We start from the raw sequence: 229,955 nt of genomic DNA on the forward strand, positions 1-229,955 counted from the left end.
GACGGGATCAAGTGCGACGAGGGCGGCAACCTCTGGTGCGGTTGGGGCGGCAACGGCGACCCCAAGGCTGACCTGGAAAAACTCGACGGCGTGCGGGTGTTCAACCCTGAAGGCAAGGCGATTGGGCACATCTCATTACCGGAGCGCTGCCCCAACGTCTGCTTTGGCGGGCGGGAAGGCAACCGGCTGTTCATGGCCGGCAGCCACTCGCTGTATTCGTTGTTCGTGAACACCCGGGGCGCGACCTTCGCCTGATTTCCTCGGCACGACGATGAGGCGGGGCGTCCTGGACGCCCCCCACTTCACGCCAACTTCACGTTCATGGTGATCTGCGCCGTGAACACCTTCTTGCCGTCGACGTCATGGATGTCCACCGGCACGATCTTGTCGCCTTCCGTTGCCCAGTCCAGGGCGTCGCCATCCGCTACCGCCGTCACGTCGCTCTTGGCCTTGGCCAGGTACTGCACGGTCATGCCTTTAGGAATCCAGCGGGCGCCCGCCGGAATGGACACGTTGGTCATCATGCCGGCGGCCAGCTCGGCGGCATTGCACATGGCGATGGCATGGACGGTGCCCAAGTGGTTGGTGATTTCCTTGCAAAACGGCACCTGCACCGTTGCTGCGCCCGGGCGAAGCGCCGTGACCAGCGGGTTGATGGTGGAAAAGTAGGGCGCCATCTGGCAGGCCATTTTGCTGAATGCATCGGGACCTGCGCTGTTGAACATGCCGAGAACCTGGTTCATGTGAAGCCTCTCTGATAGGGAATTACGGAATGATCTTCCGTTACAGAATAATATTCTGTGACGGAACGGTATTCTGTTGTCGGCGAATCTGTCAAGCTGCGCGCACTTCGTCCCAGGCAGAACGTGTGCCTGATCTTCCAACGAACCGGTTTATGCCAAGCATGCAAACAGCAGATCTACTCGAACGAGCCTTCCCCGGCAGAAGGGCCGAACTCAAGCGAGACATCTTCAGAAAGGCCTTGGCGCTGTTCAATGAGCAGGGCATTGAGGCGACCACCATTGAAATGATCCGCAACGAATGCCAGACCAGCGTCGGTGCCATCTATCATCATTTCGGCAACAAGGAAGGCTTGGTGGCGGCGCTGTTTTTTACCGCGCTGGACGATCAGACGCGCCTGCGCGAGCACTGCCTGGCCGAGGCGACGACCGCCGAGCAGGGCTTGCAAGCGCTGATCTACAGTTATGTCGATTGGGTGGACGCTCAGCCTGAATGGGCGCGTTTCCAGTATCACGCCCGCTTTGCGGTGACCAAAGGGCCGTTCAAGGATGAACTCGCCAGCCGCAACACCACACGCAACCGCCAGCTCTGGCATTGGCTGAGCACCGCGCAGCAGGGCGAGGCGATCAAGCGTTATCCGGCCGAGCTGATGTTCTCGCTGATTATCGGCGCGTCGGAAAGTTATTGCCGGGCCTGGTTGTCCGGGCGCGTGCCCACCAGTCCCAAGGTCCACCGGGAATTGCTGGCACAAGCGGCGTGGCGGTCGATCGTCGGCCCCTGAGGGCTATAGCGTGCAGCTCCAGAGTTCCACCGCCGGTTGGTCGGTGTTTGGCGGTCCCAGCCAATGACTCATCGGCTGGCAATGGCCGGCGTGACACAGTTGGTAATCACCGGCTTGGGGCGTGCGCCCCAGCTTCAACGGTTGCAGCGGCGGCAGTTGGCGGAAGAAATGCCAACTGCCGTTTTCCAGCCGGGCGCCCTCCGGAATATCCATGCCGGCGCCGTTGCCCTTTACCCTGGCCTCGCCCAAGACCAGGCCCGCTTTGGTAACGCGATAATCTTCCTCCCAGCGGACCTTTTCGATGGTGTGATTCCACGCCAGCGTAAAGTCGCTCACTTGCACTTGTGCCCAGACCGCCCCGGACAGGCCCAGGCACAAGCCAATCACGCCAAGGCCCGCCCGACGCGGCGCGCCCGCCAGAGGTGCTGGCCAATCAACAAGGCGCCCAGGACAAAACCGATTTCATCGGTCAGCGGCAGCGCCACCACCAGCAAGGCACCGGCGGCGAAACACATCAGCCGTTCCCAAATAGGCATCTTCTGTTGCAGGTAACCGGTGGACGCCATGCCCCACAGGCCGACGGCGAGCAGCGTCTTGACCAACATGTAGGCGGTCATCCACAGATTGTCGCCTTGCAGCATCAGCGCTGGGTTGTAGACCGTCATGAACGGAATGACGAAGCCGGCGAGGGCGATACGCACCGCCCAGAAGCTGATCTTCAGGCCACTTTCCCTGGCGATGGGGGCGGCGGCGAAACAGGCCAGGGCCACCGGCGGCGTCAGGTCGGCGAGGATGCCGAAATAGAACACGAACATGTGCGACACGATCAGCGGCACGCCGAGCTCCAGCAGGGCGGGCGCGGCGATCGAGCTGGTGATGATGTAGTTGGGAATGGTCGGGATGCCCATGCCCAATACCAGACAGGTGAGCATGGTCAGGATCAGCGAGAGCAGCAGGTTGTCCTTGCCGACGGCCAGGATGTAACCGGCGAAGGTGGACGCCACGCCCGTCAGCGAAACCACCGCGATGATGCTGCCGACCAGGGCACAGGCGATCCCCACCGGAACTGCATGTCGGGCGCCGTCGACCAAGGCATGCAAGCAGATGACCAGGGTTTCCCGTGTGCCTTTCATGAACCAGCAGGTCACGACCAACACCCCGACCACCGCAAATACGACACCGATGCCCAGCCGGAAAAAACCGACGCAAAGAATGCCCAGCGCGACCCAGAATGCACAGCGCAGGGCAAAACTCGACACTTTGAGAATGATCGCCGAGCCGAGAATCACAATAGCCGTCAACGCCAGGCCCACCATCCCGGAAAACAGCGGCGTGCGTCCGGAAAAGAGCAGGTAGACCAGCACCGCGAGCGGGATCAGCAAATACCAGCTTTGCTTGACCGCGCCCCAGGCGCTGGGGCATTGGTCCTTGGGCAGGCCCTTGAGATCGGAGCGCTTGGCTTCCAGGTGCACCATCCAGAACACCGAGCCGAAATACAGGCACGCGGGTATCAGGGCCGCCTTGGCAATTTCCACGAACGGCACGTTGATAGTCTCGGCCATGATGAATGCCACCGCGCCCATCACCGGCGGCATGATCTGGCTGCCCATGCTGGCCGTCGCTTCTACACCGCCGGCGAATGCAGCCTTGTAGCCGAAGCGCTTCATCAACGGGATGGTGAATTGGCCGGTGGTCACGACGTTGGCGATGCCCGAGCCAGTGATGGTGCCCATCAACGCTGACGACACCACGGACACCTTCGCCGGGCCGCCCAGCTTGTGGCCGAACAGGCCCATGGCGAAATCGGTAAACAGCTTGATCATGCCGGCCTTTTCCAGGAAGGCGCCGAACAGGATGAACAGGAAAATATAAGTGGCCGATACGTAGGTCGGCGTGCCGTACAGCCCTTCGGTACCGAACGCCAGTTGGTTGATGATCTGGTCCAGGCCATAGCCGCGATGGGCCAGGTCGCCCGGCAGGTATTCGCCGAACAGGCCATAAGCGAGGAACAACCCGCAGACGATCGGCAGGGCGATGCCCATCACCCGCCGCGCCGCCTCGAACACCAATACGATCAAGATGACGCCGATCACCGTGTCGGCCGTCGTCAGGTCGCCGGAGCGCTGGATCAGGTCGGCCTCGAACACCCATTGATAGAGCGCCGTCGCCACGCCCGCCAGGCTCAACGCCCAGGCCAGCGGCTGCCAGGGCCGTTGCTTGCCATAGGCCGGGTAGCTGAGGAACACCACCCACAACAAAAAGCCCACATGTACCGCCCGCAATACGATGCTGGACACGGGGGAAAATGCCGCCGTGACAATTTGAAACACGGAAAACAGCAACGCCACGTAGAACAGCGTCCTGGGCCAATCCCGCGGGTCCGTGGCGATGCCGTGCTGGTCTTCACTCATAAGGTGCCTGCCTGTTGTCTGTAGCCGGTGCGAAACACGACACGGCAACGGCGGCCAGCGCCGTTGCCGCCCCAGGGGACTACAGCGCGCCCACTTCCTTGTAGTAGCGTTCGGCGCCAGGGTGCAGGGCTATCGGCAGGTTCTTCGCGGCGTTCTTCAGGGAAATGTCCTTCGCCGCCGAATGGGACGTGCCCAGGCGATTGAGGTTGTCAAAGAGCAGCTTGGTCATCTGATAGGCCACTTCGTCCGGCACATCCTCGTGGGTCACCAGGATATTGGTGATAGCGACGGTGGGCACGGCGTCGGTTTGGCCGTCGTAGGTGTTGGCCGGGATTTGTGCGCTCAGGTAGGCCAGATTACCGATTTTTTCCACGACATCGGTGGGAATCGACACATAGCTCAACGCCATGGTCGACGCCAAGTCCCGAATCGCGGCCATGCCCAGGCCGGAAGACTGCAGCGTGGCATCCAACTGGCGGTTCTTGATCAGGTCCACCGATTCGGCGAACGGTAGGTATTGCACCTTCATATCGCTGTAGGTCAGGCCCGCTGCCTTGAAAATTGCCCGGGCATTGAGCTCGGTGCCGGATTTCGCCGCGCCGACCGAGACGGTCTTGCCCTTGAGATCGGCCAGGGTCTTGATGCCCGATTCCTGGCTGGCGACGATTTGTATGTAGTTGGGGTAGGCGCCCGCGATGGCCCGCAGCTTGGTCAAGGGCGCCTTGAAGCCGGCGTCTTCCACGCCATTCTTGGCGTCCGCCACCGAGTCGCCCAAGGCAAACGCCAACTCCCCGCGTCCGGCTTGCAGCAGGTTCAGGTTCTCCACCGAAGCCTTGGTGGCCTGGACCGACGCCTTGGAGTCCTTGATGCCGCTGCTATAGATCTGGGAAAGCCCGACGCCAATCGGGTAATACACGCCGCTGGTGCCTCCGGTCAGGATATTGATGTACACCGGGGCGGCATGAGCGGTGGTAGTGATCATCAAGGCTGCGGTGGCGGCCAGGAGGGTGAAGCGCTTGTTGATTTGCATGGAGACTCTCCGTCTTGTTATGGCTTTTGCAGAGTCTTTCCACTGTAGTCGAAACGGGCCTGATGGCGAGTCGACAAGTCCGATGTGCCTGATCAGGCCATGCCGGAGCCTGGCGCTGCGCTGCTGCCGCGCACGGTCAGCTCGAACGGCAACAGCACGTGCCGCTGTGGGATGGGCGTTTGCTCGATCAGGGCGATGAGCATCTCTACGGCTTTGTGACCAAAGGTTTCAGCCGGCTGGGAAATGGTGGTCAGCGGCGGATCGCAATACGCGGCGAACGGGATGTCATCGAAGCCCACCAGGGAAATGTCCTCGGGCACCCGCAGGCCCATTTGCTTGATGCGCTTGAGCGCGCCGATGGCCATCTCATCGTTTTCGCAGAACAGCGCGCTGGGGCGCTCGGCCAATGCGAGCATGGTTCCGGCACCGTCGTATCCGGCCTTGAGGGTGAAGTCGCCGTGGCAGATCAGCTCAGGGTCGATGGCGATGCCGGCGTTGCGCAGGGCATCTTGGTAACCGGCCACGCGGTCGAGGGTCAACGGGCTGCTGCGGGGGCCTTTGATAATGCCGATGCGGCGGTGGCCGAGCCCGATCAAGTGATCGGTCATGGCCTGGGCGGCGCTGCGGTTGTCGAGGCTGATGGTCGGGTAGGGCGCGTCCTTGACCACTTCGCAGGCATTGACCAATGGCAACGCGTCGGTGCCGGGAGGGAGTGATATGAACGGGTCGCATGCCCGCAGTTGGATCACCCCGTCAGCCTGGTGGGCGTAGACCAGCGCGGCGAATTCCTGCTCGATGGCTTCCCGGCCCTGAGTGTCGCACAGCAGCAATCGATAGCCGGCCGCTTGCGCCGCCTGTTGGGCGCCGCTGATGACCCGGGCGAAAAAGGTATTGGCGATTGCCGGGACCAAGATCACCAGGTTGCCGGTGCGCCGGGAGCGAAATTGCACCGCCATCAGGTTCGGCCGATAACCGGCCTGCGCCACCGCCGCGTTGACCTTGTCCCGGGTCTCGGGCAGCACACGCTCGGGGGATTTCAGTGTCCTGGACACCGTGGCCACCGAAACACCGGCCAGCCGGGCCACCTCACGGATATTTGACAAGATCACCTCGATTCGGCGCCTGCAGAGGCAGGCATGGCCGCGAGCTTACCGCAGGTTCGACGCCTGACAAACGCTCTCGGTGTCGCTTGGGGTTTGACACGCGGCAAAACCAAGCCTAGATTTCTCGCCATGATGTAACCGGTTACATCTACAGTCCGGACAGAAGAGAGTCACGATGAATCCTGTAGCACCGAAAATAAGAATGGGCTTCGTCGGCGGCGGAGCGGGGGCGTTCATTGGCCAGGCCCATCGCCAGGCTGCGGGCCTGGACGGCGGTTTTGAACTGGTGTGCGGCGCGTTCAGCCGCGACCCCGACAATAACCGTGAGACCGGCGGAGCCCTCGGGCTGACCGCGTCCCGGTGTTATCACGACTGGCAGCACATGCTTGACGCCGAAGCCGTGCTGCCGCTGGATCAGCGCATGGAACTGCTGGTGATCGTCACGCCCAATCACCTGCACGCGCCCATTGCCCGCCAAGCGTTGAGAGCCGGTTTCCACGTGTTCAGCGAAAAACCCGCAGCGCTGAACCTCAAGCAATTGTTGGCGCTCAAGGAGGACTTGCAAGGCAGCCGCTGCCTCTACGGTCTTGCCCACACCTACTTGGGTTATCCCATGGTCTGGCAGGCGCGAGAGATGGTGCGCTCGGGCGTGATCGGCCAAGTGCGCAAAGTGTTTGTCGAGTATCCCCAGGGCTGGCTCAGCCAGGATCTCGCCGCCCGAGGCAACAAACAGGCGCAGTGGCGCGACGATCCCGGACAATCCGGGCTGGGCGGTTGCATCGGCGACATTGGCACCCATGCGTTTTCCCTGGCGGAGTTCGTCGCGGATCAGCGCGTCCAACAGCTTTGCGCCACGTTGGGCACGCATCTCCCGGGTCGGCAATTGGACGATGACGCCGCCATGTTGCTCAAGATGGAGGGCGGCGCCAGCGGCGTGTTGATCGCCAGCCAAGTCTGCGCCGGTGAAGAAAACCCGTTGAAGATCCGCGTGTATGGCGACAAAGGCGCCTTGGAATGGCGCCAGGAAGAGCCGGCGAGCCTGATCCATCGCGCCTTCGATCAGCCCTTGCGCATCCTGCGTAGCGGCATCGGCCAACCTTGGCTGTGCGAGGCGGCGAGCCGGCGCATGCGTTTGCCCGCCGGGCACCCCGAGGGCTACCTGGAAGCCATGGCCAACCTTTATGGCGATTTCGCCCGGGCCATTCGTGGTCGAGTCGAAGGCCCTGACGTGCCTGGTGTTTGCGGCATCGAAACCGGCTTGCGTGGCATGGCGTTTATCGAAGCCGCCATCCTCAACCACCATGGCGATGCCAAGTGGACCGCGGTGAAAACTGGAGGATCGCTGTTGTGAACAGGCCTGACGAAACACCCGGCGGCCTGCGCGGCCCGGCTATTTTCCTGGCGCAGTTCATGGCCGATGAAGCGCCGTTCGACACCTTGGCCAACATCGCCCAATGGGCCGCCTCCCAAGGCTACAAAGCCATTCAACTACCGACCCTGGGCAGCCGCTACATCGACTTGGCCCGAGCTGCCGAGAGCCAGGAGTATTGTGACGAACTCAAGGCCACCTGCGCCCAGGCCGGCGTGCAGATCAGTGAGCTCTCGACGCACTTGCAAGGGCAACTGGTGGCGGTGCACCCGGCGTTCGACGCGCTGTTCGACGACTTCGCCCCGGCCCACCTGCGCGGCCAACCCCAGGCGCGCACCGAGTGGGCCATCGAGCAGCTGAAACTGGCCGCCCGCGCCAGCCAGCGCCTGGGCCTCACGGCGCACGCGACGTTTTCCGGAGCATTATTGTGGCCCTATATGTACCCGTGGCCGCAGCGACCGGCGGGCCTGGTCGAACAAGGGTTTGCCGAACTGGCCCGGCGCTGGCTGCCGATCCTCGACTGCTTCGACGCGGCCGGCGTGGACCTGTGCTACGAAATCCACCCCGGTGAAGACTTGCATGACGGCGCCTCGTTCGAGCGTTTCCTCGAGGCCGTCAATCACCATCCGCGAGCAGCGATCCTCTACGACCCCAGCCACCTGTTGCTGCAACAGATGGATTATCTGGGCTTCATCGACCGCTACCACGAACGCATCCGCATGTTCCACGTCAAGGACGCCGAGTTCCGCCCCGACGCCCGCTCCGGGGTCTACGGTGGTTATCAGGGCTGGGTGGATCGTCCTGGCCGGTTCCGCTCACTGGGCGATGGCCAGATCGATTTCAAATCGATCTTCAGCAAGTTGACCCAGTACGACTTCAACGGCTGGGCGGTCCTGGAATGGGAGTGCTGCCTGAAGGATTCGCAACAGGGCGCGGCCCAAGGCGCGGCGTTCATCCAGCGGCACATGATCAGCAAGACCCGCAAGGCGTTCGATGATTTTGCCGGTGTCTCGGCGGATGAAGATTCCAATCGGCGGTTGTTGGGGTTGCCCCCAATGCCAATGACATAACCCCCGTGGCGAGGGAGCTTGCTCCCGCTGGGCTGCGAAGCGGACCCAAACAGGCTGGCGCGGTTTTCCAGAAACACCGCGCCAGCAGGTTTTACAACTGCTGCGCAGCCGAGCGGGAGCAAGCTCCCTCGCCACAAAAGCAGGCCACATAAGCAGAACAAGGCTTTGTTTCAACAAGAACAACAATAAAACGGTGACGGTCATGACCACGATGAATGCACGCCTGAGCGTGATGATGTTCCTGCAGTTCTTTATCTGGGGCGGCTGGTTCGTCACCCTGGGGACTTTCCTGTCCAACACCCTGGGCGCCAGCGGCGGGCAGATCGGCATGGCTTTCGCCACCCAATCCTGGGGCGCGATCATTGCGCCGTTCGTGATCGGCCTGATCGCCGACCGCTACTTCAATGCCGAGCGCATCCTGGCGGTGCTGCACCTGATCGGCGCGGTATTGCTGTATCAGCTCTATTCGGCGGCGGATTTCAGCGCGTTCTACCCCTTTGTGCTGGCGTACATGGTGGTCTACATGCCGACGCTGGCCCTGGTCAATTCGGTGGCGTTCCGGCAGATGCGCGACCCGGCGCTGGAGTTCTCGCGCATTCGGGTCTGGGGCACGCTCGGTTGGATCGTCGCCGGCGTAGTGATCAGTTTCGTATTCGCCTGGGATTCACGCGAAGCGATTGTCGCGGGCGGCCTGCGCAATACCTTCCTGATGGCCGCCATCGCTTCGCTGGTCCTCGGGCTCTACAGCTTCACGCTGCCCGGCACGGCGCCGCTCAAGGAACAAGCGAGCGCCGGCGGCGTCAAGCAATCGCTGGGGCTCGATGCATTGGGGCTGCTCAAGGACCGCAGCTACCTGGTGTTCTTCATCGCGTCGATCCTGATTTGCATTCCCTTGGCGTTCTACTACCAGAATGCCAACCCGTTCCTCGCCGAAACCGGCATGACCAACCCGACGGCGAAGATGGCCATCGGGCAGGTGTCCGAGGTGTTATTCATGTTGCTGCTGCCGCTGTTCATCCAGCGCTTCGGCATCAAGTTGGCGCTGTTGGTGGGCATGTTGGCCTGGGCGCTGCGCTACGTGCTGTTTGCCTATGGCAACAATGGCGACCTGGCCTTCATGCTGTTCACCGGCATCGCGCTGCACGGCATCTGCTACGACTTCTTTTTTGTCACGGGACAGATCTACACCGACGCCAAGGCGCCAAAACACCTGCGCAGCTCAGCCCAGGGGTTGATTACCCTGGCGACCTATGGCGTAGGAATGTTGATCGGTTTCTGGGTGGCGGGGCAGGTGACCGATCACTTTGTAATAGAGGGCGGCCACGATTGGAACAGCATCTGGCTGTTCCCGGCCGGTTTTGCGCTGGTGGTGCTCGTGTGTTTCCTGCTGACCTTTAGCGGTCGGCAGGCAGTGGTTGCGCCGTCCAAGGCTTGAGCGTGGGAAGAACGCCAGTCACTTGTGGCTGGCGCTCAGTTTGGTGTAGGTCACTTTCCCGCCTTCACTGGTACTGCCCTTGTTATCCAAGGTGTAGACGCCGGCCTTGAAGTAGAAATCGTAGCCTTGCCAGGACTTGTCCAGCTTCACCTGTTTGCCGCTCTTGCCGATCAGCATCGTGAGCTGGCCTTGCTTGTCCATTTGCAGGGTGTACGAGAAGGATTTGTGCAACGGCACCTTGGGCACGGTGAAGATCACAGGACTTTTCTTGTCCTTGGGCTTGACCCGGTATTCCACATCAATGTTGCCGATGCCTTTTTCGTAGCGGTAAACCAGTTTCAATAACGGCGTCGGGGCATTCTTGGCGTGAATCTGCGCCACCACCACACGGCCCTCCGAAGGCACCTGATTTACCGACAACTCCCCCTTGAGGGTGTTGGTGCCGCTGTTGTAGCGCCAATTGCGGTGTTTTCCGTCTTTGCTGGTTTCCCGCAGTTCGGACCGCGGGTAGTCGCTGTTACCGGTATGGGAACCGGTGACAGGCGCCCAGAAGATGATCCTCTGGCCGTTATTGTCGAAATACTTGTTTTTCAAGGTGGGCATGGCTTTGGTCGCCACGACCTGCGCCGGCGTTTGCACCGGCAGGGTAACGCTCCAGACAGTCACGTCAATCATGATGAAACCCTCCAACGGGACCGGCCGTATCTGGCGGTCGTCAAGACAATAAATTGCCTTCCGTGGCACAGTTTTCATGCTATCGACGGGAGTCTGCTTCGCTGGAGGCCCAACTGACGGATGGCTCTGCGGTGAGCCTTTCAGGCCCGTAACTTGGGGCGATGACGTTGTGTCTTTTTATTGCTGATCGGTTTAGAGTACGCGCCGCCCGAGAGACGGATCCCGGGCGTTTTCCCATGGAGCATCAAATGAATCAATTCAGCAAAGTTGTTGCCTGCGCATTGTTCGGCCTGGCCCTGGCGGGCTGCACCGGCACCCCGATGAAAACCAAGCAGTACGACAGCAGCCAATACACCGTGGTCGGCCACAGTGAAGCCAAGGCCACCGGCCTGCTGCTGTTTGGCGTGATCCCGATCCGCCAGAACAACCGCTTCGTGCGCGCCCAGGATGCGGCGATCAAGGCCAAGGGCGGCGACGCCATGATCAACACTCAGGTCCAGGAAAACTGGTTCTGGGCCTGGGTCCTGACCGGCTACACCACCTCGGTGTCGGGTGACGTGGTCAAGCTGAAGAACGTTCAGTAAGCCTGACCTGGTAAGTACGCTTACCCGTGGCGAGGGAGCAAGCTCCCTCGCCATAAAAAGCTTGTTCAAGCCGTTACTTTCCTCCCACCACCATATGACTGAACGGCTCGACATACGCCTGCAACGTCACCAGCCCGCCCACCAGAATCGCCAGCACCACCGAGTGGAAAAACACGTAGCGCAGGATTTCCCCTTCGTGGCCGTACCAGCGCGTTGCGGTAGAGGCGACCACGATCGACTGGGCGTCGACCATCTTGCCCATGACCCCGCCGGAACTGTTCGCAGCGGCCATCAACACCGGGCTGATGCCCAACTGCTCCGCCGTCACCCTTTGCAAACCGCCGAACAGCACGTTGGACGCCGTGTCCGAACCGGTCAGCGCCACGCCGAGCCAGCCCAGCAGGGTGCCAAACATCGGGTAGAAAATCCCCGTCGCGGCGAAGGCCAGGCCCATGGTGGCGTCCAGGCCCGAATAGCGCGTGAGGAACCCCAACGCCAGCATCGCCACGATGGTGATCAACGAATAACGCACCACCCACAGCGTTCGCAGGTAGTGGCGCGCCAGTTGCGGGATGGAATAGCCCATCAGCAAACCGCCGAGAATCGCCGCCAGGAAGATGCCACTGCCGGTGGCGGTGAACCAGTTGAATTTGTAGACCGCTTCCTCGGTTTTAGGCTGGGGCACCACGGGCGGGACCTTTTCGATCTGCTGGTGGATGGTGCCGAACGTCACTAGCGGCGAGAAGATCGGATTCGCCTCGCGCATCGGCTTGCCCTGGGGATCGAGCCGGGCCGATTGGGTCTGGGGATCGATGGCCGGGCGCGTATCGAACAGGTTCTTGAAGCCTTGGGTGCCCCAGGCAAATACGAACACCGTAAGAATGATCCATGGCATCCACGCGCGCAGCACGGCGGGACGGGCGTCGCTGCCGAATGCGCCGGTGGCGACCGGTTGCTGTTGCTCGCTCGCGTCGATCCTGGAGTCATCATGCCGACCGGTCAACGCCGCCGAGGTGTGGATCGTGGCCGGTTTCCAGACCTTGAGAAACCCGGTCAGGCACGCCATGGAAATCAACGCGGCGATCACATCCACCAACATCGGCCCGTGGTAGTTCGACACCAGGAATTGCGGGATGGCGAAGCTGACGCCGGCCACCAGGATTGCCGGCCAGACCTCCAGCATCTTGCGCCAGCCAGCAAACGCCCAGATCAGCCAGAACGGCACAATGACCGAGAAGAAGGGCAATTGCCGGCCGACCATCATCGACAGCTCCATCTCATCCAGCCCGGTCACCTTGGCCAGCGTGATAATTGGCGTGCCCAGGGCGCCGAACGCCACCGGCGCGGTGTTGGCGATCAACGCCAGGCCGGACGCGGCGAGGGGCGAAAAACCCAGCCCGATCAGGATCGCCCCGGTCACCGCCACCGGCGTGCCGAAGCCCGCCGCGCCCTCGAAGAACGCGCCGAAACAAAAGGCGATCAGCAGCAATTGCAGACGCCGGTCGTCGGTGATGCGCGCCAGGGAATCCTGCAAGACCTTGAACGAGCCGTTCTCGGTGGTCAGCCGGTGCAGGAAGATGATGTTGAGCACGATCCAACCGATGGGTAGCAGCCCGTTGGCCGCGCCATACAACGCCGCCGAACCGGCCATGTCCGCGGGCATGCCGAAAGCGAAGATCGCAATGAGTAACGCCGAAGCCAGGGCATACAACGCCGCCAGGTGCGCCTTGATATGAAAGAACGCCAGGGACGCCAGCATCACCACCACCGGGACCGCCGCCAGGAGTGTCGACAGCACCGCATTACCGAAGGGATCGTAGACTTGTTGCCAGACCATGTTCCACCTCTGCTTTTTATTGTTGGAAGTGCAGGCCCCGGGGGGATTGGCAGAGAAGTATAGGCGGGGATTCGATGAGGGATTGCCAGGCAACCCCCCGTGGCGAGGGAGCTTGCTCCCGCTGGGTGGCGAAGCCGCCCCAAAAGTTTCTGCCTTGGCAAAAAACTTGGGCCTGCTGCGCAGTCCAGGGGGAGCAAGCTCCCTCGCCACAGGGGGCTGTGCAACGGCGGCTAGCGGGCTTCGACGTTATCCAGCGCGCGATTGGCGAGCATTGCGCTCAGTTCGATCAGCTGCTGGATGCCCAGGGCAATGTGTCGTCGCGAGCCGTCCAGGTCGAAGGCCAGGTCGGTGACCATGGCATTGGCCGAGGCGAGGGTTTCGCTGAGGTTGGCGGTAACGGCGCAAGAAGACGTAGCCTGATGCAGAAGGATCCTACAACTGAATAAACACAGCCCCATTGGGCTGGAGTTCGGATCAACAAAACACCGATGTTGAACCGGGAGCCAGCCTTAACAAAGCTCCCTCGCCACGAGAGTGGTTCGCAAGACCAGAAGTATTGTGCGCTCAGCCCTTCGCCGCCATCGCTGTCACTTCCACCTTCATGCCTTCCACCGCCAGCGCCGCCACGCCCACCGCGGCGCGCACTGGCCAAGGCTTGGCGAAGAAGCGTTTGTACACCTCGTTGAACGCCGCGCGATTGGCCATGTCGGTGAGGTAGATGGTCAAGTGCAACACGCGGTCCATGGAGCTGCCGGCGCGTTCGAGGGCGGTCTTGAGCGCTTGCAACGTGCACTCGCTCTGCAGGGTGATGTCGCCCAGCTCCAGGCTGCCGTCGGCGCGGGTCGGGATCTGGGTAGAAACCAGCAGGCCGCCGAAACCGGCGACGTCGGAGGAGATCGAGTCTGCGTCCGGGTCTGGGGTGAACGTGATGTCGTGGTTCGCCATGAAAGTCTCTAGCTCGAAAAAGAAAAGGGGCCAGTCGCTGCAAAAGCGACTGGCCTGCCAGTTTAGCGTCGATCCCCGCGCCGCTAGCGATTTCCTTCACTTCATCGGGCAACCGTCAGCGCCGGCCCTGAACCATCCGCTTGGCGGTCAGCACGTGTTCCAGTTGCGGTTCAGTGACCGCTACATGCGCGGCCATGTGCCGCGCCTGTTCCCAATCCAGGTCGGGGCGCAACCATTCGAGTGCATTCTCGCCCGTGAAGGCCAGCAGCCGCTGTTGTTGATTGGCAGTGTCGCCGTAGGTCACCAAGGCCAGTCCGTCACAGCCGTTCGGCCTTTCGCTGGCCTGGGCCAGGGCCGCGAGAAAAATTGGCGACGATTGTCTTGAGGTCGTATAGCTCAGGCGCTTGGCCTGGTGTTGCGCGGCCGTGTCCGACGCTTCGTACCAGCCGTCCACCGCCACCAGCACGCGACCGTCGTGCTTGATCCGGTCAAACACTTTGGAGCGCATCACCAGGTGCAGGGGCAGGTGGGTCAGCGGCGGCATCGTGCCCATCGACCAGACCGGCGACCACCCCCAGCGAACCTTGATGCACTCCAACCGCCCGCCACGGTTGCGGATGGCGCTGACCTGCATGTTCGGCTTGATCACGGTTTGTCGGTCATGAAGCGTGGGTTCCGCCGCGGCGTGAAGACAGTCAGCCGACAGGCTTGGGGGGTGGCTGGCGCCGAACGTATCCCGCTGGGCAAAAAACGCCAGGGAATCCTTGGAAGAAACTGGTTGAACGAAACATTCACACATCACGAAAACTCCAGGCAGACATAGGCAACACCCCGCCGTGACAGCCGCTGGTCCGAGCCATGATCGGTTGGCTGCGGCGGTGTTATGTACCTCCGAGCCGGGGCGTCAAAGCTTGGTTCGAAAATCCTGATCCTGACCGGATGAGCGGAAAATCAAACGGCATTTCATCCATTTATCCGACCGCTCATCGTCTCGGTGCAGAGCCGCGCATTTTCCAAGGGTCGTTCGTTTTGCTACCCGATGCCGCGTATCGGCGGCGTATCGCGTGGCCTCTGATGAAGGAGATCGACCCATGACCCATATCGATAATCTGCTGGATAACAAAGGGACTCCCCTCGATAAGCAGACCTTTACCTGGCGCGACCTGGCCGGCAAACCCATCAGCAAGCTGGACGACGATGCGTTCACGCGGGTGCGGGTGATCCTGATGAACGGCGTTGAATCCGACGCGCTTCGGCTCAAGCATTTTGGCGCGCGTTTTCACAAGGAACTGCAATCGCCCTTGGCTCAGGTCAGGCGTGCCGAGCAGCATCAAATGACCGCCATCAACTGGTTGCTGTCGGCGGACCATTCGCCTCTTGAAACCACCGTGGCGTATGAGCAGGTTGCGATCGAGGTGACTGCCGCCGTTGCCCAGAACGAACCGGATCCTTACCAGGCGCAAACCTATCGCTTTGGCCTGCTGGAGGATTTTGACCACCTCTACCGCTACGCCGCGATGCTCGATCGGCTGGAAGGCAAGGATGCCAACAACATCCTGCAAGGCTACACGGACATCGTGCCCGGCCGGCCGACCAGCGAGCATCACCGCGCCCCCGGCGACGACTTGCGCGACAACTACAAGAAAGAAAACGCCGCGCTGATCACCAAGATTCACGCCGCATTGATTACCGGGGCGGAATACCAGACTCACGATTACTACATGAACATCGGTCCGTTGTTCGCCGATCCGGTGGCGCGCGCGTTGTACGCCGAAATTGCCTCGGTGGAGGAGCAGCATGTTACCCAATACGGCTCGCTGCAGGACCCCAGCGAAAGCTTCATGGAGAAGTGGCTGGTGCATGAGGCGATGGAGGTCTACACCTACGCCAGCTGCGCCGAGCAGGAGGAAAATCCCCGGATCAAGGCAATGTGGGAACGCTTCGTCGACTACGAACTGGGCCATTTGAACCTTGCCTGCGAGCTGTTCAAGAAGTACGAACGACGCGACCCTGCTGAAGTGCTCGGCGGCCAGTTGCCCCGCATGATCGAGTTCAAGAGCCAGCGTGATTTCGTGCGCGAGACCCTGTCGCGCGAAGTGGATTTGCGTGCCCACGGCATCGACTACGTGCCCAAGGAGCGCGAAGGTCATGCCTCGCTCGACTATCGTGCCCAACTCAACAGCGAAGGCGTGCCCGCCAACGTCGCCTCCGCCGGCTACACCTTCAAGCCCGGCACTGAACTCAACCCAGTGGGAGAAGAACAATGAGCGAACGTCAAGTGACCATCGGCATGAATCGTACCGGCGCGCAGATGTCCCCCGAAGACACGGCTCGCCAACTGGAAGCCACCCGACTGTTCCCGGCGGACGTGCCCGGCGATATGAGCGACTACACCGCCGAACGCGAGCGCGCCATTCGCGAGGCCGACCTGATCGGCTCGGTGCCGGCCCCCGGCTCGGTCAAAGGCATGGTCAAGACCGCGCTGGACAAAACCATCGGCAAGGCGCCGGAAGTGTTGCTGGATAAACTGGGCGAGCGCCTGGCCTTCGAGCGCACCGGCGTGCGCTTGTATGAAGCGATGGTCGCCAAGGCGACGTCCGCGCCGGGAGCCGATCCGGCGTTGGTGGAGACGTTGCGGCAGATCCAGGCCGAGGAGCTCGAACACATGAACATCGTGCGCGAAGCCATCGAAACCCTCGGCGGCGACCCAACAGCCATGACGCCCTGCGCGGACGTGGCGGGCGTCAAGGCCATGGGTGTCCTGCAGGTATTGACCGACCCACGCACGACAGTGTCGCAATCGATGAGCGCGATCCTGACCATCGAACTGGAAGACAACGCTGCCTGGGAATTGCTGATCGAGCTGGCGAAGAAGGGCGGTCATCCGCTGATTGCCAAGCGCTTCGGCCACGCCTTGGCACAAGAAGAAACGCACCTGGCGACGGTGCGCAACTTCATCAAGCAAGACCTGCTCTCGCAAGTGAGCTGATCCTGCTTTACGCCTGGTTCCACCCTGCCACTGCGGGGTGGGCCTTGCTCACTTTTAAAGGACAACCGCCCGTGAGTGAAACTGATCTTGAGATGGAATTGAAAGCCTGGCGATTGTTGCTTGAGGACGATGCGTATCGCCTGGACTTTCCTGAGGATTATTACAACACGTTGATTCGGCGTGCTGATGAATTGGTGCTTCACGAATTTATCAGCCTGGAGGATTGGCAGTTGCTCAAGGACGCCGCGGACCAGGCTTATCGGCTGACGGTTGAGATGCTTTCGCGCAACCAGCGCGATTGTTTGAATGTGGGGGGGATGCGGTTGCCTCGGGGGTGAATTTCTTTGCCGATTTTCGCTGCTGGTTTTGGTGTGTATATCCGGTTTTTTGGTAGCGGCTGATTATGGTTTCGCTCTTACAGCGACTCACTTTTGTGAAGCGCAAAAGTAAGCAAAACGCTTTTGCCCCACCACTCGGTGCCTCGCCTGGGCTCGGCATGCCCTCACTCCGGCATTGCTCCGTGGGCCCGCCGCGAAGGGCCATCCATGGCCCAGCGCGGCTATCCCGGCATCCATGCCGGGATGCCCACTGCGCAATGCCTGCGTTCGGCCATCGTGGTTAATGGGGCGCCCCAGATCAAAATCAACAACGAGGCGGCCTGACAGCCGACCTGGTTCTTGCGGTCGTAGCCCAATCAAAATTGTGGGAGGTTGCTAGCGAAGGCAGTTTCACAGTTGATGAAGATGTTGTCTGTGCCTGCCTCATCGCGAGCAAGCTACCACAGGAGGAACGCGGCCCTACCAAAAATTAGGTCGGCTATCAGGCCGCCTCGTGGTGGACGTTGATTTCGGCGCCCCGTTAACCACGACGGCCGAACGGAGGCATTGCGCAGTGGGCATCCCGGCATGGATGCCGGGATAGCCGCGCTGGACCATGGATGGCCCTTCGCGGCGGGCCCACGGAGCAATGCCGGAGTGAGGGCACACCGAGCCCAGGCGAGGTGCCAAGTGGTGGGGCAGGGGCGCTTTGGTTACTTTCGCGCCTTTCGAAAGTGACTCGCCGTAAGGGCGAAACCATAAGCAGCCATCACCAAAAAAACGGATATGCCCCCAATCCAAACCCACCCGTGCGTCCTAAACCAAATCAACTCACCCTTGCTCAATACTCCGCATAACCACCTCCCGCGGCTCGATCCGAGGGAAATTCAAGCACTGCCAGCGCCACGCATCTTCCAGCATCCGCTCAAGCCCATGACGCGCCGTCCAACCCAATTGCCCGGCCGCTTTCCCCGGATCCGCCCAGCAACGAGCAATATCACCAGGTCGCCGCGGTTCGAAAGCCAGCGGCACCGTCACCCCAGTGACCCGCTCGAAAGCACTGACCACCTCCAACACCGAATAACCGCGCCCGGTGCCCAGGTTCCAGATATGCACCCCAGTCTGCTCGCGCAAGAACTCCATGGCCCGCAAATGCCCGTCGGCCAAGTCCATCACATGGACATAGTCCCGGATCCCGGTGCCGTCCGGCGTCGGATAGTCGGAGCCAAAAATCCGCAGCACATCGCGCTCGCGATTGGCTACCTGCAACAGGTAGGGCAAGAGGTTGTTAGGGGTTTGCGTGGGCGTCTCTCCCAACTGACCGGAAAAGTGCGCGCCGATGGGATTGAAGTAGCGCAGCAGCCCCACGGACCAGCGCGCATCGGACGCCGCCATGCTTCTCATGACGTGCTCGGCCATCAGTTTCGACTGGCCGTACGGATTGGTCGGCTGCCCGGTCGGGCAGGTTTCGGCGATGGGCATCTGGGCGCAATCGCCGTAGACCGTCGCCGATGAACTGAACACCAGGTTGAACACGCCGGCTTCGGCCATGGCCTGGCACAGCGTGACGCTGCCGCTGACGTTCGTGTCGAAATACCTCAGCGGCTCGCGCACACTTTCACCCACGGCCTTGAGCCCGGCGCAGTGGACGACGGCCTCGATGGGGTACTCCCTGAATACCCTGTCCAGCGCGCGACGGCTTCTCACGTCGACCTGGACAAAAAACGGTTCACGGCCCGTCACGTCCGCAATGCGCTGCACTGTTGCCCGGGAGCTGTTGCACAGGTTGTCGAGGATCACCACCTCGTCACCCCGGTTCATCAACTCGACCGCCACGTGAGCACCTATATAACCCGCACCACCCGTCACCAAAATCATCACTCGATCCCCCTCGGTTATCCCTGTCCTGGTGTCTGTTGGGCAAGACACTCGGCGTTGTCCGGCGGTCTCTCTCGGCAGTGGTGCGCGTTTGAGACATCAGCCTGTTCTGTTGAGTGTGGTGGCGAGTGCCAGGAGTTCAGAGCAGTTGACTGATCGGTGTGTGCACTTTGTCGGCTGGCTTCAACAAGATTTGGAACGGCATCGAAATCGCGTTTCTCCAACGTCCACAAGGCAGCGCGTGAGGGATGTGTTCAGGCCTTGTCTGGCAGGCAGGTCAGTGCCAGGTCCCGCCAGGAATTGTGCTCGATCCAGCATCGGTCTCTAGGAAAGGAAAGTCATATGAATCAACAAGAACAGCTTCTTCCCCAACACGGCGCCGCTGCCGCCACGGGCTTGCGACCTACGCTTCTGTGCCTGTCGCACTTGCGCTGGGGCTTTGTCTACCAGCGTCCCCAACACGTGATGTCGCGATTGGCCAAGGACTACGACGTGCTGTTTTTCGAGGAACCGATATTCGAGGGCCGGCAGTCAGCGCACCTGGAAACCTACGCGGTGGCTGAGGGTGTGACGGTGCTGGTGCCCAGGCTTCCCGAAGGGCTGGGTGAAACCCAGGTGATAGACGCGCAGCGTGAGTTGCTCGATGCCTGGCTGGCCGAGCACTGGCCGAATGAATTGATGCTCTGGTACCTCACGCCGATGAGCCAGGCCTTCACCGATCACCTGGAGCCTAACGTAGTGATCTTCGATTGCATGGACGAGCTCTCGGCCTTCAAGTTCGCGCCGCCCGCGTTGGTGGAAATGGAACGCCGGTTAATGGCCAGGGCCGATGTGGTGTTCACCGGCGGCTACAGCTTGTGGGAGGCCAAGCGGCAACATCACGACAACGTCCACGCCATGCCCAGCAGCGTCGATGTGGCGCACTTCGGCGCAGCCCGGCAGCCGATTCCCGACCCGGCGGACCAGGCCGATATCGGCCATCCGCGGCTGGGTTTCTTCGGCGTCATCGATGAGCGTTTCGATATCGAGCTGGTGGGCGAGCTGGCGGCGCTGCGACCGGATTGGAACATCGTATTGATCGGGCCTGTCGTGAAGATCGATCCGCAGACGTTACCGCGCCTGTCGAATATCCATTACCTGGGCGCCAAGCAATATGACGAGCTACCGGCCTATCTGGCGGGTTGGGACGTGGCGCTGATGCCGTTCGCCCTGAATGAATCCACCCGGTTCATCAGCCCCACCAAGACGCCCGAATACCTGGCGGGTGGTTGCCCTGTGGTGTCTACGCCGATTCGCGATGTGGTCAACGGCTACGGCGAAAGCGGCGTTGTGGCCATTGCCGATACACCCCAGGCCTTCATCGAGGCCATCCAGGCCGCGCTGGACCTGCGGACCCAGCCAGGGATGATCGCGCAATACGCCGACAAGGCCTTGGACGGCATGTCTTGGGACAAGACCTGCGCCCAGATGAAGGAGCAGATCGAATGCCAACGATAACCCTCGGTACATTCCAAGACAGCGCGCCGTATGACTACCTGATCGTCGGTGCCGGTTTCGCTGGCAGCGTGTTGGCCGAGCGGCTGGCCGAAGGGTTGGGCAAGCGCGTCCTGCTGGTGGATCGTCGCGATCACATCGGTGGCAACGCCTATGATCATCTGGACGAGGCGGGCGTGTTGGTCCACCGCTACGGCCCCCACATCTTCCACACCAATGCCCAGCGCATCGTCGATTATCTGTCGCGCTTCACCGAATGGCGACCGTACGAGCATCGGGTCCTGGCCCAGGTCGATGAGCATCGCGTGCCGATTCCCATCAACCTGACGACGCTCAACACGCTGTTCGGGCTGTCCATGGATGAAGAGGAAGCCGAAGCGTTCCTGGCGCAACGGGCAGAAGCTGTGGACTCGATCCGCACCTCGGAAGACGTGGTTATCAACCAGATCGGGCGCGAACTCTACGAGAAGTTCTTTCGCGGCTACACCCGCAAGCAATGGGGCCTGGACCCTTCGCAACTGGACAAGTCGGTGACCTCGCGAGTGCCGACACGCACCAACACGGACGATCGGTATTTCAACGACCAGTTCCAGATGATGCCCTTGCACGGCTACACCCGGATGTTCGAGCGCATGCTCGACCATCCGAACATCGACGTGCTGTTGTCCACCGATTTCAGGATCGTTCGCGAACGCATCCCTCATCGTGAGCTGGTGTATTGCGGGCCTATCGACGAGTACTTCGATCATTGCTTTGGCCGACTGCCGTACCGCTCGTTGCGTTTCCAGCATGAAACCATCGATCAAGAGCAGTTCCAGCCGGTGGCGGTGGTCAATTACCCGGACGAGGCGGTGCCCTACACGCGCATCACCGAATACAAGCACCTCACCGGCCAGCAACACCCGCGCACCAGCGTGACCTACGAGTTTCCCTGTGCCGAGGGCGACCCGTATTACCCAGTGCCACGAGCGGAGAACGCCGAGCTGTACAAACGCTACAAGGCGTTGGCTGACGAAACGCCGGGAGTGACTTTTCTCGGTCGGCTGGGCACCTACAAGTACTACAACATGGACCAGGTGGTCGGCCAGGCGCTCGCGTTGTATCAGCGCATCGCCGAACAGGAAGGTGTCGAGGTGAAGGCCCACGAAGTCGAGCCAGGTTGATACCTGGCTTCACCCGCGCAGAGGGAGGCAGCAGCGTGCAGGAAAGAATCTTCAACAGTTTCGTGATGGCCGGCTATGAATGCTCGACCCAACGGCGTGCCGATGGGCGTCGGTTGGACATGCTCGCCGCGACCCGCCACGACCGATGGACAGAACAGGATTATCGCCAGCTCGCCGACCTCGGCATTCGTTGCGCCAGGGACGGCCTGCGTTGGCATTTGATCGAGCAGCAGCCGGGCCGATACGACTGGAGCAGCTTCTTGCCGATGCTGCGCGCGGCCCGACGTTGTGATGTGCAAGTGGTCTGGGACTTGTGTCATTACGGCTATCCCGACGACCTGGATATCTGGCGTCCTGCCTTCGTCGAGCGGTTTGCCCGGTTCGCCGGCGCTGTGGCGCGACTGATGCGCGACGAAGGAATCGAGATCCCGTTCTATTCGCCGATCAATGAAATCTCGTTCTGGAGTTGGGCCGGCGGGGATGTCGCCTATTTCAATCCAGGTGCGCAAGGTCGGGGCACGGAACTCAAGCACCAGCTGGTGCGGGCGAGTATCGCGGCCATCGAGGCGATTCGCGAGGTGACTCCCGGGGCGCGGTTTGTCCAGTGCGATCCGCTGATCAACGTGCTTTCCTCATCGCGCAGAGCCGAAGATGTCGAGGCCGCCGAGGCGTATCGCCAATCCCAGTTCGAGGCCTGGGATCTGCTCACCGGTCGAAGTTGGCCGGGGCTGGGCGGACGAGAAGAGTACCTGGATATCCTCGGCGTGAATTTCTACCCCCATAACCAGTGGTTCCTCCACGGTGATCGGATCGAGCAGGGAAGCGCGGATTATCGCCCGTTGGTGGGCATGCTCAGTGAAGTCCACCAACGTTATCGCAGGCCCTTGTTGCTCTCGGAAACCGGGGCCGAAGACACTGCCCGCGTGCCCTGGCTGCACGCCATCGGCGAGCAACTGGCGTTGGCCATCGGGCGCGGTATGCCGATAGAGGGCGTGTGCTGGTACCCGTTTCTCGACTACCCGGGCTGGGACGATGATCGCTACTGTCCCACCGGTGTGTTTGGCTATGCCGACAGCGAGGGCAGCCGCGCGTCTTTTCATCCGCTGCACAGGGCGATGAAAGAGCTGCAGGCGCGTTTTGCCTCAGCCAAGGCGACTGCGCAGCTGCAATGAACGGGGAGCGGCAATGAAATGAACAGTCAGCCCGCGCAAGGATTGCCGTTGCCCAATACCGCGATTGCCTTCTTGTGGCGGTACGTCACCCTGAGGCCGTGGCATTTCGCGACGTTGTTCCTATTGATCGTCGGCGCTGCGAGTTGCGCCGTGGCGGTGCAGTTCGGCATGAAGCTGCTAGTCGACGCCATGGCCCAGGGCAGGGGGGCCGCCGCTCACGTGTGGCTGCCGTTCACGGTGTTCATTGCGCTGATCGTGGTGGAAAACCTGTTCTGGCGGTCGGGTGGCTACCTGGGTTGCCGCACCGTGGTCGCCAGTTGCGCGGACCTGCGGATCGACCTGTTCAATCATCTGACGGGCCACCCGATGCGCTATTTTTCCGAGCATTTTGCCGGGGCACTGGCGAACCGGATTTCCTCGGCGGGGGCGGCGGCCGGGTCGATCTATGGTGGCCTCGCCTGGAAAATCATTCCGCCTTGCGTTGATTTCATCGGCGCCGTGGTGGTGCTGTTTACCGTGCGATTTTCGATGGGCATCGCCTTGATTGGCGCCGTGGTCGCCGTGGCCTCGCTGATCACCGTGATGGGCTTGCGTGGGCGCAGCCGGCATATCGATTTCGCTTCGCAGTCGGCGCGGGTCGGTGGTGAACTGGTCGATCAGGTGTCCAATGTCTGGACGATCAAGGCGTTCTCTGCCCGCCACCGCGAACGGCGCCGACTGGAGCAGGCGATTGGCGTCGAGGCCAAGGCCCAGCGCCGTAGCTGGATCTACCTGGAAAAAGCCCGGGTCCTGCATGACATCTGCTTGTCGATCATGGCCGGCGGCATGCTCGGTTGGTCGATTCTGTTGTGGCAGGACGGGCAGATCACGCCGGGCGATGTGGTGATGGTCAGCGCCTTGTCGTTTCGCATCTTGCACGGCTCACGGGACTTGGCGTTGGCGCTGGTGGACACCTCGCAGCAGATGGGCGTCATCGCCGAAACCCTGCGCATCATCGTCCAACCTCACGCCCTCAGCGACACCCCGGCGGAGCTGGCGCCTGGGCGCGGCAACATCCAGTTTATCGACGTCAGCTACAGCTACACCGACGGCCGTGGCGCAATCAAATACCTGTCCCTCGACATTCCGGCCGGCCAAAAAGTCGGGATCGTCGGTCCTTCGGGGGCGGGCAAGTCGACGCTGATCAATCTGGTCCAACGCTTGGACGATGTGCGTAGCGGGGTGATCCTGATCGATGGGCGGGACGTGCGCTCGGTCAGCCAGGACAGCCTGCGCGGCCAGATCGCCGTAGTGCCGCAGGAGCCGGCGTTGTTCAATCGGACCATTTACGAAAACATCGCCTACGGCCAGCCCGATGCCACCGAGGCGCAGGTGATCAACGCAGCCCGCCATGCCTATTGCGAAGAATTCATCCGCAGCCTGCCGCAAGGGTTCAACACCTTGGTGGGCGAACGTGGCGTGATGCTCTCGGGCGGCCAGCGCCAACGCCTCGGGTTGGCGCGGGCCTTCCTCAAGGACGCGCCGATCCTGATTCTTGACGAAGCCACCTCGGCGCTGGACTCCGAATCTGAAGCCAAGGTCCAGATGGCGCTGGATGACTTGATGCGCGGCCGCACTGTGCTGGCGGTGGCACACCGGTTGTCGACGATCGCGCGGTTCGACCGGATCCTGGTCCTGCAGGCCGGAAGAATTGTCGAAGACGGTTCGCCCGATGAGCTGCGCCAGCGCGAAGGACCGTTCCAGACGCTGTGGCAGGCCCAGGGAATGGAGTTGGGCAAGCCCTAGTCGCTTGTGAGCGATCCCGCAGGAACGTGCCTGCGCCCCGACCCCTCAGCTACCGCGGTTCTCATTGATGAAATCCACAAACGCCCTCAGCGGCGAGGGCAGGTAACGGCGTCCGGGGTAGTAGAGGAATGGTCCGGTAAAGCGCTGCCACCAGGGTTCGAGCACTGGCTCGAGTGCGCTACTGTCCAGGTGCGGTCGAAGCCAGTCCTCGAACAGGTGGACGATCCCCAGCCCATCCACCGCAGCCTGCACCGCGAGGTCCATGGCACCGCCGATGCGCACGATCAGCGGGCCGTTCGGTTCGACGCTGATGGTCTCGCCGTCGCGCTCATATTCCCAGAGCGGCAACGCACCGCTGGGAAACTTGCCCGCCAGGCAAGCGTGTTGCAGCAAGTCTCGTGGATGCTCGGGCCGGCCCCTGGCGTCGAGATACGCCGGTGAGGCAGCGGTCGCGAAGCGTTGGAGGCGGGGACCGATGGGGATCGCGATCATGTCCTGTTCAAGACGCTCGTCGTAGCGAATACCCGCGTCACACCCGGCGGCGAGCATGTCGACGAAGCTCTCTTCGGTGACCACTTCCAGGCGGATGTCGGGATAGCTTTTCAGAAATGGCGCGACGATTGAAGGCAACACCAGCCGGGCGGCGCTGACGGGGACATTCAACCTGAGGGTGCCCGAGGGACGGTCGCGAAAATCGTTGACGACGTCCAGCGCGGATTCGACCTCGCCCAAGGCCGGCACGATCCGTTCCATCAACCGTGCGCCGGCCTCGGTCGGCACCACGCTGCGGGTGGTGCGGTTGAGCAGGCGCACGCCGAGTCGGCTTTCAATTCGGCGTACCGCGTCGCTGAGGCTGGAGGCGGATTTGCCGCTGAGCCGGGCGCCTTCTCGAAATCCCCGCGCATTGACCACCGCCACAAAGGCCAGCAAGTCTTGAATATCCGTCGCCATTGTTCTCTCCGTCGTACAACCCGTTCGGATTGCACCTGATTATCAGTGGAGTGGTCAACGCCTATAGTCGGCTCACACAGACTAATTCAAGGGGTACGCGATGAGCAGGGCAGACAAGGCAGGGACTTTTTTACTGGGTAATCGTACGGTCAACCGCATGGGCTACGGCGCGATGCAACTGGCGGGGCCGCAGGTCTTCGGACCGCCCAAGGACCCGGCGGCGGCCATCGCCGTGCTGCGCGAAGCCTTGGCGGCCGGAGTCAATCACATCGATACCGCCGATTTTTACGGGCCCCATGTCACCAACCAACTGATCCGCGAGGCGCTGCACCCTTACGCCGACGACCTGGTCATCGTGACCAAGGTCGGTGCTGTTCGTGGCGCCGATGCGTCATGGAACGCAGCCCAGAGCCCCGCCGAGCTGACCCGTGCGGTGCACGACAACCTGCGCAACCTCGACGTCGAGGTGCTGGACGTGGTCAACCTGCGGGTCATGGGCGATGTGCATGCGCCCGCTGAAGGATCGATTGAAGAGTCCTTCACAGCATTGGCCGAGTTGCAGCGCCAAGGCTTGATCCGCCATCTGGGCCTGAGCAACATCACGGCAGCGCAAGTCAGGGAGGCCCAAGGCATCGCCAAGGTGGTCTGCGTGCAGAATCACTACAACCTGACCCATCGCGACGATGAACAACTTATCGCCGACCTGGGCCGCCAGGGCATTGCCTACGTGCCGTTCTTCCCACTGGGTGGCTTTACGCCGCTGCAATCGGAAACGTTGTCGAACGTTGCCGCGCGCCTGGAGGCGTCGCCGCTGTGCGTTGCGCTGGCATGGCTGCTGCAACGTGCGCCGAATATCCTGCTGATTCCCGGTACGTCGTCAGTGGCTCACCTGCGGGAAAATATCTCGGCCAGTGAGCTGCACATTCCGGCGCCTATGTTGGCTGAGCTTGACGCCATGGTTTAGCCGCAGCCCCTCCGGGCAGTCTCCATTCGCCTGAAAAATCGAACAGGGTCCAGCCGGGCGATGTCCCAGACATATCGTTGTCAGGCAAGGATTTCGTCATGGCAGACCCTTCTATTCCCGGCCACCGCTGGGCTGATTCAACCTTGGCTTTCTTGCGCGAGGGCTACCCGTTCATACGCAAGCGTTGCGTCGCCTATGGCAGTCCGGTTTTCCAGACCCGACTGCTGGGACGGCGCACGCTGTGCCTCAGTGGGCTGGAAGCGGTGGAGCTGTTCTACGATGCGCGGCGCTTCGTCCGGACCCCCACGTCGACGCCGGCGCCGCTGCGCAACATCCTGTTGGGCGCTGGCGGCGTCCAGGGTCTGGATGGCGCACCTCATGCGCGACGCAAGCAGCTGTTTCTCGACGTGCTGGACAAGGAAAGCGTAAACCGCCTGGTCGGCCTCTACGAGGCTCACTTGAGCGAAGCGGCGGCGAAGCTTGCGGCGAACCAGCCGATCGAATTCCTGCCGTGGATCGAGGCGCTGCTGTGTCGATCGGTCTGCGAGTGGGCCGGCGTGCCAATGATGAGTGATCGGCAAATGCACCGGTTGACCCGTCGGCTCGCCTCGCTGATCGATGGCAACGGCCGCGTCGACTGGCGGATGCCGGCCGCCTGGATGCGGCGCAAGGCCTGCGAGGCCCAGGCGGCGCGCTGGATAGAAAACTGTCGGCAAGACCCGGCGCCAGCATCGCAGCAGACCCCGCTGCAACAACTCGCATGGCATCGCGATGAGCAGGGCCAGTTGCTCCCACCGCGGATAGCGGCAGTGGAGCTGCTAAATATTTTGCGTCCAGTGGTGGCGGTGGGGCGCTTTCTGTTGTTCGGGCTGATCGAGTTGGAACGCCGGCCGCAATGGCGCGCCAGCATTGCTCGCGATGACGCTGCGGCTTGGGCTTTTGCCGAGGAAACGCGGCGCTTTTACGCGTTCTTTCCAATGGTGGCGGCGTTTGTGCGCGAGAGTTTCGAGTGGCGAGGCTACCGCTTCGAAAAAGGCACTCGGGTGCTGCTCGATCTGTTTGGCTCCAACCGTGATCCGGCGCACTGGAAAACCCCGGAAAGCTTTGCGCCCGAACGTTTCGGCCGGTGCCCCATGAGAACCTCTGTCATCAGCCAGGGCGGCGGGGATTACACCTATCACCGCTGCCCGGGCGAGCCGCTGACGCTGGCCCTGATGCAGAAAACTTTCGAACATCTGTGCCGCCACGTCCAATGGCGGCTGGTGGTGAAAGAAGTCGATTTTCAACGCCTGCCCATGTTGCCCAGGGAGCCGGTGCTGATGTCAGTGGTGACCGGCTAGCCACGCGCCTCATCCGTCTCGTTTCGATGGTGTTCCGGCCAGCTGTCGACGGGGCGGGCGCGGTCTTCGTTGAACATCTCGGTGAGCAACGCGTTGGCGCGTCGGTAGGCGTCGTGCCGGAACGTGAGGTCATCTTCCGGTTGGGCGACGATTTCCTCGAGCATCTGCAGATTCAAGCGGCGGAACTGATCGGCGCGTTCGCGCGCCTCGTAAGCGCCGACACCCATCTGCACCAGTGCCCGGCGACCCAACGCCAGCGCGCTTTCGAAGGTTTCCCGCTCGGCAACCTCGACACCCATCTGCCGCAGGTTGATCAGGTGGCCCATGTCCCGCGCGCGGACGACCAGTTTCAACGTGGGGAAGTGCTCCTGGGCCAACCGGGTCAGCGTCAGGTTGTCTTGCTGATCGTCGATCGCATTGATCAGCACCGCCGCCTGTGCCGCGCCGGCCGCGTGCAACAGGTCGAGGCGCGTGGCATCGCCGTAGAACACTTTCACGCCGAATTTGCGCAGCGTCTCGATGTTGTCAGGGTCGTGATCCAGGACCACCACCTCGACGCCGCAGGACATCAGCAAACGTCCGGCGATCTGTCCGAAACGGCCGAAGCCGGCAATGATCACCCGCGGGTTCTGCTGGTCGACGAGGTCGGATTCCTGGCGGTCTTTCTTGCTGGCCGACTCGATCCGCTCCAGCAGCAGAATCAGCAGCGGCGTCACGCACATCGACAGGGCCACCGCCAGCGTCAGGCTCTTGCCCCACTGATCGGTCAGGATGCCGGCCAGCGTCGCGGCGCCGAACACCACAAAGGCGAACTCGCTGCCCTGGCCGAGCAATACCGCCTGCCAGGAACGCTGGCCGTCGGGGACGTTGAGGAAGCGGCTGACGGTCTTGATCACCAACAGCTTGATCAGGATGAACCCGAGGGTCAGGGTGATGACTTTCAGCGGTGAATCGATCAGCGTGCCGAAATCGATCGACATGCCGACGCCGATGAAGAACAACCCCAGTAGCAGGCCCTTGAACGGTTCGATGTCGCTCTCCAAGGCGTGGCGGTATTCAGAACTGGCCAGCAGCACGCCGGCGAGGAAGGCGCCCATGGCCATCGACAGGCCGGCTTCTTCCAGCAGAAAGCCGAAGCCGAACACCAGGAACAGCGCCACGGCACTGAAGATTTCACGCAGGCCCGAGCGAGCGGCGAAGCGCAGCAGCGGTCGCGTCACGTAACGCCCGAGCAGCACGACGACGCTGATGGCGGCGACGATCTTGACGATCGACAACGCCAGGGCGGTGCCCGACGGTGTATTGCCGTGGGCCGACAGCAACGGGATCATGGCGACCAGCGGAATGGCCGCGATGTCCTGGAACAGCAGCACGGCAAAGCTGCTGCGGCCCACGGCGGTCGCGGTCAGGTTGCGTTCGCTCATCGCCTGCATGGCGATGGCCGTGGAGGAAAGGCTCAGGGTCAGGCCCACCAGCAGAGCGGCCGTCCAACCCAGCCCGAGGGCTGCGCAGAACGCCGCAATGGCGGCACCGCAAGCGAGCATCTGTAGCGCGCCGCCACCAAACACCATCCGACGCAACGCCCACAGGCGTTTGGGATCGAGCTCAAGGCCGATGATGAACAGCATCAGGACCACGCCGATTTCGGCGAACTCCAGGATGGCCTTTACGTCGGTAATCAGCTTCAGCCCCCACGGACCGATCACGCAGCCGGCCAGCAGGTAACCCAACACCGGGCCCAGGCCGAAACGTACGGCAATCGGTACGATCAACGTCGCCGAGGCCAGGTAGATCAGCATTTCAATCAGGCTATGGGTCTCCATATCAATCTTCCTTCCAGGCGGCCAGGCGTTCGCCGTAGTGTTCGATTTGTGCGCGTTGGGCGTCGGATTCGGCGGCATACGCGCCATGCACGACCACCGGCTCCAACCAGCGCATGTGGCAGTAAAGTGCGGTCGCCTGGAGGGGCTGGGCCAGCACGCAAAAGCCTGGATAGGCGCCCATCTGGAAATGATCGTGTTCGCCGCCGGTGGTCACCGCCCAGAGCAGGCTTTTGTCCGTGAGGGCCGTTGCGCCTTTGCCGTACGCCCAGCCGTGGGTAAACACCTTATCGATCCACAATTTCAGCAGGGGCGGCATGCTGTACCAGTACATCGGATGCTGGAGCACGACCAGGCCTGCCTGTTCGACGGCGCGCTGTTCGGCCTCGACGTCGATGTCGAAGTTGGGATAGAGGTCGTAGAGAGACCGTATCACCACGTGCGGATTGGCGGACGCGCGCTTGAGCATTTGCTGGTTGACCCGCGACTGGTCGGGGTAGGGATGGGCGTAAACGATCAGGATCATCAGGCAATTCCAGGCGACTGGGTCCAAGGCAAAGGCCGGACATCCTACCGGGGAAGGCGCGTGATGTTTAGGGCATTGTTCGCCCAGGAGTCAATTGAGCGGGAGCGTGACTTTGACCTCCAGGCCACCATCGCGCCGATTCCTGAGGGTCAGCGTGCCGCCATGCTCCAGCACCGTCGCCCGCGCCGCCGACAGGCCCAGGCCGACGCCGCCGGTGTTCTTGTTGCGCGAACCCTCGATGCGAAAGAATGGCGCGAAGACTTGCTCGTGAAATGGCGGCGCGATGCCCGGACCGCGGTCGAGGACGCGGATCTCGACGCAGTCCGTATAGGCCTTGAGCTGGACGCTGGGCTCGGTGCCGTATTTGATCGCGTTGTCGATCAGGTTGGTCAGCGCACGTTTTATCCCGATGGGCCGGCCTACATAGACAAACCGCTGGGCGCCCTCAAAGTAGACCTCGATACCTGCGTCCCTGAAGTCATCGACGACAGTGTGCAGCAGTTCTGCCAGGTCGAATGCCGTGGCGTGCTCGAGCCGCGCTTCGTCGCGGAAGAACTCCAATGCCGCGTTGACCATCGCCTGCATTTCATCGACGTCCCTGAATAATCTCGATTGCTGTTCGGCGTCCTCGATGAATTCCCCGCGCAGGCGCATGCGGGTCAACGGTGCCCGCAAATCATGGGAAATAGCCGCGAGCATTTGTGTGCGGTCCTGGACGAAATGCTTGAGCTGGGCCTGCATGGCATTGAACGCCAGGATCGCCTGGCGGATCTCGAAGGGGCCGACGACCGGGATGGGCGGCGCCCGGAAATCCACGCCGAAGCGCCTGGCGCCCTCGGCGAAGCGTTCCAGCGGTGTCGCCAGGTGCCGCGTGGCAATCAGGGCGACGATCAATGTCGAGAGCAGGATCAGCGCGATAATGATCAGGTTGCGCTGCCATTCCCCCAGGCCCCAGCTGCGTGAGGCCACGGAAAGGTCCACCCAGGTATGGTCGGCCAGCTCGATGATCAGGGCGTAGCGCCGAGCGGGATCATCGGTGGGCCAATCGCCCGGCTCGTAGGCTTCTACGCGGGCGTCGGGCCTGCCCAGTTGACGACGCAAAAACGCCGAGCCCTCGCTGAACTCTGGGTCGTCGACGATGGGCAACCGCGCCTCTTCACGGCGCTGCAACCACTGCACGCTGAGCCCTTGGTCGCTGGCGGCCTTGGCAATGTCGAGCCGTTGTCCGGAGTCGACCGAGTCGATGATGCGGGTGATGGCCGCCGCCTTTTCCATCAGGCCGGTTTCCATCAGGGGAGGGCGCGCCCAGGCGCCGGCCAGCAGGGAAAACAGCTCGTTGAGGGCCAGCAGCGTCAACATTGCGAGCATCGTGGTCAGGGCGATCCAGCGTGCGACCGTGTCCCGTGGCCGAGGCACTTTGGTGCGCTGGCTGATCATCGCTTCACCACGTGGGGACTGAACAGGTAGCCGCTGTTGCGGACGGTGCGGATCATCGATGGGCCCGTAACGTCGGACTCCAGTTTGCGCCGCAGTCGGCTGACCTGGACATCGATGCTGCGGTCAAACGCATCGAAGGTTTCGCCACGAGCCATATCTAGCAACTGCTGGCGGGTCAGTACGCGGCGCGGGTGTTCGGCGAAGACCAGCAGCAATTCGAACTCGCCGGTGGACAGCGGAATCATGACCTTGTCGGGGGAGCGCAACTCGCGGCGGGTGACGTCCAGCTGCCAGCCCTCGAATTCCAGCACCGGCCGGGAGATATCGCCCAGGCTGCCCCTGGCTTCGCCGGTACGCCGCAGGACGGCGCGGACCCGGGCCAGCAGCTCGCGGGCGTCGAAGGGTTTGGTCAGGTAATCGTCGGCGCCCATTTCCAGGCCGACGACGCGATCGCTCAACTCGCCCATGGCGGTGAGCATGATGATTCCGACCCGGTGTTCGGCCCGCAGTCGCTGGCAGAGCACCAGGCCGTTGTCGCCCGGCAGCATGACGTCGAGGATGATCAGGTCGGGCATCCGCCGCTCGACCGCCTGCCACAGCGCCGCGCCGTCGGCGGCCACTTCGACGCTGTAGCCATGTTGTTCGAGGAATTTGCGCAGGAGGGCGAGGACTTCGAGGTCGTCGTCCACCAGGAGTAGATGGCTCACAGTGGTCACGTCGGGCAAGGGATACAGGAGGCGATACTAGGGTCAATCCGCCGCTTGCGTCATATATTTCAATCTGGAAACAAAGCGACCGGCGCGCAACATTGCGGAAATCTTCAGGCAAGAAAACAGCGGCAGGCTTGCATCGATGTCAGCCAATGAAGCTGTGCACTGAACCCTGTGGCGAGGGAGCTTGCTCCCGCTTGAGTGCGAAGCGCTCATGGATTTTTGGGGGCCGCTTCGCGACCCAGCGGGAGCAAGCTCCCTCGCCACGGGTTTGGTGTTCGGCTTTCAACGGGTAGGCACTCCTTATTCCTCGCCGAGATAATTCTGTATGCCGATCGCCAGACCCGCGCCGCTGCTTGCTCGATCCACTGTCATCGTTGCGCTGGCGGCGTTTGCCAGCGGTTGCACCAGCACGCCCCCGGCAACGCCAGGCAGTTGCCAGCCTGCTCCCTACGCCGTGCACGACCCCGTCGAGCCGGTGAACCGCGGCATCTTCGCTTTCAACCGCACGCTCGACGATTACGCGCTGGCCCCCGTCGCCCGGGGTTATCGCAAACTGCCGGACATGGTCCAGACCGGCGTGCACAATTTCGTCGCCAACTTCGGCGAGCCCAAGGTGTTCATCAACGATCTGTTGCAAGGCAACGGGCAGCGCTCGGTCACCACCTTGGGGCGGTTTGTCATCAACACCACCGTGGGCATGGTCGGGCTGATCGACGTGTCGGGCAAGATGGGCATCGAGCGCCACGAGGCCGATTTCGGCCAGACCTTCGGCGTCTGGAACATCGCCCCCGGGCCGATTGTCGAGCTGCCGTTGTTTGGCACCGGCAATTTGCGCGATGCGACCGGCAAGGTGGTGAGCTTCGCCGTGGACCCGTTCGGCAGCAACAGCGATACCGTCGAGACGTTGGGCACGATCAAGACCGTGGGTGGTGTTGTCGATGGTCGCGCCGAGGCGTTGCCGCTCACCGACAAGCTGCAAACCCAACCCGATTATTACGTGGCGCTCCGCGACGCGATCGCGCAACGGCGCGCCGACTTCGTCGCCGACGGCAAACTGGGCTCCGTGCAAGACGAGCCGCAATGCCAGGAAGAAGGGGCCGCGGATGAATAGCGAAGCGCTGGTCCTGCGCCGTCGGGTGAAAACCCTCGGCCAAGGTGCTCTGCATTGCCACGAAGTTGAGCTGCGGCTTGCCGAGGATGGCAGTCATGTGTTGCTCAGCCGCTATGTCGAACGATATCGGCATGAGCAGGCGGGTTTGAACGCGGTCCAACACTATCGCGTGCCGGTGGCGAGCATGATTCGCTGGATGATCAACCATGGCGAGCAGGGGAGTGTCCCGTGAGGGCTTGCCGTAGTGGCGTTTTCCCATACCTCAGGCCTGGAAACATTTTTACATACTCCCGGTTTAATTTTGGTTGTACGATGTCGTACGAAATATGATGGACTGTCGCCGTTCGCACAAAAAAAATAACGGAGATCCATCCATGTCGAGCATTCCTTCCGTAGAAGGCAAGGCCAGTGCCCCCGCGCGAGGCCGCTTCACACGACTGTTGAAGCTACTTGGCCCCGGTATCATCGCGGTACTGTCCTGGCTGGGCGCCGGCGACCTCATCACCTCTTCCGTGGCCGGCGCAAACTACGGCTACGCCATGATGTGGGTGTTGGCGGTGTCGCTGCTGCTTCGATACCTGATCGTCAACATCATCGCGCGCTTCCAGCTCTGCAATAACCAGGGCATGACCATCCTGCAAGGCTACGCGCAACTCAATCCGTTCTTTGCCTGGTTCCTGCTGGTGTATGCGCTGCTCATGGGGCATCTGATGAATGCCTACATGATCAAGGGCGCCGGCGAGGCCTTGGCCATGCTGCTCAAGACGGACTACGCGCTGCTCTGTTCGGTGGCGGTGGTGCTGGCGGTGTGGATGCTCGTCGGTCGCAATATCTACACGATGATCGAGGGCGTGATGAAGGCGCTGCTGGCGATCATGACCCTGGCGTTCCTGGCGCTGGCGGTGATGTCCGGGCCGGATGTCGCCGGTATCGTCAAAGGCACCATCGGCTTCAGCATCCCGCCCGATGAAGGCGTGCACGGTGCGCTGCTGGTGGCGGTGTCGGTGATCGGTGCGGTGGCGGGTTCCATCGCCAACTTCGTCCACCCCTACGTCATGCGCCAGAAAGGTTGGGTCGGGCCGGAGCACAAGCGCATCCAGCGTAACGACCTGCTGTTTGCGGTGTTCGTCGGCATCGTCATCAACCTGGCGATCTGGATCGTCGGCGCGGAAATCCTGCGGCCCAACGGCATTGAGGTCAACACCCTGGGCGACTTGGGCAAGGCCCTGGAAATCTTCTTCGGCCCGATCGGTTGGTACGTCTTCTTCATCGGTGTCTTCGCCACGTTGTTCGCCAGTATTTCCGGCAAGACCACGGCGTTTCCGATGCTCATCACCGACGCCTTCCAGCACGTCAAGCCCGAGCGTCGCGAGCGTTATGGCAAGGAATTCCATCGCGACCCGATGCACAAGTGGTTCATGCTGTTCATCCTCGTGACACCGCTGATCTGGTCGCTGCCCGGCATGCCGGACTTCGTGACCCTGACCATCGGCGTCAATGCGCTGAACATCATTGGCTTGCCGGTGATTTCCCTGGGCCTGTTGATCATGTCCAACCAGAAGTCGTTGCTGAGCAAGGAATACCGCAACAACCTGTTCGAAAACATCGCCCTGGTCTTTGCCACTGGCCTGGCGCTGTGGGTTGCATTCCAACTGGGTGTCGATCTGTTCACCTGAGGCCTGGTCATTCACCTTCGCGGGGGGCTGCTAGACTTTACCGTCCAGTCCCTTTCGGAGAAGCGCAATGAACAATAAAAACAGGATCTGTCTCTGGTACGACGGCACTGCGCAGGAAGCGGCGGAGTTCTATGCAAGGACGTTTCCCGACAGCGCAGTGAACGCCATCCATCATGCGCCGGGCGATTACCCGGCCGGCCAGCAGGGCGATGTGATCACCGTGGATTTCACGGTGATCGGCATCCCTTGTATCGGGCTCAACGGCGGCGCGATGTTCAAGCACAACGAGGCTTTTTCGTTCCAGGTCGCCACCGATGACCAGGCCGAAACGGACCGCTTGTGGAACGCGATCATCGACAACGGCGGCCAGGCCAGCGCCTGCGGCTGGTGCAAGGACAAATGGGGTGTGTCGTGGCAGATCAGTCCCCGCGTGCTGGTCGATGCCGTCATCAGCACCGACAAGGCCGCCGCCAAGCGTGCCTTCGAAGCCATGATGACGATGACCAGGATCGACATCGCGGCGATCCAGGCAGCGGTGAAAGGTTGACGCTTCGCCATCGCGGACCTGCTCGCGATGGCATTGCTTTGTCGTGCGTAGGTCAACGCGTTACCTGTCGCCTTCAGGCAATTTGGCGATCACCTTGATCTCGAACTGAAAACCATACAGCCACGTCACGCCTACGGCCGTCAGCGTCGGGTGCGGCGCGTTGCCCCAGAATTCGGGCACGACGCTCCAGACCCGCTCGAAAATCGACTGCGGGTCGACCATGAAGACCGTGACATCGACCACATCGTCAAAGCTGCAATCTGCGGCGGCGAGTATCGCCTTGAGATTGTTGAAGGCGCGGCGGACCTGGTCTTCCAGCACGGGCTCGGGCGAGCCATCCTCGGTGCTGCCGACTTGCCCGGACACGAACAGGAAACCATTGGAACGAATCGCCGGCGAATAGCGGTTGCGTTCGTATAGCGCCTGGCGTCCGGGTGGGAAAACTACGTCACGCGGTGTCATGGGGACCTCCGGAAATCATGTGGAACGACGCGAATTCATCGTTGACGTCACTCTAGGGGCTTGTCCCCGGGCGATAAACGAGCAACCTTGGCGCTCACTGTTTGTGAATTCCGAACAATCTGACGGAGGTGGCGGGGAAGATGGATCGTTTCGATGCGATGCAGGCGTTTGTTCGAGTGGTGGAGGCGGGCAGTTTTACCAAGGCGGCGCAAACCCTGCACATGAGCAAGACCACCGTGACCCAACTGGTGCAGCAGCTCGAGGCACGCTTGCGGGTCAAGTTGCTCAACCGCACGACGCGCAAGGTCAATGTCACCGCTGACGGCGCGGTCTTCTACGAGCGGGCGATTCGCCTGCTGGCTGACATGGACGATGCCGAGACCAGCCTGTCCAGCGCTCAGGCGCTGCCTCGAGGGCGTCTGCGGGTGGATGTGCCGAGCCCGCTGGCCGCGATAATCCTGGTGCCGGCGCTGCCGGCTTTTCATGCCCGCTACCCGGACATCCAGATCGACATGGGCGTGAGCGATCGCATCGTCGACATCATTGATGAAAACGTCGATTGCGTGGTGCGTGGCGGCGAACTGACGGATCAGTCGCTGATCGCCCGGCGCGTCGGCGACCTGGCCCTCGGCGTCTTCGCCGCGCCGAGTTACCTGGCGCGCGTGGGCACGCCCGTCCATCCCCGGGAACTGGAGGATTCCGAGCACCGCATCGTCGGTTTCCTCTGGGCACGCACCGGCAAAGCGCTGCCTTACGCCATGCACAACCACGACGAGCGCCTGCACATCAAAGGGCGTTACGTCGTGGCGGTCGACGATGGCAACGCTTACCTCGCCGCAGGCCTGGCGGGGTTGGGAATACTCTGGCTGCCCAGCTACATGTCACGACTCCACGAGGCGCAGGGTACGCTGGTGCCGCTGTTCGCAGGCTGGCGCCTGGACCCGATGCCGCTCTACGTGGCTTACCCGCCGAACCGTCACATCAGCGCCAAGTTGCGAGTGTTCATCGACTGGGTGCTCGAGCTGATGGCGCAACATGCACCTATTCTTGATCGGCACACGTCATGAAAATTCTCGATAGCAGAGGAGATGCACAATGGACCGATTCACCGGCGGTTGCCTGTGCGGCAACATTCGCATTGAAGCTTCGGGGCGCCCATACCGGGTCGGCCTTTGCCACTGCCTCGATTGCCGCAAGCACCTTGGCGCAGTGTTTTACGCCGCCGCGGTGTTCCCCGAGGACGCGGTGACGATCACGGGCGCAACCCGGGACTATGCCGGGCGCCATTTCTGCCCCACCTGCGGCTCATCCCTGTTCGCCCGCAGTGGCGACGAGATTGAACTGAACCTGGGCACGCTGGATGCGCCCGACCAACTGATGCCCACCTACGAAAGCTGGACCGTGCGCCGCGAGTCCTGGCTGCCGGCGTTTGCGCTGGCCCGGCACTACGAACGTGATCGTGAGGGCACGGGGCGGTTCGAGGAGTAGGGCAGTCACTCGAACCCGACAATCGCCTTGATTTCCAGATATTCCTCAAACCCATGCACCCCATATTCGCGTCCGTTTCCCGAACGCTTGTAACCCCCGAATGGCGCCATGGGATTCCAGGCCGGGTAGTTCAACAGCACTTGCCCGGCGCGGATGCGCGCGGCCACGGCGCGGGCCTGATCGAGGTCCTGGCCTTGGACATGGGCGCCCAGGCCGTAGACGGTGTCGTTGGCGATGGCCACCGCTTCATCCACCGTGTCGTAGGGGATGATGCACAGCACCGGGCCGAAGATCTCTTCCTGGGCGATGCGCATGCCGGTGCTGACGTGGGAGAACACCGTTGGCCGGGTGTAGAAGCCTTTCTCGAAACCCGCTACGCGCCCCGGACCGCCGCAGAGCAGTTTTGCCCCTTCAGCCAAGCCCGCTTCGATCATGGCCTGCACGCGCTTGAACTGTGCCTCGTTGGCGATCGGACCCAGTACGGTTTCTTCCGACAAGGGGTCACCGACGATGATCGCGTTGGCGGTGGCGGCGGCCAGCGCCTCGACTTCCGCCAAGCGGTTGCGCGGCACAATCATTCGGGTTGGTGCGCTGCACGACTGGCCGACGTTGCGGAACGCCGACAACACCCCCGGCGGCACGGCTTTGGCGAAGTCCGCGTCGGGCAGCAATATATTCGGTGACTTGCCGCCCAGCTCCTGGGTGACGCGCTTCACCGTGGCGGCGGCAGCTTGCGCGACCAAGGCGCCCGCGCGGTTGGAGCCGGTGATGGAGATCATGTCGATGTCCGGGTGTGCCGCCATGGCCGTGCCGACCTCGGCACCGTTGCCATTGACCAGGTTGAATACGCCGGCGGGGAGGCCCGCGTCATGCACCAACTGGGCGAAAAACAGGGCGCTCAAGGGCGACAGTTCGCTGGGCTTGAGCACCACGGTGCAGCCGGCGGCTATCGCCGGCGCGGCCTTGGCGGTGATCTGGTAAAGCGGCCAGTTCCACGGCGTGATCAGGCCGCAGACACCAATGGGTTCATGCACGATGGCCGTGCCGTTTTCCACGTGCTGGAAGCGAAAAGAACACAGCACATCGCGCGCGACCCGAACGTGCTCGGCGGCCAATGGCACCTGCATGGACCGCGCGAAACCGATGGCCGCGCCCATCTCCAGGCATAGCACCTGGGCCAGCGCTTCCTTACGTTCGAGCATCAGCTCGTGAATCTTGCCGACGATCAATGCACGGTCCGCCACCGGCGTCGCGGCCCAACCGGGAAACGCCGCGCGAGCCGCCGCGACGGCGCGGTCGACGTCTTGGGAGGAGCCTTGGGCAACCTCGGCGATCATTTCTTCGGTGGCGGGATTGATCACCGATAGCGTCGTCGATCGGGCTGGCGACTGCCAGCGTCCATCGATATAAAACTGCCCGGTGGTTTGTGCAATATTCGAGGTTTGGGTGGTCATCCAACGGGCTCCTGAAGCAGTGACGACGTAGCCGAAAGCAGGCCGTGATTCTTCCCGATAAACTACCAAAGCGGTCCTGGCGGGATGTGCCGTTGTTGAGCCCGACAAAGAACAATCTGCTGTATCTGCCAGGCTAACTTCGCAAAAAATGTAGCGACATCGCTTCCGGGGGGGCTGAGGTCTATTTCATGCCCTTAACCGCCACCGGCCAGCGCTTCGATTTCAATCAGGTACCCGTGATGCAGAGCCGGCACGGGGACCACTGCACGTGCGGGTCGATGGTCGCCCAGGTAGCGCGTGTAGATCCGGTCGAACGCAGGCCAGTGCTCAATGCCTGCGATGTACACCGTCACCTTCAACAAGTCACTTGGACGCCGGCCCGCCGCGCCGAGAATCGCCATCAAGTTATCCAGGGCGACGGTCACTTGCACCTCGAAGGGCTCGCCAATGCGGTGGCAGCCATCGGCGCGTATCGGCAATTGTCCCGAGACATACAGCATGCCCTGGTACGCAACCGCTTGGGAGTAATGTCCGCCTGGCGCTGCGGCATCAACGGTCTGGATAACATCGATTTCACCAGCCATGCAGGCGACTCCAGGTGTGCACCTCGCCGGTGGCTTCACAGGCGTGGTAATGGGGGAACTGCGCGCCAGTGGCGCAGGCATGGTTGGGCAGGATGCGCAGGCGGTGGCCGATCGGAAAGCGCGTCGTGATATCGACGCCCGTGGCGTCAGCGAGGGTGATGATGCCGTGTTCCTGATTGGCGCCCGTGAGCAGTGCGCCCTCGATCCATTCGCCGGCTTCGGTGCACACTTGTCCATAGCCGAAATCCCGCTGCTGACGTTGGGTCCCGCGGTCGCGGCTCATGGCCATCCAGCCAGCATCAGTGATGATCCAGCCTTTGTCGGGCTGATGGCCGATGACGGTGGTCAGTACGCTCAGCGCCAGCTCATCCGGCTGGCAGACGCCAACGTTCTGCATCACCAGGTCGAAGAACACATAGACGCCAGCGCGCACTTCGGTCACGCCCTCCAGGCTCAGTGCCGACAGCGCCGTGGGCGTCGAACCGATGCTGACCTGCGGGCAGGCCAGCCCGGCTTCGCGCAGCCGTTGGGCGGCGCTGACGCAAGTGCTGCGTTCCTGTTCGGCCAAGGCTTGCAACGCCTGAGGGGTGTCGAGTTCGTAGCTGGAGCCGGCGTGGGTCATGACGCCGCAAAGCTGCATGCCGCCGTCGTTGAGCAACCGTGCGATGGGGATGAGCGAGTCGTCATCGACCCGCAGGCCGGATCGATGGCCGTCGCAGTCGATCTCGATCCAGACGTCGAAACGCGCGTCGTGCTGCTGGGCGAAATCAACGATGGCCTGCGCTCCCGCCAGGCTGTCGGTGAGAATGCCCAGGCGGCAACCCTTGCGCTTGAGAGCCAGGGCTTGAGGCAGTTTGCCGGGCGCCATGGCGACGGCATAAAAGATGTCCTGGATGCCCGCCGCGAAACAATGTTCCGCTTCCTTTAAGGTGGACACGGTGACGCCGCTGGCCCCGGCGTCGAGCTGCGCCTGGACCACCGGCAGGCATTTGCTGGTCTTGATGTGGGGGCGCAAGCGCACGCCCAGGGCGTCCATGCGTTGCTGCATGCGCTGGATGTTGTGGCCCATGCGCGTGACGTCGATGAGCGCGGCGGGGGTATCGAGTGTGGTGATTGAGGCTGGCATGGGCAGGACTCGGGTGGATGGGACTGGTGTGACTCTACTCAATCAGCGTGAAGTCGTGGTTCAATGCGCCATCATCAATCATTAAGTTGAACTGAATGATCAGCCTCGAAGACCTGCGCATGACCGTGACATTGGCGCGTTCCGATTCTTTGAGCGCTGCCGCCAGGGCGCTGGATGTCTCGCCCCCCGCGCTGTCGATGCGCCTGCGCAAGCTGGAGGCATTGCTCGGCCTGACCCTGGCCAACCGCGACGCGCGGCGCCTGAGCCTGACGGCCGACGGCGAGCGTTTCGCCCAACAGAGTGCGAGCTTGCTGGAACAGCTTGAAGCGCTACCCGAGTCGTTCAGGCGCCGCAATGATCAACTGGTCGGCACTCTCAGGTTGACGGCGCCGTTCGGCTTCGGTCGTCAACGCGTTGCGCCGCTGCTGGCGCGTTTTGCCCGGCTGCATCCGCAGTTATGCCTCCATCTCGATTTGCGGGAAACGCCTTGGCCCGATCGTCACGACAGCGATGCGGTGATCCACATCGGCAACCTCAGCGACAGTCTTTGGGTCGCCCGCCCCCTGACCTCGAATGAACGATGGCTCTGCGCGAGCCCGGCCTATCTGGAGCAACACGGTATGCCTACGTCACCCGAGCAACTCGCCGGGCACCGCTGCATTTGCATCCGTGAAAACGACGAGGATGTCACGCTGTGGCACCTGCGCAACGAGCAACGGCGCAAAACCCTGCGCATCAAGCCGGCCTTGATGAGCAACGATGGCAGCGTGGCCCGGCGCTGGGCGGAGGAGGGCCTGGGGCTGGTGTTACGTTCGCAGTGGGACGTCAGCAAATCCGTGACCGAAGGACGGCTGGTGCGCGTGCTCGCGGACTGGCGGTTCGACAGCGCACCGATCAATTTGCTCGTGCCCTCGCGCACGTTGCGCAGTGCGCGGGTGGAGGCGTTGGTGAGCTTCCTTGAGGCAGAGCTGAAGGTCTGAGGCACCGTTAACGAGGCAGCGCTCGTAATCTCAAAAGCACCGGCCCGCGGCGCACCGTACACAGCGTTTGCAATCGTTTATGCAGCCAGCGCAAATCGTGACGGGACGCCGGCGGCGCGCGCCTGGGTCTGGTCCGCCCGACCAGTTCGTTGAATGCCTGGACCAGTGAGGCCTGGTCGCCGATGCCCTTGAGCTTGCGGCGCAACTTCCCGTCTTTATAGAACAGCACAGTGGGCGTCCCGGTGACGTGTGGATGCCGGGGCGACTGGTCGGTGCTCAGTTTGTAGATCACGGCGCGGTTTACGAAGGCTTCGGCGACTTTGCAGAACAGCGGGTCGGCCATGCCGCAGGCGTAGCAGTGCGGATGGCCGAAATAGAAAATCACCGGGCGCCAGGTCTTGAGGGCGTTGCGGTAGTCCGTTTGGGTCGTGACGTGGGTAATGAGCGAACTCATGGCTGGCTTCCCTGCTATCGAGACGGTGCCTGAAACGATAAGCAACAGGCCCCGGCATCGCTACTGTCAGAGTTGACAGTTAGACGGCCCCGTTTCGGTGCGACGGGTGTACCCGGCACTCGCCGGCGCTTCGGGATGGGGCCTTGCTACCCGGCAGCCGTAGCCAAGGGTAGCAACGCACTTTCGCGTCGCAACGCCGCTGAGTCGTGGATTATTTCTATCTGGCTGATTTCCTTCGCTTTCCATTTATCCCTCCCCAGGGCCGAAAGGCTGTGGCACACTTTCTGCTGTCTATTCCGTTGTTACATACCACGTTCCGGTATAGCGGAATAAACTCACTTTGGAGTGCTTGCCATGCAACGCCGACCTTCCTTGTTCAAAGCGTGTGTTTTTTTCTTCGCAGCCACGACGGCTGCCATGGGTGTCGCCCAGGCGGCCGACAGCAAGCTCGACAGCGTACTGCAACGCGGGAAATTGATCGTGGGCACCGGCAGCACCAACGCGCCGTGGCACTTCCAGGGAGCGGATGGCAAGTTGCAGGGGTTCGATATCGACATTGCGCGGATGGTCGCTAAAGGGCTGTTCAATGACCCGGAGAAAGTCGAGTTCGTCGTGCAGTCGTCCGATGCGCGGATTCCCAACCTGCTGACCGACAAGGTCGACATGAGTTGCCAGTTCATCACCGTCACCGCCAGCCGGGCCCAGCAGGTGGCATTTACCTTGCCGTACTACCGCGAAGGGGTAGGCCTGCTGCTGCCGGCCAACAGCAAGTTCAAGGAAATCGAAGACCTCAAGGCCGCTGGCGACGACGTCACCGTGGCGGTGTTGCAGAACGTCTATGCCGAAGAACTGGTGCACCAGGCACTGCCCCAGGCCAAGGTCGATCAATACGACAGCGTCGACTTGATGTATCAGGCAGTGAACTCCGGCCGCGCCGATGCCGCTGCCACCGACCAATCCTCGGTCAAATACCTGATGGTGCAGAACCCTGGGCGCTACCGCAGCCCGGCCTATGCCTGGAGCCCGCAAACCTACGCCTGTGCAGTCAAGCGCGGCGACCAGGACTGGTTGAACTTCGTCAACACCACCCTGCACGAGGCCATGACCGGCGTGGAATTCCCCACCTATGCGGCGTCGTTCAAGCAGTGGTTCGGTGTCGAGTTGCCGTCGCCCGCCATTGGTTTTCCGGTTGAATACAAATGACCCTGTGAGCCCGGAGCGCCACATCAAGGCGCTCCGACTAAGGTATTGCCGACCATGAATTATCAGTTGAACTTTGCCGCCGTCTGGCGCGATTTCGACACCTTGCTGGCGGGGCTGGGCCTGGGCCTTTCCCTGGCGCTGGTGTCGATCGCCATCGGTTGTGTGATCGGCCTGCTGCTGGCGTTTGCATTGCTGAGCAAGCATCGCCTGCTGCGAGTGCTGGCCTCGGTGTACGTCACGGTGATCCGCAATACGCCGATCCTGGTGTTGATCCTGCTGATCTATTTCGCCTTGCCAAGCCTGGGCATTCGCCTGGACAAGCTGCCATCGTTTGTCATCACGCTTTCGTTATACGCCGGGGCCTACCTGACCGAAGTGTTCCGCGGCGGGCTGGTGAGCATCCACAAGGGACAGCGTGAGGCGGGGTTGGCGATCGGCCTGGGCGAGTGGCAGGTGAAGGCCTACGTCACCGTGCCGGTGATGTTGCGCAATGTGCTGCCGGCGCTGTCGAACAACTTCATTTCGCTGTTCAAGGACACGTCCCTGGCGGCGGCGATTGCCGTGCCGGAGCTGACCTATTACGCCCGCAAGATCAACGTGGAGAGCTACCGGGTGATTGAAACTTGGCTGGTGACCACGGCCCTGTATGTCGCGGCCTGTTACCTCATCGCCATGCTGCTGCGGTATTTCGAGCAGCGCCTGGCGATCCGCCGTTAGGAGTGTTCCATGTACGAATCCCCCAGTTGGTTGCATGAGTTGTGGGTCGCCCGGGACACCTTGCTCGCCGGTTTCCTGACCAGTGTGCAGTGTTCGCTGCTGGCGATTGTGTTGGGTACCTTGATCGGCGTCGTCGCCGGGCTGGCGCTGACCTACGGGCGGGCCTGGACGCGCGCGCCGTTTCGTTTCTACGTCGACCTGATTCGCGGCACGCCGGTGTTCGTGTTGGTGCTGGCCTGCTTCTACATGGCCCCGGCGCTGGGCTGGCAGATCGGCGCGTTCCAGGCCGGTGTCCTGGGCTTGACGCTATTTTGTGGTTCGCATGTCGCCGAGATCGTGCGCGGTGCCTTGCAGGCCTTGCCCCGTGGGCAGATGGAAGCGAGCCAGGCCATCGGTCTGACGTTCCACCAGGCGCTGGCTTACGTGCTGTTGCCCCAGGCGTTGCGACAGATCCTGCCGACCTGGGTCAATTCCTCCACGGAGATCGTCAAGGCCTCGACCCTGTTGTCGGTGATCGGCGTCGCCGAATTGCTGCTCAGCACCCAGCAGATCATCGCCCGGACCTTCATGACTCTGGAGTTCTACCTGTTCGCCGGGTTTCTCTTTTTCATCATCAATTACGCCATCGAATTGCTCGGGCGGCACATTGAAAAGCGGGTGGCCTTGCCATGACTGACGTATCCCTCTCAAACGCCCGACCGCTGCTGGACATTCGCGGCCTGCGCAAACAGTACGGCCCGCTGGAAGTGCTCAAGGGCGTGGACCTGAGCATGCAGCGCGGCAACGTGGTCACGCTCATCGGTTCCAGTGGTTCGGGCAAGACCACGCTGTTGCGCTGCGTGAACATGCTGGAAGAATTCCAGGGCGGCCAGATCGTGCTCGACGGCGAGTCCATCGGTTATGACGAGGTGGCCGGCAAGCGTATCCGCCATCCCGAAAAAATCATCGCCCGACATCGGGCGATGACCGGCATGGCCTTCCAGCAATTCAACCTGTTCCCCCATTTGACCGCGCTGCAGAACGTCACGCTGGGACTGCTCAAGGTGAAAAAACTGCCCAAGGATGAAGCGGTGGCCTTGGCTGAAAAATGGCTCCAGCGGGTCGGCCTGCTGGAACGGCGCGATCATTTTCCCGGTCAGTTGTCCGGCGGCCAGCAGCAGCGCGTGGCGATTGCCCGGGCCATCGCGATGAACCCGAGCCTGATGCTGTTCGACGAAGTGACTTCGGCCCTGGACCCGGAGCTGGTTGGCGAAGTACTGAACGTGATCAAGGGGCTGGCCGAAGACGGCATGACCATGTTGCTGGTGACCCACGAAATGCGCTTTGCCTTCGAGGTGTCCGACAAAATCGTCTTCATGAACCAGGGCCGCATCGAAGAGCAGGGACCGCCGAAGGAACTGTTCGAACGCCCCCAATCGCCACGCCTGGCGGAATTTCTCAAGAACACCCGTTTTTAAATTCAATTCAACAAGGAGATAACCATGAGCATTACGCGATACGGCACTGGCAGCACCGCAGGCGGTGGCCAGCCACGGCCATTCGCCCGCGCCGTGGAGGCCGATGGCTGGCTGCATGTGTCCGGCCAGGTGCCGGCGGTGAACGGCGAGATCGTTGCCGGGGGGATCGTCGAGCAGACGCACCAGACCATGAAGAACCTGGTGGCCATTCTCGAAGAGGCCGGCTACGGCCTGGAGGATGTGGTGCGCTGTGGGGTATGGCTGGATGACCCGCGGGACTTCTGGAGTTTCAACAAGGTCTTCGGCGAATACTTCAGCCCTGAACACGCCCCGGCCCGCGCCTGTGTACAGGCGAGCATGATGGTCGATTGCAAGGTCGAGATTGATTGCATCGCCTACAAGAAAAAGGCCTGAACACGATATTCTGGCGAATTCGCTTTTGTGGCGAGGGAGCTTGCTCCCGCTGGCCTGCGCAGCAGGCCCATCTTTTTGCGACTGCTGCGCAGCCGAGCGGGAGCAAGCTCCCTCGCCACAATAAAGATACATGCGATTATGGGTGAAATTTCAGGAACCGCAGACATGACCGAAGACACCATCAAACGCCGGGCTAGAGGATTGGATCGGGCGTTCGATATTCTCGATTTCCTCAAGGAAATCGGCCAGCCGCTGCGCCCGAACGACATCGCCAGCGGCATCGGCAGCCCCAAGTCCACGGTCTACGAACTGGTGGCGTCGCTGCTGGAGCGGCGCATCCTTGAGCCGGTGGGCAAGGACGGTCACGTCTACCTGGGCCGCCAGTTGTATTTTCTCGGGCAGGCGCACCTGCGGCATTTCGATTTGAGCCGCGAGGCCGATCAGGCCCTGCAGGAAATCGTCCGCCAGACCCGGGAAACGGCGCAGATGTGCCTGCTCAACGGGCGCAAATACACCGTCGCGCTGATGAAGGAAGGCGAGCGGCATTTTCGCATTTCGTCGGACGTCGGCGAGAACGCGCCGATCCCCTGGACCGCGTCCGGGCGCCTGCTGCTGGCGCATTTGAGCGACCAGCAGATCGTCGACCTGATCGATCCCGACGACTTCATCCTGCCGGACGGCGAGCGCCTGCCCCTTGAACAGTTCCTCAAGGAAATCCGCCAGGCCGGCATTGATGGATTTTTCTCCTTCGACAGCGTTGCCGACACCTTTACCCATTGCTTCGCCGCCCCGGTCAAAGACCCCAATGGCGTGGCGATTGCGACCCTGTGCATCGTCGCCCCAAGGGCCGACGCCAAGAACAATTACGCCGACTACCGCCGGGTGCTGATCGAAAGCGCCAACAACCTGGCCCGTCGCATCAACGAATAGACAGCCGAGGCTGTATGAGGAGTTCGAACATGTCTTCTGCCATTGATCATGCCGGCGTCGAAAAGGGCGCCGCTCTCCTGGGCGCCCATCTGCTGCACGATGTCAGTCTGCCGGCCCTGGTGCTGCATCGCGAGGCGCTGGAGCACAACATTCGCTGGATGCAAAAGTTCGTCAGCGACAGCGGCGCCGAGCTGGCGCCCCACGGCAAGACCAGCATGACCCCGGCGCTGTTTCGTCGCCAGATCGAAGCCGGCGCCTGGGGCCTGACCCTCGCCACGGCGGTGCAGACCCGTGCCGCCTACGCCCATGGCGTGCGCCGGGTGTTGATGGCCAATCAGTTGGTGGGCCGGCCGAACATGGCGCTGATCGCCGATCTGCTGGCCGACTCGGCATTCGAATTTCACTGCCTGGTCGATCATCCAGACAACGTCGCCGAGCTCGGGGCTTATTTCGCCTCTCGCGGTGCGCGCTTGAACGTGATGATCGAATACGGCGTGGTCGGTGGTCGTTGTGGTTGCCGGACCGAGGCCGAGGTGCTGGCCCTGGCAGAGGCCATCGGCGCGCAACCGGCGCTGGCATTGACCGGTATCGAAGGCTACGAAGGCGTGATCCACGGCGACCACGCCGTCAGCGGCATCCGTGCGTTCGCCGCGTCCCTGGTGGGACTGGCGATGCAGTTGCAGGACAGCGGCGCGTTTGCCATCGACAAACCCATCGTTACCGCCTCGGGTTCGGCCTGGTATGACCTGATCGCCGAGTCGTTCGAAGCGCGCAATGCCCACGGACGTTTCCTCAGCGTGCTGCGTCCCGGCAGTTACGTGGCCCATGATCATGGCATCTACAAAGAGGCGCAGTGCTGCGTACTGGAGCGGCGCAACGACCTGCACGAAGGCCTGCGCCCGGCCCTGGAAGTCTGGGCCCACGTGCAATCGTTGCCGGAGCCGGGCTTCGCGGTGATTGCCCTGGGCAAGCGCGACGTCGCTTACGACGCTGGGTTGCCGGTGCCGCTCAAGCGCTACACGCCCGGTTCGGATTCGGTGGCTGGGGACGACATCAGCGGCTGCAAGGTGACGGCGGTGATGGATCAGCATGCCTTCATGACGGTGACGCCGGGCGTCGAGTTGCGGGTTGGCGACATCATTGCGTTCGGTACCTCCCATCCGTGCCTGACGTTCGACAAATGGCGGGTGGCGTGCCTGGTGGATGAGGGATTGCGGGTGGTCGAGAGCATGGAAACCTGTTTCTAACGTTCAGACCGATTCGTGCCCAGACCTCCTCGAAACACCAGGATTTATCCATGACAGCTTCAACACCTCGCATTGCGCTGATCGGCGAATGCATGATCGAACTGCAAGAACGCGCAGACGGCAGCCTGCAACAGAGCTTCGGCGGTGACACGCTGAACGCCGCGGTGTACCTGGCCCGGGCCTTGGGCGACAAAGGTTCGGTGGATTACGTCACCGCCCTGGGCGATGACAGTTTCAGCGACGCCATGTGCCAGGGCTGGGCGGTTGAAGGTATTGGCCTGGGCATGGTCCAGCGCTTGCCGGGGCGCCTGCCGGGCTTGTATTGCATCCAGACCGATGCGGCCGGTGAGCGGCGCTTCCTGTACTGGCGCAACGAGGCGGCGGTGCGCGAGTGCTTCACCACGCCGGCCGCCGCGCCGATCCTGGCGGCATTGCCTGGCTATGACGTGCTTTATTTCAGCGGCATCACCCTGGCGGTCATCGGCGAGCAGGGGCGGCGCAAACTCATCGAGACCCTGCTCGAGGCGCGCCGGCGCGGCGCGCAAGTGGTGTTCGACAATAATTACCGGGCCAGGCTTTGGCCCTCGGTCGAAGCCGCCCGCGCGGCTTATCGCAGCGTGTTGCCCTACGTCGAGCTGGCGCTGTTGACGGTGGATGACGAACAGGCGCTGTACGGCTACGTCGACAGCGAGGCGGTGTTTGCCGCGTATGCGCAACTGGGCACGCCGGAAGTGGTGCTCAAGCGCGGCGCCGAAGCCTGTCTGATCCGTTGTGACGGTCGGTCTTACGAAGTGCCTGCCCAGCGGGTCGAGCGGGTGGTGGACACGACGGCGGCGGGTGACTCGTTCAGCGCCGCCTACCTGGCCAGTCGCTTGCTGGGTGGCAGCCCGGCGGAGGCGGCCGAGGCCGGGCACCTGTTGGCGAGCCGGGTGATCCAGGTACCGGGGGCGTTGATTCCCAATTAGTCAGCGGACTTTCTCTGTGCCGAGGGAGCTTGCTCCCGTTCGGCTGCGCAGCAGCCGCTAAGAAGGGGCCTGCTTCGCCCGAAGCGTCGGACCGGGCCAGCGGGAGCAAGCTCCCTCGCCACGGGTGTCCACCAGTCCTGATCAAACGGGTTGGTTCGCAGCTCAGGATCGCTTCAATCCCGGTAAAAAACCTGCACCAGGTGATAGCCGAACTTGCTCTTGATCGGCCCGTGCACCACTCGCAGCGGCTTCTTGAAAATCACCGCGTCGATGGCACCGACCATCTGCCCCGGCCGTACTTCACCCAGGTCACCGCCGCGCTTGCCGGAGGGGCAGGTGGAGTATTTCTTCGCCAGGACGTCGAACGCCTCGCCCTTGGCGATGCGTTGCTTGAGCTGTTCGGCTTCTTCGGCGGTTTTCACCAGGATATGGCGGGCTTGGGCTTTCATTGCAGCGGTGACCTGAGCGGTGCAAAAGGGCGGCGATTATGCCTCAAGTCACTTGCCATGGTTGATCATCGCCCGAATTTTGGTGGCCAGCAGATCCAGGGTGAACGGCTTGGCGACCATATCCATGCCTTGGTCCAGGAACCCTTGGCGCTCGGTGGCTTTCTGCGCGTAACCGGTCATGAACAATACTTTCAAGTCGGGCCTGTGCTGGCGGGCAACTTCCGCCAACTGCCGGCCATTCATGCCCGGCAAGCCGACATCGGTCACCAGCAAATCGATGCGCTGCCTGGACTCCAGCAACGCAATGGCCTGTTTCGCCTCTTCGGCTTCGAGCGCGGTATAGCCCAAGGCGTGCAGCAGATCGAGCACCAACATGCGCACCGCCGGTTCGTCTTCCACCAGCAGCACGGTTTCGCCGGCGTTGGCTGCCGGTGTGTCGGTGGTCGCCGGTTCGGTAGCTTGCTCGAGCGGCGCAACGTGCAGCCGCGGGAGGTACAGCTGCACGCGCGTGCCTTGGCCTGGCACGCTGTCCAGGCTCAGGTGCCCACCGGATTGCTGGGCAAATCCGTAGATCATCGACAATCCCAGGCCGGTGCCCTGGCCGATGGGCTTGGTGGTAAAGAACGGATCGAAGGCCTTGGCCAGCACCGCAGGCGTCATGCCGCTACCGTTGTCGCGCACGGCGATCATCACGTAATCGCCAGCTTTCACCGGTTCCAGTGTGTTGATGTCTTGGCCGTCGAGGTAGACGTTGGCGGTTTCGATGGTCAATTCGCCGCCGTCAGGCATCGCGTCCCGGGCGTTGATCACCAGGTTGAGCAGGGCATTTTCCAGTTGGCTGGCATCGGTGCTGACCGGCCACAGCTCACCGGCCATTTGCAGCCGCAGGACAATGTGATCGCCCGTGGTCCGGCTCAGCAAGTCTTCGAGTGAATGCACCAGGGCGTTGGCATCCAATGGCTTGCGGTCCAGCGACTGGCGCCGGGAGAAGGCCAGCAGGCGATGGGTCAGGGCGGCGGCGCGGTTGGCCGAGGAAATGGCCGCTTCGGTAAAGCGGCCTATCTCGGCAGCACGGCCGGAGGCGATGTAGCGCTGCATCAGGTCCAGGCTGCCGAGAATACCCGTGAGCATGTTGTTGAAGTCATGGGCGATGCCGCCTGTCAGTTGGCCCACCGCTTCCATTTTCTGCGCATGGCGCAGCGCTTCCTCGGCACGCTCGCGTTCGAACATTTCGCTTTGCAGGCGATGGTTGGCTTCGGCCAATTGCTGGGTGCGGGCAATGACCCGTTCTTCCAGCGTTTCGTTGAGGTTGCGCAGGGCTTCCTCGGTTTTCTTGCGGTCGGTCTCGTCGATCACAAAGATGTAGAAACCGTTCACCGCTCCGTCACCGCCACGGCGGGGCAGGTAGTTGATCAAGGCATGGCGCGGCCGGCCGTCACGGTGGGCCGATTCAACGGTGAAGCTGCACGGCTTGCCTGCCAGGGCGCCGGCGATCTGTTCGGCGCGGGCCGCGTAGGCTTCTTCGCCGATGACTTCGCGAATGGTCTTGCCGTACAGCTCCTGCGGGGTCAGCCCATACCAGTTCAGGTAGGCGCTGTTGTTGAGCCGGAAGCGTTCTTCGCGATCGACGTAGCTGATCAGCACCGGCATGGCGTTGATGATCAACTGCAGTTCGGTCTGGCTCTGGCGCAGGGCGTGTTCGGTGCGTTTGCGTTCGGTCAAGTCCAGCGCCGCGCCGAGAAAGCGCTTGGGCCGGCCATGCCGATCCTTGTAGCAACGCCCGCGCACGAACACCCAGCGCAGCTCTCCGTCAGGCTGCAGCAGGCGGTATTCCTCGGCGTATTCGGTGCCATGGGTGATGCAATGCTTGATGCTGCGCGCGACCATCGCCCGGTCTTCGGGATGCACGCCTTCGAGGTAGGCATTGATGGGTAATTGGCGCGACAGATTCGGATCGACGCCATGGAGCAGGGCGAAATGCGCGTCGGCGATGAAGCGGTCTTCGCGGATGTCCCAATCCCAGGTGCCCAGCGCATCGGTGGCCGCCAAGGCCAGTTGCAAGCGTTCTTCGCTTTCCTGCTGGGCCTTGAGGCTGGCCTCGGAGCGCCGCTCGAATTCCTGGGCCAGGCGTCGCCGTTCGCTGGTCTCGATGGCGGTGATCAGGATTCCCGCTACGCTGCCGCTCTCGTCATGCACCGGGCTGTAGGTCAAGTCCAGCCAGACATCACATAGTCGCCCGCTGAACGGCATGCGCCACTGTTGGTCGCGGCAGGTGCGCATGCGGCCCTGTAACACGCTGTGATAAATCCCTTCGGCCATTTCCCGCAGTTCGGGCCAGGCCGTGTAGGTGGGCTGGCCGAATGCCCGGGGATGTTTGTCGCCGACCAGCCGGGCGTAGGCGTCGTTGTACAGATGGGCCAGCTGCGGGCCCCACAGCACGGCCATCGGCATGGGCGAGTGGAGCATGATGTCCACGGCGGTGCGCAGGCTCTGCGGCCAGGTTTCGATGGCGCCCAGCGGGCTGGAAGTCCAGTCCAGGCGGGCGATCACCTGCTGTATGTCGCTGCTGGCGGGTATTGCGTTCATCACGGGAATTCCTGGATGTCATGTCGATGCTGCGGCTTCTACTATCCTCTGGAGAGGTAAGCGCGGGTTGATCTGAGGTTTTTCCGGCTCGGGTCAGCGTGTCCAATGATGTTAGAGGAAGTATTTCTGACCATGGAAATTGATCCTTTATTACGAATCCTGGCCAGCCAGGACGGCTCCGACCTCTACATGTCCACCGGCGCACCGCCCTGTGCGCGTTTTGAAGGTGTGCTCAAGCCGCTGGGCAACCAGGCGTTCAAGGTCGGCGACATCGCCGGGCTTGCCGAGTCATTGATGGACGCCGAACAACGCCTTGAGTTCGATCGAGAACTGGAAATGAACTTGGCGATTTCCCTGTCCGGTGTCGGGCGGTTCCGGGTCAACATCTTCAAGCAACGCAATGACGTGTCCATGGTGATACGCAACGTCAAGTTGGATATCCCACGTTTCGAAGACCTGAAACTGCCGAAAGTGCTGCTGGACACAATCATGCAGAAGCAGGGGCTGATGCTGTTCGTCGGCGCGACGGGGTCAGGCAAGTCGACGTCCCTGGCGGCGTTGATCGATTACCGCAACCGCAACAGCAGCGGCCACATCATCACCATTGAGGACCCGGTGGAATATATCCATCGGCATAAAAAATCGATCATCAACCAGCGGGAGGTCGGGGTCGACACCCGCAGCTTCCATGCCGCCCTCAAGAACACCCTGCGCCAGGCGCCGGATGTGGTCCTGATCGGCGAAATTCGCGACCGGGAAACCATGGAGCACGCCCTGGCCTTTGCCGATACCGGTCATCTGGTGATTTCCACCCTGCATGCCCACAACGCCAACCAGGCTCTGGACCGCGTGATCAATTTTTTCCCGGAAGAACGCCGGCCGCAACTATTGAACGACCTGGGCAACAACCTCAAGGCGTTCGTCTCCCAGCGCCTGGTCCGCACACGCACCGGCCAGCGCCGGGCGGCGGTGGAGGTCATGCTGGGTTCGCCGACGGTGGCCGACCTGATTCGCCGCAACGAGTTTGGCGAACTCAAGGGGATCATGGAAAAGTCAGAGGAGCTGGGGATGCAGAGCTTTGATCAAGCGCTGTTCAACTTGGTGGTTGAGGGCGCGATTGATGAGGAGCAAGCACTGAAAAATGCCGACTCGGCGAACAACTTGCGTTTGCGCTTGAAGCTGCATGCCGAGTCGGGCGCGACGCCACCGGCCGATCCGCCGGCGGGGGAGTGGGGACTGATGGATTGATTGGCCGGACGCCGCGCTCCTGGCCTCAGGTCGCAAGCTCCGGTCGCCCGCCAAACTGCTCCAACGCTTCGGGATTGGCCAGTGCGTCGGTATTCTTCACCGCCTCGCCATGCACCACGTTGCGCACCGCCAACTCCACCACCTTGCCGCTGATGGTTCGCGGAATGTCGCTGACCGCGAGGATCTTCGCCGGCACATGCCGTGGCGTGGTGTTGGCTCGGATGACCTGGCGAATCTTCTGCTCCAAGGCATCATCCAGCGTCACGTCATCGCGCAGGCGCACGAACAGCACCACTCGCACATCGCCTTGCCATTGCTGGCCGATGGCGACGCTGTCCAACACCGCGTCGACTTTTTCCACTTGCCGGTAGATCTCCGCCGTGCCAATGCGCACGCCGCCGGGGTTGAGCACCGCGTCGGAACGCCCGTGGATCAGGAAACCGCCGTGGGGCAGTTCTTCGGCGTAATCGCCCTGGGACCACACGCCCGGAAACTGGCTGAAATAGGAGGCGCGAAGCTTTTCCTGGTGGGGATCATTCCACAGCCCGATGGGCATGGCCGGAAAATGCCGGGTGCAGACCAGTTCGCCTTTTTCGCCGATCACCGCTTCGCCGGCCTCGTTCCAGACCTGCACCGCCATGCCCAGGCTCTTGCCCTGCATCTCGCCCCGGCGCACGGCTGACAGCGGATTGCCGTTGACGAAACACGACACGATGTCGGTGCCGCCCGACATCGACGCCAGGCAGACATCGGCCTTGAAGTCGCGGTACACGTAATCGTAACTGTGGGGCGCCAGGGCCGAGCCGGTGGACAGGATCGTCCGGAGACTGCTCAGGTCATGAGCCAGCCGTGGCTTGATACCTTGGCTTTCCAAGGCCGCCAGGTATTTGGGGCTGGTGCCGAACACGCTGATGCGTTGTTGGTCGATCAGCGCCAGCAGGCGTTCGGGGCCGGGGTGGAACGGCGAACCGTCATAGAGCACCACCGCGCTGCCCACGGCCAGGGCCGACACCAGCCAGTTCCACATCATCCAGCCGCACGTGGTGTAGTAGAACAACCGATCCTCAGGGCCAAGATCGACGTGCAAGCCATGTTCCTTGACGTGTTGCAGCAGCACGCCACCGGTGCTGTGAACGATGCACTTCGGCACGCCAGTGGTGCCGCTGGAATAGAGGATGTACAGCGGATGATCGAACGGCACACTGGCGAATTCCGGCTCGCCGCCGGGCTCGTAAAAAGCGTCCCACAGCGCCACGTTAGCCTGGGTCTTGAAATCCTCGGCGCATGCATCGGGCCGGGCATAAGGCAGTACGATCAATTGCTGCAAGGACGGCAATCGCTCAAGGATTTCGTTGACCTTCGGTCGTTGGTCGATGAGCTTGCCGGCATAGCGATAACCGGCGCAGGTGATCAGCATCTTGGGCTCGATCTGGCCGAACCGGTCGACGACGCCCTGGGTGCCGAAATCCGGTGATGAGCACGACCAGATCGCTCCCAGGCTGGTGGTGGCGAGCATGCTCACCAGCGTCTGCCAGGTGTTGGGCATGCAAGCGGCGACCCGGTCGCCTTGGGTCACGCCGGCGGCCTGCAAGCTTTTTTGCAAGCCAGCCACGTGGCCGGCGAGTTCGGCCCAGGTCAGTCGTTCTTCATCGCCGTTCTCATCCAGGGCAACCACCGCCACGGCGTTATCGCGACGGCGCAGCAAGTGTTCGGCGAAATTCAACGTCGCCCCCGGAAACCAACGGGCGCCGGGCATTTGCGGGCCTTCCACCAGCACCTCGGTGGGTGGCTGGTGAAAGCGGATGTCGAAGAAGTCGACGACGGCCTGCCAGAAGGCTTCGCGCTGGTCGATGCTCCAGGCGTGCAGGGCCGGGTAGGCGCTCAGTTGCAGAGCGTGCCGTTGGTTGATGAACTGGCAAAAGGCGTTCATGCGCGACTGGGCGATGCGTTCGGGGCCGGGTTGCCAAAGGATGTCGGACATGGTGTGCCTCTTGTTTTTGGGGCTTACAAATAGTTCAGCACAAGGCGCTGGATGTGGCGAGGGAGCTTGCTCCCGCTCGGCTGCGTAGCAGACGCCTCTTGGGCCCGCTTCGCCCGAAGCGTCGGACCGGGCCAGCGGGAGCAAGCTCCCTTGCCACAAAAGCTCGGTGCAGCGGGGTTACTGCGCCAACCACCCACCATCGATATTCCACGCCGCGCCCCGCACCTGGCTGCCGGCTTCGCTGCACAGGAACAGCACCAGCTCGCCCAGTTGCGGCGGGGTGACGAACGCCAGGGACGGTTGCTTCTCGGCCAGCAGGTCATGCTGGGCCTGCTGTGGGTTGACGCCGGTGGCGATGCGATCGTCGATCTGCTTCTGCACCAGCGGCGTCAGCACCCAGCCCGGGCAGATCGCGTTGCACGTAACGTTGCTGGTGGCGGTTTCCAAACCAACCACTTTGGTCAGGCCGATCACCCCATGCTTGGCGGCGACGTAGGCCGCCTTGCCCACCGAGCCCACCTGGCCGTGCACCGAGGCGATATTGACGATCCGCCCCCAGCCCTTGGCCCGCATGCCCGGCAGGCTCAGGCGGGTGGCGTGGAACACCGAGGACAGGTTGATGGCGATGATCGAATCCCAGCGTTCCACCGGGAAATCTTCCACGGCGGCCACGTGCTGGATCCCGGCGTTGTTCACCAGGATGTCCACGCCGCCGAACTCGCGTTCGGCGTAGGCAAGCATGTCGGCAATCTGCGCCGGGTCGCTGACGTCGGCCGGATGATGACCGACCTGGCCGCCGAACTGTTTCACCTCGGCGATCACCGCCGAGGCATCGCCAAAGCCGTTGAGGATCAGGTTGGCGCCGGCCTTGGCCAAGCTGAGGGCGACGCCCAGGCCGATGCCGCTGGTAGAACCGGTGACCAGGGCAGTCTTGCCCGAAAGAGCGGTTGTCATGGGAACCTCACACAATGCCAGTGGCGTAGAACACACCGATCACGAAGAACACCGCGAGGGTCTTGATCAGCGTAATACAGAAAATATCTTTGTAAGCCTCACGGTGGGTCAGGCCGGTCACCGCCAGCAAGGTGATCACCGCGCCGTTGTGCGGCAGGGTGTCCATGCCGCCGCTGGCCATGGCAGCCACGCGGTGCAGCACTTCAAGCGGAATGTTGGCGGCATTGGCGGCGCTGATGAAGGTTTCCGACATGGCTGCCAAGGCGATGCTCATGCCGCCCGACGCGGAGCCGGTGATACCCGCCAGCAGCGTCACGGTCACGGCTTCGTTGACCAGTGGGTTGGGGATGTTCTTCAGCCAGTCGGCCAACACCAGGAAGCCCGGCAAGGATGCAATCACCGCGCCGAAACCGTATTCCGACGCGGTGTTCATGGCCGCGAGCAACGCACCGCCGACCGCACTCTTGCTGCCTTCGGCCAGCTTGCTGCGAATGGCCCGGAAGCCGAACAGCAGCACCAGGACGATGCCCACCAGCAGCGCCGCCTGGACCGCCCAGATGGCGGTGAGTTTGGCGATGTCGCTGGTCACCGGCGTCGCCATGCCCGGCAGTGCCAGGCTATGGGATTTGCCGTACCACTGCGGGATCCACTGGGTGAACAGCAGGTTCATGATCCCCACCGCCAGCAGCGGCGAAACGGCGAGCCACGGGTTGGGCAGCTTGATGTCTTCGGCGGTCTCCGGCTCATTGCGCAGCTCGGTGCCGTAGCCTTCGCCCACGCGCTGGGCCTTGTTGCGCTGGCGTTGCAAAAACAGCATGCCGAAGCTGAAGACGAAGATCGTGCCGATCACTCCCAGCCAAGGCGCGGCCCACGCGGTGGTGTTGAAGAACGTGCTGGGGATGATGTTCTGGATTTGCGGCGTGCCGGGCAGGGCGTCCATGGTGAACGAGAACGCACCGAGGGCGATGGTGGCCGGGATCAACCGCTTGGGGATATTGCTCTGGCGGAACATCTCGGCGGCGAATGGGTACACCGCGAACACCACGACGAACAGCGACACACCGCCATAGGTCAGCAGCGCGCAGACCAGCACGATCACCAGCATGGCCTGGCGCGTCCCCAGCAGGCGAATCGCCGTCGCGACGATGGAACGGGAGAAACCCGACAGCTCGATCAGCTTGCCAAACACGGCGCCAAGCAGGAACACCGGGAAATACAACTTGATGAAGCCGACCATTTTCTCCATGAACACCCCGGTGAACGCAGGGGCAACGGCGGATGGATCGGTGAGCAGGACGGCGCCGAGGGCGGCGATCGGGGCAAAGAGGATGACGCTGTAGCCACGGTAGGCGGCAACCATCAGCAGCGTGAGGGCTGCCAAGGCAATGATCACACTCATGGTGTGTCTCCTGGATTGTTATTTTTGTGGGGTGATGCTGTGGAGCGAGCTATAGCGATATCTGTGCCAGATCGCTAAGCATTTGAAATATATAAAAATTATTTGTCAGGAATGGAAGAGTCCAAATAGTTTGTCTCTATTTGGAGATTTATAGGGAAGAGGTTGGCTACTTCCCGAGCAGGCTTGCTTTCAGGCGAGACGATCTTCGGCTCGTGCGTCTAGATAATTCCGGGAGTGAGTCCGCCAGCGAAGCGCTTCGCCAGGTTGTCCTGTTTTAGAGATACAAAGTCTCCTTATTGAGACTCTGCAATCCCCAGCGCCAGCATTTTCTTGTACAAGGTCGACCTTCCCAGCCCCAGGCGCTCGGCCGCCTCGACAACCCGGCCACCGCATTGCGCGAGCGTGGTTTCGATCAGGTGCCGGTCGAATCGCGCCCGGGCCTGGCTGAAGGTCTCCTGCGGCAATGGTTCCAAGCTCGGGTTGGCGGTGCGCACCACTGGCGTGAAGGTGCCGATGGCGGCGCGAATGTCGTCGGCAGTGAGTATCAGGTCATCGCTGAGCAGCGCGGCCCGCTCCAGCACATTGCGCAGTTCTCGAATGTTGCCCGGCCAGGCGTGCTGGCCCAGGAGGTCGAGGGCGTCGTGGTTCAGTTCGTGCTGGCTGCGCAGTTCTTCGAGGATCGCTTCGCTCAGGGCCGGCAGGTCATCCAGGCGTGCGCGCAGCGGCGGCACTTGGATAGGCAACACATTGAGGCGGTAATACAAGTCCGCGCGGAACTCACCGCGCTTGATTGCCGCCTCAAGGTCAGTGGATGTCGCGGCGATGATCCGGACATCGCTTTGCAGCACCTCGTTGGAGCCTACCGGTTCGTATTCCTTTTCCTGCAGCACGCGCAGCAGTTTGCTTTGCAGCGGCAACGGCATGTCGCCGATTTCGTCGAGAAACAAAGTGCCGCCCTGGGCAATTTGCAGTTTGCCGGCGCGGCCCTTGCGGTCGGCGCCGGTGAATGCCCCTGGGGCGGTGCCGAAGAATTCGGCTTCGAGCAGCGACTCCGGGATAGCCGCGCTGTTGATACTGACGAACGCCTTGTGCGCCCGCGGCGAAGCGCCGTGGATCGCCTGGGCCAGCAGCTCTTTACCCGTGCCGGTTTCGCCCAGCAGCAGCACCGGCGAGTCAGTGCTGGCGCTGCGTCGGGCGCGGCGCTTGACCTCGAGGCTGGCCGCGCTGGTGCCGATGAAATGGGCGAAGTTGTACTTGGTCTGGCGTGCCCGCAACAGTGAGCGCGTGGAGGCCAGTTCTTCCTGCATGCTCAGGTAGCGCTTGAGCATCGGCGACAGGCTGTGCAGCTCGTCGAACAGGGCAAAACCGATGGCACCGATCACCGCGCCGGCGTTGTCGTGAATCGGTAGGCGCATCACCACCAGCGGCTCCTTGGGCGTATCCTGCATGTCCAGCAGGATCGGCCGTCCGGTACGCACCACCTCACGCAGCAAGCTTGAAGGAATCACACTTTCGCAGGCACGACCGATCGCCTCGGCCGCCGAATTCAAGCCGAAGCGACGGGCGTAGCGTTCGTTCATCCAGACGATATTCGCGTCGCGGTCGACAATCACCGTGCCTTCGCTGGACTGTTCGATGATCTCGAACAACGAGCGGATCGCCAGCGTGCGCACGCGCTTGTAATCCTTGAGGCTTTCGGTGGGGTTCATCGGCCATTTCCCAGGAAGGAGAAGCTTGCGGTACGGAATCGGTCTTCCGGCGGCATTATGCCGGGGCACAAAGGCGGATCAACCTCTCTTCTGATTCGTCGTGGTTGAGCGTCCAATAAAATTGTACAGTTGGCTTATCTTGTACATGAATTGGTTTTGGAACGGCCCATGAATAAATTCAACCCCAAAAAGCTCAAGCTTTCCAAGTGGACGGCTTGCGCGCCGGTCAATCGCGAGAAGCATTTTCTCGTGATCCAGCTGCTTTGCGATGAGCAGGGTGCGCCGACTCAGGTTGAGCTGCAGGCCGTTCACAGCGCGCGCGTGGAACTGATGGATTGGCGCGAACTGTGTGACAGCAAGCGTTGGAAAATGGGCTGGAGCTGATTACCGATTGAGGGGTTGCTTGTACAGAAATAAAAAACTGTACAAGTTTTGTTGAGTGATGGCTTAATAATATCCAGCCAAGGGCAAGGCTTTCAGACGCCACTGCCACGCATTCAACGCCTCCGGGAGCTGTATCCATGTTCATTCGTTCACGCAAGCATAAGGACGCCTTGCACGAAATCCAGGCCAGGCAGGCAACGCTTGAAGCGGAGCGGGCGGCGCTTCATGGCTCGATGGCGATCGTCGAGTTCACGGCAAAGGGGGAAGTGCTCGACGCCAGCCCGCTTTTTCTGAAAATGACCGGCTATTCTCTCGACGAGGTCCTGGGCAAGCATCACTCGATGCTCTGCGAACCCGCCTATGGACGGAGTCGAGAAAGCGCGGCGTTGTGGCAACGGTTAGTACAGGGCGAGTCCGCCGAAGCTCGGTTTTTACACCTGCGTCGCGATGGCGGCGGGCTGTGGGTAGAAGCCAGCTACGCCCCCGTGCGCGATGACGACGCAGGCGTTCAGCGCATTATTCAGGTTGTGCGCGACGTCAATGACCGTGTGCTCCGTGCGCAAACCGAATCCAGTTTCATGCAGGCGATAGACCGCTCAATGGCGGTCATCGAGTTTGACCTGAGCGGCACCGTGGTGCGGGCCAACGAAAATTTCCTCAAGGTCATGGGGTTTCGCCAGGAAGAAGTACTCGGCCAGCATCACCGCCTGTTTTGCAAACCCAGCGAAGTGCAGGACGAAGCCTATCGTGGCTTTTGGGCCGCGCTGAACCGTGGCCAATACATGAGCGGGCTTTTCCAGCGCGTCGACAAACGAGGCGCGACGGTCTGGCTGCAAGCGACCTACAACCCGCTCTACGATGCCAATGGTCGTTTATATGGGGTGGTCAAGTTCGCCACGGACAACACCCGCGAGGTCGAGCAGCGCCAGACCGAATCAAAAGCGGCGCGACTGGCCTTCGAAACGTCCCGCAAGACCGATGAACACACGCAGTTGGGCACCTCGGTGGTCCAGCAAACCGTAACGGTGGTGCAGAGCATTGCCGATGAGTTGCAGCAAGTCGCCCTAGGCATCGGTGCCTTGAGCGCCCAGTCCGAGGAAATCGGCAGCATCGTCGATGCCATCCGCGGGATCGCCGAGCAGACCAACCTGCTCGCGCTCAATGCGGCAATCGAAGCGGCCCGCGCCGGCGAACAGGGGCGCGGTTTCGCGGTGGTGGCCGATGAAGTGCGCAACCTTGCCCGCCGCACCAGCCAGGCCACCGTGGCCATCTCTGAAGTTGTCGGCAAGAACCGCGAGTTGGCCAAGCAGGCGGTGACCAGCATGCAGTCCAGTACGCTCAAGGCAGAGCAGGGCGTGAAGCTGGCGAATCAGGCGGGCACAGTCATCCTCGATATCCATCGCGGTGCGCAGCAGGTGGTCGAGGTGATTGGCGAGTTTGCCCACGCCATGGACCAGCGCGGCGAGGCCTGATCGAGTCAGGCCTGCCCCGGATGCGCCGCCGCCAATAACTCCTTGGTGTAGGGATGTTGTGGCGAGTCGAACACATCGTGGCTGGCGCCTTGCTCGACCACCTTGCCATCCTTGATCACGATCATGTCGTGGGCCAGGGCGCGCACCACCGCCAGGTCGTGGCTGATGAACAGGTACGTCAGGCCGTGTTTTTCCTGGAGCTGGCGGAGCAGGGCGACCACTTGTTTCTGCACGGTACGGTCCAGGGCCGAGGTTGGTTCGTCCAGCAGCATCAGCGCCGGCTTGAGCACCAATGCGCGGGCAATGGCGATGCGCTGGCGCTGGCCGCCGGAAAACTCATGGGGATAGCGGTGGCGGCTCTGCGGGTCGAGGCCGACTTCCTTGAGAGCCTGGATGACGCTGGCTTCGCACTGCTCGGCGCTGGAGCGGCTGTGTACTTCAAGTCCTTCGCTGATGATCTGTTGCACCGACATGCGCGGGCTGAGACTGCCGAACGGGTCCTGGAACACCACCTGCATCTGCTTGCGCCACGGCCGCAGTTCTTTTTGCGACAGATGCTCCAAGGCCTGGCCCTGGAAGCGAATGCTGCCTTCGGATTCGATCAATCGCAGGATCGCCTGGCCGAGGGTGGACTTGCCGGAACCGGATTCGCCGACGATACCCAAGGTCTTTCCACGCTGGATGCTCAGGCTGATGCCGTCCACCGCGCGTAAATATTCCTTGCGCCGCAGCAGCCCGCCGCCGAGCGGGAAGCTGACCCGCAGATCCTCCACCTGCAGAACCTCTTCGCGTTCGTCCCGGGGCAGGGCTTCGCCTTCCGGTTCAGCGTTCAGTAGCTCGCAGCTGTAAGGATGCCTGGGTGCGCAGAAAAGGGTTTCGCAAGGCGCTTGCTCGACGATTTCCCCGGCTTTCATCACACATACGCGCTGGGCGATGCTGCGCACCAGGTTGAGGTCGTGGCTGATCAGTAACAAGGACATGCCGAGCCGTTGCTGCAACGATTTGAGCAGCAGCAGAATCTTGCGTTGTACCGTCACGTCCAGCGCAGTGGTCGGTTCGTCGGCAATCAGCAGTTCCGGCTCGCAGGCCAGGGCCATTGCGATCATCACGCGTTGGCGCTGGCCTCCGGATAACTGATGGGGGTAGGCCTTTAGCCGTTCGGCGGGTTTCTGGATACCGACGAGGGCGAGCAATTCGAGGATGCGCTGGCGTGCGGCCTTGCCACCCAGGCCCCGGTGCAACATCAGGGTTTCGCCGATCTGTTTTTCAACGCTGTGGAGTGGATTGAGCGAGGTCATCGGCTCCTGGAAAATCATCGCGATCCGGTTGCCGCGCAGCTCCCGCAGCGTCTTGGCCTCGGCGCCGACCAGCTCCTGGCCACGATAGCGAATGCTGCCGGTGGTGCGCGTGCCCGTGTCGGGTAGCAATTGCAGGATCGAATGGGCTGTGACCGATTTGCCCGAGCCTGACTCGCCCACCAGGGCCAGGCATTCGCCGGGGCGGATGTCCAGGCACAGGTTTCGTACTACCGTCTGGTCGTTGAAGGCCACGCTCAGGTCGCGGATTTCGATCAGGTTGTCGCTCATATCAAGGTTCCGCTTCATGGCTGTTTTCAAGCGCGTGGATCAAAGGCATCGCGCAATGCCTCGCCAATGAACACCAGCAGGGACAGGATCAGCGCCAGGGTGAAGAACGCCGTCAATCCCAGCCACGGCGCTTGCAGGTTCTGCTTGCCCTGGGCGATCAACTCACCCAATGACGCGCTGCCGGCCGGCATGCCGAAACCGAGGAAGTCCAACGCTGTCAGCGTGGAAATCGCCCCGGTGAGAATGAACGGCAGGTAACTCAAGGTGGCGTTCATGGCGTTGGGCAGGATATGCCGCACGATCACCTTGCGGTCGGTCAGGCCCAAGGCCCTCGCGGCTTTCACGTATTCAAGGTTGCGCCCGCGCAGGAATTCGGCGCGGACCACGTCCACCAGGGCCAGCCAGGAAAACAGCGCCATGATCCCCAGCAGCCACCAGAAATTCGGCTCGACGAAGCCGGACAGGATGATCAGCAGGTAAAGCACCGGCAGTCCGGACCAGACTTCCAGCAGGCGTTGCCCGAGCAGATCCACCCAGCCACCGTAGTAACCCTGCAAAGCCCCGGCGGCGATGCCAATCAGGGCGCTGATGGTGGTGAGGGCCAGGGCGAACAGGATCGATACTCGCGCGCCGAAGATCACCCGCGCCAGCACGTCCCGGGCTTGGTCATCGGTGCCCAGCCAGTTGACGGTCGAGGGCGGGCTGGGGGCCGGTTGGTTGAGGTCGTAGTTGGGTGTGTCAGCGCTGAAGGGGATGGGCGGGAAGAGCAGCCAGCCGCCGTCCTTGTGAATAAGGTCCTGCACGTAGTTGCTGCGGTAGTCAGCCTGGAACGGCAACTGGCCGCCGAATTGCTGTTCGGTGTAGCGCTTGAATACCGGGAAATACAGCGAGCCCTGATGGCTTACCACCAGCGGCTTGTCGTTGGCGATCAGTTCACCGCCCAGGGTCAGGGCGAACAGCCCGAGGAACAGCCACAGCGACCACCAGCCACGACGGTTTTTCTTGAAACGCTCGAAACGCCGCCGGCCCAACGGGGAAAGCTTGAACATCAGGCGTTCCTCGCGGCGAAGTCGATGCGCGGGTCCACCAGTGTGTAGCAGAGGTCGCCGATGAGTTTGATCAGCAGGCCGAACAACGTGAAGATGAACAGCGAGCCGAACACCACCGGATAGTCCCGTGACACGGCCGCCTCGTAGCTCATGCGCCCCAGGCCGTCGAGGGAGAAGATCACCTCGATCAGCAATGAACCGGCGAAGAATACGCTGATGAACGCCTGGGGAATGCCCGACACCACCAGCAACATCGCATTGCGAAACACGTGGCCGTATAGCACCCGACGTTCGCTCATGCCCTTGGCCCGGGCGGTGACAACGTACTGGCGGGTAATTTCGTTGAGAAAGGAGTTTTTGGTCAGGATGGTCAGGGTGGCAAAACCGCCGATAACCAGCGACGTGACCGGCAATACCAGATGCCAGAAGTAATCGGCGATCTTGCCCAGGGTCGACAGCGATTCAAAGTTGTCCGACACCAGCCCGCGCACCGGGAACCAGTTGAGCGAGGTGCCGCCGGCGAACATGACGACCAGGAACATGGCGAAGAGGAACGCTGGCATGGCATAGCCGATGATGATCGCGGTGCTGCTCCAGATATCGAATGCCGAGCCGTGGCGCACGGCCTTGCGAATGCCCAGGGGAATCGACACCAGGTAAGTGATCAGTGTCGCCCAGAGCCCGAGGGAGATGGTCACGGGCATTTTTTCCAGGATCAGGTCGGTGACCGTGGCACCACGGAAGAAGCTCTTTCCGAAATCCAGGCGGGCATAACCGGTGAGCATCAGCCACAGGCGTTCATGGGCCGGTTTGTCGAAACCGTACTGTTTCTCGATGTCCTTGATCAGTTGCGGGTCCAGGCCACGGCTGGCGCGGGAGCTGCCGGTCATGGCGGTGCCCGAACTGCCGACACTGGCGCCACCGACGCCTTGCAGGTGGGCGATGGCCTGTTCCACGGGCCCGCCCGGTGCGGCCTGGACGATGACGAAGTTCACCAGCAGGATGATCACCAGCGTGGGGATGATCAGCAGCAGGCGCCGCGCAATATAACCCCACATCAATGATGCCCTCCCGGTGTGCCACGCTTGATCCGTTCGGCGGTCATCTGCTCGTTGGTCAGCGGCGTGGTGCTGACTTCCCACCAGCTTTCGATGGCCTCGTCATTGCTCGCCTGGACTTTGGGCATGCCAAAGCGGTTCCACCACACGGTCGAACTGCCCGGCGGATAATAGTTGGGGATCCAGTAGTAATTCCATTGCAGCACCCGGTCCAGCGCGTGGGCATGGCGGAGCATGTCGCTTTGGGTGGTGGCCTTGACCAGGCCGTCGATCAGGGCATCAACGGCGGGGTCCTGCAGCACCATGTAGTTGTTCGCGCCCGGGTCGTTGGCCGCCGCCGAGCCAAAGTAATTGTGGAGCTCCATCCCCGGCGAAGTGCTCACGGGGTAGCCGGTGATGATCATGTCGTAGTCGCGGCTCATCAGGCGATTGACGTACTGGGACGAGTCGATGCGTCGGATGCTCATGTCGATGCCGATCTGCGCCAGGGTTCGCTTGTACGGCAGCAGCAAGCGATCGATACCGTTCTGAGTGACCAGGAAGGTAAAACTCAGGGCTTCGCCTTCGGCATTCACCAAGCGGTCGCCGTCGGGTTTCCAGCCTGCCTGCTCCAGCAGCGTCAAGGCTTGCAGTTGCTTGTCACGGATGACGCCGCTGCCGTCGGTCTTCGGTGCCTGGAATACCTGAGTAAACACCTCATCGGGTATTTTGCCGCGCAACGGTTCGAGGATCGCCAGCTCACCCGCATCGGGCAGTTGCCGGGCGGCGAGGTCGGTGTTGGAAAAGTAGCTCTGTTGACGCACGTAGAGATTGCGCATCATCTGGCGGTTGCTCCACTCGAAATCCCAGAGCATCGCCAGCGCCTGGCGTACGCGACGGTCCTGGAACTGTGGACGCTGCAGATTGAACACGAAGCCTTGGGCCGGCTGGGGCGCTTGGGTGGCGAGGTGGGCTTTCTGCAAGCGGCCGTCGTGCAAGGCCGGGCTGTCATAACCGATGGAGAAACCGGTGGCGGAAAACTCACGGTTATAGTCGTAGGCGCCGCCGCGCAGGACCTGCCGGGCGACATCGGTGTCGCCGAAGTATTCAATACTGAAACGGTCGAAATTGTAGAGCCCGCGGCTGACCGGCAGGTCCTTGCCCCACCAGTCGGCATTGCGCTCGAAGGTAATGCTGCGCCCCGAGTCGACTTTGCTTATGCGGTACGGGCCGCTGCCCAAAGGCGCTTCGTAGCCGCCTCCGTTGGCAAAATCACGGGTCTGCCACCAATGCTCGGGAAAGACCGGCAGGGTGGCGATGTCCAGGGGCAGGGTGCGATTTTCGTTGTTCTTGAAGTCGAAGCGAACGGTGCGTTCGGACTCCACTTCAACGCCTTTGACGGCGGCAAACTGTGTGCGATAGCGCAGGCTGCCCTGGGTCATCAGCAGCTCGAAACTGTAGCGCACGTCTTGCGCAGTGATGGGCTTGCCATCGGCAAAACGGGCCTTGGTATTGAGGTAAAAGCGCAGGGACAGGCCATGCTCGGCGCGTTCCATCTTCTCGGCGACCAGCCCGTAGACGGTGTAGGGCTCGTCCAATGAGCGCTGGGCCAGCGGCGAATAAAGCATCCCATCGACCTGGCTGACACCGATGCCTTTGTCGATATATGGCAGCACATGGTCGAAGTGGCCGATTTCCATGGCTGAGCGGCGCATCGTGCCGCCCTTGGGCGCCTGGGGGTTGGCATAGGCGAAGTGGCTGAAGCCTTCGGCGTACTTGGCCGGCTCGCCATACACCGTCAGGGCATGTTCGGGGGCGGCATTTACGCTGGCAGCGCCTGTCAGCAGGACCACCGCGATGAATAGCCAGGAGGGAAACGCCAGTCGCATTGTCAGCCTTAAAGCCGGGTGATTGATGACCACGATTTGTACGCGAGCGGCGTGCTGATCGCCAGCCCCTCGAGCCATAAACATAACGGCCCACCGTAAGGCGGGCCGTCATGTAGATCAATCGGGATCAGTCCTGGCGGCTGGTCACTTCCAGCAAGTGGTAGCCGAACTGGGTCTTGACCGGGCCCTGGACCACGTTGATCGGGGCGCTGAACACCACGGTGTCGAATTCCTTGACCATCTGGCCAGGACCGAACGAACCCAGGTCGCCGCCCTGACGGCTGGACGGGCACGAGGAGTTGGCCTTGGCAACTTCGGCGAAATCAGCGCCGCCTTCAATCTGAGCCTTGAGTTCGTTGCACTTGTCTTCGCTGGAAACCAGGATGTGGCGGGCAGTGGCTTTGGCCATGGGAAACTTCCTTTCAGTGTCTTTAAAAGTGCTCAGCCTACCGGAATCAGTACGCGCTTGTTGTCAAAATTGCGTCAAAGCCCGACGATTCGCAGGCGTTCGGCGTGCTTGATATAGATCTCCGTGGAGTTGGTTAGCTGTTGCTGGCCCGCGCTGGCCGTGTGGTTGATGGCGCCTAGGTGGTCCATTGGATAGTCGGAGCGAATGACCTTGCCCAAATGCGAGCTGAACCGTCCGACGATGCCGTCGTTCTGCCCGGCCTCAGTGATGAAGTATTCGGAAAAGGCCCGGCAGAAAGCATGCAAGGTGTCTGGCGCGTCAGCGCAGGTTGGGTCAGCAGCGTCTTGCACCGTGCCGCTCCAGGAGTAATAGCGAACGCCGTTGACCAACTGCGGCCCATTGCCCCCCCAAGTCTTGGGCAAACCCTGGGGGTATTTGTCATTGAACGCGCCTACGCCTTCGGTGGTGAGCGCTGCCAGTGCCGCGATGGCGTTCAGCGGGAGCTGCGCCTGGCCGCTGATCAATGAGATGAAATCGGCGAAAAGGGTGGCGACCCGATTAGCCACATGCTCCGGCAGACGCCCAGGCGTGAGCGCCTTGCGCAAGTAATCCGCCAGCTCGGACCCGTGGTTGGGCCCGCTGACCGAGGTCACCGAGGCGACGCTGTCAGGCGCCAGCGCGGCAGCATAGCGGGCGGCCAGCGCACCCTGGCCGTGGCCGATCAGGTTGACCCTGGCCGCGCCGGTTCCGTCCAGGACCCGTTCAATCTGTGCGAGCAACTGTGCGCCGCGTGCCTCACTGGAATGGGTGGCCGACAGGTACGGGATGAACACTCGGGCGCCGGCGGTAAGCAATGCCTGTCTGATGTCGTGGAAGAGTTCGAACGTACCGATTCTGTCGAACCCAAACAAACCATGTACCAAGAGGATGGGAAAGCGGGTGGTTGCATTCCGTTGCATGTTCGTACCTTTTTCGAAGAGGTTCACGTGGAGTTACCGCGCCACTCTAATCCAGGCCATCACTGGGCGGTGTAGGACGAAACCGCTGCTAGCTGCGGAAAGTGGAGTAAATAACGCGGGATATTTTCCTGAGAAGTCGGACCGCTCCTACGATCGCTAGATGCTTCCGATGGCGATTGCCCTTTGGAGCGACAGGTACTGGCGCAGGAGGCCACGCCCGGTGTCGCCTTGTCCGACTGTATGTTTGGGCACAAGCGTTTCTAATGGTGCTTCCGGTGCCGTTCCCAGGATACGGCGCCTTTATCCAAAGGACTGGAGTCTGGAAAAATGACCATTGAATTGCCTGCTGGCAAAAGCAGGCCTCCATCGCGCCGGCCATCGGCGCCCGTATTTGCGAAGGCCAGAGGAGGCGTAATAGATCCCGCTTGGCGCAAGGCTGTCATCACGGTCAAGGCGTACCCGATGATGACGTGTGGCGATGAAGTGCTGCTGTATTGGCATGGACTCAATAACGAAGGCGAGCCTTACCAGCACGAAGTTCGCCGGTTTGTCACGGAACGACAGGTTGGGCACGACGTCGTTTTTGTAGTGCGCGGACGCCATATCGCTGAGTTGGAAGGAGGCTCGCTGGACATTTCCTATCTGGTAACCGGCAGACAAATTCCGGCCGCCTGGGTGTCACAGTCTCTTCAATTGGACATTGGCGATGTGTCACCGCGCTTGTTGCCACCCATCGCGGATGATGCGGTCGGCGGCAGTCTTGACCCGGGACGGGTACCGGAGGGGACGTCGTTGACAGTGCGGCCCTATTCGAAAATGGCGGCAGGAGATCGGTTGATCCTCATCGCCATTCGGGATTCCAAGCCGTTGTGGCGGGATGTGCTGGATATCGAGGCCCATGCGGTGGGCCGTACGGTATCGTTCTGGATCGAACACTCGCTCATTGCTCCTCACCTCGGGCACTCGCTGACCCTGGCCTATGTCGTCAGGCACGGGCATTCGGTGCGCCGTGCCGAGCCGTTGTCTATCCGGATAGGTCCTCTGCTGCGTCCCGCCCTGCAAGCGCCCCGTGTCCAGGAGCTAAGCGAGGACTGGCTGCACGTCGACGCGCTCCAGGGCCCGGCGACGGTCGTCATCGACGGGGTTGGGCTGGAGGCGGGCGAAGGGGTCTGGTTTCAGTGTAACGGGGCCGGCTTCACTGTCTACGAGCGGGAAATCACCGAGGCGACAGCAGGCCAGCCGGTGGTCTTTACTGTACCGATTGAATTTTGGCAGGCGCAACGCAACAGATCAGTGAGCGTGTTCTATCAGGTTGAGCGTCTGGATGATGTCAGTCAGCGATCCCCGGACCTTACTTTTCAGGTTCGTTGAGCAAAGCCCTACCTTTCAGGGAGGGCTCCCAACGCAAGCTCAGATCCCCAGCCGCAATCTGCGATGCGCCTGGCGCAGCATTTGCTCGGTGGACTCCCAGCCCAGGCACCCGTCGGTGACCGATACGCCGTAGCGCATCGCCGGGCCTAGTGGCTGGCAGCCTTCGAACAGGTGGCTTTCCAGCATCATCCCGATCAGGGCGCGGTTGCCTTGCAGTCGTTGTTCCAGCACATCATCAAACACCTGGGGCTGACGCAACGGATTCTTGCCACTGTTGGCGTGGCTGCAATCGACCAGGATGCGAGCCGGGATGTTGAGGCGCGTGAGATCGTCGCGTACCCGGGCCACACTCTGGCGGTCGTAGTTCGGTCCGCCATGGCCGCCGCGCAGTACCAAGTGGGTGTCGGGATTGCCTTGGGTCTGGATGATTGCCGGATGTCCCTGGCTGTCGACGCCGAAATGCCGGTGGGAATGGGCAGCCGAACGCATGGCGTCGCAGGCGATGCCAACCCCGCCGTCCGTACCGTTCTTGAAGCCGACCGGCATGCCCAGGCCGCTGGCCATTTCCCGGTGAATCTGTGATTCGGTGGTGCGGGCGCCGATGGCGACCCAACTGAGCAGGTCGTCGAAGTAACCGGCGGCCATGGGTTGCAACAGTTCGGTGGCGACGGGCAAGCCCAACTGCAGCATTTCGCGCATCAGCTCCCGGGACACGGTCAGGCCGGTGGCCATGTCGTCGCTGCCATCCAGGTCAGGATCGTAGGCCAGGCCTTTCCAGCCCACGGTGGTGCGGGGCTTTTCCACGTAGGCGCGCATGACCAGTAGCATGCTGTCGCTCACTTCATGGGCCAGGCGTGCCAGGTTGGCGGCGTATTCGAGGGCGGATTTCGGGTCATGGATCGAGCAGGGGCCGACGATGACCAGCAGGCGGGTGTCTTCACCGTCAAGGATCGCCCGGATGGCCTGGCGATGGACGCTCACTTGATGGCTCAACGCGGTGCTGAGCGGTAATTGGTGCTTGAGTTGCAACGAGGTTGGCAGACGCAGGGTCAGGGCTTCGTTGGCAGGGTTGAGCGTGGACAGCGGCAAAGCGGCGATGGACGAATTCATGATCTGGCTTCCTGGGCGAGCAGCGGGGTCGTTCCCGCGCCGGCCCTACTGGGGTGTTCGACAATTGGCCGTAATGGCCGGCAATGTTGGCTTGCCACCGGTAGGTGACCGATCGGAGGCGGCAGACTGTCCCGAGCGGTGGCTGGTAAATCGCCAGGCGGAAAAACTGTCGTAACGGTAATAAGTGGCGTAGTTCATGGCTCGATCCTCAAATTGTCGGGTGTCGCGAATGTCAGGGGCCGGAAAAACAAAACCCCCGGTCGGGAGGCCGACCGGGGGTTTGGAAAACTCTGGTAGGCGACCCGTTTAAAATGGCCGCCGGTTGGGTATCAGGCGCGCCAGTGGCTAAACCAATACCCAAAATAAAAGCTGACTGGAGTTTGAACGCTGTTCGCCCGGGCAGCCGCAACCGAGCGCGGGGCGCTGGCGGTGTTAAGCGGTGAAAGGGCGTTGAACATGGTCTGTCTCCGATGAATGGTCCGAGCTTACCCGAGCGTGGTGCGGGCGTTCAATAACAAAATTCCATCGGCCATGCGAAAGCATTTACCGCGCTTGAAGCCGACTGGCTTTATGACAGACTTATGCCAGGCAGCATGGGGCAGGGCAAGGCCTGCCAGTGCCAGCACTTTGACGAGGTTTCCATGAGCTTTGAATGGCGTGCGGCCGAGGCCAATGACATCGAATACGCCCGACAACTGACTTGCGACAATATGCTGCCCTACTATCTGCGCCATGATTTGCTGTGGCAGGACGAAGCGTTCGATCTGGCCTGGGTCATTCGCCAGAATTGGATTATCCAGCGTGACGGCCAGGCGCTGGGTTTCGTCAGCCTCAGCCGTGACGCTCGTGCCCTCTATATCCGGGAGCTGCAGATCGACAAGGCGTTTCGCCGGCAGGGTGCCGGAACCTGGGCGATCGGACAGGTTTGGGATCTGGTGGGGCTAGAGCGGCGGGCGGCGTTGCGCCTGACGGTATTCAACGATAATCCAGCCAGGGCTCTCTATGAGCGTATGAAACTGCGCATTGTCGGTGAGGATGAGTGTTTCTTGAGAATGCAGCGAGACGTCGATGCCTGAATCCTCGGATGTCAGGCCAGCGAAGATGTGTTGTAACTTTTATCTGCCTGTTTGCGCTAGGTCTGCCGAACGCTTTTTTGCTAAGGTGTGGGCAACCCATATAAGACCAAATCGTGAGGTGTCTGCTTGATTAGGGTGTTAGTGGTCGACGACCATGATCTCGTCCGTACGGGCATTACACGAATGCTGGCTGACATTGATGGCCTGCAGGTAGTGGGCCAGGCTGAATCCGGGGAAGAATCCCTGATCAAGGCACGTGAATTGAAACCCGACGTGGTGCTGATGGACGTCAAGATGCCGGGCATCGGCGGCCTTGAGGCCACGCGTAAACTGCTGCGCAGCCATCCGGATATCAAGGTCGTTGCGGTGACCGTCTGCGAAGAAGATCCGTTCCCCACCCGGTTGTTGCAGGCGGGCGCCGCGGGTTATCTCACCAAGGGCGCCGGTTTGAACGAGATGGTCCAGGCCATCCGCCTGGTATTTGCTGGGCAGCGCTACATCAGTCCGCAGATCGCCCAGCAGTTGGCAATCAAGTCTTTCCAGCCGACCAACGATTCGCCCTTCGATGCGTTGTCCGAACGAGAAATCCAGATTGCGCTGATGATCGTCGGCTGCCAGAAGGTCCAAATCATCTCCGACAAGCTGTGCCTGTCGCCCAAGACCGTCAATACCTACCGTTACCGTATCTTCGAGAAGCTTTCGATCAGCAGTGACGTCGAGTTGACGCTGCTGGCGGTGCGCCATGGCATGGTCGACGCCAGCGCCTGACAATGACTGAACTGTTTGATCCAAGTGCCTTCCTGTCCACCTGTAGCGGCCGTCCCGGCGTGTACCGCATGTTCGACAGCGAGGCGCGCCTGCTTTATGTCGGCAAGGCCAAGAATCTCAAGAAGCGCCTGGCCAGTTATTTCCGCAAGACCGGCCTGGCGCCGAAGACTGCCGCCCTGGTAGGGCGTATCGCGCAAATCGAAACCACCATCACCGCCAATGAAACCGAGGCGTTGCTGTTGGAGCAGACGTTGATCAAGGAATGGCGTCCGCCGTACAACATCCTGCTGCGCGATGATAAATCCTACCCGTACGTGTTCCTGTCCGACGGGGCGTTTCCGCGCCTGAGCATTCATCGTGGAGCCAAGAAGGCCAAGGGACGCTATTTCGGTCCTTATCCCAGCGCCGGGGCGATTCGCGAAAGCCTGAGCCTGCTGCAGAAAACCTTCTTCGTCCGCCAGTGCGAGGACAGCTATTACAAGAACCGCACCCGGCCGTGCCTGCAACACCAGATCAAGCGCTGCAAGGCGCCTTGTGTCGGGCTGGTCGAACCCGATGTCTACGCCGAAGACGTGCGTCACTCGGTCATGTTCCTGGAAGGTCGCAGCAATGCGCTGACCGACGAACTGTCGGCGGCCATGGAGGAGGCTTCGGTCAACCTCGAGTTCGAGCGCGCCGCGGAACTGCGTGACCAGATCGGCCTGCTTCGCCGCGTGCAGGATCAGCAAAGCATGGAAGGCGGCAGCGGTGATGTCGATGTCGTAGCCGCATTTATCAACCCGGGCGGCGCCTGCGTCCACCTGATCAGCGTGCGGGGCGGCCGAGTGCTGGGCAGCAAGAATTTCTTTCCCCAAGTGGGGATCGAGGAAGAGGTGTCCGAGGTGATGGCGGCGTTCCTGGGCCAGTACTACATCAGCAGCCCGGAGCGCGACTTGCCCAGCGAGTTGATCGTCAACGTCGTCCACGAAGATTTCCCCGCGCTGATCGAAGGCATTGATAAGCTCCGTGGTCGCGAGCTGACCATCAGCCACCGCGTGCGCGGCACCCGGGCGCGCTGGCAGCAACTGGCCGTGACCAACGCCGAACAGGCGCTAGGCGCGCGCTTGGCCAATCGCCAGCACGTTGCAGCGCGATTCGAGGCGTTGGCTGACGTGCTCAACCTGGATGAGCCGCCACAGCGACTGGAGTGCTACGACATCAGCCACTCCAGCGGCGAGGCGACCGTCGCCTCCTGCGTGGTGTTCGGTCCGGAAGGTCCGATCAAGTCGGATTACCGACGCTACAATATCGAGGGCGTTACCCCGGGCGATGACTATGCAGCCATGCACCAGGCGCTGATGCGGCGCTTCGGCAAGCTGAAGGACGGGGAGGGCAAGTTGCCGGACATCCTCTTGGTGGACGGTGGCAAAGGGCAACTGTCCATGGCCCGCGATGTGCTCAACGAGTTGTCGGTCCCGGACCTGATCTTGCTCGGCGTGGCCAAGGGTGCGACGCGCAAGGCCGGATTCGAGACGCTGTACCTGAACGACGCGGCCCATGAGTTCACTCTGAAAGGGGATTCGCCGGCGCTGCACCTCATTCAGCAGATCCGCGACGAAGCTCACCGCTTCGCCATTACCGGACACCGTGCACGTCGTGGCAAAACCCGCCGTACCTCAACGCTGGAGGGCGTGGCAGGGGTTGGCCCGACGCGCCGACGCGATTTGTTGAAACATTTTGGTGGATTGCAGGAACTGTCTCGTGCCAGCATCGAGGAGATAGCCAAAGCACCCGGTATCAGTAAAAAGCTCGCAGAGTCGATTTATGCAAACCTGCATAGCGAGTAGAATGCCCGTCAACCTCGTAGCCAGTTGTGCCGATGAATATCCCAAACCTGATTACCGTTCTACGCGTCCTGCTCATCCCGATCTTCATATTGCTGTTCTATTTACCGTATCACTGGAGCTACGTGGCCTCCGCCTCGGTCTTCGCCTTTGCCGCCGCGACCGACTGGCTCGACGGCTACCTGGCCCGACGCCTGGAACAGAGCACGCCATTCGGCGCGTTCCTCGACCCGGTGGCCGACAAGCTGATGGTCGCGGTGGCCCTGGTGCTGCTGGTGCAGGAACACGGCAACCTCTGGCTGACCCTGCCAGCGGCAGTGATCATCGGGCGGGAAATCGTCGTATCGGCCCTGCGCGAATGGATGGCCGAGCTGGGTGCTCGCGCCCAGGTCGCGGTATCGAACCTCGGCAAATGGAAAACCGCCGCACAGATGCTGGCCCTGGTGATCCTGCTGGCCAACCCGTCGGACTTCACCTTCTGGGTGCTGTTGGGTTACGGATTGCTGTTGGTGTCCGCTGGCCTGACGCTGTGGTCAATGGTCCAATACCTGCGCGCCGCCTGGCCGCACCTGCGGACTGACGTCGATCCGAAATAAACTTTTTTGAATCAAAGGGTTGACGGCGTGTTTCGATTCTATAGAATGCGCCACACCAAGACGCGGGAATAGCTCAGTTGGTAGAGCACGACCTTGCCAAGGTCGGGGTCGCGAGTTCGAGTCTCGTTTCCCGCTCCAAATATTGCGCTACAGAGTTCCACTGAATTCTGTAAGTGATTGAAATAAGGGCCTTTAGGCCCTTTTTTCGTTCCGGCGGGAACCACTGAAATCCAGCACTATCCGGTGCGTTTAAGTCCAGAATTGAGTCCAGGATTCTGACGAGCACTGAATCGGTTTAATGCTGGAGCAGATTGTGTAGCGAGATGAGCATCTGGCCCTGACTCTGTTCAGGAGCTCGCGATGGCACTCTCAGAAATGGCAGTTCGGCATGCCCGAATCACCGGTAATGACTACACCCTCGGTGATAGTGATGGTCTCACTCTCAATGTGACGGCCAGAGGCGGAAAAGTCTGGCTCTTCCGTTATTACTGGGCGGGCGTGCAGAAACGCATGTCTCTCGGTAGTTATCCGCAAATCAGCCTTAAAGAAGCCCGTGTCCGACGTGATGAGGCGCGCGCCTTGGTTGCCCAGGGCATCAACCCCTACGAGCATCGTAAACAACAGCGACTAGCTGTTCATGCTGCGAAGGAGCACACCTTCGAAGCGGTGTTTAATCAGTGGGTGGAGTTCCGCAGGCTAAGCCTGAAGGAAGGACGCCAGAGCACGCTCTCGCAGATCTTGAGAATCTTCAGTAAAGACGTCTTGCCCATGCTGGGCGGGCGGTCCATTTACGATATCAATCGTCACGATCTGCTGGATTTGCTGAGCAGGATTGAGCAGCGCAAGGCCTTAACGACCGCCGAAAAATGCCGGACCTGGTTCAACCAGTTGTTCCGCTATGCGTTGGTGAAGATCGAGGGGCTGGAACACAACCCAGCTTCAGATCTTGATGTGGTCGCATTTCCCAAGCCTCCAGTGACGCACAATCCGTTTCTCCGAATGGACGAGCTTCCGGCATTGATGGCTGCTCTTCGAAACTACGGTGGCGCCAACCAAACTCGGCTTGGCCTTCGGTTGTTGTTGCTGACCGGTGTCCGCACGGGCGAATTGCGGTTGGCGACACCCGACCAGTTCGATCTGGAGAAGCACTTGTGGGTCATACCGGCGGAAGTGGTGAAACAACTCCAGCTAGCGATGCGGAAGCCAGGTAAGCAGACTCAAAATGTACCGCCTTATATAGTGCCGCTGTCGGTTCAGGCGCTGGAGATCGTGCGTCACTTGCTGGACCAGGTTGTCCCCGCACAGCGCTACTTGTTTGCGCATCGAAGCGACCTGAGCAAGCGCATCAGCGAGAACACGCTGAATGGCGCGTTGCGTCGGATGGGGTATGCCGATCAACTCACCGGTCATGGGATGAGGGCGACGATCTCGACGGCGCTGAACGAGATCGGGTATCCAAAGGTTTGGGTGGATGCTCAGCTTTCTCATGCTGATCCGGACAAGGTGAGCGCGGCCTACAATCACGCGGAATACGTGGAGCAGCGCCGGACCATGATGCAGGACTGGGCGAACCGTCTTGATCTTTGGGGGCAGGGCCAGCTGAAAGCGGCTAGCTCTCCGCTTACCATCCGGTTGGAGGGTGCTGCTTCGCTGCCGTCGCTGGAAAGCGCGAGCGCAAACTCCATTCAGTTCAACGGCATCTTTCCAATGACAACCGTCTCGGTGCCCAAGGCTTCGGTTAGCGGCGAACCAGCTCTTATCGTGCCGCACCAGTCGCCTGTCGTACCTCTTTCGGTCCCGACTGAAATGCCGCATAAATCTCACGTGTCTGACATCCAGCGCGAACGCGCCGAGATGCTTGCCATCTATGAGGCCGCTAGTAATTTACCGTTAATTGTTTTCGCTAAATTGGCTGGTAAATCCCGAGATCAGATCAATCGTGATATTAAGGCTCGGCGTCTGCTGTCCCTCAGCCTGGGGAATCGTGGTCAGCGCATTCCGGATTGGCAGCTTGATCCACTGCGGCACAAGTTGGTACTTGCTGCGTTAGCGAGGTTTCCGGATACCGGTGCGTGGAGGCTTTATCGGGCGGTCTGTGAGCCTCATGAGCGACTTAAGAGGCGTGCGCCAATCGATGTGCTCACTCCGGAGAATTTCGACGCGACTGTGCGGATCGTTTGCAGCGCCCTGAGCCCAAGCTGAGTTGCTGTCCTAGCGCGGTGACAAATGGGCGTCACCGCTTGCTTGAGTACTGCTTGGCACGGAACTGTAGTCGAGGCCTGCCGACGGTGTTATGCGTCTAGTCGACCTGATTCCGCTGCAATACCGCGTGTTGGTCGCCGGCCTTCTACCATGCGTTTTAGTCGCCGCTTCGGCGGCCATCGCCTGGATGGTCCAAGGCTGGCAATACGGTCAGCAGCTGGAAAAAAAAGCCCGGCAAGGCCTAGCTCAGCGGTGAACTGGTGATAATGAACTGGGAAACCGGAAGCACTAGAAAGGTTGTTTTGATGGGAGATGCTCCTCAGCAACGGCTCATTTCCTGATCGCCCGGGCTGACCCGCTCAAGTCTAGGGGAGCAGACTGTCAGCTCCCCGGTTTGAAATCAAAAAAAGAAGCCTGGGCAACCAATGCCCCATCGTTCCAGCAGCTCAGAGATCCTGATAAGCAATACAACAGTCGCCGTCAATAAAATAACTATGTTCATTTCTTCTTCTCGCAAAGAAACTCGCCACGCTGATAAGCGCGGTGTTTGTGGACGTTGGGTAGGGCTGTTAATAAACTAAATGTTTATCGGCTCGGTCGTCAACGGATGTTTTAAGAAATAATTAAATGAGACGACGACATACACCTTAAGCCCTCCTAAAGCAGGGCGGCTGCGGTGGTGTGAGGGTATATACGCCTTTAGCCCTAGGGCCAAAGATGTCCGGTGGTAGAGGAGATTCAATAGTGTAGTTTCATAAGCTGTTAACAACACTTTACGTGTAGATCTCCTGCTCTATTTTTCGCTTAAGATTTCGTACTATGTTGTTCCACGAAATTATAATTTTGTTGAAGTGCCCGATTTTATTGGGTGCGGTAGCCTATGTGTAGGAATAAGTTTCGCAGGGCAGGTGTTACACGAAAAGTGTAAATAACACCATTTCTGTGGATCGAATAAGGAAACCGATTGGATCAGGGCTGCCCCCTGATTGCGAACATTCCCCACGGCCTGGTCAACCCCGAACCACTCGAAGACCTCGCTAGGTTCGCCCTGCAGCAGCACAATTTGTTCGGGGCGCTCTGTGGGTGTGGCGGGGTCGATCCATTCCCGCGCCAGTTCCGCATTCAGCGCCACAGGGCAGCGATCATGGATTTTCACGATGCCTCCCTGGCTGTCAGCGGTGATGATCACGAAGCCGTCATGCTCCAGCGGCTCCCAGGCTCCCGTCGGGTACTGACCGATGGCAGCGCACAAAATCGGCGCTAGGTCCTTTCGGCGGATCAAATACGGCTGCTTTTTTGGCCCGCCTTCATCCACCCATTCCAACCAACTGTTGATTGGAGCCAGTGCTCGGTGCGGCCAGATCGACTTGTAGTAAGGACCGTGCGCAACTTTCTCGACCCTAGCATTCACCGGGGTTCTATCCTTCGCCCAATGCAGCTTCGAGCCCCAACGCACCATATCGGCGTGTAGAACGTCACCCCCCTGATGGAAGAGTGCGAACTGATTCGAGGGTGCGCCGTTATAGCGTCCCAAGGGCTGATCGCCCACGGTACTGACCATGGCATTCGGCATGCTCAGCACGCGGGTGAGCTCATGGCTTCCGGTGTACTGGGAGAGTCTTCCGCCATGTTCAGCCCTCTGGTTAACGTCAGCGTAGTCCAGCGGGCGATCCGTCTACGAAGCACAGGTGAGCGGCGCACGACCGTGACCTGTATCAGCGTGGGCCTGCTCAGCCATCTGTCCGAATATTCTTACAAGAAATTGACCGCAAAACTTGTACAACGTTAACTGTATATATGTACAGGTTTCTGGAAGTGATCCGTCATGAGCTTTTCGATTTTGGGCCCTATTGCCGAGGGTGGCTTGAAGCTGCCCTTGTGTTCGTTTCGAGTGCCCGCCGGGTTTCCATCTCCGGCGGCGGACCACATCGAAGCGCACATCTCATTGGATGAGGTTCTGAACATTCGCGCCCCGCATGTCTACCTGGTCTCAATCGCCGGGGAGAGCATGCAAGGCGCCGGGATTTTTGAAGGTGATCTCGCGGTGGTGGACCGCGCTCTGGAGCCTGCGCACGGCCACATCGTCGTGGCATTGCTCAACAACGAGCCCGTATGCAAACGCCTTTGCATTCGCGGCAGGGAGGTGATTCTCCTTTCGGAGAACCCAAAGTACCCACCGAGGTACGTGCTTGAGGGCGACGAGCTGGTGATTTGGGGCGTCATCACATGCAGCGTGCGCAGCCATGTCTAAACCCCAGCCAGTTTTCGCCCTGATCGACTGCAACAGCTTCTACGCCAGTTGCGAGCGCGTGTTTCGACCCGACCTGGCCCGCGTGCCCATCGTGGTGTTGAGCAATAACGACGGCTGCGTGATCGCCCGCAGCTACGATGCCAAGCCCTATGTGCAGATGGGCGAGCCGTATTTCCAGATCAAGCACAAGCTGCATAAGCACGGCATCATCCCGTTCTCTTCGAACTATGCGCTCTATGGCGACATGAGCGAGCGGGTCATGACGCTCATTGAATCATTGGTGCCTGCCGTCGAGGTCTACAGCATCGACGAAGCCTTTGCAGACCTGACCGGCATCGACGGCCGGGATGCCCTCGGTCGGAAGATCCGCAGCCTGGTACTGCGCTGCACAGGCATCCCTGTTGGGGTGGGGATCGCCCACACCAAAACCCTGGCAAAGCTGGCAAATCACACCGCCAAACGGCTTCAGGTGGAAACCGGCGGTGTGGTCGATATCTGCGACCCGTTCAAGCGTGACTGGGTTCTGCGCAACACCGACGTGTCCGAGGTCTGGGGCGTCGGTCGCAAGATGAAACTTCACCTGGACGCCATGGGGATCAAGACCGCGATGGACCTGGCGAAGGCCGACCCATGGACGCTACGCAAGAAGTTCAGCGTGGTGATCGAGAAGACCGCCCGGGAGCTGAGCGGTACGCCGTGCCTGGAGCTGGACGAGCCGGACCCGCCGCAGCAGGAGATTTGCTGTAGCCGGATGTTTGGCAAGCGGCTCACGGAGCTGGCACCCATCAAGGAGGCGGTGGCCACCTACATGATGCGCGCCTCGGAAAAGCTCAGGGCACAGAAGTCGCTGTGCAAGAAGATCCGCGTCAGCATCCGCACCGGCATGTTCAACCCCGAGGAGGCGAAGTACGCCAATGGTGTACTGATTGACCTCCCGTATCCCACCGATGATGTACGGCTGCTGACCAAGGCGGCGGTGGACGCGCTCGACCGAGTGTTCCGGCCAGGTTTCAAGTACAGCAAGGCCGAGGTGTTATTGATGAATCTCTGTCAACAGGGGGAGTACACCGACGATCTATTTGCCACTTCCCAACCTGCCGACGCCACGAAGCTGATGGCGGTGTTGGACCAGGTCAACGGTCGATGGGGTAGGGGGACGCTTCGCTCAGCCAGTGTGCCCCTCAACCCGGACTGGGGAATGCGACGAGACATGATGAGCCAGAGCTACACCACCAAGCTGGACCAGCTTTGGCAGGTGCACTGTAGGTGAACTGATGCCTGCACCAGCCGCCCATTGAGGCGGCTTTTTTCGCCCGAAGGAAGCGCACCGAAATGGGGCGAAATGCGCTGGCAATGGCGTGCTTCACACCTGGCGCGCGCCGTCGTCCCCCCACCTCGCCTGCGGCCTAAATGGGTCATTTTTTCCGCGGACCTGCGGGCCGCTTACGACGGCGCAGGCCGGGCGTTTGCTTGGCGTTTTAGAGGGGGCAAAAACCTGCGAAACCCTGCGAAGGTGTATGTTTTTCGCAACGCTTAGAAGAACGCACAGATAGCTGAATTCAGAGGTGCCTCGGGAAAAAGGTTAGTTTTTTTTAAGGGGGGGTGATGTGACTTGGTAGGCCCGTGTTTGTTGGGCTTGAGACCTAACTTTGAGGGGTTAGATTAGGTTAGGTTAAAGGTTAGTAACTCATAAGTTACTGTTTTTGAAGGGATTAATTTATTGAATATTTAACACTAATAAAGGTTAGTAAATAACCAGACCTAACCAAAAAGCTAACCTTGCCAACCCTTTGAAAAGCCATAACAAACAAGCCTTCCAGAGCACCTAGCAAAAAACTTACCCTCCTAACCTCTTTCCCGTGGGTCAACATTAAAAGCGCAAAAAGCGTAAAGGGGAAGGCGCTAGCTTTGGTGCGTCCAAGTTCTTGCACACAACTTGGTGCACAGTCACCAACAGCATTCGGTAGTAGTCGCCAGCCCGCGCACGTCATATCGGCACGCTGTGAGCCTGGAAATGGGGAGCGAATAGAGGGAGCCGAGCCCTCGTTATCAGCCGCGAAGCAGATTAACGAGGTAAGGAGTAGGCATAAAGCCGAAGACTTGAGGCCTAGGATAATCGGCGTCTGAGTTTGACACCCCAACTAGCAATGATATTCGATATCGTGAAGAGCTCTTCGTTCGCGTCCTTGTCCAGAAACTCTTGTATTTTATACGTGGAAGTATTTTCAAGAAATTGCTTAGTTTGCTCAGTGAGGCTATTTAACTTAGCGCAGATGTAAGTGTGATCTCCTAGATGATAAAAATCTTTCCAGAAAGTATCACCATGATGCATGTCTTGTTTTTTTGCCTGTTCTACTAAGAAACCATTTTTGTGATCAGGGTATTTTTTGAATTTTATAGGGTTCGCATGTTTAAATAAATGCCCAAGATACTCCTTGGCAAATAAGTGTTCGATTATGGGGATAGGTATTAAGTTTTCAATTTCATGTGCATTTAATATTTCTAAACGGGAATTTCTATTCGGGCCCTTAGGGTAGAGGGCGAAATGTTTGGCTGTTTCGCCTAGTGGTCCTTTTGGATGCTTTATGTCACTGTCTAATAAGCAAACGAAAAGCCTGCTTTCGCTTAGCAACCGCTCAAAAGTTTTAATTGTGTCGGACCCTCCACCCCCATGTGGCTCAATATTTATCTCATATACAAGGTTCAGATTTTTCCGGGAGGAGAAAATTGCCTTAGCAAATAGAGTATAGACCTTTGCATCAATTTCATTTTCGGTAAGTAACACAGGCTCTAGCAAGAATTTTTCGTCTAGAATGATTTCATATCCGACAGTCAATTGTTTTTCGGTACTTAAGAGTTTATGTTTGTCCGAGAAGTCAACGACCACTCGAAAATCGAATTCGGTTATCAGCAGGTTTTTCGAGAATCTTGAAAACGTCTTCAAATCCACGAGCGCGCGCTTTGCGTAATCACTAAAACACGTTTTTTTGAGGAGGGCTTCGATTAAATCTATTGGCATCCATAGTACTTGGTTTCCACGACCATAGGCCCAGAGTAAACATTCTAATGCTGACTCCTGTGAATGGTTAAGTTTTTCTATTTCATCTATTTTTTCTATTATAATAATCATATTAGGCAGACAGGAAACCAGCAGGCCAATTCATCAGATAACCTTCGTCGTCAAAACCTGACATTGTTATCTCGGTGCAGTCATTTTTATTTTTTTCAAAGAGCGCGATGCTGATGTCGGAATCTTCTATTACTCCACGTCTGATGCTTTCTCCTATAGCTTCAATCATTTGACTGCTATGGGTTTCTATAACGATTCTAAAACCAAAATTTGTAGCTAAGCTAACTACCTTCGCTATGGCTAGGCCGAATCGATATTGAAGAGCAGGGTGCAGGTGGAGCTCAGGTTGTTCAATCACAAGGGTTCGAGAGTTTGCATCGGTGAAGCCTAGGTGCCGTCTTGGCACTGCTCCCACCGTTTCTAGCCATATGGATACAATGACTGGCAATATTTGAGAATAGCCAAAACCCATATCGCTTATGTTATGAAATTTTGCGTCATGCTCTTCTTTTATTTTTAATTCATAATGTAGGCCGGACGCTTCAAGTTCCAATTCAAAGCCGAAATTATCAGAAATCCATTTGCTCAGATTTTTCTTCATTCGAGCGTCTAACGAATTAATCACCATCGGGAGATTTTCTCCTTTGTGATCAACTTCCCCAATTTCGAGATCTTGATGTCTATAAAATCTCTCAGCGGACGCACGAACTGGACCTAAATATCTGACTCCGCTGAATAGTCCTTTAAAGGATTTATCTGCGGCGGTTAGGATTCTAGGAAAGTTGCGAATTATTAGATAGAAGAAAACTGTTTCTGGGATTTCGTTAGGTAGTTCTTTCAAATGCATGTGAAATTTTTTATCGGCGGGGAATATTTTAGTCAGTTCCCTTCCAAGTTTTCTTATTTCTACTAGCTTAATTTGTTCGAGCTTTTGCGAGAGAGATTTTGTTGTAGAAGTGTATTTTTTTAGATAGCTTAAAAGCGCTTGTTGGGCACCTTTTTTAATGGTTTCTTCGTCCAGCTGTTTCACCATATTGCCTTGTGCATCGGTGGAATCTTTTATTCCGTATATGTTTGTTGGGAGAATACTGCCTTTTGATGTTATATATAAATTCGAAAATGCCAGCTGGTTAAGTTGTTTTTTTTCAGAATCTTGGCTGTATTGTGTACATACCATGTCCTGAACCTGTCCCGCGCAATAGTTTACAACGATCTCAGTATTGTTGATTGTTATTACAGAGTTAGATTGAACCTGTTTGTCTGTTCTAAGATCGAGTCCTATCGAGATGTCCGTATTAACTTGTAAGGTCTCTTTTGTGAGTGATGTAAGTGCGTTGAAGAATTGTGATTCATACAAGTATTTGTCAGAATAATTTGTTTCAATGTCAAGCTCGCAGTTGAAATCAAAATAGATCTTGGTGGAGCCGTCGTGGACTGCCGTAGTTAAATCTCCAAAGTCTACATAAGATCCATACCACAATATCGGTGATCTAGTGTTTGATTCTACAGATTGGCGGAGTAGAGGATATGTTCGTAAAAACGTACTTTTTCCACAACTGTTTCGACCAACAAAAATATTGATTTTTTTTATCGGGATCAGTTGGGTTTCTGCGCCGAAGCTTCTAAGATTTCGAACGCCGAAGGAGTTGACGTGGCTCAAGGTTTATGACCTGTATTGACAGATGAATAATGATTATATTAAGGTTTTGACTTAGTTGTATATTTAACTAGTCATACATGGCTTTCGAACTCTTTCGAGATGTATAGCCTATCGAGTCTCTATAAAATTTCGGTCTATACATTTTCAATATTCAATCCTTTGAACGGTTAGAAATGTCCAGCCTATTCGAAGCCAGACGATACCTGAATATCATTCACAAAGCTTGGTCGAGTCAAGGCCAATGCCCCCAAGCCAGAATATCAAGTATAAGGGCCCCTATCGGTAGGAGAGGCGATAGTCAGTTCCCGCCCTGTTCACTGAAACCTAGCCAAGACCTTTACTCTTAAGCCGTGCCAAGCCTTGTTTGATATGGCCTGCATTTTCGCCAATCTCCTCGAGTGCCCCACGAACATTATTGCCTACAACCGAGCAGCCTTGCTGCTCCACCCACAACGTAAGCTCCATTACGGCAGCCTCCAAGGCTAGCTGATTGTGATAGATCCTATCCAGCACATCCGGCAGCGAGTAGCTCCCTGACATTGATCACCCCCTTTTTCAGAAAACTCAAGCATAGCAACGGCAGTGCCGGTAAGAGAAACCACAAAGCGATAGCTTAAAATCTGCTATGGAGCAGTCAGAAGCGTAGCCCGATTAAATCCGGTAGACGAATGTTTAGATAGGATCAAAAGGCAAAAAAATCGAACTCCGTCGTGGAGCCGCTACAGCCGGCGAAAAGGGCAGGGCCTAAAAGTGGTGAAAGATGATGGTACGAAAGTGGTACGGGGTTTTTTATGATGCTCTACAGGGCTCATATTACAAGGCCTGTAGAGTTAGCAGTTCCAATCCATCATTGGACGCAAAGCCCGCTAGGACGGATAATGGGGCGATCAAGCAGCGAGGGTTCTCCAGGGGCCAACTCTGCGTTTCGAACCCATCAATGGGCAGGATGTTCAGTTTTTTTCGATTTTAAGGAAGGGATTGTCGGGCGGAATTAATTCAAAAAGTAGCTTCGGTTCCTCAATCAGATATCCCTTGAGGACGGTTTTCTTCCTTGGACCTTGCACGTGGCATGTCCAGATGTTTAGACCATTGTCTCGCTTCCTATGAACCCTCAGCTTCTCGAACTGCTTTTGCACCCAGCGCCATGCCTCAATCTCCTGATCTGAACCCTGCGAAACGCCTGGAAACTCCTGCGCATAGCGTTGGAAGAGACCAGGCGTGACCAGAAATACGCTGCCATCCACCGTGTGGATTATGGCCTTGCTGTCGTTGATGATCAGTTTGTGGCTCAGAATGCCTTCCTTGACCCAATTCAGGAATGCCTGGCCTGGGTTATCCGATTGAAGCGTTGAAATTTCGATAGCACTTTCTGACAGTGCGTCACTGGCCTCAGGCTTTTCCAACTCGAACATGTCCAGCAGCGTGCCGAGGTAATCGCCATCCTTTAGTACCATGGGATCCGGCTGCGGTTGGCTTTGAGCTGATCCTGCACTGGCTGTCTCAGGCGCTGGTGTTGGTATCTGGGTGTCAGTTGAGTGGTCATGGGCTGCAATGCTCACCGTTCCGCTGAAAGCCTCGGGCCGGTCTTCGTTCCCCCAAATCAGCGCCGGTTGAAGGCGCAGAAAGGTGAAACTCTGCTGCCAATTTCCCTGTGCCACAAGCGCGGTCCAGATGGCTTTGCCTTCCGGTGTGGACTCCACCAATCCATGCGATTGCAGCTCGTCAAACACCGCGAGATTGGACGAGGGAATGCCTTCAATCGATTGCGACAGCAGATAGGCTCGTAGCCTGTCCGTGACCGTCTTACTGACGAGCCAGAGTGCGTCCTGGGTCAGCCATCCCGCGGCACCTGGCTGGTTGAGTTTCAGTTCGTGCTGAACCAGATGACGCAGTCCGCTGATTAAGTGATGTTGCAGCGAATGAGTCGGTGCCTGCAGTGCCTTGCTCGGATTACCACCGATATTCTGCGCAGTAGAAACGCGGTCGGCCTGCATCACCAACTCACCGAGCACGCCGGCACGTTCGTACTGGCCCGCCAGGACATAAAGCAGGCTGGCCCAGAGCGATGGAAATCCACTGAGCCAATCGAGGATTGTGCGGTCGAGAATTCGGGTGTAGAGCAATCCTGCAGCCGCGCCGTGCAGGTGGTAGTCGCGCCCCTTGAGGTAGCGGAAACGATACGGCTGATCCAGGGACCCCTGCCAAGGATGCCAAACACGGCCATCCTGGCGTTCGATCAGCAGGTCCACGGCAATCTTGCCGATGTCATGAAGCAACGCGCCATAGGCGATGCCAGCGGACCAAGCGTCGGTTTGGGCGGCTTGGTCTTCGGGCGCGGCCCCGGTCGGCAGCAGATACGACTGACGCAATTTCAAACTACAAGCGACCAGCTCCAACCCATGGTCGAGCATGCCGCCAAGATAAGCATGGTGGTGCGTCTCGCTGGCTGGAAGCTGCTGGACCAGTTCGGCGTAGCGATGGATCGGATTTAAATAGAGCTGGCTGAATTGCGGATGGGAGAGGGCGGTGTACTGCCAAATGCGATTAAGCAACTGGCGACGATGCTCGGCTGCTAACAAGCTCTGGGACGATTCGATGGGCAGGTACCCATCGGCGACGTTTACGGTTGGTGGCGGAGGAGGCTTTTGCCTTTTGTGCCGAAACAGACTGAGCATCATGGTCCTCCCGGGAACTGGCAGAGTCAGTGGCCTTTTAGCCTTTTCGGATAGGGCTCTTACCCTTGACTCCCCATTCCCTTCCAACCCTTACCGGTCCTTTTGACGCGGTTCCCTTTGTGCGGCAATTGGAATATCGATTTGTCCTGGTGCCGTTTTGTTGGATGCGCATGCTGGTACGAAAAAGGAAAGTGTCAGTACACTGCGGTGCGAATTTTATTGGGGCATGCCATGAACCTCACTGACGCCACGCTCGTGCTGCTGCTCGCAGCACGTATCCATGGAACAGACGAAGCCGTCAGGGCCTCGGCGAAAAGCGTGGTCAAGAAGCTTCCGCGCAGCAAACGCGATCTGATCTACAAGGTGATCGACAGCCGAAGTCCACTTGAGCTGGTGGATTACCTGGCTGAGAATCTGGATACGTAACGGCGTGCTGCCGTTACGGGATTACCTCATGTTCTTTGCGTCAGAGCTCCGCGGTGTAGGGATTTTTCTGGTCATAGAAAAAAGGTCCAACTCGTGTTGGACCCTATGAAGCGTTTGCAGCAGTGAGGTAACGATCAAGCTCCATCGTTCATGCATCGCGAGTTATCCATTACCGTCTGCTTCTGTTGCTGCTCCATGTTGAGCACATACTCCGAAGCGCATCGGGCCTGGCCACTGGCGCGGAAAATCGCGCGGTTGTCAGCCTTGAGCAGGCCGAGCCAGGAATCGATGTAGCCCTCGTGCCGAAGCTCTCCCTGTATACCGGCGTAGGCACATAAAAAAGCGGCGCCCATTTCGGCGATCAACTCTTCAAATGCATAGCCTGGCGAGCCAAATGGACTAGGAGAGGTCACGCCTTCGCGCTGCAATCGAGAGTGGTGCCCGGTCCAGTGCGTCAGCTCGTGAAGTGCGGTGGCGTAGTATCCACCTTGATCGTGGAATTGCGCTTTTGTTGGCAGTTGGATGAGATCCCTGATCGGGTGGTAAAAAGCTTCGTCGGCAATTCGATGAATGATGTTTGCGCCCGAACTTAACAATAGATTTTCCGCCGCGCTGTTGGGGAAGAAGGGATCGCTCGGTTCCGTCTCGAGTGAGTTTTCGTTGAGCGTTTCGAGCCCCTCCGTTTGCTCGATGTTGAACAGAAAGTGCGTCCTGAGGATGCCAAAGTGAGCGACCTTGGGCTGGCCGTTTTCATCAAGTACGGGTTGGCCTGATTCGTTCTGTTCCTCGCGCTCCATCGGTTTGTAGAGCACCGCCAGGGTGCTGTGCTCACCCTTACGGATGTGCCCGCCGGCTTTTTTGGCTTGGTTGAAGGTCAGCCAACAATCTTGAGTGAACCCCTGCAACCTGGCCTCAGCCCAGAGCAACGGTAAATTGATGCCTGAATAGGGACGCTGCGTGATAGCGTTGATCGGGTAGGGTTGGTGATGATTGACATCGGCTGAGCCACTTGAGGACCAGGGCTTGATCCAAGGGGCTACGCCTTGGTCCAGCGCGGTAACAATCTTGTCAGTTACGTCTTGGTAGATATTGCGCATGGCATTTTCCTCGACAGAACACGGAGGAACGCCTTGCCCGTCGGGAGGGTTCCCCGGTGGGTGTTGGTTGGATTGGATGCAGGACTGCGCCAGTCTAAGTGTGGATCAGTGGCAAAGTCTGGCCATTTGCGGTCAGCGTCGCTGCTCTTCCGCAAGCGCTATCAGTATGGCGTTAGGTTGGTCTGATGCCTGAAACAGGCTGAGGCTCAGTCGCAGCAATGGTTCATGATCAGCATCACTTGCTGAGACGAACTTAGCTACCTCAAACACCACGAAGGGTGCGTTTGGATCGGCCAGGTGAGCTTTGAAGGCTGCGCGTACGACGTTGCTCAGCCTATCGAGCTGCAGTTTTTCGGGATGATTTGAACCATCGAGCAATACTGCGTGTTGCCACGCGTTTGGAGTGAACACAACGGGCAAGCGCAGAGTGTTCAGTGCTTCGGGTGTGAGTGAGTCGGACATGGTGTGCCTCCGTTGATAGCGCGAAGAAACCTGTCCCATAGGGGAAAGAATTTCCCCACGGTGGGTTGAAGAAAACAAGAGGGGGTAGGTGCCGAGCTCGAAAGACGCTCGGGAGAGCATTAGGCGTTCATCACCGTGAAACGTGACCGTGCGAGCCACCGAACGCTAATCGCACTTGGGGGGAACCATCACCGGAGTGACGTAGCTTTGAAGGTTCTGGCTACCTGGGAAGGTGCTGTCGATAACAGCGATCCGTACCCTCTATGTAGCTGGATGATATAGATGGGTCAACGGCCATAGAGGCGCTGGTGCACGAGCTGCGTCTTCTGTCTTCCAGTGAAGAGTTTTCGGCTAGGTAAACTGATAAACGGTCAGGCATGGGCGGTTTTCGGTAGTAGGCTATTACTCCTATCTCAACCATGAAAACGCTCAGAAGAGGGCGAGACCATGCCGACTCAAAACCGTGTTGAGGTTTCCCGCGTCCACCACTGGGCATATACCTGTGGCATGTCGATAAAACGCGGGTATCGCAAGTTGAAAGCATTTGAGTCCCGCACTGCTGAGCGTGCGGTGACGGCAGGTATGCCCGCAGGCAAGCTGCTTGTTCGCGGGAGTTTTTTAATCTTCAAGTTGGCAGTTGCTGCAGGACTGCTTCTAGTTAGCTTATGGCTCACAGTGTCGGTGATAATCCTTATCGCCTTGTGTTGGGCCATCGCGAATGGAACACCTATCAAACCTAAGGATGCTCTCCGTTACAAAGCATATGGCGATCCATATGGTGAGTATGAGTATGGTCGCGCACCCGGTCAGCCTGATTTAAAAGACCTTTAGTCGAGCTCTTCACTCCCTACTTTAAGGCCTTTCCAGCAGACATCAGAGCTCCAGTGCCCTTTGCACCAGCGTCCTGCGCTTGAGCTGCTCCTTTGCTAAGCATGCCGTCGGCGATTGAGCCAACGCTATACCCAGCCCAGCTCATTGCGGCTAGAAAGACCATCGGCAGCACGATGAACATCGCCCCCATCACATACTCAATCACCTGCGCCGTGACGGTCCCGTCCATAAAGCCGGATGTGGGCAGCGACAGCAGCACCTGATTGGACGCCGACACTTGGTTGTACAAGGTATCGAGCATGCTGGAGTCTACCCAGCGGGCTAACTCCCACCAGAAGGTCAGCATGTGCAGCGTGAACAGCGCAAACGTCACCGTCATGACGGTCTTCAACTGGTAGGTACTGACCAACAAAATCAGCGGTAGGCTGATGGTGACGCCCATGATCAGGAAAGCCTGCACCATCGGCAGAGCGGCGCGTAGCGCGTTCATCGCCGGGAAGTTGCTGAAGGAGCCGAGGGCAAGCCCAGTGTTGGTGGCCAGGTTATTAAGCCCTTGATTGATCGACCCGCCGCGAGCGCTGGAGCCGTAGTCCTGGTACACCTGTCCGGGTGACATGGACATCGATTGCTGGCGCGGGCTGACCAGTTCACGCAGGGTGGCATCCTCGATTTCGTTGCTCGAACGGCCAGTTAACCAGCCTTTCAGCTGAGTCAGCAGCGACGGATCAACTTGCTCGATCAACCGTTCGCGCAACCCGATACCGCTGTCACTCCACCATTGTTTGCAAGTGGGGTAGCCCGCGCCATTCTCCAACCGTGGCAAGGAAATATCTCGGGTTTCATCGTAGGGCCAACTGACTCGCGGTGTCCGTGAGCGATCGGTGTCGTAGTAGCCCGGAGTGTCGAGAAAATAGCTTGAGCCGACCCAGGACGCATCATGACTTTGCACCTTGTCTAAATGTGGACGATTGGTGAACAGCCGAGAGCGGGAATAGCCGTAGCAGTCGCGAGTGAAGTCGGCGACTTCCTGTAGCAGTACCTGGTTATCGATGCGAGAGCTGTCGATCTCCATGCGCATCTGCCGTATGTCCGGTGCGCAGGGGATGGAGGCGGTGGCCGCTGCGGTCACTCCTTTACTCAAGGCGTGCACCAGAAACCACCAGATTGGCACGTTGGCAGAGCGTTCTCCGATGGTGTTGAAAGTGGTGCCCCAGGCGGTTTCCGCTGGCTTGGCCACGCTGACACCGCAGCGTTGGCTGGCTGCATCGTCGAACGCCATTGAAGCGAGGTTTAGCGGAAAGACCGGCGCGCAGCCGAACAATACGACAATGTAGGCCAGCCACAGCCGGTTCTCGATTCGAGGTACCGAGAGCAATCCTTTGTTGCCTTCATCCGCGCCTTGCTGGCGGGCCGACAACCACTCTTGCAAGATGATCGCGCCGAAGGGCGCAGCGAACAATCCAGTATCATATATGACGTTCCAGATACCGTTGTTGATGATCCAGGCCAGCAGGGAAAGGTAAAACTCTAGATAGCTGTTAGTGCTCATAAGCATGGTGGGACCTCACAATCGAGTAAGCTCGACGCAGGTAAACAGCAAGAGCCCTAATGTCCCGGCGCGTTTCACGCGCAGTCGGTCCTGTGGTCGATGTCGGTAGCGCCTCAGCAGGTCCCACCAGAGTGCAAAGAGGACGCTGTAGAGCAGGGCGCGCCACCACCGCAGATAAGGCCGTATCGATTCCAGGGCTTGCTGCCAGACCTCGAAACTGCCCAGCGCAGTGCGGCCGATCCAAGCGATCAGTGCGGCGGTCAGGATCATCACCGCGGCAGTGCCCAGACTCGAAAGCAAAAGTGAATAGCGATGAGCGTTTCATGGCTCACTTGCGCCTGGCGTCAGCATCGTTGAGTCGACCAGGTTCGGGGTCGCCTTGCTCGACGGTACGCGAAGCATCGGCACCACCGGCATGCCGGTCCAGCACCAGACTGGCGGTATTGGTGGTGAGCATCTGCCGGACCTGCAGCTCGGTCTGCAGCAGGCGTATCTCGCGCTCCAGTGTGTCGATGTTTTTCGTCAAGGCCGTTTGGGCCGGTTCGGCGGAAGCGATGTTAGGTTCGTGGCTGCCTGCCAGCAGCGTGCGCAATAGCAGGAGCGCTTTGTCGAGCACGCTGGACAGGGCCGTTTCACTGGCGAGGCGCCGCGCCAGTATTTCCTGATCAGGGTCGTCGCGTAGGGCTTCGATCACACCCCGGGTCACCGGCAGCATCGGGCTGGAGGCTTTGCTCAGATTGTCAGGGGTAGGCGGCAGAGAACCGGACAGCAATCCTTGCAGGGTCTTGAGATGTTCACCGTAGGCCTCCTGGATCAGCGGCGTCAGTCCGCTGCCAGCGGTAGCCCGCAGAGTCTCGCAGGTGTCGCAGGTCGCGACTTCGGTCTCACCCAACACTCGAACAGCCCATTCGGATTCCTCTTGGGGTGAGGTCCACGCCTGGCAAATAGCGCCGCCCAGGCAATCACTGCTACTGATCGAGGCGCTGTCATCCACCGACCGGTTATGCAGCAGGTTGTAGCCCGCGCGCACCACATCGGAGGTTGCCCGGATGGGTGTTTGTCCGCTACCTCCAGCCTTCTGCCCGCCAACCCAAGACACCCCATTATTGCCGTTACGGGCCTCGGTGTTTTTCACCGCGGCCACCGCATCACCGCCGGTTTGTTCGAGGTTGCCCTGCATCTCCTGGTTCTTGGCCAATGCGCCCCAGCCGGCTTGACCGACTTTGTCCGCCATCTTCTCGGCCATGGCCTGACAGGTCAGTTTGGAACGATCGAAGTCAATGCGGCCTTGCATCACTCCGTTACTCAGTAACTCATAGAGACCGGGATTGGCGCGCTGGATGATCAATGCCGGCAGCGACATGACGGCTTGGGTCGCGTTTTGCACGATGCTGCCCATGATCTGCTGGAAACCTTCGGTGACGCCGTTTAGTTGGTTTTGCAGGGTGTTGGTGAGGCTCATGTTTCCGCACATCATGTTCGCCTGCCAAGACCCACCGACACCGAGTCCGTTGGGGCGATAGAGCGAGCTCGGCGAGCCCGCTGCCGAGCCGCCACCGATGGTGTACATCACCCGATCATCGAGTACTTCGCCTTGAGTACCCAGGCGGTAATCGTCCTCGACTGCATGAGCATGAGTGGCAACTGCGAGCAGTCCACAGAGCAACAGACTCATCGTGTCGAACGAGGATCGTGTGAGAAGCAGGCTCATGAAGCACCGCCTTCGAAGTCGATGCTGAACAAAAAGGTCTGTCCTTCACGCTTGCAGCAGCTATAGGGGCGCCACAGCGACCAGGCATAGCCGCCATCCGCGCTCTGCACAGGACCGCTGGGAAAGATGGCGCACGTGGGTTGAACCAGAGGGTAGAGCAATTGCCATTTGTGGGTCGAAGCGTCATTTTCAATGATCGGACCGGGCGGCCAGTAACCGTCGCGTGGAAAAGGTGTGAGCGGCAAGTACACATGTGGCTGCCAGTTGCGAGTAATGAAATCACCCGCCCGTTGCGCCATCACCGCAGCGGCTTTGAAGTCGTCGGGTTGTACCAGAAATCCTTGCCGGGGATAGACGTTGCCCCACATGTTTCCCGCGATCTGATGACCGATTTCACGGACCCCCGGTATCAGCGACTCGGGGTAAAGGCTTTCCGGTATGCCCAGGCGCCAGGCCAGCGAGTCCAGAGTGCTCAGGTAGTAGGGCATGAACGCAGTGGAGCCGCTGGCGCAGGCGTAACCGGATTGCGAAGCCAGTTGTGTGGCGACCCAGCCACCAGGGTGACCGATGCCATCGACGTTCTTGAAGCGGGGTAGGTTGTCGCGCTGGGTGTTCGGCGTGATCAGGTTTCCGCCACCTTCCGCACCATTGATGGGAGCGGAGAGGGTGCCCATCTCGGTCCATGGATTATTGCCGGTGGTGGCGTAGCTCGAAACCACCAGCTCAGGAATGAAATGACGAACCTTGGTCGAGGTTTTGACTGTGCAGCCGAAGGGTGTGCACAGGAGCCAGAAACAAATACCGACGACTCTGTATTCGAGACAGCTTGGCGAAAGCGCAGAGGACGTAATGTTGCCGGTGTCCAGCGCCATGCTTGGGCCGCACACCAGCAGCACGCTCAGCGCCAATGGCCGTAGCTTTGTGGGCGGGATTAACGAGCAGGCAACGGGCATGATCCAGGCTCTCGGTGTATGGCCCGGGCAGGTTCGGTTAGGAACTGAAGAATGTCAGTGGGAATTATGAAGGCGGATCTGTCGGATTTGTGAGACGTGAAACTATTATTTGACGTGAAGGGTGCTGCGCAGGATATCGGGTTCTACAAGTAGCTGATCCGCCGTAACTTCGAAAATATTGGCGAGTTTGCATAGGACCAGCAGCGACGGATTGCCCGTGCATCGTTCGATTTGACTGACGTAGGTACGATCCAGCTCGGCCATGAGCGCCAATTGCTCCTGGGTAAGGTTTTTCACGCGTCGCATCAAGCGGATGTTTTCCGCCAACTGCAGGCGGAGTCGTTCGAAGTCTTGAGTCATGCGCGCAAATTGCGCCTTGAGGGACTCTCAATCCACGGGATATAGTCTACATTGGCATTGATCTAGGCTATTTGATGCCCTTGCCTGTTATCGAGCGTTCATTTGGTGTCGTTAAGATTTCGGGGCTGGACTGCGCGTCTAACAATAAATCAGAAATCTAGGGTGTGTATGGACGAAAACTACGTTTCAATTCCTGCGGCGGATGGTTGCTCGAGCCTTCTGACACCTTGGGGCAACGAATTTGCCCCAATGATCGAACGTGGCGTGCAATGCGCCCAGGCTTGGCTTGATACGTCCGGCGAGATTCCACTGTGGTGGGAATTGGCGCAAACGCGCAAAACCTTTCCTGTCGGTGACTGCCAGGATGCTTTTGAAGCTGGTTTTTTGTTGAGGATTCAGCAGCGGCTAAGCAGTGTGCCACCCAGCCCAAATCAAGGCAGAAAAGAACTTCCCTAAAGACGCGTTCAAACACAAAGCTCGAACCGCTCCCAGAGTTCAGCCAGCGTTTCGGCTGCTGAAGCCCCAATACCAGCGCTCTCGAAGAGTTGGTATTGGGTAATCGCCACCAGCGTCTAGTTAACCGCGTCTTTCAGCGATTTACCGGCTTTGAAACTAGGCGTCTTCGAGGCCGCGATCTTGATGGTGGCCCCCGTTTGAGGGTTACGTCCGTCGCGCGCTGCACGTGCTTTGACCGCAAAGGTGCCAAAACCCACCAAGGCGACGTTCTCACCGCCTTTCAACGCAGTGGATATGATGGTTGTGAGGGCATCCAGTGCGCGTCCGGCAGTGGACTTCGAGAGGTCGGCGGAGCTCGCTATGGCCTCGATTAGATCGTTTTTATTCATGTGTGACTCCTTCCGCTTGGCTGAGTGTCGACGAGTAATCTACTCAGATAGTTCTTGGATATCTACCACAAAACCGCACTCCAGCCCTGCCCAGACGTAACGCTATCTGGTCTTCAAATCTATTCTAACGTCCCGATTCCTCGGGCCTGGTCAATACGCTCAGCTACCTGGAAAGCCGCTTCCAACTCCGAGCAACCGTTCTCCTGCATCAACCTCCAGCGCTCGGCTTTTTCCTCGGGCTCCGTCATGGCCAAGGCGAGATAAAGGCTGGGTGGTACGGCTCGAAACAGCGTTTCGAGTTTTTTCGACAGCACGACTCCCTCGGTGTATTTCCCTGGCTCCTTACTGGCGGAGAGCAACAAAGCTTTCTGTGCCGGCGTGAGTTTCTTGAATCGTGCGATTTCTTCGATTTCCGCAGGCGGCATATTCAAACAAATCCACCATTCGATCATGTTGAGCATGGTCTGCGCGGCAGTGGGAAAGTCGGCAAGGTTTTGCGTCGCCAGCCAGAACCAGGCTCCGAGCTTGCGCCACATCTTCGTGCCCTTGACCACGAAGGGCGCCAGCAGCGGGTTCTTGGTGATGATGTGGCCCTCGTCGGTGACCATGATGATCGGTCGGCCTAGGTACTGGTCGCGCTCGGCAAGGTTGTTCACGGTGTTCATCAGGCTGATGTAGCTGATGGACATCTGTGCCTCGTAGCCTTCGCGAGCGTAAGTGGCGAGATCGACAATGGTCACATCGCTCTCGGGCCAAGGTGTGCCTTCGCGATCAAACAGTTCACCTTCGAAACCCTGGCAAAACAGGTCGATGGACTCGCCCATTTCCTGGGCGCGCTCGCGCCGTTTTTCCGGTAAGTTCGGGTCGGCGGCGACGCGCAGCAAGGCGTTGCGTACGTCGCGGGTCAGTACCTGGCGCTCCGCTGCGACACAGGTCTGTGCCGCATCTAGGATGCACTCGCGGATCATGCTGCGATCGGCTCGACTCAGGCGCGCTTCTTCCTTGGCTTCGCCGCCGGTGATCATCAGGCGGGCGGTGATTTCCAGTTCGCCGAGAACATCGCGCTGGTCTTCGCGACTGGCTACCGCCTCATCGTCCAGCTCATCGATCGACACGCTCACCACCTGATCCGGCTGTTCGACCAGGCGCCAGGCATCGGCGAACGGGGCGAGACTGACCGAGGCGCCAGGTTTCAATTGGACCTTGTTGACTGACAGGTCCTGTGTCGCGAAGTAGTCGCCCTGCAAACCAAACGAATTGCCGGCTTCGACGATAAACAGGCGAGGGCGGTACACCGCCATGACCTGCATCAGCAGGGTAACCAGGGTGGCCGACTTGCCGGCACCGGTCGGACCGAACAACAGCAGATGTCCGTTCATGGCCCGGTCCAGGTGTGACAGCGGATCGAAGCTCAAAGGCGAGCCACCACGATTGAACAGGGTGATACCCAGATGACCGGTGCCGGTGCTGCGGCCCCAAACCGGAACCAGGTTCGCCAGGTGCTGGGCGAACATCAGGCGGGTGTACCAGTTGCGTGTGTCGCGGGCCGGGTTGTAAACCATCGGCAACCAACGCAGGTAGCTGTTGCAGGCGGCGACCTCATCGCCTTCACGTACCGGTTGCAGCCCCGCGCCCAACAGCGCGTTGGCCAGGCTGACCGAGCGCTGGTGCAATTGCTGTTCATCGTGACCGTGCACATAGAACGCCAGGGTGCCGCGGTACAGCTTGTGCTGGCGACCGATGATCGCACGAACCTCTTCAACATCTTGGCGGGTCTGGGTCGAGGCCAGGTTTTCACCGATGGCTTTGCGCGCCAATCGGTTTAACTGGTCTTCGAGCACATCCTGCGGCTTGATCACCAAGGTCAGACTCATCACCGTGCCTTCGGGTAACTGGTCGAATAGAGCATTGGCTGCATCACCCTTACGGGTTTCTCCGGTGAGTTGACCAATCGACGGTGCCCGTCGCAGTTTGTCCACTACCATGACCCGATGGGGTTGCCCATCGAAGTACCAGAGTCCCCGTTGCACATCCGAGCACGGTTCGTTGAAGAACAACCGTTCGGCGAAGTCGTGATCGAAGGGCAATTCCAGCGACTCGCCATCAGCAGGCTCTGGATAGGCAACACGTTGGTAAAAGCGCTCGGGCGTTTCATTCGTGAGCCTGGGTGCCGGATTGAACCAGGGCAATAACCAGGCATACAAACCGCGGCCATCAACGCGTACCGATTGCACGCCGCACGCCTGCAACGAAGCCGCAATACGTTCGCAAGCCTGCTGCAGGAATTGGACAGGGGTGAGTCCCGTCTCGTCGGCACCAGACTCAAGCCAGCGATAGACCACCAGGCGCACCCGGCGGTTATTGCCACGCCAGGGCAGGCGCGTCACCATCTTATCCTCGAACAGCCCGCCGGGCTTGGCGATGAACTGCAGATGGCGGCGAGTGAGTTCTAAGTAGGCCTCGGTGAAGATCGTGCCTCGGGCGCTGTCCTGAATATAATCGGTGAGACGCGTCAGGTAGGGGGTGAAGTCGTTGTCGTCCTGGCAGAAAAACTGCGCCACCCAAGGCGCTTGGTCCAGTTCGTCAAAGCTATCCTGCAGGGCGTCTTCGAGAGCATCGCGGGCTGTCACAAGCCAATCGGGTTCGCGCCCTTCAGTGCCGATGGGCAGCAACTCGAACACCGCGCCCACCGAGCGATTGTCATCGAGCAGAAAACACTGCTCGATGTCGAGGTACTCCACCCAAGGCAGGTGATCGGTGAAGCTGGGGTTGTGCGCGTAGAGTGCAGCTTCATCGGCCAGGGTCGCGCGAGGGCGCAATGGGTTGCGCCAGGCCTTCCACGCAGAAGTGCGCTTGCCCGAATCGGCGGTACGCACTACAGGTCTTCCTGACGTTCACCCGGCAATGCGTACTGCACCCGTTGGTAGAACGGAAAGATGGTGGAGTAACCCGGGACCGGCGCTTGTTCGGTACCACTCAGATGCGGATACACGTACAGAACCAGATCGGGATTGGGCAGGCGAGGGAACAAATTGTGGATCTCGTTCGTCGCTGTGCGCGTGTACGGCTCCTGGAGAGCAACGGAGAAATCTGCCTGGTCCAGCGGACGGCGTAACTGCTCCCGAGCATCCAGCAGTTGCTGCTGAGTACCTTGCGAACCGGCGCCGTTCCAGATCTCCAGCATGGTTTGCTCGCCATGGGGCAGTAGCGTCTCCTTGTCGGTGGAGCACCCCGTCAGGACTAAGCAAAGCACGCTAATCCAGGTCAGGCAGAGAAGCATGGTTTTTTTCATGGCGAACGCTCCGGCCCTTTGGCTCGTAGTCGATGGTGATCTCATGATCGAGGTGCAGGACGACCTGTGCAGCCGGTGGCACGTACACAGCAGCAAAGGTCTCGCCATAGAGTTTGTTGATCCACTCACGGATGTCGCTAACCCCACCACTGAGAATTGAATTCAGCGCGCTATTGCCGCTGCTGCTGGTGATCCCGAGCGTACTGCCGCCCGAACTGATCACGCTGCTGTTGTTCTGCTCATCCCCAAGCAAGGCGGCGACACCGGCGCCGGCGGCAGTGATCAAACTCTGGCTGCCGAGGTACTGTTGAGCGTTTGAGCGGCGCTCACCAGCGATGCAAGGAATGCCATACGGATCGGAGAGGTAACCGAGTCCGCCGCGAATCTTGTCGGTGTTTGAGCTCTGGGTGGTAGAGGCATTGCGACTAGCTACTGCCTTCGGCTGAGGCACCGTGCGGATGGTGCCATCGGTAAACACAAAGGTTATTGACTCGACCTGTCCGCGTACGCAAGACAGAGTCCAGTCACCGGACGCCGTGCCGCTCATTACGGCGCCCGCAACGTCCGGCAGATCGATGCCGTTGGCTGTCAGGTTCTCCGGACCAACCAGCACCTTGAAGGGGTAGGGATCATTCACGGTGCCGTCCACTGGGACTCGGCCAATCAGCGCGGTCATGGCGACCGAGCCCATCAATGTCGCGTTTTCGGGAATGGTGTAGACCGGCTTCGCGTCTTCGGTACGATCAGCGGAGCGTGTCAGGTCACGTTCACCCTGGGTGACCTCTCGTAACTGCTTCTGGCTGCGGTCGATGGCATTGTCCTTCAAACCCTTCAATGAGCTGAAGGCAGTAGGCAGACTCAGAGCGGAGGCGGTCTTGGTTTTGCTTCGGGCGTCGGTGGGCAGAGCATCCGAGGGCTCAATCCACTGCAGTGCATCATTGGCAGAATGCTGCTCTTCGAACTGAGCACCGTCGCCCGGCTCAAGCCCCAGTCCGATCGGCATATCCTTGCCTTTGCCGGTCAGCCCCGACAACTGTTCCTGCAATTGCGTCAGCAGACCGCGAGCCTGACGACTGTCTTGTTCCGCTTTGAGTCGGGCCTCATTGGCTTGTCGGCGGCTTTCGTCGACCTGTTGGGTTACGCTGCCAAGCGCGGTCTGGATGCGCGAATCGACACTATTTTCCCGCTCACGAAGGCGGTTGTTCTCCGTCTGCAGCGAATCGTTGTGTTTTTTCAGGCCGAGCATATCGCTGCGCATGGCCTTCACCTGGCCGACCAAGGTGGCGACCGTGTCGCGTGGGGTATCCCCCGCAATACCGAGCGACTTGGCCTGCTCGGCGGATAACTGGGGGTTGTCCTGAGCAGGCGGACTGTCTGACGAAGGCGAGGTACCACCCGTAACCGAAGTTTTCAGGATGATGAACACCACGCCTAGCAGCACAGCCGGTACCAGCCATTTGAGCAAGGCGTTAGCTTTCATCGTCAGCACCTCGCGTAATGGGCGGAAGCAGCACGGCGCGTTCGAGGCCGGCACCCTGCGTGACAAGGTAGGCAACCGTGGTGTCTTCAGGGCTGCCGACAGGCCCGAGGAAAGCATGCTGGAAAGCCGCGGCAAATAGCTTAGCCTGTAGCCGACGTGGATCGAGTTGCACCGTCGCTGAACCACGGTTGCGCAACTTCACTGCTGTAACCCAGTAGTCACCGAGTTGCCAGGCGGCGATGGACATGCTGGACACGTTTTCGGTCGGCAGCAGGGTTGGCAGTTCTGTGCGCAGCTTTAGCGGGACGCGGCGTACGCCGGGCAGGGACTCCACGGTACGTAGAGGTGCGTACAGGCTTTGCGCGGCGTAGCGCGTCAAAGCGACTGGGATTGGCGTACGTTCTGGAGCAGGGACGGTGCTGGATTCAGCCTCGGTAGGCTGCTCCTGAGCATTCTTGAGAATACGCACGGGCTCCAGCGGTTGATCACCAGGCATGGCCGCGATATCCAGCAGGATGATCTCGCCCGTCGCGACCGATTGCAGTTGCAGACGAGTAGGTGCAATGGCTTCCGACGCGCGCAAGTACAGCGTGCCGCCGGTTGACTGCACGCGCAGCTTGTCCATCAGGGTTGAGGGCAAGCCGACTCGAACATCCTCATCGACAAAGACCACCCGCTCCTGATTGATCACCAGCGGGACCGCGAGGGGGAGGCGTTCCCAACGCATCAACTCGATGGCCTGCGCTGCAGCTCCCCATAACATCAGTGCGACGGTGAGTCCCAGGGTAGCAATCCGCTTCATGGCTCACCTCCAGGCAAGGAAATTTTTTGCGGCGTGCCCTGATAACAATCCAGTGCCAGTCCCCACTTGTTGCGTTCGGGGTCCAGGTCGAAACGCACCACGCGCAATGGATAACGCACCACCACCCGCTTCACCGGTTCGGCGGCGTAATACTCATCGGCGTTGAGGTCGAGCTTGACCAGCCAACTGTCACGGTCGAGTTGCTTGACCCGGAGTTCCGGATCTTCGCTGTAGCCTCTGCCCAGAATTTCGTAGACGCCACGCACTCGCTGACGCAGTTCGCCGGCGGCCTTGCGATACTCGTAGTCGCCGTCGAGGAAGGCCTTGCAGGCGGGGGTCAGATAGGACTGCAAGCTATAGATGGCGCGGCGGTAATCCTGTTCGCCATCCGAAGGCCAGCGGTTGAGTTGACCAAAGATGTACAGGGCGAAGGCATACACATTTTCTGAGGGGATATCCCACCACTTGCGCGTGCTGCCCGAGCGCAGATCCGGGGGGACATGTAGAGTCAAATCAGTCGGTGCCGAGCGCCAGCCATACCAGAGTCCGGCGCAGACCAAGGCGAGGATCACCGTCGCCAGGCGCAGGCTGAAGATATGAGCCTGTTGGGCATCCACCTTGTTCCTAAAACGGCTCATGGTTTCCACCGGGACAGGGCGGGGCGCAGTCGACGCGAACGGCGAACCGTCCAGGCGCCGGTATGGAGAATTAAACTTCCGCGGCCGAGGCGCCAACGGCTGGCGAGTATCCACTCGAGCTTGCGGTACAACCAGGTCTCGGGACGAGCCCGTTTGGCCCGGCGCAATAGCGTGCCACCGGCCAATAACACCACCGCCATGCATCCGATCATACTGGTCGGAGCCACAGCTATGGAGGAGGTGGCAATCGCCAGAGGAACACCCAGCACCAAGCCGAGGAATGCACCGGTACCGAGCGCCACCCACATCTCGTTATTGGTCAATCCGCGCAGTACGGCAGGATCCCGATTGAGTCGCTCCGGCAGGAAAACCAAGGTGCCGTCGGCAAGATGTTCGATAGTGTCGTTCATGTCGACCTCACAGAATCGCGGCTGCCTTGGTCAGGAACCAGATGATGATCACCACCAGCAGGGCGCCGATGCCGACCACCGCGCCGAGATCTTTCCAGGTCTTGCGTTGGTTCTGCACGTCGGCATAGACGGTCAGGGAGTGCCAGGCCACGCCGAGAAACGCGAGCAGAGCGATCAGTAGACCAAGCAGGATGCCGCCGTCGTAGGCGTAGTTTTTAATCGTCTCGATCAACCCGGATCCTTCCCCGCGCGAAGGCGCTTCCATGGTGGGAAGTTCGGCGAAAGCCAGGCTTGGACCGAGCACCAGCAGCAGTCCGATCAAGCGTTGGGTCGCACGATCACGCAGGTTGTTTTTCAGAGGGGCAAAGCACTTGAGCATGGCGGCGATCTCCTGGATTAGGACAGGGTGAAGAACATCAGAACGAGTAGGGCGAGCAAGACGCGCGCGGTACTGCCGCCGAAGGCTCCAAAACGCACACTGCCTGCCGCCCAACCCCGGTAGGCCGTCCACATCACCCAGGCGCACCACAGCAAAGCCAGAACCAGAACCAGGGACAGCCACAGCGTCGAACTGCTCTGCGGTGCGAAGCCGGCGGCGTTTTGGAATGCTGCGATCTGAGCGTCAGTCATGCTCATGGCGAGGGCTCCGCAATCGGAGTGTCGAGGCGATAATCGCCGACCAGCTCATCGGGGTCGCGGGGCTGAGCACGGGACGGGGATAGGTAACTCCGCACACCTTGGTGGATGCGCTGGATGTCTTGAACCAGGCGGGGATAGTCGAAGCGATAGCGATCGTCTGGTTCAGCCGTGCTGGCTACCTTAGCTCGCGTCGCAAGACGTTCGAGAGTGCCGAGTTGCCGCTGGATAAGGCTGAGTTGATCCTGCTCATGAGCCGAGTCGGCATAGCTACTGCCGTGAACGATAGCTAGCGAGAGTAGTAAGCAGCGAAAGGCGGTAGTTGACATGGTCCTATCCCGTATGGAGCTGGGAGCAGAATCAAGTCAGGGGGCGAATTATTCAGCAGTAAACGCGAATTAGGATGTATCGCTTTTTTGGAGGAGAACCGAATAGGTTTACTCGCACATACATCGGCAATCGATTCTGCGCAAAAGAGAAGGCTCAGACAGCTCTCAGTCCAAAAACGATGTGTTTTTCATGAGGCAGTGAGTGGGTCGGCTCATGCATAAGGCAGTATGGGTGACGAAGAGCGAATCATCGCTTAGCATTGGAATGTTCGTTTCTCATTACTCTCACCTGAAGGAAGTTTTCATATGTCTCGTTTGGCTGAATTTCGTAAGCTTGAGCAACAACTCGCCGAACAGCTCGCAGAGCTTGAGTCGATGAAAAGTGATTCCGGCTTGAAAAAAGAAATGGAGTTTGAAAGTAAATTGCGGGCGTTGCTTGGCGAGTACGGCTTCAGCTTGAAGAACATCATTAGCATCCTGGACCCAGAGGCTGGCCGTCGTTCCTCAGCACCGAGAGCAGCCCCTGTAAAGCCAGCCCGTAAAGCTCGCGATGTGAAAATTTACAAAAATCCGAACTCTGGTGAGCTGATCGAAACCAAGGGAGGTAACCATCGGCAGTTGAAAGAATGGAAAGTCGAGTTTGGCGCGGACGTTGTAGAGTCGTGGCGTACTCAGTAAGATCGATTTGACCAGGGCTTTGCAAGGGCCCTTTTTTGCTACTGAGGATGCTGAATCCTCAGTGCGAATCTTGGTCCCACTTCTGCACCCATCTTCAGAGATATTTCTTAAATGTCGTTGCTGTGATTGCTACTGTGATGCCAAGCATGACGGCACAAGGCAAAAATACAACCATAGGATTGAGCGAAAAGGGCAAGGACAGGTAAATTATCCAAGGCACGATCAGCAGAGGTATCACTGCTCGTTTAGCGCGGTGATAAACAAAACTGCTTTCTCGCCCAGCTCCAAACTTGCGCAGGTCGCGGCGCATCAAGCCATCGACAAAACCAGTGAGCATGGCCAACAAAAATAGTGGTGTTGCCAGGACTAGAATGGTCAGGCGCACCACGAAGGTAAAGGCCACATACACAGCGGCCATTACGAAGTCCTCGATGCTTACGTAGAGCTGGTTGATCCAGCTCCAGAAGCCGTTGCCCTGGCTCGACACCCGCGCCTGCCGTGCGAAGTCCGCGAAGCCAGTCTTGACCAATAACCATTGATTGAGAAAATCCAGCCACTGGACAATCGTGTGTCCGGGTTGTTGGATGATGAGTGAAGATTTGAAATGTATGCTGAGCCAACTCAGTTCACTGGTTAGCATGGCTTGGCTGTGTCTCCAACCCTGATCGCTCCAGAACAGCAGCAGACCTGCGAACTCGATGAATATCGAGAATAGCAACGAGGCGATCAGCAAGCCAATGATGCGTAAAACCAAACCAATCGCCGAGACGATTAGTCCCGGGCGCTGGATCGGTTGTGGCGGCGTGTTCTGTACGGAAGTTGCCATCGTTTACTCCATCGCGCGCCGTCAAGTGGATGCCGCCACGGCGCCCGCCGAATACGTGTTTGGTGAATCGAAACCTGTGGCGAGGCAGGGCTACCCCACCTGATCCAGATCGAAGTTTGTGGTTGGACCGCCTCCGCTTGCGCTCCACCATTGCCCTGCTTGTTCGTTATAGGTGGCTCGCATCCGCTGAGTGAGCTCCTGCAGGTCCTTGGGCATGGCATCGTCGTTGGAGGGCTTAGGCAAAGGCATGCGGACTTTCCAGAGTTGGCCGCCGGCCTGGAAGGAGAACATCTGCCCCTTGGGCAAACTGACGATATTCGCTGGTTCGATCAGTGGCACACTGGTGCTGCTGACGCGATCCTGCGAAGACGAAGTGAAGTCTGTATTGGCCTCAGGATCGGAGGTGTCTGTAGCGCCCGAGACCAGAGTCTTGGTCAGAACGTTGACCTTGGGTAACTGCTGGGTGAGTAACTCCGCGGTAGCGGTTTCACGCACGCGTAGCATCTGCAGGGTGTTGAAATTGCCGATCACCTGGCCGGCCTTGGCCCGGTTACCGATTCGCGCTTCGATGTCGCTGAGGGTCTGGGTGTAGGCCGTCACCTGAATGCCGGCGCCACCTCCCTTGTTTATCAGCGGGATGAACTCGTCGCCCATCAACTCGTTGAACTCATCGGCGTGCAGGTTGATCGGTAGCTTCTCACTGCTGCTGCCTGCGGGCAGGCCGTGGTCAATGCCATGTTTGTAGATGTGGCCCGCAACCGAGACCAAGTCGGCGAACATGGAATTGCCCACGGCGGCAGCCACCTCGGCATCGGTCAGCGCATCCAGGCCGACATAGACGATGCCGCGCTTTCGGATGATTTGCATCCAGTCGAAGATCGGCCGCGGATCATCCAGATCGGTGTAGTTGGGGGCCAGTAGCTGGGCGGTCTTGCCGGTGGTGAGTTTCTCCAGCAGCGGCAATAGCGAAGCCACGATTTTGTCGAAGTAAGTACGGTCGTAGCGTACCGCCGAACGCAGTCCGTCCAGTACCGGATCGAATACCCGTTTCACGGCCAGGTACTGCTCGATGGCCACCACGCGCTTTTCGCGCCCGACCATATGCCGGGGAATATTCTTTTCGGTCAGCTTGCCTTCAAGCTGGACAATCACTTCCCACGCTTTTGGGTCGGTCTTGGCGAAAAACTGCTGGGCGTATTCTATGAACAGCGCGTCGATGTTGACCACATGTCGCTGAATTTGCAGGTAGTCCGGACGTCGGCCCAACTCGATTAGGGCGCGGGCGATGATGTTGACGAAACGCCAGGCGAACTCGCGAAACGCCGCCGAGTTACCTTCACCACTGAGCTGCCCAGCGATGCGCGACGCCACTTCCGAGATGCGCCCGAAACGTCCCACAGCGTTGTATCGGGCGGAGATCTCCGGCCAACCTAAATGGAACACATAGAACTCTTTTTCCCGACCGGCGCGTTTGGCTTCGAGGTACATGCGTTTGAGCAGGTCGGCGTCACCCTTTGGATCAAAGACAATGACCACCTCATGTTCTACTCGGTGTATGTCCTGGGTGATGTACACCTCAGCGAGTCGCGTCTTGCCGACACGAGTGGTCCCCAGCACCAGGGTATGTCCGACCCGTTCATCCAGCGGCAGACTGACTTCCGTTTCGTCGGGCTCAACCCCATGCAACAGCGGTGAGCCACCGACTGGGGGTAAAGGGCGCAACGGATTAAAGGCGCTGTCCCAGGCCGTGGCACGGGCCAGTGTCGAGAGCGGAAACGGTGCATGTTCTAGGCGACGTTCGAGTCCACGTGACAGGCGGTAACGGGTCGGTTGGTCGACGTAGTGAGCGACGGCCGGATCCTGGGCCTCGACCAAGCGCTGGGTGTGCAGGCGGGTCCAGCGAAAGCCGCGGCCCATGAACAGACGTTTGCGGCTCACCGGAATCTGCCGGCTGGTCAGCTCGTAGCGAGGCAGTCGGCGGATATTGCGCCGATAGCGCAACACCTCCCAGGCTTGTCGGAGGCGGATCAAACCGAACAGGGCATAGGCCAGAGCCGCAATCAGACCGATCTCGGGTGATAGGGCCACGGCCCAGGGCGAATACACGCATAACACCGCCGCGGCGACGCAGATCGCCACGGTATACAGCTCGACTGCGGGCCGGAGTTTGGACTCCATCGTATGCTCGGCCATGACCCAGACTCACTGTTCCAGTGAGGTGGCTGTGATTAAGACAGGGTAGTGCTCAATTTTCAGGCGAGAGGCGATGTCGTTGCCGTTGACCGGCAGGATGGTGATGCCCGGCGCGGCTGCTCGAATTCGGGCCAGGGCTTCAGTATCGGTCACTTCGACGGCGAGGCCGGCCGCCCCGATTTCTTGCAGTTTAGTCGCACGCTGATGCAGCCAAGCCAACGATTGGGAATCCTCCCCGACCAGGAAAAATGGCTGCAAGCCCGGCATGTCCAGGGTGCGAGTTGTGATTTGGCCTGGGCTCAAGTGAGAGCTGCGCACGGGCAGTATCCAGGTTTCATCGGCAAATGCAGATAGGTCTGCATGTATGGCCCGAGCAGGCTGGGTCTTGTTGTTTATTGGCTGCCTGGAAGCTTCAAACTGGGGGCGGGTGAAACCTCCAGGCTGAACTTCTGCAAACGACAGTCCCGGCTGGGCGAGCGCAGCCAAGAGCACGGCGAAGTAATACGCACTGGGAATTCGCTTCATGGTGGTGTGCCCTGTTTAAAGGAAACCTGCAATCGTTCGAGTTGTTGAGAAAAACCGGCGCGGTAACGCGCGGCCGGCGTTCCTCCTGCCGGGCGGTGATATCGGCCAGCAGCTGACACCCAATCACCGGTGACGGCGTGATGCTCTTGCAGCAGCGCGGCAGTCACGACCAGATTGCGGTAGGGTTCGAGGGCTTCGCAGGGACTGGAAAAATGCTGTCCGTGATAACCCAGGTTGATTTGCCCAAGCCCGGCATCGACCCGCTTGGCGTCATACCGAGCAAGCGCCTGAAGCAAGGCGTGACAGGCGGTCTGACGATTGGCGAAACGGTAAGGGCTACCGGCAATATTCAGCGTCCAGGGCCAGGGCAGCAGTCGACCAGGGAGGCGGGCGCCACTCTCCTGCAGCGCAATCGCGAACAGCACCGTTGAAGGAATGCCGGCGTCATGCGCCGCTAGTTGATAGGCAGGCGGTGGAAGTTCGTCAGCCTGGGCTGCGAGCACCGTCAGCATGAGCGCAAGTCCACTCAGTCTAGGCGTTGCCATTGTCCATTCACCTGCTGAAATGTGACCGGTAATGGTCCCGGGGCACCCAGGCTGAACCAGCGACCACGGTCATGGTTCAAGGTGATTTGCCGACGTTGAACCTTGCTCGGATCAATGCCTGCTTGCCGGGCCCAGCCACGAACATGTTCATCCTCGCCTTGGCTGCCCACCAGGTAGATATCGAACGCCGTGCCACCGTTTTGCATTCGTTGTGCTTCAGCGGTGCATGCAGGGCAGTGGTCCTCAACAAACAGCGCTTGTCGCGGCTCTAGCGATGAGCTGGCAGGGGGCGGGGATGCCATGCCCTGAATCGGCAACAGCCCTGGAAACAGCTTGACCCAAGCCGCGGTGTAAGCGTTTTGGTAAGCCAACTCGCGCTCGGCGCGTTTGGCTTCCAGCGCTACCTGCAATTCGGCATAGCGCTGGCGCTCTTGGTCGGTCTCTGCCTCGACGCCGAGCGCAGTCAGCGGGTCGAGGTTAGGGCTCCAAAAACCACGCGGGCCGGCTTGGATTTGTTCGAAGCGTGTCCATTCCTGCTCCGTAAGCCCCCAGCTCGTCGCCTGTTCAGAATGCGAACGCCCCAGCGGCGCGGACTGTGTGTCCTGGACCTGTGACGGTGTCGGGACGGGATTGGCCATCGCTGCGATTGTGGTCAATAGAGAAACGAGACAGACGACGGCGGGCAGTAGCGCTCTGTTCATGATCGCGTCTCAAGGGAGTTGCACGGTCTGGTCTGGCTGAGCGGCCACAGCGAAGACGGCCGCGTTCGGCTCCAGCACTTTCAACTGCCATGTGCCGAGCTGCTCGCCGCTGTGCAGCAACTGGATATCATTGGGCGAGCGACTATCAGGCGGAGCGACCGCCAGAAAGCGCTCGCCACCGCGAGACTCGACACCCAGTACTGAGAATGGCGGCGAGAGCGGGGCAGGCTTGGCGCGAGCGGCTTTTTTCGGCTCGGCCGAGGAAGATGTTGGTGGTGGGAGTGATGGCTGGGTTTTGAGGTCCAGGAGTTGCTGCTCGACGTGCTCAAGTCGTGCGTGTAGCGCGATCATATCGGCTTCGGTGGCACGGTCTGCCAGACCGTCGCGTAACTCCTGTATCTCTTGCGCCCATTGATCCAACATCGGATCGAGGGTATTGGCCTGTTGCTCACCGGTATTCACCATCTGCCTCAGGTCTTTCAGTGCGTACTGCAGCTTCTCCTGTGCGTCCAAGAGGGTGCTTGAATCACGTTGCAGGGTATCCAGGGTCTGTAGGCGTTGCGCGTTCGCATTTTCCAGCTCGGTCATGCGTTGATACTGGTTATACAAACCACCACTCAGCCCGGAGACCGCCAGGCAAAGTGAGCCGACAATGAGGGTTTGAAACGTCGTGGCTTTCATGGGCGTGCCTCCGGCTGATGGGACGAGGTTGGTGTGACCCGCACCGTGCCAGCATCATTTTTCTCCCGTTCGAAGCAGACCGAACGGCTGACCTCATCGGTCGTGAGTTGCCATGCGGGGCCAGCCAGCACTTGTAGCGCGTTGCGCAGTGAGATCGGGCCGAGCCGGTAATGGGCGGCGGGCAGAGGCTGGGTAAACAGCATTTTTACTGGTTCGGCGGCGGGGCAGAGCGAATAACCCGAGCGCTGCAGCACGTAGTGCATCGCTTCCTGTACCGAAGGATTCAGGTTGGACGGAATGCTCACGTCGACAATTTGAGCGAGAAGAACACGTTGTTCCGGGGTGGGCTCGGTGCTGACCAGCATATAGCGGCCATAGCGGAGCTCTGACGGATGACTCTCTTCGGCTGTACTCCTTGAAAGCTGGGCCCGATTGGAACCACCGGCATTCTCTGGGCAAGTCGGCAATGGGGTTGGGATGTGCGCGGTGCAGGCACTCAACAAGCCCAGCAGACAGACAGGCGTGAAAAAACGCTCCATGGAAAAAACCTCATGTCAGATTCAGTGCAGAACCTGACATGAGGTGAAGGAGCGATTCAGTGAGGAAGTCGATTCAAGGTGGATCGTGTTAACGCTGAACGCGTTGCTATTCATCAAAAATCGCGAGCCCATCCAAAACGGCAGCGTCGGGGTCGAAGATCAACAACCTCACATCCGCCAATGCCGCCAGATACAGTACGTTGACCAAGGCTTCCGGCGTTCCGGCGTCGAGCTGCTGTTGCCTCAGCGATGCGTAAGGACGGTCCTCGATTTTCACTAGGTTGTAGTCGGTCCAGGGCGTGCCGATCAGCTTACACCCGACGCCATTGCAGTCTGGCAGGGCAAAGGGTTCAAACAGCAGTCCTGTTGGCTTGGAGACGGCATTGCCAACCCGGCTTTCCAAGTGGTGCAGGGCTTCGTCAGTAAGGTGTGCGGTGCTGATCTCCCAGGCTCGACTGTAGTGTCCGGTGTCGAAGTTCAAACGATGGATCATGGCTTGGGCTTCTGCCAGGGAGTACAGGTCACCGACGTGATGTCGTTCGTTGAGCATTTCGCCAGTCACGGCATAGATCACTTGCCGCACCAGCCCGGTGGACTGGAAGTGTTCATCCAATTCATCCGGAATGGCCTGACCCTCGCTGATCAGAGCGAAGTCGTCGTTGAACAGGCAGGCGAACAGTTCCAGCGCATCGTCGAGTAGATGAGCTTGTGAGTCGTGTATGGAGCGAAAGCAGGGAGGGCAGTCGTTTGCGTAGGTGATCAGTAGCAGCCGTTCGATAGATAGATTGTCATAGCCGCGAACGAATGGGTTTGAGGCCCCCAGCATGTCTGGGGTTTGGGTAGTGGAGTTCATGAGTATTCTCCAGGATGAAAATGAACAAGGCGCCCGAAGGCGCCTGTAAGGGTTAAAGCCAACCGTATTCGGCAAGAGAAAGTGGGCGACCTTCACCTACGATGAAGTGATCCAGTACGTGAACCTCGATCAAGGCCAAGGCCTCCTTCAAGCGTGCGGTCAAGACGCGATCTGCCTGGCTGGGTTCCGTACATCCCGAAGGGTGGTTATGAACAAAAATGGCAGCAGCTGCGTTATGTGCGAGGGAGCGCTTGACGACTTGGCGGGGATAAACGCTGGCGCCATCGATGCTCCCGTGAAAGAGGATCTCGAATGCCAGAACGCGATGGCGGGCATCGAGAAAAATTACACCGAAGACTTCATGCTCTTGTGGCGCAAGATGAAGTTTTAGGTATGAAGCCACGGCGTCAGGCGACGTCAGGCTGGGGCCGCGGGTGAACAGCCGACGATCCAGAATGTGCAGCGCTTCGTCGATCAGCTGGTTTTCCTGGGCGATGCGATCAGCCTCGACATCCGAGGTTTCGATCAGGGTGAGTTGGGTGCTCATGGGATACCTCCGAAGGGAACAATCCGGGGGTACACACCCGAGGGGAGTGGTGTCCCCGAGGTGGATATAGAGTGACCGGCATTGCCGAATGACGCGCTGTTTACAGCCGAGTGAATCGGTGGCGTTGTCCGTGCAGGTGTGAATCACAACCGTCGCAGGGCAATGGAGAGGCAGTTCTTATACCCTGGCCAGTTTCGGGATCGAAGTCGGCACTGATGGGCATTAGCCGAACCAGCCCGCGATGGAGACCGGCGATGCGTTTCTCGATTTCATCCGTCGTGTAGAAGAGCGATAACGTGCTGTAGTCCTCGTAAGCCGCAGCGAACAGGCAATCGTCGCAAAGCCAGAAGGATTCCATGTGGGTTCTCCTGTGCGGTTTGAAGAAAGGCGCTCGATTGAGCGCCTTGATGTAAACATCGTGGATTGTTCAGGCGGACTGAACAGTACATGTGGCGACACGGCGGGCCGTGCGGGGAGTGGGTGCAGATTCAGGTTCAGCCCTGGACTTCGCTGGGGTGTCGGTATCCTCGGCATCGGCATCAGCCGACTTTGGGGATGGCTCACTGTTTGGCGTTTGCTCAGCAGGTGCTGTTGCCTCCTGCCTGGCAGGCGCTTTGTACTCGAATACGCTGTTGACCTTGATCCAGTCTATGAAGAGCAAACGACCTTTCAGGCTGGCGCCCGGTTGGCCTTGTTTAGCGCCTTTCTCATAGAGAAATGGGTCAATCCACAGGTCGCCGATACGGAATGACAGCAAGACCTTTTTCTCGGCATTGACGGCATCCATATAGAGGCGGATCAAGCGCTCAGCTTCGCCCCCAGCGACTTTGCAGTCGAAGCGGGTGTACTCGACTGCATCAGTGGCGCCGTGCAGAGCCGCGATATCGCAGGCCATGAACGGCTGGCCGCGGCGGACTTGTACTTCACGAACACGGTTGAGGTAGCCGATACCGACGGTGTGCAGATTGAAGTAAGTAGTTGCTTCTTGAGATTGGTTGGCGTGGGCCATGGTGGTTCTCCTGTTTCAAGGGAAAACGGCGACGCACAGCCCCTGACGGGGAAGTGAGTCCCCGTCAGGGTGGGTTAGGTGAAGGCGAACGATGAACGACTCGTCACCGGCAAGCCGATGACCATCAGATCGATGCGCCTGGAGGATAGGGGGGCAGCAGAGGAGAAATCCGCAGCATATCTGCGGACCTAGGGTAGTGGGCATTCATCACCGCTGAAGCGGTAATCGTGCGAGCCTCCGAATGCTGATCGCACTTGGGTAAACCACCACAACCGTGGCGTAGCCTTGAAGGTTCAGGCTACCTGGGCTGGGCTGTCAACGACAGCGAACCACGCCCTTTGTATAAGCCTGTCACAGGGGAGCGTCAAGACGCCGTAAGCTGATTTTTTTAGGCCGGAATTCAGTGGCAATCACTGGACGGAAGAAAGTGAAGAGTAGGCCTGGCGGGGTGCCAGGCGAGGAACAGAAAAGCCACCTTAGGCGGTCTGACGCAGTCAACAAGCTCCTCGCAAAACTTGATTTAACTGCGCCATGATTCGCCAACCGACCCTTATCGTGGCCTGGGTCGGAATACGCTGGCACGCATCCGCGCACAAAGGGTGCCCAGTGTTTCCCCGGCGGGCTCCGGGATTGAATGCGATCGCCGTAGCGGATGACCGCTAATGCCTGGCAAAGGCAACAGTGGTCATCCGCCACATTGACCCGGTCGAGCACAAAGCGGGAATGAAATTCCAACATAAGAGAAGGCTCCGAACTTAGGGAGTCCGACCGAGCTACCCGGAGCGAATCGGTCTTGGGTCGCCGTAGCGATGATCCTGAGGCACTACAGCAGAGCGGGTGTGACGACGTCAAGCCAGTGTGCTGAGAGGTTATTTGCTACTGAGATGAGCGGCCAGCCGTTCGACGGTCGTCAGGATAAAGGCACGGTCGCGTTCTTGAAGGCCGCTCAGCAGGCCCGCGATCATCTGGCCCTGGTCGTTGGGGCGAGTGCTCGACTCCGTCAGCAGTTCATCCATCCGGCAGTCGAAGATGTCTGCCAGTTGCATCAGCTTGACCACGGAAAGCTCCACTACACCCCGCTCAAGGCGCGAAATGGCTTCGCTGCCGATCCCCAGGCGTTCAGCGACCTCTTCCTGGGTCAGATTACGCTGAGTGCGGTGCTTCGCGATCATGCGTCCGATTTGGGCTTGGGTTGGATGTTTATGTGCCAAGTGATGAGTTCTCCAATTCAACCCGAATGGTTGAGCAAAGACCCGTTGACATGAACATCCTTAGCGGTTGAGTATCGACTTATAGGGTTGTTATATTGACTGAAATAGCTATTTGTCGCGACGTGACATCTATTCCTCCAGGAATCAGAGGCCGAAGTGACCAGCGGGACTGAGTGGCCTAATAGGGCCTGAGGGAGGTGAGGTTGAGCATGGATGAGCCGCGCGAGAACGACATGGACCTGATCTGGGATCGAACACTGGAGCTGTTCATCAAGATCCATGACTGCCCTAATAGCCCCGAACATCTCGACAGCCTTGTTCATTGGCTAAACGAAGATCCTGCTCACCTGAAAGCGTTCAACGAACTGGGGCAGATATGGATCGCGACAGGCATCGCCTTGGCCCGTGAAATCGGACGACCGCTAGACGAGTTGGAGAAGGATCAGGCGCCGTTGATGATGCACTGACAGCACCCCCGAGGGTCATGTGAACGCCAATGGCGCCTCATGGACGACGCGTACCTTTGCTGATCGGCACAGTGCCTTTGCAGTCCGGGTACTGGGAGCATGACCAGAACGGCCCTGATTTTCCCTTACGCCTGAGCATTGAGGTATTGCAATTGGGGCAAGCCGGCCCGGCTTCGACCGGTACCGACAAAGTGAGCGCTCCGCAGTTTGCGATCAGCTGCGTAATCCAGTGCGCCTGCTTGGCAACGAATGCATCCAAGGTCAGACGTCCCGCTTCGATTTCATCCAGAGCCTGCTCCCAGATCGCTGTCATACCCGGATCCGCGACTGCAGCGGGCACCGCCTCGATCAGGGTATGGGCCGCTGCGGAGGCCATCAAAGCTCGTTTTTTCTTCAACAAATAACCGCGATCAATCAACCCCTTAATGATACCGGCACGTGTGGCTTCGGTGCCGATACCGGTGGTGTCCCGAAGTTTCTGTTTCAGGCGTGGATCGTTGACCAGCTTGGCCACATTTTTCATTGCCTTAATAAGATCGCCCTCGGTGAGCGGTTTGGGCGCAGCGGTGCGCATGGATTTGAGTTCGACGTCGTCCACTGCGCACTTCACACCCTGTTGTAGAGCGGGCAACACCTGGGACTTTTGACTGGGTTCATCGTCTTCGGTGCTGTCGGAGGGCAAGCCTTTCCAGCCTTGGACGAGGATCCGTTTGCCAACAGCAGTCAGACACTCGGCGCCGCACTCCAGTTCGACCTCGGTTCGACCAAACTCGTGATGCGGCAGGAATTGCGCTAGGTAATGGCTACGAATCAGTTCGTAGACTTGGCGCTCTTGTTCAGACATTCGCCCAAGGTCCGCCGGCTCGGTTGTGGGGATGATGGCGTGGTGCGCGGTGATCTTGGCATCGTTCCATGCTCTTGAGCGCAATGATCGATCGACGCTTCCGAGCGCTTGACGTAACGCGGGATCCATTCTGAGCAGGGCATCCAATACCGCGGCTACTTCGTTGAACATGCTCTCTGGCAAATAACGGCAATCGCTGCGCGGATAGCTGGTGGCTTTGTGGCTTTCATACAAGGCTTGGGCGATGTTCAGGGTTTCCTGCGCGCCGAGTCCCAACTTGCGTGAACAGACTTCTTGCAGTGTGCTTAGGTCGAAGGGCAGGGGTGGCGCTTCGCGCAAATGCTCAGTCTGCAGCGAGACTACGGTGGCGGTCTTGCTGCTAGAAATCGCTTGGACGGTCTGACTGGCAAGCGCCTGCTGCAGGCAGCGACCGGCTTCGTCACGTCCTGAGCTGGGTGGTATCCACGACGCGATGAAGGGTTGCCCCATTGAAGACAGGTGCACATCCACCACCCAGTACGGCACTGAGACGAAGCTGGCAATCGCGCGATCTCGATCAACCACCAAGCGTAAAGTGGGCGTTTGGACGCGTCCAACGGACAGTACGCCGTCATAGCCCGCCCGCCGCCCTAGGAGCGTAAACAAGCGACTGAGATTCATACCAATCAGCCAATCGGCGCGGCTGCGGGCGAGGGCTGAGTGATAGAGCGGGAAGGTCTCCTGACTAGTCTTCAGCGACGACAGTGCCTTGCGAATCGACGCCTCGTTGAGTGCGGATAACCAGAGGCGCTCAACAGAGCCACGATAGTTGCAGAGCTCCAGTAACTCGCGGGCAATCATTTCACCTTCGCGATCGGCGTCGGTCGCGATGACGACGGTGGAGGCTTCACTGAGCAACTGCTTGATGACCTTGAACTGTGCCGCGGTCTTGGGTTTGACCTCAACCCTCCACTGCGCGGGAATGATCGGTAGATGATCCAACGACCAGGATTTGTACTGATCGCCATAGGCTTCAGGTGGGGCCGTTTCCAGCAGGTGGCCGATACACCAGGTGACGGTTGTCTCGGGTCCGATCAAGCAACCATCGCCACGTCGGCTAGCTCCGAGAACCTTGGCGATATCACGACCTTGGGAGGGTTTCTCGCAGAGAAAGAGACGCATAGAACTGCTCCGGGTTGAGTTCGGAGCAGCGTGTTGGAAACAGCAGCGGCGAGCTATGAGAAACCTGAATGGCAGGTTCCTCATATTAGTCGGTGAGGGCTGTCTTGATTGGGGGCGAGGCTACTACCCTGTGGTCACGTGGACGACAGTGCTTCACGAGCGGCGAGTAATAACAGGCTAAGAACTTCGCGCAAAGGCGCAATTTTTATGCCTCAAGTCAGTCATGCCGATGGTGGCTGCCCTCTGCGCTTTTTGGACTTCGGCGCAGGCGAGCTGGCTTGGTCTGTAGCCTGCCCGACGGGAGCCGCAGACGAGGCTGATTCACTTGAGCGCTCCCGCATGACCACGTTCTGCACGCGATGAGGCAAGATGCCGACACGACGCGCCTCGATCTTGAAGGTCACCCGCGCGTTATCTTCACTGTCCTCCCACTCTTCGCGCACGGTGCGCCCTTCGACCAACACGCGCATGCCTTTCTGATACAGCGTGCTCCAGTGCTCAACCTCGCGGTGCCAGAGCTCGACCGGCGCCCAATAGCCGCCTCGATCCTCATAGCTGCCATCGCGAGGCACGGGGTTGTCGAAGTACACATTCAGGCGCAGCAAACGCCGTGGCTCGTCATTGCCTGACGGGAACTCCTGGAACTCTGGCGCACTGCCGATGTTGCCTTCGCCGACGAAAAAGGTACTCATCACGATATCTCCACTGCTGGTGTGAACTGGCGCAGCAGCCGTTCGGCGCTGGCCATTTTGATCGCGCAGGTTGAAGCCTGACGGTAGAGCGAATGCACCACGCTCATCTGCAAGTTCAGTGCAATGCGCTCGCATTCGAAACGGTGTAACCCCTCGCGTACGGCTTGCGGCAAGGCCTTGTTGGAGGCTTGGCGTTCCCAGACCGCAACGCCCATACGGGCGAAATCACGGGTGCGCCATCGCAAAAAGGTGCTGCCCGCACTGGTGTTCTGCAGCACCAATCGAATATCCAGCAGCGAGTAAGGCGGTTGTCCGGCCTGCTGCGCCACAGCCTCCATCAGACGACGTAACTGCGCCTCGGTTTCCCTCGCCACCTGCGCCAGGTATTCCAGCTCCCCCTTACCCTTAAAAGGTTTTAAAAGGCCTTTTAGGTAGGCAGCATGTTCGAGCTGTCGATAGGCATCCGGTGTGAGTGTTTCGAGGGGCATTGGTTGAGTCGGGATGAGGTGCCTCATACTTCGTCCTCCGGCTCATCGACTGTCGCAGAAGGCTCTACCGCGTTCTCCGTCAACGCGTCAGCGTCATCCACCGCCACACCACCACGACGAATGATTGGCGGCGCGAACTGGGAGCGGCGATGCCCCTCAAGGATGTCCGTAGGGGGCAAACCCATTCTCTCGATTGCCGCCAGAGCACGAGCGTTGTTCGCCGCCATGTCATCACGGGTGACGCCAGCATGCCGATAGCGCTGGGCCTGGCCGAACAGGCTACGCAGCAAATGGGCACCGTCGTCGATCCAGGCTTCCATGTCCCGGCGACCGATCAAGGCGGTGTGATGGGCCAACAGGGTATGTCGCACCAAGGTGTCGTAGTCAGTCAGCAGGTAAACGGCGAGGAAGCCCAGTTGGCTGCCGATGTACAACGGCAAGGTGACGGGATGGATGTTGAGGTTGTCGCCCATGTCGATCTGCGTCGGCAGCTCTTGTCTGATCCGGTCCAACTGCTGGGTCAGTTCCAGCATCCCAGCCTTGGCCTGCATCAATTTTTCTTCGAGCTGCACGATCGCCCAGTCGGCATAAGGATCGTCCTGCGCTGCGGCCTGTTTGATCAGGTTGGTGACGCTGATGTAGCCGGCCATGCCCATGATCGAGTGGACGCCTTCGCGTGCGGTTCGACCTTGCCAGATTCGGGCGGCGTGGTGGGTGTGCAGTGTCAGGGTGATGCTGCTGCGCAATGAGCCCAGGTTGAGCTGATAGTGATCGGCCACGGTGTCGTCCTCGCATAGGCTTGGACGGGAACGTTGCGACATACGAAGGTAAAGGACATCCGAAAAGCTGAATGCTGTCTGTTCGATTTGGTTCGAGACGGTTGATTTCGAGACGCTCGTCAGTGATGCCAGTGGCATCAAATCTACTGACGTCCAGGGCGTTTGCTACGCAGCTGGCGTAGTTCATGCAGGCTCGCTTGGGCGAGGGCAGAGGCGGGTTCGCCCTTTTTCTTAAGTTGGCGCGGGGGAGAGAGTGGCTGCTCTGTCATGGGTAACGATTCAGCCTGACCTGCCCAAGGGTGGAAATCGCCTTTCAGCGCCCGCTGGATCAGGCCCATCAGATACGCCGCGGGTTTGCGGACGCTTCCTGCCGCACATCGCGCGCCCGCTTCGTTGAGCACCGCCTGCCGATCTGCTGGTTTCAGCTTGTTCAGCGTCACGGTGACGGCCTGCCGCTCGCTTGGACTCAGGTGCAGCGGATCGGGCCAGTGCAGGTTATCCACTGCTGGGGTCGCGCGCGGTACAGTACATATACTTTCTTTTAATACAGTACAGGCGGCATTCGGATTCCGAACGGTGCCGGAAACATTGGCGTTCGGACCCAGTTCGGATTCCGAACTAGGCCCCGCACGATTCCGAACGAGGTGGTCGCCACCCAGTTCGGAATCATGTAACGCTTCATCGGACGCCTTATCCAATCCTTTTTTTGTCCAATGGTCGCCCCAACTGTCGAGCCGGGTGGGGAGCCGACCCAAATCGATATCAGTGTCCTGACGAATTTCTTCCAAAACATGCTGAGCGACAATTCGCACAGCCTTGGTTGCATGATCGAGGGCGTGTCCGACTAGCTGCAGGTAATCCTGATCCAGCTCCATGGCTTCGGCGGGCGTTAACGGTTCATCGTGCAGGACGTACAGAGAACCTTGTAAGCGCCCGCTGAGATGATCGCGGCCACGACTCACCAAACTGAGCCAGCGGGTCAGCCTGAGCATCGTCAAGACGCGAGCGATGGTTTCACGGGAGGCTGACGCACCGTAGGGTACGCTCGACAGGTAAGGTTGCAGATCTTCATAGCGCGGTGTGACCACACCCTGGCCTTGCAGCATGAGTCGAAATACTTGCCATGCATTACGCTCCAATGGCGTCAGCCGACAATCCAGCAGCAAGCGACGCGGCACGACTTCGTGTGATTGGCCACTGAACAGGAAGCCAACTTGCAGGGCCTGGTTGGAAGGATGTTGAGTGGTGGGGGGTGCGGGCCAACGTTCACTTAGTTGTTGGGTGCATTGCTGCAGGACACGTTGCCAGCGACCGGACGGGGCAGTGTTCATGTTCCGTTGCTGTAATGGTCGATCTGCTGCCAAACGATGGTCAAGCTGATCTGTTGCTCTTCTGCCAACATCATCATGGCGTCGAGCTGATCCTCAGCACCGTCCTCAGCGCGTAGTTGGCACCAACGCTGCCAGAGCGCATGTTCCTGTGCTTCGCTCAAGCTCTGGGGGCGGCCCTTACGGGTTTCTATCTTGAGCAGACGTCGGCGCAGGGCGGTTTCCGAATGCGCCAAACCGAAGTACTGGTACATGATGGCACTGCTGGCACCGAGCTTGAGCGCTCGGTTGATCAGGCGCTCGTTCTGTTCGTCACGTTCGGCCTGGTCGATCAACCGATGTAATACCGGCGAATCAATCTTGACCTCAACCCAGGGGACGGTGGCATGGGCCAGGCGTGACAGTGTGGTCGGCGGTAATGATTGCAACAGGTAGATGTCCTCTTCACCCAGTCCGAGTGCTTTGCAGCGTTGCAGATTACCCAGGCGCAACTCGTGAAGGACTTGGGTCAGCATGGCCTGGTTGAGCACATTGAAGGACAGGTTCATGGCAGCTCCTTCGGTGAATCGTCTTCATGAGTAAGCGTTAGGTCAATCAGACGACGGGCCAGACGGATCAGGCGATACAGCTTAATTAACAAGCTGTCGGGCAATCGCTCCAGTCCTACGTCCACGGTGGGACGATCGGCCAGCGGGAGTTGATAGACCCCCAGTAGCAGTTGCCCGAACAGGGCTGAGGGCAATTGCTTGCGATCCTCCCAGTTCACTTCGTCTTGGGCACGCAGCAGGGCCAAGAGCATTAGGTGAACGCCGGCCGCACGAGGCGCTGCAAGATCAAGTTGCTCGATGCTGAGGGCGAAGCCCAGGCCATGTTTCTGGTCGATGATGCTCTCGGGATGTCCGGCATAGGCCGCCATTTCCCGAGCCAGTCCGGCAATGGCTAGACGTAGTTGTTCGGGGGTATCCAGTGTGGGTGCGATGATCCAGATGTCGTCGATCGGGATGGTTTCGACGGTCTGTGCTGTTTCGGGGGCAGCGGCGCGCTCAATTTGTTCGCGGATCTGCTGGACACGTGACGGAGAGCTGACTGCTGATACGACATTCGTTACGGGCAGCGTGAGCTCCTCCTCTCGCTCTGTTTCGGTCTGCGTCCAGGTTTCAGCTGATTTGGAATGCGGATCGGAGGGGGGAGGTTCGGCCGCGGGCTCATCGACGCTCGGCAGAAGGTTGTTCTCCGAGGGCGTGACGACAACGCCGGGCGTCTGAATAACCCGTTGGATATCGCCCAGCTCCAGGGCCAACATGCGGTAGGACTGTCCGAGTAAGTGACTCATGCGTTCGAGCAGTTCATCCTGGACTCGCTCAAGGTCGAAGGACTCTGGGTCGGCATCAAATTGCCCTAAGGTGTCGAGCCAAAGCTCGGGAAAAGCGATGGCGTCGGTTGGATAACGATTCCAGGTTCGTTCAGCCTGGCTACGCAGACCAATCAGGCGTTCAATTTTTGGTTTTCCCAACCCGGCATACAGGGTTTGTGGAATGGCGGGCAGGAGGTGTTCGAGGGTGTCGAGCATCCGGCTGATGTGCGGCTGTGAAATGGGGTAGCCCCCAGCGGCAAGACGGCGCGCCAGCTCTCGTTGCGAGAGTGTCGCTCCATCTAGTTCGAACATGGTTTTGAGTTTGGCTACCGCCAGAGCACGCTCAATGAAGGTGAGTTGGCCGTGCAGATCGCTTTCAGCCAGATGGCCGAGCAGGGCGGTGATTTCATTGCTCCAGGGGCGGAACAGGCAATGAATGCGGAAGAAGCGTTCATCGCGGGTTTCCTGCCACAACTCGCCGAGAATCGCCAAGCGCGTATTACCGCCGTTGCGGATGATGAAATAGGTTTCTCCCGGGCGGCGGGTAATCGGCGGTGGTTGATCCAGCCCGCGTTCACGGATCGAGGCCTTGATATCATCATAAAGTGGGTTACGGATGAAGCGAGGGTTGTGTTCGTAGGGCCGCAATTGCTCCAGAGTGACCAGCATAGGCGTATCAGTGAGTGGATCGGACAACCGCCCCAGTTCTGGACCGCGAGGGAAGTGGTCCTGGTGCAGTTTTTCTTTGATTTCCTCCTCAGTGAGCTTCTTCATTGGAGCAACCTCAGTTAACGCCGGGTGCGCAAATGGTCACCAACCTCGAACTTGACGATCTCGGCAGTGCCCGAGCCTTCGAAATAACGAGACAGTTCCGCGAGGAACCCACCCATGGCTGAGCGTCCGCCTTGTAGACGAAAGACCACTGTGTAGTACTCCTCGCTAGGTGGGCGGCGGGGGTGAATGGATGGTTGAACGATGATGGGAAGCTGGTCCAACATCAAAAGACTCCTTGCCAAACGCAGTTGGCCTCAACGTCGATCAGACAAAATTTCGTTTCGAGAACTACAGCTTGGCAATTCACTTCATCGAACCTCCGCGCTTGCTCAAAGTAGCTATCGCTGTGCGCCATTCCGGGAACAATTCGATGGCCAGTGCTTGCATGGTTTCCAGTGCCGATGGCGAGCATCGTTTATGGGACCGGCGCGTCGCGATCCGGTGGACTGGCAGGCCGAGGGAGGCAGCATTGAGATACGCCACTGCGTCTGGAACTACCGTGTCTAGCACTGAGATGTTGGTAGCCCCAGCGAAGGTCTCGCGCAGACCCCTAATGATCATCCGGGTGTCAACCCTAATAGCGTTCACCTGGTTCAGTAACAGTCGCAAGCGGGGTGGTGGTATGCCCAAGTGGCGAAACGGATCGAGTTCGCTGAGCAGCTTCAAGGTGCCACGGCGCAGTTCGCGGGCGGCGAGCATTTCCGGCGTGATGGGAGAAAGGGCGAGATCGGAGGCCAGGATGGCCATCTCCAGAAGCACGCTACGTGCGCCTTGGGTGTCGATCAACAACAGGTCGTAACGGGGACGGAAATGGTCGAGCAAATTGCGCAGCCGTAATCGCCCGTCAGGGGCGTGCAGCAGCAAAGTGCTCAGTCGGCCTTGGTCGTCGTTGGAGAGGATCAGGTCGAGACCGACGACCTCCGTCGTGGAAATTATCTGCGCAGGATCTGTTTGGTTGAGTGCAATGAGTTCGTACGCACCGGCGATGGCCTCGTGTTTCAAGGCGTAATAGCTGGAGAGGGTCGGTTGGCTATCCAGATCGAGCAGCAGGACGCGTAAGCCCGCATCCGCCAGCAGACCGCCGAGATTGGCTGCCACTGTGGTTTTGCCTACTCCACCTTTAGTGGACACCGCTGATACCACACGCATCTCATCAGGCCTGCTGCGCCAAACGCTCAGTGATCCACTGTTCGATTTCCAGCGAGTCCCAGCCGACGGCGCGCAATCCGATGCGTTTGGCTTGAGGGAATTTACCTTCCTTCATCAGGTTGTAGATGTGCGCACGCTTGAAGCCGGTTTTTCGCTCCACTTCGTCACGCCGCATGATGTGACGTTCGGCCGGTGGTTGAGGGCTGTCAGTGAGCGAGACGGATGAGCTGGACATGCTGGTCACTCCTGGCGCCGCTTGGCGCGTGGTGGGAAGTGACCTGCAGTGAATAGCAGAAAATGAGATTAGTCATTGCAATGCAATTGACGATATTGCAATACAACCTTACCGCCTAGCTTGGGCAAGACTCCGACGAGCCGCCGCAAATTTTTCATCCAGTGAACGCTTACCTAGCCCAGGAACGTCGCCGTAATGGGCGGTTATGGAGTCGACGATTGAGGCTTGGCTGTTGAATATCGAATGACGTCTTCCTGCTTCGGAGGAGCCGAGCATCGTTTCGAGTAGCGCTCCAATGATGTTGAGAAAGCTGGCTTTGCTATGCTCGCTCACATCTTTTTTATCCTCAGCAAGCGCGCTAAGACTTTCGCGTTCCAGTCCCGCAGCGGTCAGTTCGTCCATTAACTCCTGCAGTCTCGCTTCGGTTACTTTTAACCGTACCTGAAGGGCTTCCCTATCTGCCTGCAGAATAAGGTAGGTGTCATAGCGGACAGCCTCGTCAGTAGCGGTTGGATGAAAAAGAAAGGACGGTCGCTGATCTGGATATTGATGGGATATCCATGACTTTAGGTCCGAATGTCGGATGGTCAGCAATTTGAAGTCGACAGGTGTGCCTGGCGTAACGGTGGTGCCTAAAGCACCGTAGCGCAACTCCTGATTTCGTATGGCATCCAGGATTATCTCTAATTTCTTGTAAAGGCATGGCCATTGCGGGAAGGCTGTGATAACACGCTCAGGGCTATCCCAAACTAACCCGAGAATTTTTGCCTCGTAATCCATCAAGTCACACCAGCGTATGGCCGCCTCGATGGGTCTGTAAAAGAGCTTTTCGTAGGGGTTAAAACTACTAGGTCCGTGCATTAGGGGTAGCTTCCTATTAAAGGGCAGCCCCGCTAGGTAATGTCGAAAGATCTAAACATCGTGCCCTAGGCTTCCGTGCGGTTGCTGTCCTGTATTGCTCTGATTATTTGCAAGTTTTTTATATCCTGGCTTGTTGATACGTCGAAGTTGTAGGAGCGTCGCCGCGGAATATGTGTTGTTAGGCTCAGGCTCCCGCGGGGTTTACCTATCAGGTTGAGCGGCTTGCTTCGACATGAGGTTCATTTCAATGTCGCGTAAACGGATGTGACACCGCATCCTTGAACCATCTAGTTCTCCTTGGGACCTGAGCAATCTGAACCAAGAAAACGGCCGATTAAGGCCGTAGGTAGAATGAACAGAGGTGTGTCCGTATCGTGCGTTGATGATTACTTTTGGCTGCCTTCAACTCTCCATAGCCTGAATGTCGTCATACTTGGTTTCTTTGGTGCTAGCATTGTGCACATCGTGTAGCGAAACGGGGAGATGCCGCGAATCTCGCTTGCTGAGCAGCGTTTTCAAGGACGGGGCGACAGCCGGGTCACGCGCCTGGATAGCACAAATCAACTGGTGTGTTGCTTCCTTGCTAAAACGAATTTGCTGAGCGCGCTTTTGGTTGCCTGGATGCGTGGGGACGTATGTCACGAGCAGCTCTCGGTCCTCATCTCCAAATCGCACCTCGGAAAGTATTTGTATATGAGCAATAGTAAAAATCATCTATTAGTTAACGATCCCAGGCGAACGCGACGCCGCTAACCTGAGGCCTACCTCCCAGTCATGTGGATAGAGGCGGTCGCCCCTAGGGGATCGAGGGCCATCCGCGAAAGCCTGGCGGCAGATTGCAGGGTGCATTCGCTATCTGACAGGCACTAGGCACTTGGACGATTTCCCTGCGGGGTGCAGGTGAAACCAATAAAATAGCCATTGCTCCGAATAGACAAGCCAACAACGTGATTGTCTTTATTCTTGTTTTCATTTCTTCGTCTCTTGAGGGCACAAATTAGCTACAGGCTGCGATGTCTGCAGTTGAATTAGTCCTATCTTTCGGTAGTGCGGATAGTTTTTTGACGAACGGTGCGACATGGCCGGACCACAGGTTTGGAACCCCCGAATACAGGCTAGGGAGTGCGCGGTTCAAGGAAGTGAATAACTCGTTACGATCAAGGCGCAGCGGTAGTTGGCCGCTACGCATTGAGGCCTGTTGGTGCTAAGCCGCACTGAAGGTTCTGTGGGGGTCAATTACAAATTTCTTTGGCACACCGGCATCGAATTCGCCGTAACCCTCTGAAGCCTGGTCCAGACCGATGACCTGCACTCCCACCACTTCTGCGATATTGATGCGGTCCCACATGATCGCCTGCATCAGTTGGCGGTTGTACTTCATCACCGGCGTCTGGCCTGTGTGAAAGCTGTGGGATTTGGCCCAGCCCAAGCCGAAGCGAATGCTTAGGCTGCCCATTTTGGCCGCAGCATCCACAGCGCCCGGGTCTTCGGTGACGTACAGGCCGGGAATGCCGATTTTCCCTGCCACGCGCACGACCCCCATCAGCGAGTTGAGCACAGTGGCCGGTGCCTCGCGTTTCGCACCGTCATGGCCGTGGCCGCGGGCTTCGAAGCCCACACAGTCAACCGCACAATCCACTTCCGGTTCGCCTAATAGTGCGGCGATTTGCTCGTGCAACGGTGTGTCTTTCGACAGGTCGATAATTTCAAAGCCCTGGGCTTTGGCATGCGCCAAGCGGATGGTGTTGATATCACCGACGGTCACCACCGCAGCACCGAGCAAACGTGCCGACGCAGCTGCTGCCAGACCGACCGGACCGGCCCCTGCGATGTACACAGTACTTCCCGGACCGACTCCTGCGGTAATGGCACCGTGGTAACCGGTGGGCAGGATGTCGGACAGGCACGTGAGGTCGAGAATTTTCTCCATGGCCTTGTCGCGGTCCGGCAATTTGAGCAAGTTGAAATCGGCGTATGGCACCAGAACATATTCGGCCTGTCCGCCAGTCCAGTCGCCCATGTCGACGTAACCGTAGGCGCCACCGGCACGGGCGGGGTTGACGGTTAAACAAACGCCAGTGTGTTGCTCTTTGCAGGAACGACAGCGACCGCAGGCTACGTTGAAAGGTACCGACACCAGGTCGCCAATCTTCAGACTTTCAACGTCGCTGCCTTTTTCGATGACTTCACCTGTGATTTCGTGCCCCAGAACCAGACCAACCTGAGCAGTGGTACGGCCTCGCACCATGTGCTGGTCGGAGCCGCAGATGTTGGTAGAAATCACTTTGAGAATAACTGCGTGCTCGATCTTTCGACCCCGAGGGTCTTGCATCTTCGGGTAGTCGATTTTTTGCACTTGCACTTTTCCCGCGCCCAGATAAACCACACCACGATTATCAGACATATCCTGTTCTCCTTTATTGTGAGTTGGCCGACGTTTAATGCTTCGTTAGGGCTTGCACAGTGCGTGCGTCAGGCTTATTCGGGCATTGCGATCAGCTGAGCCTGGGCCTGTTCATCTTTCTTCAACTTATTCAAAACCCACCGCATTTGGGACAAGGCATTGTCAAAAGCGATGGGGACTTGCGTTGGATTCGGGGTGTGTTGTAGGACGCGGGCTTGAGCCTCAATCATGATCCGATCTTCTTCGAAGGCCATGCGGGCAATAGCGATCATGTCATCGGCAAGTTTCTCGCTGCATCCGGCAAGCGCATGGCGATTAGGCGCCCAAGAGAAAAAGTATCTTGAGTTAGCGTCATCGGTTGGCGTGATGGCCTGGCATGTCACGTCGTGAGTAATGGGCGCTACGTCCTGCGGTTTTTCACCATTGAATTGCTCCAGGGTTCCACGCGGAAAACTATACGAATTCATCACCATTACGCCCGGAGCCAAATAATCGTAGGCCGTAAAAATATCAACCGTGTCGGAATTCACGACTCCTTTGATGTGATTCGGTGTGGGTTGGGCAGGTAACCAACGTTCTACACGTACTCCGCGATCGAGCCGGCTAACCTTCGGTCGAACGTGTGCCCAATCTATGCCCATGCCGAAGCTTTCTGGATGGAGGAAATAGAGGTGCGAAAAGTCCAGCAGGTTGTCGTTAACCAACTGATAGTTGGCTTGATACTCGATGCTGCCTGATCGGAAAATCCAATCTGGATGATCATGACCTACAGCTGGAGGGATAAGCGTGGGATCTGCCTGCTGTGGGTCGCCGAGCCAGACCCATACCCAACTGTCTTGTTCAATGACAGGGAAGCTACGGACGCATGTCTGCGTAGGGATGGTGTCTTGACCAGGTATCTCGGTGCATTTGCCTGAACTGTCAAACTTCAGGCCGTGGTACATGCAGCGAACGGAGTCGCCTTCTTTTCTCCCGATAGATAACGGCGCCGAGCGATGGCAGCAGCGGTCCTGGAGAGCGGCGATGGCACCATTCTCCATGCGATAGAGCACGATTGGCTCATTGATAATGGTTCGAGCAACCAGCCCGTCAGTCACCTCATAGTTCCACGCTGCCACATACCAGCAGTTGTGCAAATACATAAATCCTCCGGTGGCTTGATGTTGTATTTGTATCGCCAGCTTATGAATGCGAGGATTAGTCTTCTATGCCGTATAGCATCGTTTTTCGGCTGAATTCATCACATTGGGGGAGCGCGTGGATCTTCTAGGCGAAGTACTTTTATCTCTTAAGGTAGAGGTGAACTCGGGGGGCATCTATGCGCTGGGGGATCCGTGGGGGCTAAGGGTTCCCGGCTTTTCTGCCGCCAGCGCCTTCACGTTGTGTTGCCTTGATGCCCCGCTGTGGTTGACGGTTTCGGGACAAGCCCCAGTTCGGCTCGAGCCGGGCGACTCGGTTCTGATATTGCACGGAGCTGCGTATACGGTGGCCTCGAGCCCTGACGCGGACTGCATCGATTTGATGGACTACTGGTATGCGAGAGGATTACCGCTGCTGGTCGCCGGAGAACGACAGTCGGCTCCTATTTCCGGACTGGAATTGGGACAGGGCGAAAAGAAGGGGCGGATGATGATTCTCGCCTTTTTACTTCAGGCCGCGGACAGCAATCCGTTGTTACGGTCATTGCCCCGGATGATTCACCTGCACGGAAGTGCCAGTGGCATGTTCCCCTGGATGAATTCAATGCTGGAGTTTCTCGTCAGCGAAGATACGGCCAACCGCGCCGGTTACGTGGCGACTGCTGCACATCTTTCAAACTTGATTTTTACAAGTTTTATCCGAGCGCATGCGCTGTCAGTTCCAAGGGAGAGTAGCGGCTGGCTGCAGGGGCTGGCGGATCGACGCATTCGCCAGGCTCTGGTTTCCATGCATGCGCGCCCCGGTGAGCACTGGACCACCGAGTCGCTGGCGGAAGAGGCGGGAATGTCTCGTCATACCTTCGGTCGCCGCTTCACTCGTCTGGTGGGTCAGTCGCCCATCGATTATTTGATAGATCTTCGGATGCAGGTGGCGGCGGAGCATCTGCGCGCCGGCAATCCGGTTGCTCGGGTGGCTGAAGCCGTGGGGTATCAATCGGAGCGTGCCTTTCGCGAGGTGTTTCGCAGGCGATTTGGAGTACCTCCGTTGCGCTATAGCAAGGCATAGTCATCGGTGTTGAGCAGAGGGCCAACCCTTGCGCAACGATTCGATCAAGTGTGTTGGATCATCGTTCTGAATCAGCAGCGCCAACATCAGGTTGGCACTGCGGATAAGGGCGTTTGCTCTGCGGCTCCGGTTAGTCTGCCTGGCCTAACAGGCCGCCACCGTCGATAACGATTTCGGTACCGGTGATGTAGGAAGACGCTGCAGAGGCGAGGAGGAGCGCAACCCCCTTGATTTCTGCGGGCTCCGCAACGCGATGCTGCGGGTTTCCCGCCTCCAGCAACCGCCGCATTTCGGGATCGTTGACATGCCCATCTGCGATATTGGTAGCGAATGCACCCGGGGCAATGGCATTCACCTGAATGTTGTACCTGGCCAGCTCCAAAGCGGCTTGACGCATCAAATGGGAGGCGCCGGCCTTTGCCGGGAAGTAAGACGTGCCTACCCAGGCGGCATTGAGATAGCTTGCAATCGACGTGGTCACCACGATCTTGCCGGAACCCTGGGGTTTCATATGTCTGGCTGATTCCTGCAGACAGTACAGCACGCCATTCAGATTGATCGCCATGACTCGCTCCCAATTGCTGAGGTCGAGGTTTTCCAGGCTACCTTGCAAAAGTCGCTGCCCCTCGCGCCCAAGAAAACCAGGACCCGAATCGATCCCTGCATTCGCGAACACCACGTCCAGTCTGCCGTAATGATTGACTGTGTTTTGAAATGCATTGGCGACGGACGCCCGGTCGCTGACGTCCACGAGTTCACCACGTACGTCAAAGCCGCGGCGAGTGAGCGAAGAGACCGCGTCATCGAGGAAATGGGCATTGATATCCATCAGGGTGATTTTTGCACCATTTTCTGCAAGCGCTTCTGCGCAGGCCAATCCGATACCGCTTGCTCCACCAGTGACTACACAAACTCGACCGGATACGTCGAACAAACCTGAGGCTGTACTCATCTCAAATCTCGCTGTTTTTGTATTGGATGGGTAGTTGTTATTACCGAGAGGCGTGTCATGCAGCACCTATCGGATGGCGGTTGGATCGACGCGCCAGCCGTTTTGCCTTGGGCCACGTGAACTTGGGTGTCTGCTTGCACCGACATGACGACCTGCCTTACTGCGGCGCCGGAAGGCCAAACAGGAGAGCGCAAGAGCTCTAGCCTGCGATATTGGACAAATAAGAAGGTGACGGGCGTTAGCAGATGTTCGCGGGTTAGCCGCACGCCTTGGCGAAGTGGGGGAGATTCAAGCAAAGGCGGGTCTATCTTTGGATAGGTGTTCCCGGTCGTGCCGACTCCTTACGTTCGGCTCACAGCGGCTAACTGGCGGCTGGATAGGACTCAAAAGTCAGGCTTCACCAGCCTGGTCAAAATACGAGCCTTACCGATAATCGGAGAACAATAATAATGGCGATTAATAAAGACCGTATCTGTTTCAACGCTGGAAAAAAAGGCGAATTTACATCGACGGCGTTGCCCACCGCTGCATTTCTGGGCATCGCGTTAGCAACGCTCAGTACCAGTTCAGCTGTTCGCGCAGCACAGTTCGAAGTGGGTGAAGTCGACGTTAACTGGACCAACACCCTCAAGTACTCCCTGGGTTCCCGCCTCGGTGAATCCAATGATAAAAACCTGGCCAATCCGAACGTCGATGATCCTGATCGGAATTTTGATAAAGGATCATTGATGATGAACCGGTTTGACTGGTTGAGCGAATTCAATGCGCGTTGGAAAAACTTTGGACTGAGTCTGAGTGGCGCGGCCTGGTACGACAACGTTTACAATCGCAGCAACGATAATAACTCGCCAGCGACATTCAACCCGTACTCAGTCAGCAACGATCATTTTACCGACCAGACAGAAAAGTGGGCGGGTAAGAAAATCGAACTGATGAACGCCTTTATATCCGGTCAGTTTACGCCGATGGATGTGCCGGTCAGTATGCGTTTAGGTCAACACACGCTGATTTGGGGCGAAAGTCTGTTTTTTACTGATAACGGGATCGCTGCCGGTATGGCACCTGTGGATGCTTATAAAGCGTTAAGCGTCCCTAATATTAAAGCGCAGGAAGTGTTCCTGCCGACCAACCAGCTTTCGATGAGTGTGCTGTTATCCGATAGTTGGGTAGTCGAAGGCTACTACCAGTTTGAATGGGAAAAAACCCGTATCCCCCCGGCGGGCAGTTATTTGTCGTCAGTTGACCTTTTGGACGAAGGCGGTGAACGAATTATCGCGGGCCCTGGTGCCTATTTTTATCGTGCTTCCGATAAAGAACCGGACGCTGCGCAATATGGGGTGTCCGTGCGCTGGCGACCAGTCGACTTGAACCTCGATATCGGCGCTTATGCACTTCGCTATAATGATAAAACTCCCCGTGTCAATACCGTCCCTTCCGGCGGCTTTGATCCGGCAACGGGTTCGATTGGAGAGTACTTTCTCGACTATAAGGAGAAGATTGGACTGTATGGTTTAAGCGCCAACATGTCGTACGGCTCGCTGAACCTTGGAGGTGAGGTATCTTATCGCGATGGTGTACCGCTTCGGGCAAACGGCAATGTACTTGTCCCGGATGTCCTGGGTAACACGTTGCACGCCCAAGTATCGGCAATCTGGGTCGGAAACGCCGGGCCCGCGTGGGATGGTGTCAGTATCGCCGCGGAGTTGGCAGGACATAAACTGCTTGAGGTCACCAAAAACAAGGAGCAACGTGATACCAGTTTAGATGATTCGGTTTACGGTATTCGCGGCGTCACCACCTTTCAATACTTCCAGGTGATGCCAAGTCTGGATATCGAACTTCCAATTGGTCTTGGCTATAACTTTAAAGGTAAGTCTCCGATTTCCGCGGCCTTTAATAATTATGGTAGTAACGAAGGGGGCGATCTCACTGTCGGCGTGGTCGGTACTTACCAGCAGGACTGGAAGTTGGGGCTTAATGCGACCCACTTCTTTGGTAGCGAGTCGGGCAATTACTACTCGGGGCGTGATTTCCTGATGGCGTCTGTCAGTCGATCCTTCTAAATGCAATCAGGTATTTTTTCATGAATAATCACAGTGTGAAATTTCTGCTATCGGCTGCGTTTTTCGTAGCGCTTATCAATAATCCTGTTCGAGCCGCTGTAACCCCTGCGGAGGCGGCGAAATTGAATAGCGAGCTTACGCCGCTTGGTGCCGAGCGATCGGGCAACGCATCAGGTAGTATTCCTGCGTGGTCGGGTGGTTATAAAGGCATGCCTGCTGGCCACAAGCCGGGCAGTATGAACAGTGATCCGTTTCCAGACGAAAAACCAGTTTTGGTTATTAACAGCAAGAACTCCGCAGCCTACAAGGATCAACTATCTCAAACGGTGCAGTTGCTGTTGCAGCAAAATCCCGAGTGGCGCCTTGATGTATACCCAACGCATCGCACCGCGTCGGCTCCCGAGGCTTTTTATAACTACACGAAAACCAATGCTACTACGGCGCAGCTCAGTGGCGATGGTGTGGGTGTCACCCATGCCTACGGTGGTATCCCATTCCCATTACCGAAGAATGGTTCAGAAGTTCTTTGGAACCACTTCCTTTCCTGGAAAGGAGTCGGAGTGGAAATGGAGGGTGGAATGTATATGGTCGATAGCAAGGGGCGTTCTTCGTTGACGGCTGCGTTAAAAATGGACGGCTTCTATCGATATGCGTTACCTGGTGGCGAAAAGGATTTTGATGGGTTCTTTCAATGGCATCGATCGTTAACCACCGCTCCGGGTCGTAGTGCAGGTGAGGCATTGATTGGCATTTGGCCGCAAGACTTCACCAGCCAGCAGCCAGGCTCATGGCAATATATGCCGGGTCAGCGCCGGGTTAGAAAGCTACCTAATGTACAGTTTGATACGCCAAACTTTCTGATGTCCGGCTTGACTCAGTTCGATGAGGCCTATGGATTCTTCGGTTCCCCAGAGCAATACGATTGGAAGTTGGTCGGGAAGAAGGAGATGTATATTCCTTATAATACCAACAAGCTTTTTTCCGTTACTCCGGGGGAGTTGTTGACTCCAAAAGTGCTTAATCCGAATGTCATTCGTTGGGAGCTGCATCGGGTTTGGGAGGTTGAGGCGACGCTTAAGCCTGGCGTTCGAAACGTTGTGCCCAAGCGCCGTGTCTATATGGACGAGGATACATGGGCCATCGTTATGGCAGACCTTTGGGACTCTCAAAACAAGCTCTATCGCGGTGCGATCAACTACCCGGTTGTTAACTATGATCTGCCCGGTGTGGTGATGCGACCTTTCATGTCAATAGACTTTCAACAACAGGCTTATACCTTGGGCGAGTTGGACACCAAGTACCTTCCGGTCACCCCGAAGCCTCGTTCCTTTTATTCCGCTGAAGCATTGGTACAAGACGCCCTGCGTTAAAACCATGGTCCGGGCGACCTACGGTCGCTCGGACATTACTGAGCGGAGCTATTGCTCAAGGGGGGCATAAGATGGTTTATCCGATCGCGCGCGCAGCTAATTGGTTGAGCGCACTGTATCTGGTTGTCGCTGCATATGGCGCAAGTGCCGAGCAAGGGCGACCCGCTGTGTTGGACCGTCCTGCCCGTGAAGTACTCCAGCCAGCTTCAACGTTTCTTCTGGGCGTGACCAAAGCAGGCGAGCGCCTGGTAGCTGTCGGCGAGTCGGGCCGTATCGTCCTCTCAGATGACCAAGGTCAGAGTTGGCGCCAAGCCAAGGTGCCCACCAGTGTACTGCTTACGGCTGTCGAGTTCGCGGATGCAAACGTTGGCTGGGCAATCGGTCATTCAGGTGTGGTACTTCGCACTGAGGACGCTGGCGAAACCTGGAGTCGCCAACTGGATGGTGTTCAAGTCGCTCAACTTATCCATGACGCCGCCTCCCGATCAGCTACGGGTGCCCCAGGGATCGCCAAGGGTATTAGCGTCGATCAAGCTGAGCGTTTGATTAACGATGGCCCGGACAAGCCTTTTCTCGCCCTCCATGTTGAGGACAGGCAAAAAGTCACGATAGTAGGCGCCTTTGGCTATGCGCTGAGCACCCTGGATGGTGGTAAACACTGGGCATCTCTGGACAGACAACTCGATAACCCGATGGGCCTGCATTACTACGGTATAGCTAAAACGGATGAGGGCCTGTTGCTGGTGGGCGAACAAGGCATTGTTGAGCGTCAGATCACGGCCGAAGAGTTTCACCGTGAGACCCCGTCCGAAGGAACATTGTTTGGCATTCTGTCTCCTGGCAATCACGTCTTTGTGGCTTATGGATTGCGCGGGAAAGTGTTACGCAGCCTGGACGACGGAAAGACTTGGAATGAAGTCAGCAGTGGTATTGAGGCTTCCATTCAAGCGGGGGCGGTACTTCAAGATGGCACCCTTCTGTTAGTGGCGGAAAATGGTCAAATGATCTCCAGTCAGGACCGAGGACGCACTTTCAATTTGCTGTCGGTTCGGGGCTTGCCCACTGCTTACGTTCTTCCAGTTTCCGCCAAAAATTTGATTGCGGTGGGGCCTCTCGGGCCACAAACCGTCTCTGCGCCGTGAGATTCCAGACATGAAAATTGAGACAACCTCGGCGACAAAGGTCGAAGATTTTGATCCTGCTGCCGGTACGCTTCTTGAGCGGGTTTTATTTAACAATCGCCTGTTTGTCGTGATGTTCTGCGCGTTAGTAACGGTTTGCCTGGGGTGGAGTGCTCGTCATATTGACCTGAATGCAAGCTTCAAGGCAGTGATTCCTAATGATCACCCGTATATCCAAAACTATTTCGCTAATGAGGCTGATCTGCAAGGCCTGGGAAATACCCTCAGAGTGGTGGTTTCTACCCAGGGCGATAGCATTCTGAACGCTGATTATTTAGAGACCTTGCGAAAAATAAACGATGAAATTGTCACCATTCCCGGCGTAGAGCGACCCTTTCTGCAGTCCTTGTGGACTCGAAGCACCCGTTGGTTGATGGTGACCGAAGTGGGTATCGATGGCGGCCCGGTTATGCCGGATACCTTCGATGGCAGTCCTTCCAGCCTGGAACAGTTGAGGCTTAACATTCTTCGTTCGGGAGAAGTCGGAAAATTGGTGGCTGCCGACTTTCGGTCGAGCGCTATCGTTGTTCCCTTGTTGGATTATGACGCGCAAGCGCAGAAGGCGCTTCACTATGGTGAGCTATCCAAACAACTGGAAAGCATCAGGAGGAAGTACGAAGGTGAGGGTGTCAATATTCATATCGTTGGCTTTGCAAAAGTCGTCGGCGATCTGATTGATGGCTTGAATCAGATATTAGTATTCTTTGCAATTGCCGTCGCCATTGCGGCTGCGATGGTTTTTTGGTTCACCCATTGTGTGCGAAGTACTTTGTTGGTTGTGACCTGTTCCCTTATCGCTGTGGTTTGGCAGTTGGGGATCTTACCGTTGATTGGCTTTCGCCTGGACCCCTATTCGATTCTAGTTCCGTTCCTCATCTTTGCCATTGGCATGAGTCACGGTGCGCAAAAAATGAATGGTGTGATGCAGGATATTGGCCGCGGCATGCATCGTCTTCATGCGGCCCGCAATACCTTCAGGCGTTTGTTTATGGCCGGCTTCACAGCGTTGGTTTGCGATGCGGTCGGCTTTGCAGTGCTGTTCATGGTCAATATTCAGGCGATCCGCGAGTTAGCCATCGCTGCGAGTATCGGCGTGGCCATTTTGATCTTCACCAATCTAATCCTGCTACCCGTCCTGTTAACCTATACAGGGGTCAACGATCGTGCGGCCAAACGGGCTCTTGTCCAAGAGCAAAATTCCCTGGACGCGGCTCATGGAAGGCGCTCCCTGTGGCGAGTGCTGACACTCTTCACCCAGCGGCGCTGGGCTATTGGCGCCATTGCCTGCGCAGTGATATTGGCGGTAGCCGGTTTAGTGGTTGCGTCACGCTTGCAGGTGGGGGATCTGGATGCCGGGGCACCGGAATTGCGTGCCGATTCTCGATACAATCTGGATAACGCCTATTTGACCAGCCATTACGCGACCAGCAGTGATGTCATGGCAATTATGGTCAAGACGCCCCCTGATCAATGTGTTAACTACGAAACGCTGGTGAAGGTCCGCGATCTGCAAATCCTTTTGGGACAATTACCCGGCGTCGAAGCCACCAACTCCTTCGCCAACCTGGCCAGGCAAATGACTTCTGCTTACAGCGAAGGCAGTTTCAAGTGGGCAGAAATTCTGCCCAATCAAGCGGCCTTGAATTCGCTGATTGGTCAAACGCCTCGGGGGCTGCTTAACACCAATTGTGATCTGCTCACCGTGTATGCCTACCTGAAAGACCACAAGGCGCAGACACTCCAACAAACGGTGGAAGTTGTTGAGGCTTTTGCCAAGGAGAACGACACCGCAAACGTGAAGTTCTTGCTCGCTGCGGGGAACGCAGGCATTGAGGCGGCGACCAATCAAGTGGTCAAACACCACAACTACTTGATGCTGGTCGGGGTCTATCTCGTCGTCATTGTGCTTGCACTGGTTGCATTTCGCTCCTGGCAAGCGGTGGTAGTCGCAGTGGTACCGCTCGTATTGACAAGTATTCTTGCCGAAGCGCTGATGGTTTGGGTGGGCGTCGGGCTGAAGGTCGCTACGCTACCCGTAACGGCTTTGGGAGTAGGAATCGGGATCGACTATGCGCTGTATATCTTAAGTGTGACGTTAGCCTGGATACGTATGGGGGCATCACTCAGTGAAGCGTACTACCGTTCACTGCTGTTCGTGGGGCGAGTGGTGATGCTCACGGGCGCGACATTGGCGGCGGGCGTTGCGACTTGGGTGTTCTCACCCATCAAGTTTCAAGCCGATATGGGTATGCTGTTGGCCTTCATGTTCCTTGTAAACATGTTCGGTGCGCTGATCTTGCTGCCCGCGTTGGCCAGTTTCTTTCTGAAACCACAGCTTCAGGCTCGCGAGAGTCAACATGTCGCCGTTGAGTCTTGCGAGTTCGACGAGCTACAAGAGCCTCAGAGTCGGACATGTAGTCGTGCGTCGCTGAAAGTGAGAGGCGTCTAAGCAAGCATCGTTCAATCAACGCCGCACTGAGTGCGGCGTTCTTTTTGAATACTGCGGGTGGGTGATGCCGCACTTGTTTACGGCTCTCGGCGGTGGATGGCCCGAGGTTTTGTCGAAACGCTGGAAGTCGGACATTGCGATGGTGTTGCGCGCTTATTGATTAATCGCGCAGCAGGAATTCACGAACGGCATGGCGAGCGGTTTCGGATTCGTCCAGTACCAGGTGCCCTGCATTTCCCACTATGTTCACTTCGCAGTGGGGAAGGGCTTGTTGCCAGTGTCCGGCTTGGCCGACCGGAAGAATTCTGTCTTCTTTACCCCAGACAACCAGGGTAGGCGTTTGAATTTTCTGCAGGGTCGAAGGCATCGCGGTATTTATCATTTTCCCGTTGAGTAATAACCGGCAGGCTGAATCTCCTTCCTTCTTGCGCATGGCATTGAATTCTTCATCTGGCCCTTCAGGGAGGTAGGGCGCCAGGCTGCTGACATTGTGTACCAGGTAGTTGGGGATCTGCTCTGGCGGAACTTTACTCAGGTCAGTGGGCGGATGCTCTTTCACATCAAGGCCGGCGGGACACGCGAGCACTAACCGATTTACGCGCGAGCCATGCTGCGCCGCAAACTCGGCAGCGAGGTATCCCCCAAGCGAGGTTCCGACCAGGTGAACGCGATCCAGGCCCAACACGTCAAATAGCTTGGCGTAGTGATCGACATAACCTTGAATTGAATCAATTCGAGGGTTGATTGCCGACGCGCCGAAACCCGGATGATAGGGCAGATACGTCGTAAAGTACTTGTCCCACTGATCGGAAAACCCTATTCCATGCCAGGTTCCGGCTCCATGGAAATACACCAACGACTCACCCGTTCCGTTTTGATATACGACAGTTCCGGTGTTATCAATGTTGAATTTTTTTCGGATGTAAGTGCGGTGATCAACCCTGCGGTCGCCGAATGGAAAGCTGCTCATAAAATGCACTCCTGATGGTAGGTCCGCTGAATAAGTACGAAGAATGGAGGCGTAGCGTTATGGAAAAACGCACCTTCGCTTCATATTTCGTCCACGCCGCGTCGACGCCATAGGCATCCAGTTCAGTATCGAGATCAGACTTTCTTCCCCTCACCTATCTTCCGGCAGGCGTTGTCGAAAAATGCTTGATGGGATTCTAGGAATGAGCAATGACAATGGGCTCATTCACCTAAACAAACGGATCAGCCTGGATCTGCAGCAGATAGCCATTCGCGCTGCACAGGACCTCCGCAGTATTCCACTACCGAGAAAATAACAATGCGAAACTTGGTCGATCTGTCAATTGGAAGGAAGTTATTACTCGCTTTTGGTTTTCTGCTGATCATCGCCTTAGGTGTTGCCGGGTTAGGGTTTTACAGCATGTTTGCGATATTCCAGTAGGGAACCTTCATCACCCTCATTTCTGATATTAATGCCCGGCAGTTAGAAGTACAGATCGCTCAAAGGGACTTTGGCCTCACTCGCTCGGCAGAGGCTGCAAGGCAAGCGCAACAGTTGATCAGTGAACTCAAGCACGAACTTGATCGCCTGCGGGTCAGCCAACCGGGACATTCCTCTGCGGATGTTCTGGGTGAAATGGCGTCGTCAGCGGGACACTATGCTCAAAACCTGGATGATTTGGTCCGCCTGACCGATTCCGTCGGCCTATTTGCTGGGCGTGAGGAAATCGAGGCGCTCAACACTGGCCTGGACAAAGATGCTGGGCGGCTTCTCGAGTCAGGAGAGGAGGTCTACTCCGCACAAAGCCATGAAATGCTTGCTTTGAAAGCACACATATTCCAATCGCTCGGCGCCAGCGTGCTTCTGCTCCTCTTCGTCGCGGCAGGCTCTACCTTCGTGCTTCAGGCCCAAATAGTGGGTCCTTTACGAAAGGCGGTAGGGGTACTGCAAGAAGTTGCAAAAGGAAATCTGGCGGTTCGGATGGACAGCCATCGTCGTGACGAAATAGGTCAGTTGTATGCTTCCATGCAGCGAATGTGTGACGGATTGCGGGGGCTGATGACTGGAATCGGCGATGGCATCCATCAACTTGGGCAGGTTGCGCAGGCGTTTTCTGAATATGGCATTGCCAGTCAAAATACAGCCCATGTTCAGGCGCAAGAGTCCGAGCAAGCTGCCTCGGCGATGACGCAGATGGTCGCGAGCGTTCAGGAAGTGGCTTATAACACGCAGCAGGCCCGAGAGGCCGCAGAGTTGGCGGAACGTCAGGCAACAGCCGGAGTGGACGTTGTCGGTGAGACGGTACGGCAGATTGATCGACTGGCGCTCGGCGTTGAGCGCTCTACCGAGTCGGTGGTTCGCCTGGAGACGGAAAGCAATCGAATCAGTGGCGTGCTTGACGTCATTCGATCAGTGGCAGAACAGACCAACCTGCTTGCCCTCAATGCGGCAATCGAAGCTGCGCGAGCCGGTGATCAGGGACGCGGCTTTGCCGTCGTGGCGACGGAAGTGCGAGCCCTGGCCAGGCGGACTCAGGAGTGCACTGCGGAAATCGACCTGCTTACACATAGCTTGCAGAGCATTGCTGGCGAAGCCGTTGCGCAAAGTCGGGAAAGTCTCACGCTCACCCGGCAAACCGTAGAACTCGCAGGCAAGGCAAGCACAGCGCTTGGAGAAATCAGTATCGCAGTCTCGCTGATTGAGCAGATGAATCAGCAAATCGCTGCCGCGGCAGTACAACAGCACGCAGTGGCAGAAGATGTCGGGCGCAGTGTTACACGGGTGCGGGATTTGGCGGACAGCACTGCTTCGAATGTGAAAGGCAGCGCCCAATGCGGTCTCACCCTCACGCAATTGAGTGGCGAACTACAACAATGGGTTGGCAGCTTTAGTGTGAATTGAAAGCCGGGGTTGGCCCTGGCGCGTAATGCCAGTGCGCAAAGGAAGTTTGGTGGCGCAACAAAAAGAGGAGCTTGGTAGCTGGTCAGCCATGAATTTGCTGACGCTATCGCGCTCCTAAAGTCCTGAAGTGGACGATTTGTCGAACGGCTATGGGCACAATTCCCGTTATTTGCCAGTCTGCTTTTTGTTTGCAGGCTCGGCGAGGTAGCGCGCCAGGGAGTCCAACTCAATATCGTTAATTTCTGTTTTGCGGAAAAATGGCATCACCGAAATGCCATTGCGAACGAAGTACTTGACCAGTTCTGGCGAAAGGTCCGAGCGGTCCTCGAGGCTTGCTGGAACGGCTCCTTTATATCGCGCATCCAAGGCCGTAGTGCCGGGATAGACCTCCCCTCGAGAGTGGCAAGGAGCACACCACTTCTCATACACCAACTTGCCTTGGCTTTCTGCGGCGTCTGCGGTTATGGCCCAGCTTAGCGGCGCACTTGCGAGGAGGGCCAGGAGTGACGGCTTCATGGTTTTTTCTCCTGCCGTAGATTCTTCGGCCAAATTCCATAGCGCCCCGGAGAGATGATGCCATTAGGGTCAACGGCATCCTTCAGCGTTTCATGGAAGCGCAATAGAATATTGCTGTTGAAGGAGTAGGTGTCCATGACATCGCCCTGGAAGGCGGTGGCGGTTCGGTACTCACCCCAGCCATTTTCCGCGGCGATTTTGATCAATGCGCGAAACGCTGCCCGCGTCTGTTTGTTCTTTGCAGGATCTTTTGAGATCCAGAACGGGATGATGAAAACAAAGCACCGTTCCCAGCAGGGGACGGGGACGTTGAGGGCGAAAGCAAATGGCACGCCGAGTTTCCGAGCGGCTGTTCCGAGCACTTCATTGATTTTAAGAATGGCTTCACCGTCTCGGGGAATTATCGGGGAAAACCACGCATGACCTTCGGAAGGTGGTGCGGGATTCCAGTGAGAGCGTGCACCGATCGAAAAGGCGCGCATGTTGGGAACGCCAAACTGAGCGGGATATTGCACCTGCTTTTGCTGCTCTGGCGACAGGGGCAGATCGTAATACTCACTTTCCTCAAATTTGGCGTCAGGAATTGCTTTGCGAAAGCGTTCCTGGACATATTCCCATTGAGCGCGAATGATTTTTTCGGGACCGTAGAAAGTGAAGGCGCCATTCCAAAAAGGGATGCCATGTTGCTTGCCGTAGCCTTCATACTCTTGCGGTTTCGCGCCGCGGTCCGCCAGTGCTTTGTACTCGGCATCGCGCGCCACCGGCCCGTGAAGCAGGAAGTCGTGCAGGCCGGCCAGACTTGGCGATCCCAGCAGAGGGCTGTTGATGTCCGGAAAGCCGGTAAAGATCTTTTGATTCTCCATCTCGGTCATGATGTCCACCAACGGTATGAGGTCCCGATAGCTGGACAGGTGCACTGTGCCTTTTAGAAATGCCTCTGGTTCAGGCATCAACCAAAATCCCATCTTGGTCACAATGCCAAAGTTTGACTGGCTGAAAATGCCGTCAACCCAAGGACCAAAGCCGGTCTTGTAGAGCTGCCAGGTCTCTGCGCCAGGCATCGCTCCCATACCCGTTCTCATTACCTCGCCATTGGCCAGCACCACTTCCATTCCACAATGAGCATCGAAGTGGTTGCGAAACTGTGCAGCCGTATAACCTGCTCCGCGATCTACAGCGTTCCCTAACATGCTCCCCCAGCCTGGGTCAGGAACATCCATCCACAACTTGATGTTTTTTTCCTGCAGATAACGGTAAAGGTCGAAGTAGCTGACCCCTGGCTCTACGACGCAGTAGGCCTGCTTCTCGTTAACCTCCAGGATCCGGTTCATTCGCTTCAGATCCAGTACCACCGAACCTGAACAGGTGGGTGCTGACCCTCCATAGCCCAGGTTTTTCCCTGTGGAGATCGGATACATCGGGATTTTGAACTGGTTGGCGATGCGCATCAGTTGCTGAACTTCTTCAGTACTTGATGGAGCCACTGCCGCCGATGCGAGAATTTCTTCGGCCTCTCCCCAATAGGGCGAGTAAGAGTCGCGATACAGATGCAGGCCTTCCTGGCTGGTAAAGACCCATTCGTCTCCTACCACTTGCCTGAATTTACTGAGTGCCTGGGCGAAGTCTTCGGCGCTGACGCCGGGCGGGGTTTGCATATCTATACCTCGTAAATCGAACTGTGATGTGTCAGCTGATCAGCGGAGCGATAACCCAGCTGACGAGTGGACTGACAAGCAGGCTGGCGTCAGCAGTCCCTGAAATGATGCGATGCGAGCTGCACGAACCCGGAGTACCACGCCACGAGCAGACACCGGCCAGCCTGGCCATGCGCTCGCTCCAATCCGGGCCCTCCAGAAGCTGGCTCAATGGCTGAAGCAAATGCTCTGTCGTTTCAATCTGATGGCTTAGCTGATTGTTCGGCAAAGCTTCATGAGTGATGCGCAGGACAACTCTCATGCCGCGGTCCTGAGCAAGGCGCTCAAGGCAAAAGAGCGGTTGCGGGGCTGTCATGCCTGCAATGATTGTGGGATGCCGGCGCCACTGTGGGTCCAGTGTTTCAAACCACAGGTCGGTGATATCTCCGTCGATCATGTGGTGGGGCAGACCATTGCGTGCTGCCTCACTACCAAAGCGTTGGCTCGCCTCGAACCGGTTATCAGCGATGACTAAGTCGGGTTGGCGCAGCGCAGCAGCGTCGAGGCTTGCGGCAATCACGTTGGAGTTGAAACCGGCAACCACACCGCAGGTGAGCCCAACTTTCAAAAAGTCACGGCGGTTCATTCGGATTGCCATTTAGCGATGATTACAGCGCGGATTCGCTCAGGCAGAAGTACCTGAGGTCCGTCGCCGCCATTTGAATTGAGTGGGCAACAAAAAAAATCGGAATGGGTCATGAGGTCCTGCGCTTCTGATTGTTGTTATCGCCCGCTGCATTGCTGCAACTGGGCAGATCCATGCAGTAGTCCGCAAGCACTGATTTTGATGAAGACCGCGTGAGCTGCACCTATCGAAAGATAGCGACGTGCACCTGTCGCGAATCTCGCAAGGTCCTGGTGAGCCAACGCTATCTTTGGGTAGGTCATCCCCTAAGCCGTTCAGGAGTAAATGCAGACTGCGTCGCGCGAACAGTCTCGGATTTGCGGTCTTGCTCGCAGACTGCTCTGCGCTGTCCACAAGGAACAACGAACCGGAGTTTTAGATGGCCACAGGTAAACGAGTCATTATCGTCGGCGCAGGACCGACAGGTTTAATCACGGCGCTGGGGCTGGCCCGTCAGGGCGCGCAAGTCACCGTTATCGACCGAGAGCGAGATATCCTGCGTTGGCCCCGGGCGATGGTGTATCTGTCATCTACGTTGAAGGTGCTGGATGAGCTTGGTTTGCTTGAATCCGCTCAGAAAGTCGCGGCGTGGGGTTATGAATACAACCTGCGTTTTATGATGTCGGGCACTGTTGGTCGCCTCAATTTTCGCGATGTTGAAGACCTCACTCCTTATGCCTATAACCTGCATTTTGGGCAGGATCTGCTGGCCGAGATTGTGTTGGAAGCATTCCTGAAACTGCCTGGCACTGCCCTTTTATGGGATACCGTTTTCGATACTGTGCTGGAAAGTGATGAGCAGGTTATGGTTTCCGTGCTGACTGCCGAAGGGCCGCGCACGCTTGAAGCAGACTGGTTAATTGGCGCCGATGGTGCCCGCTCGAGTGTCCGGAAAGAATTGGATATCGCATTTGAGGGGTTCACCTGGGACGAAGTCTTCATGGCAACCAATGTCATCTATGACTTTGACAAGCACGGCTACGCACCCTCCACAATGCTTGCGAACGGTGATAACTGGGCGGTGATTGCCAAGATCGACAATAACCATCAGTGGCGAATTGCATATGGCGAAGCTGGCGAATTGTCCGAGGAGGAACGTCTTGCTCGAATCCCCGAGCGTATCCAACAATTTTTCCCGGACCCGGAGCAACCGTACGAACTACTAATGGCTAATTCGTACCGAGTCCACCAGCGCTCCGCCAGTACCTATCGCCAAGGTCGTGTGTTGCTTGCAGGTGATGCTGCCCATGCGACTAACCCTATAGGTGGCCTGGGGTTCACCAGTGGCATTCAAGACGCCGACATGTTGAGCAAGTGCCTGGGTGGGGTCATCAATGAAAAGTATGCCGATGACGCGCTGGATTGGTACGCCTATGAGCGTCGCCGCTGTTTCCTCGAGATCGCCAACCCTACAGCGATTGAGATGAAACGCCGCACGCAGGAAAAGAATCCAGTCAAACGTCAGGAGGATGAGGACAACTTTTTCACGCTGGTGAACGATCGCGACCTGCGACGCCAAGCGTTGACCTCGGTCTTCAACCTTGCTGGTCGTGATTATCGCGCCGATTGGAACGAGGTATATCTGAAAGCCGATGAAACCGGGACTACCCCAAAGCTCGGCGCTCATGGTGGGATTGTCTTCTCGCAAGAGACACACTGACTTCACCTGACCTATCCGGGCTGTCCCCTGCGCAGCAGGTGGAGGGGACTGCTCGATATCCGTCCAGGACGGGCAGGATGCTTGATAACCGATCGTTAATCTTCACCGTTATCAGCGCAATATGCCGAGTTGGCGCGCCCGATCAGCGGCCTGCGTGCGACGACGGACGCCGATCTTGTCGTATATCTGTTGGAGGTACCATTTCACCGAGCCTTCGGTCATCCCTAATTTGCCGCCGATCTCCCGATTGAGCAGGCCCATGGCGACCATTTCCAGAATATCGATCTCGCGGCTATTCAGCGCTCCAAGGATGGGCGAGGGTTCGCTCGTGTCGAGGCTTGGCTTGAGGGTGACGCCCTCGGATCCTTGCATACGACTCAGCAAGTCAGTCGCAAAGGCATCGGCAGGTTCCTTACTCAATACCGCATTTTTCAGTTGTTCTCGAAGCAGGCTTTCCAGCCACGGTCCTTCATCAAGGAATACGCGGATGAAACCGCAAGGGGCTGCTTGCAATATCGTTCTGCGTAACATGCGCTGAGCTGCCCTATGGTCTCCGGACAGCACCGAAAGGTGGGTGATCAGTAAACCCCAGCGAATCATGTTTCGTATCGCGTCGACATTTTCAAGATACCGGTGCCAAAGCTTTGCCAGGTTCAATGCCTCTGGTAAGCGATCTTCGGCCTGCGCAATTCTGATCCACGCTATGGCGCGCGCTTCGTCACGAGTATTTGCTCGTGTGCTGGGCGAGACGTCATTGATTGGGCATCGTAGTCCATTGCGCCGACCAAGGCGGATGACTTCGTCGGTATCTCCCCGGCGCAGTAACCACTTCAGGCGCTCGGCCAAGGTGAACAGTCGCAGGCGTTCGAAGTTATGCTCAGTCGCAAACACATCCGCCTCATCCAGCGTGGAGAATGCAGCGGCTTGATTGCCTTCAATCATCAAAAGACGAGCGCGGGTCAACCAACCGGCAATTGCCTGATCGACGTAGCCGATAAATGTTGCTTGAGGAAGGTAGTGGTCCAGCAAACTTGCTGACTGTTCCAATTCATCGCGCTCGTAGTGAACTTTGGCCAGCAGCACAGCGACCATCGCCGCCAGGGGTGAGCTCTTGCCGGCAAGGTGTTCTGCGGTTCTGAGAGCGTTATTGAGTGCCTGGATCGCTGCGTGTGTTCGGCCAACCATCAGTCTTGAGGGGCCGACAACCGCGTTGTGAAATACTTGGCCCAGGTCGTTGGGCAAGCGCTTCAGGTGCTCCGTAGCCAAAGCATTTAAGCGCTCCACATCGCCCAGTTTGTAATGTTCGCGCTGAGCACTGATCAGCGCCGTGTAAAGGCTGGCCCGTACTACGGGATGGGCGTCGTCGTAAGACTCAAGCAGGGCCTGGGCACGCACTTGCACAGTGGACAGGTCGTCACTCATCAGTGCCCGCATCAACTCACGGTGTTGAAGTAAGTAATTGAGCGAACGCAGCTTCTCTTCCGGTAGCAATTTGTCGCGTTCTAACTGATTGATGCGCTGACGAGCCTTCTCCATCAGTTCTGCGCAGGTCTCAAATTGCCAGAGCATTTCAAGCTGCCAAACCTGCGCGAGAAGGATGTAGGGGAAGCGCCCGATGATCTCTCTCGGCAGTTTATCCACCATTTGCCAGGCATACTCCTGGGTCGCAAAAATGTCCTGACAATGGGTGTCCATGATTTCTGCTGCACGGTGCATTTCTCTCGCAGCGAAGGCTTGATTGAAGGCCTCCAGGTGATCGCCTTGCTCGGAAAACCAGTCGCTGGCGCGGGCGTGCAGGGACAGGAGCAGTCCGCCGTCCTGTTCGCGTAATTCCCTCCTCAGGAATTCAGCGAACAGTGGGTGATAGCGATACCAGGATTGCTGGTCGTCTATGGGGGTCAGGAACAAGCCAAGACCTTCGCATTCGCGCAGCAATTCTTGACTGTGCTCAATTCCTGTCAGTAGATGGCATAGCGGGGCGCACAATCGCTCCACCACAGAGGTGCGCAAGAGAAACGTTCGAATGACTGCAGACTGTCGATTGAATACGTCCTGAAGAAAAAACTCGGCGAACTGTCGTCTGTCGCCGGAGAAGTGGGTGAGGTTGTGGATCAACTCCGGATCGCGACGGAGTTGGATGGCGCTCAAAACCAGGCCGCCGGTCCAACCTTCGAGGCGCCTGCCCAGCGTATGAAGCTGGCGTTGATCGATTCCTTGAACGCCATGCAATTCCAGTAGTGCGCTGGTTTCCATGTCTGTCAGATAGAGATCGCGTACGCCGAGGTCGAATACCTTGCCGTGCATTCGAAGTCGCGCTACCGACAGGCAGGGTTCACCGCGGAAACTGAGAGCAAAATGGAGGTTGGCGGGCGCTCGCTCAATTAGCATGGAAAGGACCCGGACGGAATCGCTGCCCGCGAGTTGATGAACGTCATCAAAAATCAGATAGAGAGGCGTCGCCAGGTGCCCATCCAATAAGGCGAGCAAAGCGTTGAGAGCATCCATCAACCCCGTGTCGCCAACTCGGGTCAACTGCCCTGATAGTGCTCGGGGTTGGCCTGCCAGCTCAATCATCGCCTTGAGATACGCGGTGAAAACCGAGAGTTCACGCTCGGAGCTGTCGATAGCTAACCAGGCAACGCGTTTACCCTGCGCGCGTAAACTCTCGCAGTACTGCGCAAGTACGCAAGTCTTGCCATAACCTGGTGGGGATTGCAGCAGGATCAGCGGGGTGTCGATCGCCTCCATCAGACGGTTCTGGAGGTGTGGCCGCGGGATGAGTTGAGCGAAGCTGGGAGGGTGCAACTTCGAACTGAGCAGAGCGATGTTTAAAGAATCCTGGGGTTCCCGAAGGAACTTATGCTTATCACCGCGCATACGCAGCAAGCCTCCAAAAAGTACGGGTCGATGTGTTCGACCTCTTGTAGAAATGGTCTGTATACGGAGGCCAAGGGGCAGGGTAGCGCCTCGATACTATCACGCAGACATTGTCCTGCGACCCTCAGCGTCGCTCGATTTGGGGGGCTTTGTGTAAAGCAACAATGTCGTTGGTCGGGTCGCCCTCAAAGGGGAAGTACCTGCGCACCATTGGATCGTGTCCTGGGATCACGTGATCCGGCGAGTCGGCCAGGGAGAGTATTTTTTGATATCCATCGAGCATGTCGCCTACGTGGAACACCACAGGGAATGGCGATTCTTCGATCATATTGTCGTAGTAGTGACTCGCATCCGAGGCCAGGACCACCCAGCCGCGCGACGTATGGACCCGCACGGCCTGCAGTCCCTGGGTATGACCACCAATGTGGATCAGCTCAACGCCCGGAGTGAGTATTGTGCTGCCCTGATGAAAGACGACACGTTGTTGGTAGACGCCCCGTACGATATTGATCACATCATTCACATTGAAAGGGTGACGTAGGGGGGAGTAGCGCATGTAACGGCCTGTCGCGTAGTGCAGCTCCGATTCCTGGAGATGGAACCGGGCGTTCGGTAGCAAATCCACGTTGCCGGCATGATCGTAATGCATGTGGGTAAGGATGACTTCGCGTATGTCTTCGGGAGTTAAACCCAGTAGCTGTAATGCCTGAATTGGGCAGCGCAGCAGCGTTCGCCCGCGAGCATCAGCCGCAGCCTGATTAAAGCCGGTGTCCACCAGGTAGTGATTGGACGAGCCGCGAATTACCCAAACGAAATAGTCCATGGGCATCGGACCATCGTGTGGATCTGGAGCTATAAAGTTGTCGCGGCGCGAGCGCTCGAGATGTGCATAGCGCACGGCAAATATTTCGTACTCAGGCAGTGGGCGCATCATTTTGACCTCGGCTGCAGAGCAGATGGTTTGCTCCGCGTTTTGGCGATAGTGTTCTGCGTTTCGCGGACGCCTGCTTCAGCCGGATAATGGTTATGGTTAGAGTCGCGAGCACGCAGTGGAAGTGCTCGCTGAGTGCTGCAATGTTGAGGAGTCGAAATCCCGTCAGGCAATGCATGGCTTCGACGGGAGTATCAGCTGTCAGGAGTTTTGTGCATCCCACGCGGCGATCGCTTCGCTGGCTACACGAAAGGCGGCCAAAGCCAGTGGCACGCCACAATAGATGGCAGCCTGCATCAGCACTGCACGAATTTCTTCTTTGGTCACGCCATTGGTCAAAGCACCTTTGACGTGTACGGACAGCTCGTGGTGTTGGCTCATCGCAGTCAACGCTGCAAGGTTTACGATGCTTCGAGTCTTGAACGACAGCGTGTCGTCGCCCCATACTTCGCCCCAGCAATACCTGGTCACCAGTTCCTGCATCGGCTTGTTGAATTCGTCAGCGCTGGCCCACGACTTTTCAACGTGTGCAGCACCCAGTACCGCCTTGCGATTGGCAAAGCCTTTCTCGAACGTTTCGTTACTCATCGTCATCTCTCCGTATAGTCAGACTGCGGAAACCTTAGGCACTTCGATCCCGGCCCATTGCTCGAGCACGCAGACCATTCGGGTAAAGTCGGAACTGTCACCGTAGGCAGCGCGAGTCATATTGAGCATTTGGCGAACGGCACTGCCGACCGGCATTGGAATACCCATCGCTTCAGCTTCATCCAGGCACAAACGTGTGTCTTTCAAAGACAGAGCAGTCGTGAAACCGAAGTCGAAGGTGCGCGGCAGCACCGCTCGAGGAAGCTTGTCGACAGTGGCGCTATTACGGCCACTGCCAGCATTGAAGACATCCAGCATTACTTGAGGGGCTAACCCGGCTTTGACGCCCATCACCAGTGCTTCGGAAGAAACCGCCAGCGCAGTGACCGAAACCAGATTGTTGACGAGTTTCATCGTCTGCCCCAAACCCGCACCTTCTCCGCAGTAAATCGCTTTACCGAGCAGATGGAGCGTCTGGGCGATTTCATCAAATGCCGCGCCGGGGCCGGAGACCATTAGAGCCAGCGTGCCCTTTGCCGCACCCGCAGCGCCGCCACTGACAGGGCAATCAAGGGCGATGATTTTGTGCGCTGCAAGTTGATTGGCTACCTCCTTGGCGACCCGTGGGCCAGTGGTCGACAAGTCGATATAGACACGTACTTTTTTGCCTTCGACTACGCCATTTTCACCCAATGCGACTTTCTCAACGATTTCGGGGGTGGGCAGGCTTACAAATACGATTTCGGCCTTACTCGCCACATCCGCCGCTGACTCGGCACGCTGCGCTCCGAGTGTGGTCAGGCGATTTACCGCGTCGTTATTCAGGTCAAACACCGTCAAGGCTAATCCGGCTTGGACAAGACGCGTGGCCATGGGCTCACCCATGGTGCCGAGTCCGATAAAACCTATGTTCATAGTTGATGCTCTCTTTACCAGTGGTGAAGCAACTGTTCAGGGGATGAGTCGCCTGTGTGCTCCTGTTCCGGTTTGCCACACGGCAACGGACACGGAGTGAGCGAGGTCATGGCCAGGGCATGCGATCTGGCGACTGGGCTGATTCAGGCTGTTTCGTTGCAAGTCGCATCGCACTTCTCAGCAATGTCCTGCTGATCATGATTTCGTCGTCGCAGACTTCATGACTTCGCCCGGGGTAAACCTTCAGTTCGGCGTTGGCGCCCATGGCATTGAAGACTGCCAACGTTTGCCTGGTGCGGTCTAAAGGGACCCAGGGATCTTGATCTCCATTGCTGAGCAATACAGGCATTCCTTCAAGGCAACCGGTTGTTTCCCAACGGGTTTCCTCCGGTCCGATCAGTCCGCCGGTGTACGCCACCAATGCGGCGAAGCGTTGCTGTTTCCTGAAGACGTACTCGCACGCCAGACAGGCGCCTTGCGAGAAGCCGACGATCGCGATGTTTTCGTTTGCAATCCCGCGTTCATTGAACTCGCTCAGCAACTGATCGAGTCGCTCCAGAGCGAAGTCCAGACGTGGTTGGTTATTCGCCAGAGGCTCCATGAACGGGTTGGGGTACCAGGAATTATCCGCGGCATCCAGCGCGATACATGGCATTTCCGAAAGGTTCAGTCGACTAGCGATAGTCAGCATGTCGCTGGATGACTGCGTTCTGCCGTGGATGAATATCGCCACCCAGCCAACGCTCTCAGGCGCTGGACCTGAGCAATGGACGGGTAATGCCAAGTGTGGGTTTGCGCTCATGTCTCCCACCTCTATCAATATTTCAGTGGTTCGAGGTAAGCGATGATCTCTTGTGCCCTGGCCCCTAGTTGGGGAGGGATCTGGATGGATTTACCGAGCGACTCGAAGGGCTCGTCAACGGTGAATCCGGCGGGCTTGGAAACAGTCGCTTCGAACAATGCTCCGCTGGGTGTGCGGACATAGACGGAGTCGAAGTAACCACGGTCTTTGCGGTCAGAGACATCGGTGTAACCGAGGCCTTCCAGATGCAACTTAACGTTGCGTTGCACGTCGAGGTCCGCCACCTCGAACGCGCAGTGGTGAACAGTACCTTCCCCGTATGCCCATGAACCTTGGGGCAGGTCCGGTTCAAGTTGATAATCGATGACCGCACCGCTGCCGCCGTTGCCTACTTCAAAGCGGGTGAACCGTCCGTCCGTATTGGTCCTGGTGCCGTTCCATCCGTAGTGCATGAATTCCGAAGAGTTCTCCAGGTCTCGCACAGACACCGTAATGCCGTGCGTTCCACGAATGCCGAACCCGGAAGGCACAACACCATTTGAATAGGGCTTGCGATCATCATCTGCAATACCTACCAGCTCGTAACAAATTCCACAGGGGTGGGCGAAATGAAGAAGGTTCTCTCCGAAACGCTCCTGATACTCGGGTTTGAAACCGTGGCTTTCCAGATGTTTTGCCCAAAACACAAGCGATGACACCGGAACGGAAAGCGCGAGGGTCTTGATTTGTCCACTTCCCGAGCGTCCCTTTCGACCGGATTGGCGCATCGGAAAGCATGTCACCAACGTACTCTCCTCGCCGATATCGTTTCCGTAGTAGAAGTGGTAGATCGGATCGTTACCGTCGTAGAGGCCGGTTTTCTTGACGCTCTTCAAACCCAACACTTTTGTATGAAAGTCGTAGTCATCCTGAGCACTACCCACGTTCAGGGTGATGTGGTGATGGCGCAAAATATGGGGATTGAGTTCCATGTCGTCTCCTTTTTCGTTCTTCACGAGCGAGTTGAATTATCGAGTTGCCGATTACGGCCGAGTACCGGCCCAGGCGTTGGCCAGCAATTCGCCAATTGCTTTCGGCTCAATTGCACGTGGATTCCAATAGGGCGACGCGCAGGCAATATCGGTCGCTTTTGCAAGGTCGGATTGCTTCAATCCCAGCTCGGCAAGGCTGGTGGGAACCCCAAGGCTTTTGGCTAAATCGAACAATCCGCGAGGTGCGTTATCGACACCCAGTGCGGCTGCAATTCGAGCCATGGCCGCCGGCGCGGCGTCAAAGTTGTAGGCGGTTGCATGGGGCAGCACTGCTGTGTGAGTTTGGGCATGCGGAAGGTTGAAGGTACCGCCCAGCGTATGGCACAACTTGTGGTGAATGGACATTCCGACCGCACCAAGACATACGCCGCACGCCCACGCGCCATACAAAGCGTCCGAGCGCGCCTCTCGGTCTTGCGGATTCTTGATGATGCGCGGCAGAGCCCGGGCAATCGCTGCAATGCCCTGTTCTGCAAGCATCGAGATCAGCGGATTGGCGTCTTTCGCGTACAGCGCTTCCACAGCATGGGCGATTGCGTTGAGCCCACTGGTGACGGTCATCTCAGCCGGTAGTCCGAGGGTTAGATCGACGTCATACACGATGACTTCAGGCAGGACCTTCAGGGTCTTCTGAGTGGTTTTAATACCGTTTTCAGTGTGACCAATAATAGGCGTGGCTTCTGATCCGGCGTAGGTTGTCGGAATTACGATTTGCGGCACATCAGTGTGCAGCGCAATGGCTTTTGCAAGTCCGATTGTGGAGCCGCCACCCAGCGCTACGACGCAATCCGCCTCGGCCTCTCGAAAAATTTGCAGGGCGTGGAGTGTGACATCAGTAGGCGTGTGCATCGTCGCATTCGCATAGACACCAACAGCCAGATCACCCAACTGCGCGGCCAAGTGTTCGGCTTGCGTCTGTTGCTCAGGCGTACTGAGCAACAGCGCGCGAGCACATCCCAGGCCCCGGATCTCGTCCCCAACCTGGCTCAAAGTGCCTGATCCAAAAATCACTCGCCCGGGCAGGGCATTGAAAACAAATGGTTGCATCCATCTCTCCGCAAAAAAGGTATTCACCTCGGATTTTGAGGTGTTACGCGTCGATGCTGGGTGGACCGGAGCATGGAGATGGCGGGGCGACCTCCAGCCAAACTGGGGTCAGCTGAGGACATTGCCTGACTGTTGTAAAGTCTGCACTCCGGTCCGTGTCCAGTGTTTCTCTTATCCAGACTGGAGATTCATGCAGCAGGGCCAGGCAATCACCTATCAAAAGATAGTGTGGTGAATCATGAGTTAGCGCAGTGTTGTTTAGGATGCCATCAGGGGCAGTCCTACGGATTTCAGATGGCTTGGAGCAGGCCATCGGGTTGGCAAGTTTTCCGGGCTGTGGCGCCAGGTGATACGCTGGCCAGTAATACCAATCGTTAGAGCAGACGATAGATGAGGTCTGCATGTGCTACGACCTGAGGAGGCTGAGTTGAAAGATCGTAAAGATGCCACGGTGGTTTCGCCCATTCGAGAAGCGCAGGCGAGAATGACCAGGGATCGAATTGTAGAAGCGGCCTTTCAGGCATTCTCGGTCAAAGGGTATCAGGCGACATCCGCTACGGAGATCGCTTCTGCCGCAGGAGCCAGCAGAGCGACCTTTTATCTGCATTTTGCTACGAAGGCGGAAATCATCGTTGATGTGATCGAGCGAAACCAGACTGAGCTGTTCCAGCGCTATACCCTTTTTGCCAGAGAGTGCTGCGGCACGGAGAGAGATATCTGTGTTTGGCTGATGGGCAACATCGAGAGTTGGAAGGGGGAAAGCCTTCACTACCAGGCCATGGAGCAGGCTGTTGCCACTGAGCCCAAGGTCGCGCAGCGATGGATCGATAGCATCAGTGAAGCCGCCACTCGATTCACACGCGAGCTTGATCCAGCGTCCAACGCGAACCATTTCAACGATAATCATCGCGCAGTATTGGCCTTGATGATTCAGTTCGAGAGGGTGATGTTTTTTTCGGTTGTCGGCAATCTGCTCGACGTAGAGCCCTTCTGTCGCGTCCTGGCCGCCCAGTGGTGGGCCGTCCTTTCCCGCATCCGCGGATAATTTTCTAACGCATCCTTAGCTGGAGACACCGTTTGTCACCGGGTAGAAAATTTCGCCTAAAATAGACACCTGTCTACTCAGTTGTCTATTGACAAGTTACGTTGCCTGAAACAACATGAATTCAATCCCAAAACAACTCCAATCAGAGGATTAATCATGTTTCAACTGAACGCGTGGTACGTCGCTTGTACCCCTGATGAGTTGGTCGAGAAACCCCTTGGCAGGCAAGTCTGCGGCAAGAAGATGGTGTTCTTCCGTGGCGCTGATGACCTTGTATGCGCCTTGGAAGATTTTTGCCCGCATCGCGGGGCCCCACTCTCTCTGGGGTATGTCGAAAACGGTAATCTGGTCTGCGGCTATCACGGTCTCGCTATGGGCTGCGATGGGCATACCGCTTCCATGCCCGGGCAGCGGGTCGGTGGTTTCCCCTGCATTCAAAAGTTCGCTGCGGTTGAGCGATACGGTTTCATCTGGGTCTGGCCAGGTGATCAATCGTTGGCCAACGCCGACGAAATTCATCATCTTGAATGGGCGCAAAATCCAGAGTGGGCTTACGGCGGCGGTCTGTATCACATCGCCTGTGACTATAAACTCATGATTGATAACCTCATGGATTTGACCCATGAGACTTATGTTCACGCCTCCAGCATCGGACAGAAAGAGATTGATGAGGTCCCTTGCAAAACGTCCGTCAATGACAATGAAGTTGTGACCGAGCGGCACATGCAAAGCATCATCGCGCCGCCATTTTGGAAGATGGCGCTTCGGGGTAACGATCTGGATGAAAATGCCCTGGTCGATCGCTGGCAGATCTGCCGATTTACTCCTCCGAGTCACGTGCTCATCGAAGTGGGTGTTGCCCTTGAAGGAAAGGGTGGTGTTCATGCGTTACCTGAACACAAAGCCTCTTCCATTGTGGTGGACTTTATCACTCCGGAAACCGAGACTTCTATTTGGTACTTCTGGGGCATGGCTCGCAATTTCAAACCAGGCGATAATGAACTGACGGATACAATCCGTGAAGGTCAGGGGAAAATTTTCTCGGAAGATCTGGATATGCTCGAACAACAGCAGAAGAATCTGCTGCTGTATCCGGAGCGTGCGCTGCTTAAACTTAATATTGACTCGGGCGGTGTTCAATCGCGGCGAGTGATAGATCGCCTTATTTCCGCAGAAGTCAGTTAATTAAATAAAACCCTTCAGTGACGTTATTCGCGTATTTGCCTACTGTCTGTGGGTGGGTGTCACCTTTTTGAAATAGCAGGAGATCTGACCGTGATAAGTGTCAGGATTGCCGACCGTAAGTGCGAAGCCCATAATATTTTCAGTTTTGAACTGGTGTCTGCCGGTGGAGAGGCGTTGCCACCTTTCAGCGCAGGCTCCCATATTGACATCCATCTTCCCAATGGGTTGATTCGACAATACTCGTTGTACAATAGCTCGCAAGCGGACCACAGCTACAAAATTGCCGTCTTGCTGGCCCCCGAGGGGCGCGGTGGCTCTAGCGCGATGCACCAGTTACAAATTGGCCAGGAATTAAAGATTAGCCAGCCTCGAAACTTGTTTCCTTTAAGCCATGAGGCGAAAAGGACGCTGTTGTTTGCTGGAGGCATAGGTATCACGCCGATACTTAGCATGGCTGAGAGACTGTCTCAGATAGATGCCAAATTCGAATTACATTACTACAGTCGATCCTCGGAACATGCTGCATTTGCTGAAAAACTAAAAAATTGCAGTTTCTCTGATCGGGTCAACCTGTATTTCGACTCGGAACCGGATACCAAACCGGACCTGGCCTCGATGCTGGCAAACCGAACCCTTGATGAACATCTCTTCGTCTGCGGACCCACCGGTTTCATGAACTTCGTCCTGGATACCGCCCGCACTGTAGGCTGGGGAGAGGCCCGGCTGCATAGAGAATATTTTGCCAACGAGGCCGCTGATACTAATTTAGATCAAAGTTTTGAAATCACTATTGCCAGTACCCAACAGGTATTGAATGTACCTGCAGAGCGCAGCATCCTGCAGGTGCTGATGGAGAACGACATTGAAATCCCTTACTCCTGTGAGCAGGGTGTATGTGGAACCTGTCTTGTGCGGGTGCTGGAAGGCACGCCGGATCATCGTGACCTTTATCTTTCGGCTAGCGAGAGAAGTGCGAATGATCAGATTCTGACATGTTGTTCCCGAGCGCGTGGGAAAAAGCTCGTGCTGGATATTTGATCGCGCCCCCGTATCTATTGTTGGCTGTCGCCGGCAACGCAAGATTTTTGAACGTTTAAATAAAGTGACGCTGGATCGTGATTGAGATGCGTAATTCAGGCCTGTGCGCACCTGCGCTATTAAAATAACTATAGAGGTTCCTATGAAACTTGAAGGAAAAGTCGCTTTTGTTACCGGTGCCGCATCGGGTATTGGTGCCGCAACGGTTGAGCTTTTTGTATCAGAGGGTGCTACTGTAATTGCCACAGATCTGTCCCTGGCAAAGTTGATCGACAAGTTTCAAGATCCACGGATCGAGTGCGTGGAGTTGGACGTGAGTAATAGTCAACTAGTAAGTGCAGTGTTTTCCAGCGTTAATAAAAAATATGGCAAGCTCGATATTCTCATTAACGCTGCCGGCATCAATGCACCGACCAAGGAAGCTAACGATAAGTTGGTGAAGGCCAATATCAGCGCTTTTGAAGCAGCTGCTCGAGGTGAGCGATTTCTCCCTGCGTTTCTCGAAGATACGACAGATGAAGAGTTCGCTAAAGTCCTGGCTGTCAACCTGGCCGGTACTTTTTATTGCCTGAGGGCAGCCGCGCCACTCCTGAAAAAAGCCGGCGGCGGGTCGGTAGTCAATATCTCGAGCGTGGCCGCTTTGGTCGGCGTGCCCATGCCTCTTTATTACCCTGCTTCAAAGGCCGCTGTCCTTGGCATGACCCGTTCAGCTGCCGGCGAGTTGGCGCCTCACAACATTCGTGTCAATGCGGTAGCCCCAGGGGCCGTCGATACCCCGCTGCTGAGTTCACAGCCTCCGGAAATCATGGAGAAAATCATCGCAATGCAACCTATCCCAAGAGCCGCACAGCCATCGGAAATTGCCCAAACATTGCTGTTCCTCGCCAGCGACGATGGAGCGTATTACACGGGGCAAACGCTCTGCCCATCCGGCGGCATTTACATGTAATCAAACCCTTGGGTAGGAATAGTCACATGCCAAACAACAATAAATGTTTTGACCCTGCTGCTTTGCAACGCCTGGACGATGCCATCAAGAATGATATCGGGTCGGGGCTGTACGACGGCGCCAATATAATCCTGGCACGCCATGGTCAGATTGGCTATGAAGCCTCGATTGGCTGGGCCGATAAAGAGAGCGGTCGACATTCCACGCCGGATGATATTTATCGGGTGTTTTCTCTCACCAAGGCGTTTACAAATGTCATGGTGCTTCAGGCCATCGACAGGGGCATCTTGTCACTGACCACCAAGGTCGTAGACTTGATTCCCGAGTTCTATGGCCGGGATCGATTCCGCAGCGGGCGCAAAGACAGAATCAACCTGGGGCATCTGCTCACTCATCGTGCTGGCCTGGTTCCGACGCCTTGCCCGCTTCCCTACGACCAACTGGGCGATATGAATGCCGTGGTTGATGCAATCTGTCAGCTGGATGTGACAGGCGAGCCCGGGGTGACACTCAATTATTCCCCGACGCTGAACCACGTACTGATGGCTGAAATGGTTCGGCGCGCCAGTGGCGTAAATCGGTTCAAAGATCTACTGCAGAGCAATCTCTTCGATTCCCTGGGAATGTCCAGTACCGCTTTGGGGGCTCCTGATGCGTGGAGCGATCGGTATGTCCCGATCAGAGCCAGGTTTCCTGATGGTGGCTGGCTCTCGGTGGCAGATATCGAGGTGATGAACGACATCATCAACAGTGAGGCTGAGATGCCTTGGGTTGGGGCGGTATCAACAGCCAGAGATGTGTTCAAGTTTGCCGAAATGCTGCGCTCTGCCGTCAAAGGCGCTGAGGGCACGATCATAAGCTCGGCGATGATGGACGTCGCAACGACCAATCAGACGGGTGACCAGCCAAGCGACCTCTATAAAGCGCTGGCGGAAGCACGGGGTTGGGAAGTTCCTCCTGCCAACTTCGGCTTGGGGTTTGCACTTTCAGGATCCGGTCTCTATCCGTCCTATTTTGGACCAACTACCAGCCCCCGGACATTCGGAAACTACGGGGCTGGCTCCACGCTTTTCTGGGTTGAACCGGCACGGCAAGTCACATTCGTATGCCTGACCGCCGGGATCATGGAGGAAAGTGAAAACCTTTTGAGATTTCAGCGCCTTTCAACCTTGGCTATCGCTGCAGCCATCTAATACCTCTCTCCAGTTTTCCTCAAGGCAGGAGCCCCACCATGAGTCGTTGCCCTTTTAATCACTCCGCACCGGCAGAGTTCGACCTCTTCAGCAATTTCTATTTGAATGATCCTGCAGCTGTGTTCCAGGGCGCCAGGGAAAATACCCCGGTATTTTGGTATGAGCCCATAGGTGCATGGATCATTACTCGCCGCGCGGATGTTGACGCAGCTCTGATGGATTGGGAGCTGTGGTCATGCCAGTCTAACGGCGCGTTCATTGAAATCCCGGCTGAGTACTCTTCGATCGTGAGTACCGAGCTCATGAGCGAGATCATGATCGGTATGGACCCGCCTAAGCATACGGCTGCTCGCAAAGTCGCTCAGAAGGGTTTTCTCAAGCCCAATATCGCCAAACTCGCACCGGAAATTGAGGCTCGTGCCAACAAAATTCTCGACAAGCTGGCGCCTGCCGGCGCAGCAGAGTTCATGGAGAGCTATTGTCTGGAATTGACCACTCAAACCTTGATGGCGCTCTTGGCGCTCCCTCCAGAACATGAAGGTTTCATCCGCCAACTGCGAGACGATCATTTCCGTGTTCTCGCCAGTGGTCGTGAACCGATACCTGAACCGGAACGTTCAACCGTCTGGCAGCGGTACGCAGCGGCACAAATTCATCTGCGCAAACTTGTTGACGAGCGACGGGAAAGTGAAGAGAGCGATATCATTTCCATTATGGCGAGCGCGCGCGAGCCTGATGGGTCGCATGCGCTTTCCAAAGAGCGAATCTCAATGCACCTGACGGAATTTGCTGCGGCGGGAACAGACACCACTGCCCAAGCGATGGCAAACGGGATCACCTTTTTATCTCAGCACCCTGATCAACTGGCAGATGCACTTGGTGATCCCTCCCTGTGGCCGAAGGTCTTCGAAGAAACGGTTCGACGCAGGCCATCCGCTCCGTTCTCTTCGCGTGTTGCGACCAGGGACACTGAGGTGGCTGGGGTAAAAATCAAAAAAGGAGACTTCGTGTGGCTTGCATTGGTGAGTGCAAACACCGATCCGGCCGGTGTGGTCGACCCGATGGCTTTCAATATCCATCGCGAAGTGTTGGATGAGCAGAGTCACTACGCCTTCACCAAAGGACGCCACACTTGCCTGGGTGCACCTCTAGGACGCCTCCAGGGAGCGATTGGCCTGCGCGTTGCCTATGAACGTCTGAAGTCGCTCCAAACCAAGCCTGATCAGGCACCGGACTTTCTGCCGCTGGCACTGCTGCCGATTCGTCGTTCCCTCCAAGTCCAATGGGATGCCACATAAAAAATCTATTGGTAAAGAATGCTCTCGCAGGCCCGAATACCAAGATAGCCTCGCGGTTCGGTGACCTGCGCGATCAAGACTACGTATACATCTAATAATAATAGTCCGGAGTCACTTATGTACTGCGCCAAGCGAATTTCAAAAATTACTTCCATCGCTGCGATATTGATTATTTCATTAAATGTGAATGCCGCAGAATCAATCTCCCCCGCAGGGCCTATCGGAGGAACCGATATACGATCCGCATTACTTCCTCCGCCGGGTAACTACGGCGCTGCTGTCACGGGCGGTATGAATATTGATAAGTGGTATTCGTCCGGCGGGGGATCAATGGATGCGGATGGGCATGTCTACTTTGCTGGTACAGGATTGCTGCACGTCTATAACCAGACCTTTTTGTCTGGAACTATCGCTTCCAGTCTCTACCTGGGGGCGTTAGAAACCTGCTTCGGTATTTCCAAAGTGTCCTGTGACTCAGGTATTCAAGACATCTACTCTGATGTGTTCGCCTGGAGTCTGTTTAATCCGTCGAAAAATTTCTCACCTGATAGCCCCATACCCTATGGCACAGCGTATTGGGTCGGACTTGGCTTGAATATTCCAACCGGAGATTTCAAGAAGGACCGAGTGCCCAACGTAGGTTCTAATTTTTACACTCTTTCGCCAAACGTAGGCATCACACATACCATACCCAGCATTTTACCCAAAGGGGCAGGGGACGCTACAGAGCTAAGTGCGAGGCTCTTCTTTAATTACTATACTGAAAACCCTAATACTGATTACCAGTCGGGCTATGTCGTAAGCCTGGATTTCGCGGGCACTCAACGTAGTGGATCATGGCAGTACGGTATTACGGGGACCGCCTATAAGCAGCTTAATGATGACACGCTCAATGGCGAGCATTTGGGCAATGGCGGCAATCGCGCTGCGTTACTCAGCGTGGGTCCATTGCTGGCCTATGATTTCAAAATTGATGGTAAACCATACAATTTTATGGCCAAGTTCCTCACCTCGGCTTGGGGGGAAAATACTACCGGGGTAAGTGGTCTGACACTTCGTTTGGTTACCGAATTTTAAAGCATTATCCAGTTATTGAGTTTCACGCGACGTTTAAATGGACCTGCTGAAAATTTTTCTGAGTGATGCAGGCTCTTACGCAGGCGGCGGTACATTGCCGCCGAAAAATCGTTCCTGAACGTATTGGTCTTCCTTTCTACGGTATAGGGATATGAGTTTCAGGCAGCTATCCCATCGTCCGACGGCGATATCATTCTTGCAGAGTCCTTGACCCGATACGCCCACCTGATGCTTCCCGCTGCCAGCCACCACCCAGTGCCTTGAACGTGGCCGCGGCGGCTTGAGCCGACTAGGTTTGCGCCTGGGCCCCGGCATCGGAGGCCGCCAGAAGATGTTCATCCGCATCCAGCACTTCGATCAGGCTGACCACGCCTTTTTCATAGGCGATACCAGCGCAGGTGTGGTTACCCACAACGCCCTTGAGCGTGTGGAGTTTGCTGATGGCACATTCTGGACTTCTGCGGATATTGCCGCGACGGGGTTGAGCCAAGTCGGCACAGCAACTGTAGAAACCCTAACCGGTTGGTCCGGCAATGACATCATTCATGGTGGGGACGGCAACGACGCCCTGTCAGGCGGCGCAGGCGCCAACCAGCTTTACGGCGATCCCGGGGACGAAATCATCACGGTTGCTACCGCCTCAGGGGAAACACTCGGTTGGCGGTACCGGTAATGACACCATGATCGGTGGTTACTACGCCGACACCTACGTGTTCAACCTGGGGGATGGTAAAGACGTCGTTACAGACGACGATGGTGGCTACGTCGCGACTGATACGGTTGCATTCGGAGCAGACCTAAGTCCTCAGGATTTGTGGTTTAGCCGTAGCGGTTCGAACTTGGAAATCCGAGTCACTGGGGCTACTGATAAAGTGACAGTCAACAATTGGTACCTAGGCACGGCTAACCAGATTGAGGTCTTCGAAATGGCCGACGGCAAAGGTCTTTTGAACAGTCAGGTTCAGAACCTGGTCGACAAGATGGCATCGTTCGGAGTGCCACCGGGAGCTGAAACGAGTCTTACTATAGATCAACCTGCACAACTAGATTTGGTACTGGCTGCGAACTGGAAATAGCGTTCTCGAGGTATTTAAGTAGTTTTCCAATAGTCGTTCTGAACTAGCTCTCCTGCGTGGGTTTACTCTCAGCGGGCGAGGAACAGCCGCTGTGATACGTTAAAAAAGAGGCTTCGGTCTCTTTTTTATCCGTTTCCCTGCCCTTTCAAACAACCCCCAGATTTCTAGCCTCTAGCCCGCGCTGTCGGCGTGCCTGCTGATCGCCGTAATTTTATACTGAATCTGAGCAACTGATGTCTGACCTGGGCTGAGAAGGGCAAAACATGCCGGATGGAAGCGGCTAACAATGGCTTTTACACACTCTGGCCGCTCTGCCACTCATGGTGACAAGCCGTGTTGGTCAAAACCGAATGCATTCGTTGGTCAGAACGAATGCAAATGACCGGTCAGGTTAAATGCAAACAGGTGGTCAAGTGGAGCGTAATTTCGCAGTTATGGGGGCGAAATGCACGGTCAGGCGTATCAGCTTATCGAGGATTGGTTGAACTCTGCGGATGAGCTAGATGTGGATTTGATTTTCACTGCTCCATAAAGTCGTTTTCAGATGCGCTTGTCATGCGTGAGACCACAGTTTTGAATTTAGGAGCGCCCTCTAACGCATCGTTAAGGCTTGGGTATTTTCCATCGACCTCGACCCCGCACCATATGGTACCCATACGTGATGGTCACTGGCGGCATACGTCGATGTCCGGTTGCCGAGAGCGTCGTGCAGAGCGGTGTCGACATGGTGGGCATCGGAACCGCGTTGGCCATCGATCCTTACCTGCCGCGTGACTGGCTACGCATTTCGCACGCGTCAGTATCGGCGTTGGGTGGAGAGGCGTTCGATGTGAGTTGATGTTTATTCAATGCTTGATGAGCCAAGGGGAGGACACTTTTGTTGTTGAACTGCAATGGGATACGATTCAATTGGAAATGACTGCTTCATAGCAGCCAATACCGATGGGGCCGCGCGCTAAGGCAGTTTTTCTTGGAACAACGCACTTACCCACTCGACGAATACCCGCACATTGGGTGAGAGATGACGGCGATCTGGAAACAACACGGAAACGGTCTTCGGCTCGACTGGAACATCCGGCAGAACCTCCACCAAACGGCCACTTTCGATGTATCGCTGCAACGCCGGGCGCAGCCCTTGCACCATCCCAATCCCCGCCAATGCGCAGTAAAGCAAAGCCTCAGCGTTATCGACGACAATGCCGCTGCGCATCTTCACATTAATAGCGTTACCGTTGGCCCTGAAGCGCCAGGGCATGATCTGGCGGCGCTGTTCAACCATGAAATTGACTGCCAAGTGCGCCTGCAAATCATCCAGCGTATCTGGTAAACCATGTTTCTTTATGTAGGCGGGAGCCGCGCAGGTCACCAAAGTTACCTCGCCGATACGTTTGGCAATCAGGCTCGAATCATCGAGATCACCGAGCCGCACGGAACAATCGATGCCTTCTGCGATAAGGTCGTTCAGGTTGTCAGTGGCTCCCAAAGATATTTCCAGGCCAGGGTAGCGCTCCAGGAACTCGGGCAGTCGCGGGATTATGACCGCGTGACCGAGTACGGTCTGCATGTCGATCCTGAGCTTGCCTCGCGGCGGACGAGTCGGCGAAAACCAGTCCAGTGTGTCTGCTAGTTCAGCGAGTAATTTCCGGCTGCGGTCATAGAATTCATCGCCAGCTGGCGTGGTGTTCACTCTACGCGTGGTGCGGTGTAACAGCTGCACGCCCAATTCGCGCTCTAGATTCTGGATGTTCTTAGAGAGCGCCGGGCGATGTACATTGAGCGCCTCGGCCGCTTTGGTGTAGCTGCCATGCTCAACCACTGCCACGAACATTTGCATGGCTTCAATCAGGTTCATCGTCAATCTCCATCTACCTGCGCATCGGGCCAGACCTACTCTGCATGATGATAGCGAAGCCGGGCTGCCTCTCTCTTAGGCACCAAAAAAAAGCCCTCATGGCTTGAGGGTAGGCAGCGATGGCGTACGGCAGCCAAACTGACTGCCGCAGCATTTTACTCAGTCGACCACTACGACGATTTTGCCGATTTGCGCATTCGATTCCATTCGGCGGTGTGCTGCCGCGATGTCAGTAAGCGGGAAGACCTGGTCGATGACGGGCTTGAGTTGGCCGCCTGCCAAGCCTTTGGTAACGAACGCCTTGGCATTGGCCAGCTTTTGCATATCCATGGTGATTTCGAATAGCTCGTAGCCGCGCACGGTCAGATGCTTGCCAAGAATGTCAAAGACTGGAACCGGGATATCGCGATGATCCAGGGCGCCGTATTGGAAGAAGATTCCCGTGTTGGACATAGACTTGATCAGTTTGGTTGCCTCGGGGCCACCAACGGGGTCGAAAACAATACGCGCACCTTTGCCACGAGTGATCGCTGCCACCTCGGCAATCAGATCTTCTTCCTGAGTGGCGATGACATGTTTTGCACCCGCATTCAGCAATGCCTGACGTTTGGCACTTGTGCGGGTAAGGGCCACCGGGATGGCTCCTTGCATATTGGCGATCTGGATCGCTGCCAGCCCGACACTGCTCGATGCAGCCGGAATCAGCACGGTTTCACCAGCCTGTAGATTTCCGTACTCAATCAACGCGCCGTACGCAGTGACAAACATCATCCAGCTGGCCGCTGCCTCCACGAAGCTGAGATTGGACGGATGCTTGACGACAGCATGCGCAGGCGCATTGACCACCTCACCATACATGCCGTAATCAGCGAAGGAGAACGCCGGCACGACACTTACTACGTCACCAGGAACAACGTCGCGGACGTCACTGCCAACCGCGCGGACAATCCCGGCCGCTTCATAGCCCAGCTTCGCCGGGAACTGGGGCTCGATCACGTACTGCCCCGTGCGGTACATGATTTCAGCACGGTTCAGGCCGATGGCTTTGACTTCGATCTGAACCTCGCCGCTTTTCGGCTCCGGTACTGCGAATTCATCGAGGGTCAGAACATCAGCGTCACCAGTACGGTGAAATTGGACAACCTTGGACATGGCACACCTCATTAACGGCTACTTCTGAAAAGATATGCTAATGCTACTGACCTTCTTGCCTGTGAAAGAGCGCTGATCGGCTCATAGATTGGTACTCAAAAAGAACCAATACCAGGCCGGTAGTGTCTAGTCCTGAAATAGGTTTACACCTGTTTCATCTCAAAGCGCCCGATGCACCGCATCGGGCGTTTTGTATTTCAGAGCCAAATGAGGTCGCTTACGGTTATAAATTTCTATCGACTCCTCGACCATGCGCTTGGCTTGGGCAAGGTCTTTGGGACGGTGTAAAAGAAACTCCGTTTTCAGAATCCCATTCACCCGTTCCGCTAGGGCGTTCTGGTAGCAGTCATAGCCATCAGTCATCGAGCATTTGATGCCGTGCTTGGCATGCAGCCTCTGGTAGAGATCAGAACAGTATTGCGAGCCCCGATCAGAGTGATGTACCAGCGGCTGATTGCTTCTTCGATGCCGAAGGGCTTTGGTCATTGCCTGGATGACTGACTCGGTATGCAGGCTTTCATGCACATGATGGCCGACTATTTTGCGCGAGAACGCATCAGTGACCAGGCTCACATAAGCGACGCTTTGTTCGGTAGGCAAGTAGGTTATATCTGCTACCCATACCTGTTCAGGACCCGTGGCAGTGACTTGGTCAGGGCCGGGTTTGAGCCGATTCGGATGTCGACGGAAGCGATGATGACTATCGGTAGTCTTGTGATAAGCGCGTTTGCGTAGGACCAGTTGTCGATGGTCTCGCAAGATAGCGAACAACCGATCTCGACCTACCGTTCGCGTCAGTTCAGGTTCGGCTTGCATAAGGCCATGCAGCTTACGAGTGCCCAACCGGGGCATTTCAAGACGAGTCTCCAATACAAATCCCAGCACTCTTTGCGTATGTCTGGCTTGTGCGTCGTAAGCTCGATTGCGCTTGTAGTAGGCCTGCCGAGAGATGCCTAGAAACTGGCAAGCCCTGGTAATGCTCAGGCCTTCGATTTGCCCTTGGGTGAGGACTTGCCGGATCGCTTTTTTACGACAGAAACACCGTAATCGTTTTTCAGCACGTCAACGACAGCTTCAAAAAATTGGGCTTTCTGGTTGGCAAGGGCCAGCTTTTCTTCCAGCTCCTTGATTCGCTGCTCTGGTGTCAGCGGCAAATTTGGCTCGGCCATCGGTCGGTTCCTCTGGGCACGGATGGAGGCGCCTTGACTCCAGTCCTGCCGTCCATGCTTGCGTAACCACACCAACACAGTCGACCGACCCTGAATCCCATAACGCCGTTGAGCCTCTTTATAACTCAGTTCGCCCTTTTCAACTTGATCGACGACCGCCAATTTAAAGCCCAGCGTGTAGTCACGCTGACTGCGCCTTTTTCCTGATTCCATTGGTTCCTCCTGAGGATAGGTCAGAAGGTGTAAACCTTATTCAGGACGAGACATAGGCAATAAAAAGGCCACGGAGATACCATGGCCTTTTTCACTCCGCGGGCGCCTATTCAGGGTTCAAAGGTAACAGGGTTTCGGTACTCAACGGGCACCCAGCTGTAGCCTTTTTCTTCTTTACGCAGATGCCCAATACCAGGAAAGGGCAAGTGAGCCGCGGCCACCAACCAGCGCTCCCTGGCAGCCTCAGCGAACAGCCGTGTGCGAGATGCAACGGCGGCTTTGGGATCGACGTCCACCGCGATGGTTACTTCCGGATGCGGCAATTGCACAGAATGCACATGCACAATGTCGCCCCAAAGCAGCAGCTTTTCGTCTCCCGAACTGAGCAGGTACGACGTGTGGCCAGGGGTGTGACCATTTGACGGCACGACCTGAATTCCTGGGGTGATGGAGTCTCCCTCATTAAAGGTTTTGAATTTTCCTACATCTGAATAAGGTGAAATTGCATCGCGCGCCATCTTGAAGAACGGGCGCTGCTCCTCAGGCAACGAGCCCTCCTGCTTTACGTCGAGCCAGTACTTCGCATCTCGGTCTGCGGCCCAGACGGTTGCGTTAGTAAAGGCTCGTTTGCCGCCTGGCAGCGTCACCCCGCAGGCATGATCAGGATGCATATGCGTCAGCAGCACTGCATCAACCTCTTCGGGCCTATAACCGGCAGCACGGATGTTGTCGACCATCCGCCCCATGGTGGGGCCGAAGCAATCAGACGAACCCGAGTCGATAAGCACCAACTGTTTCCCGTCATCGACAAGAAAGGCATTGACCGCCGTCTGTACGAACGGAGCCGCCTTCTGATACTCATGCAGGATGTGCTCGTGGATCTTTTCCTGCGACATGCCCGCGAGATGCTTCGGGTTCAGATCGATATAGCCGTCGTATACAGCAGTCACAGTGGTGTTGCCGACCATCTGCCGGTAAAAGCCGGCTGCCTGCTGATGTTGGTTGGCCGGAGCTGCGAGTGCAGCCTGCGATGCGACAGTCATAACCGCTATTATGCCGAGCGTTTTCAGACGCGGCGGTAGATTCAGTGTACCCATGACAAACTCCACAATTAGGCACTATTGCCTGATGCGAAATCGTATGGGCGCGCAAAGTACAGACCCATAGCGTCAATGGAATCAGATTGGTAAGCAAAACCGACACATTCGAACGAAGGAAGGCTATGAAGAGGCATGGCATATTGTAGTGGTCTAATGAAACCGGACACCCATTTAGGCGAGAATGCTCGCCAGATCGAGGTGTCAGATGACCAAACAACGCCGCTCCTTTACTCCTGAATTCAAACGCGAGGCTGCCGACCTCGTGCTCAAACAAAACTACAGCTACATCGAAGCCAGCCGTTCACTCGGCATTGGTGAGTCGGCATTGCGCCGCTGGGTTGACCAGATTCAGAAAGAACATAAAGGCATCACCCCGCAGAGTAAGGCTCTGACTCCGGAACAGCAAAAAATTCAGGAGCTGGAAGCCCGGATTGCTCGGCTTGAGCGAGAGAAATCAATACTAAAAAAGGCTACCGCGCTCTTGATGTCGGAAGATCACGAGCGTTCGCGCTGATTGACCAGTTGAGTGCACATGAGCCGGTTGATTGGCTGTGCAAGGTACTTGACGTCACGCGCTCGTGTTACTACGCCCAGCGCCTGCGGCGCCGCACGCCCGATGTTGAACGGCTTCGATTGCGAAGTCGCGTCAGTGGGCTGTTCTCGCAAAGTCGCAGCTCTGCGGGCAGTCGCAGCATCCTGTCGCTGATGCGTGAAGACGGTGAGCAGATCGGTCGATTCAAAGTGCGCAGCTTGATGCGCGAGCTTGATTTAGTCAGCAAACAACCCGGCTCCCATGCCTACAAACGAGCAACAGTAGAAAGACTGGATATCCCGAACACATTGAACCGCGAGTTCGACGTGCCAGCGCCCAATCAAGTTTGGTGCGGCGATATCACCTACATTTGGGCGCAAGGAAAGTGGCATTACCTGGCTGTCGTCCTGGATCTTTGTACGCGTCGGATCGTGGGCTGGGCGCTGTCGGAAAAGCCAGACGCTGAGCTGGTGATCAAAGCGCTGGATATGGCTTACGAGCAGCGTGGCAGGCCTTCGGATCTGCTATTCCACTCGGACCAGGGATCGCAATATGCAAGCCGACTCTTTCGCCAGCGGTTGTGGCGATACCGCATGCGACAGAGCATGAGCCGACGAGGAAACTGCTGGGATAACGCACCGATGGAGCGCGTATTTCGCAGCTTGAAAACAGAATGGATACCGACCGTGGGCTATCAAACTGCGCAGGAAGCACAGCGCGATATCAGCCATTTTTTGATGCATCGCTACAACTGGATTAGGCCTCATCAATTCAACGATGGGTTGGCCCCAGCGCGGGCCGAGGAAAAACTTAACGTCGTGTCCGGGATTAGTTGACCACTACATATTGTCTTCAGTGAGGCGGCAAGATGTGTCGCGCTCTACTTGATTGTTCAGGGTCAGAAATTGTTCCAGACGCGCTTTTAGCACCTCTGTGGGTCGCTTTCCGGTATTCAAGCGGTAGGTCATGGCAAACCGGGCAGCATGTTGGAGGCGGCTAAACGGTCGGTCGTGAATCACACCAAGGCAAGACGGTGGTTTTGCAGGAGCATCTGGGGCAGGTGAGGGTGACAGGGAGCGACATGAGCATGGCGACGTCCTGCAATCTTCGGTGCTGCAAGATTGCTTTACGGGGGCGACAGCATATGTCGCTGGACTTCGATGTCTCCTACAGCCCTACGACAGAGATCGTGTCTCTGTGGCGGATGTCAGAAATTTTTACTAGGTCGGCGTGTATGGGCGGTGTGAGATTGTTTTGCCGTCCGATTGGCTGTGGGGGAATCAAATGGTTAGCCAGAAGCGCCCCTGTTTGGCCCTTGATACCCTTCTAAAGTAGACCGGCGTGTTGCTTTTCTCGAATATTGGCTAACGGCTAGGTGACATTGCTCTTACCTTGATGAGCCAGCCGTCCTTAGTCCGCTTCTATCATTCTAAGATTGCCATGGCTGCCATCGAAAACGTCACAGTGAGTTCGGCGGCGGACGAAGAGCACTCGTTCCACAAGACTGAGAGAGTCATCGATCAGAAAGATCATGCTAGTCAAATGCAGAGCTCATCACTGCCGGGAGATGTGGGTGTCTCTGCTGGTAAGACATAGCGTTGATTTCGAGTCTGATTACGTTGGGTGACGAGGCGGCGTATCTGGCGCGCGTTGAGCCGCACCATCTGGCATAGCGTGCGCCCCAGCGGCGGATCTTGAATCAATGGCGTAAGGCAGACACTCGGCGTCAGTGCGTTGCGAGCAGGTCAGGCAAGAACAGCGTTAAGGCGGTGGAGCGTCATAGCCGGGCTGGCGTAGGATGGCGCCTGCGTTTCACACCCTGACTTTCCCTGAATAAGGTTCGAAATCATGCGGCGTATGATCTTGCTGATCGGTGTACTACTAAGCTTTAACGTGTTGGCGCAGGATTCAGCTCAATCAAAAGTTCTGAATCAACCCAAGGATTCAAACCAACCGGTGGTGAAGTGGACCCTGCTGGATCAGAACGATAAGGCGTATACCTTGAACGACAGCGCTCAAGTGCTGTTGATAGCGCGCAGCATGTCGGCCGCAGAGTTGCTGGATGCGGTGATGGAAGGTCAACCGGAGGGCTACCTGGAAGCGCGCCACATTGTGTACGTAGCGGATATCGAGAAGATGCCTTCACTGATCAAGATAGTGGCGGTACCGGCCATGCGTTCGGCCAAATACAGAATCATGCTGGACCAGGACGGCAGGGTTGCCAACCGCTATGGCGGCGACCGGGATACCGTTCAGTGGCTTGCCTTGAACAATGGCGCGGTCGTCAGTGAGCAGCGTTTTGCAGACGCCGAAAAATTGAAACAAGCAATTGCCGAGCGGGCCAAGTAAGCCCTACGGTCTTGCGCTACGTTGTCGCAGCGCTTTTTCGAAGATCATCCGCATATACCCGATGATCATTGGAGAAGGGCCGTAGACTTCCCGCAAATGGCTTTCGGCGTTGACGAGGTGAGCCTTAAGCTGTTCGCGGACTTTTTGCTCGCCGTAAAGCGCAACGAACGTCGACTTGCCCTCGTCCTTGCCTTGATCCTTGTCGCTGTCCGGGCAATGATCCCTGAGATCGTCATACATCTGGAACGCCTGACCTAGCTCCATGGCGAAGTTCTGCAGGATCGGGCGTGTGCTCGCTTTTGCATCACTGATCAGCCAGGCCATGTCCATGATCGCGCTAAACAATACCCCCGTCTTCAGGTTGTTGGTCAGCGCAATTTCCTCGGGGCCCCGGTTTTGCTGGCCTTCACGTAAATCCTTGAACTGGCCCTTGACCAGCCCCTGCATGCCTACGGTATTGGCCATCACCTCCACCAGTTGCATGCGGATCGCCGGGGTCAGATCGCTAATTCCGGCAACAACCCCGAATGCGCGGCTGAGCAGGGCAACGGCGGCAAGAATCGCCACGTCTTCGCCAAACTTCAAATGCACGGTCGGACGCCCACGGCGTAATCGCGCGTTATCCATGCACGGCATGTCGTCCAGCACCAGTGACGCTGCGTGGATCAATTCCACGGCGCAGCCCAGGTCCAGTGCCTGATCGCCGCCGTGTCCCAGGCCTTGCGCAGCGAGTATCAACAGAATCGGCCGCATGCGCTTGCCGGGCGCCAGCGTGGAGTCACGCATGGCAAGCGCGACCAGATCCCGCTCGTCGCTGCTGCTGGGCAGCAATTGGTCCAGACGCTGTTCAATAGCCGCGCGCACATCTTTCAGGAGTTCGGTAAACCCAAATTCGACGGTTGCGTCAGGCTCGATTGCCATCGGTCTTGACCTTTGCTTTAAGGGTGATCAATGAAGGGTGATCAGCTTGCTGGCTGGCCACGTGATGCGTCTTAAACTCTGAACGACTTTGAATAACCAGTGCCTCAGTTATAGTCATTATTGTACGTAACTTGTACTAGCATCTTAATCTTGTACAACCTGGCTCAACACAATGACCACGCGCGCCGCAAAATGATTCAACCGAATTGGAGCTTCCATGACTGAGCACCCCCTGAGTCGGAGAAAGGATGATCATCTTAATATCGTGCTGGACGGCCGTGGTGTGCGTCATGACCCACGACAGGGTGGCGGCAGCGGGCTGGATGCCTTTCAGTTCGAGCATTGTGCGTTGCCGGAGCTGGACCTGAACGGCATTGACCTCACCAGCGCGCTGGTTGGGATCCCCCTCAGAGCGCCCTTGCTGATCAGCTCCATGACCGGTGGGGCGCAGCGTTCTGCAGCGATCAACCACCATCTGGCCGAGGCCGCCCAAGAGCTTGGTATCGCCATGGGCGTAGGTTCGCAGCGCGTCGGGCTGCGCAGCGGCAACGATCAGGGCTTGACCCGTGAGTTGCGGCGGCTGGCTCCCGATATCCCGTTGCTGGGCAATATCGGCGCGGCACAGCTCTTGGAAAGAGATGGCCAGGAACTGGCGCGCCGCGCCGTGGAGACCTTGCAGGCGAACGCTTTGATCATCCATCTGAACCCGTTGCAGGAAGCCGTTCAGGCCGAAGGTGATTGGGATTGGCGAGGTGTGCTGGATGCTATCGGATTGACCGTGCAAAGTGTCGGCGTGCCGGTGATCGTCAAGGAAGTCGGGGCGGGCATATCGGCATCGGTGGCGGTGGCCCTGGCGGATGTCGGGGTCCGCGTGATCGACGTGGCGGGCACCGGCGGCACCAGTTGGGCGGCGGTGGAAGCTGAGCGCGCCAGCAGCCCCGCCGATAAAGAGGTGGCGATGGCTTTTGCCGATTGGGGCATATCGACGTCCACCAGCCTGGTCAGCGTGCGTGAGGCGTTGCCCGGCATGACGCTGATCGCATCCGGCGGCATTCGTAATGGCGTGGATGTAGCCAAGGCGCTGTGTCTGGGGGCTGACCTGGTGGGGCAGGCGGCGGGAGTGCTGCGCAATGCGACGGTATCGACAGCGTCGGTCATCGAGCACTTCAACATCATCATAAAACAGCTGCGCATTGCCTGTTTTTGTACGGGCTCGGCAGATCTGGCGGCATTGCGTCAAGCCAGATTACTCTCGTCGGTCGACCGCTCATGAGCCATTTCGGCGTGGTGACCCCGGCGTTCCATAGCCACTTCCAGGCCTTTCAGGCGCTGGCGGTAGAACTGTTGAACCGTGGGCATCAGGTCACGTTCTTCCAGCAGCCCGACGCGCGCCGTTGGCTGGGTGATCCGCGTATCGGTTTTCATGCGACGGTTGCTGGCAGCCATCCGCCGGGCAGCCTGGACGCTTCGTTGCAGCGCGCGGCCAGCTCGAATAACCCGCTGACTTTGCGGCGGGTCATTGCCGATATGTGTGCAACCACAGGCATGCTGTGTAAAGAATTACCCGCAGCGCTGGCTTACAGACAGGTCGATGCGCTGCTCTGCGATCAGATGGAAGCTGCCGGTGGGCTGGTCGCCGAGGCCTTGGGCCTGCCTTATGTCTCGGTGGCTTGCGCGTTGCCGGTCAACCGCGAGCCTGGCTTGCCGCTGCCGGTGATGCCGTTTGCCTACGGCAGCGACGAACGTAGCCTACGCATGTACGCCGGTAGCCAGCAGGTTTACGATTGGCTGATGCGACCCCTGGGAGACGTGTTGCGAGGTGCATGTCGACAGCTTGCCATCAAGCCTCGCGATGCGCTGCATGAATGCCTTTCACCGCTTGCCCACATCAGCCAGACCCTTGCAGGATTTGATTTTCCTCGTACGCAGCAGCCCGCGCATTTCCATGCCGTAGGACCGTTGCGCCTGCCTTTTTCGAGTGCCGGGCAACCTTCGCCAGGCGGCGAAGCTTTTGAGTGGCAGATTGATAAAAATCGACCCTTCGTCTTTGCCAGCCTGGGCACCTTGCAGGGCGGGCGCCTGGGTATGTTCCGGCGGATTGCAAAGGCCTGCCGCCGCTTGGACGCGCAGCTGTTGGTCGCCCATTGCGGCGGGCTCGATTCGGCCCAGGAACGCATGCTTCTCGAGGGTGGCGCGACCTGGGTCACTGCGTTCGCCCCCCAGCAAGCGGTGCTTGAACACGCCGATGTAGTCGTGACCCATGGAGGTCTCAACACCGTGATGGATGCCATTGCCACCACTACGCCGATGCTCGTCATGCCCATCGGTTTTGACCAGCCGGGGGTGGCGGCGCGTGTCAGCTACCGAGGCCTGGGCCTGAAGCTAAACCGCTGGGCGAGTGCCGCCACCATTGCTGATGGGCTGGCCCGGCTGTTTGTTCTTCCACGAGAGCCTTTGCAGCGGATGGCGGCTGAGTTGCAGCACGCCGGTGGCACCCGCAAAGCGGCTGACATCATCGAGGCGGCGGTGCGCAGCGGTAAACCTGTGCTGACGCAGGCGGTGGCATGATCTATGACCTGATCCTTACCGGTGGTGGGCTGGCCAATGGGTTGATTGCCTGGCGACTCAAGCAGTTGCGCCCTGAGCTACAGGTGCTCTGCGTTGAAGAGCAAGCCCGGATCGGTGGTAACCATACCTGGTCCTTTCACGACTCGGACTTGACGGCAGAGCAGCATCAATGGATCAGGCCCTTGGTGGTGAAAACCTGGCCCGCCTACGATGTGCATTTCCCGGGGCGTTCGCGTCGGCTGAACAGCGGTTACGCCAGCATCACCTCGGAACGCTTTGCCCAAGTGATCGAACCCGCGCTCAGCGAAGGGGGGCGGGCAGGGTTGCGTGTGGCACAGCGGATTGAGCAGGTCACCCCGACCTCGCTGTTGCTGGAGGGCGGCGAGCAGTTGCAGGCCAAGGCCGTCATTGACGGGCGTGGCGTCCGGCACAGCGAACACCTGGTGCTGGGTCAACAGGCGTTTCTGGGCCAGGTGCTGCAGCTACAGGCCCCTCATGGGCTGGACGCGCCGATTATCATGGACGCCCGGTTGGCTCAAAGGCAGGGCTATCGTTTCGTCTACGTCTTGCCGTTTTCAGCCGACACGGTGCTGGTGGAGGACACCCACTATGTTGACCGCCAGAGCTTTTCTTCAGAGCAACTGCGCGAGCATATCCGTGATTATGTGCAAGATCGCGGATGGACCATTGCTCGCTGCCTGCGCGAAGAGCAAGGCGTGTTGCCGATCACCCTGGCAGGCGACTTTTCCGGCTTCTGGCGCGAGGCGGCCGGCCAGCCGCGTTCCGGTTTGCGAGCCGGTTTGTGCCATTGCACAACGGGTTATTCGTTGCCCCTGGCGGTTCAACTGGCGGACTGGTTCGCCCGCCAACAGAACCTGCAAGCGGACGCCTTATACCTTGGCATTCGCGCATTCGCCGAGCAGGCGTGGCGGCGCCAGGGGTTTTACCGTTTGCTTAATCGCATGCTGTTCCTGGCAGGCAAACCCCAGGACCGCTGGCGGGTGATGCAGCGTTTTTACGGGCTGCCCGAGGGGCTGATCAGGCGTTTCTATTCGGGCGACAGCACTTTGCAAGACAAGCTCCGGGTGCTGATCGGCAAGCCGCCTGTTCCCATTAATGAGGCCATGCATGCGGCACTTCGCTGCCTGCCTCGGCATTACAAGGATCGAGCATGACCCAGGGAAAAAGTGCGATTGTGATCGGCGCCGGCTTTGGTGGCCTGGCACTGGCAATCCGGCTGCAGGCGGCGGGTGTGCAAACCACCTTGCTGGAAAAACGCGACAAGCCCGGCGGCCGCGCCTATGTGTATCACGACGAGGGATTTACTTTCGATGCCGGGCCGACAGTGATTACCGACCCTACGGCCATCGAAGAATTGTTCGCAGCGGCAGGCAAAACCATGCGGGACTACGTTGAGATGCTGCCGGTCTCGCCGTTCTATCGTTTGTGCTGGGAGGACGGTACGCAGTTTGACTATGCCAACGATCAGGCCGAGCTGGACCGTCAGATCAGCAGGCTCAATCCCAAGGATGTGCAGGGCTACCAGCGGTTTCTGGCGTACTCAAGGGCGGTTTTTCGCGAGGGTTATCTCAAGTTGGGCGCCGTGCCGTTCCTGTCGTTTCGGGACATGATCAAGGCCGGGCCGCAGCTGGCTCGGCTGCAGGCGTGGCGCAGCGTCTACTCGATGGTTTCCGAGTTTGTCGAAGACGAAAAGCTGCGCCAGGCGTTTTCGTTTCACTCCCTGCTGGTGGGCGGCAATCCGTTTGCCACCTCATCGATCTACACCTTGATCCATGCGCTGGAACGCGAATGGGGCGTGTGGTTTCCCAAGGGGGGGACGGGGGCGCTGGTGCATGGGCTGGTCAGGCTTTTCGAAGACATCGGCGGGCGTGTGGAGCTCAATGCCGATGTCGCCAGCATCGAGGTGCAAGCGGGCAAAGCCAGCGGCGTGCGCTTGAAGAACGGTCGCCTGCTGCAAGCGGACTGCGTCGCTTCCAATGCTGACGTGGTGCATACCTATGAGCAACTGCTGGGCGGCCATGCCCGTGGCATCAAGGAAAGCGCGCGCCTCAAAGGCAAGCGTTTCAGCAATTCCCTGTTCGTCATCCATTTCGGCCTCAAGCGGCCGCAACCCCAGCTTCAGCATCACACGGTCTGCTTCGGGCCGCGCTACCGGGCGTTGATTCACGAGATATTCAATGGCGTTGAGCTGGCTGAGGATTTCTCGCTCTACCTGCACGCTCCCTGCGTCACGGACCCGAGTCTGGCCCCGCCGGGTTGCTCCAGCCACTACGTACTCTCGCCGGTTCCGCATCTGGGTAACGCGCCCATCGACTGGGAGGTGGAAGGCTCACGCTACCGGGATCGCATTTTCGCGTATCTGGAGAAACACTACATGCCCGGCTTGCGGGACGATCTGGTGACCAGCCGGATTTTCAACCCGAATGATTTTCGCAATGAGTTGAATGCGCATTTGGGGTCGGCGTTTTCACTTGAACCGGTCCTCTGGCAGAGTGCCTGGTTCCGGCCTCATAACCGCGACGCGAGCCTTGGCAACGTGTACCTGGTAGGCGCGGGCACTCATCCCGGTGCGGGCGTGCCCGGTGTCATCGGCTCGGCAAAGGCCACGGCAGGTTTGATGCTGGAGGATCTGCATTCATGAGTCGCGATGCAGATCAGCACCGGGTCCTGCTGGAGCACGCCGAACGCAGCATTGCCGTGGGCTCGAAGAGCTTTGCCGCAGCCTCGCGTTTGTTCGACCCCTCGACCCGGGCTAGCGCCGTGATGCTTTATGCGTGGTGTCGGCATTGCGATGACGTGATAGACGGCCAGGAGGCGGGGCATTCGGCGACCGTGTTGAGTCAGTTTGACATTGACCGGCGCCTTGCCGACCTTACCGCTCAGACTCGGGCGGTGTACGCCGGGTTGCCTGTGCAGCACCCAGCCTTCGCAGCGTTCAGAGAGGTGGTGGCCAAACACAGCATTCAGGAGCGCTATGCCCTGGAGCATCTGGCGGGTTTTGCGATGGATGTACATCAGCGCCGTTATCAGAGCGTCAACGATACCTTGGACTACTGCTATCACGTGGCCGGGGTCGTCGGGCTGATGATGGCCCAGGTCATGGGTGTCAGCGACCAGAGGACATTGGACCGAGCCTGCGATCTGGGCATGGCGTTTCAACTGACCAACATTGCCCGCGATATCGTCGAAGACGCTGCCGTCGGCCGGTGCTATCTGCCACGCGACTGGCTGGATGAGCTTTCGATCCCCGAAGCGTCACTCGCCGACGTTCAGTATCGGCCCGGCCTGGCCATTCTCGCGCAACGGCTGGTGCAGACGGCCGACCCTTTTTACGCCAGTGCCGAGGCGGGATTAAGCGCACTGCCGTGGCGTTCTGCGTGGGCGGTGGCGACTGCGTCGGGTGTCTATCGGCAGATTGGCATCAAGGTCGCAAGACGGGGCGAGCATGCCTGGGACACGCGGGCATCGACCTCAAAGGTCGACAAGTTGCGGCTGGTGCTCAGCGGCCTGTGCCGCGCCGTTACTGCTCGCGGGCGTCACTGGCCCGAGCGTTCGCCGAGCCTGTGGCAACGTCCGGATCATTCTTGTGAAGAGGCCCACCATGCAGATCGCGCAACTGAGCCCGAAGCGCAGCGGTAGTTGGGGCATAGAGAAAGCCGAATGAGACACAGCGGTCCTTGCCCGACACCGCATGGTGCATCAAGTGCGCTTGATACAGACGCTTGAGATAACCGGTGCGAGGGACATATTTCAACGGCCAGCGTTTGTGGACTAGCCCATCATGGGCCAGAAAGTACAAAAAACCGTAAGCCGTCATCCCGGCCCCTATCCATTCCAGTGGGCGGATGCCCTGTGTGCCAAGCGCGATCAGCACGATGGCGAACAGCGCGAACACGATCGCGTACAGGTCGTTTCTCTCCAACCAGCCGGTGCGGGGTTCATGATGGGATCGGTGCCAGCCCCAGCCCCAGCCGTGCATCACATATTTGTGCGCAAGAAATGCAAAACCCTCCATACCGATAAGGGTCGCGAAAAATACCAGTGCGTTTGTCATCAGGCGGTTCATCTGAGCAAAGACACAGCATCGGACTGCGCCGAGGCGGTGAAGGTTCTAACATCTGACAGCGCGATGCTGGCCCCTGTAAAGGGTAAATTTCAGCTTGATATCACGACCATTTTCCCACTGCATGGCGAAGCAGGCGGCTTCCTCACGCTTGCACTCAAGCCGGCAACAGGCTGTGTGTAGCGATCTAATGATTCCGGACATCCATTTAGGCGAGAATGCTCGCCAGCTAGAGGTGTCAGGTAACCAAACAACGTCGTTCCTTTCAGTGATTCAAACGCGAGCCGCAGGCATTGTGCTCGATCAAGGCGATAGCCATATCGAAGCCAGCCGCTCACTTGGTGTGGTCTAGCTCGCGTTGCGCCGCTGGGTTAACCAGTTTCAGCAGGAGCGCACCGGCGTTAATCCTAAGAGTAAAGCGCTGACGCTTAGGCGCGTACGACCGCGTCCTCGCGCAGTCTAGGTCCGATTTGCCGCTGATCGTCAATGAAACAGGCAGTTATCAAAAGCTACTCTGGCATCGCCTCTTATTTCGTCCGCTTCTGATTGGCTTATCATATTGCAATGCACGTAGCCCCCTAGCATCGCCATCAACTGATCATAGCGAAATAGTGTGGCTCCATGACCCAATAATATGGCCTGAATTTCTGCTTCCGCGTACCGCATGACCTTGTGGTGGAGACGTTCGTCATTATTCATATCTGTCTCCTAATGTCCTTCCACAGTGGACTTACAAAATCACTCTTGCGGTGCTTACGGATGAACGGTAGTCCACCGCTACCACCCAACTGCGCGCGAGGCGCAACGTCCTTTGCGCGTGTTGGTTGTCGTGATGCAATGAGGCCAATGAATAGGCACTATGCCATAGAGGCGAAGCGATAGGAGCCCTTAATGGCGGGCTTCTGAAATGATCTAATAGTTCTGCTAATTCGAGTGGAGAGAGGCGGTGCTCCGTACGTTGCCAATCGTGCAATTACGCCAGAACCAGCCATGGGTACCCGTCAGAATGAGCCGTGAATTCGTCCTTGTAGCCTTTGACCTGCCTTGCTTTGGAGTAGGCCCTTTCTCCGTTGTAGGGTTCGCCATGGGTGTCGTGGTTCACAGGGCCGCCGGACGCATTCCATTCATAGCTGGCAGTTTAGTCCTTGAGCATTTCCAGTTTGATTTCTGTCCCTTCAGCTAGTTGTAACGTGACGGTCATTTCATCTGTCTTCTGGGCTGGGCAGCGGGTAGCGGGTAGCGGCGCAGGTTGAGCTGCAGGGGTGCAGCTGCAATCTGCATGACCGGAGTCTTTTGCACTGGCTGCGGTGCTGCATCGGCCGACGCCTCCTGGGCCAGCGCGATCTTCATTTCGCCCATCTGCGTCAGGCCAGTGCGCGGCCCACGTCCGTGGGATCAATGGGAATTCCGACGGCATGACGACGGTGACCAACAAGCCGACCGCAACCAGCAGGCATGAGACGACGCAAACTGGGCGGCGAAGAGCGCAGGGTGGTCTTCGCCATGGGCGGAACGACGCTGCAGCCGGCCACTCGGGGTCTGTGCCAACGAATAACGGAATAAATGCGGGTTGCAGCGCCGTGCTTTTCTGCGCCTGCACCCGAATCCATTTATGGACAAGGTTTGCATTGATGCTATGGCTGAGTGCGATGCTGGCAACCGAAGCGCCGGGCTGGACACACTTTTGAATGACCTGAGCCTTGAAGGATTTGGAATAGGAACGGCGTGTCGGCGGCATGAAATACCCGCTTAAAAAGTCTAGAACTGGTGCCCACTTAAATTTAAGTGCACACCATGTCTTGGCTTTGCGGGGCTGGGTAGATGACTTGCTCGGACGGTTACCGAGCGCGAGCGTACGGTATCGGTTGCTTGCTTCTCTGCCTTAGAAACGAATAGCCTCAAGTACACCTCGCCAGCATGCCCTTATCGTGCTGGCCTGACCCAGACCAGATAGGAAATGGAGTTCCAAGTGCGAATAATTGCTGCATCACTGCTTGTTCTGAGCATCTCGGGCTGCTCCTTCATCGAAGAAGCCTTCCTGTCTCCCGGCGAGAAGATAAACAGGGCCTTTCCGCCAAGCGCCCCTATTCGCGCTACAGAAGAAACGTTGCGCAACCTGATGGATAACGATGAGTCCGCTCAAGAGAAACTCTTTACCCAATATGAGGCGCTGCGGGAAATTCGCGGCCTGAGCTGCGGCAAGAGCCTCGCAATCTCCAGGTTAGACTCGGTGGAGGACACTGGGAAACTGCCGGTGAGCCGCGACTGCCTGATTGCTCAGGATGAAATTCTGCTGCGCTTCCTTCAGATCAAGCACGTTGAGTGGAGGATATCGCAGGCTGCATTGCGCCCCATAGCTCCTCTCGAAGCGCCCACTTTCGTTTCGCCCGGCCTTGACGTCACTTCGGGCATATCGGCACCTGCGGCCGGAGTCGCTGTTCTCCAGGGCACTCGTGGCGAACTGCTCTCCATTGAAATGCCGAGTGGCAAGCCCATCGCCAACTTGCCACCGCTCAGTGCCGCCCGGTTCCACGACGCATTGCTGTCGCCCAACGGCCGGGTTCTGGCACTGCCAGGCGGCTATGGCCAAGGGGTAACCTTCTTAGACACGGAAACCGGAGCGGTGCTCTGGCAGGCCAGGAAGGCCTATAACGTGCTCGCTTGGCTGGCAGAGCTCTCGGCAGCAGTGGCAATAGGCTCGGACGGCCAACTATTTATTATCGACTTCCAGGGCGGCGAACTTACCGCCGTACTGCCCGCACTAAAGCGTCAGAGCTGGGCCCTTCCGCTTCCAGACGGCAGGGTTGCGATAGGCACGGGCCGCGCGCTTTCGCTCGTTGCCTACGAGCGCGATGCCAATGGCGTACGGGGAACAATACTCAAAAGCCTCACAATCAAGACAGGCCCAGGGGTCACCTCTTCGCGGCCCACATCAATGCTTGATGGGCGCGCCCTGTTTTTTGTGAGTATGCGAGACCTGATGAAACTTGACCTGGAGTCTGGCCAAGAGACACTTTGGAAAACCGGAGAGTTCATCGGGAATCGGTACGCCAAGCTAAGCGAATCCACGGTTCTGGTGGACGCCTTCGACCGTCCTGTAAAAAACCGGCCATGGGTCCTGAATATTGAAGACGGCTCGCTCTCGCCTGTCGAAACGAAAGACGGTAGCGTTGGGATCATTAATGAACTCTATGGCAGAGCCGGCTTTATGCGGCGCTCACTTGACGGAGTATGGTTCGGTCTCCATTTGCAACAGAGCAAATCGATTGCGCTCGCTGACTTTCTCAGCAACCTTAACCTAGAGCGACAGATGGCCAAGCTCGAAGCCATGACACAGCAATCGTCGACCTCTGCTGGCCAGACCATGCATGGCGGTGGCGGGTTACGTGCGTTCCCACCTGCCTACACTGCTCAGCAGCCTCTCGAGCATCGGAGTACCGCAATACCCTTTGAGGACATTGCCAAGGACGCGCAAATCGAAGGTGTTGGCGTTTATGAGTCCTCCAACACCCTACCCAAAGGGCCGGGTAACAGACCCGGCAGTATCAGCCTTGCCATTCGCCCGACAGCCAGACCTTTGATTCTCGTTCTGAGCTCCTACGAATCCGTAACCTGGCGGATCAGTCCGCAAGACAGAGACAGCATCAAACTCATACTGCTTTCCAGCTATTACCCCTCTAGTGTTGAGGGGGCTGGCGATGCGCGGACAGTTGTCATCAACGGAGGTTTTGCTTATAGCCGCGAGGGCGAGAACTACGCACATTTACGGAAAGCAGTGCTGGCCCAGACCGGCAGAGATATTCAGATTTTCCAAGGAAGTTATCAGGGGGGGCGCTTTTCTGTCGGGGGACGATAAATCAGCTTCTAGCGTAATGGCTGTCTCAATCAACCAAGACAGCAAAATGCGCTATCGACCCAAAGCGGACGCAGTGGCAAGGGGACACCCTTCCGCCTCCGTCAAATTAGATCTCGGACGCGGCTTTTACAGCGCCGACATAGGATGCTGAGCTGAATTTAAATGGGCCAACGTTAAGTATTACTCGAGGTTCCTCATATCCATTTTCGTAAGCAAATTCCTCCCAAATAATCTCGCTACGACACCCGCGAATCTGCACTGAGTAGGCTCCGCATCCGATGTCGCCACACTCTGGGCAGATGTAAATCAACACCCGATATGGCTCCACCTCTGACTGACCGCATCGAAGGAGGCTATCGGCAAAAAGGAGATTTTGTTCTGAAAAACCCGATACGAAACCGCTCATGAAGTCAGAGTGGCCACCATCAGCGGTCACTAGAATTTCTAATAAAGAACTGTCGTCAATTCGAAAATCGGAAAAGCAACGCTCAACAGTGGTACAGCCGTTTGATGAACCTCCAAGGCGAACTGTGCTCTTAGACGTCAAAGTGCTGAGCTGCATGGTGTGTTCCTGCGAAAAAAATCACGATTAGACACATTGGGCGTGAACCAGGCAATACCAGAGGTCACCAGCGAATGTCTGCTCATGGCCGTGAGCGACCGCTTACGGACGTCCGCTTTTGGCCGATTCTGTTGAAAAAGTCGGATTTTCAGATCACCTGAACTCAGGTACGACCACCACCGAAGAACCAACTCACCACTTTGAGTGGTTTCTCGGCCCTTCGTTGACCTTTGCTGCGTTGTTATTGGGTTAGTTTGAGGTTTTTGGCTTAGTGCAGGCGCACCTATCCCGTGACCGGTGGACCTTGAGAGGTAAACTTGGCCAGCCGGCGCAGGTTCTGCACCGCAGCGGCCAGCGTGAACTCATCGGTCGCACCGCTCATGCCACGTAGTCGCAAGCGATCCACTTTCAGGATGCGTTTGAGATGGGCAAACAACATTTCGATCTTTTTACGCTCGTGGCGAGAGCGCACGTACTCCGGCGTCGCTGCGATGCGCCGAGCCACATCACGAGCGCCTTCATGGACGCTGCGAGCGATCTTGCGAAACGCAGTGTTGGGGCAACACTTGGCCTTCATTGGACAGACTACGCAGTCGGCCTGTCGGGATCGGAAAATGATGGTGTTGGCTTTTGTGACGTGCGAACGCTCGTTCTTGAAGGCTCGCCATTCGCTGCGTAATACGTTGCCGGCTGGGCAGCAATACTCCTCGGCCTCTGCATTCCAGTGGAAATCGTTACTCGAAAAGCTGTCGTTCTTGCGCTCAGTTTTATCCCACACCGGCACATGCGGTTCGATGTATTTTTCCTCCACCATCCAGGCCAGCATCGGCGCTGTACCGTAAGCGGTGTCGCCAATGAGGCGCTCTGGCTTGATGTCGAACTGTAACCGTCCAAGCATCTCACCTTGCATGGGGACATCTACGTTTTTACTGGTCTTAGCGATCTGATGAATCCCATGGTTCCTGCAAAAAAATGACGATTTCTTTCCGCTATTGCGATAGGCCTATGCTAAGTTCAGATCAGTTGTGAATGGATTTTTCGGTTATGGAGAACGCATCATGCTCGCAGTAGGCGAGCATGTTCGCCAGCACGGCTCGGACTGAAGTCGTAAACGACCGCCGCCAGATCGGAGAACTGACTGGTGGCATAGGCCCAGACGTAAGCGCGATGAGTTTTCTTCGCGCCAGGCGTCAGCATTTGTACCGGCGTTTCGTCAGCGTGAACGACGCCGTGCGTCAGCACGGCGTCGCGTAGCGCATCAACCAGCGGTTGAAGTTGCACGCTGCAGTTGCCCACCCACTGCGCCAAGGTCGAACGAGCGATGGACAGCCCGGCGCGGCCAAAGATTTTCTCTTGGCGATACAGCGGTAGATGGTCGGCGAAGTTGGCTACCATGACGTGGGCCAGCAGGCCCGCTGTCGGGATGCCTTTGTCTATGACGTGCGCCGGTACCGGCGCCTGGATCAGTGTTTCGCACTGCTCGCAGGCCCATTTTCCACGGATATGACGCTCGACAGTGAAGACGCCCGGTGTGTCGTCGAGCTTTTCGCTGGTACCTTCGCCGATACGCTTGAGGGCGCAGCCGCATTGGCAGTGGCTGTGCATAGGCGGCGTAGAACGGCGTGAACGCGCCCAGCAGCGAGGTGACGACGGTGCAGATCTTGCCGTTGTCGTTCAGGTTCTTGCCGGCTTCCTTGAGGAAGAAGAAGGCGGTCTTGGAATTGACTGCCGTCATCTCGTCGTATTCGGCCTCACTGATCTCGGCCATGGGTTTCTTGAGCACCTTGCCGACGGTGTTGATGGCGATGTCTGGCTTGCCTACAGCGCTGATGGCGTCGGCAAACAGCTTCTCGACGGCACCTGCTGTGGTTAGATCTGCCTGCAGCGTCACGGCTTGCGCGCCGCTGGCCTGGATGGCTGCGACAGTCGCGTCGGCATCGGCTTTGGAGTAGGCGCTGTTGTAATGAATGGCGATAGCCTTGGCGCCTTGCGCGGCCAGGTCGCGAGCGATGAGGCCGCCAAGGTTCTTGGCTCCGCCAGCGATCAGTACTACCTTGCCCTTGATGAAATGGTCTGCCATGGGGAAATCTCCTGCACGGGTGGAAGGAGTTTCAGCGTAGGCGCCCGTATGCGTTGGATAAATCAGGCTTGGCTGGATGGATTATCCATAGAATCCGCCTAATCGTAGGTCGTTCAAACATTGCCGTCGAGGCAGCGCCATCTGGTGTCCGTTGTGGCCAGTACATTCTTCCTCTGATTGATATGGCGAAGTGGACCAGAGGTTTAACTTGAGCTGAGCGACGTGTGCAACCGTGGTGGTTTCCAGGCGAGGGGTGAGCGCAACTTTTCGCGTCGCCATAGTTAGCCCCATTCCTAGGCGGACAGGTTTTTTCGACCATTGGCTTCACGGATCGTGTGAAGCGCGTCGCGGACGTTGTCGCCAGTCTCGGCATGCCCTTGGCTCTCAACCCATTAGGTCAGTTCCAATGGCGCAGTCTCTAGGGCAAGTTGGTTGTGGTGCAGGCGTTCAAGAGCGGGGAGGGAGTATTAGGAGGAGGGCATAGCTTCGACTTTCTAGAGAGTGGGGAGCTTAGCGGCGGGAATGTCTTGCAGCAAAAAGCCCGCGCATGGCGGGCTCTCTGTATGGGGTCAAATCCTTTTGTCCTTTCAATCTGCACTCCGTTTTGTGAACACTTCGTGAAAAGCATGTCGATGGAACGAAAATACCGGCACTCCCGCTGGCCGATGGCAAATTTTGCCGCAGGCCACGCAGGAGATTTTTACGGTCGCGCCTGCTCCTCTTTCAATCCAAAGTGGGCTTTCAACCATGGCCAGTAAGTGCTCCGGCCAGCGGTGCCTACAAGAATGGTCATGCCTTTGAGGTCTTCAAGGCTGGTAACGGCAGTGTGCGCAAGGATACCTTGTGGATCTCTCTGAAAGACCGAGCCTACCGTGACAGCCGGCACTCCCTGTTCTCGGGTTTTCAGGATTGGGAATATCAGAAGAATCCATAATGCAATCAGCCTTGCCGGCGATGAGGCGTCGTCAGTTCATGGCAGCAGGAACAGGGACTGTCGTCGATGCCCCGTTAATGCATGCCTGGAATGGTTGACTGAGCCGCCGAACCGCAAGCGTCCGGTGGCGCTCAGGGGGCCCGCAACGCCTCAGCTCAGCTCAGTTTGCTCAGATACGCCGGCACTGGCTGCTCAGGTAGTACGGACAGCACTTTCAACCGCTGCAGCATGCGTTGGCGGGCGCGGTAAAGGTGTTCCTTGAGATTAAGTGCTGCTGCGTCGAATGCGCCATGCAAGAGCAGCTCTAAAATCAAACGGTGCTCGGCCAGCATGGCTTCGTCGGGGCCGAGGCCCAACTGGCTGTAAAAAATCCGACTGATGATCCTGGGACTTTGGGCCTGCCGGATCAGTGTTGCGATCTTGCGATTGTTTATTCCGGCGAGGCAGTGGTAATGCAGGTCTTCTTCAAGTTGCTCGATGCATGCCAGGCTGCAATGTGGGTTGTTCTGTGCCTCTTTAACCCGAGCCAGCATCGCTTCAAGGGATTCCCGGCTGAGCCCTGGTGCGCTCTGGCGTAACGCCTCGGGTTCAAGGCAGGCGCGCAGCTCGTAGTCCTCGGTGACCTCCCTGGCGGTGAGCGGGCCGGCGAGCCACTGGGAGTAGGGTTCCTTTTCTACCAGGCCGCGGTCGCGCAGACGCATCAATGCCTCACGTATCACCGCCCGACTGACACCGTAATGTTCCGCGGCCATTTGCTCGTCGAGTCGATAATGCCCAAAGGCAATACAGGTCGATAAAGCCGAGCCTATCTCGTCGAACATCCGCTCGCCCAGCGGCCGCGTATCGACCAGTTCTTCGCTGCTATCAAGGCCCAGTTGCTTGTGGGTCACCGTCAGCCGCAGTGGCTCCACTTCAACCCCCTTCGGGTTGACCAGATAACCGCGGCCATCGAATCGACTGATCAAGCCTTCCTCATGCAACAGGTCCAACGCTTTGCGCACCGGTACGCGGCTGGTTCCGAACAGGTCGGCCAGAGGGGCTTCGAGCAGGACGAGCCCTTGAGCCACCTCTCCATCAACGATGGCGTTGCGCAGGACCTGGCGGATCATGGCGTAGCGGGATGCAGTGCGGTAATCCTCGGCGGTCATCGATCTCATACGCTTCTCGAAAGGCGGGGGAAGATTCTCGCACAAGTCGGTTGTCACCGTGGACCACGTCATTTGTGCGCGCTCGTAGGGCTGTTGTTACTGTTCTGCACCAAAACGGATATTTTTTAATTAATACATTATTTGTGTCGCTGGCGGGGGTCTGCATGGAAGCCACTGCAAAATGGGAGTATCCCCCTGCTTGGAAAGGTGTCTAGTCCGTAGCCAGACGTTGGTTGCTTGCTCAGGTTGCCGCTCTGGCATTCCTCCGGTATTCAGTTTGGCACGCTATCTGCTCTATAAAACGTACATTTTAATAATGAATACGTTTTTGGTGAATCAGATGTCCTACGCCAGTCCTCAATTACCGCTTGAAGCCGATGCATTGGCCATGGCGGATGCATTCGCCTCGGGTAGCAGCGACCCGGTCAAGGCATTGGAAGAAATGCTGGCCAGGGTGGCGGAAGTCGATGACGTGTTCATCTCTCTTTGTTCGGCGCGTGCCTTTCGCGAAGCCCACTCATCAGCCGCACGCTGGAAGGCTGGACAGCCGGCAAGCGCACTAGACGGCGTTCCCATTGCCTGGAAAGACCTGTTCGACGTCGCAGGCAGCCCGACTACCGCAGGCGCAGCCGTGCGCCGCGACATTACGCCAGCGCTGCTTGACGCTAATGTCGTAGGTCTACTGGCGAAAGCCGGAATGGTCAGTGTCGGCAAAACAAACCTGAGCGAGTTTGCTTACTCAGGCCTTGGACTCAATCCCCATTTTGGAACGCCGCACAATCCAGTTGGGCTTGATCAACCACGCATTCCGGGCGGCTCGTCCTCAGGCTCAGCGGTCGCGGTCGCGGCGGGAATCGTGCCGATCGCCATGGGCACGGACACCGCTGGATCAATCCGAATTCCGGCAGCTTTCAATGGGCTGGTGGGGTTTCGCAGCAGTTGCAGACGTTACAGCCGCGAGGGCGTCTTCCCGCTCGCGCATACCCTCGACAGCGTGGGACCTCTGACACGCAGCGTGCGCGATGCCCTGGCGATCGACGACATCCTGTGCGGGCGCAGCAAGTCGACATCACTCATCCCCCACAGTTTGGCAGGGCAGCGTTTTTGGGTCGATCAGGCGGTCATCGATGATGCACGCGTTGAACCCACGGTGTGTGACAACCTACTGAACTGCTTGAGCGTGTTGAAAGGTCTCGGTGCGCTGATAGATCTGCGACCGTCGCCAGCCTTTCAAGCGACCCTTCAGCTTATCGAGCAGCACGGCTGGCTTGGCGCCCCTGAGGCTTTTGCTTTGCATCAGCCTTTGCTCGACAGCGAGGCCGCCGCCCGACTCGATCCCCGCGTGCGACGCCGTCTGGAAGCCGCACGTGCATTCCCGTCCAGCCAGTTGATCAACCTCCACAACGCGCGAAACCGGCTGCAGCAACAAATTGCCGATGAGCTGGATGGGGCGTTCTTGATAACGCCAAGCGTATCCCATGTGGCGCCACCACTGGCGCCATTGGAAGCCGATGACGAACTGTTCGTGCACACCAATCTCGCTACGTTGCGCCTGACCATGCCCGGTAGCTTGCTGGATATGCCGGGTGTGTCGCTGCCGAGCGGCTGCGATGCGCTCGGTTTGCCCACCGGCATGTTGATAAGCGCGCCTGCGGGCGAAGATTTTCGATTGTTGCGCGCGGCGTTGGCAGTGGAAGCCGCGTTGCGCCAGCCCTGAAACATCCCACGACTGATCTGATAAAACCGCAGGAGAACAATGATGGCTAAAGAAATTCTGTGCGCCTTCGGCGTCGACGTAGACGCCGTGGCAGGCTGGCTGGGCTCATATGGCGGTGAGGATTCACCTGACGATATTTCCCGTGGCCTGTTCGCCGGCGAAATTGGTGCTCCGCGCTTGCTCAAGCTGTTCGAGCGTTACGGCTTGCGCACCACCTGGTTTATCCCCGGCCACTCGATGGAAACCTTCCCCGAGCAGATGAAGGCCGTGGCCGATGCCGGCCACGAAATCGGCGTGCACGGCTACAGCCATGAAAACCCGATTGCCATGACTGCCGAGCAGGAAGAAATCGTCCTCGATAAGTCCATCGAGCTGATCACCCAGGTCACCGGCAAGCGCCCCACCGGTTACGTGGCGCCGTGGTGGGAATTCAGCAAGGTCACCAACGAGCTGCTGCTGAAAAAAGGCATCAAATATGACCACAGCCTGATGCACAACGACTTCCACCCCTACTACGTACGCAAGGGCGATAGCTGGACCAAGATCGACTACAGCCAGCATCCCGACACCTGGATGAAACCCTTGGTGCGCGGCGAAGAAACCGATCTGGTGGAGATTCCGGCCAACTGGTACCTCGACGATTTGCCACCGATGATGTTCATCAAAAAAGCGCCCAACAGCCACGGTTTCGTCAACCCGCGTCACCTCGAGGAAATGTGGCGCGACCAATTCGATTGGGTCTACCGCGAACACGAATACGCAGTCTTCACCATGACCATCCACCCCGATGTATCCGGTCGCCCACAAGTGCTGCTGATGCTCGAGCGCCTGATCGAGCACATCCAGAGCCATGCCGGCGTGCGCTTCGTCACTTTCGACGAAATCGCCGATGACTTTATCCGCCGCCAACCGCGTACCTGAAATCCACCCACCCTCCGAGGCGCGATTCATGTCTATCTACAACAAGCTTGACCTGACTGGCTGGAAACCCCGGCAATTGACATCCCAGGAAGTACGCTTCGCCACCTGGATCGCCTTCTTCGCCTGGGTGTTTGCGGTGTATGACTTCATCCTGTTCGGCACCTTGCTGCCCGAGATCGGCCGGCACTTTGGTTGGGGCGAAGTGGAGCAAGCTGAAATCGCGACCTGGGTGGCAGTGGGTACTGCGGTTGTCGCGTTGGCCATCGGGCCGCTCGTCGACAAACTGGGGCGACGCAAAGGGATTATTTTTACGGTGGCCGGATCCGCGCTGTGCTCGGCGCTCACCGCGATTGGCGGGGCGTGGGGCAAGTCGCCGCTGATTCTGATCCGTTCGTTGGGCGGCCTGGGCTATGCCGAAGAAACCGTCAACGCCACCTATTTGACCGAGTTGTATGGCGCCTCGGAAGACCCGCGGCTGACCAAACGTCGCGGCTTTATCTACAGCCTGGTGCAGGGCGGCTGGCCAGTCGGTGCGTTGATCGCGGCGGGATTGACCGCACTGTTGCTGCCGATCATTGGCTGGCAGGGCTGCTTCATCTTCGCCGCGATCCCGGCGGTGGTGATCGCAATCATGGCGCGCAAGCTCAAGGAGAGCCCGCAGTTTCAAATCCACCAGCGCATCACCGAGTTGCGTAAAAGCGGCGCGGTGAAAGAGGCGCAAAACGTCGCCGTGACCTACGGCGTCGACTACGACGAACACAGCAAGGCTGGCCTGAAAGCCGCTTTCCGTGGCCCGGCCCGTCGCGCCACCTTGGTGATCGGCGCCGCGCTGTTGCTCAACTGGGCAGCGATCCAGGTATTCAGCGTGTTGGGTACGTCGGTGATCGTCAGCGTGCACCACATTTCGTTCGAGAACTCGCTGATCATCCTGGTGCTGTCGAACCTGGTGGGTTACTGCGGTTACCTCAGCCACGGCTGGATGGGCGACAAGATTGGCCGTCGCAACGTGATCGGCCTGGGCTGGATGCTCGGCGGCCTGTCGTTTGCCGGGATGCTGTTCGGCCCGAGCAACATGGCGATGGTGGTCGGGCTGTACAGCCTGGGCCTGTTCTTCCTGATCGGGCCTTATTCGGCGGCGCTGTTTTTTATCAGTGAAAGTTTCCCTACCAGCATCCGCGCCACCGGTGGCGCGATCATCCATGCCATGGGCCCGATTGGCGCGGTGGTCGCAGGGTTTGGCGCCACCCAGGTGTTGTCCGCCGGCAGTGACTGGCAGACCGCCGCACTGTGGTTCGGTGCCGTGCCGTGCTTCTTGTCCGGTGCCCTGATGTTTGCCGCACGCCACGTGCGCCCGGAAACCGTTCAGTGAGGAGTTTTAGATGAGCCGTAAAGTTGCCTTGATTACCGGTGCCGCCAGCGGCATCGGCCAAGCCCTCGCCGTGGCCTATGCGGGCAGCGGCGTGGCGGTGGTGGGCGGGTATTACCCGGCCGATCCCCATGACCCGCAGACCACGGTAGCCTTGGTGGAAGAAGCCGGTGGCGAGTGCCTGATGCTGCCGCTGGACGTGGGCGATACCGCTTCGGTGGAGGCAATGGCCGAACACGCCGTGCAGCGCTTTGGCCGCCTGGATTACGCCGTGGCGAACGCCGGTTTGCTGCGTCGTGCGCCGTTGCTGGAAATGACCGATGCACTGTGGGACGAGATGCTCAATGTCGACCTGACGGGGGTGATGCGCACCTTTCGCGCGGCGATTCGGCATATGGGGGAGGGCGGTGCGTTGGTGGCGATTTCGTCGATTGCCGGCGGCGTATATGGCTGGCAAGAGCACAGCCATTACGCAGCGGCCAAGGCCGGCGTGCCGGGGTTGTGTCGTTCGTTGGCGGTGGAGTTGGCAGCAAAGGGCATTCGGTGCAATGCGGTGATCCCAGGGTTGATCGAGACGCCGCAGTCATTGGATGCTAAGAACTCTCTCGGGCCGGAAGGCCTGGCGAAAGCTGCGAGGGCGATTCCGTTGGGGCGAGTAGGGCGGGCGGATGAAGTGGCGTCGCTGGTGCAGTTCCTGACCAGTGATGCGTCGAGTTACCTGACCGGGCAGAGCATCGTGATTGATGGCGGCCTGACCGTGCGCTGGCCCGATTGAGTGAGGAACTGAGCATGAAACCATTGCATAACCGACGCGCCGTGATCACCGGCGCCGGCAGCGGTATCGGTGCCGCCATCGCCCGCGCCTACGCCGCTGAAGGCGCGCGCTTGGTGCTGGCCGACCGCAACGCCGTCAGCCTCGCCGAAACCGCGATCACCTGCCGCAACCTCGGTGCCGAAGTGCTGGAGTGCCTCGCCGACGTAGGCACCGTTGAAGGCGCCCAGGCCAGTGTTGACCGATGCGTCGAGCACTTCGGCGGAATCGACATTCTGGTCAATAACGCCGGCATGCTCACCCAGGCACGTTGCGTCGACCTCACTGTCGAGATGTGGAACGACATGCTGCGCGTCGATCTCACCAGCGTATTTGTAGCCAGCCAGCGCGCCTTGCCGCATATGCTCGTCCAGCGTTGGGGGCGGATCATCAACGTTGCTTCGCAACTGGGCATCAAGGGCGGTGCTGAACTCACTCATTACTCTGCAGCCAAGGCAGGAGTGATCGGCTTCACCAAGTCCCTGGCGCTGGAAGTCGCCAAGGACAACGTGTTGGTCAATGCCATCGCTCCGGGGCCGATTGAAACGCCATTGGTCGTCGGGATCAGCGCCGAGTGGAAGCGCGCCAAGGCTGCCGAGTTGCCCCTCGGCCGTTTTGGCCTGGCGGATGAAGTGGCGCCCACCGCTGTGCTGCTGGCCAGCGAGCCGGGTGGCAACCTGTTCGTTGGCCAGACCCTCGGCCCGAACTCCGGCGATGTCATGCCATGAGCGGGGTGTAGTCATGTGCGGACTCTGCGGTTTGCTCGGCGAAGACGTACATTGGAGCGACCCTCTGGGCGATGAACTGCCCAGGCGCCGCGAACGCCTGCGTCGCATCGCCGCGATCAATCAGGTACTGGCAGTGTTCCGGCTTAAGGTCGAAGACTTTCAGGGCACCTCTTATTTGCTGCTCGGCGCGACCGGCAAACAAGAGTTGGCGAGTGGCCTGGATCAACTCTGGCGAGCGGCTGAAATCATGCTCGGTCGCCCGTTGGATCCCCTGGACCCGCACCTGTTGGATCACTTGGAGTCAGCCGTATGAGCATTGCTCTCAACGTCATCACCGGTTTCCTCGGCAGCGGCAAAACCACCTTGCTCAAACGCCTGCTGCAAGGCGAAAGCCTCGGCGATACCGCTTTGCTGATCAATGAATTCGGTGACGTCGGCATCGATCATCTGCTGGTGGAAGAAGTCGCCCCGGATACCGTGCTGCTGCCCAGTGGCTGCGTGTGTTGCTCAATCCGTGGCGAGCTCAAAGACGCGTTGCTCGGTCTATTGCAACGCCGTGAGCGTGGCGACATCCCGGCGTTCAAACGGGTGATCCTGGAAACCACCGGCCTGGCCGACCCGGCGCCGATCCTCGCCACCTTGAACAACGACGTGCAACTGCGCGGACGTTTCCATATCGGCCTGGTGATTACTCTGGTGGATGCGAGCCACGCCATTCTGCAAGAGCGCCTGCATCCGGAATGGCTGGCCCAGGTCGCCGCCGCGGACCGCTTGCTGTTGAGCAAGACCGACGTGGTGGAGGACTGCGCCCCACTGCGAGCGCACCTGCAAGCGCTCAATGCCGGTACGCCGATCCTCAATACATCCGATGTCCACAGTGGCGATCAACTGTTGCTGGGTGAAGGTTTACGCAGTGCCGAACCGACACTGGAAGTCAGTCGCTGGCAACTGCATCGCAGTACCAGCGCCACCCACGGCGCCGCGCAAGTGTGCAGCCTGACCTTCGACCAGCCGTTGGATTGGGTCGGCTTCGGGGTTTGGTTGTCGATGCTGTTAAGATGCCACGGCGAACGAATTCTCCGAGTCAAAGGGCTGCTTAACGTGAACACCAGTGACGCCCCCATCGTCATCCATGGTGTGCAGCATTGCCTGCATGCCCCGGTGCACTTGCCTGCCTGGCCGGGCACTGACCGGCAGTCGCGTCTGGTGTTTATCCTGCGTGGTCTCGACCCCGCGCTGCTGCGGCGCTCCTTTGATGCGTTCTCCCAGCGGTTTGCCGCATGATCACACTCCGCGTCCTCGGCACCTCAGTGACTTTGCTCGAATGCTTGCGTGTTCGCGCTGAACAGGAATTGGGCATTCGCCTGGTCTATCAGGTGCACGATGTCGAGCAGGCCCAGCGCATCGCGGTGATGCAGCCCGACAGCTACGACCTGTACGACCAATGGTTTCACAACGTCGACTTTGTATGGCCGGCCCGGGCGATCCGGCCCATCGATACGCGGCGCATTGCGTTGTGGCATGAGATCAACGACCTGCCCAAGCGCGGCCGCCTGTCGGCCAACGATCGGTTGGGCAGCGGCAGCGTGCCTAGCGAGCGCTTATTCGTGCAGCATGATGGCAGTCTCGGCAGTACCGTCACTGAGCGAATCAGCATGCTGCCCTTGACCCATAACGCCGACAGTTTCGCCTACCGCCCCGAGCGCTTGCCCGAGGGCTTTCGCCACGACAACGAGAGTTGGGGGTGGTTGCTGGACCCCGCGTGGCACGCACGCACCGCGCTGCAAAGCGATGCTGCCATCGGTGCCCTGGATGCCGCACTGGCGGTGCAAGGCGCGGGACTGGCGCGCTTCAAAGACATCGGCAATATGAGCATCGAAGAGATCGATGTGCTGGCCGATATTTTGGTGCGCAAACAGAGGGAAGGTCACTTTGCGGCGTTCTGGTCCGATGACGAGGAGGCCGCGCAATTGATGCTCAGCCCGAACATCGATATCCAGAGCTTATGGTCGCCGACGTTGATGCGCCTGCATCGCGCCGGGGTCAAGTATCGCCTGGCGGTGCCTCGCGAGGGCTACCGCGCCTGGTTCGGCGGTTTGTCATTGTCACGCCACGCCCAGGGCCCGGTGCTGGATGCGGCTTACGCTTACCTCAATTGGTGGTTGTCCGGCTGGCCCGGCGCGGTGATGGCGCGACAGGGTTACTACATCGGCAACCCGGCGCGCAGCCGCGACCATCTGAGCAGCGCCGAGTGGGATTACTGGTACGCCGGTCAACCTGCGCGAGAGGAGTTGCTGGGCAGTGATGGTTTGCCGCTGATTGACATCGGTGATGTGCGCGATGGCGGTTCCTATGAGCAGCGCATGGGGCATATCGCTGTGTGGAACTCGGTGATGGATGAGCACAACTACTTGGTGCGTCGCTGGGGCGATATATTACGGGCAGGGGCGAAGAGTTCTCGCAGACCGGCGAATGGCGGGTCTTGCTGACGCAAGAAATCGCTGCCGTCGCGCCGGTTGGTGAATGGCAACATCAGCGACTGGTGCATATATTACGGACTCGACATTGGTATGGATCTGACCATGGACTGGAAACTGGAGCTCGCCGCTCGCCAACTGTATGTCTTGGAACTTGCTAACGGAAAGTTTTACGTGGGGCAGGCAAAGGATTCAAACCGTCGCATCAAAAAGCATTTCAGTGGTACGGGATCTCAATGGACACGCCTCCATCCACCCGTGCGCGAAGTGCGCCGGGTCGACTTGGGAGAGATTGATTACAGGACCGGGGAGTTGGCGGAGAACGAAGCAGTTCTCGCGCTGATGCGCATTCATGGGTATCAGAATGTTCGAGGCGGTTTCTTTACTAATTTGAGCCATGAGCTCACCGTCAAGGCCCTGATCAGTCATGGCCACCATGACGTGGTAGGTGCAATACCTGGCGTGGAAGCCTTCAACAGCGTCGCGTCCGCGATGGCCGCAGGACAACCACCCTGCGATGTTGTCGGCCCCGCAGAGTTGGGGAATGGCGGGGAGTACTCGCTGTTCGTGTTACTGCTGGAGGGGGACCGGTATTTTGTAGGCTACAGCAGCAACCCGGTCGCACGCATTCGTCGTCACTTCGCGGGCAAAGGTTCGGAATGGACCACGAGGTATAGACCTGTTGAGGTTCTAAGCGTCCGATCTTTGGGAGTGGTCGCCGAGTCGGAGGCCGCGAGTTTCGCCGCCAAGGCTACGGTAAGTTTGATGCGTAGAGTAGGGTGGCAGCATGTGCGGGGCGGCCCATGGTGGAGCGTTGACTCCGAGGCAACGCTCAAGTTGCTGGTGGGGCGCGGCGTCGGCGAAATTCCACCCTCTGTTCCATAGTCTCTGTGGATGGGGGGTGGATTTAGATTTCTCCTGAAGCAAATAGAGCTCAGAGAGTTCAGCAATCCTTCCAACCAGGGTTCAGTCGTAACCAGCAGCTTCCAAGATAAGCTCACTAACTTCGCGCGGGTGCGAGATTATCGAAAGATGGCTGGCCGGCAGCTCTATGGTCTTCGCTCTCATCCTCTTCGCCAAAAATCTCTGGAGCTCGGGATTGATGGTACGGTCTTCGCCCGAAACGGCGTAGTAGGCAGGTTTCGAGCGCCAGGCTGCTTCTGTGACCGTGCCTGCCAGCAAGGCCTTCTGAAAGGGGTATTGCATTGCGTAAAGAACCTTTGCCCTCAAGGGAGGAACATCACCGGCGAAATCCCGCAGGAACGCTTCTTCGGTAAGCCTGCCTTCATCACCGTCATAGATGATCCCCGCGGTGGCGGGCGGAGTCGGGTACTTTTTCGCGAGCGCTGCGAAGTCTTCGTTCGCGTCGGGTGCTCGGGCGGCGATGTAAACAACGGCCGAGACATTACGATGCATCCCGGCGTGGGTGACGACCATTCCACCGAATGAGTGTCCGACCAGAACAGTCGGGCCATCCTGGCGGGCGAGTACGCGCTCTGCTGCTGCAATCGATTGAGGCAGGGTCGTCAGAGGGTTCTGAACGGAAGTGACAGTAAGCCCCTTCGACTGCAAGAGGGGGATGACGTCGTTCCAGCAAGAACCATCGGCAAAGAGGCCGTGCACAAGAACAATGTTCCTGGCTTTAGGCGGACGACCTAATGCAGGAACTGCCATGCCATTTGTCGCAAGGATCGCAACCGCTGTTGCTCCGATGAAAGTTGCCGAGAACGTGCGCCGATTCATGACCATTTTCGATTTCCTTTCTTGGCTTGGGTTAGGGGCAGAGACGGATTCGTTCCTCTTCCAGGCGCTGACCGAGGGTTCAAGAACCAGCCAAGATGCTTTGCTGCCAGCGGGCTCACGACAAAGACAATGAGGCTTACCGTGATTGGCGTTAGAACCAGTGTCCGATGCCATACAGGCCAGTTGTCAGCCAGCGGGCTCAGTGCGTAGAGCAGAAGTGTCACGATGGGGTACACGAATACCGTCATGACGACTGCCATTCTGATTCTGGATGGCCTGATCGGAACGAAGACGGGTCTGTCATTTGCTTGCAAACGCTTTGAATCGCAAGTCACGGCCTTGGATGTGTTCAAGTCGCCAGCCTCCTAATAGTCGGCGCTAGGCCGCTGGCGAAAATTCTTGTACCAGGCATCAAGGCGCGGATGATCGGCACCGAAGGCCAGGTCGAATCTCTCCCGGCATGTTTGAAAGATTGAAAATACCGTGCAGTCAGCGATCGTAGGAGTGTTTCCCGCCAAGAACTCGTTGTCTGCGGTAGTCATCTCCAGAACATCCAGTATTTCGGTGACGTATCCAAAGAGCTTGTCGGCAACCTCCGATGAGGGGGATGGCTCCTTGGCAGGAAAAGATTGGGTCACGTTCCACAGCCAAAGCTGAGACCGGACCACCAGCTCGGTGCCCAGGCGTTCAAGCGACCGAACTTTTGATCGCGAAATGACGTCTGTCCCGATCATTGGCGTGTCGGGATACAGCTCCTCCAGATACTCGACGATGGCGGCAGAGTCGGTGATTGGCACCCCCTCATCCGTGAGGAGGGTCGGGGCTCGTCCGCTGGGATTGATTGCAAGGTATTCGCGCGACTTGTGCTCGCCTCCCGCGTAATCAAGCTCATAGCGCGGAATGTCAATTCCCTTTTCGCTCAGGTAGATGATGACGCGCCGCGGATTCGTGCCCTTTTGAAATTGGTAAAGGAGCATACGATCCAACCTCCCGAGTTTGTATTTCGATCACTTGTTGCCCCAGAGATTACTCGCAATATATCCTGTTACAATGGGGTTTTTATACTGTTACTAAAGTGATGCCATGCGAGGTGTGCAGTGACGTCTGATCGATTAACTCGCGTACCGGCCAGACAGGCGCTGTCGGACTTTATCCGCCAGTGTCGCGAGCGGACATCTCCAGAATCGCTTGGCCTGCCGCAGGGACGCCGCCGTCGAACCAATGGCCTGCGCCGTGAGGAAGTCGCCGCGTTGGCGGGTGTCGGCTTGACTTGGTACACTTGGTTCGAGCAGGGGCGCGACATAGCGGTGTCGGACGACTTTCTCCAGCGATTGGCGCGGGGACTTCGGCTCGACCGAGCCGAACGGGAGCATCTTTTTGCACTGGCTGGCCGTGAGACATTTGCGGATCGGGCTGAAAGTGCCGAGCTTCCTCAGTCATTGGTAACGATGATTAATGCTCTCGATCAAGCGGCCTACATCATGGACAGCTCCTGGGATGTGCTGGCCCATAACGAAGCGGCAAGAATCCTGTTTGAAGACTTCACATTGCCTCGACCGAATCTGCTGCGCATCGTGTGCTTTTCCGACCACTACCGGCAGAAGATTCAAGACTGGCAGTACGCCGCGAGGCTTGTACTGCTCAAGGCGCGCCATGACTATCTGACGGGAGGGAAGAGCCCGGTTCTGAAGTCCATCCTCAACGAGGTTCTTCAAGCCGTCCCACAAACGGTGGGATGGTGGGATGATCCTGAAATCCTCCAGATCGGCGATACGGACATTACGCTGCGCGATGCACAGGGCGGTTGGCGAAGCTATCGCATCAACATTCTTGTTTCCAAGGACAGGCCTGGCCTTCGCATCGCCTTCTACGATGAAAAAACATAAAGCGGTCAGCCTTTCAGTTGCAAATTAAGGTCGACGCAGATCTTCGTTGATGTTGGTTTCAGGGAGGTCGGTGTCCAACAGCTTTACGACCGGATCGTGTCTCTTCGGCAAAAGTTGGAAAACTTTTACTCGGTCAGTGCGCGCTCAGGTGTTGTGAGATTAATTACCGCACAGTTGTCCTTGGGAGGAACCCGTAGCCCGACGCCCCCTCTTAGCTCTTGATACCCTTCAAAAACAAGTCCAGAATCAAGTTTCTTTCTGCCCCGTCAAAAAAAGTAACCCCTTAGATTTCAACGAGTCGGACACCAGATGCAAGTCTCGTTTCCCGCTCCAATTATTTATCTATAGACTTCCATTGAAGTAGGTAGAAACCAAAGAAAGAGGCTTCGGCCTCTTTTTTAGTTCCAGTAAAGTCTATTCTGTTACATCAATATCCACGAATTTTTAGTACATTTTTTAGTACATCAATTCGACGCTTGGTAAATCAGTTTTTAGAGCTGCTTGGCACTCCGAAAACGGTACAACCCTCCTTCATCCATATGAGTGGAGTTAGTACAATGGTCCTTACCAATACGGCGGTCCGACACGCCAGGCCTCGCGCCAAAAACTACAGCCTTCCTGACTTTGATGGCCTTGCGCTTTTCGTGAATACGAAAGGCACCAAGAGCTGGCACTTCCGTTTTTCTTGGGCGGGCAAACAGCCTCGTATTTCGCTCGGTACTTATCCTGAAATAGGTCTACGCGATGCTCGCGCTCTGTGCGATATCGCCAGGGCGCTGGTCGCGAAGGGTCTCGATCCCCGCGATCAGCGACGCCTTGAGCGCAATGCCAAACGATGTGATGCAGATCTTCAGCCCTAGGGGGGATAAGGGCGGCACCGCCCGATCTGACGTCGCGGACTGCTGGGAATTCAAGCAGTGCTGAACTGGGTTGCCAACTCTTTCGGTCTACCATTGCTGGTCTTTAGCTCGCCCGCACACCGGAAAGCCAAGATCGTATCCTTAGACTTTTCGTCCCAGAACCACCGTGCTGATCGACGGCATGGCGTGCTTCCCTCAAACCTACCTATGCATCCAGATGAATGGAGCTTAGGCTCGATCTAGGGTTATCAAGACTATGCTAGGATTAGATAGCTCAGATAACTGGTGAGGAGATTTTCATGAGCGTTACAGAGCAGTTGGGCGTTTCCACCTTGGTCGGTACGCCTAAGGAGGCTCGGGCCAGCTTGAGCCGCTCGCATGCGGACCGAGTGCTGGTCGTGTCTTTCGATCAGGTCAACCTCAATGTATTTGAGGCCTTGGCGGAAAACTTCGCCAATGTGGCCTCCTCAATGTATGAGGTGCTGCAGGAGCGTCAGGACCCGAAGTCGCTGGAGCGACTGGCCGAGGTCTTTGTGACGCGTAAGCCGCCGTCGCCTCGCCTGCTCAAGGAAGCGGCAATGCTGGTCCAAGCCCGTAAAGCGGTATTGGAAAGTGGTGACTGGCTGACCGCCGCGGACATCGCCCAGGTGGCACAGTTGAGTACACGAAACCCGAGTGCCCAACCCAACAAATGGAAAAAGCAGGGGCAGATCTTTGCCATCAGTCACGGTGGGGTCGATTATTTCCCGGGTTACGGCTTGGATCCGGATGCGTGCTATCGGCCGTTCAAGGCATTAGCCAAAGTTATTGAGGCTTTCGCTGGCCACAAGGACGGCTGGGGTATGGCTTACTGGTTCCGTTCAGATAACAGTTTTCTGGGGGGTAAAAGGCCCCAGGACCTGTTGGCATCGGCGCCTGATCGGGTGATTGCTGCCGCACTGGATGAGATCCAGGGCATTGTCCATGGCTAAGCAGCGTACCGAGTCCAGTGAGGGTAGGGCGACGCCTCCCACGGATTTGGCGGCGTCCGTTACCCCAGTGCCTGCGGCTACGTTGCACGTCACTTTCACCGTGATCGCCAAAGGCGATGTGCTTCACCGTGTGCACCAGGATAAGTATCAGCCTGATCAATTCAATCCTGGTGTGCACGGCAACGCACGCTTCAGCCCGATCCAGGATGATCAGGGGCGGGCGATTCCCACCTTGTATGGCGGCACGACAGTCGATTGCGCCTTGATGGAGACCGTCTTCCACGACGTTCCCCATACGGCTGGGTTTAAGAGCTTCGACAAAGGCAAGCTGGCTGGACAGGTGCATTCTACCGTCCAGGTTAGCCAACCGCTGCACCTGGTTGATCTGTCCAGCGTGCCACTGCGGAAACTGGGCATCACGCGCAAACAATTGATCGACACTGAGAAAGATCAATATCCTGCGACGCGCAAATGGGCCGAGGCAATCCACCGTCAGTGTCCAGATGCGCAAGGACTGTCTTGGGTGTCGCGACAAGATGATTCGGCACGTGCGGTGGTGCTCTTCGGTGACCGGATTCCTGACGGTGCGCTCCGCCCGCAGGGGACGTCCCGCAGCTTGACCGGCGACTCGACTGTGTTCGACACGGTGCTTAATCTGGCAGAGCGGATCGGGGTCGTTATCATCGCGGGAAAAAGCTGAGTCGAAACGACCGAGCAATGGCCTTCGAATTCGCTCTCTGAGGTGGATTGCGATCCCCTAATCTTAAGATCTCGCTGATGCCGGCGGGCTTTAAAGAGGCGTTGGAGGTGGTTTTCGTACGGGCCTGGTGAAGCATCGACGTTTAACAGGTCTGGTGTGCATCCCATGAACGAACGGTGCTTGTCTCAGAGCGCAGAATTAACACGATGGCTGGCTCCGCGCTGGCCTTGGACACGGAGCTCGTTATGATTGCCAGCCAACCGTTGAATGATGAACTTGTGAGCCGGCTGGAAGAAAAAATCCCAACCATGGCGAAGGGCGCAATTCATGCCGCTTATATCAATATGCTGGCGGCCGGACTCAGTGTGATGGAAATCAGGAATGGCATGCTCGTTGAAACAATGGCCGATGGTCAGCACACGGTTATTCGGATGGCCAAGCCCAAGCATAAGGTAGCTTCGGGCAAGATTATCAAGGTGCGCCACCTTTCATAGCTAGAGGTTGAGCGCCTGTATCTTAACGACGTCGCCGCGCTGCGTGCGAGAAGTCTGATGCTTCGGCCTGCTCAGTCTTTGTACTGTATAGGGAAGAAAGCCATCAAGCTCGCCGGTGCATTGGGTCGTTAAAATCAGTGACCGTTGGCTCTCAGCTTAGCCAAGCCCTGTTTGATGTGTCCGGCGTTCTCTCCGAGGGTCTGAAGTGCACCTCGGACATTCGCGCCAATCTCTGTTGCACCTTGATCCTCTACCTTCAAGGTCAGCTCCATCACCGCCGCCTCCAAGGCGAGCTGATTTTTGGACAGCCGCTCAAGAACATCAGAAAGTGAATATTCGGTGGGCATTGTTTCGACTCCAATGGAAGACTTAAGAGCGTAGCAGCGGGAGGGACGGAAACTGAAGGGCGGTAGGTCAAGAGAGTACTTGTTGAGATTCAGTGGCAGCAATCGGCCAAGAGCAGTCGTTCAGGACAGTGCAACGGCTGATCTTTGCCTCCGCGAAAGGAATGACTGAGGTATCTTGTCAAGCTGCCGATCCGCTTGAGACTCCAAGGAAGCCAATGCTCAGTTCACTCGTTTCAAATGGTCAGGTACAAGCGGCTGATCGCTCAGAACTGATGGCCCCCTGGTGGAGTTTCACGAAAACAGTCTTGGCTGCTACGGCCCTATCGTTGGTGCGTGACGGGCTGGTCGGATTGGACCACTCTGTTCTTGGTCAGCCTTTTACGCTACGCCAGTTACTACGGCATGAGGCCGGTCTGCCTGATTACGGAGAACTTGCGGAGTATCACTCCGCCGTTAAAAATAGTGAGCCAGCCTGGCCGGCCGATGAAATGATGCAACGCCTTGACGGTGCTCGACTCCGATATAGTCCCGGAAACGGTTGGCGTTACTCGAATGTCGGCTACCTGCTTGTCGGCAGGCTAATTGAACGGCTGACTGATCTGAAGCTTGATGAAGCGGTAATTCAACGGACACTTTCTCCTCTGGGCTTATTGGGCGTTCGCTTTGCAAAAACGCGAGCAGACTTCCAAACGACCCACCTTGGAAGTTCCTCAAATTATGATCCTGCCTGGGTTTACCACGGCTTGTTGATCGGCCACATTTCGCACGCAGCGTTATTTCTGGATCGACTCTTTTGTGCAGACCTGCTCCCCACGGACTTGCTTCAGGAAATGCAAAAAGCACGAACATTGGGCGGCCCGATTCCCGGTCGCCCTTGGATCACGCCGGGCCATGGCCTTGGCGTGATGCAAGGGTCGATTGATGGCGGGTATTCGCTATGCGGGCACACCGGGTGCGGACCGAGCAGTGTCATTGCTGTCTACCGTCTCTGCGACGGCGACGCATCGGCTTGTTGTGCTGCTTTTGACGTGGGGTCCAGTGAAGGCTTCGTCGAAGCCATCGTCGTCGAGCAGCTCATGCAAGTTCTGCGTCAGAAGAGCTGACTGCATTAAACGCCTTTTGGCGTCGGTCAAAGGATTTGCCGAATGACCGCCTTGGGTCGATAGCTGCCGGTCGCGAACGACCGCTTTCGAACCAAAGGGGACACCATTTGCCGGAAGAAATCGGCGCAAAAGCAGCTTCCGATCAACAATCGAATCTCAGCTTCTGTGATTCACACCTACAAGCCGCATAGGAGTTCGCGCCTGACCTGAAGAGCAATTGCTGCGAAGCCCTTTCCAGTGCCGCGCTTGCGGGGCGCGTAGTCCTGATTAGCAGAAACATCCTCCCATTGACTCACCGATTCCACGTACCTATGAGTGTTATCGGTATTAATTTCAAACTCTATGAACCGCTCTGCGTGAGTGAGCAAAAGACCATAAAGGTTGGGCATACCGGGAAAGTCGACTTCAAGATCTAGTACGACGGTTTCTGACCATCTAATGCCTTCCGACTCGCCATGGTTTTTTAAAGCGAGGGGAATCCCTCTGGCCAACCAAGCTTTGGCGGTTACCATGAGTCTGTGGGCCACACGAGCATTTTGCTCTTGCACGTTCAGTTGCCGCTTTTTTTTAACAGACGCTCAATGTCCACTTCAATCTCCTCAAAATCGTCGCTTCCAGAGTGACGATGACCTATCAAACGCGCAACGACTCAGGCGATTCCCATCTCCACGCTGCTACCCGGTCCGCGCGAGGCGTAGCGACATCCCGATGTCTTACCGAAAGACGTCTTTCGACCCAAAGCTGACCTTCAGGTGGGTTAATTTTTGTCATCTCGTGAATGGCATCTTCAAGGACTTTGCGATCCGAGCTAAAATTTTTATGCATTTTTCAGAAACAACGAGCGGTGGTTCGTTAATCATGTAAAGCAGGTGTTCGAACGCTACTCCAGCCTCGTTGTGATCGACATAATCCAGAACGATTTCACCACCATTCTCTAAACCTGCCTGAGCTAATGCATGGCCTTCCGTTATAGGGCCGAGCTGTTCGTATGCAATGGACATCAGCGTCGAGACTTCCTCAAGTGCCTCAACGAAATCGGCCCTCAAGTCGTTGCCAAGGTGGGTCATAACAAACATTCCTTCGATTATGGTGACCTGCGTTCCGTTCCCGTCTGGTCGATTGTTGCCCAAGACTTGGTCTTTGGGCACGCGCTTGGGCAGCTAAGGTCGACTATCCGCTCTTGGGTCACGCTTTACCCATTTCCTCGTACGAAGCATCGACGAACGTGATGTGCTCCTCCCAAGCAGCTTCAGCTAGATCCCGGATAATTTCAGCGAGCGTCTCAACATCCACCCCCTGAGCTTCGATGCAGGCCAAGCGTCCGGGCGACCAGTCGATGACGGAACACTGTGGATACTTCCCTAGCAGTGCGGACAGCGCTTCCTGAGGCGGCTCTTTGTGGGTATACATGAAGTCAAAGTACGGGGCACTGGCATTCTGAAGCGGGTACACCAGAGCCCAAGCATTTGATGGGCCGGGAAAGCAAATATGGACGTTACGATGCGCCCATTCCGGCCCACTGTGTTTGATGTGGCGAAGAACTTCGATGATCGAATGACAATCGGCTATTCGGATCATGCGATCAGGGTCAAACGTCCAGCCAGGTCCAGGCGGGGTTGTTGCGTTACTGGTCAGTGGTGCAGTCATTCTTGTTTTTCTCTTCATCGCATTACCTTAGGTTCGAACGCCTGCTCTCGGCCGAAAGCCGGCGGGTCAGGGGTTGAGCAGCTCCATGATGTGGGTGGCATGGACATCTTCTGTTCGCATGAAGCCGCAGCGCAGGTAAAACGCATCGCCTCGAGAAGTATCGGTGGAAAGACGCACCTTCTGAAAGTGAAGAGCGGCGTGTGCAACCAACGCCTTCACCAGCGCGTGACCGACATGTTGATTTCTTGCCGCAGGCGCCACGTACACTCGCCGTAGCCTTGCGGTATTGGGCTGATTATAGGGATCAACTGATAGCCCTCCGATACCTATCACTTGCTGGTTCGAATACGCTGCCATGAGACATTCACCGGGCGCGTTGAAGCGATTCTTTCCTGAATGCCATTCCGAAATCAGGCGCGTCAGAAATCTGAACCCTTCTGCAATTGCCTCTTTCTCCAAATTAAGAACTTCCGCCGGCAGATACGTAATGTGTTGAATTTCGATTGGTTTCATTCATCGTCTCTGATTCGTGTTAATCCTTTTTGGCTGATCGAGGGTGCATTGGGCGCTTGCTATGAGCGATGCGAGTGGCAGACACCGCCCAGGAGCAAACACTCAAAAAGCGTGCTGAACGATCAGGCTGTCATGTCATGAAATCATCCAGCTGTCGTACCATCCGCACATCGACAGAGCGGAGGTTGATATGGGAAATGGTCAGGGCAAACGAGTCGTTATCATTGGTGCAGGCATCGTTGGCGCGTCATTGGCGTATCACTTGGCAGACAAAGGCGCGAATGTCACCTTGGTAGAGGCTGAAGATATAGCTTCGGGAGTAACTGGTGCCTCATTCGCTTGGCTCAATACCTCACACCCCGAACCTGACCCAATTGCGCAACTTCGCGGTTCTGCCATCAAGGAGTACCGCCGACTCGAAACACAGCTGCCTGGTCTAGAGATACGATGGACAGGTGCCTTGTCTTACAGCGTGAAGGCGATTGGAGCGCTGCCGATCTCAGGTCATCAAGCTTTGGCAAAGCTGGTGTCTCGATCGCAGATTCTAGACCTGGAACCAAATCTCAAAAACCCTCCGCTGTCTGCTATATATGATATGCGGCTGAAGAAGGAGCGCTGGACGCAGTGGCGGCTACGTATACGTTGATCGCAGGTGCCCAGGCGTATGGGGCGCAGATTCTCACTCAGACGCGAGTGCTCGGTTTTGCAACCCAGAGTGCAACGGTGACCGGAGTCAAAACAACAATGGGCATCATCGATGCCGATATTGTCGTACTGGCAGCCGGAACAGGCATCACGAAGCTGACAGACATGCTTGGAGTGTCCCTGCCAATAGAGGCCTCGCCTGCTATTTTCATCCGTTACAAGTCACAACCCAACCTCGTGCACACCCTCATCTCCAGCCCTGAAATGGAAGTCAGGCAAGATTCGGATGGTGCGTTGCTTGCGGCAGAAGATTACCTGGGCGACGCCATGGAAAATGAGCCGGCAGCGATAGCGCTTCGAACTGCCAAGACAATCCAGGATGAACTCCATGGTGTTGTTTCCATACTCCCGGAACAGGCTAGTGTCGGACTCAGGCCCATGCCTGCCGATGGCATTCCCATCATTGGCTATCTACCAAAAGTGGATGGCGTCTACGTTTGTGCAATGCACCCTGGAGTTACTTTGGCGGCGATAGTAGGACGCCTGGCCAGCGAAGAGATTATCGATGACAAGGCGTCCAGTGCCCTTTGCTCTTGCCGGCCCGACCGTTTTTTTCAAGCGTAGGGGATTCTCTTGTGGGGCAGCAATTGGCCGATTTCTGCCGCTAGTGACGGGCAGCAATCGGCCAGAAGTAGTCATCCCAACAAGAAAAATTGCTGCCCTCGCAAATGGTTAAATTCACAACCCAATGCGGATTTTCGCCACTGGCAATCAATGTCCAATCGCCGCCGCTTAAATGTGGTGTTCGCATTTTGCTCGTCTGAAGATTAGGTAAAACGCGTCAGAACTATTGCCCCGTCGATCACTTCAATGGTCAGTAAGTCTCCGATGGTCAGTCTTAAACTGGCGAGTAGGTCCGACGGCAGGTCAATGATGGTCTCCTGGAACCTCCAAAGAGAGTAACCCAGTGAGGGACCCGAACAATACACCAGTCAATTGAACGCAATTTTGGTGGAATTCAGATCGCTTGGCGAAGCATCATGTCGGTGGAGTCGCACAGATGATCGGTTTGTTGCGCGACTGCATCGGTCGGCGATACGCTAAAAATACCTAGAGGTGTAGGGAATCATACCGAACCCCTTTTTCTGACAATGCAACGTTTCTGCTGCTTCGTGGAACGTCGATATATCTAAGCCAGGATGACAATGAAGATCGTCGCCGCGAAGTCGCTCTGAACTCGCAATGCATTTCGCGCGATCAACGCGGACGTAAAACCAATCGCAGCCCGCCAGCGGGGCATATCCGGCTCAAAAATCCGTCAAAGCCAACCAGGCTCAGGAAGGCATAGGTTCACGAAATATCGCTGGCATGCTCAACGCTTGACGCCAGCTATATGGGGTTGTGCGCGATTACAACAATACTCGTTACGACTAAATTATTTATGATCTGAAGCTAAAACAAGCGGCTGGGGCATTGAGCCCTGACGATCTTGTGGCGTCCGCAGCGTAATTAAAAAAGGATTACGACCCTTCCCGAGATTTTTTGCCTCGGAGCCCGCAAGGCCATTCATCGCCTAGGCAGTTTCCAAGCTTTACTCCATACTTTTTACAGCTATGATCGAGCGAAGATAGCATATTGCTACCTTCGTATTCGTGCCAGGCTAGCTCGCTTGGCATATGCATGGAAGCGCTATGAAGAACTCAGGTGTGGACAATTCATTACCCGAAAGCCCGGAGGCCGCCGATACTGGCCTTGCATCCTTAAAGATGCATTCGCGTATTCATCAGGTTTCTGCTTCGGCGCGAGAGTTTGGCAACGTTGGCCAGCGCCTATCCCGAGCGAAACGCCTTCGAGCAGCTCGAAAACTGAACCTTAAGGCCAAAGCCGCTAACGCTACGACCGACCGAATAGCCCGAACGCCACAGCAAGCCTCAGCTGCGGGTAATAACGGCGGATCTTTCATCGTCGCGCTTCTCGATAAAGGACAGGCATTAATCCGCGAACCACGGTCAACCCGCTCCGCACTTCAGAACTGCTGGACCGAGCCGTTTCTATCTATATACCCTGAAGTAGTGATTTCCAAAAAGTCCTCACGTTATTGCCTCACATGCTTCATCCCTCCGACTGTCAAACACCTCTATCAGTTTAGAGAAATTCTGTTTGTTTTTGTCGTCTTGCAAATATTTTCTCTGCTCAGCCATTTGGCATTTAAAGTCGGAACTGCTAAGAAACTGATATGGGGGCATCATGCATAAAAGTCCTGTAGGTGGGGTTTTTTGTGAACTGCTTATTTTGAAATTCTTCAAGGAAGGCATCTATGAATTTAGAGGGGATGGCAAATGGAACGACGAATTCAATGGGTTTATTGACACCCACCTAAAAGCACAAATATAAAATTAAGAAGACAGGATAAGTTGCGCCCTCTCTATAGACCTTGATAGCAGGAGTAATAACACATGAAAATAAATAGCTTACTGGTGACTGCGGTGGCGCTGTGGAATATCTCCGCAGCCCATGCTAACTCCGAGATTTCGAACATAGACTCATTCGAAAAGAGCTACGTAAGCTGCATTGGTACACGTTTTAAAGATAAATGCTGGGACAAAGCGTTTGTTGGCCACTTTGATAAGTGGCAAAAAAACGAAGCGACGATAATAAGCAAAAGCCAAGAAGCCTATCTTGCCTGGTTGAATGGGCATACAGTCTATAAAGTTCATATCGGCCCGAGTGTGCAGCGCGCGGGAGTATTTGAGAGCAGGAGCTACCTGATTGAGAGAGACGATGGTGAAATCATTGGTCTTCAGGTGGGATATCGAAAAATCGTTGGCAGTTGGTACATCTATGCATTGCAAGGGGGACCAGACGACAAGTTTATTCGTTCAATACTCGATATGCCCGCTCCAAATACAACCTCCGCGAATTAAGAAAAGGAATATCTAAATGGTGCAGTCAGTTGTTTTTAATTTTAAATATGACGCCAGCGGTCTTTCAGCGAGCGGAAACATTAGTGATGCAAATGGAAACACGGGAACGATAAACTACAGTGACGGTAAGACGAGCTTCGGCTTTTCTCATGATCAACTAAATGGCGATGGATCGGTTAGCCAGGCAAAAATTTCATTTGAAGCAATTAACGGATTATCTGGAGGTATAAATCTAAAAGATCAAAACGGCTCAATTGGTGTCACTGCGGGCGGCAATGAAGTCGGTGTCGACTTCAGCGGATTTAATAACGCTTCAGCTTGGAATTTTAGTGCTAACACGGATGGCACGATCGGCGGCTCTGCTACACTTAAAGATGGGAATGACACTTACTCTTACAGTGCAGGAACCACAGCTAACTCTCTAACCATAGAACATCTCGGGCCAGATGGTACCAAACAGGAGTACAGCATTGACTCAGAGGGCATCTCTGCAGAACTTTCAAGTGGTAGCGGCGACTCCCTTGGGAAATTTGATTTCAAACTAAACACCGATAACACATTCAAGTTCAGCGGATCCTATAAAGATGAGGAAGGATCCTCAGGTGGAGACGCTCCTTGGCTAGATCTAAGTCCCATTATTAATTTCATGTTTCCTCTTGCACATGGAGCTGAATTCACAGATTCAGAAAAACAGCATTTCGTCGATCAGTTTAACACTGCGGAAATAACACGAAGCCCACTGGTTTTGGACTTGGATGGAGATGGGGTAGAAACAATCGGTGCCAGCCAAGGTATTTACTTTGATCACGACAAAAGCGGTTTCTCAGAAAATACTGGCTGGGTTGGCAAAGACGATGGGCTATTAGTGTGGGATAAAAACAAGAATGGGGAAATTGATGACGGCACCGAACTGTTTGGAAATAATACAGACTTGAGAAGCGGCCAGTCCGCTCAAAACGGATTTCTAGCATTAGCAGATCTTGATGACAACTTGGATGGAAAATTTGACTCCAGAGATAAGGCATATGCCGAACTTGGCGTATGGATTGACAAAAATTCCGATGGGGTTCTTCAGCAGGCAGAGTATTTAACTTTAGCTCAAGCAAACGTAAAGTCAATCGACCTGTCCTACTCGGATAAAAATCAAAGTAATACGACATTACCATATGCTTCTGACGCAAATAATAACCAGCACCGGCAGACAGGCTCATTTACAAAAACGGATGGCACGACCCATGCCATTGAAGATGTTTGGTTCGATGTTAATTCCACCGATACGATCGACAACAACTTAATAAATATCAGTCCAACAATCGCTTCCTTGCCGGACATCGCCGCGTTTGGCGATGTCCATAGTCTTCACCAAGCAATCGCAAGAGATTCAACCGGTGCGCTACAAACATTGATTGAGAGTTTTACCACAGAGGCGGATCCCGACGTCCGGAGATCATTGCTTACCAACATCATTTACTTATGGGCTGGAGTTGCTTCCTCGGACCCTCATAGTAGAGATAATAGCTTATATGGTAATGCGATGGGTGACTCCCGAAAGCTATTAGCTCTAGAGAAATTTATGGGCGATGGTTTCATCGGCACTTGGTGTTGGGGAGAAAAAGATCCAAACCCCAATGGTCCAGCTGCGGCGTTACTGCTTCAAAGCTTCGATGAGTTGTCGGGGTTAATTTACAGCAAACTGATGATGCAAACCCATCTTAAAGACATCTTCACCGACCTCACTCTCACAATATCTGGAGATGGTGCAGAGTGGAACGTTTCGTCTGCTGTTAATTATCTGAAAGACGAATACGCTCAAAACTCGAAAAACGGGATCGCGTTGGCGCAAGAGTTTTCAAAGTACTTAGCAAATGCTGGAGCGATCGGATCTGAAATCAGTGCCGAAATGAGGAAATACGGCAACGATACCGGATCTGCTATCGAAATAGCTCTGTTAAATTTCGGATTTGCGAGCTTCCCAGTAGGAACAGTGAACTCCGACATGTTGATCGGAACAGCCTCTCGAGACTTGATCCTAGGCTACGCGGGTGATGATCACTTGTACGGTGGCGCCGGTGATGACTATCTGTCAGGGGGGGCTGGAAGTGACTACATGATGGGGGGCGACGGTTCTGATACTTATGTTTTTAACAAAGGCGATGGGAACGACTTTATTTTCAACGCGGATTCGGACGCGAAAGGCACACGACCAGATATTCTTTTGTTTGGAGAGGGGATATTACCTCAAGATATATTAGCAAGAAGGAGTGGGTATGATCTTCAATTTTTCATCACTTCAGGCGAAGTCACAGAGTCTATAGTAATTCAAAGTTATTTTGACAATAGCTTGACTAATAATGGATATGCGTTAGACCAAATCATATTTAAAAATGGAACCATTTGGCTTCAAGAAGATATTTTAAACCTTTTAACGCACGGCACACCTGGTGCGGATGTGTTACAGGGTACGGATAATGAAAACTACCTCGACGGAGGAGCCGGATATGATCAAATATATGGCGGCGCGAGTAATGACATTCTAGTCGGTGGGGACGACGGGGACCTTCTGAAGGGCAATGGAGGAAATGATACGCTAATAGGCGGAAGTGGAGCGGACACTCTAATTGGTAATTCAGGCAATAATATATTCGACGGCGGTCTTGATAACGACTCCTATGAGAGTCTAGGTGGTGGTTCAGATACCTATATCATGAGAAAAGGCGATGGCAATGACGTAGCGTCGGGTCTTGCCAACGAGATAATAATATTAGTCGAAAATAAACTTATTGACTCTTTAAGTTTCACAAAACTTAACTCTTCATTAATAATTACAATTGACAAAGACCCGCTGAACAAACTAGAGATCCAAGGATTTTTCTCGGAGCTTGGAGCAAATAAGGGCATTACCCTTAAGGACTTTAGTGGTGCATCGCAATATTTAGCACCCTCCGAATTAAATGCAAAGGTGGTGGTAGGCAGCGCTCAGAATGAGACGATCGAGGGTTTTTACAGTGACGATACAATCAACGGCCGTCAAGGGAATGATATTATATCCGGCTACTTAGGCAATGACACCCTGGAGGGTGGCGAAGGCAGCGATCAATTATCGGGCGGGGGGGGGAATGACACCTATGTATTTGGTCGCGGCGACGGCCAAGACAAGATAGACAACTATGATAAAAGCGGAGCGGTTAACACGCTACGGTTCGTTAATGCAGCCAGCAGTGACATTGTCGTCTTCAGAAATGAATTCGATTTAGTCTTTCGTCTTAAAGGAACTTACGACCAAGTCAGCTTTTATTATTACTACGCTGAATACGATTCGGTCAACGGTGTTGCTTACGACGCCAAAATTGATGTTGTAGAGTTCTTGGATGGTACCAAATGGTTCGAAGCAGATATTGAAAACGCAGTTCAACTCGGAGCAGACAATAGCAGTCCTACTTTTATTGCGTCCCCACCAAAACTGCGCGCAGTGATAGGTGAGGCGTTTTCCTACACCATCCCCAAAGACCTAATCATTGATCCCAACGTTGGGGATACAGTGTTCTATAGCGTTGAAGGGTTCAACGGAGAGGCACTTCCGGCCTGGCTGAACTTTAACCGTGATACTCGGACCTTGTCGGGAACTCCAAGTGCGGGCGACCAAGGTATTCCGCGACTCTTCTTGTGGGGACGGGACAACTATGGCGCCGGCACAGCCTACGATCTGGTGCTCAATGTAACTGGCCCCAATCATAATCCTACACTAAATGCGCAGATAAGCGATCAGTCGTTAGCTGAAGGGCTAGCGTTTACGTATAGCATCCCGAGCAATACATTCAGTGATTCGGATGCTGGTGATTCGTTAACTTTGACCGCAACATTAGAAGACGGATCACCATTACCGAGTTGGCTTACATACAACCCAACCAACAACACATTTAGTGGTATTCCGCCAGCCGGGGCAGTAGGAGCGACAACTGTTCTGATAACAGCTAGGGACACCATGGGAGCGGCAGCGACAGACATATTCAAATTTATCACTACAATACAAAACCTGACGATAAACGGGACGTCTTCGAATGACACATTATCGGGAAGGTCGGGGAACGATACAATAAATGGTGGAAACGGGAATGATCTGCTTTACGGCCGCGACGGAAATGACCGCCTTGACGGGGGTAGTGGGAATGACACCATGTTCGGAGGAGCAGGAAACGATGTTTACGTGGTTAACAGCGCTTTAGACGTACTCAACGAAAACGCAAATGAGGGCAGCGACACCGCAGAATCGTCGATAACGTATACCTTGAGTTCTAACATTGAGAACCTGATACTGACTGGAACCACGGCGATTAACGGTACAGGCAATACCCTCGCAAATACACTCACAGGGAATTCCGCGATTAATACGCTGACTGGAGCTGCTGGAAACGATACGCTAGATGGTAAAGGTGGTGCTGATAAATTGATTGGCGGTACAGGCGACGATGTGTACATCGTCGACAATGTTGGAGATGTCATCACTGAGCTTCTCAACGAAGGGATAGATTCTGTCCAAAGTTCGGTCACCTACACACTCGCCACTAATGCCGAAAATCTCACTCTGCTGGGTACCACTGCAATTAATGGCACTGGAAACTCATTGAATAATTTCTTACAGGGAAACTCGGCTGCAAACACCTTAATGGGTGGCGCTGGCAACGATCGGCTGGATGGACTTGCTGGTTCCGACAAACTCGTTGGTGGCGCTGGAGATGACACATATGTGATCGATAGTACTGGTGACACCGTAACGGAAAACGCAAACGAAGGGATTGATACTGTCGAAACCAGCATTACATATACGCTAGGCAGCAACCTTGAGAATATCACCCTCAGTGGTTCCAACGCGATAAACGCGACTGGCAACTCACTTAATAATACTATTACAGGAAACCAGGGCAATAACATTTTGTCAGGGGGGGCAGGCAACGATGTCCTGATCGGCAACGCCGGAAGCGATACATTGAACGGAGGAACCGGGAATGATACCTACCAACTCTCTCGAGGGTTCGGCTCAGATACCTTAGTTGACTCAGACGCAACAAGTGGAAATCTCGACTCTGTATACTTCATGAATGACATTATGTCCGATCAACTGTGGTTCTCCAAGGCGGCCGGGTCAAACGATTTGAAAATTGCTGTGATTGGCACCTCAGATAATTTCCTTATCAAAGATTGGTATGTATCATCCGCGAACCATGTTGAACAGTTAAAAAGCGCAGATGGTAAAACGCTGACAGATAGCAATGTTCAGAACTTAGTAAATGCGATGGCGTCTTTTTCTCCTCCTGCTCAAGGCGAAACGACTTTGAGCGCGTCTTATCACACCGCACTGGATGCAACGATAGCTGCAAACTGGAAATAGAAACGTGCCTCAATGCGCTTGCCCATTGGACGAGCGCATTGAGCCGTTTTTAGTCATGAATTTATTCCAGCAACATTATCAAAAAACATGTGTAAGCGTCTAAGGGGCACTCCCCCACTTTGCTTCCCGCTCCAGACCCAATTTTTTGGTGGAGGGACAATCGCATCTCCGAGGGAATAGGACCAACCACTGCGCCTCTGGCCAAGTTCGGCCGCTATCTTCAAGAGGCGAAATAGACAATGCGCCTGAATCTGGTCACGCCTGTTTACAAAATTTTAAGCTGTGGATGTTAGAAGGTCGCAGCCTAGGAAATATCTAAAGGTAATGGATATGATGCCGATACCTGTCTTAACACATAATTATGAGCAGCTCCGCTATCACATGGAATGTAGATGACCTTTTCTTACTTGTTACGGTTAGGAATTCTCGGTAGTGCGTGCGCTTTTGCCCAGCTGGGAAACGCCGCCACCAACGCTAGATTCACTCACGCCGACTTGATGGGCGTTTACAAGGCCGCGGTGATCAATGATGCCCCACTGGCTGCAGCCCGACACGCCTATCTGGCGCAGCGGGAAGCACTACCTCAAGCTAGGGCAGGATTACTGCCCAGTCTTACAGCTGGCGCCACATCTGAAGTTACTCGCCTCGAACGCGATGAGCCGTCTCTTAGTCGCGAGCGCAGCGGCACCACGTTCAGGGCAAACCTCAGCCAACCATTGTTTCGGCTTGATCGTTGGTACCAGGTGCAGGCCGCGGGTTACACGGTGACTCAGGCAGGGCTGGAGCTATCCGCGAAAGAGCAGGACATAATTTTGAGTGCCGCCCAAGCGTACTTCGAAACTTTACGTCAGTTGGATGCATTCGCTGCCACAAAAGCAGAAGAAGCAGCGTTGCTGCGGCAGCGTGATCAGGCGCAAGGTCGGCTGGAAGACGGTGCTTCCAGCATTACCGATGTCTACGACGCCCAGGCAGCCTACGATAACGCGCATGCAAATCGGCAACAGGCGCAGAGGAAGGTCGATGATGCCTATGAAACGCTGGCGCGCTTGACCAAGCAAGAATACACCTCAATCTCCGGGATTGGTCATACACTCCCCGTCGCCCCCCCAGTTCCTAATGAGGCACAGGACTGGGTGCAAACTGCGATTCGGCAAAACTTGGAATTGCAAGCAGCAGGGCGAGCCGTAGATGCTGCAGAGCAAACTCTCAACCAGCGAAAAGCTGGACACGCCCCGACTCTCGATGCTGTTGCATCGTATCGAAAAGGGGATAACGACAGTTTTGGCTATAGCAATCCAACTGATTTCGGTAGCAATGGCTACCGTGACAACGTTGCACAGAGTTCGGTTGGTATTGAGCTGAACATACCGCTCTACTCAGGTGGAATGACAAACTCTCAGATTAAGGAGTCTACGGAGCGTTTGCTCCAAAGCCAGGACGAACATGAAGACCGTCGCCGCGAGGTGGTACTGAATACTCGCAACGCCTTTCGTGGAATTAATGCGGACATTGAGCAGATCGTAGCTCGTCGGCAGAGCATCATTTCCGGCCAAAAATCTGTCGAGGCTAACCAGGTAGGAGTAGACATCGGCTCACGAAATATCGCGGATGTGCTGACTGCGCAACGACAGCTCTATGCCGTCGTCCGTGAGTACAACAATTCTCGGTATGACTACATTCTCGATAATTTGAAGCTGAAACAAGCCGCTGGAATACTGAGCCCTGAGGATCTTCTGGCGTTAGCGGCGTACCTGAAACAGGATTACGACCCGTCCCGCGATTTTTTACCACCGAACGCCTTTAAGCCGTCTATCGAATAGGTGATTATCAAGTTTACACATTACTTTTTAAGACTATTATCCGATCGGAGGTAGCATATTGCTACCCTCGTATTCGTGCCAGGCTAGCTCGCCTGCCACATGCATGGAAGCGCTATGGACAACGCAGGAGGGGGTACTTCAGTGCCCGAAAGAATGACGAACATCGATACCGGTCTTGCATCGTTGGTAATGCTTGCGCGTTTTCATCAGGTTTCAGCTTCTTCTGAGCAATTGACGCACGAGTTCGGCAACGTTGGCCAATGTCTGTCACAGGCCGAATTAATTTTAGCGGCACGAAAATTGGGCCTTAAGGCCAAAGCCGCTAACACTTCGCTCGATCGATTGGACCGAACACCGTTGCCTGCCATAGCGGCAGATAAGGATGGCGGGTATTTTATTGTCGCTCGTCTGGATCAAGGAAAGGTCTTAATCCACGACCCCCGGGTGGCCCGGCCAGAAATTATTACGTTTGAAGCACTTCAGGACCGCTGGACCGGGCTGCTTCTGTTGATACGTTCGGAATCAGCGACTCCTGGTGAAACCTCCCGTTTTGACTTCACGTGGTTCATTCCTGCGATTGTCAAATACCGCAAGCTGCTTGGCGAAGTCATGCTGGTATCTTTCGTCTTGCAGATATTTTCTTTAATCACCCCTTTGTTCTTTCAAATCGTCATGGACAAAGTGCTAGTGCATCATGGGTTGACGACACTCGACGTGATCGCTGTAGGCCTTGCAGGGGTCATGTTGTTTGAGTCAGCCCTTTCTGGTCTACGTACTTATGTATTCGCACACACGGCCAGCCGGATTGATGTGGAGCTAGGCTCGAAACTTTTTCGCCATCTCATTACATTGCCGCTTTCGTATTTTCAGGCGCGTCGAGTGGGTGACTCCGTAGCCCGAGTGCGTGAACTGGAAAACATCCGTAACTTCCTGACTGGCAACGCGATCACCCTGCTGCTGGATGTACTCTTTTCCGTGGTGTTCATTGCAGTGATGTTTTACTACAGCGGATGGCTGACGCTGATAGTCCTAATATCGCTACCCCTGTACATCTTGGTTTCACTGCTCATTACCCCAATACTGCGCAAACGGCTGAATGACAGCTTTGCTCGCGGCGCTGAAAACCAGGCTTTTCTTGTGGAAACCGTCAATGGAATTGACACGCTGAAGTCAATGGCTGTTGAGCCTCAGGCGATCCGGAAATGGGATAACCAGCTGGCGGGATATGTCGCGGCGGGATTTAAAACTCAGAATCTATCGGCTATTGCCAATGAAAGTGTTGCACTTATAGGAAAGCTGGTCACCGTTGCAACTCTGTGGCTCGGAGCACGCCTGGTTATTGATGGTCAGCTCTCGGTTGGACAGTTGATTGCGTTCAACATGCTTGCTGGACGCGTGGCTCAGCCAATCATGCGGCTCGCACAGCTCTGGACGAATTTCCAGCAGACTGGAGTATCGGTACAGCGCCTTGGTGACATTCTGAATTCTCGCACTGAATTCTCTAACGCAGCGCGCAGCGCACTTCCTCCCATCAAAGGTCGCATCGAATTCGATCAGGTGCATTTTCGTTATCGGCCAGATGGTTCTGAGGTGCTGCGCGGAATCAATTTAACCATCAATGCAGGCCAGGTTATTGGGGTGGTAGGCCGCTCAGGTTCTGGCAAAAGCACGCTGACACGTTTACTGCAACGCCTTTATGTACCTGAGCGTGGTCGCGTTCTAGTAGACGGAATGGACCTGGCCTTGGCTGATGTGTCCTCGCTGAGGCGACAAATCGGCGTGGTGTTGCAGGACAACATGCTGTTTAACCGCACTATTCGAGAAAATATTGCATTGAGTGATGCTGGGGCTCCTTTAGACGTCGTGATGAAAGTCGCAACGCTGGCCGGCGCACATGAGTTCATCCTGGAGCTGCCCGAAGGTTACGACACCATGGTCGGCGAACATGGCGCCTCGTTATCGGGAGGGCAACGCCAACGTATCGCTATCGCCCGTGCACTCATGGGGAACCCGCGGATTCTAATTTTTGATGAGGCTACCAGTGCTCTGGACTATGAATCTGAGCGTATTGTTCAGCAGAACATGCAGGCCATATGCAAGGGTAGAACAGTGATCATCATTGCCCATCGATTGTCTGCTGTTCGCGACGCCAATCGCATCGTTGTCGTGGATCGTGGGCAGATCGTTGAGCAGGGAACGCATGCAGAACTACTGGCTCATCAGGCCGGCCATTATTCGCGTCTACATCGCTTACAGCAGGGAGGCAGCCATGTCTGATAATGAATCAACGGGCTTGCTGCACCACTATCGACGAGTTTGGCGCCAGTCCTGGAGCCGCCGAAAAGAGATGGATGCCCCTACGCGCCTGGCACATGAAGTGCAATTCCTGCCAGCCTCTCTGGAACTGCAAGATAAACCAAGCCATCCCGCGCCGCGGATTTTCATGTGGACAATTATGACGTTTGCAGCCTTGGCTTTGCTCTGGGCTTGCTTCGGCAAAATTGATGTAGTTGCGACCGCCACTGGAAAAATCATTCCGAGCGGTAAAACCAAGATCATCCAAGCAAGTGAAACGGCGGTGATCAAGGCTATTCACGTACGTGATGGACAATCAGTTAAAGCCGGTCAACTACTCTTGGAATTGGACTCCACTTCCGCGGATGCCGACGTAGGACGTGTTCGAGGCGATCTGCTTGCCGCTCGTGTGGATAGCGCACGAGCATCGGCCATGTTGGAGGCTATTAACCAGCGCACGTCTCCTCGGAGTTTGGAAGGCACTATCCCAGAAGCGGATCCTGCACATGTTCTCGCTGCCGAGCGTTGGCTGCAAGGTCAGTATCAGGAATACCGCAGTAGCCTCGACCAGGCCGACGCGGAAATTCAGCAGCGTCAGGCTGATATTCAATCTGCACGAATTCAGGTAGCCAGCCTGCAGAAAACGCTACCCATAGCAGTGAAGCTCGCAGACGACTATGAGCGCCTCCTCCAAAAACAATATATTGCGCGACACGCTTACCTGGAAAAAGAGCAAGCCCGCCTTGATCTTGAACGCCAACTCAGCGTCCAGCAAGCCAGCGTTCTGCAGTCCACCGCTGCACGCCAAGAGGCTGAACGTCGCCGCGATGGCATTGTGGCCCAATCTCGACGAGCAATGCTCGACCTACTGCAACAAGCCGATCAAAAAATTGCAACGTTCAGCCAAGACTTAACGAAGGCTCGCTACCAAGAAGCCCTCACTACGATCGAGTCGCCCGTGGATGGAACAGTTCAGCAATTGGAAGTTCATACCGTGGGAGGCGTGATCACACCCGCGCAACAATTGATGGTTCTGGTACCCGATGGCCAACCCGTCGAAGTCGAGGCCATGCTTGAAAACAAAGATGTTGGCTTTGTACGAGCGGGGCAGGCAGTGACCGTAAAAGTCGAAACCTTCACTTTTACAAAGTACGGTACGATTAATGGTGAGGTAATTAGTGTATCTCGGGACGCTATCGAAGATGAGAAGCGTGGGCTGGTATACAGCAGCAAAATTCATCTAGATAAAGAAATACTGAATGTTAACGGTACGGATATTAAATTATCTCCAGGGATGGCTATAACAGCGGAAGTGAAAACCGACACGCGCCGCGTGATTGAATATTTCCTTAGTCCGCTGCAGCAGCATGTGAGCGAGAGTTTGAGAGAAAGGTAACCAGTGTTTGGAATAATGTTACGCCGATCATCCTAAATAATAGATCTGAAATACCAGAAACCTGTACGTTCCAGGTATAAAAAGTTTTCTAATCTTGGGTTTTGAGTAATAGCTAACAACTCACTTGGTTATTTTTTGCCGACGCGCCCCTAGATCTCCAGGCGCGGAGAGACTCTCAATTTCACCGTTGAGAACAACATGTGGGTAACACGCTCCGCGGACGGAACTATCATAAATCCATCGTAGAAAACAAACGCAGTGTAGGCAGTCTTCAGTACTTCGTTTAGCGGGATACATAACTATGAACACCCGAGCGGACGTTGACGCATACATAGTTGTCGGTGTGAGGGGCGAATGACCGTTCAGGCATGAACTCCGGACGTTCACCGTATAACCGCAACGGGTCGAAAGCGGACCACGTAGAACGTCTGCTTTTGGCCGATTCTGTTGAAAAAGTCGGTCCTTCCAGACTGACGGGCAGTAATTGGCCGAAAGTGGTCGCTACTAGGGTTCCAACCCAGCCCGGAGGATGTTTCTTGTTATATCCCTCCCATCTCTATTTTTGTGATAAAGACTGGTGTTTTTCAGGGTTGTTACGCCAGGGTTATCCTGGGCCGTCAGCGCAATCCCTTGCTTTCGAACAACTCCACGAGCCACTCCACGAAGACCCTCAAGCTTAAGAATCATTTGAGCACATCCCTCGGAGTATTTTCTCTCAGCACAAGTGCTTCATCTTCCTTCCTGCAAACTCCGAGTAGAACGTCGCTGGAGCCCCACTATCTGGGCTCAAGTTTTCTTTCTCGTGGCCGCGATTGACGGAAGAAATAAATAATTCACACAACTGTAATTGAAGTCGTCTGGCAAATGCCTAGCATGCCTCTCTTGTCGTGATATCAAAAAGCCACGACACAGGGATGAACATGTGCTTACTTATTACTGCGGCGAGGTTTTGCCTGGCTTTGCTGTGCCTCTCTCCGCTTACCCTTGCTCTCGCCGCGCCGACGCCCGGTGACACCGACCTGATCCTCGAGCGCCAGAACCGCTTGCTCGAAGAGCAACGCCGGCGTCTCGAGGAACTCAAGGACTTGCCAGGCAAGGAGGCGCAACCGGCCCAGCCGACGACGCCTGCCGAGACCCGCTGTTTCACGATCAAGACCATCGAACTCAAAGGCGCTGACAGCCTGTCCGCCAGCGAGCGCGAGCAGTTGCTCAAGCCCTACATCGGCCAATGCCTGGGCGTGCCGCAGCTTAACGAACTGCTCAAAGTCATCACCGACCATTACATCGAGAAAGGCCTGGTCACCAGCCGCGCCTACCTGCCGCAACAGGATCTGTCCGCCGGGCATTTGAGTGTGTTGGTGGTGGAAGGGCGTCTGGAAGGCCTGAAGGGCGCCGAGAACAGCCGGTTATCACCGCTGGAGCTGGCGATGGCGTTTCCCGGCAAGGCCGGCGAGTTGGTCAACCTGCGGGAAATCGAACAACTGGTGGACCAGCTCAATCGCCTGCCCTCGAACCAGGCAAAAATGGAGCTGACCCCCGGCCAGAACGTCGGTGGCAGTGAAGTTCAGGTGACCAACGATCCGCAAAAGCCCTGGCGTGCCGGCCTGTCCCGCAGCAACGACGGCCAGCGCAGCACCGGCGAGCAACAGTGGGGCACCAGCTTTGAATGGGACAGCCCGTTGGGGTTGGCCGACCAGTTGATGTTGCGCGGCGGTCACGATGCGATGACCGACCACCAGCACACCTCCAACAACGCCATGCTTTATTACAACCTGCCCTGGGGCTGGTGGAACTTCAGCTACACCTACAGCCAGAGCGAATATCGCTCGCAGATCCCAGCCAACGGCTTCAACTTCAAGCAGACCGGCGACAGCCAGAACCATCAGTTGCGCGTCGAGCGGGTGATCCATCGTGACGCCGTCAGCAAGACCTCCCTCAACACGGGCCTGGCGTACCTGCGCACCAACAACTTCATCGAAGACAGCAAGCTCGATGTCAGCAGCAATCGCCTCAGCGAAGGCCAATTCGGCATCAACCATGGCCGCCGGATCGGCAACGCCTTCGTCAACCTGGACCTGGGCGTGCAGCAAGGCATCGGTGCCTTCGATGCCCAGGGTGATAACGACCCGGGCCCCGGCCAGGCCGACGCGCGTTACCGCAAGTACACGGCCACCGCCAGCTACCTGCAACCCTTCAAGGTGTGGGGCGAGTCGTTCAGCTTCAGCAGCCTGATGACCGGCCAGCGCAGCGAAGACGTGCTGTTCAGCCCGCAACGCATGAGCCTGGGCGGGCAGTCGTCGATTCGTGGCTACAAGGACCAATCGTTGTCCGGCGACAGCGGCGGCTACTGGCGCAACGACCTGCGCTGGAGCCGCCCGGTGACGCTGGAATGGCTGCGCCCGGTGTTCGCCGAATACGGCACCAGCCTTGGTTATGACCAAGGCGTGATCCGTGGCGATCGCTACAACGAGGATCAGCACGGGCGTATGTCGAGCAACTCGCTGGAGCTGTTCGCCCGTGGCCAGCACCTGAGCGCCAGCGTCACCTTCGCCCATTCCCTGGAACGTCCGGATGCCCTGACCGAGCGCGAAGCGCCGATCTACTTCCGCGTAGACGTATCCATTTAATCTGCTGCAACGAGACCTGATCATGGACGACCGCCAATACGCCTTCCTGGCCCGCCAACCTTCTGCTGCCCTGGAAAACCGCGAGCGGTTTCTCGGGATGCCCAAGCGCGGCCTGGCGTTCCTGTTGGCCAACGTCATGTTCTGGCAACCGATGTGGGCCCAGGCCGACGGCATCGTGGTCAGCGCCCCGGGCACCGGCCTGGATCGGGCCGGCAATGGCGTGCCCATCGTCAATATCGCCAAGCCCAACGCCAACGGCCTGTCCCACAACCAATTCAAGGACTACAACGTCGGCAGCAACGGCGTAATCCTCAACAACGCCACCTCCCGTACCCAGTCCACGCAACTGGGCGGAATCATCGTCGGCAACCCGAACCTCCAGGGCGCGGCCGCCACGACCATCCTCAACGAAGTCAACGGCGGCAGCCCCAGCCAGTTGCGCGGCTACACCGAAGTGGCCGGGCAATCGGCCCACGTCATCGTCGCCAACCCGTATGGCATCAGCTGCAACGGCTGCGGTTTCATCAACAGCCCGAAAGTGACCTTGAGCACCGGTAAACCAATCGTCGAAAACGGTCGGCTGGATCGTTATCAAGTGGACCAGGGCAGCGTCGCCATCGAAGGCGCCGGTCTTAACGCGACCAACGTTGACCACTTCGAAATCATCACCCGCAGCGCCAAGATCAATGCCGAGATCCAGGCCAAGAACCTGACGATCGTGGCCGGGCGTAACGACGTCAACGCCGACACCCTCAACGCCACCGCCCGCGCCGATGACGGCAGTGTAAAGCCGGAACTGGCGATCGACTCTTCGGCGCTGGGCGGGATGTACGCCGGGGCGATCAAATTGGTCGGCACCGAGGCCGGGGTTGGGGTGAAGCTGGACGGCAAGCTGATTGCCAGTGGCGGGGATATCCAGCTCGATGCCAATGGGCATCTGAGCATGGTCGATACCTCGGCCAGCGGGGCGGTCAACGTCAAGGCGGCAAGCCTTGATGCGCAGGGCCCGGTTTATGCCGGCACGACGCTGAATGCGCAGACTCAGGGTGACTTGACCAACCAGCAAACCTTGGCGGCGCGGGACAGCATCACGTTGAATGCCGGTGGGCAGCTAACCAACAACGGCATTATCGAAGTCGGGGTGAATGCCGACACCACGCGCAATGCCTCGGGTGATGTAAGCCTCACGGCACAAAGCCTGAACAACAACGGCAAGAGTATTGTTGCCAGCCGTAACCTGACGGCGAATGTTGCGCAGACGTTGACCAACCAGGGCGGGACGCTGAATGGTCAGGCCGGCGTGCAGATTTCCACCTCGACCCTGGATAATCGCCAGAAAGGCCGGGTGCTGAGCCAAGGCGGACTGGCTGTCACCGCTAACCAGGTTTCGAACGCTCAGGGCGGCTTGATCAGTAGCGCCGACAACCTGAGCGTGAATGCCGGGTCCCTCAATAACAGCGGCGGTGAGCTGTCCAGTTCGACTGTTGGTACGGTACGGGTAGCGTCTTTGGATAACGTCGCCGGTTTGATCGGTGCCGGACAGAACCTGAGCATTACAGCCAGTGGCCAGTTGAACAATCAGGGCGGGCGTGTACTGGCCCAGAGGGATTTGCAGATTGGCGCGGCTGCGCTGGATAACAGCCAGCAGGGGGCGATGGTCAGTCAGGGTACGTTGGCCTTGACTGCGGGCACGCTGGATAACCGTCAGCAAGGCAAGGTGCTCAGTGCGGGGGCACTCACTGCCCAGATAGCGGGGCAGATGCTCAACCAAGCCGGGCTTTTCAATTCAGGCGGCAATCTTCGGTTGACCACCGCTGCGCTGGATAACCGCAATGGTGAAGTCTCCAGTCTCGCGAATCTGACCTTGAATGGCAGTCAGGCGGATAACAGCGGCAACGGTCGGATCCTGGCAAACGGCGACATTACCCTGTCGCTCGACAGCTTCGACAATCAGCGAAAAGGCCTGGTTGCCGGGCAGCGCGATCTACAACTCAATGTCGGGCAGTTGGATAATAGCGATGCCGGCAGCGTGTATGCCAAGCGCAACCTCAACCTGGTCGTGACCAAGCAACTGAACAACACCCAAGGCGCGCTACGCGGTGACGGCACACTCACTGCGCAGGCGGCGAGCCTGGGCAATAACGGCGGCAGTATTTCCAGCGTGGGTGGTTTGAGTGTCACCAGCAGCGGCGCCCTGGCCAATCAGGGTGGAACCTTGCTCACCGACGCCGGATTGACCCTGACCAGCGGCAGTCTCGACAACAGCCAGCAGGGTCGTATCGCTGGTAATGGTGTAGCGCTCAAGACGGGGGCCCTCGCCAACCAGCAGGGCGGGCAACTGACCAGTACCGGCGCACTCCAGCTCACGGCGAGTGAGGTGGACAACAGCCGCGCAGGCCGTATCGCCAGCGCCATGGCATTGACTGCAACGGTCACTGGCCTTGATCAACACGCGGGCGGTCAATTGTTCAGCGCCACTGATGTCAGCCTTGACCTGAACAGAGGGCAACTGAATAACAACGGTGGTTTGATCACTGCACCGGGCCAGTTGCTGTTGAAAAATCTCAGCACTGTCGGCAACCAGAGCGGCGAAATCTCCAGTGCCAAGGCATTCATCCTGGCGGCGCAGAGCCTCGACAATACCGGCGGCAAACTAGTCAGTGATCAAGGACTGAACGTACGCATCGATCAGGCGTTGGCTAACGTCCGCGGAGTCATCTCCGGGCATGGCGTCGACCTGCGCGCGGCTCAGTTGGACAACACTGACGCCAGCCTCAGCAGCGATGCTGACTTGAACCTGCAACTGAGCGGGGCATTGCTCAACCGCAATGGCGAGCTGTCCAGCGCCGGTAACAGCACGATCAGCGCCATGACCCTGGGCAACGGTGGCGGCCAGATCACCGCCGATCAACGCCTGAACCTGACCATCAGCGGTGCCCTGGATAACCAGGCCGGTACGCTGGGGGCCGGACAAGGCTTGGGCGTCAGGGCCGAGAGCCTGGATAACCGCCAGGCAGGCAGCCTGGTGACGGACGGTAACCTCGACCTCACCCTCGACGGGCTACTGAATAACCAGGGCGGCGGCAGTCTGTTGGCCAAGGGCTTGATGAGCGTGCAAGGCCTGAGCCTGGACAACCGTGGTGGCCGTCTTTCGGGGCAGAATCTGCTGACGTTGCGCACGACCACGACGGACAACCGTGGCGGTGTCATTCGCGCCGACAAGGACCTGCAACTCTTCGTCGATCGGATGGACAACCGCCAACAAGGCTTGCTCACCAGCAAGGTCGGCATCGGTTTCACCGGTCAACGTCTGGATAACCAGGGCGGCTTGCTGAGCGCCGTGGGGTTGGTGCACTTGCAAGCCGGCGTCGTGTTCAATAACGCTGGGCGTATTGCCAGTCAAGGCGACATGGTCGCCAATGTTGATGCGCTGACCCAGCAGGGTGGTGAACTGGTCGCCCAAGGCACGCTGACATTGACCGGTGCCTCGCTGGATAACAGCCAGGGTGGTTTGGTCGGGGCAACAGAAGCGCTGAAACTCAATGTTGGCAGCGTCGACAACCGCGCGGGCGAAATCTCCAGTCAGGTCGATGTCGGTCTCACCGGCGATCAACTGAATAACAGTGACGGCGGCAAGGTGCTGGCGGGCACCGCACTGGGGCTCAAGGTCGCGCGCCTGATCAATCAGAACAAGGGTCTGCTGTTTGGCAGCACCCTCAACCTGACCGGCACGCGTCTGGACAATGGTGGGGGCACGCTTGCCGGCCAGCGTGACCTGTTGCTCAACCTGACGGCCGACTTGGACAACCGTGCCGGCCTGCTCAGCAGCGAAGGAACCCTGACCCTCGACGCCGCCAGCCTGGACAACGCCATGGGCAGCCTGTCCAGCGCGGCGGCGCTGAAGGTTGCCACCACCGGGGCGCTGAAAAATCAGGGCGGCTCGATCAATACCGACGCAGGGCTGACGCTAAATAGCGCCACCCTCGATAACCAAAACGGCGGCGTGCTGTTCGGCAAGGGCGCAACGCGGGTCACCACCGGCGCCTTCGACAATAGTCATGGCGGTCGCCTGACCAGTGCCAACACCCTGGACCTGACTGCCGCCCAAGTGACCAACCAGGACACCGGCCGCATCGCCAGCGCCATGGCCTTGACCGCCTCGCTCACGGGCCTCGACCAGCAGGGCGGGGAGTTGTTCAGCAACACGGCGCTGAGCCTCGACCTGAACCACGGCCAGTTGAATAACCAACATGGCTTGATCAATACTCCCGGCGCGCTGCTACTGAAAAATCTCGACGGTGTCGTCAACCAGAATGGGGAAATTTCCAGCGCCCAAGCCTTCACCCTCGGCGCCCGGACGCTGGACAACAGCGGTGGCAAGCTGCTCAGCAATCAGGCGCTGACGTTGCGCTTGGCGCAAGCACTGAACAACATCAACGGCATCATTTCCGCAGCCGCGTTGAATACCCGCAGTGCCAGCCTGGACAACACTGGCGGCTTGATCAGCAGCCGCGATGAGCTGGACCTGCAAGTCGACAACCACTTCACCAACCATCAGGGCACCGTGGTCGCCGATGGCTATCTACTGCTCGATGCCGTCACGGCGGATAACAGCCAGGGCCAGATCGCCAGTAAAAAAGACCTGAGCGCGACCCTTGGCAGCTTGCAGCAGCAAGGCGGGCAATTAATCGCCCAAGGCAAGCTGAGCCTGACAGGCAATAGCCTGGACAACCGCGCCAATGGCCTGGTCGGTGCGACCGCTGCACTGGACATCAAGGTTGGCAACATCGACAACCGCGGTGGCGAACTGTCCAGTCAAGGGGCATTGCGCCTGGTTGGTCAACAACTGGACAATAGCGACAGCGGGCAGATTCTCGCCCAAGGCACATTGGCGCTGAAGGTCGATCAAATCATCAACCGCAACAAAGGCCTGCTCTCGGGCAAGGCCGGCGTGAGCGTGATCGGCACGGGACTGGATAACACCTCAGGCGCCGTGCTCAGCGCGAAGAGCATCGACGTCGACCTCGGTGCCACGCTGGACAACAACCTGGGGCTGTTCAGCAGCGAAGGTTCACTCGGCGTTCGGGTGGGGAGCTTGATCAACACGGCGGGCAGCCTGTCCAGCGCCGGCACGTTGAGCGTGAACAGCATCGGGGCGATCAGCAACCAGGGTGGACAACTGATCACCGACGCCGACCTCACCCTGCACAGCGCCAGTCTCGATAACCAGCGCCAGGGCAGCATCAGCGGCAAGGGCGCCGTGAGCGTCACCACCGGTCAGTTCAACAACAGCCATGACGGACAACTGACCAGCGCCAGCACCCTGAATCTCGACGCAGGCAAGGTCACCAACCAGGACAATGGCCGGATCGGCAGCACCGGCGCCCTGACTGCCAATGTCACCGGCCTGGATCAACAGGGTGGTCGTTTGTTCAGCAGCACCCGCCTGGACCTGGACCTGCACAACGGCCAGTTGAACAACCAGAATGGCTTGATCAATGCGCCGATTCTGGTCCTGAAAAACCTCACGGACGTGGCCAACCAAAACGGTGAAATTTCCAGCGCCCAAGCCTTCACCCTGACGGCGGACCGCCTCGACAACAGCAACGGCAAATTGCTGAGCAATCAAGGCATCACGCTGCGCATCGCCCAAGCATTGAACAACGTCAAGGGCTTGATCGCCGCTGCCAGCCTGGATGTGAAGGCGGGCGCCCTGGATAACAGCGGTGGCACCCTGAACAGCCGTGGCGATCTATTGCTTAAGGTCGACGGTGTGTTGACCAACAAGGGCGATGGCCTGGTCAATGCGGCGCAGGCACTGGACATCAGTTCCGCCGATCTCGACAATCAGGGCGGTCAAGTGCTCGCCGTCACCGAGCTGACGCTCAACGCGACGGCCCTGGACAACAGCGGTAACGGCCTGATCAACAGTCAGGGTACGTTGAGCCTGACCGCCAACAGCCTGGACTCCAGCGACGGCGGCGAAGTGTCGGCCCAAGGCGATATCGGTTTGAGCCTGAGTGCATTGACCCAGAACGGCGGTCGCCTGCTCGGCAATGCCGGCATCTCCCTCGACCTGGGCGGTGGTGACCTGAACAACAGCAGCGGTTTGATGACTGCCAAAGGACCGCTGACCATCAGCCGGTTGCGCGACCTCAATAACCGCCGCGGCGAAATCTCCAGCAGCCAGAGCTTCACCCTGGCCGGACGCACCCTCGATAACACCGGCGGCAAGCTGATCAGCAGCAACCTGCTCAGCCTCGACGGCAACAGCCTGCTCAATCAGAACGGCCTGATCTCTGGATGGCAAGGACTGCTGGTCAACGGTTCCAGTCTCGACAACCGCAACAACGGCACGCTCTCCAGCCGCAATGGAGACGTCGGCGTCACCCTCAGCGGGGCACTGCTCAACAGCGCTACCGGTGCGCTGGTCGGCCAGAATAAACTCACTGTCAGCGCCGCCAGCCTGGATAACCGTGGCGGGATTCTTTCCAGTGGCAGCGACCAGACCCTGACCGCCACCGGCGGTTTGCTGAACAACGCCCAAGGCGGCTTGATCGACAGCGGCGCCATTCTGGTCATGAACGCCATGACCCTGGGTAACGCCGGCGGTACCGTCAACGCGCAAAAAGCCTTGAACTTCACCGGCACCTCCCTGGATAACAGCGATGGCAATCTGATCGGTAACGCTGCTGTGACCCTGGACTTGCTCGGTGCCTTGACCAACACCAGCGGCAAGATCGCCAGTGTCGGCCCACTGCGGGTGGAGCGCGCCACGCAGATCAATAACCAGGGCGGCCAGATCGCCAGCCAGGGCTTGTTGACCTTGCTCACCAATGGCCTGGACAACCGCAATCGCGGCACCGTCGTGGCCAGTGATTTGTTGGTCTTGAATACCTCCGGCGTAGTCCAGAACGACGCCGATGGCTTGATCTACAGCCAGAGCGGCGGCGTGGACATCGACGCGGCCAGCCTTACCAACGGCAAGGGTGTGGTGCAAAGCCAAGGGGATCTGAAACTCACCGTCGATGCGGACATCGATAACCAGAGCGGTAGAATCCAAGCCAAGGCCGGCGATGTAACTATGGTGGGTCGCCATTTCGATAACCGTGGCGGCGTGCTCGCCAGCCTGCAAGGTGTGCTCACCACGCAACTGACCGGTGTGCTGAAAAACGGCTATGACTTGAACAACAACCGCCAGGGCGGCATCACCCAGGCCCAGCGCCTGAACCTGACCGCTCGGGGCGGCCTCGACAACTATGGCGGACGCATCTCCGCACAAACCGGCGACGCCATCGTCGTCACCCGAAACTTCGACAACCGCAACGGCGGCCTGTACGCCAAAGGCAAGGTCAACGTCACCGGTAACGATTTTGATAACAGTGGCGACAACGACGGCCAGATCGCCGGCAGCCAGATCGACCTGGACCTGACCGGCGCGATGAACAACCGGCTGGGCATTATCGAAAGCGACAGCACCTTGGCGATCAAGGCGGCGAGCCTCGACAACCAGACGGGTAAGTTGCGTGCGTTGGGTACCAGCGGCAAGACCAACTTCCAGATTGGTGGTCTGTTCGATAACCGCAGCGGTACGTTGGAAAGTGCCAATACCGATTTGAACCTCGGTGTAGGCAACTTGCTCAATGCAGATGGCAGCATCCTCCACGTAGGGAGCGGCAACTTCGGCGTCGCCACTACCAACGTCATCAATGCTGGTGGAAGTTTCGTCACCCGTGGCGCTTTGACCCTCAATGCTGATAGCTGGACCAACACCAGCGTCTTGCAAGCTGGCACGCTGAACGTCAACGTCAATAACTTCACCCAGACTGCAACCGGACAGTTGCTCGCGACGACTTCTCTTGTAGGCAGTGGCGGTACCTGGCGCAACGACGGGCTGATCGCCAGTGACGGCAGCCTGAGCCTGAACTTGGGCGGGACCTATTCTGGCAATGGCCGGGTCAGTAGTTTGGGCACGCTAGGCTTAACCGCTGGGCAATTGAACCTGGCCAGCTTGGGCAGCATCGCAGGTGGCGGGACCACCTCGGTAAGCGCCTCGGGCCAGTTGAACAACTACGGTCGGATCACTTCCAACGCTTCACTGACGGCCAACGCCGGTGTTTTGAATAACTACGGGACGTTAGGTAGTGGGCAGAACCTGACAGTCAATGCGTCTTCATTGCTGAACGATCATGGCTTGGTCTTTAGCGGTGGAAACATGGCATTGCGGGTGACCGACTTCAACAACCTGTATGCCGATGTCTACAGCCTGGGCGGGATTGATATTGCGGCTGACAGCGCTGGGAACCGGGCGCGATTGGTGTCCAATCGTTCTTCAACCATGGAGTCAGCCGGGGATTTTTCGCTTTCGGCGACGACGTTTGAAAATACAAAGGATCGTTTTACATATACCTCGAGCAAAGTATCGGGCGCATTGAGTGTGGCTTGCCTTCGCGATTGTTGGAGCGATGAAAACGGGGAGAGAACCTTCCAGGGATCGGGGACATACGTGCTGACCGAGAACTTTGAAGCGACCGCTAGTGAGGATAGCGCAAGTTCATCGTTGACCTCTGGGGGAAACATACGGATAGCAGGAGGCAGGGTTTCGAATCTTTACAGCACGATTTCGGCGTCGGGTAACATTTCGATTACGGCTGATGATTTCCAAAATCAGGCGGCTCAGGTCGGGCCCTACTCCGTGAAAAGTACTTATGACGCTCAGGGAAACATGGCGAGCGTCGTGACCGATGATTTCTTTTTCTACAACCAGCGAAACAACCTTGCCTTTCCCACCGTTGAATACGAATGGCATGGGGAAATCTACGGAGGAAGGCCTCGTGAGGTTAAACATTATCAGATGGTGCCTGTAGCCCATCTGGTACCCGAATCAGACAGCGCCTCCGGCGGCTATGTCGAGGTGTTCTGGTTCGATAAAAACTATGAGGTGGAGACAGAAGCCTCGTTAGGAAGCCAACCCTATCTGATGTACGCCCGCTCAGGGCTGAATGACGACGATACCTACTTCCACTCCGGTTCGCTGTATGACAGGAACAATCTCGCGGACGCTCCAGCTTGGCTTAACTCAACGCCTCTGATCAGCCGCGAAGTTACTGGCACCCTAAGCAGCTCACCAGCCGTCATCCAGGCTGGAGGACAGGTATCGATCAACGCTTCTTCTTCCATTAACAACAGTCTCATCACACCATTCACCGCAGTAACCCAAGGTCGTGACAAGACATCCAATACAGCTGTCTCCTCAACGTCCCAAGCGGTGTTCATACCCGCCAGCCTGCTGCCCCCCGAATTGCGTCAATCCCAGGTCAACCCCTTGGCCTTACCAGGCTTCAGTCTACCCACCGGCCAAAATGGGATGTTCCGCCTGAGCGGGCAGGGCGTTAGCAGTACGCTGGCTACCCAAGCGAATGTCGCTGCGCCAAACTGGACCTTCACCGGCGCCAGTGTTGCACAAGCTCAACGCAACCAGAGCGTGCCGGACGTTCAGGCCCGTGATATCCAACTGGGTACGGGTACTCAGGTTGCGGCAGCCAACCGTCAAGCGATAGCCGACGTCCGTCAAAGTACGAGCATCAACGGTAACGCATCGACCATCAGCGTCAGTGCACCCGGCGACTCAGGGGCCAATGGCACCCTCGCACCGGGACACACGCCGAATTCATCCGGTATCACAGTTGTTGGTGG

Annotated in this window: 200 protein-coding genes, 1 tRNA gene and 14 pseudogenes (2 of these 215 running past the window's edge); 100 read left to right on the forward strand and 115 right to left on the reverse strand. The window is 57.6% G+C overall.

Annotated elements, in window-relative coordinates; translation table 11 throughout:
- A protein-coding gene (locus tag J3P82_RS10090) for an SMP-30/gluconolactonase/LRE family protein (RefSeq protein ID WP_434562715.1) crosses the window boundary here: on the forward strand, nucleotides 1–255 show its 3' end. 834 nt of this gene lie to the left of the window's left edge; only the last 255 of its 1,089 coding nucleotides appear in the window; its start codon lies off the left edge, out of view; its stop codon occupies nucleotides 253–255.
- Nucleotides 256–302: 47 nt separating this feature from the next.
- Here J3P82_RS10090 and J3P82_RS10095 read toward each other — a convergent pair whose 3' ends face one another.
- Entirely contained in the window at nucleotides 303–743 is a 441-nt protein-coding gene (locus J3P82_RS10095) for a hotdog fold domain-containing protein (protein ID WP_186609238.1), read from the reverse strand.
- Between the two features lie 161 nt (nucleotides 744–904).
- Here J3P82_RS10095 and J3P82_RS10100 point away from each other — a divergent pair, with 161 nt between their 5' ends.
- The gene (locus J3P82_RS10100) at nucleotides 905–1,522 is read left to right on the forward strand and encodes a TetR/AcrR family transcriptional regulator (RefSeq protein ID WP_434562717.1); all 618 of its coding nucleotides are present in this window, start codon (nucleotides 905–907) and stop codon (nucleotides 1,520–1,522) included.
- Between the two features lie 3 nt (nucleotides 1,523–1,525).
- Here the strand turns inward: J3P82_RS10100 and J3P82_RS10105 are convergent, their stop codons facing one another.
- From J3P82_RS10105 to J3P82_RS10120, 4 genes are all read right to left on the reverse strand, one after another.
- Nucleotides 1,526–1,909, reverse strand: coding sequence for a DUF1850 domain-containing protein (locus J3P82_RS10105; protein WP_434562719.1), 384 nt, complete (start codon nucleotides 1,907–1,909; stop codon nucleotides 1,526–1,528).
- Nucleotides 1,906–3,933, reverse strand: a complete 2,028-nt coding sequence (locus J3P82_RS10110) for a TRAP transporter permease (RefSeq protein WP_434562721.1) — start codon at nucleotides 3,931–3,933, stop codon at nucleotides 1,906–1,908. The genes J3P82_RS10105 and J3P82_RS10110 overlap by 4 nt, the downstream gene beginning before the upstream one ends.
- A 79-nt stretch (nucleotides 3,934–4,012) precedes the next feature.
- The gene (locus J3P82_RS10115; RefSeq protein WP_434563772.1) at nucleotides 4,013–4,915 is read right to left on the reverse strand and encodes a TAXI family TRAP transporter solute-binding subunit; all 903 of its coding nucleotides are present in this window, start codon (nucleotides 4,913–4,915) and stop codon (nucleotides 4,013–4,015) included.
- A 140-nt stretch (nucleotides 4,916–5,055) separates the two neighbouring features.
- Nucleotides 5,056–6,066 (reverse strand): LacI family DNA-binding transcriptional regulator, encoded by a 1,011-nt coding sequence (locus tag J3P82_RS10120; RefSeq protein WP_434562723.1) that lies wholly within the window; start codon nucleotides 6,064–6,066, stop codon nucleotides 5,056–5,058.
- A 175-nt stretch (nucleotides 6,067–6,241) separates the two neighbouring features.
- Here J3P82_RS10120 and J3P82_RS10125 point away from each other — a divergent pair, with 175 nt between their 5' ends.
- The 3 genes from J3P82_RS10125 (at nucleotide 6,242) to J3P82_RS10135 (ending at nucleotide 9,940) form a co-directional block, all read left to right on the forward strand.
- The gene (locus J3P82_RS10125; RefSeq protein ID WP_434562725.1) at nucleotides 6,242–7,417 is read left to right on the forward strand and encodes a Gfo/Idh/MocA family protein; all 1,176 of its coding nucleotides are present in this window, start codon (nucleotides 6,242–6,244) and stop codon (nucleotides 7,415–7,417) included.
- Nucleotides 7,418–7,476: 59 nt separating this feature from the next.
- Entirely contained in the window at nucleotides 7,477–8,505 is a 1,029-nt protein-coding gene (locus J3P82_RS10130; RefSeq protein WP_434563774.1) for a sugar phosphate isomerase/epimerase family protein, read from the forward strand.
- 202 nt (nucleotides 8,506–8,707) lie between these two features.
- Nucleotides 8,708–9,940, forward strand: a complete 1,233-nt coding sequence (locus J3P82_RS10135; RefSeq protein ID WP_434562727.1) for a nucleoside permease — start codon at nucleotides 8,708–8,710, stop codon at nucleotides 9,938–9,940.
- Nucleotides 9,941–9,958: 18 nt separating this feature from the next.
- Here J3P82_RS10135 and J3P82_RS10140 read toward each other — a convergent pair whose 3' ends face one another.
- The gene (locus J3P82_RS10140; RefSeq protein ID WP_434562729.1) at nucleotides 9,959–10,615 is read right to left on the reverse strand and encodes a polysaccharide lyase family 7 protein; all 657 of its coding nucleotides are present in this window, start codon (nucleotides 10,613–10,615) and stop codon (nucleotides 9,959–9,961) included.
- Nucleotides 10,616–10,863: 248 nt separating this feature from the next.
- On the opposite strand from J3P82_RS10140, the gene J3P82_RS10145 reads away from it, so the two are divergent.
- Nucleotides 10,864–11,199 carry a hypothetical protein gene (locus tag J3P82_RS10145; RefSeq protein ID WP_434562731.1) on the forward strand — a complete coding sequence of 112 codons (336 nt, stop codon included), beginning with the start codon at nucleotides 10,864–10,866 and terminating at the stop codon, nucleotides 11,197–11,199.
- Nucleotides 11,200–11,272: 73 nt separating this feature from the next.
- Here J3P82_RS10145 and J3P82_RS10150 read toward each other — a convergent pair whose 3' ends face one another.
- The 4 genes and pseudogenes from J3P82_RS10150 to J3P82_RS10165 all read right to left on the reverse strand — a co-directional run bounded on the left by J3P82_RS10150 (nucleotide 11,273) and on the right by J3P82_RS10165 (nucleotide 14,780).
- Entirely contained in the window at nucleotides 11,273–13,036 is a 1,764-nt protein-coding gene (locus J3P82_RS10150) for an L-lactate permease (RefSeq protein ID WP_434562733.1), read from the reverse strand.
- A gap of 230 nt (nucleotides 13,037–13,266) precedes the next feature.
- Nucleotides 13,267–13,428, reverse strand: a pseudogene (locus tag J3P82_RS10155) (DUF6124 family protein); the annotation flags it as partial.
- Nucleotides 13,429–13,600: 172 nt separating this feature from the next.
- Nucleotides 13,601–13,981: a RidA family protein gene (locus J3P82_RS10160; RefSeq protein ID WP_434562735.1), complete on the reverse strand. Its 381-nt coding sequence runs from the start codon at nucleotides 13,979–13,981 to the stop codon at nucleotides 13,601–13,603.
- Nucleotides 13,982–14,096: 115 nt separating this feature from the next.
- Complete coding sequence (locus J3P82_RS10165; protein WP_434562737.1) at nucleotides 14,097–14,780, reverse strand: SOS response-associated peptidase family protein; 684 nt, start codon at nucleotides 14,778–14,780, stop codon at nucleotides 14,097–14,099.
- 292 nt (nucleotides 14,781–15,072) lie between these two features.
- Between J3P82_RS10165 and J3P82_RS10170 the strand changes: the two genes are divergently transcribed.
- The 4 genes from J3P82_RS10170 to J3P82_RS10185 all read left to right on the forward strand — a co-directional run bounded on the left by J3P82_RS10170 (nucleotide 15,073) and on the right by J3P82_RS10185 (nucleotide 17,632).
- On the forward strand, nucleotides 15,073–16,248 hold the full coding sequence (locus tag J3P82_RS10170; protein ID WP_434562739.1) for a hypothetical protein: 1,176 nt from the start codon (nucleotides 15,073–15,075) through the stop codon (nucleotides 16,246–16,248).
- A complete protein-coding gene (locus J3P82_RS10175) occupies nucleotides 16,245–16,970 on the forward strand; it encodes a ferritin-like domain-containing protein (RefSeq protein ID WP_434562741.1) in 726 nt (241 codons plus the stop codon). Before J3P82_RS10170 ends, J3P82_RS10175 begins: the two co-directional genes overlap by 4 nt.
- Before the next feature lie 71 nt (nucleotides 16,971–17,041).
- Nucleotides 17,042–17,308: a hypothetical protein gene (locus J3P82_RS10180; protein ID WP_434562743.1), complete on the forward strand. Its 267-nt coding sequence runs from the start codon at nucleotides 17,042–17,044 to the stop codon at nucleotides 17,306–17,308.
- Nucleotides 17,309–17,431: 123 nt separating this feature from the next.
- Nucleotides 17,432–17,632 (forward strand): nucleoid-structuring protein H-NS, encoded by a 201-nt coding sequence (locus J3P82_RS10185; protein WP_434563987.1) that lies wholly within the window; start codon nucleotides 17,432–17,434, stop codon nucleotides 17,630–17,632.
- Between the two features lie 486 nt (nucleotides 17,633–18,118).
- Here the strand turns inward: J3P82_RS10185 and galE are convergent, their stop codons facing one another.
- On the reverse strand, nucleotides 18,119–19,165 hold the full coding sequence (galE, locus tag J3P82_RS10190) for a UDP-glucose 4-epimerase GalE (protein WP_434562745.1): 1,047 nt from the start codon (nucleotides 19,163–19,165) through the stop codon (nucleotides 18,119–18,121).
- Nucleotides 19,166–19,507: 342 nt separating this feature from the next.
- Here galE and J3P82_RS10195 point away from each other — a divergent pair, with 342 nt between their 5' ends.
- From J3P82_RS10195 to J3P82_RS10210, 4 genes are all read left to right on the forward strand, one after another.
- On the forward strand, nucleotides 19,508–20,662 hold the full coding sequence (locus J3P82_RS10195) for a glycosyltransferase family 1 protein (RefSeq protein ID WP_434562747.1): 1,155 nt from the start codon (nucleotides 19,508–19,510) through the stop codon (nucleotides 20,660–20,662).
- On the forward strand, nucleotides 20,650–21,822 hold the full coding sequence (glf, locus tag J3P82_RS10200) for a UDP-galactopyranose mutase (protein WP_434562749.1): 1,173 nt from the start codon (nucleotides 20,650–20,652) through the stop codon (nucleotides 21,820–21,822). Before J3P82_RS10195 ends, glf begins: the two co-directional genes overlap by 13 nt.
- A gap of 65 nt (nucleotides 21,823–21,887) precedes the next feature.
- Nucleotides 21,888–22,994, forward strand: a complete 1,107-nt coding sequence (locus tag J3P82_RS10205; protein ID WP_434563776.1) for a beta-glucosidase — start codon at nucleotides 21,888–21,890, stop codon at nucleotides 22,992–22,994.
- An 18-nt stretch (nucleotides 22,995–23,012) separates the two neighbouring features.
- On the forward strand, nucleotides 23,013–24,779 hold the full coding sequence (locus tag J3P82_RS10210) for an ABC transporter ATP-binding protein (RefSeq protein WP_434562751.1): 1,767 nt from the start codon (nucleotides 23,013–23,015) through the stop codon (nucleotides 24,777–24,779).
- A gap of 45 nt (nucleotides 24,780–24,824) precedes the next feature.
- Here the strand turns inward: J3P82_RS10210 and J3P82_RS10215 are convergent, their stop codons facing one another.
- Nucleotides 24,825–25,730 (reverse strand): LysR family transcriptional regulator, encoded by a 906-nt coding sequence (locus tag J3P82_RS10215; protein WP_434562753.1) that lies wholly within the window; start codon nucleotides 25,728–25,730, stop codon nucleotides 24,825–24,827.
- 100 nt (nucleotides 25,731–25,830) lie between these two features.
- On the opposite strand from J3P82_RS10215, the gene J3P82_RS10220 reads away from it, so the two are divergent.
- Both J3P82_RS10220 and J3P82_RS10225 read left to right on the forward strand, forming a co-directional pair.
- Nucleotides 25,831–26,694 carry an aldo/keto reductase family oxidoreductase gene (locus J3P82_RS10220; RefSeq protein WP_434562755.1) on the forward strand — a complete coding sequence of 288 codons (864 nt, stop codon included), beginning with the start codon at nucleotides 25,831–25,833 and terminating at the stop codon, nucleotides 26,692–26,694.
- A 98-nt stretch (nucleotides 26,695–26,792) separates the two neighbouring features.
- Complete coding sequence (locus J3P82_RS10225; protein ID WP_434562757.1) at nucleotides 26,793–28,034, forward strand: cytochrome P450; 1,242 nt, start codon at nucleotides 26,793–26,795, stop codon at nucleotides 28,032–28,034.
- On the opposite strand, the gene kefC is transcribed toward J3P82_RS10225, so the two are convergent.
- From kefC to J3P82_RS10245, 4 genes are all read right to left on the reverse strand, one after another.
- Complete coding sequence (gene kefC, locus J3P82_RS10230; RefSeq protein ID WP_434562759.1) at nucleotides 28,031–29,857, reverse strand: glutathione-regulated potassium-efflux system protein KefC; 1,827 nt, start codon at nucleotides 29,855–29,857, stop codon at nucleotides 28,031–28,033. The genes J3P82_RS10225 and kefC overlap by 4 nt on opposite strands.
- 1 nt (nucleotide 29,858) lies before the next feature.
- A complete protein-coding gene (gene kefF / locus J3P82_RS10235) occupies nucleotides 29,859–30,380 on the reverse strand; it encodes a glutathione-regulated potassium-efflux system oxidoreductase KefF (protein ID WP_434562761.1) in 522 nt (173 codons plus the stop codon).
- Between the two features lie 90 nt (nucleotides 30,381–30,470).
- On the reverse strand, nucleotides 30,471–31,817 hold the full coding sequence (locus J3P82_RS10240) for a sensor histidine kinase (protein WP_434562763.1): 1,347 nt from the start codon (nucleotides 31,815–31,817) through the stop codon (nucleotides 30,471–30,473).
- Nucleotides 31,814–32,524, reverse strand: coding sequence for a response regulator (locus J3P82_RS10245; RefSeq protein ID WP_434562765.1), 711 nt, complete (start codon nucleotides 32,522–32,524; stop codon nucleotides 31,814–31,816). The genes J3P82_RS10240 and J3P82_RS10245 overlap by 4 nt, the downstream gene beginning before the upstream one ends.
- A 331-nt stretch (nucleotides 32,525–32,855) precedes the next feature.
- Here J3P82_RS10245 and J3P82_RS10250 point away from each other — a divergent pair, with 331 nt between their 5' ends.
- From J3P82_RS10250 to J3P82_RS10265, 4 genes are all read left to right on the forward strand, one after another.
- Complete coding sequence (locus J3P82_RS10250) at nucleotides 32,856–33,641, forward strand: MlaA family lipoprotein (protein ID WP_434562767.1); 786 nt, start codon at nucleotides 32,856–32,858, stop codon at nucleotides 33,639–33,641.
- Complete coding sequence (locus J3P82_RS10255) at nucleotides 33,634–33,873, forward strand: hypothetical protein (RefSeq protein WP_434562769.1); 240 nt, start codon at nucleotides 33,634–33,636, stop codon at nucleotides 33,871–33,873. The genes J3P82_RS10250 and J3P82_RS10255 overlap by 8 nt, the downstream gene beginning before the upstream one ends.
- Before the next feature lie 142 nt (nucleotides 33,874–34,015).
- Nucleotides 34,016–35,317: an Nramp family divalent metal transporter gene (locus tag J3P82_RS10260; RefSeq protein ID WP_434562771.1), complete on the forward strand. Its 1,302-nt coding sequence runs from the start codon at nucleotides 34,016–34,018 to the stop codon at nucleotides 35,315–35,317.
- A 67-nt stretch (nucleotides 35,318–35,384) separates the two neighbouring features.
- A complete protein-coding gene (locus tag J3P82_RS10265) occupies nucleotides 35,385–35,864 on the forward strand; it encodes a VOC family protein (RefSeq protein ID WP_434562773.1) in 480 nt (159 codons plus the stop codon).
- Between the two features lie 60 nt (nucleotides 35,865–35,924).
- Here J3P82_RS10265 and J3P82_RS10270 read toward each other — a convergent pair whose 3' ends face one another.
- Nucleotides 35,925–36,326, reverse strand: a complete 402-nt coding sequence (locus tag J3P82_RS10270; protein ID WP_186637513.1) for a RidA family protein — start codon at nucleotides 36,324–36,326, stop codon at nucleotides 35,925–35,927.
- A gap of 140 nt (nucleotides 36,327–36,466) precedes the next feature.
- On the opposite strand from J3P82_RS10270, the gene J3P82_RS10275 reads away from it, so the two are divergent.
- Both J3P82_RS10275 and J3P82_RS10280 read left to right on the forward strand, forming a co-directional pair.
- Nucleotides 36,467–37,393, forward strand: a complete 927-nt coding sequence (locus J3P82_RS10275; protein WP_434562775.1) for a LysR substrate-binding domain-containing protein — start codon at nucleotides 36,467–36,469, stop codon at nucleotides 37,391–37,393.
- 28 nt (nucleotides 37,394–37,421) lie between these two features.
- Entirely contained in the window at nucleotides 37,422–37,814 is a 393-nt protein-coding gene (locus J3P82_RS10280) for a GFA family protein (protein WP_434562777.1), read from the forward strand.
- A gap of 5 nt (nucleotides 37,815–37,819) precedes the next feature.
- Here J3P82_RS10280 and J3P82_RS10285 read toward each other — a convergent pair whose 3' ends face one another.
- From J3P82_RS10285 to J3P82_RS10295, 3 genes are all read right to left on the reverse strand, one after another.
- The gene (locus tag J3P82_RS10285) at nucleotides 37,820–39,268 is read right to left on the reverse strand and encodes an aldehyde dehydrogenase family protein (RefSeq protein WP_434562779.1); all 1,449 of its coding nucleotides are present in this window, start codon (nucleotides 39,266–39,268) and stop codon (nucleotides 37,820–37,822) included.
- Nucleotides 39,269–39,462: 194 nt separating this feature from the next.
- Entirely contained in the window at nucleotides 39,463–39,852 is a 390-nt protein-coding gene (locus J3P82_RS10290; RefSeq protein ID WP_434562781.1) for a RidA family protein, read from the reverse strand.
- Nucleotides 39,842–40,978: a DSD1 family PLP-dependent enzyme gene (locus tag J3P82_RS10295; protein WP_434562783.1), complete on the reverse strand. Its 1,137-nt coding sequence runs from the start codon at nucleotides 40,976–40,978 to the stop codon at nucleotides 39,842–39,844. Before J3P82_RS10295 ends, J3P82_RS10290 begins: the two co-directional genes overlap by 11 nt.
- A 95-nt stretch (nucleotides 40,979–41,073) precedes the next feature.
- Between J3P82_RS10295 and J3P82_RS10300 the strand changes: the two genes are divergently transcribed.
- Nucleotides 41,074–41,958: a LysR family transcriptional regulator gene (locus tag J3P82_RS10300; RefSeq protein ID WP_434562785.1), complete on the forward strand. Its 885-nt coding sequence runs from the start codon at nucleotides 41,074–41,076 to the stop codon at nucleotides 41,956–41,958.
- Nucleotides 41,959–41,965: 7 nt separating this feature from the next.
- On the opposite strand, the gene J3P82_RS10305 is transcribed toward J3P82_RS10300, so the two are convergent.
- Complete coding sequence (locus J3P82_RS10305) at nucleotides 41,966–42,412, reverse strand: thioredoxin family protein (protein WP_434562787.1); 447 nt, start codon at nucleotides 42,410–42,412, stop codon at nucleotides 41,966–41,968.
- A 354-nt stretch (nucleotides 42,413–42,766) separates the two neighbouring features.
- On the opposite strand from J3P82_RS10305, the gene J3P82_RS10310 reads away from it, so the two are divergent.
- The 8 genes from J3P82_RS10310 to J3P82_RS10345 all read left to right on the forward strand — a co-directional run bounded on the left by J3P82_RS10310 (nucleotide 42,767) and on the right by J3P82_RS10345 (nucleotide 49,345).
- Nucleotides 42,767–43,615 carry a transporter substrate-binding domain-containing protein gene (locus tag J3P82_RS10310; RefSeq protein ID WP_434562789.1) on the forward strand — a complete coding sequence of 283 codons (849 nt, stop codon included), beginning with the start codon at nucleotides 42,767–42,769 and terminating at the stop codon, nucleotides 43,613–43,615.
- Between the two features lie 54 nt (nucleotides 43,616–43,669).
- On the forward strand, nucleotides 43,670–44,332 hold the full coding sequence (locus tag J3P82_RS10315) for an amino acid ABC transporter permease (RefSeq protein ID WP_186609149.1): 663 nt from the start codon (nucleotides 43,670–43,672) through the stop codon (nucleotides 44,330–44,332).
- A 9-nt stretch (nucleotides 44,333–44,341) separates the two neighbouring features.
- Nucleotides 44,342–45,004: an amino acid ABC transporter permease gene (locus J3P82_RS10320; protein WP_434562791.1), complete on the forward strand. Its 663-nt coding sequence runs from the start codon at nucleotides 44,342–44,344 to the stop codon at nucleotides 45,002–45,004.
- On the forward strand, nucleotides 45,001–45,789 hold the full coding sequence (locus tag J3P82_RS10325) for an amino acid ABC transporter ATP-binding protein (protein ID WP_434562793.1): 789 nt from the start codon (nucleotides 45,001–45,003) through the stop codon (nucleotides 45,787–45,789). The genes J3P82_RS10320 and J3P82_RS10325 overlap by 4 nt, the downstream gene beginning before the upstream one ends.
- Before the next feature lie 24 nt (nucleotides 45,790–45,813).
- A complete protein-coding gene (locus J3P82_RS10330) occupies nucleotides 45,814–46,203 on the forward strand; it encodes a RidA family protein (protein WP_434562795.1) in 390 nt (129 codons plus the stop codon).
- A gap of 165 nt (nucleotides 46,204–46,368) precedes the next feature.
- A complete protein-coding gene (locus tag J3P82_RS10335; protein WP_434562797.1) occupies nucleotides 46,369–47,133 on the forward strand; it encodes an IclR family transcriptional regulator in 765 nt (254 codons plus the stop codon).
- Nucleotides 47,134–47,162: 29 nt separating this feature from the next.
- Entirely contained in the window at nucleotides 47,163–48,380 is a 1,218-nt protein-coding gene (locus tag J3P82_RS10340; protein ID WP_434562799.1) for an amino acid deaminase, read from the forward strand.
- Between the two features lie 50 nt (nucleotides 48,381–48,430).
- The gene (locus J3P82_RS10345) at nucleotides 48,431–49,345 is read left to right on the forward strand and encodes a sugar kinase (RefSeq protein ID WP_434562801.1); all 915 of its coding nucleotides are present in this window, start codon (nucleotides 48,431–48,433) and stop codon (nucleotides 49,343–49,345) included.
- A 173-nt stretch (nucleotides 49,346–49,518) separates the two neighbouring features.
- Here J3P82_RS10345 and J3P82_RS10350 read toward each other — a convergent pair whose 3' ends face one another.
- Nucleotides 49,519–49,794, reverse strand: coding sequence for a peptidylprolyl isomerase (locus J3P82_RS10350; RefSeq protein WP_019690952.1), 276 nt, complete (start codon nucleotides 49,792–49,794; stop codon nucleotides 49,519–49,521).
- Nucleotides 49,795–49,842: 48 nt separating this feature from the next.
- Nucleotides 49,843–52,380: a PAS domain-containing protein gene (locus tag J3P82_RS10355; RefSeq protein WP_434562803.1), complete on the reverse strand. Its 2,538-nt coding sequence runs from the start codon at nucleotides 52,378–52,380 to the stop codon at nucleotides 49,843–49,845.
- A gap of 132 nt (nucleotides 52,381–52,512) precedes the next feature.
- Here J3P82_RS10355 and J3P82_RS10360 point away from each other — a divergent pair, with 132 nt between their 5' ends.
- Nucleotides 52,513–53,628: a PilT/PilU family type 4a pilus ATPase gene (locus J3P82_RS10360; protein ID WP_434562805.1), complete on the forward strand. Its 1,116-nt coding sequence runs from the start codon at nucleotides 52,513–52,515 to the stop codon at nucleotides 53,626–53,628.
- Nucleotides 53,629–53,653: 25 nt separating this feature from the next.
- Here the strand turns inward: J3P82_RS10360 and J3P82_RS10365 are convergent, their stop codons facing one another.
- From J3P82_RS10365 to J3P82_RS10380, 4 genes are all read right to left on the reverse strand, one after another.
- Complete coding sequence (locus J3P82_RS10365) at nucleotides 53,654–55,609, reverse strand: acetoacetate--CoA ligase (protein WP_434562807.1); 1,956 nt, start codon at nucleotides 55,607–55,609, stop codon at nucleotides 53,654–53,656.
- Nucleotides 55,610–55,786: 177 nt separating this feature from the next.
- On the reverse strand, nucleotides 55,787–56,563 hold the full coding sequence (locus tag J3P82_RS10370; RefSeq protein ID WP_434562809.1) for a 3-hydroxybutyrate dehydrogenase: 777 nt from the start codon (nucleotides 56,561–56,563) through the stop codon (nucleotides 55,787–55,789).
- A 7-nt stretch (nucleotides 56,564–56,570) separates the two neighbouring features.
- Nucleotides 56,571–57,962, reverse strand: coding sequence for a GntP family permease (locus J3P82_RS10375; protein ID WP_434562811.1), 1,392 nt, complete (start codon nucleotides 57,960–57,962; stop codon nucleotides 56,571–56,573).
- A 293-nt stretch (nucleotides 57,963–58,255) separates the two neighbouring features.
- Nucleotides 58,256–59,671 (reverse strand): sigma-54 interaction domain-containing protein, encoded by a 1,416-nt coding sequence (locus tag J3P82_RS10380; protein ID WP_434562813.1) that lies wholly within the window; start codon nucleotides 59,669–59,671, stop codon nucleotides 58,256–58,258.
- Nucleotides 59,672–59,839: 168 nt separating this feature from the next.
- Here J3P82_RS10380 and J3P82_RS10385 point away from each other — a divergent pair, with 168 nt between their 5' ends.
- The 3 genes and pseudogenes from J3P82_RS10385 to J3P82_RS10395 form a co-directional block, all read left to right on the forward strand.
- On the forward strand, nucleotides 59,840–60,055 hold the full coding sequence (locus J3P82_RS10385) for a TIGR02450 family Trp-rich protein (RefSeq protein WP_434562815.1): 216 nt from the start codon (nucleotides 59,840–59,842) through the stop codon (nucleotides 60,053–60,055).
- A 233-nt stretch (nucleotides 60,056–60,288) separates the two neighbouring features.
- Nucleotides 60,289–60,924: pseudogene (locus J3P82_RS10390) on the forward strand (PAS domain-containing protein); the annotation flags it as partial.
- A 153-nt stretch (nucleotides 60,925–61,077) separates the two neighbouring features.
- Nucleotides 61,078–61,527: pseudogene (locus J3P82_RS10395) on the forward strand (methyl-accepting chemotaxis protein); the annotation flags it as partial.
- A gap of 5 nt (nucleotides 61,528–61,532) precedes the next feature.
- Here J3P82_RS10395 and J3P82_RS10400 read toward each other — a convergent pair.
- From J3P82_RS10400 to J3P82_RS10425, 6 genes are all read right to left on the reverse strand, one after another.
- Entirely contained in the window at nucleotides 61,533–63,113 is a 1,581-nt protein-coding gene (locus J3P82_RS10400; RefSeq protein WP_434562817.1) for an ABC transporter ATP-binding protein, read from the reverse strand.
- Nucleotides 63,114–63,139: 26 nt separating this feature from the next.
- Complete coding sequence (locus J3P82_RS10405) at nucleotides 63,140–64,162, reverse strand: ABC transporter permease (protein WP_434562819.1); 1,023 nt, start codon at nucleotides 64,160–64,162, stop codon at nucleotides 63,140–63,142.
- Nucleotides 64,162–65,220, reverse strand: a complete 1,059-nt coding sequence (locus tag J3P82_RS10410) for a microcin C ABC transporter permease YejB (protein WP_434562821.1) — start codon at nucleotides 65,218–65,220, stop codon at nucleotides 64,162–64,164. Before J3P82_RS10410 ends, J3P82_RS10405 begins: the two co-directional genes overlap by 1 nt.
- Nucleotides 65,220–67,088, reverse strand: a complete 1,869-nt coding sequence (locus J3P82_RS10415; protein ID WP_434563778.1) for an extracellular solute-binding protein — start codon at nucleotides 67,086–67,088, stop codon at nucleotides 65,220–65,222. Before J3P82_RS10415 ends, J3P82_RS10410 begins: the two co-directional genes overlap by 1 nt.
- A 127-nt stretch (nucleotides 67,089–67,215) precedes the next feature.
- Nucleotides 67,216–67,497 (reverse strand): peptidylprolyl isomerase, encoded by a 282-nt coding sequence (locus tag J3P82_RS10420; RefSeq protein WP_039758565.1) that lies wholly within the window; start codon nucleotides 67,495–67,497, stop codon nucleotides 67,216–67,218.
- Between the two features lie 74 nt (nucleotides 67,498–67,571).
- Nucleotides 67,572–68,456 (reverse strand): esterase/lipase family protein, encoded by an 885-nt coding sequence (locus J3P82_RS10425; RefSeq protein WP_434562823.1) that lies wholly within the window; start codon nucleotides 68,454–68,456, stop codon nucleotides 67,572–67,574.
- Nucleotides 68,457–68,783: 327 nt separating this feature from the next.
- Here J3P82_RS10425 and J3P82_RS10430 point away from each other — a divergent pair, with 327 nt between their 5' ends.
- Nucleotides 68,784–69,827: a hypothetical protein gene (locus J3P82_RS10430; RefSeq protein WP_434562825.1), complete on the forward strand. Its 1,044-nt coding sequence runs from the start codon at nucleotides 68,784–68,786 to the stop codon at nucleotides 69,825–69,827.
- 39 nt (nucleotides 69,828–69,866) lie between these two features.
- Here J3P82_RS10430 and J3P82_RS10435 read toward each other — a convergent pair whose 3' ends face one another.
- On the reverse strand, nucleotides 69,867–70,937 hold the full coding sequence (locus J3P82_RS10435; protein WP_434562827.1) for a 3-deoxy-7-phosphoheptulonate synthase: 1,071 nt from the start codon (nucleotides 70,935–70,937) through the stop codon (nucleotides 69,867–69,869).
- Nucleotides 70,938–71,578: 641 nt separating this feature from the next.
- Here J3P82_RS10435 and J3P82_RS10440 point away from each other — a divergent pair.
- The 7 genes from J3P82_RS10440 to J3P82_RS10470 all read left to right on the forward strand — a co-directional run bounded on the left by J3P82_RS10440 (nucleotide 71,579) and on the right by J3P82_RS10470 (nucleotide 77,658).
- Nucleotides 71,579–72,013, forward strand: a complete 435-nt coding sequence (locus J3P82_RS10440; protein WP_434562829.1) for a GNAT family N-acetyltransferase — start codon at nucleotides 71,579–71,581, stop codon at nucleotides 72,011–72,013.
- 126 nt (nucleotides 72,014–72,139) lie between these two features.
- On the forward strand, nucleotides 72,140–72,781 hold the full coding sequence (gene gacA, locus J3P82_RS10445; RefSeq protein ID WP_003200277.1) for a response regulator transcription factor GacA: 642 nt from the start codon (nucleotides 72,140–72,142) through the stop codon (nucleotides 72,779–72,781).
- Between the two features lie 2 nt (nucleotides 72,782–72,783).
- The gene (gene uvrC / locus J3P82_RS10450) at nucleotides 72,784–74,607 is read left to right on the forward strand and encodes an excinuclease ABC subunit UvrC (protein ID WP_434562831.1); all 1,824 of its coding nucleotides are present in this window, start codon (nucleotides 72,784–72,786) and stop codon (nucleotides 74,605–74,607) included.
- A 32-nt stretch (nucleotides 74,608–74,639) separates the two neighbouring features.
- Nucleotides 74,640–75,200 carry a CDP-diacylglycerol--glycerol-3-phosphate 3-phosphatidyltransferase gene (gene pgsA, locus J3P82_RS10455; RefSeq protein ID WP_039589536.1) on the forward strand — a complete coding sequence of 187 codons (561 nt, stop codon included), beginning with the start codon at nucleotides 74,640–74,642 and terminating at the stop codon, nucleotides 75,198–75,200.
- A 62-nt stretch (nucleotides 75,201–75,262) separates the two neighbouring features.
- A tRNA-Gly gene (locus tag J3P82_RS10460) sits at nucleotides 75,263–75,338 on the forward strand.
- Between the two features lie 222 nt (nucleotides 75,339–75,560).
- Nucleotides 75,561–77,402 (forward strand): tyrosine-type recombinase/integrase, encoded by a 1,842-nt coding sequence (locus tag J3P82_RS10465; protein WP_434562833.1) that lies wholly within the window; start codon nucleotides 75,561–75,563, stop codon nucleotides 77,400–77,402.
- A gap of 91 nt (nucleotides 77,403–77,493) precedes the next feature.
- The gene (locus J3P82_RS10470; protein ID WP_014338710.1) at nucleotides 77,494–77,658 is read left to right on the forward strand and encodes a hypothetical protein; all 165 of its coding nucleotides are present in this window, start codon (nucleotides 77,494–77,496) and stop codon (nucleotides 77,656–77,658) included.
- Between the two features lie 702 nt (nucleotides 77,659–78,360).
- Here the strand turns inward: J3P82_RS10470 and J3P82_RS10475 are convergent.
- Nucleotides 78,361–78,975: pseudogene (locus J3P82_RS10475) on the reverse strand (SOS response-associated peptidase family protein); the annotation flags it as partial.
- 252 nt (nucleotides 78,976–79,227) lie between these two features.
- On the opposite strand from J3P82_RS10475, the gene J3P82_RS10480 reads away from it, so the two are divergent.
- Together J3P82_RS10480 and umuC are read left to right on the forward strand one after the other, a co-directional pair.
- Complete coding sequence (locus tag J3P82_RS10480) at nucleotides 79,228–79,653, forward strand: LexA family protein (RefSeq protein WP_014338712.1); 426 nt, start codon at nucleotides 79,228–79,230, stop codon at nucleotides 79,651–79,653.
- Nucleotides 79,646–80,923, forward strand: a complete 1,278-nt coding sequence (umuC, locus tag J3P82_RS10485; RefSeq protein WP_434562835.1) for a translesion error-prone DNA polymerase V subunit UmuC — start codon at nucleotides 79,646–79,648, stop codon at nucleotides 80,921–80,923. The genes J3P82_RS10480 and umuC overlap by 8 nt, the downstream gene beginning before the upstream one ends.
- 837 nt (nucleotides 80,924–81,760) lie before the next feature.
- On the opposite strand, the gene J3P82_RS10490 is transcribed toward umuC, so the two are convergent.
- The 4 genes from J3P82_RS10490 to mobH form a co-directional block, all read right to left on the reverse strand.
- Nucleotides 81,761–82,783 carry a hypothetical protein gene (locus tag J3P82_RS10490; RefSeq protein WP_434562837.1) on the reverse strand — a complete coding sequence of 341 codons (1,023 nt, stop codon included), beginning with the start codon at nucleotides 82,781–82,783 and terminating at the stop codon, nucleotides 81,761–81,763.
- A gap of 1 nt (nucleotide 82,784) precedes the next feature.
- Nucleotides 82,785–84,383, reverse strand: a complete 1,599-nt coding sequence (locus J3P82_RS10495) for an AAA family ATPase (RefSeq protein WP_212799522.1) — start codon at nucleotides 84,381–84,383, stop codon at nucleotides 82,785–82,787.
- Between the two features lie 324 nt (nucleotides 84,384–84,707).
- Nucleotides 84,708–84,923: a hypothetical protein gene (locus J3P82_RS10500; RefSeq protein WP_041475977.1), complete on the reverse strand. Its 216-nt coding sequence runs from the start codon at nucleotides 84,921–84,923 to the stop codon at nucleotides 84,708–84,710.
- Nucleotides 84,924–85,333: 410 nt separating this feature from the next.
- On the reverse strand, nucleotides 85,334–87,058 hold the full coding sequence (mobH, locus tag J3P82_RS10505) for a MobH family relaxase (RefSeq protein WP_434563779.1): 1,725 nt from the start codon (nucleotides 87,056–87,058) through the stop codon (nucleotides 85,334–85,336).
- Nucleotides 87,059–87,289: 231 nt separating this feature from the next.
- On the opposite strand from mobH, the gene J3P82_RS10510 reads away from it, so the two are divergent.
- Complete coding sequence (locus J3P82_RS10510; protein ID WP_025214500.1) at nucleotides 87,290–87,484, forward strand: DUF7740 domain-containing protein; 195 nt, start codon at nucleotides 87,290–87,292, stop codon at nucleotides 87,482–87,484.
- Between the two features lie 134 nt (nucleotides 87,485–87,618).
- Here the strand turns inward: J3P82_RS10510 and J3P82_RS10515 are convergent, their stop codons facing one another.
- Nucleotides 87,619–88,581, reverse strand: coding sequence for an ArdC family protein (locus tag J3P82_RS10515; protein WP_434562839.1), 963 nt, complete (start codon nucleotides 88,579–88,581; stop codon nucleotides 87,619–87,621).
- A 132-nt stretch (nucleotides 88,582–88,713) separates the two neighbouring features.
- Complete coding sequence (locus J3P82_RS10520; RefSeq protein ID WP_434562841.1) at nucleotides 88,714–89,043, reverse strand: hypothetical protein; 330 nt, start codon at nucleotides 89,041–89,043, stop codon at nucleotides 88,714–88,716.
- Between the two features lie 447 nt (nucleotides 89,044–89,490).
- Between J3P82_RS10520 and J3P82_RS10525 the strand changes: the two genes are divergently transcribed.
- On the forward strand, nucleotides 89,491–89,874 hold the full coding sequence (locus J3P82_RS10525) for a DUF3742 family protein (protein WP_054070013.1): 384 nt from the start codon (nucleotides 89,491–89,493) through the stop codon (nucleotides 89,872–89,874).
- A gap of 16 nt (nucleotides 89,875–89,890) precedes the next feature.
- On the opposite strand, the gene J3P82_RS10530 is transcribed toward J3P82_RS10525, so the two are convergent.
- From J3P82_RS10530 to J3P82_RS10550, 5 genes and pseudogenes are all read right to left on the reverse strand, one after another.
- Nucleotides 89,891–91,429, reverse strand: a complete 1,539-nt coding sequence (locus J3P82_RS10530) for a conjugal transfer protein TraG N-terminal domain-containing protein (RefSeq protein ID WP_434562843.1) — start codon at nucleotides 91,427–91,429, stop codon at nucleotides 89,891–89,893.
- Between the two features lie 9 nt (nucleotides 91,430–91,438).
- Nucleotides 91,439–91,748: pseudogene (locus J3P82_RS10535) on the reverse strand (hypothetical protein).
- 3 nt (nucleotides 91,749–91,751) lie between these two features.
- Nucleotides 91,752–93,134 (reverse strand): integrating conjugative element protein, encoded by a 1,383-nt coding sequence (locus J3P82_RS10540; protein WP_434562845.1) that lies wholly within the window; start codon nucleotides 93,132–93,134, stop codon nucleotides 91,752–91,754.
- Nucleotides 93,131–94,087: a TIGR03756 family integrating conjugative element protein gene (locus J3P82_RS10545; protein ID WP_434562847.1), complete on the reverse strand. Its 957-nt coding sequence runs from the start codon at nucleotides 94,085–94,087 to the stop codon at nucleotides 93,131–93,133. Before J3P82_RS10545 ends, J3P82_RS10540 begins: the two co-directional genes overlap by 4 nt.
- Nucleotides 94,088–94,192: 105 nt before the next feature.
- Nucleotides 94,193–94,447 (reverse strand): helix-turn-helix domain-containing protein, encoded by a 255-nt coding sequence (locus tag J3P82_RS10550; RefSeq protein WP_434562849.1) that lies wholly within the window; start codon nucleotides 94,445–94,447, stop codon nucleotides 94,193–94,195.
- A 168-nt stretch (nucleotides 94,448–94,615) separates the two neighbouring features.
- Here J3P82_RS10550 and J3P82_RS10555 point away from each other — a divergent pair, with 168 nt between their 5' ends.
- Entirely contained in the window at nucleotides 94,616–94,903 is a 288-nt protein-coding gene (locus tag J3P82_RS10555; protein WP_434562851.1) for a LasR-specific antiactivator QslA, read from the forward strand.
- A 116-nt stretch (nucleotides 94,904–95,019) separates the two neighbouring features.
- On the opposite strand, the gene J3P82_RS10560 is transcribed toward J3P82_RS10555, so the two are convergent.
- The 10 genes from J3P82_RS10560 to J3P82_RS10605 form a co-directional block, all read right to left on the reverse strand.
- Entirely contained in the window at nucleotides 95,020–95,292 is a 273-nt protein-coding gene (locus J3P82_RS10560; RefSeq protein ID WP_434562853.1) for an HU family DNA-binding protein, read from the reverse strand.
- A 119-nt stretch (nucleotides 95,293–95,411) separates the two neighbouring features.
- Nucleotides 95,412–98,168: a conjugative transfer ATPase gene (locus J3P82_RS10565; RefSeq protein WP_434562855.1), complete on the reverse strand. Its 2,757-nt coding sequence runs from the start codon at nucleotides 98,166–98,168 to the stop codon at nucleotides 95,412–95,414.
- Entirely contained in the window at nucleotides 98,168–98,584 is a 417-nt protein-coding gene (locus J3P82_RS10570; RefSeq protein ID WP_434562857.1) for a TIGR03751 family conjugal transfer lipoprotein, read from the reverse strand. The genes J3P82_RS10565 and J3P82_RS10570 overlap by 1 nt, the downstream gene beginning before the upstream one ends.
- Complete coding sequence (locus J3P82_RS10575; protein ID WP_434562859.1) at nucleotides 98,547–100,064, reverse strand: TIGR03752 family integrating conjugative element protein; 1,518 nt, start codon at nucleotides 100,062–100,064, stop codon at nucleotides 98,547–98,549. The genes J3P82_RS10570 and J3P82_RS10575 overlap by 38 nt, the downstream gene beginning before the upstream one ends.
- Nucleotides 100,054–100,866 (reverse strand): TIGR03749 family integrating conjugative element protein, encoded by an 813-nt coding sequence (locus J3P82_RS10580; RefSeq protein ID WP_434562861.1) that lies wholly within the window; start codon nucleotides 100,864–100,866, stop codon nucleotides 100,054–100,056. The genes J3P82_RS10575 and J3P82_RS10580 overlap by 11 nt, the downstream gene beginning before the upstream one ends.
- Nucleotides 100,863–101,504, reverse strand: a complete 642-nt coding sequence (locus J3P82_RS10585; protein WP_434562863.1) for a PFL_4703 family integrating conjugative element protein — start codon at nucleotides 101,502–101,504, stop codon at nucleotides 100,863–100,865. The genes J3P82_RS10580 and J3P82_RS10585 overlap by 4 nt, the downstream gene beginning before the upstream one ends.
- On the reverse strand, nucleotides 101,501–101,914 hold the full coding sequence (locus J3P82_RS10590) for a TIGR03750 family conjugal transfer protein (RefSeq protein ID WP_434562865.1): 414 nt from the start codon (nucleotides 101,912–101,914) through the stop codon (nucleotides 101,501–101,503). The genes J3P82_RS10585 and J3P82_RS10590 overlap by 4 nt, the downstream gene beginning before the upstream one ends.
- Nucleotides 101,915–101,921: 7 nt before the next feature.
- Nucleotides 101,922–102,293, reverse strand: coding sequence for a TIGR03745 family integrating conjugative element membrane protein (locus J3P82_RS10595; RefSeq protein ID WP_046062015.1), 372 nt, complete (start codon nucleotides 102,291–102,293; stop codon nucleotides 101,922–101,924).
- A gap of 17 nt (nucleotides 102,294–102,310) precedes the next feature.
- Nucleotides 102,311–102,550, reverse strand: coding sequence for a TIGR03758 family integrating conjugative element protein (locus tag J3P82_RS10600; RefSeq protein ID WP_434562867.1), 240 nt, complete (start codon nucleotides 102,548–102,550; stop codon nucleotides 102,311–102,313).
- Nucleotides 102,547–102,879, reverse strand: a complete 333-nt coding sequence (locus J3P82_RS10605; RefSeq protein WP_434562869.1) for an RAQPRD family integrative conjugative element protein — start codon at nucleotides 102,877–102,879, stop codon at nucleotides 102,547–102,549. Before J3P82_RS10605 ends, J3P82_RS10600 begins: the two co-directional genes overlap by 4 nt.
- 306 nt (nucleotides 102,880–103,185) lie before the next feature.
- On the opposite strand from J3P82_RS10605, the gene J3P82_RS10610 reads away from it, so the two are divergent.
- Nucleotides 103,186–103,557 (forward strand): histone-like nucleoid-structuring protein, MvaT/MvaU family, encoded by a 372-nt coding sequence (locus J3P82_RS10610; RefSeq protein WP_434562871.1) that lies wholly within the window; start codon nucleotides 103,186–103,188, stop codon nucleotides 103,555–103,557.
- Nucleotides 103,558–103,651: 94 nt separating this feature from the next.
- On the opposite strand, the gene J3P82_RS10615 is transcribed toward J3P82_RS10610, so the two are convergent.
- The 12 genes from J3P82_RS10615 to J3P82_RS10670 all read right to left on the reverse strand — a co-directional run bounded on the left by J3P82_RS10615 (nucleotide 103,652) and on the right by J3P82_RS10670 (nucleotide 113,187).
- Nucleotides 103,652–104,383 (reverse strand): TIGR03747 family integrating conjugative element membrane protein, encoded by a 732-nt coding sequence (locus tag J3P82_RS10615; RefSeq protein WP_434562873.1) that lies wholly within the window; start codon nucleotides 104,381–104,383, stop codon nucleotides 103,652–103,654.
- A gap of 90 nt (nucleotides 104,384–104,473) precedes the next feature.
- A complete protein-coding gene (gene traD / locus J3P82_RS10620) occupies nucleotides 104,474–106,576 on the reverse strand; it encodes a type IV conjugative transfer system coupling protein TraD (protein WP_434562875.1) in 2,103 nt (700 codons plus the stop codon).
- 9 nt (nucleotides 106,577–106,585) lie between these two features.
- The gene (locus J3P82_RS10625) at nucleotides 106,586–107,101 is read right to left on the reverse strand and encodes an integrating conjugative element protein (RefSeq protein WP_434562877.1); all 516 of its coding nucleotides are present in this window, start codon (nucleotides 107,099–107,101) and stop codon (nucleotides 106,586–106,588) included.
- Complete coding sequence (locus J3P82_RS10630; protein WP_434562879.1) at nucleotides 107,098–107,646, reverse strand: lytic transglycosylase; 549 nt, start codon at nucleotides 107,644–107,646, stop codon at nucleotides 107,098–107,100. Before J3P82_RS10630 ends, J3P82_RS10625 begins: the two co-directional genes overlap by 4 nt.
- A complete protein-coding gene (locus J3P82_RS10635; protein ID WP_434562881.1) occupies nucleotides 107,628–108,347 on the reverse strand; it encodes a TIGR03759 family integrating conjugative element protein in 720 nt (239 codons plus the stop codon). Before J3P82_RS10635 ends, J3P82_RS10630 begins: the two co-directional genes overlap by 19 nt.
- 9 nt (nucleotides 108,348–108,356) lie before the next feature.
- Nucleotides 108,357–109,028, reverse strand: coding sequence for a chemotaxis protein (locus J3P82_RS10640; protein ID WP_434562883.1), 672 nt, complete (start codon nucleotides 109,026–109,028; stop codon nucleotides 108,357–108,359).
- Nucleotides 109,025–109,567, reverse strand: a complete 543-nt coding sequence (locus J3P82_RS10645; RefSeq protein WP_434562885.1) for a PilL N-terminal domain-containing protein — start codon at nucleotides 109,565–109,567, stop codon at nucleotides 109,025–109,027. Before J3P82_RS10645 ends, J3P82_RS10640 begins: the two co-directional genes overlap by 4 nt.
- Nucleotides 109,568–109,673: 106 nt before the next feature.
- Nucleotides 109,674–110,420: an ABC transporter substrate-binding protein gene (locus J3P82_RS10650; RefSeq protein ID WP_434562887.1), complete on the reverse strand. Its 747-nt coding sequence runs from the start codon at nucleotides 110,418–110,420 to the stop codon at nucleotides 109,674–109,676.
- A 52-nt stretch (nucleotides 110,421–110,472) separates the two neighbouring features.
- Entirely contained in the window at nucleotides 110,473–110,967 is a 495-nt protein-coding gene (gene radC, locus J3P82_RS10655; RefSeq protein WP_434562889.1) for a RadC family protein, read from the reverse strand.
- Between the two features lie 100 nt (nucleotides 110,968–111,067).
- Nucleotides 111,068–111,325: a hypothetical protein gene (locus J3P82_RS10660; RefSeq protein WP_434562890.1), complete on the reverse strand. Its 258-nt coding sequence runs from the start codon at nucleotides 111,323–111,325 to the stop codon at nucleotides 111,068–111,070.
- A gap of 69 nt (nucleotides 111,326–111,394) precedes the next feature.
- Nucleotides 111,395–111,976 (reverse strand): STY4534 family ICE replication protein, encoded by a 582-nt coding sequence (locus tag J3P82_RS10665; RefSeq protein WP_434562892.1) that lies wholly within the window; start codon nucleotides 111,974–111,976, stop codon nucleotides 111,395–111,397.
- A gap of 869 nt (nucleotides 111,977–112,845) precedes the next feature.
- Nucleotides 112,846–113,187: a helix-turn-helix domain-containing protein gene (locus tag J3P82_RS10670; RefSeq protein WP_434562894.1), complete on the reverse strand. Its 342-nt coding sequence runs from the start codon at nucleotides 113,185–113,187 to the stop codon at nucleotides 112,846–112,848.
- Nucleotides 113,188–113,396: 209 nt separating this feature from the next.
- On the opposite strand from J3P82_RS10670, the gene J3P82_RS10675 reads away from it, so the two are divergent.
- Complete coding sequence (locus J3P82_RS10675) at nucleotides 113,397–113,654, forward strand: hypothetical protein (RefSeq protein WP_434562896.1); 258 nt, start codon at nucleotides 113,397–113,399, stop codon at nucleotides 113,652–113,654.
- A 37-nt stretch (nucleotides 113,655–113,691) separates the two neighbouring features.
- Here the strand turns inward: J3P82_RS10675 and J3P82_RS10680 are convergent, their stop codons facing one another.
- The 13 genes from J3P82_RS10680 to J3P82_RS10740 all read right to left on the reverse strand — a co-directional run bounded on the left by J3P82_RS10680 (nucleotide 113,692) and on the right by J3P82_RS10740 (nucleotide 126,865).
- A complete protein-coding gene (locus tag J3P82_RS10680; protein ID WP_434562898.1) occupies nucleotides 113,692–115,659 on the reverse strand; it encodes a DNA topoisomerase III in 1,968 nt (655 codons plus the stop codon).
- 221 nt (nucleotides 115,660–115,880) lie between these two features.
- Nucleotides 115,881–116,351, reverse strand: coding sequence for a single-stranded DNA-binding protein (locus tag J3P82_RS10685; RefSeq protein WP_434562900.1), 471 nt, complete (start codon nucleotides 116,349–116,351; stop codon nucleotides 115,881–115,883).
- Nucleotides 116,351–116,866 (reverse strand): DUF3158 family protein, encoded by a 516-nt coding sequence (locus J3P82_RS10690; protein WP_434562902.1) that lies wholly within the window; start codon nucleotides 116,864–116,866, stop codon nucleotides 116,351–116,353. Before J3P82_RS10690 ends, J3P82_RS10685 begins: the two co-directional genes overlap by 1 nt.
- Nucleotides 116,863–117,618: a PFL_4669 family integrating conjugative element protein gene (locus J3P82_RS10695; protein WP_434562904.1), complete on the reverse strand. Its 756-nt coding sequence runs from the start codon at nucleotides 117,616–117,618 to the stop codon at nucleotides 116,863–116,865. Before J3P82_RS10695 ends, J3P82_RS10690 begins: the two co-directional genes overlap by 4 nt.
- A 143-nt stretch (nucleotides 117,619–117,761) precedes the next feature.
- Nucleotides 117,762–118,949 (reverse strand): STY4528 family pathogenicity island replication protein, encoded by a 1,188-nt coding sequence (locus J3P82_RS10700; RefSeq protein ID WP_434562906.1) that lies wholly within the window; start codon nucleotides 118,947–118,949, stop codon nucleotides 117,762–117,764.
- Nucleotides 118,946–119,494 (reverse strand): DUF2857 domain-containing protein, encoded by a 549-nt coding sequence (locus J3P82_RS10705; protein WP_434562908.1) that lies wholly within the window; start codon nucleotides 119,492–119,494, stop codon nucleotides 118,946–118,948. The genes J3P82_RS10700 and J3P82_RS10705 overlap by 4 nt, the downstream gene beginning before the upstream one ends.
- Nucleotides 119,491–121,074 carry a ParB family protein gene (locus J3P82_RS10710; RefSeq protein ID WP_434562910.1) on the reverse strand — a complete coding sequence of 528 codons (1,584 nt, stop codon included), beginning with the start codon at nucleotides 121,072–121,074 and terminating at the stop codon, nucleotides 119,491–119,493. The genes J3P82_RS10705 and J3P82_RS10710 overlap by 4 nt, the downstream gene beginning before the upstream one ends.
- Before the next feature lie 14 nt (nucleotides 121,075–121,088).
- Nucleotides 121,089–121,298 (reverse strand): hypothetical protein, encoded by a 210-nt coding sequence (locus J3P82_RS10715; RefSeq protein WP_434562912.1) that lies wholly within the window; start codon nucleotides 121,296–121,298, stop codon nucleotides 121,089–121,091.
- A gap of 79 nt (nucleotides 121,299–121,377) precedes the next feature.
- Nucleotides 121,378–122,223 (reverse strand): ParA family protein, encoded by an 846-nt coding sequence (locus J3P82_RS10720; RefSeq protein ID WP_434562914.1) that lies wholly within the window; start codon nucleotides 122,221–122,223, stop codon nucleotides 121,378–121,380.
- Between the two features lie 4 nt (nucleotides 122,224–122,227).
- Nucleotides 122,228–122,458, reverse strand: coding sequence for an AlpA family transcriptional regulator (locus tag J3P82_RS10725; protein ID WP_434562916.1), 231 nt, complete (start codon nucleotides 122,456–122,458; stop codon nucleotides 122,228–122,230).
- A 108-nt stretch (nucleotides 122,459–122,566) separates the two neighbouring features.
- The gene (locus J3P82_RS10730; protein ID WP_434562918.1) at nucleotides 122,567–123,238 is read right to left on the reverse strand and encodes a hypothetical protein; all 672 of its coding nucleotides are present in this window, start codon (nucleotides 123,236–123,238) and stop codon (nucleotides 122,567–122,569) included.
- Between the two features lie 1,285 nt (nucleotides 123,239–124,523).
- Nucleotides 124,524–125,723: a formaldehyde dehydrogenase, glutathione-independent gene (fdhA, locus tag J3P82_RS10735; protein ID WP_434562920.1), complete on the reverse strand. Its 1,200-nt coding sequence runs from the start codon at nucleotides 125,721–125,723 to the stop codon at nucleotides 124,524–124,526.
- A gap of 74 nt (nucleotides 125,724–125,797) precedes the next feature.
- Nucleotides 125,798–126,865, reverse strand: coding sequence for a Rieske 2Fe-2S domain-containing protein (locus J3P82_RS10740; protein WP_434562922.1), 1,068 nt, complete (start codon nucleotides 126,863–126,865; stop codon nucleotides 125,798–125,800).
- 115 nt (nucleotides 126,866–126,980) lie between these two features.
- On the opposite strand from J3P82_RS10740, the gene J3P82_RS10745 reads away from it, so the two are divergent.
- Nucleotides 126,981–127,928, forward strand: coding sequence for a cupin domain-containing protein (locus tag J3P82_RS10745; protein ID WP_434562924.1), 948 nt, complete (start codon nucleotides 126,981–126,983; stop codon nucleotides 127,926–127,928).
- A 130-nt stretch (nucleotides 127,929–128,058) separates the two neighbouring features.
- Here the strand turns inward: J3P82_RS10745 and J3P82_RS10750 are convergent, their stop codons facing one another.
- Nucleotides 128,059–128,880, reverse strand: a complete 822-nt coding sequence (locus J3P82_RS10750) for an SDR family NAD(P)-dependent oxidoreductase (RefSeq protein ID WP_434562926.1) — start codon at nucleotides 128,878–128,880, stop codon at nucleotides 128,059–128,061.
- A 449-nt stretch (nucleotides 128,881–129,329) separates the two neighbouring features.
- Here J3P82_RS10750 and J3P82_RS10755 point away from each other — a divergent pair, with 449 nt between their 5' ends.
- The 4 genes from J3P82_RS10755 (at nucleotide 129,330) to J3P82_RS10770 (ending at nucleotide 135,943) form a co-directional block, all read left to right on the forward strand.
- A complete protein-coding gene (locus J3P82_RS10755; protein WP_434562928.1) occupies nucleotides 129,330–130,943 on the forward strand; it encodes a DUF1302 domain-containing protein in 1,614 nt (537 codons plus the stop codon).
- A 20-nt stretch (nucleotides 130,944–130,963) separates the two neighbouring features.
- On the forward strand, nucleotides 130,964–132,313 hold the full coding sequence (locus tag J3P82_RS10760) for a DUF1329 domain-containing protein (RefSeq protein WP_434562930.1): 1,350 nt from the start codon (nucleotides 130,964–130,966) through the stop codon (nucleotides 132,311–132,313).
- 71 nt (nucleotides 132,314–132,384) lie between these two features.
- Nucleotides 132,385–133,455: a YCF48-related protein gene (locus J3P82_RS10765; RefSeq protein WP_434562932.1), complete on the forward strand. Its 1,071-nt coding sequence runs from the start codon at nucleotides 132,385–132,387 to the stop codon at nucleotides 133,453–133,455.
- Between the two features lie 10 nt (nucleotides 133,456–133,465).
- Nucleotides 133,466–135,943, forward strand: a complete 2,478-nt coding sequence (locus J3P82_RS10770) for an efflux RND transporter permease subunit (protein ID WP_434562934.1) — start codon at nucleotides 133,466–133,468, stop codon at nucleotides 135,941–135,943.
- Between the two features lie 160 nt (nucleotides 135,944–136,103).
- On the opposite strand, the gene J3P82_RS10775 is transcribed toward J3P82_RS10770, so the two are convergent.
- Entirely contained in the window at nucleotides 136,104–136,913 is an 810-nt protein-coding gene (locus J3P82_RS10775; RefSeq protein ID WP_434562936.1) for an alpha/beta fold hydrolase, read from the reverse strand.
- 813 nt (nucleotides 136,914–137,726) lie between these two features.
- Between J3P82_RS10775 and J3P82_RS10780 the strand changes: the two genes are divergently transcribed.
- On the forward strand, nucleotides 137,727–138,815 hold the full coding sequence (locus tag J3P82_RS10780; RefSeq protein ID WP_434563780.1) for a methyl-accepting chemotaxis protein: 1,089 nt from the start codon (nucleotides 137,727–137,729) through the stop codon (nucleotides 138,813–138,815).
- 165 nt (nucleotides 138,816–138,980) lie between these two features.
- Here J3P82_RS10780 and J3P82_RS10785 read toward each other — a convergent pair whose 3' ends face one another.
- Genes J3P82_RS10785 through J3P82_RS10795 form a run of 3 tightly spaced genes read right to left on the reverse strand, consistent with a single transcriptional unit; the run spans nucleotide 138,981 to nucleotide 141,611 of the window.
- The gene (locus tag J3P82_RS10785; protein ID WP_434562938.1) at nucleotides 138,981–139,331 is read right to left on the reverse strand and encodes a c-type cytochrome; all 351 of its coding nucleotides are present in this window, start codon (nucleotides 139,329–139,331) and stop codon (nucleotides 138,981–138,983) included.
- On the reverse strand, nucleotides 139,328–140,986 hold the full coding sequence (locus J3P82_RS10790) for an FAD-binding oxidoreductase (protein WP_434562940.1): 1,659 nt from the start codon (nucleotides 140,984–140,986) through the stop codon (nucleotides 139,328–139,330). Before J3P82_RS10790 ends, J3P82_RS10785 begins: the two co-directional genes overlap by 4 nt.
- 31 nt (nucleotides 140,987–141,017) lie before the next feature.
- A complete protein-coding gene (locus J3P82_RS10795; RefSeq protein ID WP_434562942.1) occupies nucleotides 141,018–141,611 on the reverse strand; it encodes a hypothetical protein in 594 nt (197 codons plus the stop codon).
- A gap of 418 nt (nucleotides 141,612–142,029) precedes the next feature.
- On the opposite strand from J3P82_RS10795, the gene J3P82_RS10800 reads away from it, so the two are divergent.
- Nucleotides 142,030–143,310, forward strand: coding sequence for an FAD-dependent oxidoreductase (locus tag J3P82_RS10800; RefSeq protein WP_434562944.1), 1,281 nt, complete (start codon nucleotides 142,030–142,032; stop codon nucleotides 143,308–143,310).
- Between the two features lie 111 nt (nucleotides 143,311–143,421).
- Here J3P82_RS10800 and J3P82_RS10805 read toward each other — a convergent pair whose 3' ends face one another.
- The 7 genes from J3P82_RS10805 to J3P82_RS10835 form a co-directional block, all read right to left on the reverse strand.
- Nucleotides 143,422–146,058, reverse strand: a complete 2,637-nt coding sequence (locus J3P82_RS10805) for a LuxR C-terminal-related transcriptional regulator (RefSeq protein ID WP_434562946.1) — start codon at nucleotides 146,056–146,058, stop codon at nucleotides 143,422–143,424.
- 253 nt (nucleotides 146,059–146,311) lie between these two features.
- On the reverse strand, nucleotides 146,312–147,121 hold the full coding sequence (locus J3P82_RS10810) for an N-acyl homoserine lactonase family protein (protein ID WP_434562948.1): 810 nt from the start codon (nucleotides 147,119–147,121) through the stop codon (nucleotides 146,312–146,314).
- A gap of 198 nt (nucleotides 147,122–147,319) precedes the next feature.
- A complete protein-coding gene (locus J3P82_RS10815; protein WP_434562950.1) occupies nucleotides 147,320–147,706 on the reverse strand; it encodes a carboxymuconolactone decarboxylase family protein in 387 nt (128 codons plus the stop codon).
- Nucleotides 147,707–147,724: 18 nt separating this feature from the next.
- Nucleotides 147,725–148,621: an NAD(P)-dependent oxidoreductase gene (locus J3P82_RS10820; RefSeq protein ID WP_434562952.1), complete on the reverse strand. Its 897-nt coding sequence runs from the start codon at nucleotides 148,619–148,621 to the stop codon at nucleotides 147,725–147,727.
- Nucleotides 148,622–148,727: 106 nt separating this feature from the next.
- Entirely contained in the window at nucleotides 148,728–149,423 is a 696-nt protein-coding gene (locus tag J3P82_RS10825; protein WP_434562954.1) for an alpha/beta hydrolase, read from the reverse strand.
- Between the two features lie 14 nt (nucleotides 149,424–149,437).
- Nucleotides 149,438–150,394 carry a VOC family protein gene (locus J3P82_RS10830; protein WP_434562956.1) on the reverse strand — a complete coding sequence of 319 codons (957 nt, stop codon included), beginning with the start codon at nucleotides 150,392–150,394 and terminating at the stop codon, nucleotides 149,438–149,440.
- Between the two features lie 51 nt (nucleotides 150,395–150,445).
- Entirely contained in the window at nucleotides 150,446–151,501 is a 1,056-nt protein-coding gene (locus tag J3P82_RS10835; protein ID WP_434562957.1) for a maleylacetate reductase, read from the reverse strand.
- Nucleotides 151,502–151,928: 427 nt separating this feature from the next.
- Here J3P82_RS10835 and J3P82_RS10840 point away from each other — a divergent pair, with 427 nt between their 5' ends.
- From J3P82_RS10840 to J3P82_RS10870, 7 genes are all read left to right on the forward strand, one after another.
- Nucleotides 151,929–152,546, forward strand: a complete 618-nt coding sequence (locus J3P82_RS10840) for a TetR/AcrR family transcriptional regulator (RefSeq protein WP_434562959.1) — start codon at nucleotides 151,929–151,931, stop codon at nucleotides 152,544–152,546.
- Nucleotides 152,547–152,702: 156 nt separating this feature from the next.
- Complete coding sequence (locus J3P82_RS10845) at nucleotides 152,703–153,731, forward strand: Rieske 2Fe-2S domain-containing protein (RefSeq protein WP_434562961.1); 1,029 nt, start codon at nucleotides 152,703–152,705, stop codon at nucleotides 153,729–153,731.
- 90 nt (nucleotides 153,732–153,821) lie between these two features.
- Entirely contained in the window at nucleotides 153,822–154,769 is a 948-nt protein-coding gene (locus J3P82_RS10850; RefSeq protein WP_434562963.1) for a PDR/VanB family oxidoreductase, read from the forward strand.
- Nucleotides 154,770–154,911: 142 nt separating this feature from the next.
- Nucleotides 154,912–155,718 carry an SDR family NAD(P)-dependent oxidoreductase gene (locus J3P82_RS10855; protein WP_434562965.1) on the forward strand — a complete coding sequence of 269 codons (807 nt, stop codon included), beginning with the start codon at nucleotides 154,912–154,914 and terminating at the stop codon, nucleotides 155,716–155,718.
- Nucleotides 155,719–155,744: 26 nt separating this feature from the next.
- Nucleotides 155,745–156,911, forward strand: coding sequence for a serine hydrolase domain-containing protein (locus tag J3P82_RS10860; RefSeq protein ID WP_434562967.1), 1,167 nt, complete (start codon nucleotides 155,745–155,747; stop codon nucleotides 156,909–156,911).
- A 38-nt stretch (nucleotides 156,912–156,949) separates the two neighbouring features.
- Nucleotides 156,950–158,209: a cytochrome P450 gene (locus J3P82_RS10865; protein ID WP_434562969.1), complete on the forward strand. Its 1,260-nt coding sequence runs from the start codon at nucleotides 156,950–156,952 to the stop codon at nucleotides 158,207–158,209.
- A 117-nt stretch (nucleotides 158,210–158,326) separates the two neighbouring features.
- A complete protein-coding gene (locus J3P82_RS10870) occupies nucleotides 158,327–159,286 on the forward strand; it encodes a SphA family protein (protein ID WP_434562971.1) in 960 nt (319 codons plus the stop codon).
- 190 nt (nucleotides 159,287–159,476) lie between these two features.
- Here the strand turns inward: J3P82_RS10870 and J3P82_RS10875 are convergent.
- Nucleotides 159,477–159,671 (reverse strand): annotated as a pseudogene (locus J3P82_RS10875) (TolC family protein); the annotation flags it as partial.
- On the opposite strand from J3P82_RS10875, the gene J3P82_RS10880 reads away from it, so the two are divergent.
- The 3 genes and pseudogenes from J3P82_RS10880 to J3P82_RS10890 form a co-directional block, all read left to right on the forward strand.
- Nucleotides 159,618–159,959, forward strand: coding sequence for a calcium-binding protein (locus tag J3P82_RS10880; RefSeq protein ID WP_434562973.1), 342 nt, complete (start codon nucleotides 159,618–159,620; stop codon nucleotides 159,957–159,959). The pseudogene J3P82_RS10875 and the gene J3P82_RS10880 overlap by 54 nt on opposite strands.
- A 7-nt stretch (nucleotides 159,960–159,966) precedes the next feature.
- Nucleotides 159,967–160,362: a calcium-binding protein gene (locus J3P82_RS10885; RefSeq protein ID WP_434562975.1), complete on the forward strand. Its 396-nt coding sequence runs from the start codon at nucleotides 159,967–159,969 to the stop codon at nucleotides 160,360–160,362.
- 658 nt (nucleotides 160,363–161,020) lie between these two features.
- Nucleotides 161,021–161,140 (forward strand): annotated as a pseudogene (locus J3P82_RS10890) (hypothetical protein); the annotation flags it as partial.
- A 177-nt stretch (nucleotides 161,141–161,317) separates the two neighbouring features.
- Here J3P82_RS10890 and J3P82_RS10895 read toward each other — a convergent pair.
- The 4 genes from J3P82_RS10895 to J3P82_RS10910 form a co-directional block, all read right to left on the reverse strand.
- A complete protein-coding gene (locus J3P82_RS10895; RefSeq protein WP_434562977.1) occupies nucleotides 161,318–162,214 on the reverse strand; it encodes a LysR family transcriptional regulator in 897 nt (298 codons plus the stop codon).
- Between the two features lie 159 nt (nucleotides 162,215–162,373).
- Entirely contained in the window at nucleotides 162,374–163,366 is a 993-nt protein-coding gene (locus J3P82_RS10900) for a zinc-dependent alcohol dehydrogenase family protein (RefSeq protein WP_434562979.1), read from the reverse strand.
- Between the two features lie 159 nt (nucleotides 163,367–163,525).
- Nucleotides 163,526–164,748 (reverse strand): IS3 family transposase gene (locus J3P82_RS10905; RefSeq protein ID WP_434557930.1). Its coding sequence is split into 2 segments (ribosomal slippage): nucleotides 163,526–164,397 and nucleotides 164,397–164,748, totalling 1,224 coding nucleotides; the frame shifts between segments, so codons are not numbered across the junction.
- 110 nt (nucleotides 164,749–164,858) lie between these two features.
- The gene (locus tag J3P82_RS10910; RefSeq protein ID WP_434562981.1) at nucleotides 164,859–165,845 is read right to left on the reverse strand and encodes an MBL fold metallo-hydrolase; all 987 of its coding nucleotides are present in this window, start codon (nucleotides 165,843–165,845) and stop codon (nucleotides 164,859–164,861) included.
- 208 nt (nucleotides 165,846–166,053) lie between these two features.
- On the opposite strand from J3P82_RS10910, the gene J3P82_RS10915 reads away from it, so the two are divergent.
- Together J3P82_RS10915 and J3P82_RS10920 are read left to right on the forward strand one after the other, a co-directional pair.
- Nucleotides 166,054–167,216 (forward strand): IS3 family transposase gene (locus J3P82_RS10915; protein ID WP_434562983.1). Its coding sequence is split into 2 segments (ribosomal slippage): nucleotides 166,054–166,309 and nucleotides 166,309–167,216, totalling 1,164 coding nucleotides; the frame shifts between segments, so codons are not numbered across the junction.
- A gap of 1,012 nt (nucleotides 167,217–168,228) precedes the next feature.
- The gene (locus J3P82_RS10920; protein WP_434562985.1) at nucleotides 168,229–168,729 is read left to right on the forward strand and encodes a hypothetical protein; all 501 of its coding nucleotides are present in this window, start codon (nucleotides 168,229–168,231) and stop codon (nucleotides 168,727–168,729) included.
- Nucleotides 168,730–168,732: 3 nt separating this feature from the next.
- On the opposite strand, the gene J3P82_RS10925 is transcribed toward J3P82_RS10920, so the two are convergent.
- Nucleotides 168,733–169,650 (reverse strand): polyprenyl synthetase family protein, encoded by a 918-nt coding sequence (locus tag J3P82_RS10925; RefSeq protein ID WP_434562987.1) that lies wholly within the window; start codon nucleotides 169,648–169,650, stop codon nucleotides 168,733–168,735.
- A 217-nt stretch (nucleotides 169,651–169,867) separates the two neighbouring features.
- Here J3P82_RS10925 and fni point away from each other — a divergent pair, with 217 nt between their 5' ends.
- From fni to J3P82_RS10950, 5 genes are read left to right on the forward strand one after another with little or no spacing between them, the layout of a single operon-like run.
- Nucleotides 169,868–170,923, forward strand: coding sequence for a type 2 isopentenyl-diphosphate Delta-isomerase (gene fni / locus J3P82_RS10930; RefSeq protein WP_434562989.1), 1,056 nt, complete (start codon nucleotides 169,868–169,870; stop codon nucleotides 170,921–170,923).
- Nucleotides 170,920–172,218 (forward strand): glycosyltransferase, encoded by a 1,299-nt coding sequence (locus tag J3P82_RS10935; RefSeq protein WP_434562991.1) that lies wholly within the window; start codon nucleotides 170,920–170,922, stop codon nucleotides 172,216–172,218. Before fni ends, J3P82_RS10935 begins: the two co-directional genes overlap by 4 nt.
- Nucleotides 172,215–173,393 carry a lycopene beta-cyclase CrtY gene (gene crtY / locus J3P82_RS10940; RefSeq protein ID WP_434562993.1) on the forward strand — a complete coding sequence of 393 codons (1,179 nt, stop codon included), beginning with the start codon at nucleotides 172,215–172,217 and terminating at the stop codon, nucleotides 173,391–173,393. Before J3P82_RS10935 ends, crtY begins: the two co-directional genes overlap by 4 nt.
- Nucleotides 173,390–174,880 (forward strand): phytoene desaturase, encoded by a 1,491-nt coding sequence (locus tag J3P82_RS10945; protein WP_434562995.1) that lies wholly within the window; start codon nucleotides 173,390–173,392, stop codon nucleotides 174,878–174,880. Before crtY ends, J3P82_RS10945 begins: the two co-directional genes overlap by 4 nt.
- Nucleotides 174,877–175,878: a phytoene/squalene synthase family protein gene (locus tag J3P82_RS10950; RefSeq protein ID WP_434562997.1), complete on the forward strand. Its 1,002-nt coding sequence runs from the start codon at nucleotides 174,877–174,879 to the stop codon at nucleotides 175,876–175,878. Before J3P82_RS10945 ends, J3P82_RS10950 begins: the two co-directional genes overlap by 4 nt.
- On the opposite strand, the gene J3P82_RS10955 is transcribed toward J3P82_RS10950, so the two are convergent.
- Entirely contained in the window at nucleotides 175,760–176,305 is a 546-nt protein-coding gene (locus J3P82_RS10955; protein WP_434562999.1) for a sterol desaturase family protein, read from the reverse strand. The two genes, J3P82_RS10950 and J3P82_RS10955, sit on opposite strands and share 119 nt — an antisense overlap.
- A gap of 265 nt (nucleotides 176,306–176,570) precedes the next feature.
- Here J3P82_RS10955 and J3P82_RS10960 point away from each other — a divergent pair.
- Nucleotides 176,571–176,729, forward strand: a pseudogene (locus J3P82_RS10960) (transposase); the annotation flags it as partial.
- A 56-nt stretch (nucleotides 176,730–176,785) separates the two neighbouring features.
- Here the strand turns inward: J3P82_RS10960 and J3P82_RS10965 are convergent.
- From J3P82_RS10965 to J3P82_RS10975, 3 genes and pseudogenes are all read right to left on the reverse strand, one after another.
- Nucleotides 176,786–177,001 carry a hypothetical protein gene (locus J3P82_RS10965; RefSeq protein WP_434563001.1) on the reverse strand — a complete coding sequence of 72 codons (216 nt, stop codon included), beginning with the start codon at nucleotides 176,999–177,001 and terminating at the stop codon, nucleotides 176,786–176,788.
- A 225-nt stretch (nucleotides 177,002–177,226) separates the two neighbouring features.
- A pseudogene (locus tag J3P82_RS10970) lies at nucleotides 177,227–177,749 on the reverse strand (transmembrane anchor protein); the annotation flags it as partial.
- A 207-nt stretch (nucleotides 177,750–177,956) separates the two neighbouring features.
- A pseudogene (locus J3P82_RS10975) lies at nucleotides 177,957–178,040 on the reverse strand (transposase); the annotation flags it as partial.
- Nucleotides 178,041–178,259: 219 nt separating this feature from the next.
- Between J3P82_RS10975 and J3P82_RS10980 the strand changes: the two are divergent.
- Nucleotides 178,260–180,158, forward strand: coding sequence for a PQQ-binding-like beta-propeller repeat protein (locus J3P82_RS10980; RefSeq protein WP_434563003.1), 1,899 nt, complete (start codon nucleotides 178,260–178,262; stop codon nucleotides 180,156–180,158).
- Nucleotides 180,159–180,264: 106 nt separating this feature from the next.
- Here the strand turns inward: J3P82_RS10980 and J3P82_RS10985 are convergent, their stop codons facing one another.
- The 6 genes and pseudogenes from J3P82_RS10985 to J3P82_RS11010 form a co-directional block, all read right to left on the reverse strand.
- On the reverse strand, nucleotides 180,265–180,720 hold the full coding sequence (locus tag J3P82_RS10985) for a hypothetical protein (protein WP_434563005.1): 456 nt from the start codon (nucleotides 180,718–180,720) through the stop codon (nucleotides 180,265–180,267).
- Between the two features lie 283 nt (nucleotides 180,721–181,003).
- Complete coding sequence (locus tag J3P82_RS10990; RefSeq protein WP_434563781.1) at nucleotides 181,004–181,672, reverse strand: transposase; 669 nt, start codon at nucleotides 181,670–181,672, stop codon at nucleotides 181,004–181,006.
- 119 nt (nucleotides 181,673–181,791) lie between these two features.
- Nucleotides 181,792–182,313: pseudogene (tnpC, locus tag J3P82_RS10995) on the reverse strand (IS66 family transposase); the annotation flags it as partial.
- A 7-nt stretch (nucleotides 182,314–182,320) separates the two neighbouring features.
- Nucleotides 182,321–182,800 (reverse strand): annotated as a pseudogene (locus J3P82_RS11000) (SDR family NAD(P)-dependent oxidoreductase); the annotation flags it as partial.
- A 700-nt stretch (nucleotides 182,801–183,500) separates the two neighbouring features.
- Nucleotides 183,501–183,686, reverse strand: coding sequence for a hypothetical protein (locus J3P82_RS11005; protein WP_434563007.1), 186 nt, complete (start codon nucleotides 183,684–183,686; stop codon nucleotides 183,501–183,503).
- A 203-nt stretch (nucleotides 183,687–183,889) separates the two neighbouring features.
- The gene (locus J3P82_RS11010) at nucleotides 183,890–184,882 is read right to left on the reverse strand and encodes a GntR family transcriptional regulator (protein WP_434563783.1); all 993 of its coding nucleotides are present in this window, start codon (nucleotides 184,880–184,882) and stop codon (nucleotides 183,890–183,892) included.
- Between the two features lie 340 nt (nucleotides 184,883–185,222).
- Between J3P82_RS11010 and J3P82_RS11015 the strand changes: the two genes are divergently transcribed.
- From J3P82_RS11015 to J3P82_RS11055, 9 genes are all read left to right on the forward strand, one after another.
- Nucleotides 185,223–186,599 carry an amidase gene (locus tag J3P82_RS11015; protein WP_434563785.1) on the forward strand — a complete coding sequence of 459 codons (1,377 nt, stop codon included), beginning with the start codon at nucleotides 185,223–185,225 and terminating at the stop codon, nucleotides 186,597–186,599.
- Nucleotides 186,600–186,641: 42 nt separating this feature from the next.
- Nucleotides 186,642–187,520 carry a polysaccharide deacetylase family protein gene (locus tag J3P82_RS11020; RefSeq protein WP_003200462.1) on the forward strand — a complete coding sequence of 293 codons (879 nt, stop codon included), beginning with the start codon at nucleotides 186,642–186,644 and terminating at the stop codon, nucleotides 187,518–187,520.
- 28 nt (nucleotides 187,521–187,548) lie between these two features.
- Entirely contained in the window at nucleotides 187,549–188,889 is a 1,341-nt protein-coding gene (locus tag J3P82_RS11025) for an MFS transporter (RefSeq protein WP_434563009.1), read from the forward strand.
- 10 nt (nucleotides 188,890–188,899) lie between these two features.
- Entirely contained in the window at nucleotides 188,900–189,661 is a 762-nt protein-coding gene (locus tag J3P82_RS11030) for an SDR family NAD(P)-dependent oxidoreductase (protein ID WP_434563011.1), read from the forward strand.
- A gap of 14 nt (nucleotides 189,662–189,675) precedes the next feature.
- Complete coding sequence (locus tag J3P82_RS11035) at nucleotides 189,676–190,425, forward strand: SDR family NAD(P)-dependent oxidoreductase (RefSeq protein WP_434563013.1); 750 nt, start codon at nucleotides 189,676–189,678, stop codon at nucleotides 190,423–190,425.
- 13 nt (nucleotides 190,426–190,438) lie between these two features.
- Entirely contained in the window at nucleotides 190,439–190,738 is a 300-nt protein-coding gene (locus J3P82_RS11040; protein WP_434563015.1) for a hypothetical protein, read from the forward strand.
- On the forward strand, nucleotides 190,735–191,709 hold the full coding sequence (locus J3P82_RS11045; protein WP_434563017.1) for a CobW family GTP-binding protein: 975 nt from the start codon (nucleotides 190,735–190,737) through the stop codon (nucleotides 191,707–191,709). The genes J3P82_RS11040 and J3P82_RS11045 overlap by 4 nt, the downstream gene beginning before the upstream one ends.
- Complete coding sequence (locus tag J3P82_RS11050; RefSeq protein WP_434563019.1) at nucleotides 191,706–192,914, forward strand: ABC transporter substrate-binding protein; 1,209 nt, start codon at nucleotides 191,706–191,708, stop codon at nucleotides 192,912–192,914. The genes J3P82_RS11045 and J3P82_RS11050 overlap by 4 nt, the downstream gene beginning before the upstream one ends.
- 93 nt (nucleotides 192,915–193,007) lie before the next feature.
- On the forward strand, nucleotides 193,008–193,787 hold the full coding sequence (locus tag J3P82_RS11055; protein WP_434563021.1) for a GIY-YIG nuclease family protein: 780 nt from the start codon (nucleotides 193,008–193,010) through the stop codon (nucleotides 193,785–193,787).
- An 81-nt stretch (nucleotides 193,788–193,868) separates the two neighbouring features.
- On the opposite strand, the gene J3P82_RS11060 is transcribed toward J3P82_RS11055, so the two are convergent.
- Both J3P82_RS11060 and J3P82_RS11065 read right to left on the reverse strand, forming a co-directional pair.
- Complete coding sequence (locus J3P82_RS11060) at nucleotides 193,869–194,651, reverse strand: alpha/beta fold hydrolase (RefSeq protein ID WP_434563023.1); 783 nt, start codon at nucleotides 194,649–194,651, stop codon at nucleotides 193,869–193,871.
- 359 nt (nucleotides 194,652–195,010) lie between these two features.
- Nucleotides 195,011–195,622: a glutathione S-transferase family protein gene (locus tag J3P82_RS11065; RefSeq protein ID WP_434563025.1), complete on the reverse strand. Its 612-nt coding sequence runs from the start codon at nucleotides 195,620–195,622 to the stop codon at nucleotides 195,011–195,013.
- A 120-nt stretch (nucleotides 195,623–195,742) separates the two neighbouring features.
- On the opposite strand from J3P82_RS11065, the gene J3P82_RS11070 reads away from it, so the two are divergent.
- The 5 genes and pseudogenes from J3P82_RS11070 (at nucleotide 195,743) to J3P82_RS11090 (ending at nucleotide 199,556) form a co-directional block, all read left to right on the forward strand.
- Nucleotides 195,743–196,531, forward strand: coding sequence for a helix-turn-helix domain-containing protein (locus tag J3P82_RS11070; protein ID WP_434563027.1), 789 nt, complete (start codon nucleotides 195,743–195,745; stop codon nucleotides 196,529–196,531).
- Between the two features lie 557 nt (nucleotides 196,532–197,088).
- A pseudogene (locus J3P82_RS11075) lies at nucleotides 197,089–197,355 on the forward strand (Arm DNA-binding domain-containing protein); the annotation flags it as partial.
- A 401-nt stretch (nucleotides 197,356–197,756) separates the two neighbouring features.
- Nucleotides 197,757–198,362 (forward strand): hypothetical protein, encoded by a 606-nt coding sequence (locus J3P82_RS11080; protein WP_434563029.1) that lies wholly within the window; start codon nucleotides 197,757–197,759, stop codon nucleotides 198,360–198,362.
- A complete protein-coding gene (locus J3P82_RS11085) occupies nucleotides 198,355–199,062 on the forward strand; it encodes an RES family NAD+ phosphorylase (RefSeq protein ID WP_434563031.1) in 708 nt (235 codons plus the stop codon). Before J3P82_RS11080 ends, J3P82_RS11085 begins: the two co-directional genes overlap by 8 nt.
- A 245-nt stretch (nucleotides 199,063–199,307) precedes the next feature.
- The gene (locus J3P82_RS11090; RefSeq protein ID WP_434563033.1) at nucleotides 199,308–199,556 is read left to right on the forward strand and encodes a hypothetical protein; all 249 of its coding nucleotides are present in this window, start codon (nucleotides 199,308–199,310) and stop codon (nucleotides 199,554–199,556) included.
- Nucleotides 199,557–199,690: 134 nt separating this feature from the next.
- Here J3P82_RS11090 and J3P82_RS11095 read toward each other — a convergent pair whose 3' ends face one another.
- Nucleotides 199,691–199,903, reverse strand: a complete 213-nt coding sequence (locus J3P82_RS11095; RefSeq protein ID WP_434563035.1) for a hypothetical protein — start codon at nucleotides 199,901–199,903, stop codon at nucleotides 199,691–199,693.
- 215 nt (nucleotides 199,904–200,118) lie between these two features.
- Between J3P82_RS11095 and J3P82_RS11100 the strand changes: the two genes are divergently transcribed.
- Entirely contained in the window at nucleotides 200,119–201,006 is an 888-nt protein-coding gene (locus J3P82_RS11100; RefSeq protein WP_434563037.1) for a serine hydrolase domain-containing protein, read from the forward strand.
- Nucleotides 201,007–201,773: 767 nt separating this feature from the next.
- Here the strand turns inward: J3P82_RS11100 and J3P82_RS11105 are convergent.
- The 3 genes from J3P82_RS11105 to J3P82_RS11115 all read right to left on the reverse strand — a co-directional run bounded on the left by J3P82_RS11105 (nucleotide 201,774) and on the right by J3P82_RS11115 (nucleotide 203,166).
- Complete coding sequence (locus tag J3P82_RS11105; protein WP_434563039.1) at nucleotides 201,774–202,073, reverse strand: MafI family immunity protein; 300 nt, start codon at nucleotides 202,071–202,073, stop codon at nucleotides 201,774–201,776.
- Nucleotides 202,074–202,191: 118 nt separating this feature from the next.
- Nucleotides 202,192–202,653: a hypothetical protein gene (locus tag J3P82_RS11110; protein WP_434563041.1), complete on the reverse strand. Its 462-nt coding sequence runs from the start codon at nucleotides 202,651–202,653 to the stop codon at nucleotides 202,192–202,194.
- Between the two features lie 66 nt (nucleotides 202,654–202,719).
- Nucleotides 202,720–203,166 (reverse strand): GNAT family N-acetyltransferase, encoded by a 447-nt coding sequence (locus J3P82_RS11115; RefSeq protein WP_434563043.1) that lies wholly within the window; start codon nucleotides 203,164–203,166, stop codon nucleotides 202,720–202,722.
- Between the two features lie 190 nt (nucleotides 203,167–203,356).
- Here J3P82_RS11115 and J3P82_RS11120 point away from each other — a divergent pair.
- From J3P82_RS11120 to J3P82_RS11160, 9 genes and pseudogenes are all read left to right on the forward strand, one after another.
- Nucleotides 203,357–204,435 (forward strand): annotated as a pseudogene (locus tag J3P82_RS11120) (NAD(P)/FAD-dependent oxidoreductase).
- 1,067 nt (nucleotides 204,436–205,502) lie between these two features.
- The gene (locus J3P82_RS11125) at nucleotides 205,503–206,066 is read left to right on the forward strand and encodes a hypothetical protein (protein WP_434563045.1); all 564 of its coding nucleotides are present in this window, start codon (nucleotides 205,503–205,505) and stop codon (nucleotides 206,064–206,066) included.
- Nucleotides 206,067–206,267: 201 nt separating this feature from the next.
- Nucleotides 206,268–206,735: a hypothetical protein gene (locus J3P82_RS11130; RefSeq protein ID WP_434563047.1), complete on the forward strand. Its 468-nt coding sequence runs from the start codon at nucleotides 206,268–206,270 to the stop codon at nucleotides 206,733–206,735.
- Between the two features lie 16 nt (nucleotides 206,736–206,751).
- On the forward strand, nucleotides 206,752–212,121 hold the full coding sequence (locus J3P82_RS11135) for a putative Ig domain-containing protein (protein ID WP_434563049.1): 5,370 nt from the start codon (nucleotides 206,752–206,754) through the stop codon (nucleotides 212,119–212,121).
- A gap of 392 nt (nucleotides 212,122–212,513) precedes the next feature.
- Nucleotides 212,514–213,941, forward strand: a complete 1,428-nt coding sequence (locus J3P82_RS11140) for a TolC family outer membrane protein (RefSeq protein WP_434563051.1) — start codon at nucleotides 212,514–212,516, stop codon at nucleotides 213,939–213,941.
- Between the two features lie 114 nt (nucleotides 213,942–214,055).
- Nucleotides 214,056–216,218, forward strand: a complete 2,163-nt coding sequence (locus J3P82_RS11145; RefSeq protein WP_434563053.1) for a type I secretion system permease/ATPase — start codon at nucleotides 214,056–214,058, stop codon at nucleotides 216,216–216,218.
- Nucleotides 216,211–217,632 (forward strand): HlyD family type I secretion periplasmic adaptor subunit, encoded by a 1,422-nt coding sequence (locus J3P82_RS11150; protein ID WP_434563055.1) that lies wholly within the window; start codon nucleotides 216,211–216,213, stop codon nucleotides 217,630–217,632. Before J3P82_RS11145 ends, J3P82_RS11150 begins: the two co-directional genes overlap by 8 nt.
- Nucleotides 217,633–218,552: 920 nt before the next feature.
- Nucleotides 218,553–220,259: a ShlB/FhaC/HecB family hemolysin secretion/activation protein gene (locus tag J3P82_RS11155; RefSeq protein ID WP_434563057.1), complete on the forward strand. Its 1,707-nt coding sequence runs from the start codon at nucleotides 218,553–218,555 to the stop codon at nucleotides 220,257–220,259.
- Nucleotides 220,260–220,281: 22 nt separating this feature from the next.
- Nucleotides 220,282–229,955: the 5' portion of a filamentous hemagglutinin N-terminal domain-containing protein gene (locus J3P82_RS11160; RefSeq protein ID WP_434563059.1), read on the forward strand. The gene runs 3,433 nt beyond the window's last position; the window shows 9,674 of its 13,107 coding nt (coding positions 1–9,674); the start codon lies at nucleotides 220,282–220,284; the stop codon falls past the right edge of the window.

Source organism: Pseudomonas sp. Z4-20 (assembly GCF_051131955.1).
Lineage (GTDB): Bacteria > Pseudomonadota > Gammaproteobacteria > Pseudomonadales > Pseudomonadaceae > Aquipseudomonas > Aquipseudomonas marvdashtae.

Coding starts and splice junctions, on each gene's coding strand:
- J3P82_RS10880 (WP_434562973.1), top strand. CDS start 159,618: ATGTTCATCCGCATCCAGCACTTCGATCAGGCTGACCACGCCTTTTTC.
- J3P82_RS10725 (WP_434562916.1), bottom strand. CDS start 122,458: ATGTCCAGCTCATCCGTCTCGCTCACTGACAGCCCTCAACCACCGGCC.
- J3P82_RS10330 (WP_434562795.1), top strand. CDS start 45,814: ATGAGCATTACGCGATACGGCACTGGCAGCACCGCAGGCGGTGGCCAG.
- J3P82_RS10355 (WP_434562803.1), bottom strand. CDS start 52,380: ATGAACGCAATACCCGCCAGCAGCGACATACAGCAGGTGATCGCCCGC.
- J3P82_RS10560 (WP_434562853.1), bottom strand. CDS start 95,292: ATGAATAAAAACGATCTAATCGAGGCCATAGCGAGCTCCGCCGACCTC.
- J3P82_RS10305 (WP_434562787.1), bottom strand. CDS start 42,412: ATGAGTTCGCTCATTACCCACGTCACGACCCAAACGGACTACCGCAAC.
- J3P82_RS10435 (WP_434562827.1), bottom strand. CDS start 70,937: ATGAATTCGTCCATCGCCGCTTTGCCGCTGTCCACGCTCAACCCTGCC.
- J3P82_RS10205 (WP_434563776.1), top strand. CDS start 21,888: ATGGCCGGCTATGAATGCTCGACCCAACGGCGTGCCGATGGGCGTCGG.
- J3P82_RS10115 (WP_434563772.1), bottom strand. CDS start 4,915: ATGATCACTACCACCGCTCATGCCGCCCCGGTGTACATCAATATCCTG.
- mobH (WP_434563779.1), bottom strand. CDS start 87,058: ATGCTCAGTCTGTTTCGGCACAAAAGGCAAAAGCCTCCTCCGCCACCA.
- J3P82_RS10210 (WP_434562751.1), top strand. CDS start 23,013: ATGAACAGTCAGCCCGCGCAAGGATTGCCGTTGCCCAATACCGCGATT.
- J3P82_RS10950 (WP_434562997.1), top strand. CDS start 174,877: ATGAGTCGCGATGCAGATCAGCACCGGGTCCTGCTGGAGCACGCCGAA.
- J3P82_RS10740 (WP_434562922.1), bottom strand. CDS start 126,865: ATGTATTTGCACAACTGCTGGTATGTGGCAGCGTGGAACTATGAGGTG.
- J3P82_RS10900 (WP_434562979.1), bottom strand. CDS start 163,366: ATGTCCAAGGTTGTCCAATTTCACCGTACTGGTGACGCTGATGTTCTG.
- J3P82_RS10575 (WP_434562859.1), bottom strand. CDS start 100,064: ATGAAAGCTAACGCCTTGCTCAAATGGCTGGTACCGGCTGTGCTGCTA.
- J3P82_RS10610 (WP_434562871.1), top strand. CDS start 103,186: ATGTCTCGTTTGGCTGAATTTCGTAAGCTTGAGCAACAACTCGCCGAA.
- J3P82_RS10780 (WP_434563780.1), top strand. CDS start 137,727: ATGCTTGCTTTGAAAGCACACATATTCCAATCGCTCGGCGCCAGCGTG.
- J3P82_RS10855 (WP_434562965.1), top strand. CDS start 154,912: ATGAAACTTGAAGGAAAAGTCGCTTTTGTTACCGGTGCCGCATCGGGT.
- J3P82_RS10665 (WP_434562892.1), bottom strand. CDS start 111,976: ATGGCCCACGCCAACCAATCTCAAGAAGCAACTACTTACTTCAATCTG.
- J3P82_RS11115 (WP_434563043.1), bottom strand. CDS start 203,166: ATGAAACCAATCGAAATTCAACACATTACGTATCTGCCGGCGGAAGTT.
- J3P82_RS10895 (WP_434562977.1), bottom strand. CDS start 162,214: ATGAACCTGATTGAAGCCATGCAAATGTTCGTGGCAGTGGTTGAGCAT.
- J3P82_RS10755 (WP_434562928.1), top strand. CDS start 129,330: ATGGCGATTAATAAAGACCGTATCTGTTTCAACGCTGGAAAAAAAGGC.
- fni (WP_434562989.1), top strand. CDS start 169,868: ATGACTGAGCACCCCCTGAGTCGGAGAAAGGATGATCATCTTAATATC.
- J3P82_RS11100 (WP_434563037.1), top strand. CDS start 200,119: ATGCTCAGTTCACTCGTTTCAAATGGTCAGGTACAAGCGGCTGATCGC.
- J3P82_RS10690 (WP_434562902.1), bottom strand. CDS start 116,866: ATGAGGCACCTCATCCCGACTCAACCAATGCCCCTCGAAACACTCACA.
- J3P82_RS10255 (WP_434562769.1), top strand. CDS start 33,634: ATGAATAGCGAAGCGCTGGTCCTGCGCCGTCGGGTGAAAACCCTCGGC.
- J3P82_RS11105 (WP_434563039.1), bottom strand. CDS start 202,073: ATGACCCACCTTGGCAACGACTTGAGGGCCGATTTCGTTGAGGCACTT.
- J3P82_RS10965 (WP_434563001.1), bottom strand. CDS start 177,001: ATGAATAATGACGAACGTCTCCACCACAAGGTCATGCGGTACGCGGAA.
- J3P82_RS10405 (WP_434562819.1), bottom strand. CDS start 64,162: ATGTTCAAGCTTTCCCCGTTGGGCCGGCGGCGTTTCGAGCGTTTCAAG.
- J3P82_RS10525 (WP_054070013.1), top strand. CDS start 89,491: ATGCCGACTCAAAACCGTGTTGAGGTTTCCCGCGTCCACCACTGGGCA.
- J3P82_RS10925 (WP_434562987.1), bottom strand. CDS start 169,650: ATGGCAATCGAGCCTGACGCAACCGTCGAATTTGGGTTTACCGAACTC.
- J3P82_RS11045 (WP_434563017.1), top strand. CDS start 190,735: ATGAGCATTGCTCTCAACGTCATCACCGGTTTCCTCGGCAGCGGCAAA.
- J3P82_RS10275 (WP_434562775.1), top strand. CDS start 36,467: ATGGATCGTTTCGATGCGATGCAGGCGTTTGTTCGAGTGGTGGAGGCG.
- J3P82_RS10635 (WP_434562881.1), bottom strand. CDS start 108,347: ATGAACAGAGCGCTACTGCCCGCCGTCGTCTGTCTCGTTTCTCTATTG.
- J3P82_RS10215 (WP_434562753.1), bottom strand. CDS start 25,730: ATGGCGACGGATATTCAAGACTTGCTGGCCTTTGTGGCGGTGGTCAAT.
- kefF (WP_434562761.1), bottom strand. CDS start 30,380: ATGATCCTGATCGTTTACGCCCATCCCTACCCCGACCAGTCGCGGGTC.
- uvrC (WP_434562831.1), top strand. CDS start 72,784: ATGACTGAACTGTTTGATCCAAGTGCCTTCCTGTCCACCTGTAGCGGC.
- glf (WP_434562749.1), top strand. CDS start 20,650: ATGCCAACGATAACCCTCGGTACATTCCAAGACAGCGCGCCGTATGAC.
- J3P82_RS11065 (WP_434563025.1), bottom strand. CDS start 195,622: ATGCTCCTTTACCAATTTCAAAAGGGCACGAATCCGCGGCGCGTCATC.
- J3P82_RS11110 (WP_434563041.1), bottom strand. CDS start 202,653: ATGACTGCACCACTGACCAGTAACGCAACAACCCCGCCTGGACCTGGC.
- J3P82_RS10430 (WP_434562825.1), top strand. CDS start 68,784: ATGACCATTGAATTGCCTGCTGGCAAAAGCAGGCCTCCATCGCGCCGG.
- J3P82_RS11125 (WP_434563045.1), top strand. CDS start 205,503: ATGAAGAACTCAGGTGTGGACAATTCATTACCCGAAAGCCCGGAGGCC.
- J3P82_RS10140 (WP_434562729.1), bottom strand. CDS start 10,615: ATGATTGACGTGACTGTCTGGAGCGTTACCCTGCCGGTGCAAACGCCG.
- J3P82_RS10945 (WP_434562995.1), top strand. CDS start 173,390: ATGACCCAGGGAAAAAGTGCGATTGTGATCGGCGCCGGCTTTGGTGGC.
- crtY (WP_434562993.1), top strand. CDS start 172,215: ATGATCTATGACCTGATCCTTACCGGTGGTGGGCTGGCCAATGGGTTG.
- J3P82_RS10805 (WP_434562946.1), bottom strand. CDS start 146,058: ATGGAGGCGATCGACACCCCGCTGATCCTGCTGCAATCCCCACCAGGT.
- J3P82_RS10415 (WP_434563778.1), bottom strand. CDS start 67,088: ATGCGACTGGCGTTTCCCTCCTGGCTATTCATCGCGGTGGTCCTGCTG.
- J3P82_RS10800 (WP_434562944.1), top strand. CDS start 142,030: ATGGCCACAGGTAAACGAGTCATTATCGTCGGCGCAGGACCGACAGGT.
- J3P82_RS10660 (WP_434562890.1), bottom strand. CDS start 111,325: ATGGAATCCTTCTGGCTTTGCGACGATTGCCTGTTCGCTGCGGCTTAC.
- J3P82_RS10770 (WP_434562934.1), top strand. CDS start 133,466: ATGAAAATTGAGACAACCTCGGCGACAAAGGTCGAAGATTTTGATCCT.
- J3P82_RS11055 (WP_434563021.1), top strand. CDS start 193,008: ATGGACTGGAAACTGGAGCTCGCCGCTCGCCAACTGTATGTCTTGGAA.
- J3P82_RS10955 (WP_434562999.1), bottom strand. CDS start 176,305: ATGAACCGCCTGATGACAAACGCACTGGTATTTTTCGCGACCCTTATC.
- J3P82_RS10820 (WP_434562952.1), bottom strand. CDS start 148,621: ATGAACATAGGTTTTATCGGACTCGGCACCATGGGTGAGCCCATGGCC.
- J3P82_RS10400 (WP_434562817.1), bottom strand. CDS start 63,113: ATGAGCGACAACCTGATCGAAATCCGCGACCTGAGCGTGGCCTTCAAC.
- J3P82_RS10910 (WP_434562981.1), bottom strand. CDS start 165,845: ATGGGTACACTGAATCTACCGCCGCGTCTGAAAACGCTCGGCATAATA.
- J3P82_RS10595 (WP_046062015.1), bottom strand. CDS start 102,293: ATGCTCAAGTGCTTTGCCCCTCTGAAAAACAACCTGCGTGATCGTGCG.
- J3P82_RS10170 (WP_434562739.1), top strand. CDS start 15,073: ATGACCCATATCGATAATCTGCTGGATAACAAAGGGACTCCCCTCGAT.
- J3P82_RS10370 (WP_434562809.1), bottom strand. CDS start 56,563: ATGACAACCGCTCTTTCGGGCAAGACTGCCCTGGTCACCGGTTCTACC.
- J3P82_RS11040 (WP_434563015.1), top strand. CDS start 190,439: ATGTGCGGACTCTGCGGTTTGCTCGGCGAAGACGTACATTGGAGCGAC.
- J3P82_RS11020 (WP_003200462.1), top strand. CDS start 186,642: ATGGCTAAAGAAATTCTGTGCGCCTTCGGCGTCGACGTAGACGCCGTG.
- J3P82_RS10600 (WP_434562867.1), bottom strand. CDS start 102,550: ATGAGCATGACTGACGCTCAGATCGCAGCATTCCAAAACGCCGCCGGC.
- J3P82_RS10295 (WP_434562783.1), bottom strand. CDS start 40,978: ATGCCAGCCTCAATCACCACACTCGATACCCCCGCCGCGCTCATCGAC.
- J3P82_RS10625 (WP_434562877.1), bottom strand. CDS start 107,101: ATGAAGCGAATTCCCAGTGCGTATTACTTCGCCGTGCTCTTGGCTGCG.
- J3P82_RS11085 (WP_434563031.1), top strand. CDS start 198,355: ATGGCTAAGCAGCGTACCGAGTCCAGTGAGGGTAGGGCGACGCCTCCC.
- J3P82_RS10540 (WP_434562845.1), bottom strand. CDS start 93,134: ATGAGCCTGCTTCTCACACGATCCTCGTTCGACACGATGAGTCTGTTG.
- J3P82_RS10730 (WP_434562918.1), bottom strand. CDS start 123,238: ATGGATTACGAGGCAAAAATTCTCGGGTTAGTTTGGGATAGCCCTGAG.
- J3P82_RS10320 (WP_434562791.1), top strand. CDS start 44,342: ATGTACGAATCCCCCAGTTGGTTGCATGAGTTGTGGGTCGCCCGGGAC.
- J3P82_RS10375 (WP_434562811.1), bottom strand. CDS start 57,962: ATGAGTGTGATCATTGCCTTGGCAGCCCTCACGCTGCTGATGGTTGCC.
- J3P82_RS10310 (WP_434562789.1), top strand. CDS start 42,767: ATGCAACGCCGACCTTCCTTGTTCAAAGCGTGTGTTTTTTTCTTCGCA.
- J3P82_RS10385 (WP_434562815.1), top strand. CDS start 59,840: ATGAATAAATTCAACCCCAAAAAGCTCAAGCTTTCCAAGTGGACGGCT.
- J3P82_RS10815 (WP_434562950.1), bottom strand. CDS start 147,706: ATGAGTAACGAAACGTTCGAGAAAGGCTTTGCCAATCGCAAGGCGGTA.
- J3P82_RS10160 (WP_434562735.1), bottom strand. CDS start 13,981: ATGGCGAACCACGACATCACGTTCACCCCAGACCCGGACGCAGACTCG.
- J3P82_RS10685 (WP_434562900.1), bottom strand. CDS start 116,351: ATGAGTACCTTTTTCGTCGGCGAAGGCAACATCGGCAGTGCGCCAGAG.
- J3P82_RS10125 (WP_434562725.1), top strand. CDS start 6,242: ATGAATCCTGTAGCACCGAAAATAAGAATGGGCTTCGTCGGCGGCGGA.
- J3P82_RS10100 (WP_434562717.1), top strand. CDS start 905: ATGCAAACAGCAGATCTACTCGAACGAGCCTTCCCCGGCAGAAGGGCC.
- J3P82_RS10095 (WP_186609238.1), bottom strand. CDS start 743: ATGAACCAGGTTCTCGGCATGTTCAACAGCGCAGGTCCCGATGCATTC.
- J3P82_RS10570 (WP_434562857.1), bottom strand. CDS start 98,584: ATGAAAAAAACCATGCTTCTCTGCCTGACCTGGATTAGCGTGCTTTGC.
- J3P82_RS11150 (WP_434563055.1), top strand. CDS start 216,211: ATGTCTGATAATGAATCAACGGGCTTGCTGCACCACTATCGACGAGTT.
- J3P82_RS10760 (WP_434562930.1), top strand. CDS start 130,964: ATGAATAATCACAGTGTGAAATTTCTGCTATCGGCTGCGTTTTTCGTA.
- J3P82_RS10810 (WP_434562948.1), bottom strand. CDS start 147,121: ATGATGCGCCCACTGCCTGAGTACGAAATATTTGCCGTGCGCTATGCA.
- J3P82_RS11145 (WP_434563053.1), top strand. CDS start 214,056: ATGGACAACGCAGGAGGGGGTACTTCAGTGCCCGAAAGAATGACGAAC.
- J3P82_RS10920 (WP_434562985.1), top strand. CDS start 168,229: ATGCGGCGTATGATCTTGCTGATCGGTGTACTACTAAGCTTTAACGTG.
- J3P82_RS10440 (WP_434562829.1), top strand. CDS start 71,579: ATGAGCTTTGAATGGCGTGCGGCCGAGGCCAATGACATCGAATACGCC.
- J3P82_RS10580 (WP_434562861.1), bottom strand. CDS start 100,866: ATGAAGCGGATTGCTACCCTGGGACTCACCGTCGCACTGATGTTATGG.
- J3P82_RS10530 (WP_434562843.1), bottom strand. CDS start 91,429: ATGCTTATGAGCACTAACAGCTATCTAGAGTTTTACCTTTCCCTGCTG.
- J3P82_RS10825 (WP_434562954.1), bottom strand. CDS start 149,423: ATGAGCGCAAACCCACACTTGGCATTACCCGTCCATTGCTCAGGTCCA.
- J3P82_RS10195 (WP_434562747.1), top strand. CDS start 19,508: ATGAATCAACAAGAACAGCTTCTTCCCCAACACGGCGCCGCTGCCGCC.
- J3P82_RS10470 (WP_014338710.1), top strand. CDS start 77,494: ATGCGTCTAGTCGACCTGATTCCGCTGCAATACCGCGTGTTGGTCGCC.
- J3P82_RS10520 (WP_434562841.1), bottom strand. CDS start 89,043: ATGTCCGACTCACTCACACCCGAAGCACTGAACACTCTGCGCTTGCCC.
- J3P82_RS10790 (WP_434562940.1), bottom strand. CDS start 140,986: ATGCAAACCCCGCCCGGCGTCAGCGCCGAAGACTTCGCCCAGGCACTC.
- J3P82_RS11090 (WP_434563033.1), top strand. CDS start 199,308: ATGATTGCCAGCCAACCGTTGAATGATGAACTTGTGAGCCGGCTGGAA.
- J3P82_RS10830 (WP_434562956.1), bottom strand. CDS start 150,394: ATGGAACTCAATCCCCATATTTTGCGCCATCACCACATCACCCTGAAC.
- J3P82_RS10640 (WP_434562883.1), bottom strand. CDS start 109,028: ATGAAAGCCACGACGTTTCAAACCCTCATTGTCGGCTCACTTTGCCTG.
- pgsA (WP_039589536.1), top strand. CDS start 74,640: ATGAATATCCCAAACCTGATTACCGTTCTACGCGTCCTGCTCATCCCG.
- J3P82_RS11140 (WP_434563051.1), top strand. CDS start 212,514: ATGACCTTTTCTTACTTGTTACGGTTAGGAATTCTCGGTAGTGCGTGC.
- J3P82_RS10515 (WP_434562839.1), bottom strand. CDS start 88,581: ATGCGCAATATCTACCAAGACGTAACTGACAAGATTGTTACCGCGCTG.
- J3P82_RS10465 (WP_434562833.1), top strand. CDS start 75,561: ATGGCACTCTCAGAAATGGCAGTTCGGCATGCCCGAATCACCGGTAAT.
- galE (WP_434562745.1), bottom strand. CDS start 19,165: ATGATTTTGGTGACGGGTGGTGCGGGTTATATAGGTGCTCACGTGGCG.
- J3P82_RS10300 (WP_434562785.1), top strand. CDS start 41,074: ATGATCAGCCTCGAAGACCTGCGCATGACCGTGACATTGGCGCGTTCC.
- J3P82_RS10785 (WP_434562938.1), bottom strand. CDS start 139,331: ATGAAGCCGTCACTCCTGGCCCTCCTCGCAAGTGCGCCGCTAAGCTGG.
- traD (WP_434562875.1), bottom strand. CDS start 106,576: ATGGCCGAGCATACGATGGAGTCCAAACTCCGGCCCGCAGTCGAGCTG.
- J3P82_RS10605 (WP_434562869.1), bottom strand. CDS start 102,879: ATGTCAACTACCGCCTTTCGCTGCTTACTACTCTCGCTAGCTATCGTT.
- J3P82_RS11015 (WP_434563785.1), top strand. CDS start 185,223: ATGTCCTACGCCAGTCCTCAATTACCGCTTGAAGCCGATGCATTGGCC.
- J3P82_RS10585 (WP_434562863.1), bottom strand. CDS start 101,504: ATGAGCCGTTTTAGGAACAAGGTGGATGCCCAACAGGCTCATATCTTC.
- J3P82_RS10630 (WP_434562879.1), bottom strand. CDS start 107,646: ATGGCAACGCCTAGACTGAGTGGACTTGCGCTCATGCTGACGGTGCTC.
- J3P82_RS10380 (WP_434562813.1), bottom strand. CDS start 59,671: ATGAACCCCACCGAAAGCCTCAAGGATTACAAGCGCGTGCGCACGCTG.
- J3P82_RS10550 (WP_434562849.1), bottom strand. CDS start 94,447: ATGACTCAAGACTTCGAACGACTCCGCCTGCAGTTGGCGGAAAACATC.
- J3P82_RS10260 (WP_434562771.1), top strand. CDS start 34,016: ATGTCGAGCATTCCTTCCGTAGAAGGCAAGGCCAGTGCCCCCGCGCGA.
- J3P82_RS10270 (WP_186637513.1), bottom strand. CDS start 36,326: ATGACACCGCGTGACGTAGTTTTCCCACCCGGACGCCAGGCGCTATAC.
- J3P82_RS10490 (WP_434562837.1), bottom strand. CDS start 82,783: ATGATTATTATAATAGAAAAAATAGATGAAATAGAAAAACTTAACCAT.
- J3P82_RS10645 (WP_434562885.1), bottom strand. CDS start 109,567: ATGGAGCGTTTTTTCACGCCTGTCTGTCTGCTGGGCTTGTTGAGTGCC.
- J3P82_RS10720 (WP_434562914.1), bottom strand. CDS start 122,223: ATGCGTGTGGTATCAGCGGTGTCCACTAAAGGTGGAGTAGGCAAAACC.
- J3P82_RS10135 (WP_434562727.1), top strand. CDS start 8,708: ATGACCACGATGAATGCACGCCTGAGCGTGATGATGTTCCTGCAGTTC.
- J3P82_RS11025 (WP_434563009.1), top strand. CDS start 187,549: ATGTCTATCTACAACAAGCTTGACCTGACTGGCTGGAAACCCCGGCAA.
- J3P82_RS10365 (WP_434562807.1), bottom strand. CDS start 55,609: ATGTCCGACATCCTTTGGCAACCCGGCCCCGAACGCATCGCCCAGTCG.
- J3P82_RS10410 (WP_434562821.1), bottom strand. CDS start 65,220: ATGTGGGGTTATATTGCGCGGCGCCTGCTGCTGATCATCCCCACGCTG.
- J3P82_RS10225 (WP_434562757.1), top strand. CDS start 26,793: ATGGCAGACCCTTCTATTCCCGGCCACCGCTGGGCTGATTCAACCTTG.
- J3P82_RS10150 (WP_434562733.1), bottom strand. CDS start 13,036: ATGGTCTGGCAACAAGTCTACGATCCCTTCGGTAATGCGGTGCTGTCG.
- J3P82_RS10980 (WP_434563003.1), top strand. CDS start 178,260: ATGGAGTTCCAAGTGCGAATAATTGCTGCATCACTGCTTGTTCTGAGC.
- J3P82_RS10865 (WP_434562969.1), top strand. CDS start 156,950: ATGAGTCGTTGCCCTTTTAATCACTCCGCACCGGCAGAGTTCGACCTC.
- J3P82_RS10350 (WP_019690952.1), bottom strand. CDS start 49,794: ATGAAAGCCCAAGCCCGCCATATCCTGGTGAAAACCGCCGAAGAAGCC.
- J3P82_RS10705 (WP_434562908.1), bottom strand. CDS start 119,494: ATGAACCTGTCCTTCAATGTGCTCAACCAGGCCATGCTGACCCAAGTC.
- J3P82_RS11030 (WP_434563011.1), top strand. CDS start 188,900: ATGAGCCGTAAAGTTGCCTTGATTACCGGTGCCGCCAGCGGCATCGGC.
- J3P82_RS10870 (WP_434562971.1), top strand. CDS start 158,327: ATGTACTGCGCCAAGCGAATTTCAAAAATTACTTCCATCGCTGCGATA.
- J3P82_RS10555 (WP_434562851.1), top strand. CDS start 94,616: ATGGACGAAAACTACGTTTCAATTCCTGCGGCGGATGGTTGCTCGAGC.
- J3P82_RS10650 (WP_434562887.1), bottom strand. CDS start 110,420: ATGAACTCCACTACCCAAACCCCAGACATGCTGGGGGCCTCAAACCCA.
- J3P82_RS10845 (WP_434562961.1), top strand. CDS start 152,703: ATGTTTCAACTGAACGCGTGGTACGTCGCTTGTACCCCTGATGAGTTG.
- J3P82_RS10615 (WP_434562873.1), bottom strand. CDS start 104,383: ATGGCAACTTCCGTACAGAACACGCCGCCACAACCGATCCAGCGCCCG.
- J3P82_RS11010 (WP_434563783.1), bottom strand. CDS start 184,882: ATGACCGCCGAGGATTACCGCACTGCATCCCGCTACGCCATGATCCGC.
- fdhA (WP_434562920.1), bottom strand. CDS start 125,723: ATGTCTGATAATCGTGGTGTGGTTTATCTGGGCGCGGGAAAAGTGCAA.
- J3P82_RS10545 (WP_434562847.1), bottom strand. CDS start 94,087: ATGCCCGTTGCCTGCTCGTTAATCCCGCCCACAAAGCTACGGCCATTG.
- J3P82_RS10335 (WP_434562797.1), top strand. CDS start 46,369: ATGACCGAAGACACCATCAAACGCCGGGCTAGAGGATTGGATCGGGCG.
- J3P82_RS10500 (WP_041475977.1), bottom strand. CDS start 84,923: ATGTCAGGGAGCTACTCGCTGCCGGATGTGCTGGATAGGATCTATCAC.
- J3P82_RS10130 (WP_434563774.1), top strand. CDS start 7,477: ATGGCCGATGAAGCGCCGTTCGACACCTTGGCCAACATCGCCCAATGG.
- J3P82_RS10290 (WP_434562781.1), bottom strand. CDS start 39,852: ATGGCTGGTGAAATCGATGTTATCCAGACCGTTGATGCCGCAGCGCCA.
- radC (WP_434562889.1), bottom strand. CDS start 110,967: ATGAGCACCCAACTCACCCTGATCGAAACCTCGGATGTCGAGGCTGAT.
- J3P82_RS10675 (WP_434562896.1), top strand. CDS start 113,397: ATGGATGAGCCGCGCGAGAACGACATGGACCTGATCTGGGATCGAACA.
- J3P82_RS10765 (WP_434562932.1), top strand. CDS start 132,385: ATGGTTTATCCGATCGCGCGCGCAGCTAATTGGTTGAGCGCACTGTAT.
- J3P82_RS10285 (WP_434562779.1), bottom strand. CDS start 39,268: ATGACCACCCAAACCTCGAATATTGCACAAACCACCGGGCAGTTTTAT.
- J3P82_RS10345 (WP_434562801.1), top strand. CDS start 48,431: ATGACAGCTTCAACACCTCGCATTGCGCTGATCGGCGAATGCATGATC.
- J3P82_RS10985 (WP_434563005.1), bottom strand. CDS start 180,720: ATGCAGCTCAGCACTTTGACGTCTAAGAGCACAGTTCGCCTTGGAGGT.
- J3P82_RS10265 (WP_434562773.1), top strand. CDS start 35,385: ATGAACAATAAAAACAGGATCTGTCTCTGGTACGACGGCACTGCGCAG.
- J3P82_RS11095 (WP_434563035.1), bottom strand. CDS start 199,903: ATGCCCACCGAATATTCACTTTCTGATGTTCTTGAGCGGCTGTCCAAA.
- J3P82_RS10710 (WP_434562910.1), bottom strand. CDS start 121,074: ATGAAGAAGCTCACTGAGGAGGAAATCAAAGAAAAACTGCACCAGGAC.
- J3P82_RS11155 (WP_434563057.1), top strand. CDS start 218,553: ATGTGCTTACTTATTACTGCGGCGAGGTTTTGCCTGGCTTTGCTGTGC.
- J3P82_RS10315 (WP_186609149.1), top strand. CDS start 43,670: ATGAATTATCAGTTGAACTTTGCCGCCGTCTGGCGCGATTTCGACACC.
- J3P82_RS10420 (WP_039758565.1), bottom strand. CDS start 67,497: ATGGCCAAAGCCACTGCCCGCCACATCCTGGTTTCCAGCGAAGACAAG.
- J3P82_RS10775 (WP_434562936.1), bottom strand. CDS start 136,913: ATGAGCAGCTTTCCATTCGGCGACCGCAGGGTTGATCACCGCACTTAC.
- J3P82_RS10715 (WP_434562912.1), bottom strand. CDS start 121,298: ATGTTGGACCAGCTTCCCATCATCGTTCAACCATCCATTCACCCCCGC.
- J3P82_RS10250 (WP_434562767.1), top strand. CDS start 32,856: ATGCCGATCGCCAGACCCGCGCCGCTGCTTGCTCGATCCACTGTCATC.
- J3P82_RS11135 (WP_434563049.1), top strand. CDS start 206,752: ATGGTGCAGTCAGTTGTTTTTAATTTTAAATATGACGCCAGCGGTCTT.
- J3P82_RS11035 (WP_434563013.1), top strand. CDS start 189,676: ATGAAACCATTGCATAACCGACGCGCCGTGATCACCGGCGCCGGCAGC.
- J3P82_RS10425 (WP_434562823.1), bottom strand. CDS start 68,456: ATGCAACGGAATGCAACCACCCGCTTTCCCATCCTCTTGGTACATGGT.
- J3P82_RS10885 (WP_434562975.1), top strand. CDS start 159,967: ATGATCGGTGGTTACTACGCCGACACCTACGTGTTCAACCTGGGGGAT.
- J3P82_RS10700 (WP_434562906.1), bottom strand. CDS start 118,949: ATGAACACTGCCCCGTCCGGTCGCTGGCAACGTGTCCTGCAGCAATGC.
- umuC (WP_434562835.1), top strand. CDS start 79,646: ATGTCTAAACCCCAGCCAGTTTTCGCCCTGATCGACTGCAACAGCTTC.
- J3P82_RS10175 (WP_434562741.1), top strand. CDS start 16,245: ATGAGCGAACGTCAAGTGACCATCGGCATGAATCGTACCGGCGCGCAG.
- J3P82_RS10220 (WP_434562755.1), top strand. CDS start 25,831: ATGAGCAGGGCAGACAAGGCAGGGACTTTTTTACTGGGTAATCGTACG.
- J3P82_RS10110 (WP_434562721.1), bottom strand. CDS start 3,933: ATGAGTGAAGACCAGCACGGCATCGCCACGGACCCGCGGGATTGGCCC.
- J3P82_RS10480 (WP_014338712.1), top strand. CDS start 79,228: ATGAGCTTTTCGATTTTGGGCCCTATTGCCGAGGGTGGCTTGAAGCTG.
- J3P82_RS10590 (WP_434562865.1), bottom strand. CDS start 101,914: ATGAACGACACTATCGAACATCTTGCCGACGGCACCTTGGTTTTCCTG.
- J3P82_RS11060 (WP_434563023.1), bottom strand. CDS start 194,651: ATGGTCATGAATCGGCGCACGTTCTCGGCAACTTTCATCGGAGCAACA.
- J3P82_RS10795 (WP_434562942.1), bottom strand. CDS start 141,611: ATGAACCGCCGTGACTTTTTGAAAGTTGGGCTCACCTGCGGTGTGGTT.
- J3P82_RS10360 (WP_434562805.1), top strand. CDS start 52,513: ATGGAAATTGATCCTTTATTACGAATCCTGGCCAGCCAGGACGGCTCC.
- J3P82_RS10145 (WP_434562731.1), top strand. CDS start 10,864: ATGAATCAATTCAGCAAAGTTGTTGCCTGCGCATTGTTCGGCCTGGCC.
- J3P82_RS10680 (WP_434562898.1), bottom strand. CDS start 115,659: ATGCGTCTCTTTCTCTGCGAGAAACCCTCCCAAGGTCGTGATATCGCC.
- J3P82_RS10510 (WP_025214500.1), top strand. CDS start 87,290: ATGAACCTCACTGACGCCACGCTCGTGCTGCTGCTCGCAGCACGTATC.
- J3P82_RS10340 (WP_434562799.1), top strand. CDS start 47,163: ATGTCTTCTGCCATTGATCATGCCGGCGTCGAAAAGGGCGCCGCTCTC.
- J3P82_RS10750 (WP_434562926.1), bottom strand. CDS start 128,880: ATGAGTACAGCCTCAGGTTTGTTCGACGTATCCGGTCGAGTTTGTGTA.
- J3P82_RS10165 (WP_434562737.1), bottom strand. CDS start 14,780: ATGTGTGAATGTTTCGTTCAACCAGTTTCTTCCAAGGATTCCCTGGCG.
- J3P82_RS10280 (WP_434562777.1), top strand. CDS start 37,422: ATGGACCGATTCACCGGCGGTTGCCTGTGCGGCAACATTCGCATTGAA.
- J3P82_RS10835 (WP_434562957.1), bottom strand. CDS start 151,501: ATGCAACCATTTGTTTTCAATGCCCTGCCCGGGCGAGTGATTTTTGGA.
- J3P82_RS11130 (WP_434563047.1), top strand. CDS start 206,268: ATGAAAATAAATAGCTTACTGGTGACTGCGGTGGCGCTGTGGAATATC.
- J3P82_RS11050 (WP_434563019.1), top strand. CDS start 191,706: ATGATCACACTCCGCGTCCTCGGCACCTCAGTGACTTTGCTCGAATGC.
- J3P82_RS10240 (WP_434562763.1), bottom strand. CDS start 31,817: ATGATCAGCCAGCGCACCAAAGTGCCTCGGCCACGGGACACGGTCGCA.
- J3P82_RS10860 (WP_434562967.1), top strand. CDS start 155,745: ATGCCAAACAACAATAAATGTTTTGACCCTGCTGCTTTGCAACGCCTG.
- J3P82_RS10935 (WP_434562991.1), top strand. CDS start 170,920: ATGAGCCATTTCGGCGTGGTGACCCCGGCGTTCCATAGCCACTTCCAG.
- J3P82_RS10325 (WP_434562793.1), top strand. CDS start 45,001: ATGACTGACGTATCCCTCTCAAACGCCCGACCGCTGCTGGACATTCGC.
- kefC (WP_434562759.1), bottom strand. CDS start 29,857: ATGGAGACCCATAGCCTGATTGAAATGCTGATCTACCTGGCCTCGGCG.